This is a genomic window from Paenibacillus sp. FJAT-27812, assembly GCF_001273905.1.
GTDB lineage: Bacteria > Bacillota > Bacilli > Paenibacillales > Paenibacillaceae > Pristimantibacillus.
In genome coordinates this window covers 2,138,047-2,368,732 of record NZ_LIGH01000001.1, presented here as the reverse complement: position 1 = coordinate 2,368,732, position 230,686 = coordinate 2,138,047, and the positions used below count along the sequence as shown (strand labels likewise).

Annotated in this window: 204 protein-coding genes and 4 pseudogenes (1 of these 208 cut by a window edge); 89 read left to right on the top strand and 119 right to left on the bottom strand. The window is 48.9% G+C overall.

The window, feature by feature from the left end:
- Positions 1-492: the 5' portion of an ABC transporter permease gene (locus tag ADU23_RS10225; RefSeq protein WP_442950649.1), read on the bottom strand. It extends 423 nt beyond the left edge of the window; the window shows 492 of its 915 coding nt (coding positions 1-492); it begins with the start codon at positions 490-492; its stop codon lies off the left edge, out of view.
- 390 nt (positions 493-882) lie between these two features.
- Between ADU23_RS10225 and ADU23_RS10220 the strand changes: the two genes are divergently transcribed.
- Together ADU23_RS10220 and ADU23_RS10215 are read left to right on the top strand one after the other, a co-directional pair.
- Positions 883-3,630 (top strand): alpha-mannosidase, encoded by a 2,748-nt coding sequence (locus ADU23_RS10220; protein ID WP_197286056.1) that lies wholly within the window; start codon positions 883-885, stop codon positions 3,628-3,630.
- Between the two features lie 16 nt (positions 3,631-3,646).
- Complete coding sequence (locus tag ADU23_RS10215; RefSeq protein WP_053373650.1) at positions 3,647-4,927, top strand: glycoside hydrolase family 125 protein; 1,281 nt, start codon at positions 3,647-3,649, stop codon at positions 4,925-4,927.
- 84 nt (positions 4,928-5,011) lie between these two features.
- On the opposite strand, the gene ADU23_RS10210 is transcribed toward ADU23_RS10215, so the two are convergent.
- The 3 genes from ADU23_RS10210 to ADU23_RS10200 form a co-directional block, all read right to left on the bottom strand.
- On the bottom strand, positions 5,012-6,328 hold the full coding sequence (locus ADU23_RS10210; RefSeq protein WP_053373649.1) for an ABC transporter substrate-binding protein: 1,317 nt from the start codon (positions 6,326-6,328) through the stop codon (positions 5,012-5,014).
- A 150-nt stretch (positions 6,329-6,478) separates the two neighbouring features.
- A complete protein-coding gene (locus tag ADU23_RS10205; RefSeq protein WP_053373648.1) occupies positions 6,479-7,312 on the bottom strand; it encodes a carbohydrate ABC transporter permease in 834 nt (277 codons plus the stop codon).
- Complete coding sequence (locus ADU23_RS10200) at positions 7,313-8,200, bottom strand: carbohydrate ABC transporter permease (RefSeq protein WP_053373647.1); 888 nt, start codon at positions 8,198-8,200, stop codon at positions 7,313-7,315. It abuts the gene before it with no gap.
- 187 nt (positions 8,201-8,387) lie between these two features.
- Here ADU23_RS10200 and ADU23_RS10195 point away from each other — a divergent pair, with 187 nt between their 5' ends.
- Positions 8,388-10,244: a sensor histidine kinase gene (locus ADU23_RS10195; RefSeq protein WP_053373646.1), complete on the top strand. Its 1,857-nt coding sequence runs from the start codon at positions 8,388-8,390 to the stop codon at positions 10,242-10,244.
- Positions 10,241-11,869, top strand: coding sequence for a response regulator (locus ADU23_RS10190; protein WP_053373645.1), 1,629 nt, complete (start codon positions 10,241-10,243; stop codon positions 11,867-11,869). The genes ADU23_RS10195 and ADU23_RS10190 overlap by 4 nt, the downstream gene beginning before the upstream one ends.
- 86 nt (positions 11,870-11,955) lie before the next feature.
- On the opposite strand, the gene ADU23_RS10185 is transcribed toward ADU23_RS10190, so the two are convergent.
- Positions 11,956-12,186: a cold-shock protein gene (locus ADU23_RS10185; RefSeq protein ID WP_053373644.1), complete on the bottom strand. Its 231-nt coding sequence runs from the start codon at positions 12,184-12,186 to the stop codon at positions 11,956-11,958.
- A gap of 152 nt (positions 12,187-12,338) precedes the next feature.
- Entirely contained in the window at positions 12,339-13,013 is a 675-nt protein-coding gene (locus ADU23_RS10180) for a hypothetical protein (protein ID WP_053373643.1), read from the bottom strand.
- 254 nt (positions 13,014-13,267) lie between these two features.
- Here ADU23_RS10180 and ADU23_RS32060 point away from each other — a divergent pair, with 254 nt between their 5' ends.
- Positions 13,268-13,408, top strand: coding sequence for a DUF4023 domain-containing protein (locus tag ADU23_RS32060; RefSeq protein ID WP_141680421.1), 141 nt, complete (start codon positions 13,268-13,270; stop codon positions 13,406-13,408).
- A 345-nt stretch (positions 13,409-13,753) separates the two neighbouring features.
- On the opposite strand, the gene ADU23_RS10175 is transcribed toward ADU23_RS32060, so the two are convergent.
- The 5 genes from ADU23_RS10175 to ggt all read right to left on the bottom strand — a co-directional run bounded on the left by ADU23_RS10175 (position 13,754) and on the right by ggt (position 18,732).
- A complete protein-coding gene (locus ADU23_RS10175; RefSeq protein WP_053373642.1) occupies positions 13,754-14,080 on the bottom strand; it encodes a hypothetical protein in 327 nt (108 codons plus the stop codon).
- Positions 14,081-14,169: 89 nt separating this feature from the next.
- Positions 14,170-14,868 (bottom strand): pirin family protein, encoded by a 699-nt coding sequence (locus ADU23_RS10170; protein ID WP_053373641.1) that lies wholly within the window; start codon positions 14,866-14,868, stop codon positions 14,170-14,172.
- A 158-nt stretch (positions 14,869-15,026) separates the two neighbouring features.
- The gene (locus ADU23_RS10165) at positions 15,027-15,887 is read right to left on the bottom strand and encodes a fumarylacetoacetate hydrolase family protein (protein ID WP_053373640.1); all 861 of its coding nucleotides are present in this window, start codon (positions 15,885-15,887) and stop codon (positions 15,027-15,029) included.
- 16 nt (positions 15,888-15,903) lie between these two features.
- Entirely contained in the window at positions 15,904-17,097 is a 1,194-nt protein-coding gene (locus tag ADU23_RS10160; protein ID WP_053373639.1) for an amidase, read from the bottom strand.
- 27 nt (positions 17,098-17,124) lie between these two features.
- Positions 17,125-18,732, bottom strand: coding sequence for a gamma-glutamyltransferase (gene ggt / locus ADU23_RS10155; RefSeq protein ID WP_197286055.1), 1,608 nt, complete (start codon positions 18,730-18,732; stop codon positions 17,125-17,127).
- Positions 18,733-18,960: 228 nt separating this feature from the next.
- Between ggt and ADU23_RS10150 the strand changes: the two genes are divergently transcribed.
- Genes ADU23_RS10150 through ADU23_RS10140 form a run of 3 tightly spaced genes read left to right on the top strand, consistent with a single transcriptional unit; the run spans position 18,961 to position 20,614 of the window.
- Positions 18,961-19,443 carry an Lrp/AsnC family transcriptional regulator gene (locus tag ADU23_RS10150; RefSeq protein ID WP_053373638.1) on the top strand — a complete coding sequence of 161 codons (483 nt, stop codon included), beginning with the start codon at positions 18,961-18,963 and terminating at the stop codon, positions 19,441-19,443.
- Between the two features lie 3 nt (positions 19,444-19,446).
- Complete coding sequence (locus ADU23_RS10145; RefSeq protein ID WP_269433069.1) at positions 19,447-20,082, top strand: chromate transporter; 636 nt, start codon at positions 19,447-19,449, stop codon at positions 20,080-20,082.
- Positions 20,069-20,614: a chromate transporter gene (locus tag ADU23_RS10140; protein WP_053373637.1), complete on the top strand. Its 546-nt coding sequence runs from the start codon at positions 20,069-20,071 to the stop codon at positions 20,612-20,614. The genes ADU23_RS10145 and ADU23_RS10140 overlap by 14 nt, the downstream gene beginning before the upstream one ends.
- A 71-nt stretch (positions 20,615-20,685) precedes the next feature.
- On the opposite strand, the gene ADU23_RS10135 is transcribed toward ADU23_RS10140, so the two are convergent.
- The 4 genes from ADU23_RS10135 to ADU23_RS32725 all read right to left on the bottom strand — a co-directional run bounded on the left by ADU23_RS10135 (position 20,686) and on the right by ADU23_RS32725 (position 25,323).
- Complete coding sequence (locus ADU23_RS10135; protein ID WP_053373636.1) at positions 20,686-21,714, bottom strand: M50 family metallopeptidase; 1,029 nt, start codon at positions 21,712-21,714, stop codon at positions 20,686-20,688.
- 14 nt (positions 21,715-21,728) lie between these two features.
- Entirely contained in the window at positions 21,729-24,842 is a 3,114-nt protein-coding gene (locus tag ADU23_RS10130) for a type 2 lanthipeptide synthetase LanM family protein (protein WP_053373635.1), read from the bottom strand.
- 80 nt (positions 24,843-24,922) lie between these two features.
- Positions 24,923-25,105, bottom strand: coding sequence for a hypothetical protein (locus tag ADU23_RS10125; RefSeq protein ID WP_053373634.1), 183 nt, complete (start codon positions 25,103-25,105; stop codon positions 24,923-24,925).
- Positions 25,106-25,146: 41 nt separating this feature from the next.
- Positions 25,147-25,323, bottom strand: coding sequence for a hypothetical protein (locus ADU23_RS32725; RefSeq protein ID WP_157265709.1), 177 nt, complete (start codon positions 25,321-25,323; stop codon positions 25,147-25,149).
- Positions 25,324-25,487: 164 nt separating this feature from the next.
- Here ADU23_RS32725 and ADU23_RS10120 point away from each other — a divergent pair, with 164 nt between their 5' ends.
- Positions 25,488-27,701, top strand: coding sequence for a peptidase domain-containing ABC transporter (locus tag ADU23_RS10120; protein ID WP_197286143.1), 2,214 nt, complete (start codon positions 25,488-25,490; stop codon positions 27,699-27,701).
- A complete protein-coding gene (locus ADU23_RS10115) occupies positions 27,702-29,057 on the top strand; it encodes an HlyD family efflux transporter periplasmic adaptor subunit (RefSeq protein ID WP_053373632.1) in 1,356 nt (451 codons plus the stop codon).
- 109 nt (positions 29,058-29,166) lie between these two features.
- On the opposite strand, the gene ADU23_RS10110 is transcribed toward ADU23_RS10115, so the two are convergent.
- Positions 29,167-29,988, bottom strand: a complete 822-nt coding sequence (locus tag ADU23_RS10110) for a helix-turn-helix transcriptional regulator (protein WP_053373631.1) — start codon at positions 29,986-29,988, stop codon at positions 29,167-29,169.
- Positions 29,989-30,306: 318 nt separating this feature from the next.
- Between ADU23_RS10110 and ADU23_RS10105 the strand changes: the two genes are divergently transcribed.
- A complete protein-coding gene (locus ADU23_RS10105; protein WP_053373630.1) occupies positions 30,307-30,954 on the top strand; it encodes a response regulator transcription factor in 648 nt (215 codons plus the stop codon).
- Between the two features lie 34 nt (positions 30,955-30,988).
- Positions 30,989-31,507 carry a DUF5673 domain-containing protein gene (locus tag ADU23_RS10100; RefSeq protein ID WP_053373629.1) on the top strand — a complete coding sequence of 173 codons (519 nt, stop codon included), beginning with the start codon at positions 30,989-30,991 and terminating at the stop codon, positions 31,505-31,507.
- Positions 31,508-31,595: 88 nt separating this feature from the next.
- On the opposite strand, the gene ADU23_RS10095 is transcribed toward ADU23_RS10100, so the two are convergent.
- Both ADU23_RS10095 and yidC read right to left on the bottom strand, forming a co-directional pair.
- A complete protein-coding gene (locus ADU23_RS10095; RefSeq protein ID WP_053373628.1) occupies positions 31,596-32,420 on the bottom strand; it encodes a sugar phosphate isomerase/epimerase family protein in 825 nt (274 codons plus the stop codon).
- A gap of 14 nt (positions 32,421-32,434) precedes the next feature.
- A complete protein-coding gene (gene yidC / locus ADU23_RS10090) occupies positions 32,435-33,259 on the bottom strand; it encodes a membrane protein insertase YidC (RefSeq protein WP_053373627.1) in 825 nt (274 codons plus the stop codon).
- A 554-nt stretch (positions 33,260-33,813) separates the two neighbouring features.
- On the opposite strand from yidC, the gene ADU23_RS10080 reads away from it, so the two are divergent.
- The 5 genes and pseudogenes from ADU23_RS10080 to ADU23_RS10060 all read left to right on the top strand — a co-directional run bounded on the left by ADU23_RS10080 (position 33,814) and on the right by ADU23_RS10060 (position 37,689).
- The gene (locus ADU23_RS10080; RefSeq protein ID WP_053373625.1) at positions 33,814-35,313 is read left to right on the top strand and encodes an ABC transporter substrate-binding protein/permease; all 1,500 of its coding nucleotides are present in this window, start codon (positions 33,814-33,816) and stop codon (positions 35,311-35,313) included.
- Positions 35,306-36,028, top strand: a complete 723-nt coding sequence (locus ADU23_RS10075; protein ID WP_053373624.1) for an amino acid ABC transporter ATP-binding protein — start codon at positions 35,306-35,308, stop codon at positions 36,026-36,028. Before ADU23_RS10080 ends, ADU23_RS10075 begins: the two co-directional genes overlap by 8 nt.
- Positions 36,029-36,329: 301 nt before the next feature.
- Positions 36,330-36,575, top strand: a pseudogene (locus ADU23_RS10070) (helix-turn-helix domain-containing protein); the annotation flags it as partial.
- A 71-nt stretch (positions 36,576-36,646) separates the two neighbouring features.
- On the top strand, positions 36,647-37,165 hold the full coding sequence (locus tag ADU23_RS10065) for a DinB family protein (protein WP_053373622.1): 519 nt from the start codon (positions 36,647-36,649) through the stop codon (positions 37,163-37,165).
- Between the two features lie 104 nt (positions 37,166-37,269).
- Complete coding sequence (locus ADU23_RS10060; protein ID WP_053373621.1) at positions 37,270-37,689, top strand: DUF1284 domain-containing protein; 420 nt, start codon at positions 37,270-37,272, stop codon at positions 37,687-37,689.
- Positions 37,690-37,744: 55 nt separating this feature from the next.
- On the opposite strand, the gene serS is transcribed toward ADU23_RS10060, so the two are convergent.
- The gene (serS, locus tag ADU23_RS10055) at positions 37,745-39,025 is read right to left on the bottom strand and encodes a serine--tRNA ligase (RefSeq protein WP_053373620.1); all 1,281 of its coding nucleotides are present in this window, start codon (positions 39,023-39,025) and stop codon (positions 37,745-37,747) included.
- A gap of 405 nt (positions 39,026-39,430) precedes the next feature.
- On the opposite strand from serS, the gene ADU23_RS10050 reads away from it, so the two are divergent.
- From ADU23_RS10050 to ADU23_RS10035, 4 genes are all read left to right on the top strand, one after another.
- Positions 39,431-41,131: a GAF domain-containing sensor histidine kinase gene (locus ADU23_RS10050; RefSeq protein ID WP_053373619.1), complete on the top strand. Its 1,701-nt coding sequence runs from the start codon at positions 39,431-39,433 to the stop codon at positions 41,129-41,131.
- Positions 41,128-41,775 (top strand): response regulator, encoded by a 648-nt coding sequence (locus ADU23_RS10045; RefSeq protein WP_053373618.1) that lies wholly within the window; start codon positions 41,128-41,130, stop codon positions 41,773-41,775. Before ADU23_RS10050 ends, ADU23_RS10045 begins: the two co-directional genes overlap by 4 nt.
- Before the next feature lie 151 nt (positions 41,776-41,926).
- Complete coding sequence (locus ADU23_RS10040; protein ID WP_053373617.1) at positions 41,927-42,478, top strand: NADPH-dependent FMN reductase; 552 nt, start codon at positions 41,927-41,929, stop codon at positions 42,476-42,478.
- Between the two features lie 134 nt (positions 42,479-42,612).
- Positions 42,613-43,185, top strand: coding sequence for a hypothetical protein (locus ADU23_RS10035; RefSeq protein ID WP_053373616.1), 573 nt, complete (start codon positions 42,613-42,615; stop codon positions 43,183-43,185).
- Between the two features lie 89 nt (positions 43,186-43,274).
- Here the strand turns inward: ADU23_RS10035 and ADU23_RS10030 are convergent, their stop codons facing one another.
- The 5 genes from ADU23_RS10030 to ADU23_RS10010 all read right to left on the bottom strand — a co-directional run bounded on the left by ADU23_RS10030 (position 43,275) and on the right by ADU23_RS10010 (position 50,400).
- Positions 43,275-45,329, bottom strand: coding sequence for a GxGYxYP domain-containing protein (locus ADU23_RS10030; RefSeq protein WP_053373615.1), 2,055 nt, complete (start codon positions 45,327-45,329; stop codon positions 43,275-43,277).
- Between the two features lie 351 nt (positions 45,330-45,680).
- Positions 45,681-47,678 carry a GTP-binding protein gene (locus ADU23_RS10025; RefSeq protein WP_053373614.1) on the bottom strand — a complete coding sequence of 666 codons (1,998 nt, stop codon included), beginning with the start codon at positions 47,676-47,678 and terminating at the stop codon, positions 45,681-45,683.
- A 130-nt stretch (positions 47,679-47,808) separates the two neighbouring features.
- On the bottom strand, positions 47,809-48,342 hold the full coding sequence (locus ADU23_RS10020; protein WP_053373613.1) for a YceI family protein: 534 nt from the start codon (positions 48,340-48,342) through the stop codon (positions 47,809-47,811).
- Between the two features lie 233 nt (positions 48,343-48,575).
- Positions 48,576-50,030, bottom strand: a complete 1,455-nt coding sequence (locus tag ADU23_RS10015) for an MATE family efflux transporter (protein ID WP_082311052.1) — start codon at positions 50,028-50,030, stop codon at positions 48,576-48,578.
- A gap of 154 nt (positions 50,031-50,184) precedes the next feature.
- The gene (locus tag ADU23_RS10010) at positions 50,185-50,400 is read right to left on the bottom strand and encodes a hypothetical protein (RefSeq protein ID WP_053373611.1); all 216 of its coding nucleotides are present in this window, start codon (positions 50,398-50,400) and stop codon (positions 50,185-50,187) included.
- A 283-nt stretch (positions 50,401-50,683) separates the two neighbouring features.
- Between ADU23_RS10010 and ADU23_RS10005 the strand changes: the two genes are divergently transcribed.
- From ADU23_RS10005 to ADU23_RS09970, 8 genes are all read left to right on the top strand, one after another.
- Positions 50,684-52,798 carry a multicopper oxidase family protein gene (locus ADU23_RS10005; RefSeq protein ID WP_053373610.1) on the top strand — a complete coding sequence of 705 codons (2,115 nt, stop codon included), beginning with the start codon at positions 50,684-50,686 and terminating at the stop codon, positions 52,796-52,798.
- Positions 52,799-52,914: 116 nt separating this feature from the next.
- The gene (locus tag ADU23_RS10000) at positions 52,915-53,418 is read left to right on the top strand and encodes a hypothetical protein (RefSeq protein ID WP_053373609.1); all 504 of its coding nucleotides are present in this window, start codon (positions 52,915-52,917) and stop codon (positions 53,416-53,418) included.
- Between the two features lie 116 nt (positions 53,419-53,534).
- Entirely contained in the window at positions 53,535-54,020 is a 486-nt protein-coding gene (locus tag ADU23_RS09995; protein ID WP_053373608.1) for a hypothetical protein, read from the top strand.
- 163 nt (positions 54,021-54,183) lie between these two features.
- The gene (locus ADU23_RS09990; RefSeq protein ID WP_053373607.1) at positions 54,184-56,451 is read left to right on the top strand and encodes a PAS domain S-box protein; all 2,268 of its coding nucleotides are present in this window, start codon (positions 54,184-54,186) and stop codon (positions 56,449-56,451) included.
- A 137-nt stretch (positions 56,452-56,588) separates the two neighbouring features.
- On the top strand, positions 56,589-58,184 hold the full coding sequence (locus ADU23_RS09985) for a histidine kinase N-terminal 7TM domain-containing diguanylate cyclase (RefSeq protein ID WP_063846174.1): 1,596 nt from the start codon (positions 56,589-56,591) through the stop codon (positions 58,182-58,184).
- Between the two features lie 37 nt (positions 58,185-58,221).
- Complete coding sequence (locus tag ADU23_RS09980; protein ID WP_053373605.1) at positions 58,222-59,589, top strand: TrkH family potassium uptake protein; 1,368 nt, start codon at positions 58,222-58,224, stop codon at positions 59,587-59,589.
- A gap of 80 nt (positions 59,590-59,669) precedes the next feature.
- A complete protein-coding gene (locus tag ADU23_RS09975; protein WP_442950648.1) occupies positions 59,670-60,368 on the top strand; it encodes a futalosine hydrolase in 699 nt (232 codons plus the stop codon).
- On the top strand, positions 60,365-61,204 hold the full coding sequence (locus tag ADU23_RS09970) for a 1,4-dihydroxy-6-naphthoate synthase (protein ID WP_053373604.1): 840 nt from the start codon (positions 60,365-60,367) through the stop codon (positions 61,202-61,204). Before ADU23_RS09975 ends, ADU23_RS09970 begins: the two co-directional genes overlap by 4 nt.
- Before the next feature lie 258 nt (positions 61,205-61,462).
- Here the strand turns inward: ADU23_RS09970 and ADU23_RS09965 are convergent, their stop codons facing one another.
- From ADU23_RS09965 to ADU23_RS09915, 11 genes are all read right to left on the bottom strand, one after another.
- On the bottom strand, positions 61,463-61,720 hold the full coding sequence (locus ADU23_RS09965; protein ID WP_053373603.1) for a hypothetical protein: 258 nt from the start codon (positions 61,718-61,720) through the stop codon (positions 61,463-61,465).
- 229 nt (positions 61,721-61,949) lie between these two features.
- The gene (locus ADU23_RS09960) at positions 61,950-62,339 is read right to left on the bottom strand and encodes an ArsR/SmtB family transcription factor (protein WP_053373602.1); all 390 of its coding nucleotides are present in this window, start codon (positions 62,337-62,339) and stop codon (positions 61,950-61,952) included.
- A 1-nt stretch (position 62,340) separates the two neighbouring features.
- The gene (locus ADU23_RS09955) at positions 62,341-62,769 is read right to left on the bottom strand and encodes an SRPBCC family protein (protein ID WP_053373601.1); all 429 of its coding nucleotides are present in this window, start codon (positions 62,767-62,769) and stop codon (positions 62,341-62,343) included.
- Between the two features lie 161 nt (positions 62,770-62,930).
- Positions 62,931-63,311 (bottom strand): DoxX family protein, encoded by a 381-nt coding sequence (locus ADU23_RS09950; protein WP_053373600.1) that lies wholly within the window; start codon positions 63,309-63,311, stop codon positions 62,931-62,933.
- A gap of 216 nt (positions 63,312-63,527) precedes the next feature.
- Entirely contained in the window at positions 63,528-63,851 is a 324-nt protein-coding gene (locus ADU23_RS09945) for a FlxA-like family protein (protein ID WP_063845978.1), read from the bottom strand.
- An 89-nt stretch (positions 63,852-63,940) separates the two neighbouring features.
- Positions 63,941-65,140, bottom strand: coding sequence for an amidohydrolase family protein (locus tag ADU23_RS09940; protein ID WP_082311051.1), 1,200 nt, complete (start codon positions 65,138-65,140; stop codon positions 63,941-63,943).
- A gap of 28 nt (positions 65,141-65,168) precedes the next feature.
- On the bottom strand, positions 65,169-65,885 hold the full coding sequence (locus ADU23_RS09935; RefSeq protein ID WP_197286054.1) for an ABC transporter ATP-binding protein: 717 nt from the start codon (positions 65,883-65,885) through the stop codon (positions 65,169-65,171).
- A complete protein-coding gene (locus tag ADU23_RS09930; RefSeq protein WP_053373597.1) occupies positions 65,872-67,701 on the bottom strand; it encodes a branched-chain amino acid ABC transporter ATP-binding protein/permease in 1,830 nt (609 codons plus the stop codon). Before ADU23_RS09930 ends, ADU23_RS09935 begins: the two co-directional genes overlap by 14 nt.
- 25 nt (positions 67,702-67,726) lie before the next feature.
- Positions 67,727-68,608 (bottom strand): branched-chain amino acid ABC transporter permease, encoded by an 882-nt coding sequence (locus ADU23_RS09925; protein WP_053373596.1) that lies wholly within the window; start codon positions 68,606-68,608, stop codon positions 67,727-67,729.
- Positions 68,609-68,635: 27 nt separating this feature from the next.
- Positions 68,636-69,880 carry an ABC transporter substrate-binding protein gene (locus tag ADU23_RS09920; protein ID WP_053373595.1) on the bottom strand — a complete coding sequence of 415 codons (1,245 nt, stop codon included), beginning with the start codon at positions 69,878-69,880 and terminating at the stop codon, positions 68,636-68,638.
- A gap of 28 nt (positions 69,881-69,908) precedes the next feature.
- Complete coding sequence (locus tag ADU23_RS09915) at positions 69,909-71,150, bottom strand: amidohydrolase family protein (protein ID WP_053373594.1); 1,242 nt, start codon at positions 71,148-71,150, stop codon at positions 69,909-69,911.
- A 257-nt stretch (positions 71,151-71,407) separates the two neighbouring features.
- On the opposite strand from ADU23_RS09915, the gene ADU23_RS09910 reads away from it, so the two are divergent.
- Positions 71,408-73,108, top strand: coding sequence for a PucR family transcriptional regulator (locus ADU23_RS09910; protein ID WP_053373593.1), 1,701 nt, complete (start codon positions 71,408-71,410; stop codon positions 73,106-73,108).
- A gap of 142 nt (positions 73,109-73,250) precedes the next feature.
- Here the strand turns inward: ADU23_RS09910 and ADU23_RS09905 are convergent, their stop codons facing one another.
- From ADU23_RS09905 to ADU23_RS09890, 5 genes are all read right to left on the bottom strand, one after another.
- Positions 73,251-74,009, bottom strand: a complete 759-nt coding sequence (locus ADU23_RS09905; RefSeq protein WP_231637348.1) for an HAD family hydrolase — start codon at positions 74,007-74,009, stop codon at positions 73,251-73,253.
- A gap of 218 nt (positions 74,010-74,227) precedes the next feature.
- Positions 74,228-74,380, bottom strand: coding sequence for a hypothetical protein (locus tag ADU23_RS32720; protein ID WP_157265706.1), 153 nt, complete (start codon positions 74,378-74,380; stop codon positions 74,228-74,230).
- Between the two features lie 24 nt (positions 74,381-74,404).
- A complete protein-coding gene (gene hxlB / locus ADU23_RS09900) occupies positions 74,405-74,962 on the bottom strand; it encodes a 6-phospho-3-hexuloisomerase (protein ID WP_053377556.1) in 558 nt (185 codons plus the stop codon).
- Between the two features lie 5 nt (positions 74,963-74,967).
- On the bottom strand, positions 74,968-75,600 hold the full coding sequence (gene hxlA / locus ADU23_RS09895) for a 3-hexulose-6-phosphate synthase (RefSeq protein ID WP_053373592.1): 633 nt from the start codon (positions 75,598-75,600) through the stop codon (positions 74,968-74,970).
- 128 nt (positions 75,601-75,728) lie between these two features.
- On the bottom strand, positions 75,729-76,064 hold the full coding sequence (locus tag ADU23_RS09890; protein ID WP_053373591.1) for a winged helix-turn-helix transcriptional regulator: 336 nt from the start codon (positions 76,062-76,064) through the stop codon (positions 75,729-75,731).
- A gap of 179 nt (positions 76,065-76,243) precedes the next feature.
- Between ADU23_RS09890 and ADU23_RS09885 the strand changes: the two genes are divergently transcribed.
- The 5 genes from ADU23_RS09885 (at position 76,244) to ADU23_RS09865 (ending at position 82,053) form a co-directional block, all read left to right on the top strand.
- Positions 76,244-76,963 (top strand): 3-ketoacyl-ACP reductase, encoded by a 720-nt coding sequence (locus ADU23_RS09885; protein ID WP_053373590.1) that lies wholly within the window; start codon positions 76,244-76,246, stop codon positions 76,961-76,963.
- 152 nt (positions 76,964-77,115) lie between these two features.
- A complete protein-coding gene (locus tag ADU23_RS09880) occupies positions 77,116-78,132 on the top strand; it encodes an LLM class flavin-dependent oxidoreductase (protein ID WP_053373589.1) in 1,017 nt (338 codons plus the stop codon).
- 183 nt (positions 78,133-78,315) lie between these two features.
- Complete coding sequence (locus tag ADU23_RS09875) at positions 78,316-80,466, top strand: YhgE/Pip domain-containing protein (protein WP_053373588.1); 2,151 nt, start codon at positions 78,316-78,318, stop codon at positions 80,464-80,466.
- A 77-nt stretch (positions 80,467-80,543) separates the two neighbouring features.
- On the top strand, positions 80,544-81,110 hold the full coding sequence (locus ADU23_RS09870) for a beta-class carbonic anhydrase (RefSeq protein ID WP_053373587.1): 567 nt from the start codon (positions 80,544-80,546) through the stop codon (positions 81,108-81,110).
- A gap of 175 nt (positions 81,111-81,285) precedes the next feature.
- A complete protein-coding gene (locus tag ADU23_RS09865) occupies positions 81,286-82,053 on the top strand; it encodes a DeoR/GlpR family DNA-binding transcription regulator (RefSeq protein WP_053373586.1) in 768 nt (255 codons plus the stop codon).
- Positions 82,054-82,154: 101 nt separating this feature from the next.
- Here ADU23_RS09865 and ADU23_RS09860 read toward each other — a convergent pair whose 3' ends face one another.
- The 4 genes from ADU23_RS09860 to ADU23_RS09845 form a co-directional block, all read right to left on the bottom strand.
- Entirely contained in the window at positions 82,155-82,637 is a 483-nt protein-coding gene (locus ADU23_RS09860; protein ID WP_053373585.1) for a GyrI-like domain-containing protein, read from the bottom strand.
- A gap of 65 nt (positions 82,638-82,702) precedes the next feature.
- A complete protein-coding gene (locus ADU23_RS09855; RefSeq protein WP_331459230.1) occupies positions 82,703-83,620 on the bottom strand; it encodes a helix-turn-helix transcriptional regulator in 918 nt (305 codons plus the stop codon).
- Positions 83,621-83,670: 50 nt separating this feature from the next.
- The gene (locus ADU23_RS09850) at positions 83,671-84,480 is read right to left on the bottom strand and encodes a GNAT family N-acetyltransferase (RefSeq protein WP_053373583.1); all 810 of its coding nucleotides are present in this window, start codon (positions 84,478-84,480) and stop codon (positions 83,671-83,673) included.
- Between the two features lie 198 nt (positions 84,481-84,678).
- The gene (locus ADU23_RS09845) at positions 84,679-85,584 is read right to left on the bottom strand and encodes an NAD(P)/FAD-dependent oxidoreductase (RefSeq protein ID WP_053373582.1); all 906 of its coding nucleotides are present in this window, start codon (positions 85,582-85,584) and stop codon (positions 84,679-84,681) included.
- A gap of 311 nt (positions 85,585-85,895) precedes the next feature.
- On the opposite strand from ADU23_RS09845, the gene ADU23_RS09840 reads away from it, so the two are divergent.
- The 3 genes from ADU23_RS09840 (at position 85,896) to ADU23_RS09830 (ending at position 88,996) form a co-directional block, all read left to right on the top strand.
- Positions 85,896-87,368 (top strand): hypothetical protein, encoded by a 1,473-nt coding sequence (locus tag ADU23_RS09840; RefSeq protein WP_053373581.1) that lies wholly within the window; start codon positions 85,896-85,898, stop codon positions 87,366-87,368.
- 20 nt (positions 87,369-87,388) lie between these two features.
- Complete coding sequence (locus tag ADU23_RS09835) at positions 87,389-87,919, top strand: hypothetical protein (protein ID WP_053373580.1); 531 nt, start codon at positions 87,389-87,391, stop codon at positions 87,917-87,919.
- A gap of 108 nt (positions 87,920-88,027) precedes the next feature.
- Entirely contained in the window at positions 88,028-88,996 is a 969-nt protein-coding gene (locus ADU23_RS09830; protein WP_082198484.1) for an MraY family glycosyltransferase, read from the top strand.
- Positions 88,997-89,073: 77 nt separating this feature from the next.
- Here ADU23_RS09830 and ADU23_RS09825 read toward each other — a convergent pair whose 3' ends face one another.
- Positions 89,074-90,318, bottom strand: a complete 1,245-nt coding sequence (locus ADU23_RS09825) for a PD40 domain-containing protein (RefSeq protein WP_053373579.1) — start codon at positions 90,316-90,318, stop codon at positions 89,074-89,076.
- Positions 90,319-90,685: 367 nt separating this feature from the next.
- On the opposite strand from ADU23_RS09825, the gene ADU23_RS09815 reads away from it, so the two are divergent.
- Positions 90,686-92,650, top strand: a complete 1,965-nt coding sequence (locus ADU23_RS09815) for an acyltransferase family protein (protein WP_053373577.1) — start codon at positions 90,686-90,688, stop codon at positions 92,648-92,650.
- A 228-nt stretch (positions 92,651-92,878) separates the two neighbouring features.
- Here ADU23_RS09815 and ADU23_RS09810 read toward each other — a convergent pair whose 3' ends face one another.
- Positions 92,879-94,471, bottom strand: coding sequence for a bifunctional metallophosphatase/5'-nucleotidase (locus ADU23_RS09810; protein ID WP_053373576.1), 1,593 nt, complete (start codon positions 94,469-94,471; stop codon positions 92,879-92,881).
- A 183-nt stretch (positions 94,472-94,654) separates the two neighbouring features.
- On the opposite strand from ADU23_RS09810, the gene ADU23_RS09805 reads away from it, so the two are divergent.
- From ADU23_RS09805 to phnE (ADU23_RS09790), 4 genes are all read left to right on the top strand, one after another.
- Complete coding sequence (locus tag ADU23_RS09805) at positions 94,655-95,626, top strand: phosphate/phosphite/phosphonate ABC transporter substrate-binding protein (RefSeq protein ID WP_053373575.1); 972 nt, start codon at positions 94,655-94,657, stop codon at positions 95,624-95,626.
- Positions 95,627-95,754: 128 nt separating this feature from the next.
- Complete coding sequence (gene phnC / locus ADU23_RS09800; protein ID WP_053373574.1) at positions 95,755-96,528, top strand: phosphonate ABC transporter ATP-binding protein; 774 nt, start codon at positions 95,755-95,757, stop codon at positions 96,526-96,528.
- Positions 96,525-97,316, top strand: coding sequence for a phosphonate ABC transporter, permease protein PhnE (phnE, locus tag ADU23_RS09795; RefSeq protein WP_053373573.1), 792 nt, complete (start codon positions 96,525-96,527; stop codon positions 97,314-97,316). The genes phnC and phnE (ADU23_RS09795) overlap by 4 nt, the downstream gene beginning before the upstream one ends.
- Positions 97,313-98,116 (top strand): phosphonate ABC transporter, permease protein PhnE, encoded by an 804-nt coding sequence (gene phnE / locus ADU23_RS09790; protein ID WP_053373572.1) that lies wholly within the window; start codon positions 97,313-97,315, stop codon positions 98,114-98,116. Before phnE (ADU23_RS09795) ends, phnE (ADU23_RS09790) begins: the two co-directional genes overlap by 4 nt.
- Positions 98,117-98,196: 80 nt before the next feature.
- On the opposite strand, the gene ADU23_RS09785 is transcribed toward phnE (ADU23_RS09790), so the two are convergent.
- The 8 genes from ADU23_RS09785 to ADU23_RS09750 all read right to left on the bottom strand — a co-directional run bounded on the left by ADU23_RS09785 (position 98,197) and on the right by ADU23_RS09750 (position 108,856).
- The gene (locus tag ADU23_RS09785; protein ID WP_053373571.1) at positions 98,197-98,811 is read right to left on the bottom strand and encodes a flavin reductase family protein; all 615 of its coding nucleotides are present in this window, start codon (positions 98,809-98,811) and stop codon (positions 98,197-98,199) included.
- 52 nt (positions 98,812-98,863) lie between these two features.
- Positions 98,864-99,475, bottom strand: coding sequence for an alpha/beta hydrolase (locus tag ADU23_RS09780; RefSeq protein ID WP_053373570.1), 612 nt, complete (start codon positions 99,473-99,475; stop codon positions 98,864-98,866).
- The gene (locus ADU23_RS09775; protein ID WP_053373569.1) at positions 99,475-100,422 is read right to left on the bottom strand and encodes a ring-cleaving dioxygenase; all 948 of its coding nucleotides are present in this window, start codon (positions 100,420-100,422) and stop codon (positions 99,475-99,477) included. The genes ADU23_RS09780 and ADU23_RS09775 overlap by 1 nt, the downstream gene beginning before the upstream one ends.
- A 61-nt stretch (positions 100,423-100,483) precedes the next feature.
- Positions 100,484-100,885, bottom strand: a complete 402-nt coding sequence (locus tag ADU23_RS09770; protein ID WP_053373568.1) for a DoxX family protein — start codon at positions 100,883-100,885, stop codon at positions 100,484-100,486.
- A gap of 157 nt (positions 100,886-101,042) precedes the next feature.
- The gene (locus tag ADU23_RS09765) at positions 101,043-101,501 is read right to left on the bottom strand and encodes a MarR family winged helix-turn-helix transcriptional regulator (RefSeq protein WP_053373567.1); all 459 of its coding nucleotides are present in this window, start codon (positions 101,499-101,501) and stop codon (positions 101,043-101,045) included.
- Between the two features lie 727 nt (positions 101,502-102,228).
- Complete coding sequence (locus ADU23_RS09760; RefSeq protein ID WP_053373566.1) at positions 102,229-103,212, bottom strand: LacI family DNA-binding transcriptional regulator; 984 nt, start codon at positions 103,210-103,212, stop codon at positions 102,229-102,231.
- A gap of 78 nt (positions 103,213-103,290) precedes the next feature.
- Complete coding sequence (locus ADU23_RS09755; RefSeq protein ID WP_053373565.1) at positions 103,291-106,683, bottom strand: GH36-type glycosyl hydrolase domain-containing protein; 3,393 nt, start codon at positions 106,681-106,683, stop codon at positions 103,291-103,293.
- Positions 106,684-106,699: 16 nt separating this feature from the next.
- The gene (locus ADU23_RS09750; RefSeq protein WP_053373564.1) at positions 106,700-108,856 is read right to left on the bottom strand and encodes a glycoside hydrolase family 3 N-terminal domain-containing protein; all 2,157 of its coding nucleotides are present in this window, start codon (positions 108,854-108,856) and stop codon (positions 106,700-106,702) included.
- A gap of 535 nt (positions 108,857-109,391) precedes the next feature.
- On the opposite strand from ADU23_RS09750, the gene ADU23_RS09745 reads away from it, so the two are divergent.
- The 4 genes from ADU23_RS09745 to ADU23_RS09730 all read left to right on the top strand — a co-directional run bounded on the left by ADU23_RS09745 (position 109,392) and on the right by ADU23_RS09730 (position 113,605).
- The gene (locus ADU23_RS09745) at positions 109,392-110,630 is read left to right on the top strand and encodes a sugar ABC transporter substrate-binding protein (RefSeq protein ID WP_053373563.1); all 1,239 of its coding nucleotides are present in this window, start codon (positions 109,392-109,394) and stop codon (positions 110,628-110,630) included.
- A gap of 97 nt (positions 110,631-110,727) precedes the next feature.
- Positions 110,728-111,615, top strand: a complete 888-nt coding sequence (locus ADU23_RS09740; RefSeq protein WP_053373562.1) for a carbohydrate ABC transporter permease — start codon at positions 110,728-110,730, stop codon at positions 111,613-111,615.
- A 19-nt stretch (positions 111,616-111,634) separates the two neighbouring features.
- Positions 111,635-112,483 carry a carbohydrate ABC transporter permease gene (locus tag ADU23_RS09735; protein WP_053373561.1) on the top strand — a complete coding sequence of 283 codons (849 nt, stop codon included), beginning with the start codon at positions 111,635-111,637 and terminating at the stop codon, positions 112,481-112,483.
- Positions 112,484-112,609: 126 nt separating this feature from the next.
- Positions 112,610-113,605, top strand: a complete 996-nt coding sequence (locus ADU23_RS09730) for a DUF1835 domain-containing protein (RefSeq protein ID WP_053373560.1) — start codon at positions 112,610-112,612, stop codon at positions 113,603-113,605.
- A gap of 62 nt (positions 113,606-113,667) precedes the next feature.
- On the opposite strand, the gene ADU23_RS09725 is transcribed toward ADU23_RS09730, so the two are convergent.
- The 5 genes from ADU23_RS09725 to ADU23_RS09705 form a co-directional block, all read right to left on the bottom strand.
- Positions 113,668-114,597, bottom strand: coding sequence for an MBL fold metallo-hydrolase (locus ADU23_RS09725; RefSeq protein WP_053377554.1), 930 nt, complete (start codon positions 114,595-114,597; stop codon positions 113,668-113,670).
- A gap of 276 nt (positions 114,598-114,873) precedes the next feature.
- Positions 114,874-115,125, bottom strand: coding sequence for a GlsB/YeaQ/YmgE family stress response membrane protein (locus ADU23_RS09720; RefSeq protein ID WP_053373559.1), 252 nt, complete (start codon positions 115,123-115,125; stop codon positions 114,874-114,876).
- Positions 115,126-115,248: 123 nt separating this feature from the next.
- On the bottom strand, positions 115,249-116,322 hold the full coding sequence (locus ADU23_RS09715) for a sensor histidine kinase (RefSeq protein ID WP_053373558.1): 1,074 nt from the start codon (positions 116,320-116,322) through the stop codon (positions 115,249-115,251).
- Complete coding sequence (locus tag ADU23_RS09710; RefSeq protein WP_053373557.1) at positions 116,319-116,993, bottom strand: response regulator transcription factor; 675 nt, start codon at positions 116,991-116,993, stop codon at positions 116,319-116,321. Before ADU23_RS09710 ends, ADU23_RS09715 begins: the two co-directional genes overlap by 4 nt.
- Positions 116,994-117,014: 21 nt before the next feature.
- On the bottom strand, positions 117,015-118,763 hold the full coding sequence (locus tag ADU23_RS09705; RefSeq protein WP_053373556.1) for an ABC transporter ATP-binding protein: 1,749 nt from the start codon (positions 118,761-118,763) through the stop codon (positions 117,015-117,017).
- A 227-nt stretch (positions 118,764-118,990) separates the two neighbouring features.
- On the opposite strand from ADU23_RS09705, the gene ADU23_RS09700 reads away from it, so the two are divergent.
- The 3 genes from ADU23_RS09700 to ADU23_RS09690 all read left to right on the top strand — a co-directional run bounded on the left by ADU23_RS09700 (position 118,991) and on the right by ADU23_RS09690 (position 122,252).
- Positions 118,991-119,977, top strand: a complete 987-nt coding sequence (locus ADU23_RS09700) for an N-acetylglucosamine kinase (RefSeq protein WP_053373555.1) — start codon at positions 118,991-118,993, stop codon at positions 119,975-119,977.
- 213 nt (positions 119,978-120,190) lie between these two features.
- Complete coding sequence (locus ADU23_RS09695; protein WP_053373554.1) at positions 120,191-120,709, top strand: PadR family transcriptional regulator; 519 nt, start codon at positions 120,191-120,193, stop codon at positions 120,707-120,709.
- Between the two features lie 19 nt (positions 120,710-120,728).
- Entirely contained in the window at positions 120,729-122,252 is a 1,524-nt protein-coding gene (locus tag ADU23_RS09690; protein ID WP_053373553.1) for a DHA2 family efflux MFS transporter permease subunit, read from the top strand.
- Positions 122,253-122,309: 57 nt separating this feature from the next.
- Here ADU23_RS09690 and ADU23_RS09685 read toward each other — a convergent pair whose 3' ends face one another.
- A complete protein-coding gene (locus ADU23_RS09685) occupies positions 122,310-122,684 on the bottom strand; it encodes a winged helix-turn-helix transcriptional regulator (protein ID WP_053373552.1) in 375 nt (124 codons plus the stop codon).
- A 127-nt stretch (positions 122,685-122,811) separates the two neighbouring features.
- Here ADU23_RS09685 and ADU23_RS09680 point away from each other — a divergent pair, with 127 nt between their 5' ends.
- Positions 122,812-123,840: a zinc-binding alcohol dehydrogenase family protein gene (locus tag ADU23_RS09680; RefSeq protein WP_053373551.1), complete on the top strand. Its 1,029-nt coding sequence runs from the start codon at positions 122,812-122,814 to the stop codon at positions 123,838-123,840.
- Positions 123,841-123,844: 4 nt separating this feature from the next.
- Here the strand turns inward: ADU23_RS09680 and ADU23_RS09675 are convergent, their stop codons facing one another.
- Genes ADU23_RS09675 through ADU23_RS09665 form a run of 3 tightly spaced genes read right to left on the bottom strand, consistent with a single transcriptional unit; the run spans position 123,845 to position 126,509 of the window.
- Positions 123,845-124,459, bottom strand: coding sequence for a class I SAM-dependent methyltransferase (locus ADU23_RS09675; RefSeq protein ID WP_053373550.1), 615 nt, complete (start codon positions 124,457-124,459; stop codon positions 123,845-123,847).
- A gap of 27 nt (positions 124,460-124,486) precedes the next feature.
- Complete coding sequence (locus tag ADU23_RS09670; RefSeq protein ID WP_063845976.1) at positions 124,487-125,035, bottom strand: class I SAM-dependent methyltransferase; 549 nt, start codon at positions 125,033-125,035, stop codon at positions 124,487-124,489.
- Positions 125,036-125,060: 25 nt separating this feature from the next.
- Positions 125,061-126,509: a DEAD/DEAH box helicase gene (locus ADU23_RS09665; RefSeq protein WP_053373549.1), complete on the bottom strand. Its 1,449-nt coding sequence runs from the start codon at positions 126,507-126,509 to the stop codon at positions 125,061-125,063.
- A 229-nt stretch (positions 126,510-126,738) separates the two neighbouring features.
- On the opposite strand from ADU23_RS09665, the gene ADU23_RS09660 reads away from it, so the two are divergent.
- Positions 126,739-128,973, top strand: coding sequence for a GDYXXLXY domain-containing protein (locus tag ADU23_RS09660; protein ID WP_197286140.1), 2,235 nt, complete (start codon positions 126,739-126,741; stop codon positions 128,971-128,973).
- A gap of 80 nt (positions 128,974-129,053) precedes the next feature.
- Here the strand turns inward: ADU23_RS09660 and ADU23_RS09655 are convergent, their stop codons facing one another.
- Complete coding sequence (locus ADU23_RS09655; RefSeq protein WP_053373547.1) at positions 129,054-129,512, bottom strand: hypothetical protein; 459 nt, start codon at positions 129,510-129,512, stop codon at positions 129,054-129,056.
- Between the two features lie 196 nt (positions 129,513-129,708).
- On the opposite strand from ADU23_RS09655, the gene ADU23_RS09650 reads away from it, so the two are divergent.
- Entirely contained in the window at positions 129,709-130,386 is a 678-nt protein-coding gene (locus ADU23_RS09650) for an ABC transporter ATP-binding protein (RefSeq protein WP_053373546.1), read from the top strand.
- Positions 130,387-130,401: 15 nt separating this feature from the next.
- Positions 130,402-131,703, top strand: a complete 1,302-nt coding sequence (locus ADU23_RS09645; RefSeq protein ID WP_053373545.1) for an ABC transporter permease — start codon at positions 130,402-130,404, stop codon at positions 131,701-131,703.
- Positions 131,704-131,773: 70 nt separating this feature from the next.
- Here ADU23_RS09645 and ADU23_RS09640 read toward each other — a convergent pair whose 3' ends face one another.
- Together ADU23_RS09640 and ADU23_RS09635 are read right to left on the bottom strand one after the other, a co-directional pair.
- Positions 131,774-133,009: a hypothetical protein gene (locus ADU23_RS09640; RefSeq protein WP_053373544.1), complete on the bottom strand. Its 1,236-nt coding sequence runs from the start codon at positions 133,007-133,009 to the stop codon at positions 131,774-131,776.
- A gap of 152 nt (positions 133,010-133,161) precedes the next feature.
- A complete protein-coding gene (locus ADU23_RS09635; protein WP_053373543.1) occupies positions 133,162-133,500 on the bottom strand; it encodes an MGMT family protein in 339 nt (112 codons plus the stop codon).
- 352 nt (positions 133,501-133,852) lie between these two features.
- Between ADU23_RS09635 and ADU23_RS09630 the strand changes: the two genes are divergently transcribed.
- The gene (locus ADU23_RS09630) at positions 133,853-134,293 is read left to right on the top strand and encodes a DUF1641 domain-containing protein (RefSeq protein WP_053373542.1); all 441 of its coding nucleotides are present in this window, start codon (positions 133,853-133,855) and stop codon (positions 134,291-134,293) included.
- A gap of 35 nt (positions 134,294-134,328) precedes the next feature.
- Entirely contained in the window at positions 134,329-135,510 is a 1,182-nt protein-coding gene (locus tag ADU23_RS09625; RefSeq protein ID WP_053373541.1) for an NAD(P)/FAD-dependent oxidoreductase, read from the top strand.
- A gap of 69 nt (positions 135,511-135,579) precedes the next feature.
- Here the strand turns inward: ADU23_RS09625 and ADU23_RS09620 are convergent, their stop codons facing one another.
- The 19 genes from ADU23_RS09620 to rlmN all read right to left on the bottom strand — a co-directional run bounded on the left by ADU23_RS09620 (position 135,580) and on the right by rlmN (position 157,056).
- Positions 135,580-136,788 carry a GGDEF domain-containing protein gene (locus tag ADU23_RS09620; protein WP_197286052.1) on the bottom strand — a complete coding sequence of 403 codons (1,209 nt, stop codon included), beginning with the start codon at positions 136,786-136,788 and terminating at the stop codon, positions 135,580-135,582.
- A gap of 165 nt (positions 136,789-136,953) precedes the next feature.
- Positions 136,954-137,325: a hypothetical protein gene (locus tag ADU23_RS09615; RefSeq protein WP_053373539.1), complete on the bottom strand. Its 372-nt coding sequence runs from the start codon at positions 137,323-137,325 to the stop codon at positions 136,954-136,956.
- A gap of 53 nt (positions 137,326-137,378) precedes the next feature.
- Positions 137,379-138,575, bottom strand: coding sequence for a ParM/StbA family protein (locus ADU23_RS09610; protein ID WP_053373538.1), 1,197 nt, complete (start codon positions 138,573-138,575; stop codon positions 137,379-137,381).
- Positions 138,576-138,851: 276 nt separating this feature from the next.
- Positions 138,852-139,508, bottom strand: coding sequence for a hypothetical protein (locus ADU23_RS09605; protein ID WP_053373537.1), 657 nt, complete (start codon positions 139,506-139,508; stop codon positions 138,852-138,854).
- Positions 139,509-139,577: 69 nt separating this feature from the next.
- The gene (locus ADU23_RS09600) at positions 139,578-140,132 is read right to left on the bottom strand and encodes a pyridoxamine 5'-phosphate oxidase family protein (RefSeq protein ID WP_053373536.1); all 555 of its coding nucleotides are present in this window, start codon (positions 140,130-140,132) and stop codon (positions 139,578-139,580) included.
- Positions 140,133-140,492: 360 nt separating this feature from the next.
- Positions 140,493-141,170, bottom strand: coding sequence for a DDE-type integrase/transposase/recombinase (locus tag ADU23_RS34210; RefSeq protein WP_197286051.1), 678 nt, complete (start codon positions 141,168-141,170; stop codon positions 140,493-140,495).
- Between the two features lie 64 nt (positions 141,171-141,234).
- Positions 141,235-141,387 (bottom strand): transposase (locus ADU23_RS34205; protein ID WP_442950647.1); only part of this gene is annotated, 153 nt, incomplete at its 3' end.
- A gap of 502 nt (positions 141,388-141,889) precedes the next feature.
- Positions 141,890-142,279 carry an adenosylmethionine decarboxylase gene (gene speD / locus ADU23_RS09585; RefSeq protein WP_053373533.1) on the bottom strand — a complete coding sequence of 130 codons (390 nt, stop codon included), beginning with the start codon at positions 142,277-142,279 and terminating at the stop codon, positions 141,890-141,892.
- A gap of 3 nt (positions 142,280-142,282) precedes the next feature.
- Positions 142,283-143,170, bottom strand: coding sequence for a carbon-nitrogen hydrolase family protein (locus ADU23_RS09580; protein WP_053373532.1), 888 nt, complete (start codon positions 143,168-143,170; stop codon positions 142,283-142,285).
- Positions 143,171-143,190: 20 nt separating this feature from the next.
- Positions 143,191-144,729 carry a bifunctional GNAT family N-acetyltransferase/carbon-nitrogen hydrolase family protein gene (locus ADU23_RS09575; RefSeq protein ID WP_053373531.1) on the bottom strand — a complete coding sequence of 513 codons (1,539 nt, stop codon included), beginning with the start codon at positions 144,727-144,729 and terminating at the stop codon, positions 143,191-143,193.
- Positions 144,730-144,914: 185 nt separating this feature from the next.
- The gene (greA, locus tag ADU23_RS09570) at positions 144,915-145,394 is read right to left on the bottom strand and encodes a transcription elongation factor GreA (RefSeq protein WP_053373530.1); all 480 of its coding nucleotides are present in this window, start codon (positions 145,392-145,394) and stop codon (positions 144,915-144,917) included.
- Positions 145,395-145,473: 79 nt separating this feature from the next.
- Positions 145,474-147,120, bottom strand: coding sequence for an extracellular solute-binding protein (locus tag ADU23_RS09565; RefSeq protein ID WP_053373529.1), 1,647 nt, complete (start codon positions 147,118-147,120; stop codon positions 145,474-145,476).
- A gap of 29 nt (positions 147,121-147,149) precedes the next feature.
- Positions 147,150-149,507, bottom strand: a complete 2,358-nt coding sequence (locus tag ADU23_RS09560; RefSeq protein WP_053373528.1) for a helix-turn-helix domain-containing protein — start codon at positions 149,505-149,507, stop codon at positions 147,150-147,152.
- Between the two features lie 203 nt (positions 149,508-149,710).
- Positions 149,711-150,838, bottom strand: a complete 1,128-nt coding sequence (locus ADU23_RS09555) for a glycoside hydrolase family 88 protein (protein WP_053373527.1) — start codon at positions 150,836-150,838, stop codon at positions 149,711-149,713.
- A 22-nt stretch (positions 150,839-150,860) separates the two neighbouring features.
- Positions 150,861-151,742, bottom strand: a complete 882-nt coding sequence (locus tag ADU23_RS09550; protein ID WP_053373526.1) for a carbohydrate ABC transporter permease — start codon at positions 151,740-151,742, stop codon at positions 150,861-150,863.
- A 10-nt stretch (positions 151,743-151,752) separates the two neighbouring features.
- Positions 151,753-152,676 carry an ABC transporter permease gene (locus ADU23_RS09545; RefSeq protein ID WP_053373525.1) on the bottom strand — a complete coding sequence of 308 codons (924 nt, stop codon included), beginning with the start codon at positions 152,674-152,676 and terminating at the stop codon, positions 151,753-151,755.
- A 72-nt stretch (positions 152,677-152,748) separates the two neighbouring features.
- Positions 152,749-154,383, bottom strand: coding sequence for an extracellular solute-binding protein (locus ADU23_RS09540; RefSeq protein WP_053373524.1), 1,635 nt, complete (start codon positions 154,381-154,383; stop codon positions 152,749-152,751).
- Between the two features lie 232 nt (positions 154,384-154,615).
- A complete protein-coding gene (locus tag ADU23_RS09535) occupies positions 154,616-155,452 on the bottom strand; it encodes a YitT family protein (RefSeq protein WP_053373523.1) in 837 nt (278 codons plus the stop codon).
- A 527-nt stretch (positions 155,453-155,979) separates the two neighbouring features.
- The gene (gene rlmN / locus ADU23_RS09530; RefSeq protein ID WP_053373522.1) at positions 155,980-157,056 is read right to left on the bottom strand and encodes a 23S rRNA (adenine(2503)-C(2))-methyltransferase RlmN; all 1,077 of its coding nucleotides are present in this window, start codon (positions 157,054-157,056) and stop codon (positions 155,980-155,982) included.
- 729 nt (positions 157,057-157,785) lie between these two features.
- On the opposite strand from rlmN, the gene ADU23_RS09525 reads away from it, so the two are divergent.
- Positions 157,786-159,849: an IPT/TIG domain-containing protein gene (locus tag ADU23_RS09525; protein ID WP_053373521.1), complete on the top strand. Its 2,064-nt coding sequence runs from the start codon at positions 157,786-157,788 to the stop codon at positions 159,847-159,849.
- 81 nt (positions 159,850-159,930) lie between these two features.
- Here ADU23_RS09525 and ADU23_RS09520 read toward each other — a convergent pair whose 3' ends face one another.
- Both ADU23_RS09520 and ADU23_RS09515 read right to left on the bottom strand, forming a co-directional pair.
- The gene (locus ADU23_RS09520) at positions 159,931-160,626 is read right to left on the bottom strand and encodes a response regulator (protein ID WP_053373520.1); all 696 of its coding nucleotides are present in this window, start codon (positions 160,624-160,626) and stop codon (positions 159,931-159,933) included.
- Positions 160,604-162,214: an ATP-binding protein gene (locus ADU23_RS09515; RefSeq protein ID WP_053373519.1), complete on the bottom strand. Its 1,611-nt coding sequence runs from the start codon at positions 162,212-162,214 to the stop codon at positions 160,604-160,606. The genes ADU23_RS09520 and ADU23_RS09515 overlap by 23 nt, the downstream gene beginning before the upstream one ends.
- Before the next feature lie 260 nt (positions 162,215-162,474).
- Between ADU23_RS09515 and ADU23_RS09510 the strand changes: the two genes are divergently transcribed.
- The 5 genes from ADU23_RS09510 to ADU23_RS09490 all read left to right on the top strand — a co-directional run bounded on the left by ADU23_RS09510 (position 162,475) and on the right by ADU23_RS09490 (position 167,302).
- Positions 162,475-163,491 carry a Bug family tripartite tricarboxylate transporter substrate binding protein gene (locus ADU23_RS09510; protein WP_053373518.1) on the top strand — a complete coding sequence of 339 codons (1,017 nt, stop codon included), beginning with the start codon at positions 162,475-162,477 and terminating at the stop codon, positions 163,489-163,491.
- Between the two features lie 69 nt (positions 163,492-163,560).
- On the top strand, positions 163,561-164,016 hold the full coding sequence (locus tag ADU23_RS09505; protein WP_053373517.1) for a tripartite tricarboxylate transporter TctB family protein: 456 nt from the start codon (positions 163,561-163,563) through the stop codon (positions 164,014-164,016).
- A gap of 16 nt (positions 164,017-164,032) precedes the next feature.
- Positions 164,033-165,559, top strand: coding sequence for a tripartite tricarboxylate transporter permease (locus tag ADU23_RS09500; protein WP_053373516.1), 1,527 nt, complete (start codon positions 164,033-164,035; stop codon positions 165,557-165,559).
- A 40-nt stretch (positions 165,560-165,599) separates the two neighbouring features.
- Complete coding sequence (locus ADU23_RS09495; RefSeq protein WP_053373515.1) at positions 165,600-167,021, top strand: NAD-dependent malic enzyme; 1,422 nt, start codon at positions 165,600-165,602, stop codon at positions 167,019-167,021.
- A gap of 35 nt (positions 167,022-167,056) precedes the next feature.
- Positions 167,057-167,302: an HPr family phosphocarrier protein gene (locus tag ADU23_RS09490; RefSeq protein WP_053373514.1), complete on the top strand. Its 246-nt coding sequence runs from the start codon at positions 167,057-167,059 to the stop codon at positions 167,300-167,302.
- Between the two features lie 75 nt (positions 167,303-167,377).
- Here the strand turns inward: ADU23_RS09490 and ADU23_RS09485 are convergent, their stop codons facing one another.
- From ADU23_RS09485 to ADU23_RS09470, 4 genes are all read right to left on the bottom strand, one after another.
- Positions 167,378-168,913 (bottom strand): solute symporter family protein, encoded by a 1,536-nt coding sequence (locus ADU23_RS09485; RefSeq protein ID WP_053373513.1) that lies wholly within the window; start codon positions 168,911-168,913, stop codon positions 167,378-167,380.
- Complete coding sequence (locus ADU23_RS09480) at positions 168,910-169,236, bottom strand: DUF485 domain-containing protein (protein WP_053373512.1); 327 nt, start codon at positions 169,234-169,236, stop codon at positions 168,910-168,912. The genes ADU23_RS09485 and ADU23_RS09480 overlap by 4 nt, the downstream gene beginning before the upstream one ends.
- Positions 169,237-169,391: 155 nt before the next feature.
- Entirely contained in the window at positions 169,392-170,168 is a 777-nt protein-coding gene (locus ADU23_RS09475) for a LytR/AlgR family response regulator transcription factor (protein ID WP_053373511.1), read from the bottom strand.
- 66 nt (positions 170,169-170,234) lie between these two features.
- Entirely contained in the window at positions 170,235-170,951 is a 717-nt protein-coding gene (locus tag ADU23_RS09470; protein ID WP_053373510.1) for a GntR family transcriptional regulator, read from the bottom strand.
- Positions 170,952-171,493: 542 nt separating this feature from the next.
- Between ADU23_RS09470 and ADU23_RS09465 the strand changes: the two genes are divergently transcribed.
- From ADU23_RS09465 to ADU23_RS09445, 5 genes are all read left to right on the top strand, one after another.
- Positions 171,494-172,852, top strand: coding sequence for an ABC transporter substrate-binding protein (locus tag ADU23_RS09465; protein WP_053373509.1), 1,359 nt, complete (start codon positions 171,494-171,496; stop codon positions 172,850-172,852).
- A gap of 67 nt (positions 172,853-172,919) precedes the next feature.
- Positions 172,920-173,825 (top strand): carbohydrate ABC transporter permease, encoded by a 906-nt coding sequence (locus tag ADU23_RS09460; RefSeq protein WP_053373508.1) that lies wholly within the window; start codon positions 172,920-172,922, stop codon positions 173,823-173,825.
- Positions 173,826-173,846: 21 nt separating this feature from the next.
- Positions 173,847-174,770, top strand: a complete 924-nt coding sequence (locus tag ADU23_RS09455; RefSeq protein WP_053373507.1) for a carbohydrate ABC transporter permease — start codon at positions 173,847-173,849, stop codon at positions 174,768-174,770.
- Entirely contained in the window at positions 174,767-175,756 is a 990-nt protein-coding gene (locus tag ADU23_RS09450; RefSeq protein WP_053373506.1) for an N-acetylglucosamine kinase, read from the top strand. Before ADU23_RS09455 ends, ADU23_RS09450 begins: the two co-directional genes overlap by 4 nt.
- Positions 175,756-177,075, top strand: coding sequence for a 6-phospho-beta-glucosidase (locus ADU23_RS09445; RefSeq protein ID WP_053373505.1), 1,320 nt, complete (start codon positions 175,756-175,758; stop codon positions 177,073-177,075). Before ADU23_RS09450 ends, ADU23_RS09445 begins: the two co-directional genes overlap by 1 nt.
- Positions 177,076-177,126: 51 nt before the next feature.
- Here the strand turns inward: ADU23_RS09445 and rpoN are convergent, their stop codons facing one another.
- The 3 genes from rpoN to adh form a co-directional block, all read right to left on the bottom strand.
- Positions 177,127-178,425: an RNA polymerase factor sigma-54 gene (rpoN, locus tag ADU23_RS09440; RefSeq protein WP_053373504.1), complete on the bottom strand. Its 1,299-nt coding sequence runs from the start codon at positions 178,423-178,425 to the stop codon at positions 177,127-177,129.
- A gap of 133 nt (positions 178,426-178,558) precedes the next feature.
- Complete coding sequence (locus ADU23_RS09435; protein WP_053373503.1) at positions 178,559-178,924, bottom strand: DUF779 domain-containing protein; 366 nt, start codon at positions 178,922-178,924, stop codon at positions 178,559-178,561.
- Between the two features lie 12 nt (positions 178,925-178,936).
- On the bottom strand, positions 178,937-180,457 hold the full coding sequence (gene adh, locus ADU23_RS09430; RefSeq protein WP_053373502.1) for an aldehyde dehydrogenase: 1,521 nt from the start codon (positions 180,455-180,457) through the stop codon (positions 178,937-178,939).
- 239 nt (positions 180,458-180,696) lie between these two features.
- On the opposite strand from adh, the gene ADU23_RS09425 reads away from it, so the two are divergent.
- Positions 180,697-182,448 carry a sigma-54-dependent Fis family transcriptional regulator gene (locus ADU23_RS09425; RefSeq protein WP_053377552.1) on the top strand — a complete coding sequence of 584 codons (1,752 nt, stop codon included), beginning with the start codon at positions 180,697-180,699 and terminating at the stop codon, positions 182,446-182,448.
- Between the two features lie 66 nt (positions 182,449-182,514).
- Here the strand turns inward: ADU23_RS09425 and ADU23_RS09420 are convergent, their stop codons facing one another.
- Together ADU23_RS09420 and ADU23_RS09410 are read right to left on the bottom strand one after the other, a co-directional pair.
- On the bottom strand, positions 182,515-183,228 hold the full coding sequence (locus ADU23_RS09420) for a DUF421 domain-containing protein (RefSeq protein WP_053377551.1): 714 nt from the start codon (positions 183,226-183,228) through the stop codon (positions 182,515-182,517).
- A gap of 313 nt (positions 183,229-183,541) precedes the next feature.
- Positions 183,542-183,802 carry a helix-turn-helix domain-containing protein gene (locus ADU23_RS09410; RefSeq protein WP_231637347.1) on the bottom strand — a complete coding sequence of 87 codons (261 nt, stop codon included), beginning with the start codon at positions 183,800-183,802 and terminating at the stop codon, positions 183,542-183,544.
- Positions 183,803-184,133: 331 nt separating this feature from the next.
- Between ADU23_RS09410 and ADU23_RS09405 the strand changes: the two genes are divergently transcribed.
- Together ADU23_RS09405 and ADU23_RS09400 are read left to right on the top strand one after the other, a co-directional pair.
- Positions 184,134-185,297: a sensor histidine kinase gene (locus ADU23_RS09405; RefSeq protein ID WP_197286050.1), complete on the top strand. Its 1,164-nt coding sequence runs from the start codon at positions 184,134-184,136 to the stop codon at positions 185,295-185,297.
- Position 185,298: 1 nt separating this feature from the next.
- A complete protein-coding gene (locus ADU23_RS09400; protein ID WP_053373498.1) occupies positions 185,299-185,991 on the top strand; it encodes a response regulator transcription factor in 693 nt (230 codons plus the stop codon).
- A 69-nt stretch (positions 185,992-186,060) separates the two neighbouring features.
- Here ADU23_RS09400 and ADU23_RS09395 read toward each other — a convergent pair whose 3' ends face one another.
- On the bottom strand, positions 186,061-187,239 hold the full coding sequence (locus tag ADU23_RS09395) for an MFS transporter (protein WP_053373497.1): 1,179 nt from the start codon (positions 187,237-187,239) through the stop codon (positions 186,061-186,063).
- A gap of 215 nt (positions 187,240-187,454) precedes the next feature.
- Complete coding sequence (locus ADU23_RS09390; RefSeq protein ID WP_053373496.1) at positions 187,455-188,402, bottom strand: alpha/beta hydrolase; 948 nt, start codon at positions 188,400-188,402, stop codon at positions 187,455-187,457.
- Positions 188,403-188,520: 118 nt separating this feature from the next.
- On the opposite strand from ADU23_RS09390, the gene pepT reads away from it, so the two are divergent.
- From pepT to ADU23_RS09375, 3 genes are all read left to right on the top strand, one after another.
- A complete protein-coding gene (gene pepT / locus ADU23_RS09385) occupies positions 188,521-189,753 on the top strand; it encodes a peptidase T (RefSeq protein ID WP_053373495.1) in 1,233 nt (410 codons plus the stop codon).
- 160 nt (positions 189,754-189,913) lie between these two features.
- Positions 189,914-191,098, top strand: coding sequence for an NAD(P)/FAD-dependent oxidoreductase (locus ADU23_RS09380; RefSeq protein WP_053373494.1), 1,185 nt, complete (start codon positions 189,914-189,916; stop codon positions 191,096-191,098).
- Between the two features lie 36 nt (positions 191,099-191,134).
- On the top strand, positions 191,135-192,025 hold the full coding sequence (locus tag ADU23_RS09375; RefSeq protein ID WP_053377550.1) for an RNA polymerase sigma-70 factor: 891 nt from the start codon (positions 191,135-191,137) through the stop codon (positions 192,023-192,025).
- A 43-nt stretch (positions 192,026-192,068) separates the two neighbouring features.
- On the opposite strand, the gene ADU23_RS09370 is transcribed toward ADU23_RS09375, so the two are convergent.
- A complete protein-coding gene (locus tag ADU23_RS09370; RefSeq protein ID WP_053373493.1) occupies positions 192,069-192,503 on the bottom strand; it encodes an Lrp/AsnC family transcriptional regulator in 435 nt (144 codons plus the stop codon).
- Positions 192,504-192,663: 160 nt separating this feature from the next.
- On the opposite strand from ADU23_RS09370, the gene ADU23_RS09365 reads away from it, so the two are divergent.
- Both ADU23_RS09365 and ADU23_RS09360 read left to right on the top strand, forming a co-directional pair.
- Positions 192,664-193,113 carry a VOC family protein gene (locus ADU23_RS09365; protein ID WP_053373492.1) on the top strand — a complete coding sequence of 150 codons (450 nt, stop codon included), beginning with the start codon at positions 192,664-192,666 and terminating at the stop codon, positions 193,111-193,113.
- Positions 193,114-193,365: 252 nt separating this feature from the next.
- A complete protein-coding gene (locus ADU23_RS09360) occupies positions 193,366-194,565 on the top strand; it encodes an MFS transporter (protein ID WP_053373491.1) in 1,200 nt (399 codons plus the stop codon).
- Between the two features lie 342 nt (positions 194,566-194,907).
- On the opposite strand, the pseudogene ADU23_RS34035 reads toward ADU23_RS09360, so the two are convergent.
- Together ADU23_RS34035 and ADU23_RS09350 are read right to left on the bottom strand one after the other, a co-directional pair.
- Positions 194,908-195,486 (bottom strand): annotated as a pseudogene (locus tag ADU23_RS34035) (cupin domain-containing protein); the annotation flags it as partial.
- 102 nt (positions 195,487-195,588) lie between these two features.
- Positions 195,589-196,182, bottom strand: a complete 594-nt coding sequence (locus ADU23_RS09350) for a TetR/AcrR family transcriptional regulator (protein WP_053373490.1) — start codon at positions 196,180-196,182, stop codon at positions 195,589-195,591.
- Positions 196,183-196,341: 159 nt separating this feature from the next.
- Here ADU23_RS09350 and ADU23_RS09345 point away from each other — a divergent pair, with 159 nt between their 5' ends.
- Both ADU23_RS09345 and ADU23_RS09340 read left to right on the top strand, forming a co-directional pair.
- Entirely contained in the window at positions 196,342-197,229 is an 888-nt protein-coding gene (locus tag ADU23_RS09345) for an ABC transporter ATP-binding protein (protein ID WP_053373489.1), read from the top strand.
- Positions 197,226-198,035, top strand: a complete 810-nt coding sequence (locus ADU23_RS09340) for an ABC transporter permease subunit (protein ID WP_053373488.1) — start codon at positions 197,226-197,228, stop codon at positions 198,033-198,035. The genes ADU23_RS09345 and ADU23_RS09340 overlap by 4 nt, the downstream gene beginning before the upstream one ends.
- Positions 198,036-198,091: 56 nt before the next feature.
- Here the strand turns inward: ADU23_RS09340 and ADU23_RS09335 are convergent, their stop codons facing one another.
- From ADU23_RS09335 to ADU23_RS09315, 5 genes and pseudogenes are all read right to left on the bottom strand, one after another.
- Positions 198,092-198,832: a glucosamine-6-phosphate deaminase gene (locus ADU23_RS09335; protein WP_053373487.1), complete on the bottom strand. Its 741-nt coding sequence runs from the start codon at positions 198,830-198,832 to the stop codon at positions 198,092-198,094.
- A 44-nt stretch (positions 198,833-198,876) separates the two neighbouring features.
- The gene (locus tag ADU23_RS09330) at positions 198,877-200,001 is read right to left on the bottom strand and encodes an ROK family transcriptional regulator (RefSeq protein ID WP_053373486.1); all 1,125 of its coding nucleotides are present in this window, start codon (positions 199,999-200,001) and stop codon (positions 198,877-198,879) included.
- Between the two features lie 203 nt (positions 200,002-200,204).
- Positions 200,205-200,546 carry a zinc ribbon domain-containing protein YjdM gene (locus ADU23_RS09325; RefSeq protein ID WP_053373485.1) on the bottom strand — a complete coding sequence of 114 codons (342 nt, stop codon included), beginning with the start codon at positions 200,544-200,546 and terminating at the stop codon, positions 200,205-200,207.
- Positions 200,547-200,689: 143 nt separating this feature from the next.
- A pseudogene (locus tag ADU23_RS09320) lies at positions 200,690-200,935 on the bottom strand (GNAT family N-acetyltransferase); the annotation flags it as partial.
- A gap of 125 nt (positions 200,936-201,060) precedes the next feature.
- Positions 201,061-201,990 carry an AraC family transcriptional regulator gene (locus tag ADU23_RS09315; protein ID WP_231637345.1) on the bottom strand — a complete coding sequence of 310 codons (930 nt, stop codon included), beginning with the start codon at positions 201,988-201,990 and terminating at the stop codon, positions 201,061-201,063.
- 167 nt (positions 201,991-202,157) lie between these two features.
- Here ADU23_RS09315 and ADU23_RS09310 point away from each other — a divergent pair, with 167 nt between their 5' ends.
- Both ADU23_RS09310 and ADU23_RS09305 read left to right on the top strand, forming a co-directional pair.
- Entirely contained in the window at positions 202,158-202,415 is a 258-nt protein-coding gene (locus tag ADU23_RS09310; RefSeq protein WP_053373484.1) for an Atu4866 domain-containing protein, read from the top strand.
- Positions 202,416-202,632: 217 nt separating this feature from the next.
- A complete protein-coding gene (locus ADU23_RS09305; protein WP_053373483.1) occupies positions 202,633-203,550 on the top strand; it encodes an aldo/keto reductase in 918 nt (305 codons plus the stop codon).
- 85 nt (positions 203,551-203,635) lie between these two features.
- Here the strand turns inward: ADU23_RS09305 and ADU23_RS09300 are convergent, their stop codons facing one another.
- The 3 genes from ADU23_RS09300 to ADU23_RS09290 all read right to left on the bottom strand — a co-directional run bounded on the left by ADU23_RS09300 (position 203,636) and on the right by ADU23_RS09290 (position 206,115).
- Complete coding sequence (locus ADU23_RS09300) at positions 203,636-204,187, bottom strand: DinB family protein (protein ID WP_053373482.1); 552 nt, start codon at positions 204,185-204,187, stop codon at positions 203,636-203,638.
- A 67-nt stretch (positions 204,188-204,254) separates the two neighbouring features.
- Positions 204,255-205,202: a helix-turn-helix transcriptional regulator gene (locus ADU23_RS09295; protein ID WP_053373481.1), complete on the bottom strand. Its 948-nt coding sequence runs from the start codon at positions 205,200-205,202 to the stop codon at positions 204,255-204,257.
- Positions 205,203-205,230: 28 nt separating this feature from the next.
- Positions 205,231-206,115, bottom strand: a complete 885-nt coding sequence (locus tag ADU23_RS09290; protein WP_053373480.1) for a LysR family transcriptional regulator — start codon at positions 206,113-206,115, stop codon at positions 205,231-205,233.
- A 117-nt stretch (positions 206,116-206,232) separates the two neighbouring features.
- On the opposite strand from ADU23_RS09290, the gene ADU23_RS09285 reads away from it, so the two are divergent.
- Positions 206,233-206,982: an SDR family NAD(P)-dependent oxidoreductase gene (locus tag ADU23_RS09285; RefSeq protein WP_053373479.1), complete on the top strand. Its 750-nt coding sequence runs from the start codon at positions 206,233-206,235 to the stop codon at positions 206,980-206,982.
- A gap of 129 nt (positions 206,983-207,111) precedes the next feature.
- Here the strand turns inward: ADU23_RS09285 and ADU23_RS09280 are convergent, their stop codons facing one another.
- Positions 207,112-207,969 (bottom strand): class II fructose-bisphosphate aldolase, encoded by an 858-nt coding sequence (locus ADU23_RS09280; protein WP_053373478.1) that lies wholly within the window; start codon positions 207,967-207,969, stop codon positions 207,112-207,114.
- Positions 207,970-208,442: 473 nt separating this feature from the next.
- Between ADU23_RS09280 and ADU23_RS09275 the strand changes: the two genes are divergently transcribed.
- The 5 genes from ADU23_RS09275 (at position 208,443) to ADU23_RS09255 (ending at position 213,213) form a co-directional block, all read left to right on the top strand.
- Positions 208,443-208,601: a carbon storage regulator gene (locus ADU23_RS09275; protein WP_053373477.1), complete on the top strand. Its 159-nt coding sequence runs from the start codon at positions 208,443-208,445 to the stop codon at positions 208,599-208,601.
- Between the two features lie 372 nt (positions 208,602-208,973).
- Positions 208,974-209,147 (top strand): carbon storage regulator, encoded by a 174-nt coding sequence (locus tag ADU23_RS09270; RefSeq protein ID WP_053373476.1) that lies wholly within the window; start codon positions 208,974-208,976, stop codon positions 209,145-209,147.
- 183 nt (positions 209,148-209,330) lie between these two features.
- Positions 209,331-211,835, top strand: coding sequence for a flagellin N-terminal helical domain-containing protein (locus ADU23_RS34030; RefSeq protein ID WP_053373475.1), 2,505 nt, complete (start codon positions 209,331-209,333; stop codon positions 211,833-211,835).
- Positions 211,836-211,910: 75 nt separating this feature from the next.
- Positions 211,911-212,279, top strand: coding sequence for a hypothetical protein (locus ADU23_RS09260; RefSeq protein ID WP_053373474.1), 369 nt, complete (start codon positions 211,911-211,913; stop codon positions 212,277-212,279).
- Between the two features lie 292 nt (positions 212,280-212,571).
- Positions 212,572-213,213, top strand: a complete 642-nt coding sequence (locus ADU23_RS09255) for an FMN-dependent NADH-azoreductase (RefSeq protein WP_053373473.1) — start codon at positions 212,572-212,574, stop codon at positions 213,211-213,213.
- A 157-nt stretch (positions 213,214-213,370) separates the two neighbouring features.
- Here ADU23_RS09255 and ADU23_RS33495 read toward each other — a convergent pair.
- The 5 genes and pseudogenes from ADU23_RS33495 to ADU23_RS09235 form a co-directional block, all read right to left on the bottom strand.
- Positions 213,371-213,564 (bottom strand): annotated as a pseudogene (locus ADU23_RS33495) (IS5/IS1182 family transposase); the annotation flags it as partial.
- A 237-nt stretch (positions 213,565-213,801) separates the two neighbouring features.
- Positions 213,802-216,591, bottom strand: a complete 2,790-nt coding sequence (locus ADU23_RS09250; protein WP_053373472.1) for an Ig-like domain-containing protein — start codon at positions 216,589-216,591, stop codon at positions 213,802-213,804.
- Positions 216,592-216,720: 129 nt separating this feature from the next.
- Positions 216,721-217,860, bottom strand: coding sequence for a response regulator (locus ADU23_RS09245; protein ID WP_053373471.1), 1,140 nt, complete (start codon positions 217,858-217,860; stop codon positions 216,721-216,723).
- Complete coding sequence (locus tag ADU23_RS09240; RefSeq protein ID WP_053373470.1) at positions 217,857-219,656, bottom strand: sensor histidine kinase; 1,800 nt, start codon at positions 219,654-219,656, stop codon at positions 217,857-217,859. The genes ADU23_RS09245 and ADU23_RS09240 overlap by 4 nt, the downstream gene beginning before the upstream one ends.
- A gap of 198 nt (positions 219,657-219,854) precedes the next feature.
- Positions 219,855-220,394 (bottom strand): NADPH-dependent FMN reductase, encoded by a 540-nt coding sequence (locus ADU23_RS09235; protein ID WP_053373469.1) that lies wholly within the window; start codon positions 220,392-220,394, stop codon positions 219,855-219,857.
- 362 nt (positions 220,395-220,756) lie between these two features.
- On the opposite strand from ADU23_RS09235, the gene ADU23_RS09230 reads away from it, so the two are divergent.
- Positions 220,757-221,158, top strand: a complete 402-nt coding sequence (locus ADU23_RS09230) for a RidA family protein (protein ID WP_053373468.1) — start codon at positions 220,757-220,759, stop codon at positions 221,156-221,158.
- A gap of 66 nt (positions 221,159-221,224) precedes the next feature.
- Here ADU23_RS09230 and ADU23_RS09225 read toward each other — a convergent pair whose 3' ends face one another.
- A complete protein-coding gene (locus ADU23_RS09225; RefSeq protein ID WP_053373467.1) occupies positions 221,225-225,628 on the bottom strand; it encodes an AAA family ATPase in 4,404 nt (1,467 codons plus the stop codon).
- A 350-nt stretch (positions 225,629-225,978) separates the two neighbouring features.
- Here ADU23_RS09225 and ADU23_RS09220 point away from each other — a divergent pair, with 350 nt between their 5' ends.
- Both ADU23_RS09220 and ADU23_RS09215 read left to right on the top strand, forming a co-directional pair.
- Entirely contained in the window at positions 225,979-226,803 is an 825-nt protein-coding gene (locus ADU23_RS09220; RefSeq protein WP_053373466.1) for a MerR family transcriptional regulator, read from the top strand.
- A gap of 66 nt (positions 226,804-226,869) precedes the next feature.
- Positions 226,870-227,892 (top strand): serine hydrolase domain-containing protein, encoded by a 1,023-nt coding sequence (locus ADU23_RS09215; protein ID WP_053373465.1) that lies wholly within the window; start codon positions 226,870-226,872, stop codon positions 227,890-227,892.
- Between the two features lie 138 nt (positions 227,893-228,030).
- Here ADU23_RS09215 and ADU23_RS09210 read toward each other — a convergent pair whose 3' ends face one another.
- A complete protein-coding gene (locus tag ADU23_RS09210; RefSeq protein WP_053373464.1) occupies positions 228,031-228,309 on the bottom strand; it encodes an alpha/beta-type small acid-soluble spore protein in 279 nt (92 codons plus the stop codon).
- A gap of 164 nt (positions 228,310-228,473) precedes the next feature.
- Here ADU23_RS09210 and ADU23_RS09205 point away from each other — a divergent pair, with 164 nt between their 5' ends.
- On the top strand, positions 228,474-228,854 hold the full coding sequence (locus tag ADU23_RS09205; protein WP_053373463.1) for a DnaJ family domain-containing protein: 381 nt from the start codon (positions 228,474-228,476) through the stop codon (positions 228,852-228,854).
- Positions 228,855-228,969: 115 nt separating this feature from the next.
- Here ADU23_RS09205 and ADU23_RS09200 read toward each other — a convergent pair whose 3' ends face one another.
- Both ADU23_RS09200 and ADU23_RS09195 read right to left on the bottom strand, forming a co-directional pair.
- Positions 228,970-229,671 (bottom strand): DUF5666 domain-containing protein, encoded by a 702-nt coding sequence (locus ADU23_RS09200; protein ID WP_157265702.1) that lies wholly within the window; start codon positions 229,669-229,671, stop codon positions 228,970-228,972.
- Positions 229,672-229,792: 121 nt separating this feature from the next.
- Entirely contained in the window at positions 229,793-230,290 is a 498-nt protein-coding gene (locus tag ADU23_RS09195; protein ID WP_053373461.1) for an RNA polymerase sigma factor, read from the bottom strand.
- Positions 230,291-230,686 lie beyond the last annotated feature (396 nt).

Below are 230,686 nucleotides of genomic sequence, written 5' to 3'. Positions count from 1 at the left end.
AAACCATTTAGGATCCGTAAGATATGCTGCCGGCTCCATGCCGAGCAGCTCGATTAGCTTTACAAGCATCCCTGACGATGGCGACAGGAAAGTAATGATCATCCCGGCCATAACCACGACTGAAATAAAATGCGGAGCATAAGTAACCGTTTGCACCGTTTTCTTAAAATAGCCGTTTTTAATTTCGTTAAAAGCAAGTGCCAATATAATCGGCAGCGGAAATCCGATGGCTAGCTCATATAGGCTGATGCTGAACGTATTCCATAATAGATCCCAGAAATAATAGGAATTAAAGAATCTCTCGAAATGCTCGAAGCCTACCCATGGGCTTCCCATAATGCCTTTTGTCGGTATGAAGTTTTTAAAAGCAATCTGGATGCCGTACATCGGTCCGTAGTGAAAAATAAGAAAGTACAGCATGACAGGAGTCATGAATAAGTAGAGCTCCCAGTTTTGCAGCATCTTTTTGCCGAGCGATTTGTTCCCGCGCATTTTTGTGTTTAAAGGGAGCGCTTGCTGTTCGTTTCCTTTCATCTCTCTCGAATCCTCCTCTCTCTATTTTGTTAGTTTCAGCTATCACATCGCCGATTGTCGGCATTGCAATTGACTAACGCTTACATTCCAAATTGTAGACATTATTGCCTAGCCCGGTAAATATGTATGATCTGCATTGTCATTCCAAAAGGCTGTAACCGTAAGGTTTTACAGCGTTTTCATGATGATTGCTGTCATTCTTCCGCTGCCCATCATGCTGCTAATGTGTTGGATATGCTCTATGTAAATATGGTGCAAGTGATACATATTGTGCTTTGCGGATAAATGTGTGAACCTTTCTTACGAATGCGCATACAAACCTAATTCAATTCAGGAGGCTTTTTGACCGTGACAAACAAAACCGCCCATCTTATCTCCCATACCCATTGGGACAGAGAATGGTATATGCCTTACGAATACCACCATACGCTGCTCACTGAGCTAATGAACGATTTGCTTCGCACTTTGGAAGAGGACGACGAATTCCGCAGCTTTCATCTGGACGGGCAGACGATCATTATGGAAGACTATCTTCAAATCCATCCCGAGAAAAGAGAAGCGCTGGAGAAATATATTCGCGAGGGCCGCATTATCATAGGTCCTTGGTATGTGCTGCAGGATGAATTTCTGACGAGCTCCGAGGCGAATGTCCGCAACCTATTGATCGGACATCAAGACGCGTCTCATTACGGCGTCATTTCCAAGCTCGGTTATTTTCCCGACTCCTTTGGCAATATGGGGCAAGCGCCGCAAATGCTGAAGCAAGCCGATATCGATACCGCCGTATTCGGACGCGGCGTAAAACCAACCGGCTTCGATAATATGGTGGGGGAATCGGAGGGCTCAAGCTACGAATCGCCTTTCTCGGAGATGCACTGGTCCTCTCCTGACGGCTCGACCGTACTGGGGCTGCTCTTCGCCAATTGGTACAACAACGGTATGGAGGTTCCGACCGATCCGGACGAAGCGAAAGCTTACTGGGCCAAAAGGCTTGCCGATGCCGGTAAATATGCGTCAACGCCGGAGCTTCTATTTATGAACGGCTGCGACCATCAGCCTGTCCAAACGAATTTATCAGAGGGAATCCGCACGGCACGCGAGCTGTTTCCTGACATAAACTTTGTCCATTCCAGCTTCGAGCAATACTTGGAGGCGCTAAAAGGCCAGCTTCCCGCGAATTTGACCACGGTCAAAGGTGAGCTGCGCAGTCAGCATACCGATGGATGGAGCACGCTCGTCAATACGGCTTCGGCTCGGGTTTATTTGAAGCAGCTTAATCAGCGCGGGCAGACGCTGCTGGAGAAAGGCGCTGAGCCTCTCGCAGCGCTTGCTCATTTGGTCGCTGGCCAAGCTTACCCGCATCAGCTGTTAACCTATGCATGGAAGACACTCATGCAAAATCATCCTCATGACAGCATTTGCGGCTGCAGCGTGGACGAGGTGCATCAGGAAATGGTTACCCGTTTCGATAAGAGCCGGCATACGGCGGAATCGATCATTACGGAGAGCCTAAGCGCGATCGCCGGGCAGATCGATACGAGCGGAGCTTCAGCATGGGCGAAGGAAGACGTGCCGGTCACGATTTTCAACATGACAGGCTGGGAACGCAGCGGTACGGTGAGCGTGGAGCTGATCGTGGCCAAAGCTTATTTCAAGGAAGGGCCTAACCCGGCAGCGATTGCCGAGCGCCTGGAGAAGCTTCCGCTGGATATCGAGCGCGGAGTGCTGCTTGATGATGAGGGCCGCGCGATTGCTGCCAAGGCTGAGGATTTGGGCGTTCATTTTGGTTATGAGCTCCCGAAGGATAAATTCCGCCAGCCCTACATGGCGCGTAAAATTCGGCTGACCTTTGAAGCAAGCCGGGTTCCGGCGCTTGGCTTCAAAACCTATGCTTGGACTCCGTCGTCCGCTGCCATCACGCTAACGCCCGCTAATTCGCTGAGCGCTAGCCCAAATGGCATGGAAAACCAATTTATCGCCGTTCGCTTCCAGGCGGACGGATCCATAAACCTAACCGATAAAGTAACCGGGAAAACGTTCGAAGGGCTTGGCGTCTATGAGAATTGCGGCGACCTTGGCAATGAATATGTATTTAGGCAGCCTGAGGGTGAACAGCCTCTAACAACAAAAGGCATTCCGGCAACGATAATGCTCGTCGAGAATGAAGCCTACCGGATCACATACGAAATCGTTCATGAATGGACTGTCCCTGCGCGTGCAGACGATACCTTCACCGAAGAAAAGCGTAAAATGGTCCGTTTCCGTGACCGCAAAGCACAACGGGTGGAGGATCGGGTGCCGCTGCGCATTGTAACGCGCGTCAGCCTTGAGCAATCCGGCAAAGGGCTGCAAGCGCAAGCATCCTTTAATAACCAAGCCAAGGATCATCGCCTTCGCGCGCTGTTCCCGACAGGGCTGAAAGCTGACCGCCATTTGGCTGACTCTATCTTCGAGGTTGCCTCGCGGGATACGACGCCTGCCAAGGAGTGGACAAATCCAAGCAATGCGCAGCATCAGCAGGCATTTGCCAGTGTGTCAGATGGGGAGTACGGCTTAACTATCGCCAATAAAGGGTTGAACGAATACGAGGTGCTGCGCGGCGAATCCCATACGATTGCCGTAACGCTTCTTCGCGCAGTCTCCGAGCTTGGCGACTGGGGCGTATTTCCGACGCCGGAAGCGCAGTGCCTAGGCGAGCAAACGGTAGAATTCGCTATCTACCCGCATGCCGGAGATGCCATAACGTCTGAAACTTTCGCACAAGCTTACCAATTCCAAGCGCCTTGGTTCCATTTGCAAACCGATAATCAACAAGGCTCGCTGCCAACGACCTATGCGCCTCTGAAATGGGAAGGCAAAGGGTTCGCATTGTCCGCCTTCAAAGTGTCGCAGCCTAGCGGAGACGTAATCGTTCGTTGGTATAACGTTGCCGGGGAGCCGCAGGAGCTTGCTTTTCAGGCTAACTTTGATACAGACCGCATTTATCAAAGCGATATTTTGGAACGACGCCAAGCGGCCGCGAGCATTCAGGACGGACAGGTACGTGAAACGGTTGGAACAGCAAAAATTATGACCTATGCCCTTAAATTAAACTAAGCAGGAGGTTTACAGCATGAAACTACCAGATTCCATTACAAACGTATTAGCTGAAGCGGATCAACGCCTCGCGCATCATCCCAAGCTGCAAAAGCTATTCAAAAACACTTTTCCGAATACGCTGGAGACGACCATCAAGCTGATGGACGACGGCACTACCTTTGTCATTACAGGCGACATTCCGGCGATGTGGCTGCGTGATTCCACGGAGCAGGTCCGCCATTATATCCCCTACGTCAAGGAGGACGCTGAGCTGCAGCGCATCATCAGCGGCGTCATTCGGCGCCAGATGTTCTACATTAACATCGATCCGTATACGAACGCGTTTAACGAAACGGCAAGCGGCAAGCACTATAACGCCGGCGATCAATCCGACATGACGGCATGGATGTGGGAGCGCAAGTACGAGCTCGATTCCTTGTGCTTCCCGACGCAGCTCGCCTACATGTACTGGCAGGAAACGGGCAAAAGCGATATTTTCGACGACGCCTGCTATCAAGCACTAAATTCGATTGTAAATGTGATCAAAACCGAGCAGCGCCATGAGGAAAAGTCGCCTTACCGCTTCGTGCGCCCTGGCTTCAAAGAAACCGAAACGCTGCAAAATGACGGGTTAGGCTTGCCTGTCAACTACACGGGCATGTCGTGGTCGGGCTTCCGTCCAAGCGATGATGCCTGCCTATTCGGCTACAACATTCCTTCCAATATGTTCGCCGTCGTTATTCTTGGCTATATTCGGGACATTGCAGAGCAAGTGTACGGGGACAAGGAACTAGCAGGAAGAGCGGAGAAGCTGCGCCGGGAGATCGACTTCGGCATTCGCGCATACGGCATCGTTAATCATCCGGTTTTCGGCAAAATCTATGCCTATGAAACCGACGGCTACGGCAATTACTGCCTGATGGATGATGCGGGTACGCCAGGGCTATTGTCTATCCCTTATTTCGGATATGCGCCTGTGGATGATCCTATTTATCAAAATACACGGCGGTTTGCACTTAGCAGTGAAAATCCTTTCTACTTTGAAGGCAAGTTTGCGAGGGGCATAGGCAGCCCACATACGCCTGCCGGACATGTGTGGCATATGGCGCTATCTATGCAGGCTTTAACGGCTGACAATGATGAGGAAATCAAAGAGCTTATCGATATGCTTATCGCAACAGATGCCGATACCGGCTTTATGCACGAGGGCTTCCATGCCGATGATCCAACGGTTTTCTCCCGTGAATGGTTTGCATGGTCCAACAGCCTGTTCGCCATGTTGATTTGCAAAGCGATGGATAAAGGCATCGTGTAATCGTAAACGGGTTCATTCTCTCATTAAATAGGGGATGCCCACGAGGTCATTGACCTTGTGGGCATCCCCTTCTTGCATAAAGCCTTATTTCTTCACGATATCCTGCACCGCTTTGTCGAATTTCTCAAGCAGCTGGTCGCTCGTAATTTGCTTGCCAAGATACTCCTGCATCGCCGCGCCCCATTGCTGCGTGATGCCATCCGGGAAGCGATCCCAGTTCCAGCTTTTCACTTGTTCAGGGTTCGCGTTCGCGAAGGTAGCGAAATCGCCGCCGATTTTGCCTACCGCTTCCGGATTCGGCTCGATCGAGGACAATGCCGGCACGAATTTAAAGTCGGTGGAGATGAATTTTTTGCCTGTTTCCGATGTAACCATCCAGTTCAGGAACGCTTTCGCTTCTTCCACTTGATCGGATTTGCTGTTGACGATCCAGTTGTTCGGCACGCCTGTGAATACATTAGGTTTGCCTTGAAGCGGCACCGCCATCATTCCTAGGTTAAGCGCCGGGTCGATCTCGTCGATCATGCCTTGAATCCAGTTGCCGTGCTGAATCATGGCGTATTTGCCGGCTGCGAATTCCGCAACCTGCGTATTGTAATCCGTCGTCAAAGCGTTATCTTGGCCATTAGCGAACATAATGTCCACTAGGCGGATCCACTGCTTCATGATCGGATCATCCTTCAATTTCACTTTCCCTGCTTTTACATCCTCGATAAACGCAGCCGGATCAGCTTGGTTCGCGAATGCAATGTTGAGCGTATGAATACCCATCGACCACCACTCGGAGGTAAGCGCGAATGGAATGATGCCCGCATCCTTCAGCTTTTTGGCTGCTGCTTCAAGCTCCTCAAGCGTCTGCGGAAGCTCCGTAATGCCAGCCTTCGCGAAAAGATCCTTATTGTACGTGAAGCCATATGCCTCAAGGTTCATCGGCATGCCCAGCAGCTTGCCGTCACGCGTAATTTGCGCTTTCGATGCTTCTACCAAATCCTTTGCCCAAGCCTCGCCCGTCAGATCCGCCGCACGATCCACATAAGGCTCGAAGCCCGCCCAGCCGCTGGAGTTAAAGATTTCCGGCTCTTCGCCAGCCGCAAGCTCTGCTTTGAGCAATGCGCTGTAATCCTCGCCGCCGCCATGCGTCTCGATTTCAACCTTAACGCCCGTTTCCTTCTCATACTCCGCCGCCATTTTTGCAAGCGCATCGGCGATCTCTACCTTGAATTGAAATACTTTAATCGTAACGTCCTTCTTCGGCGCTTCCGTAGGGTCTGTCTTGCCGCCGTCGGCCGTTTCCTTTGGAGCATTGGTAGCCGCTGCGCCATTGTTGTTGCTGCTTCCGCAGCCGCTTGCCAGAACGATGAGCATAATAGCAGCTAGCATAAGTAAAGAAATCTTTTTCATCTTATGACCTCCCGCAAATTTTATATATAATCCTATTTTGTAACGCTTACATCGTCATTATAATTGTGCAACAACATGGCACAACACCGAATATATTGTACTTGTAGGTGTAATATGTTGATAACTTCCATATATTCAAGTTATATAAGTTTAACCTTTTACCGAACCGGCTGTAATGCCTTCAATGATATGCTTTTGCAAAAATAAGAAAAACAAGATGATCGGAATCGTGCTCAGCGTGAGCGCCGCCATGGCGAGATCCCATTTGCGCAAATACTGTCCAAAAAACTTCTGTACCGCGAGCGGAATCGTCGTCAAATTATCGTTAATGACCAGCACCGGCAGCAAGTAGTCGTTCCAAATCCACAGCACGTTCAAAATAATGACCGTCACCGTAATCGGCTTGAGCAGCGGGAATACGATTCGCCAGAACACCCCGTAAGGAGAGCATCCGTCCACTACCGCCGCCTCTTCCACCTCAAGCGGAACCGACTTGATAAAGCCGTGATACAGAAACATGGATAACGAAATGCCAAAGCCCATGTAGCAAATAACGATACCATACAAATGGCCGCGAAGCTCGAACAATGAAGTAATGCGCATAAGCGGCAGCATAACCGATTGGAACGGAATGATCATGGCGGCGATAAGCACCGTCAGCAGCAGCTTATTAAAGGCCGTCGGACGGCGCACCAAGCGGTAAGCCATCATCGAGCTGATCACAACGAGCATCACTACGCTGATCGAGGTCACCATGAACGAGTTGAGAAATACCGTTGGAAAATCAATAGCCACCCAGGCCCGCTTAAAATTATCCAGCCCCAGCTTCTCAGGCAGTGAGGCGGCATTGAGCAAAATATATTTGAGCTCCTTGAACGAGTTGACGAGCAGAAAGTAGAATGGCGCCAGAAAAACGAGTGCCACCGCGATGCCGACAAGCTCCAGCAGCAAAATAAGAGGCGTATAACGCTGTCTGTTTTCCATTTAGGCCTCCACCTCCTTCTTCTTCGTGATCCATACCTGCGTCACCGTAATGAGCGCAACGCCGAAGAAGAAGATCATCGCCTTCGCCGTTCCAAGCCCGTAGCGGTTGTTAACCAAGCCTTCGCGGTATACGTTAAGCGCGATCGACTCCGTCGCGTTGCCGGGACCGCCTGCGGTAAGCGACAGGTTAAGATCGAACATTTTGAACGAGTTGGATGTCGTCAGGAACAAGCAGATCGTAATCGCCGGCATGATCAGCGGTACCGTTACCGATCGCAGCAGCTGCCACGCCCCTGCCCCGTCGATTTTGGCAGCCTCGATCAAATCCTTCGGCACGCTGATCATCGCCGCGATATAGATAATCATCATGTAGCCAGCCGTTTGCCATACAAACACGATCACGATTCCCCAAAAGGCCGTATTCGGCGTACCCAGCCACTGCAGGTTAAAAAAGCCAATGTCCGTCGCTTCTCCAATTGCCCGAAAACCCCGAACAAAAATGAAATACCAGATGTAGCCGAGCAGCAACCCCCCGATTACGTTGGGCAGAAAAAACACCGTCCGCAAAAAATTACGGCTCTTCAAGTTGCGCGTCAGCAATAGCGACAGCAAAAATGCCGTAACGTTCGTGACAACGACTGCGGCTGCCGTAAATTTGGTCGTGAACCAAAAAGCATTCCAAAACCGTTCATCGTCGCTGAAAATTTTTATAATATTTTTCATGCCTACCCATTTGGCGTTGCCAAGGTCCATCCCATTCCATTCCGTGAACGTGTAGTAAAAGCCCATCATGAACGGTGCGAGTACAATCAGTATAAATGCTATCAGTCCCGGGCCAACAAACACGGTTTGCTGTACCCATTCGTTCCACTTGATTCGTTTGGACATTGCTCTCGTCCCCCTTCTCTTCCCTGTGCCGGATTCATTCTGCTTGCTAATCACAGTATAAAACCGAGCCCCCTGCCAAACCACAGAGGATCATGATAAGGTAGGTGGACTATATTGACCATCCGTTGCATGATCGGTTACTGTGTATGCAAGAGCAACATGACCAGAAAGCGGGCGGATGGTGGCCATGAATACAGTGAAGCCGTTTAATACGATTCGGAAAAAGCTCATGCTTCTGCTGCTTGCAGCAACGATTTTGCCGATTGCGACCTCGATGATCATTTCCTATAATGCGACAACAAAATCGATCAAAGAGGATGCCATCGCCAAAAACTATCGGCTGCTATCGCTTGGCAAAACCAACATTATGAACTATATGAACAACATTAACCAGAAGTCGCTTGCCGTGTATAACGCGATGAACGTGCCTCGCTCCTTGTACTACATTTTGGAGCACAGCATGGAGGACGAGGTGTTCCCAAACGACATTACCGATGTCATTCGCAACCGTAATTTGCTGAAGGACCATCTGTACAACATTTATCAAAGCGTAAGCGAATTTCATAAAGTACGGCTTTACGTCGTGAACCAAAATGCGACCTATCTGCTCTGGAATGACGACATTAAGGTGGGCCAAAATGAAGCCGCCATCCCGCAAACCGCGAAGAAAGCGTACATTGAGCCCACGCATCAGAGCCATAACTACGGGCTCGTTGATCTCAAATCGGCGGCGACCGAGGAGATGGTGTTCACGCTGCACCGGCCCATCTTTCTAGCGCCCAGCGAGGAGCTGCTCGCTGAGCTGTCCATCGATGTGCGGCTGCAGGTGCTTGCGGACTTGAACCGCCAGCTCTATGACGGCGGGGAGGAAAGCTTTTATATCGCTGACGCCAAAGGCAACATCGTGTTATCCACGAATGCAAACGAGATCGGTGCAAAATCGCAGCAAAGCTGGTTCGCGACCGTTGCAGACTCGGGGCTGGACAGCGGACATTTCGAATGGAAGGCGGAAGCGTTCGACGGCATGATTTTTTATGATCGGATTAAGACGCCTTATATGGACTGGTATTTAATTAAACAGACTCCCTACAAGCATCTCTACAGCGCCGCCGATCGAATCGCCCGCATTAACACCGCAGTCGGAATCGCTTTTCTCGCGATCGTGGTGCTGGCTACGCTGTTCATTTCCATCCGGTTTACGAAGCCGCTGCTTCGTTTGATCGGGTATGTAAACAAAATTGAAACGGGCAATTTGAACGTGTCGATCGACATTCACAGCAATGATGAAATCGGCTTGCTCGCCAGACGTTTCCGGTCGATGATGCAGACGATCAACAACTTGATTTTGACCGAATACCGGCTTGAAATCGCCAATAAGACCAATGAGCTGAAAGCGCTTCAAGCTCAGGTAAATCCGCACTTTTTGTATAATGCGCTGCAGTCTATCGGAACCGTTTCGCTGCAGCACGGCGACACCAAAGCCTACTCGCTCATTACGTCCCTTGGCAAAATGATGCGCTACAACATGAACACGATGGACGCCGTCGTGGAGCTCAGGCGCGAGCTGGATTACGTACAGGCATATCTGGATTTGCAGAAGCAGCGTTTCGATACAGCCTTGCATATCCAGCTTCACATTGACGAGCAGACAAAGGGTATTCTCGTTCCGAAAATGATTTTGCAGCCGCTGCTCGAAAACTTCTTCAAGCATGGCTTTGTCCAATCGTCAGAGGAGCCCTCCGAGCTGATCATTAGCAGCTTTTTGGATGAGGGTGGGCAACGGCTTACTATCGAGGTGCAGGATAACGGCAGCGGACTATCGGAGGAGCGTCTGCAAGAGGTGCTTGCACAAATGCAAATGGCGCCACCGCTCGGCGGCGCGAAGGAAAGTGAACAGGACGAGGGCGGCATCGGCCTGCATAACGTCCTCTCGAGGCTGAGGCTGCACTTTGATGCAACTGCCGCAATGGAGCTGCGCCATGTGCAGCCGCACGGCTTTTCCGTTACGATTCATATTCCGCTGGCGAAGGAGAATGAAGGATGAAGGCTTTAATCATTGACGACGAGAAGCATGTAAGGGAAGCGATTCGCCTTCTTGTGCCATGGAAGGACTTTGGCATTGATACGCTGCTCGAAGCGCAGGATGGACTAGCGGCTACCAGTCTCATTCGCTCGGAGAAGCCGGAAATTATTTTTACCGATATGATGATGCCGAACATGGATGGCACCGAGCTGCTGCAATGGGCAGCCGAGCATGCCCCCGCAAGCAAAATCATCGTTATCAGCGGGCATGACGACTTTAGCTTCGTTCGCCATGCGGTAAAGTTCGGCGGTGTCGATTATATTTTGAAGCCGATTGATGCGGAGCAGCTCGTCGGCGCACTAACGAAGGCAGTGAGCTGCTGGACGACGGAGGAGCAGGAGCGCAACCGCAAGCGCAGCATGAATATCGAGCTCAACCAGCTTAAGCCGATGTACTTGGAGCAATATTTCTCGGCGCTGATCAGCAAGCCGGGCTCCTATCCCGGCTTTGCCGATACGATGAGGCAGGAGCTTGGCATTACGGCACCCATTACCCGGGCGCGCATGGCTGTAGTCAGGCTGGAGCTTACCTCACCTGCTGTCAGAGAGAAGTTCGCTTCCGGAATGGATTTGCTGCTGTTCTCGATGACGAATATTTGCAATGAATTTCTGAGGGAGAAGGAGATCGGCTTTGCCCTACGCCACTGGGGTCAGGAGCATGAGCTGCTGCTTCTTTTCTGGGGAGACGCCGAGCGGGCGCCGGAGCTGATTGCGGACATGAACGATGCGTTTTTCTTAGCGCTGAAGACGCGTTTCCATGTCGGACTAGGGCAAGCTGCCCCCTTCCCGGAAGCGGCGGCTGCCGCCTACAACCAAGCGAAACAAGCGCTGCTGCGGCGAAATTTGCTTGTCCGCGATTCGTACTGCCATCCGTTCGCGGCAGCAGGTTCCAGCCCCAAAAACACGCTGCTGCTGTTCAGCGAGCATGAGGAAAGGGTGCGCTTTGCAGTGCAAAGCGGCAATAAAGAGCAAATTCGCCGTGCCTTGCAGCCTTGGTTTGACCGGCTTGACCTTGGCGGTTATATTTCGCTGGAGCAGCTTATTCTTTGGCGGCAGCAATTCGAGGTCGCCAAGTCCATTTGGGAATACAACAACGAACACGGAGGCGCTGGCGCCGATCAAGAAAGCCGAGCTGCGGAGCATACCGCAATCCCTGTTGATTCCAGCGGCTTTTTTGATTATGAGCAGTGGAAGCAATCGTTACTTACCGAAGCTTACGAAGCAGCGAAACGAATGTCGGAGCATGACAAGGAACGCAGCGTCATCGCGGACATAGCCAAATATATTGAGCAGCATCCGCATGAGGATATTACGCTGCAGGATATATCGGAACGTTTTTTTCTAAGCAGGGAATATATTTCGCGCAAATTCAAGCAGGAGACAAACGAAAACCTGTCCGACTTTATTGCGGAGGTCCGCGTGAAGCGCGCCAAGGAGCTGCTTGCGAACGGGCAATTAAAAATTTCGCAGGTCGCTGAGCTGGTCGGCTTTCAGGACGAGAAATATTTTAGCCGCGTATTTAAGAAACGGACGAACTGCTCGCCCAACGATTACCGCAAGCACCATTACAGCGGCGATCAAGAGTAAGCTGCGAACAGAAAAAAAGCCAAGCTCGGCATGAACGGCTGTTGCCATTCATGCGAAGCTTGGCTTCTTTCTGCGGGAAGAGCCACCTACATGATCGGTGTGCCCTTCTTGAGCGTCTTCATATCACTATTGGAGTTATTGAGCGCGGGCAGCATTTTTTCGCCGCTGACCATTGGTTCATGGCAGATCAAACAAGTAGGAACGTGATCAAACGCAAAGTTATCGCGCATCCAACTGTTGCACCCTTCCGTCTCGCATGTCCATACCTTCGTGTTTTCTTCCGGAATCTCTTCAAGCGGTTTTTTACGATTGTACATGGTCAGCCCCCTTCGCGCTAAAAAAGGAAAAACTGCCTCGAACTTATGAGTAAGGGGCAGTTATCATTTATAAACAGCAGTGTATTGTGAATATTTGCTTCAAACTTGCAATTGATTTCATTGTACCATATTTCGTCCAATAAAGGCAAATCTCAGCCTATCGTTTTGTGCCTTTTTTTTGGAAAATCGCTGTAATAAGCAAATAACTGCTCTGCGGGCTTGAAATACAGATGTCCGTCCTCCCAAGGCTGGAAATGCAAGTCCATTCTGGAGTCCGGCCAATGGGCGGGCGTACCGGCTGTATTTAATTTGCCGGGCAGCACAGGCTCCTCCACTACTGCCGGAAATTCCTGATAACCGAACAGCAAATTTTCGTGCATGGCGATGATTTCGTATTTTGGCCCAAGGAATGCCCGTTCCTCCTGAAGCTGGTAATGATAATAAATATAGCTTGCCGCCATTTCCGGTTTTAAATGCGCCACTCTGCCAACTCGCCTCTCCACATGCTCTTTGCGCAGCCAATGCTCATAGCTCGCCGGTTCATTAAAATGAAAAACGTCGATCATCGGAACCCACTTGCGCGCTGTCGCCTGTCCCGGCCAATCCGCAAGAAAAGAGTCCATTTCCGGCAGCAGCTCTTCCGGCTCGATCAAAAGGTCCACGCATTCGCAGTAGACAAACACATTGCGCTCCCACTTGAAGCAGCCCACCGTCATAATCTCGCCTTGCTCGATGAGCTGATGCACCGCAGACCCTTGCTTCGCCGCTTCAATCGCTTCCTCTTCAAAGCCTTCTTGTATATACGCCCGCGCTATTACTCTAAACATAAGTACCTCGCTTCGCTTGATCGGATGATGAGCATTACTTGGTAATACTTTGTGTGCGGAGTGGAAATGACTGAAACATATGCTCGTTTTGCGGCTTTGCTGCGCTCGCTAGAGCGGGCACATATCGCTATCATAAGGGAGGACAAGCCCAGCTTTCAATCTCTATTTTACAAAAATACGGCCTAAGCGCCTGATTTCCTGAATGTTGGATATTCTAATGAATGGAGTTGTAAAACCATGAAAAGACGAGGAGGATGTTCAATTTGGAAAGCACAAGCGAATTCGTCGCAAAATTTAAAGCTACGCAGCACAAGGCGGAGCTGAATAAAAGACGGAACGGAAACGGCAACCCTGCCGAGAGACTTGCCAACAAGCAGCACAGCACGAATAAGTAAGAGCAGATCATTAACGTCTAATGACGCTGCTTGGCGGCGAAACAAAAACAGACCCTAGCAGCCTCACTGCTAAGGGTCTGTTTCATATGGAATGGAACGCAGTGAGCTACGTTGCAGCTTTGCAGCAGAAATAGCAGCCAAGGCGGGAATTAGCGTGTAAACAGGTGATTCTGCTGCACTAACTACATCCTAGCCAGAAAGTTAGCAAGGAGCGAGGGGTCCTGTTGTATTAACTGCAACGTAGCCAATGCTTTGAAGGTGCAGAAGGATTCTGTTGGGCCTAGATCCTCTAAAACTACAACTGAATCCTAGCCGCCTTCTCCAACATTGGTTCCCCTAGACTATTTAAACGGAATATTCATGCGGGTAATATTCAATGCGCGAATCCGCTACAATCGTCAGGCTGCTCTTTGCTGCGTCGTATTCGACCGGACCGTCTTTGACGTAATACCAGGTTTTTAGCGTAGGCTGATCATCATATTCCTTAAAAACAAACACGTTCAGCTCTTCCTTATGCGCCAACAGCTCCTCGATCTCCGCACTCCATGGCAAATTGACCGTGAACCTCCAGCCATTCCCCTCCGGAACGAGCGTATACGGAACATCCTGCTTATTCGAATCAATAAACATCCGCCCGCCCACCGCATGCTTAACAAGAAACGTTTGTTTCATCTCAATCCTCCTTAAAAGTTTGCGAATGCAAACTTACTTCGAAAGCGTGTGCTTAAAGTTTGCGAATGCAAACTTACTTCGAAAGCTCATTACGGCAAATCGATAAGCATAAAAAAGGCATGCTCCTCAGCAAAAAGCTTGAGCCCGTCCGCAGCTTCAATCTGCGCCGTATCTCCTGCCGCCAACGTTTCGCCTTCCGTCTGAAGCTGCCCCTCAATGATATATAAAAATTGCTTGCGACCCTCTTCTACTGCGTAATCAAGCTGCTTCCCCTGCTCTAATTTACTCAAATAGATCGTCATATTTTGCCCAATCGAAGCTACCTGCTCTAGAGGCTTATCGGAAACGACAGGGAGCAGCGCGTTATGCAGCTTACCCGTATCGAACCGGCTCGCTTCATAGGATGGCGCGAGGCCTCGCTCTTTTGGCATAAACCATAGCTGAAGCAGCCGCAGCTCTTCAACCTCTGAAGCATTAAACTCGGTATGGATGACGCCGGTACCTGCCGACATGCGCTGAACCTCGCCAAACGAGGATACGACAGCGTTGCCCAAATTATCCTCATGCCTAATTTGACCGTTTAATACGATGGACACAATCTCCATATCGCTGTGCGGGTGAGCGCCAAAGCCTCTTCCCGGTGTCAAATAATCATCATTGCATACACGCATGACACTAAAGCCCGTTCGATCCGGATCGTAATACGCCCCAAATGAGAAGCTTGGCTGGCTGCGCAGCCAGCCGAGATCGGCCATATGCCGCGTAGCAGCGGGAAATACGTTGATCATCGTCTCTCCTCCAAACAACTATTTATTTACTTACTTATTTATAGCAGTTTTCCGCCATGCAAGCAAGCCTCAAGAGCAGGCAAATACCTAACACAAAGAAGCAGCCGTTTCTCAAAAGAGAAACCGACTGCTTCCCGCTGCGCGTCTAGCCTTTAGCCTCAATCCCTGACAGGATTAAGCAAAGTTTCGAAACCGTCAATGCGGCACTCTACAATGTCGCCATCACGAATAACGACTGCACCCGGCGTGCCGGTCATAATAATATCGCCTGGCAGCAAAGTCATGACCTTAGAATGAAATGCTACGGCAAAATAAGGCCGGAACCTCATATTAAACACTTTGTTCCGATGCGCAACCTCGCCGTTAATGGCTGTCTCGACTTGAATGGCAAGCGGATCAGGAAATTCATCCTTCGTAATCAGCTGCGGCCCGAAGCTGAAGAAGGTATCAAAACTCTTGGCTCTTGTTAAGTAACGTTGATGTCTGGCGTGAATATCGGACGCCGTTACATCAATCGTCGTCGTATAACCCGCAATTACATCGTACACCTCAGCCTCCGTTATATTTTTGCAGGTCTTGCCGATGATAATCCCAAGCTCAGCTTCCGCCGTTATTTTCCCGACATCCGCAGGGATACGTATCGCATCCAGCGGACCGATAATCGTCGTATCCGGCTTCATAAAGCTAACCGGCTCGTCATTCGGATCAATGGCTGCAAGCTCCTCCGCATGCTGCACATAGTTCATGCCAATGCCCCATATTTTGCGCGGCTGGCGGTACAAAGGCATATATTCCGCCCGCCCATAAGGAATAGCTGCCAATTGCTCTAGCTTATCCTTGCCGCCGCCCTCATACCAACCGGTTAAAGGCTCCAGCTCGCCGAGGCGAATAAGCTCAAACAGCTCCGTGCTCCAACTCGCCGCTTCTGCTTCATTAATCGTCTCCATTAATACAAGCCCATTCGCGCTAGGCAGCGCGGCAAGCTCCCTTCCATTCACTTTTACGGATGATACTTTCATCGTTTTAGACTCCTTCTCATTCGCTCAATGGTTTGATTCGTGCTGCGACATGCCCGGCTACCCATTCGAGCAGCCTTATATCTTGATTGCGTCCTGCGATAAAAGAAAGGCCAATGGGATAACCCTGCTCGCCCGCAATCGGAACCGTTACCTGAGGCAGTCCTGCAAGTCCGGCAACACAGCTCATTTCGAGCGTTTGCACCCTTCTCCGCTCGACCTCAGGGCCCGCCATATGAAGCGGCGGCGCAATTGCAGGCACGGTCGGCGCAACGATCACCGTATTCTCGCCAAGAAGCTCATCCATTCTTATCCGAATCTCTTCTCGAAGGATATAAGCCGCACCGCTTTCTTCAAGCTTAAGCGTGCTTGCCCATGCAAATCGCTCGGCAATGCCCGGCCCGAAGGAAGGCTTCTCGCGTGTAATCCAATCCTGATGCTCCCGCCAAATTTCCAGCCCTTGAATCGTGCGAAAGGCGTTCATCCATTCCCGCAACCCGTTTGGAGCAACAACGGTATCCTCATGCTGATCCGCAAGTTCACGCAAAGCCTGAAAATAACGCGAAGCAGCAGCAAATGAAAACTCATCGGTTAAGGACCATAAATCTTGGGCAAATACTATTCGCGGGAAACCTGCTTCCCCGCTCCCTTGCGAATCCAGCAGCACACGGCCCACATCAAGCAGCGTCTTCGCATCCCCGGCCATCCAGCCTACCGTGTCAAAGCTTGGCGCAAGCGGAATGAGCCCTTTCACAGCAACAGCCCCATGACTCGGCCTTATTCCGTAAATGCCGCAATAAGCGGAGGGCACGCGAACCGAACCGCCTGTATCCGTACCAATTGCAAAATCAGCTAACCCCGCCGATACCGCAACCGCCGAGCCGCTTGAGGAGCCGCCCGGAATTCGTCCTAATGCTTTCGGATTCACGGGAGTGCCGTAATGTGCGTTCTCTCCATTAATGCTATACATGAGCTCATCGGTCATCGTCGTTCCTATCAGCTTCGCGCCGCTGCCAAGCAGCTTATCTACAACCGCTGCATGCCTCTCCGACGGTTCATGCGTTCGAAGCCAATCCGGATTGCCGGCGCTCGGCGTGTGGCCTGCAATGTCGAATACATCTTTAACTGCAAATGTTTTGCCGCTCAAGCTGCCTTCTGCATACGGCATTGCGACTACTTTTTCATTCGCATACGCGTTCCAGTTATGCTTCATCTACATCCCTGCCTCCACTTCACTCATCTACCAGCCTATTGCTGCGCCATCGCAGCGCGGGTCCGACCCGCCTTGCAGGAAACCCTGCTCGTCACGCAATATCGCATGGGCATGCCCCATAATGCCGTCAAAATCTTTGACCTTCCGCACGGTATGACCAGCCTCTGCCAGCGAGTCCAATACTTCGGCGGAGACACGCCCTTCTATTTTCAACTCCTGCGTAGGCTCTCCCCATGTTCGGCCCCACACCCACCTCGGCTCGTTAATCGCCTGCTGCGGGTCCATGCCGTAATCGATCATCCGCGTAAAAATCGCCGTCTGCGTTTGCGGCTGCCCTTCCCCGCCCTGCGTCCCGTAAAGCACGGCAGGCTTGCCGTCCCTGCACGCCATAGCCGGCATGAGCGTGTGAAACGTTCTTTTGGCCGGCTTCAAGCTGTTTACATGACCGGGATCCAGCGAGAAGAACGAGCCGCGATTTTGCAATAAAACACCCGTATTGCCGGCGACGACCCCGGAACCGAATTCAAAATACAAGCTTTGGATAAAAGAGACCGAGTTGCCGTCCGCGTCCACGACCGCCGCATAAGCGGTATCGCTGCCGAGCACCTCGGATTTTTCCGATGAGGCGCGGTTTATTTCAATAGAAGCCGCTAGGCTTGCCGCATAGCTTTTGTCCAGAAGCCGCTCAAGCGGCACGTTCGTAAATGCCGGATCGGATAAATATTTATTCCGGTCACGGAAGCTCAGCTTAAGCGCCTCAATGCAAAGCTGGTAATAATCATGCGAGCCATGTGCGATCTCGCCCAGCTTAAACTGCTCTAATATATGAAGCGCCATAATGCCGGAGAAGCCCTGTGAGTTCGGCGGCATCTGATGTAGCGTATAACCTCGGTACGAGCCCTCGACCGGTGTCACCCAATCGCCATGGTGATCGGCAAAATCATCCGCTGTCAGAAGCCCGTCATTTTTCCCGAGGAAATTCGTTATCTCCTTCGCAGTCTCTCCCTTATAAAATTCATCGCGCCCAAATTCAGCTAAACGGCGCAGCGTCTTCGCTAGCGCAGGCTGCTTGAAACGCTCCCCGGTCTTAACCGCTTGGCCGCCAGGCAAATAAATATCAGCCGTTTCAAGCGTCCGTGCGAGCACCGCCTCATTATGAACCGTATTGTGATATTGATCCTTCGACATCGGAAAACCATTCTCGGCATATTCAATAGCGGGAGCAAGCACCTTCGCCCATTCCAATCGACCGTACTCGCGGTGAACCGCATCCCAGCCGTCTACCATTCCCGGCACCGTGACGATGCTGCCAATGCCCCGATTGGGTATCGCCGCCAGTCCTGCATACGCGCCGACGCTCGCATTATAGCCTGATCTGCCGCTTGCGTTATAGCCGCGCACTTTGCCTTCCGTATGTTCATAAGTAAGCCAAAAAGAATCTCCTCCGAGACTCGTCATATGCGGATAAACGACTGCAAGGCAGGCGCTGACAGCGACAGCCGCGTCAAAGGCGCTGCCGCCTTGCTCCAAAATACGCGCACCAGCCGCAGTAGCTAAATAATGAGGACTTACGACCATTGCTTTTGTTCCGATTACGGACTGATTCACGGCTATCACTCCCAAAAATATTTTCATTTTGAACGAATCTCGCAAATTAACGAATTAGATGATAGATAACATAACATCTTATATGAATTTAAAATACCACCTAAACAGATGATAGGCAACTAAAATGTAATTATTTTTTATTTATTGTATTGAAAACGAATGGAATTGTGTATATATTTATACATATGGTAATTAAATGATGATATTACAAGACATCTTGAATTTACACCAAATGAAATTGGAGCTGATATACACATGCAGATGAAACCAGCCGATGAGACCTCTACGGTTGAAATTGACGATATCGATCGTAAAATTATAGCTGAACTCAATATTAATGGAAGAATATCTTACACAGACTTGGCAAAAGAGATCGGTTTATCGCGAGTAGCCGTTCAATCCCGAATTAATGCGCTGATGGATGGCGGCGTAATTGAACGCTTTACAGCCGTTATTAACCCCGAGCGAATCGGCATTCATGTCTCGGCATTTTTTAATGTGGAGGTGGAGCCTAAGCATTTGCACGCCGTTGCTGACCAGCTTTCAACAGAGCCGTTCGTCACAAGCCTCTATCACATGACTGGACCGAGCAAATTGCATATGCATGGTCTTTTTCGCAACAACCAGGAGATGGAGCATTTTCTGAAGGATAAGCTGTACACCTTGCCAGGCATTATGAGCGTAGACTGCCAGGTCCTTATTAATCGTTATAAGAGCCGTATGGGAATGAGGTTGTAGCGTATGGCGAGCAAAATCATGAGCAACCGCTACATGCAGCTGTCGTGGGCGATGATGAAGACAGGCATTATCGGCTACGGCGGAGGCCCGTCCGTTATTCCGCTTATACGTTACGAGGCGGTTACCAATTACAAATGGATAGAAGATGAGGAATTCGGCGAAATACTTGCGCTAGCCAATGCTCTGCCAGGGCCTATCGCAACAAAGATCGCGGCATATCTAGGTTATAGGGAGAAAGGTACGCTGGGTGCCATCGTGTCCGTTCTAGCCCATATTGTCCCGTCGGGAATTGCAATGATCTTGCTGCTTACGACCGTCCAGTTTCTTAGCAGCGCCGCCTTCATTCAGGGAATGATCGGCGCGGTCACACCCGTTATCGCCGTTATGCTTGGCATGATGGCGTACGAATTTGGCGAGCGGGCCGTCAAAGGACTCGGCAAATACGTTGGTTTCGGCTTCTTTGCCATCGCATTCGGTTTGCTGCAAGGCATTCATATTCATCCCGCTATCGTCATCCTTTTATTTCTAGGTTATGGCGCCTTTCATCTTAGAACGGTCGCAGCCCTTCAGCGCAGAAAACAACAGAAGCAGCAGCGCGGCGCAGAGCAGAAGGAGGGTGTAACGCGTGGAATGGATTAATCTTGTCATCGGTTTCTTTATCGCTAACGTGCTCGGCTACGGCGGCGGTCCCGCATCCATCCCGCTCATGTACCGGGAAATCGTGACCAACCATGAGTGGACGACGCCGGTCGAATTCTCGAATATACTCGCCCTCGGCAACGCGCTCCCTGGTCCAATCGCAACAAAAATCGCCGCTTTTGTCGGCTACGATGTTGGGGGCTGGATCGGCTCCGTCGTCGCTTTGGCGGCAACCATCGTCCCGTCAGCAGTAGCGCTGATCCTACTGCTAAAGGTGCTGCAGAAGCATCGTCAATCCCCCGTCGTAAAAGGGATGACCCTGCTCGTTCAGCCGGTCATTGCCATTATGATGCTGCTGCTAACTTGGCAAATGGCAGAGAGCTCCGTCCAATCTATCGGAATCATCCAATCGCTTATTATTGCCGCCGTCGCCTTCTGGGCGATGCAATTCCGCAAGATCCACCCAGCCATTGTCATTGTGATCGCATTCGCTTATGGCGGGCTTGTCATTCCGCATTTGAATGTGCTGTAATTCATGAGCAAACAGGACCGTCCTCCCCTTTAAGTTTCTTTGCGGGGTGGACGGTCCTGTTTTTTGGATGGTTATATAGATACACTAGACCGATTATTGATTCTACGATTCAGATTCTCGTAACCTGTCTCGCAATAGAAAAACGGGGGAATGTAAGTCCTGTTGTTAAGCTCCGATAATTCATCAACTATACCGATGAAATGCCTCGCCCGCTTATGCTGATAGACGGCATCCTCACTAGTCGCTTGATACCGTTTTTCCAGACTATAAAACCATTGTTCCGCTTTTTGTTTATCGGCTCCAGACACAATCCGATAAGTAATGAAGAGATAGGATAACGCTAGCTGTTCCTGTTTTACTTTTTTTTCGGCCGGCTTGTCGTTTAGCTCTCTAATAAACTTAGCCAGAGATTTCTCTAGTGAAGCAGGCAGCGCTTGAATATAATCAGCCAAGTAAAGCTCCAACATAATGTGACAATACGACAAATAGCCCTTTGTCTTTTTCGTTTCCCGAAGTTGCTCCAACTGCTCCGCTTGCTGAAGCAGCTTAGTTACAATGAAACGATTGGACTCCTTGTCAGAATCATTGCTGTAAATGGACCATATATAGATATGTCCTGCAAGCAACAATTCATGTCCCATGAACATTTGGACAGCAGCAGCAATCTCTGAACTGCCCAGCAATGTGAGAATGGAAAAGCTTATTACAATCGTTAGCAACGTGACGGCAATGGTCTGATTCGGTATATAGCGGCTAAGCAGAATAAAGGCGATAATGCTTGCCCATTCCAACAAAGGCCCCGCAATAGCTACTAAAGCTACCTTTCCCCTTAACGAATGATATTGTTTGTCGTTATGAATACCGTGGATCAGCGGATGAACTCTGCCAAAATAAGATTTACGGGTATGCTTCACATATCGGAAATGGTACTTTCCGTCTTGTAAAACAAGGAAAAAAGGGCCCACCGAAAAGGAGGAGACCCTAAAGCCGACCAACCATGCGCCAAGGGCATGACCCAATTCATGAATAAGGACCCATATGAACAATACAGGAATTGTTCCAAGGATATAGGTAATTAAAAATAATACAACATCGTTCAAGACAAGCACCTCCTCTAAACCGATAACTCCAGGTTGAGCACGTCTGGAACCTTTTTACTATTATACAATCTCAGCATAGTATAGCCAATACCTGTAATTCCTGTGAATAATCCCACTGTCGTATAGCCAGGCACCGTCCGAAATTGATAGCCAGGCCGCCGCTCTGCTTCCGCCCAAATAGCTGATATTTTTTCATTAATCAGTTGCTTCACTTCAGCATCCGGGCTTGTCTCGTAAACGTTGAGCAAAAACTCCAAATCCCCCATGTTTCCATGGCACAAACTATCCTCTTGCTTTAAACCTGACGATATTTGTTTAACCATCCGAGATATCAGTTGTTCCCTAAGAGGAATATCTGCTATTTGCAACTGTGCCGAAAGCGCGTTGCCTATTCCTACTATGCCATTGCACCAGGAAGTAGATGTGCCGTTTTCTTCTCTTAGACGAGATTGAACTACGTTTAGAAGTTCGTTGGTGTAATCTTTACCCTTCTGGGTCGGTGCAACCTCAACATAAGCGAGAAGCGCACTAGCCATGCCGACTATACCATGCGCCATGCCGCTTTTTTCCTCAGCGATTTGGTCTATTGATAATTTGTCCATGATACAACCAACAGAAACCTCCGCTATATCCAAAAACAGCTGTTCTCCCAGTAGCTTGTGCAAAACAATCATTAGCTTCACAATTCCTGCGTGGCCGCTGATCCAATCGTTATACTGGATGAGCTGCTGGTTGTCTCGCAAGTAAGTTGAAAAGCGCAAAATATGTTCATGAATTTCCGGGCTGCGATTATCAGCATACATTACCGCAAGAGGGAACAAAGCGGATACACTGTCATAATACGCAGATAATCCCTTGTCCGAGAGTGGCGAGCTGACAATTGAATGTATAAGAAGCTGAATGGCATCTGAATACTTGTTCTGCCCATTAATCTTATCTAAGGCGTATAAAAATAATAAAATACCCGGTAAACCTTGATACAAACCTCCGTCGAGCGGCCTCATTTTCCAGCAATGATGTATATCGTCATAAAGCACATTGTTCCAGTTTAGCGTTTTGCCGTCCGGCCCAAAAATGGCTTCTTTCATAATAACTTCGGCGATTTTATCAGCTTCTTTTAAGAGCAGTTCTGCGTCTGCCCCAAAAACATCAAGCCCGTGCTCGTACACGGCAGGCTTGTCATTTAGACACTGCCCAGTATCCGTTGTGCCATCATGCATGCCGAAGGTTACTTTCATATGCGTAACCTGCTTTACCACTTCATCATCAGTTAAATTTTCTATAAGTCGGCTTACCATATCGTAAGTACTCTCTTTAAAATAATTTGCAATCCTTACCCCTGTACTGCTTATCAAATCTTTGCTGTCAGCCTCGCCATAAAAAATCGGAATATCATCATTTAAAAGATCGATGATTTCATATGGCACGCCGCGCTTATCTCTGTAATTAAAGCCCCATGAGTTAAAGAATAGCCGCTCCATGCGCAGCATGTCAGAGGTATAGTTAGGGTGTGAGGAAAACTCATTTAGCTTTGCATAGTTCTGGGTTGCTTTAAGCAAATGCCGAATAGCCGTTCCCTTAAACAGAGGCAGCACCTCATCTATCAATTCCCTCTTGTTGCGTTGAATGAATGCCATCGTTCGTTCGAAACCTTCAAGAATGTGCATTTTATAATCCGCGTAGTTTATCTTCTTACCATTTAGCTGAACGATATTGCTTCCGCCTTTAAGCACAACCTCTTGGTAATCGTATCGCATCGTGTCCTTGCTAGAGTCAACTAAACCAAGCAGCTTATAAGGTAAAACCTGTGTATCGCCGTTCAGCCCGCTAATGTCAATTCCTTTGCTATCGCTCTTGGCGAAGGCGACGATAGGCAACAGCCCCGTGCCGGCCACGGACTCAATGCATTCAATGAAAGCAGCGCTTAGCGCATCATCCCCGAAATTCAGAGCGTGTGATTGCTGCTGGAATAACGTCTCCAAATCAATGATTATCGGATATTGAGAGCAAGCAATTATATTTTCAAAGTGAATATCGTTTCCTCTTAAAATATAAATAAGCGCGCAGAGCTGGCCAAAACGCTTGTAGAATCGCTGCACCTCTTCTTCCGTTGCACATTCCTTATATGAAATGAATTGTTCAAAGGTAAACTTGTCGCCATAGAAAGCCTGATTCACTCGCATATCAAGCAAATCGCTGCTGTCATTGAACCACTCGGCGAACTGCGCAAACCTCTGTTGAATTCTTAAATTTCTTGGTTTATAAATAATGGTCGTAGCTTCACCCAGAAGAATCTTTACTACAAATCTTGCCTGTTGATGCGTGTCACCCTGATCACAGCTAAGACTCGTAATGACATTATGTTGAGGATCAAATTGCAGCGCTTCCGAAACCTCGTAAAAATGGTTGTCCAGATTACCCAACACTTCTTTAAAATACGTGATCAGAAATGAGCATTTCATTGTAATTCTTCTTGCCAGCACCGGATATTTTGCATAGAACTGAATGAGATTATCTTGATCCACAAACCGTTTGCGAATAAAGTCAACAAATCGCTGCGCTGAATCCTCACCCTCAATCACATGGGTCGTTTTATATTGATGTAGATCCCACACCATAGTCTTGCTGCTGATTTGAACGAGGGAATTCGCAATTTTTTCTAAAATGGTTTGCAACGCCGCGGGCTCGATTTTAATCGTACGCAGTTGTTTTATCGCAGCAGAAAGTTCATTTCCAGACCAAATAAGAAACGGAGAAATGCTCAAGCTAAAATCAAAAACCTGTATCTTCTGCTCATAAGCATCCTTCTGTTCGTAATAGTCATTCATTGCGGCTGTAAATTGCTTGAACCATTCATGCTTCGAGAGTTCATCCGAAGGATCGATTTCAACGGCATCATCCAAACTAGCGAAGCCCTGATTGAATTGTGTTTTGGTTTGCCCCGAGTCAGCCAGCATTTCAAGAAACTCTTTTTCCTTACCTAATCCGCGTGTGCTGACCCATTCGTCTAATCGTGCATATTCATTGTTAGTTATACCGCAGCCTTTGAATAGTTCCTTTCGCTCGCTTATCGTCAACGCATTCAAAAAAGGTCGAGTATCGATAATGCTTCTTAGCTTCGTCGTCATTAAGTACGCCTCCAAATTGATTGAACTAGGTGGTAATGGAAAGCAAGCAGGGACGGCATTGAAGCCGTCCCTGTCGAATCCTATTTGCAAATGGTCACGGTAAGCGTGAGCGAAACGGCTCCGCCGATCACGATGCTCGCGCCAATACACGCAAGTGTAGTGGAAGTCAGCACGGAAGTCCAAGCGGCTCCACCATCAACTTCCATCATTTCACTTTCAGTTAAATCTTCAAATGCTGCGCCAACCATAGTAATTTGCTCCATGTATTCCAGCTCCTAAAATGTATTTTGAGTGCTGCGAACGACTACTTTGTAATTGTCCACCAAATCGTTACGCCAATTACCCCAATACCCGCCCCAACGGAGCAAGGAAGAGTTGTAATCGTTGCGACAGTAGCCCATGCTCCGCCGTCCGCTTCCATCATTTCATCTTCAGAAAGCTCCTCGTATGCGAAACCAATAACCATCTCATCTATCTTCATTATGTACGTCCACCTCCTTTCATAAATCTAGTATTGCATCAGTTAGTTGCTGGTAACAATATCTATAATTGTATGTAAATTAGGTGATTCCGGTATCCTATTTGGGATATTAATACGACAATCTTTTTAGCATATAATAGGCTTGATAGAGAGGGGGGAGTCCTATTTTTACATTCAAAAAATACTCCTGTGTTAAACAAACGGATATGAAAGAATGTGGCGCCGCCTGTTTGGCGACCGTTCTAAAGCAGCATGGAATGAAAACGTCGTTAACAAAAATTCGCGAGGTTGCCGGAACCGACAAAAAGGGGACGAACGTATTCGGGATGGTGAAGGCAGCTGAACGGCTTGGCTTCTCTGCCAAAGCCATTAGGGGCACTAAAGAAAATTTCTTTCAGCAGTTCCCTCTTCCAGCTATTGCACACATCGTATTGGATCAGAGCCTGCTGCATTACGTCGTCATACATAGCGTCTCCAAAAATACAATTATCGTAGCCGATCCCGCTCAAGGGATTATGAAATATACGCCCGAGCAGTTTTTTAACGTGTGGACTGGCATTTTAATTTTAATGGTTCCATCCCAGTCGTTAGACAAGAGCGGCAATACAAAAGGATCATTCGGTCGATTTTTCTCTCTATTGCTGCCCCATCGCAAAACGCTGGTTTTAATCTTTTTCGTCTCCATGCTTTACACCTTAGTAGGGATACTAGGAGCTTTCTATTTTAAGATGCTGCTTGATGAGATTCTCCCTTATGCTATGGAGAAGACGCTGCACGTTATATCCATTGGCGTTATAGCGCTAGCCGTATTTAAAATTATTTTGACCCTCTTTCGCAGCTATCTTCTATTAAAGCTCAGCCAAAAGCTTGATATCGCGCTCATTCTCGGATATTACCGCCACGTGCTTAAGCTGCCTATGCATTTCTTCTCCTCGAGGCAGACCGGAGAAATTATAGCCAGGCTTATGGATGCCTCCAAAGTGCGTGAAGCGATTTCGGGAGCGGCGCTAACCATCATGATCGATGTGCTAATGGTTATAACGGGCGGAATCATTTTGTATATGCAAAGCTCGTTTTTATTCGGAGTCACCTTTACACTAATACCTCTTTATGTCATTACCGTATGGCTTTTTCACAAACCGTTCGAGCGCATGAACCGCAACCAAATGGAAAGCAGCGCGACTTTAACCTCCTATCTGGTAGAGACTATAAATGGCGTCGAGACTTTAAAGGCATACACCGCCGAGAAAAAAGCAGATTTTCAAACCGAAAAGAAATTTATTGTCCTGCTAAAAAATATATTTAAGCTTGGTTTCTGGAATAATATCCAAGGAACGATGAAAGGGCTTCTTCAAACGGTTGGAGGCATCGTTATTTTATGGATTGGCGCCGTGCAGGTATTGAAGGGAGAACTGACCATGGGGCAGCTTATCACCTTTAACGCACTGCTAGTCTATTTTCTAGATCCGATACAAAATCTAATAAATATGCAATCCTCCGTGCAAACCGCGATAGTAGCTGCGGAGCGGCTAGGAGAAGTATTGGATTTACAGCCCGAGAAAAATGAAAATGAAGAAAAGAAGATCATGGCCGAGTCGCTGCATGGCGATATTGAGTACAAAAATATCGATTTTCGTTATGGAACACGGGAATTAATCTTGAAAGATATATCTTTAAAGGTCCGTAAAGGCGAAAAAATTGCTTTCGTTGGTGAAAGCGGCTCCGGCAAAACGACTCTAGTAAAATTGCTGCTGCGTTTGTACGAGATGGATAAAGGCGAAATCTCCATTGATGACAACAATATTCTCGATATCAATATGGATGTGCTGCGCAATAGAATTTCGTACATTTCTCAAGAAACATTCTTCTTTAGCGGTACAGTGCTGGAAAATCTAATGCTCGGGGTAGATGAGACCAACACGCCAATGGAACGGGTGATAGAAGCATCTAAGTTAGCACAAACACATGAGTTTATTAACAAGCTTCCGCTGCGTTACGATACAATGCTTGAGGAAAACGCATTTAATTTATCTGGCGGGCAAAGGCAGCGCTTAGCAATTACGCGCGCATTGCTGAAAAATCCGGATATTCTTATTTTAGACGAAGCAACAAGCAATCTTGACACGACGACCGAGCGTGCCGTTTCTGACGTTATCAACCGCATGGAAAATACAACAACCCTTATTATTGCCCATAGACTCAGCACCATTATGCGTTGTGACAGAATTTACGTTATGGGAGAAGGCAAAATATTAGAGTTCGGCAATCATAAAGAGCTGCTCGAGCAAAAAGGAAAGTACTATTCTTTATGGCGTGATCAACTAGATGAAAGTGGATCATCCTTCTTGGAGAAGGCTGTTACATACGGGGTGAGCTGATTGAGAACACAAATATATGAATGGAACAACATTTCAGACAGTCGCGAAATCATTGAATCAAAAAGCCCGGCTTTCATTGGATGGTTTGTATTCATCATAATGGGATTACTGATTAGCGCTTTATTATGGGCATGTTACGGAGAGGTTGATATTGTAGTCAAAGCACAATCGGTCGTGAAACAAAACAGAACGATAAGCACGGTTTCGAGTATGCTTATGGGCGAGGTAGCGGAAATTAAATACAAACGCGGACAATATGTCGAAAAAGGAGAAACACTGCTCATCCTAGATATGGGCAACATGCTTGTTGAACAGGACAGATTAACAGAAAAATATAACAAGAAACATGCTGAACTAGAAGAATTGCTCGCTTTCGAGAAAGAAATTTCTAAGCTAGAGAAAGCCGGAGAAACCACAACAGCCTCATTATCTTCCGAGGACAAGCTCTTGAAATGGAAAGTGTCACAAAACACAATTTTTAACAGCAAGCAAAAGGCGCAGAAAGAATTAGATCATCTCGTTCTGTTGGAGAAATCCGTTGATCTGGGTAAAAATCTGCTTCCAGAGAAATCCGTGTATTATTTTAGGTACGAAGAATTCAATACTAAAAAAGAGCAGCAGCATTTGCAATTAGAAGATGCAATGGATGCCCATAAGCAAAACGCGAGAACAAACCCGGATGAAAGCAGTACCGACCCTGTTATCAAAGTCCAGCTGGAGCAACAAAATTATACAAATGCTTTTAAGCTTGCGCTCCGAAAAGAAATAGAAACACAACAATTGAAGCTTGATGAGTATGATCTTGCGAGTCAGCAATTATATTTAGAAATCAATGATCAGATCATTGCGTTGAAGCAGCAAACCGAAGCGCTGCTCAGTGAAAAAGAGCAAGTCGATATCAGCATTAGCCAAAGAACGATTTCGGCCCCTATGTCTGGTGTTGTGAACGAAGCACAAGCAATAGCGGAAGGGGATATCATTCAGCCCGGAAATACATTGCTTACTATCGTTCCTGATCTTCAATCAGGTTTTCAAATGGATATTTACATTCAAAACCAAAATATAGGACAGATCATCAAGGGACAAGCGGTTAAATACAATATCCTCGCCTATCCTTCTAAAGACAATGGGCATCTAAAAGGAAAAATCACATGGATCAGTCCTAGCCTAAATGTAGATCTGGATACAGGGAATAACTATTATTTAGTAGAATCCACTCTGCTTTCCGAACCATTTGTCGATAAGCTTGGCAATGAGCTTAAGCTTAAAGAGGGAATGATTGCGGAGGCTCAGATAATTACGCATAGGGAAAAAATTATCCGTCTTGTTCTGCGAAAACTAAATTTGCACGATTAGAGCAAAAAAACAGCAAGCAGCGATCTATCCCATTTATTTTAGGGAATAGATCGCTGCTCATAAATCCAGCTATATTTAGAAGTCGGCTCTTGGAGAAGTATCCGCTTTTTTATTTATGGCTTACAAGCGAGTTGAATTTCCAGATGAATTGCCCTTTGTCATTCACTTGTGTTTTAGTATATACCTTTTTAATAATGTTACGGACACTACCTTCCGTAATGCCCATGTCGCCTGCTATTCTAAGCGTGCTGTGGTTCAAAAACCAACCATAAGCCGCTTCCTTCTCTCGCATAGACAGTCCATACTTGTTGAAGCATAAATAGGTGATCTCCTTCATCTTGCTCGGGCAATTCGACAGCAACTCCCGCTCTATATTTTTCTTCACCTGCATCATTACTGATACCGCGAAATCAATATCATATTTTAAATTAAAAGCCAGCTTTATGTAGGCCCTATTTTTATTATTAAGGACGATAGGCACGCATACGCAATTCCATTCTCTGAGCAGTTGAATATGATGCTCTTTACCGCGAACGACAGTCGGTTTTTCCAGCTCTATTGATAACGATATAGCATTGATCCCTTTTTTAGCCATTGAAAAAGAAAGACCCGGCATAATACCTTTGCCTTGCAAGAAATGAAGCATGCCGGACGAGCATAACATCTCAATCGCATCCCCATCCTGATCCGCAATGATAATAAAATAAGGAATGGATAGCGTTGATCGCAATACGTTTAATTCGTCCTTGGCAACATGCAGTAATTGGCTGTTGCTTTGTCTCTTCGCCCTTAAATCGGCGAGGGACAAATCCGGGACAAGCTCTTCTTTGACTGTACCTGAGAATGAAGAAAGCTGATGGTAAATATTCATTTGCTCTTGGTCAACATCTGCTAGTGTCAAAAAAATATTTTGCAGCTGTGCTTCAGGCATCATTTCCCCCCAAATGTTAATTGATTTTTGAAACAGTTATGCTTAAAGTTTAACCAGCACCTAAAAGTAATTTATACCAACTAACCCAAAGTATACAAGTCCTATAATTCTTAGTACTGTGTATATGATCAAATAAATAGAACGAATTTCTAAATAATTTATCTTTTCATTTCATTCACGCAAATCCATCTTCGGAAAATACTAATCTTCTTTTCGTTGCTTGCGACCTATCAATTTCCATATAATTTATCTATATGCAGGAAATAAGTCCCTGAATCCACAGTATGGGTAGTCCTAGAATAAACAAGGAGTGACTTCATGCAGCTAATACGTATTCTAATTGTAGAAGATGATCCAGTATGGCAGGAGTGTATTCACAATCACTTATCTCTTGTAGAAAATTTTCGAATTATCGGTTACGTTGACGATAAGGAAAGTGCCTTAAAGCTATTCCCGTTTGCTGACATTGTACTTATGAACGACTATAGTTCAAAAAATAAGTTTGATGGAATCGAACTATCTATCGAAATGAACGTCATTCAGCCTACAAAAATAATCCTTATGACAGAGGATTTAAATAAAGAAAACATTTTAAAAGCATTTGGCGCTGGCGCTGTGCATTGTATGCCCCGAGCTAATTATTACGAATTATCCCACATCATTCGAACTGTCGTACTTAATGGCAATTCAATCGAAGTACTGCTGGATGATTACGCAAAGTTGAAAAAAGATGCTATTCTTCATCAGTTATCACCATCCGAGAGGGAAATTTTCGAACTGCTTGAGCAAGGCTTCACTCAAATAAGCATTACCCGGACTTTGCACAAAGCTGAAAGCACTGTCAAAAATCAAGTAAGCAGCATTTTGAAGAAGATGAAAGTCCAAACATCCAAGCAAGCGCTTGAAAAAATTCAATTTAATGGCTATAGCAGGACAAAGACATTTAACAAGAAAAAACCTAATTAATCATTTTAGGAGTAATAGACGAGGTGCGTTCTGATTGAATATCGCTTTCACATTCACATTATGCCTAAATATTTTCAGCGGTTTAGTGCTTCTTTCCTGCTTGTACTATGAATTTAAACAATATCAGATGAACAAAAATTCCAATTATATCGTACATATTCATCATCACACTTTGTTTATAACCAACATGAAGCTAGTTATACTAGTGCTCGCTTACACAGCTGCTATTACAGCATTATGGCTGCTATTTTTCTTTGGCGTAAGCGAGATTATTCATAAACACTGGTTTGCATTTGGTTATCTTTTATTTCTTACGCTAATCATCTCTCGCGATAAAATAACGTTTTCGATTGGGCATGACGGAATATATTTGAATACCAAGCTGACGCCTTGGCACGATATTGTACAGTATCATTTAGAGGAATCTAACCGTTTCGAAAATAAGCTTTCATTAGAGATCAAAACAAAAAATGATGTTTTAAGAGGAACTATCCCCGCCGATTCAAAAACAAAACTGATTGATCTGCTTCAACATATTCCAAGCAACGCTTAATCATTAAACAAGCAATCTTGCCATTACATCCTCAAAAACAAAAAAAACAGCAGCCCCAGGTCCCCCCTCGGTCTACTGTTTTTGCTTTTTACACCCGTCCGCGAATCCCATCTATATAGGCTTTCGACTGTGCCATTTGATGCTCCTTCGCTTCCTCCATAATGATGTGTACATGCGGCTTATATTGATTAAGAAGCTTCATATACAGCTCATAATTCATCTGCCCAAGCCCAGCCGTAACGGTTGCAAGCTCGCCGCTGTCTTGAAGAATACGATCCTTCGCGTGAGCCGCAATGATGCGGCTGCCCAGCAGCTCGAATGCTTCCTCAATGACATGGTCCTGCTCTGCAAAATTAGCGGCCGTCAGCAGATTGCCGGGATCAATCACGACACCGATATTGGAGGATGGAACCTCCTCCAGCATGCGGGCAAGCTCGGGGGCAGATCCAATCAAATGGCCGTGCGCCGCTTCTAAGCCAACAAAGACGCCCCATTTCTCGGCTTCCCAGGCAAGCTCCTCAAGCGTGGCTTTCATGACTGACCAGTCACGTTCGGTGTAATCGTCTCCTTCATTCCGCCCCGTTTCCGCTGCAACCATAGGCGCTCCAAAAAACTTGGCATAGCGCAGAAGCTCCTTGAATCGGTTCACGTTAGCGCGGCGAACCTCCTCGTTGCGATCGAACAAATGCACGTAGCAGCCAAGCACCGATATCGCTACGCCGTTCTTATCGAATTGCTCGCCGATTGCATTTGCAAGGCCCGGACTTAAGTTGCCGGGCTTGCTGAAATTAACGTCGCTAATTGCCTTCCATAAAGCAAGCTGCACATGGCTGAAGCCGCTTGCCGCTACTTTTGGAGCAAGCTCCTTATAGGGCAAGCTTCCGAATAAATGGGCCAATACACCGACTGACATCTGATCGTCTCCTTTTAAACGCTGCCTTTAAGCGCAACCTCCACCTTCGGCGAGTACACTCTTTTGGCTAGGTAGGATTGCGCAATCATGAACAAACCGCCTGTTACCCAGTAAAGCGAGATAGCTGCAGGCGCTGACAATGCAAACACACCCATTAGAATCGGGGATAAGTAGCCCATGAAAGCAAGCTGCTTCTGCTGTGCGGCATTAGCGTTCGGCTGTGCCGTTTGCGACACCTTGAATTGGACAAAGTAAACGAGCGCCGCAACAATAGGAAGCACAATATCAGGCGAGCCAAGCTTAAACCAAAGGAAGGAATGATCCGCCAGCTCCGGAGTCAGCTTGATCGCAGAATAGAGACCCATTAATATCGGCATTTGGATGAGCATCGGCAAACAGCCAATCGCAAGCGGATTTACCTGATGCTTCTGGTACAGCTGCATCGTTTCCTGCTGCAGCTTCTGTTTGGAAGCGGCATCCGTTTTGCTTTTGTATTTATCTTGGAGCTGCTTCAATTCCGGCTGAAGAGCAGCCATCTTCGTTTTCATTTGATTTTGCGAGCGATACTGGCGCATCATAAGCGGCAGCAAAATAAGTCTGATAATAAGCGTAATGCCAATAATCGCGAAGCCGTAATTACCGCCGAACATATCGGCGAGATATTGAAGCACCGTTGATAGCGGGTAAATCACATAGTGGTTAAATATCCCTGGCGTGCTGCCGTCAATCGTACCGCTAGCCGTACTACATCCGCTTACCAATAGTAAAACTGCCAGCATCATGCCGGCCAATAACACACGTCCATATTTTAATGAAGGGAATACATTGCTCTTTTGCATAAAAATCCTCCTCGTTTGTTTGAAAGTTTCTGAGCAAACGAGGCGGAGCAATCTGCTATGTCGTCATCGGGTGATTCCTTTCGCTTCACCTTCCTGGCGAGCCAGTGATGCAGCGGAACGGCATGAATCAGAACTTGCGGCAGCGAAATATATAAAACACTGATGACTTGGTTTCGCTCCCAATACTCATAAGCACCTGTATGCAAGTGAGAAGCATAAGCATAGGCCAAGGAACAAAGGAGACTAATCGAAATCAAATACGGTATGACGTCATGCAGCTCGAGTTCGAACAATGTATTCACCTCCCTTCCTTATTAGCTATCATCCAATACGGCTTGCGAAGAGCACCGTTTCGCCCCGAAGCTATATTCATCTAAAATAGATTTCGTTCTATCTGGATATTATAACAGTTATTCTCACTAAGTTACGAATAACCAAATTACGAAAATGTTACAAACCCTCAATAGTTGGTTATTTACAAAGGATAGCGAACACCCTATACTTTCTAATGTTGCAGTCACCAAAGACAATTACAGAAGAAGAAAGAGGACGACATGAATCGAAAAAAGCTAAAAATCATTTATTTATCACTCATAACCGCAACGATTCTGTTTCTTGCCCTTGGACAAGTCTTTCCCATGGGAGCAGACGGCTCTAATTCCGTAAGCGCAGAAAGCGCATCTAATACGGCGAGTGCCGGGCAGAAAAAGAAGCTCATCATGGGCACCTCAGCCGATTATCCCCCTTACGAGAGCGTTGACGCTAAAAATAGCGGCAAAATCGTCGGCTTGGATATCGATATAGCCAAGTATATCACCAGCCAGCTCGGTTATGAACTGGAAATCGCAAACATGGATTTCAATGGTCTTATTGCCGCGCTGCAAACCGGCCGCGTCGACTTTGTGATGTCCGCAATGTCCGCTACGGATGAGCGAAAGAAGAGCATCGATTTCTCAGACAGCTATTACGCAGCCCGTAATACGATCGTATCTAAAAAATCTGCGCCGCTCGAAACGGAAGAGTCGCTCTCCGGCAAAAAAATCGGCACCCAGCTAGGCTCCACGCAGGATCTATATGCGGAAACCATTGAAGGCGCCGTTCTCAAAAAACTCAATAAAATTCCCGATCTCATCCAAGAGCTTAACTCCGGCCGCATCGATGCAGCGATCGTTGAGGACGCCGTAGCGATTGAGATGACTAGCCTTAACCCGGATCTAGTGATGAATTTCCTGCCAGCAGAATCTGCGGAAAACGGCTATGCCATCGCATTTCCAAAGCAATCGGCCATCGTAAGCGAGTTTAACGGCGTGCTTGCCGAAATGAAGCAAAAAGGCGAGCTCGATAAAATCGTGGAGAAATGGTTTCCTGACGGCAAGGATAAGTCCGCTTCCCTGCTCAACATCGACTTCAGCATCCTTAAGGGCTACATTCCCTATATTCTGAAAGGCGTATATGTAACTTTGCTCTTTACACTTGTTTCGGCGCTTTTTGGACTGGTGTGGGGAACGGTTTTGTCATTGTTCAAAATATCCGGCGTTAAGCCGCTCGAATGGTTCGCGACTGCCTATACGTCTGTATTCCGCGGCACGCCGCTGCTTATACAGCTGATGATTATTTATTACGCGACACCGCAGATTTTCAATTATGACATTCCTGCGTTATTGGCCGCCGGCCTTGCTTTCGGCCTTAACTCATCTGCTTATTTATCCGAAACGATTCGCGGCGGCATTATGGCCGTGGACAAAGGGCAGCGCGAGGCTGCCATCGCGCTCGGCATTCCTTATCGGACCATGATGCTGCGCATTATTTTCCCGCAGGCGCTTCGTACGATTTTGCCGGCGCTCGTGAATGAATGTATCGCTTTGCTCAAAGAATCGTCGCTCGTATCCGTCATTGGCGTAGCCGATTTGATGCGGCGTGCAGACGTTGTACGCTCCGATACATTTAGATCGCTAGAGGTTCTCTTGTTTATTGCAGCTATTTATTATGTGCTAGTCCTTATCTTAACTTCGTTTGCCCGTAAGCTTGAAAGGAGGCTGCGTCGCAGTGATTAATGTTACCGACTTAACGAAATCCTTCGGCAAAAACCAAGTGCTAAAAGGCATTACCACTACAGTAGAACGAGGAGAGGTCGTTGCGCTGATCGGACCATCCGGCTCAGGCAAATCCACCTTCCTTCGTTGCTTGAATATGCTGGAGACACCAACCTCCGGCACGATTACGATCGACGGCACGTCCATTACGGACCCAAAAACGGACATTGCAAAGGTCCGCCAGCGGATCGGCATGGTGTTCCAGCATTTTCACCTGTTCCCGCATATGACGGTCATCGATAACATTACGTTTGCGCCAACCCAGGTAAAAGGATTGACTACCGAGGAAGCCCGCTCCAAAGCGAAGGAGCTGCTTGCTCGCGTTGGGCTCTCAGACAAAGCAGACAGCTATCCTTCACGCTTATCCGGCGGGCAAAAGCAGCGGGTGGCGATCGCCCGCAGCCTTGCCATGGAGCCGGACATTATGCTGTTCGATGAGCCGACCTCGGCGCTCGATCCCGAGATGGTAAAGGAAGTGCTGAACGTTATTCGCAGCCTTGCCGACAGCGGCATGACGATGCTGATCGTGACGCATGAGATGAAATTCGCCCGCGAAGCGGCGGATACGATCTATTTCCTCGATGACGGCAAGCTGGTTGAACGGACAAAGCCCGAGCAGTTTTTCACGCAGCCGCAAAGCGAGCGCGCAGCGCGGTTTTTGGAGCAGGTGCTTTGATCATAATCAGTCACATCCAGCATGTAAATCGGCAGCGGATGATCCCTATATCCAAATAAAGCTCTGCGGCTGCAACAGCCGCAGAGCTTTTTCTTTACATCAGCGACTCCATCTCTGCAGTCCATAATATATCGAGGAGCTTATCCCTTTTGAACAGCGGCTTGCGCCCGTTATCATGGATCAAACGATCGTCACGATCATCGGCAGCACGGAATCTGATCTGGATGCTTTTCACAATGCCAAATACGCGCTAACCGAACATCTCCAGCAGCAGATTGCAAGCTACCTTCATGTGCAGGCCAGCCTTCACTATAACGCGAACTATTTGAGCAGCGTTTTCCGCAAGGAAACGAACTACTCCTTTAGCGAATATTTTTCGATGTACCGGTTCAAAATGGCTAAAAAATGGCTGACGGAAAGCGAGCTGCCAATCAAGGATATCGCGGCTAAGCTGCGCTACAACAACCCGCAAAACTTTATTCGCTCCTTCCGCAAGCAGGAGGGGATTACGCCGGGTCAATACCGGGAGAAGAAGCGCTCTATGTAGCTGGAAATAATAGCAATTTATTTTGGAAGAACCTGTGCTATAATCTTCAAAATGAGAGGGAGGCTATGCGCATGCAGCAACGACCATCAAAGGAAGAATATATGCCTTACCATGAGCAATATATTGGACTGGTAGGCGAAGGCTCGGTAACGGAAATTCTTGAACAGCAACTGGCAAGTACAACCGAATTGCTCTCGGATATTCCTGAAGCGCAAGCTGACTACCGCTATGCGGAAGGAAAATGGTCGCTGAAAGAGGTCATCGGCCATATAACGGACAACGAACGCGTGATGAGCTACCGCTTGCTTCGAGCAGCGCGCGGCGACAAAACGCCGCTTGCCGGCTATGATCAGGATGAATTTATGAGCGGCTCTACCTTCCAAGACTGGACGTTCTCCCAAATTATCGAGGATTACATTTCCGTGCGCCGAGCAACGCTTACGCTGCTGCGCGGCTTATCGGAAGCGGCATGGCATCGCTTCGGAGTATCTAACGGATCGGAAATTACGGTTAATGCGCTGGCTTATATCATTGCAGGCCATGAGACTCATCATTTGAACATTATTAAAGATAGATATTTAGTGAAGTAGCGTATTGCCGTTTATCTTTACCCCATAAAATCATGTATGTAAACCTATTGATGTGATAATATGGTTAACATACATGATTTTTTAGTTTAAGGAGCTGTAAAGGGATGACCATTCGATTGCGCGGGCACCATCTGCTTTGTTTACTCGGCTACCGAGGCATGGGGTATTCGGATGATTTTTGCGTCAATATGACTGCCATATATGAAAAGCTGCGCGTGAAGCCGGAAACCGAAGTTGAGATTATAGCAGGTCCCGACGACGTATGCAAAGCATACCCGCCAGATAAAGCTTATCACTGCGAAGGAACGGTATACGGCCTCGATGCGGACGTACTTGCAAAGCTTGGACTAAGAGCAGGCGAGCGCGGCAGCTGGCAGTCCATCTGCGACCGTGTAGCCAAGGTTATGGTGCCGGAAGATATCAGCCATCTCTGCACCACCTGTCCATGGGAGAAATATGGCGTCTGCGCGGAGGGAGTCGGACTGCTTGCAGAGGGCAAGCCGCTTCCGAAAGTAGGCGCGTAAAAAGATGAATGCGGTAAGGAGATGCCTTAGCATTGCTCCTTGCCGCATTTTGCATTTAATGGATAGCTAGCCGCTTCATCCCGTTCATATAAGGCTGAAGCGCCGCTGGAATACGAATCGAGCCGTCCTCCTCTTGATGGTTTTCCAGAAGCGGAATGAGGATGCGCGGGCTCGCCACGGCCGTGTTGTTAAGCGTGTGGCAGAACCGTAACGCGCCGTCCTCGGCACGATACCGGATATTCGAGCGGCGCGCCTGAAAATCAAGCAGGTTCGACGACGAATGCGTCTCCCCGTAGCTCTGGCGGCTTGGCATCCATGTCTCGATATCGTATTGCTTATACGTTTTTTGCGACATGTCGCCCGTACACACCGCCATTACCCGATAGGGCAGCTCAAGGCATTGAAGCAGCTCCTCGGCGTTCGCGGTTATTTCCTGCAGCAAAGCCTCCGAAACCTCGTGATCCGCCTTGCACATGATGACCTGCTCGACCTTGGCAAACTGGTGAACCCGGTACAGCCCATGGACATCTCTGCCTGCCGAGCCAACCTCGCTGCGGAAGCAGACCGATGCGGCAGCAAGCTTGATTGGCGTCTGAGCGTCTAAGATTTCATTCGCATAGTAGGTGATCATCGGCACCTCCGAGGTGCCGACCAGCCATTTATCGTCACCCGCAATCCGGTAGCTCTGATCCTCGCCGAGCGGAAAAAAACCCGTATTGCTCATCGCATCGGTACGAACCATTAGCGGAACATCGAGCGGCGTAAAGCCCTTTTGCAGCAGCAGATCAAGCGCTAGCTGCTGTACGGCGCGGTGGAGCAACACGCCCGCTCCCTTCAAGAAGTAGTTGCGGCTGCCCGCAGCCTTCACGCCGCGCTGCACATCCACCATATCGTGCAGCTCGCCGAGCGCCATATGATCCTTCAGCTCGAACGCAAAGCTTGGCGCTTCGCCAACGCGTCTCAGCTCCACATTGTCAGCATCCGAACGGCCGAACGGCGTATCCGGCGATACGATATTCGGAACCATTGCAAGCAGCTCACCGACATGCCGCTCCGCCTCTTCAAGCTCTGCCTCCACCTCATTCAGCTTCTCATTCGTTTCCTTTACGCTTTGCTTCGTTTGTTCCGCTTGTTCCTTAGCCCCTTGGCTCAGCAGCGTGCCGATATAATGCGAGAGCTTATTGCGGTTCTCTCGCAGCCCTTCCGTCTCCTGCAGCAGCAGGCGCTTCTTCTCGTCCCACGACAGCAGCTCTGCAATGGAAACCTTGATCCCCTTCTGATTTGCCACCGTCTGAACCTGCTCGTGATTTTGCCTCAACCATCTCATGTCCAACATGTCACCGCGCTCCTTTTCGTTTAGAAAAACACAAAAAACGCCCTCATCCCATATGGGACGAGGAGCGTTTTTGTACTCGCGGTGCCACCCAAATTGACCAAACAGACAAGCTGTCTGATCCTCTTTGCTCCGCGATAACGGGCGGGCCCGGTAAACTTAGGGGGAAGGCGCTTCCCTCCCCTTGACGAGAACGCCTCCGAGTTGGATTCTCTTCACTGGCGTGATCCGATAATTAATTTTGTAGTAATATAACATATTCAACATGAGAAACACAAGTGTGCTTTTTGGAGGAAAACCGTTTATTGCCGCAGCGGAATGCTTTCCTAGGCGGTCTAAAAAGGTTTTGCCTTGCCCATTCACGAATATTAAAAATACCATAAAGCATAGATCGGAGGAACGAAAGCCGTGACGAATGATCTCCATGTGCAAGAGCTGACCACGCTCAAAACGATAGCGGAAACGTTAAACCAATCCAATGATTTGGATTACATGCTGGACACCGTATTAGGCAGGCTGCTTGAGGTGACGGGGCTCTCCTTCGGTTGGATCTTTTTTGTAAATGAGAACCACGACTATACATGTGTAGCCGACCGCAATTTGCCGCCTGCGCTGCTATTCGAAGAGAAAAGGTTCATGAAATGCGGCTCCTGCTGGTGCTTGGACCGCTATCAAGCCGGAAAGCTTAAAAACGCGGTCAACATTTTGAACTGCAAAAGGCTCGAAAATGCCCGAAGGGAAAAAACGGGAGATACATGCGGCTTTACCCATCACGCCACCGTTCCCCTTCGCATCGGCGGTCGGCTATTTGGCGTCTTAAACGTCGGCTCGCCGGGCAAGGAGCATTTTACGGACGAGGAGCTGGCACTGCTGCAAGCTGTCGCGTTCCAGATCGGCGTAGCCGTCGAGCGAATGAGGCTGCATGAGGCCGAGCAGCGGCGGGCGGAGCTCTTTTCCCGGCTTGGCGAATTCAGCCGTTCGCTCACCATTACGCTCAGCGGAGAAGATGCCGGCGGACAGCTGAACTTGCACGCCATGAAGCTGATCGGGGATCATTTTGATTGGCCGTTCGTTGCCTTATTGGAGCGCTCCGGGGACTATTTTGTTGTCCGCAGCCTGCGCTATGACGATTTGCTGCTTACTCCTAATTTGCGTATTCGGACTGCTGACGCACCATGGCTTGACCAAGCGGGCCGCGCGCAGGGCTATCAAGAGATGGATGCCGCCCATATTTCCGCGCTGATCGAAAGCGGGATGCAGCAGCAAATAACGAAGGCGCTTCAATCCGTCATCGCGGCTCCCGTTACGTTCGGCGGAACCGAGGCTTGCGGCGTCTTGGTCATTGCGCATCCCGCAAGCTGCGGACTCAACCAAGTAGACGGCGCCGTGCTTGAAGCAGTGGCGGAGCATCTGGCTATAGCACTCGAAAATGCCCGGCTAGAGGAGGTTCGCCTGGATCTTGCCCGGCTTGAGGAACGAAACCGGCTGGCGCGTGATTTGCACGACTCCGTATCCCAACTGTTATTTTCCATCAGCATGACAGCTAAGGGCGTCGAATCTTTGCTTGGCGGCGAACAGGTGGCTACGGCCATAAGCGCCGTTAAGGATATGCAGGCATTGTCCCGGGATGCCTTAAAGGAAATGCGCGCGCTCATCGTCCAGCTTCGGCCCGCGGGCGTGGAGAAAGGAATCGTAACCGCGCTCGCGGAATACGGCACTAGGCTCGGCTTGCAAGTAAACGGGCAGACGACCGGGAATGCGGCGCTGCCGCAAGGCGCGGAGGAAGCGTTATGGCGGATCGGCCAAGAAGCGCTAAATAACGTCTCCAAGCATGCGGGCACATCCAAGGTCAGTGTGGCGCTTGCGGTGCAAGCAGAGGAAATTTTGCTTACGGTCACGGACTATGGCCGCGGCATGAATACGGGCGGGACGCCCGACGCGTCAAACACGTCTACTGGGCAGCAATCATTTGGGTTATCCAATATGCGGGAACGCGCCGAAATGCTTGGCGGCCGTTTTCGGCTTACGAGCAGAACGGGAAAGGGAACTTCGATTGAGGTGATGCTTCCTCTTTCCGCTGATGCAATAAGGAAGGTGCCGGAAAAATGACGATCAAATTGTTATTGGCCGACGACCACGCGATGGTACGGAGAGGCTTGCAGGTTTTTTTATCGACGCAAACGGATATTAAGCTGATCGGCGAGGCGGCTACCGGACAAGAAACGCTGGAACAAGTCACGGCGCTGCAGCCTGATGTCGTATTGATGGATATCAACATGCCCGGAATGAGCGGGATCGAAGCTACGAAACAAATCAAGCTTACCCATCCCGACGTCAAAGTGATCATTCTGACTTCCTTCTCCGATCAGGAGCATGCGCTCCCGGCGATCCGCGCCGGCGCCAAGGGTTACTTGCTCAAGGATATTGAACCGGAGGATCTCGTGCGCGCTATTATAAATGTGCATAACGGCAAGGTTGAGCTTCATCCTGACGTGGCTGGCCAGCTCATGAGCCAATATGCCGAAGCCGATTCTCCCCGGAGTGCCGATCAGGGCATTTCCGAGCTTACAGCCAGAGAGCAGGACGTGCTGCGGCTTATCGCATCGGGCAAAAGCAACCGAGACATCGCGAAGGAGCTGTTTATTTCGGAAAAAACAGTCAAAAGCCATGTTAGCCACGTTTTGAGCAAGCTCGGGATGGCCGACCGCACGCAGGCTGCCATCTACGCCGTGAAGCATGGGCTGGATCAATAGAAGCCCCTTTTTCTCAGACTAAAGTCGTAGAGCATTCAGCCAATGGTTGAATGCTTATTTCATTTTAAAATCAGTCCTATTGTGGACGTCATGCCGTTGCGGAAGTGATACGATTATACCAATCAAATCGCAAGGCGAAAGGAAGATTATTATGAAAGTTACGATTTTAACCGGAAGCAATCGAGATTCTGCAACAAGCACACGTCTAGCCGTCCATGTAGGGCAATTGATTTCAAAGAAAGGGCATAGCGTTCTGCTGCATGATTTATTTCAAACGCCGCTTCCCTTCTACTCACCCGATGGGATCGGCCATGATCATGCAGCCGTCCAGCAATTGCAGCAAGCGATGCGCGAAGCGGACGCCATCGTGCTGGCATCCCCCGAATATCACGGCAGCATTTCGGGCGTGCTCAAAAACGCGCTGGACTTCCTCGGCCAGGACCATTTTCGCGGAAAAGCGGTGCTATCCTTAAGCTCCTCGGGCGGCGCTGTCGGAACAAGCTCCTTGCAGCAGCTCCAAGCCATCGTGCGCAATCTTCACGGAATCAACTCGCCGGAGTGGATCTCCATCGGAGGCGCCCAGCGCAACTTGCTTGCGGACGGATTAGCCGCCTACGAAGGCGGCGGCCACGAGATCCACGATCGCATCCATCGCTCAACTTTGGCGTTTCTGGAGCTTGCTTCGTTGGTTAAGGGAGGTTAAGCAGGCACTGAGCTTACCTCGGCCTTCCCCTCTAAATAGCGTGACCTTTCAAGTTAGTGATTGAAACTACTCCAGTAGGTTTAAACTAATAAAGGGAAATGAAAGGTTACCGCAAATTTTAGAGGAGGATCATCATGCTGAACAACATGGCGACGTTTTCGCTAGTGAAACGGAAAAGGAAGAGCTTCGCCGCTTTTGCGGCTTTTGGCATAGCAATGACCTTATTGGCTGGATGCGGACAAACGGGGTCGAGTAACAGGAACGCTGATTCAAACAAAGACGCTTCTGCAATCGCCCCTTCGAATCAAGCTGAAGCAGCGAATGCAATGGCTGAGGAGGATAACCCTTACGCAGCAGCAGGCATTAATGATCCTAAAGCTTTTGAGAAAATGTTCGAGTTAGCGAAAGCAGCAGTTGCCGCCGATGAGAGGAGCGCTGTCGCCGAGCTTATTCTGCTCCCGCTTCAAGTGAATGGAGAAACACCCGTACAGATCAAATCCAAAGCGGAATTCATAGAGAAGTATGACCAGATTATAACCAAATCCGTCAAAGACGCGCTGGCAGCGCAAAAAGTCGACAATCTATTTGTGAGAGACCAAGGCGTTATGGTCGGAAGCGGCCAGCTTTGGTTTGGCGCGTCTGCCGAGGAGCCTCAGGTTTACGGCATCATTGCCGTTAATCCCGACATCGCTCCCGCAACGAAATAACCGCCGAAACGCGGCATTCCATTCCTAACTCGCATCGCTGACAAATAAAAAGGACGCCAGCTCACCGAGCTGGCGTCCTTTTTCCATTATTATTTAGCCGGCAGCCCATTCGCGCTGCGAATCAGCGAGAAATACTGATCGGCGCGAACCGCTGCGTACTCCGGTCCAAGCGAAGCTTGCAGCTCGGCAATATCAGACGGCGTAAGGCTCCAAGCAAGCAGGCCCAAGGAAACGAACAACGGCGATTTCCCGTCCCACTTAGCCTTGGCGTCAGCGAGAATCTTCTGGCCGTCCTGCACCGTACTGATGCCATGAATCGTCGATACCGGAAGCTTGCCGCCAACAATCTCTACGCCATGGCGGTCTTCCCAGCTTAGGAACAGCCCCTGAGGCTTATATTCCTTGATATAAGCTGCTGCATGGGCGTCACTGAGCGGCACATTCTCACTATTGACGCGGTTCAACACGTAAGGAATCGTCATGCCCGTCTTCTCCATGTACGAATACGATTGTTTCAAGAAGGCGGTAAACGATTCTGCCGGCCATGCGTTCGGGTAGAAGTAACCTGCGCCGGACGGTCCTGCGATCAGCAGGTCATTATCCGTAGCGGTTTCCCTGAAATAATTCAGCATCGCAGGAGCGCCATCATAGAGCAGTGGGCTGGATGTCCAGTTGAGCGGCACCTTGCCGCGGCTTGGGTCATCCCACAGAATGCGCATTTTATGCTGATTGTATTGGAAATTGTCACCTTCGCTGAACGTATACGTGACATAAATCTTGTTTTCCAGCTTCGGCGCCTGCGCCGCTTTTTCTTTGAAAGCATTCGCCTTCGTGCCGGAGAATACAGTCAGGTTGCTGAACCAATCGGCAGCGAGCACGTACACGCCGTGATTGGACGTAATCTCTACGCCGCTGAATTCACCGTCAACGTCATTGCTGAACCACCCTAGGTAAGGCGTGCCCGGCTTCACGTCCGATAAAATTTTCTCAAACAGCGCCTTTTGTTCGGGTACGTTGGAATCAAGCCAGAACACCATCGCTTTGTTCGCAACGGCATAATCACGCAAGTAGCCATAAGGCTCCTTCTGCTCGGAGGATACCGGCTGTTCGTTGCCTGCAGAAACCTTATATTGATTCCACATATCCACGGATGCCGTCAACTGCTTCGCACCAGCTGGAGGCGTGAATTTATAAATAAAGTAACGGTTGTTGTCTGCAAAGCGGTGTCCGCCGTTGCCTTCGGATACCTGCGAGCTTTGCGCGTCATACAAGAAAGGCTTTTCTTCCGGCGTGCCCGGAATGAATTTTGCGATGGTATTGCCGTCCGCCTTGATCGTAACCTCATGCACCGCCGTTCCCCAGCCATCCTGCGCGAACGCATCGTCGAAGCGCAGATATACATCTGATTTGCCAAGGCTTGCGCTCAAATCGAGATCATAGACCTTTCTATTCTTTCCGTCCCGCTCCTGCGTCGTATCTTGCGCGATGACCTTGAACAGATCCCCTTGATTGTCCGGAAGCCTGATCGAGGTGTCCGGGCTAAGGCCAACGAGCATCCGATGCGTCGTCTGGCTCCATAAATTTTCATACTGCCACGTATAAGCGTCCAGCCGGTCCTTGAATTTCCCTTGGAGATCATCCAGCACCTTCAAGCTGTAAGGCTCGGCTTGCAGCTTCTTCGCCAGTTCAGGGCTTGCGACCACGGCGCCCTTTAAGCCGGCAAGCGTCGTAGCCACATTGACGGAGTCAGGCACGTTCGGATCGTATATAATCATGCCGTTTATTTCTTTCTTGTAAGTACGGACGATCTGCCAGTAGTCGTCCCTCACCTTGTAAGTCACGTTCAAGTCGTTCAGCCAAGTGAACTTCCCTTCCTCCTTGTTCTCCAGCAAATAGATCCGGGGCTCGGCTCGATTGACAACGCCTTGCAGAGTCGCCATAAGAATCTTTATGTCGCCGGGCGCATCATATATATCCGCCACATCCAGCTGTTTAATCTTCGAGAAGCTTGGAAGCGCTTGCTTTTCTGGCCAAGTAATCGTGCTTGCCTGCGGCTTCTCCTTGGAGTCAGCCGCTGATGCACCAATGGACATGGACAATGTACAGACGATCGCGAGTCCGATAACGGTAAGCTTTCGTATCATGATTACACCTCGGTTTGTATTGGTATGGAGGACAACCTTCTGGCGCTCGCCTTTCCCTGTACCCTCCTTTACTTGGCAGCGCGTCTTCGCTTCCTCACAAATATATATTTATTATATTGATAATACTATTACAACCACTTCGACAAAAGCTCTCATTTTATTCCTTTAAATTGAGTCTCTTTATTCAGATATGAGCGTTTTTTTTAGTCATAATATACTACCTCTTATAACACTCATCACCGCATACAAACTCCATCATTGTATATATTATACATAACAAATAACCATGAATTTCCTTTTCCCTTCCCAAACGCTCCGCGAACGATCTAGATACAAAAAAAACGCCTGCGGCTATGAGCCGGCAAGCGCCTTTCGAACAGCTAAAATATATTTGGATTGGTCCAGCGGATTAACGCCTCGGCGCACCCGCTCCGCCTTCACATCGGGCGGACATTCGCGATAACCCGCGAAGAAGGTTGCCAAAGCACCCCTCCCCTTCGTAAGCGAGCCGAAACGCGCAGGAAAATCGAGCGAAGTAGCTACCGGCAGTATGCCCTCGATCTCCATCCTCTCCTGCCTGACAACCGGCGTTTCAAACTCTCCGCGCATAAGTATAAGCTCATTCATCAGCTTGCCGCCTGTCTCCTCTGGTACGGAAATACGGAAGGACAGCATGGGCTCCAGCAGCTTTACCCCTATCCGAGACAAGCCGTCCATAATGCCCATCGGCGTGGCTACCGCAAAATCAAGCGGATGCGTATGCCACACATGATGCTCCCCTTCAACAAGCGTAACCTTCACGTCCGTTACTTCCCAGCCAAAAAGACCCTGCTGAAGCGCCTCGGGAACGCTTCTGGCAACCTCGTTCTGATAGCGGTCGAGCAGCCGCTCCGAGCGTACAACGGAGCTGAAGGCGATGCCGCTTCCGCGCTCCCCAGGCTCAATATGGAACCGCAGAATTGCCCAGCACGGCTTCGGCATCGTATACGCAATGAAGCCCTCGCCCGTCTGAGCCGGCGTCTCTTTATAAATAACCGATGGCTCGCCAAAATCAGCCTTCAACCCATAGCGATTGTGCAGCAGATGCGTCAGCACCTCGATCTGGATCGGCCCCATAACTTTAAGATGCAGCTCGCGCTGCTCCTGCAGCCATTGCAGATCAAGCAGCGGGTCCTCATCCGCCAGTTCTTGCAGCGCCGCGACGACTGCCGGATACTCCGCCTCGTTGCCCCAGCGCACCTGCACCGTCAGGAGCGGCACCGCCAGCCGCGTCTCGCCGGGAACATAATCGCCGCAGCCGATAATATCGCCAATGCGCGCCTGGTTCCAGCCGCAAACGGCTGCAATATCGCCCGCTGCAAGAAGGCCCACATCCTCCGCCTTTTGCCCGTCGATTTTGCGTATTTGCGTAACCTTCTCTTCGATTTGCTGCGTCTCATTCCGAACCGAATCGCGGTTGCGAATAATGCCGCTATACAAACGAACATAAGCGATGCGCCCCATCGCCGCATCACGCTCAATGCGGAATATGACCCCCGATACCGGCCCGTCCGGGACAGCCTCTGGCGGCGGCAGCAGCGCGACCATCGCTTGCATTAACGGCTCGATGCCGATTCCTCTATTCGATGCGCCAAATAGAATCGGGAACAGCTCCCCGCTTCGCGTAAGCGAGGGCAGCATTTGGTTCAGCTCCGCCTTCGGCAGCGTGCCGCTGTCCAAATAATGAAGCAGCAGCGATTCATCCTGCTCAGCCACCGTCTCCTCCAGCAGCTGCAAATAAGCTTTTGCCTCGCCCAAATCACCGGCAGTATCGTCCAGCACGCTCACCGCGCCGCTAAAGCTATCCTCCACGCCAAGCGGCGCCTGCACCGGCGCCGCTTGCGGCGAAAGCAAACGACGAATTTGCTTGATCGTTCCAAGCGGATCGGCTCCGACCCTATCCAGCTTGTTCACGTAAATAAGCGTTGGAATGTTCCGTTCCCGCAAAGCATGCCAGATAACCTCCGTCTGTGCCTGTACGCCTTCAACGGCCGAAAGGATAAGCACCGCGCCATCCATCACGCGCAGCGACCGCTCGACCTCGGAGAGAAAATCGACATGCCCTGGCGTATCAACCAAATTGACTGTCGCGCCCTGCCAAGTAAAACGAGTCGCCGCCGCCCGTACCGAAATTCCCCGTGAGCGTTCCACCTCAAGAAAATCCGTTTGCGCCGTTCCCGCATCCACGCTTCCCAGCGACCGAATGCGTCCGCTGCGAAATAATATCTGCTCTGTCGTTGTTGTCTTCCCTGCATCGACATGCGCGAAAATGCCAATATTCCGTATATGTTTTGAATCATTAGGCTCCATCTCGTTTGTCTCCCTCGCTCGCTGTTCCTTTCCTTATCGTACCTCTGAAAGCGCATAACAGCAACAAAAAAGCGGCTCGCCCTGGCAATTGCAAGGTAAGCCGCTTTTATAGGAAGGCTGCCATTAAAAATTAGCCTTGTTGAATAGCTTCGATATCGATGGTGAACTTCACTTCATCGCCGATTAGAACGCCGCCTGTTTCCAGCGCTGCATTATAAGTTAAGCCATAGTCGCTGCGCTTCAGGCTGCCTGATGCGCTAAAGCCCACTTTTTCATTGCCCCAAGGGTCTTTGCCAGCGCCTTCAAAGCTAACGGCGAATTTCTCGGAACGCGTTACGCCATGCAGACTTACGTCGCCAATAACGGAATACTCGCCATCATCGGTTTTTGTAATCGCAGTCGAAGTGAATACGAGCGAAGGATATTTCTCTGTGTCGAAGAAATCAGGATTGCGAAGATGTGCGTCACGGTCTTTGTTGCGCGTATCCACGCTGTTGAGATCAATCGTAAGCTGGATCTCAGCCGAAGTCAGGTCATGCGCGTCAGCGACCACATTTGCTTCGAAAGCGTGGAAAGAGCCTTTTACCTTAGCGATCATCATATGCTTTACTGAGAAATCGATGCTGCTGTGCGTTGGATCAACCGTCCATTGTGATTTTGCCATTTTCATATCCTCCTATAATCGCTCAATTCATAATTTACTTACTTTTTATAATGTACTAACTTATATTATGTATGTTTATATTCTATTGCGCCGCCCTGTTTTTGTCAATTGCCTTTTTCAACGATTCGGAGAAAATAGCCAAGCTTTTATGCCCGCAAAAAAAAGACGCCCCAGAGGCAAAAATAACCTCTTGGACATCCTTATCAACTACCGCAATCTCGCCCGCTGTCCTGCTACGAATGCAGCACAGCCGCTTTTTCCTTGCTCTCTCGCTTAACCAGCGCATGCTTCTCCCACGCCCTGCTTCTCCAGCGGAAAAACATAATGAATGCGCGCACCCATTCATCTGCCGCAATCGCAAGCCAAATGCCAGCCAAGCCCATATCCAGCGTGAAAATAAAGAAATAACCGAGCGGCAAGCTCATCGCCACCATCGACCCCATGCCGATCCAGAGCGGATATTTCGCATCTCCCGTCGCCCGCAGCGAGTTGACGAGCACGATGTTAATCGTTCGCCCGGTCTCCAGCACGATGCTTAGCAGCAGGACGCTAACTCCCAGCCGTATAATCTCCTCGTCGTCCGTGAACATGCGCATAAGCGGCTCGCGGAACGCAATGACGAGCAACACCGCGAACAAGGTTACGCCGCTTGCCCAGCGAACGCTCTTCCAAACGCGATGATAAGCTGACGTTTGCTCGCCGGCACCCACAAGCCTGCCGACGATAATCGACGTGCCCATCCCAATGGCGAAAGCGAATAAATACGTAAACATCGAAATGTTATTCGCATAGTTTTTTGCTGCCAAGGACGCCGCGCCAAGATAGGTCGCATAATAGAGGAAAACGATTTGGCATGCCTGGTACATCACCTGCTCAAGCGCAGAAGGAATGCCGATTTTTAAAATTTTAGAGATGTATTCCTTGGTCAATGAGAAATAGTACCGCAGCTCCACTCTCACCGACATAATTCGGTACAGCAGCCAGAAGAAGACAACTAGCGCCAGCGCCCGGCTAATGACGGAAGAAATCGCCGCACCTTGCACGCCCATCTCCGGAAAACCGAATTTCCCAAAAATAAACAAGTAGTTTCCGATAATATGAACGATGTTCATACCAAGCGATACATACATCGCTTCCTTCGTAAATCCATGTACGCGAATAATGGCGGAAATCGAGTTAATAATCGCTTGCAGGAAGATCATCCCGCCTACGATCGATAGATAGCTTTTGGCATGGACAAGTATCTCGCCTTGCAAGTTCAACACTTGCAGCAAATGACCGCCAAACAGCACGAACGTCAAGCTGATCATCAGCCCGACAACTAGATTGAGCGTTACAGCCAGCGCTGATATTTTGGCAGCTTCAATAAACTTCCTTGAACCTATATATTGCGCGACGACGATGGATGCCCCGTTGCCGATCACTTCTAATAGTAGAATCGCAATATGCAAAAATTGATTCGATGCCCCGACGCCGGATACCGCGTTATCCGAAATCGCGCTCAGCATCAGCGTATCCGCAATACCCATGAGCATAAACAAAAAGATTTCCAAAAATATGGGCCACGTCAGAAAAAATAGATTCAAGCCTTTCTGCTCGCGCTGCCCCTGGTCATTACCGGCCTCTGCCGCTGTCATGATGTCACCTTCTTCTAAATAGGAAAAGTAAAGCACAAGGTATCGTAGCATATTAAGGTATCTATTGCACGCGTGTTTTGCACATTTACATGAACAAAATGATGGGAAAATCTATGAAAACGCATAAAAAAAAGACCGTGCCAAGGTTCGCCAAAACGACCTTTAGAACAGTCTTCCTCTTTATAATTTAAAATGATAGATATCATTATTGCTCTTCAGACGCTTCCTCGGCAGCTTCTTCAGCCGCCTCTTCTTCCGCTTCCTCTGCAGCTTCTTCCTCAACCGCAGCAGCCGCTTCTTCTACTTCCTCTTCCAATTCAGCCTCAACAGCTTCTACTGCTTCTTCCGCTGGAGCCTCTTCGGAAATCATTTCTGCGGACTCTTCCGCGCCTTCTTGAACTACTTCTTGTTCTTGGCTCATTTTGTTCACCTCCTACTTCTTAATACCTTAATTGTAGCGCTTTCATAGAACTAAACAAGAGGTGTAAAATGTCGTTTCATAAGAACTATTTCCGCATTTTGTAGCGTTCGAGCCCATTCGCGCTTCTTCGACCAAGGTTCCCCGCCAGAGGTCTAGGACTGCGTTCCGACTTACGGCGGTTTTGCGCAGTTAGTGAACTAGATAAGATGAATAACGACTAGTAACCGGCTTCTCGGACCGCATGCTGAGACATAGACATTCCAACGCACAGGAGGCTTATACGATGTATTCACTGCTTATTAATTTGGAGCTCGGCGCCATCATCCTATTTGTTATTTTCTCGTTTATAGCCGCAGGCAAAGCTTCTAAGCTTGTCTATTTTGACACGGAGAAAATGCTTTACCGCAAAACCCGCAAGCTGCTCTTTTGGTCCGTCAGCCTCAGCCTGCTCGCCGCTGTGATCACCGCAGCCGATACGATGCTCGCCGCAACCGCTCATCCATTATTTTGGATGGATCGACTGCTCGTTCGGACTCCGCTTGCGGCAATCCCTGCCCTTCTCATTTGGCTTGGCTCCTTCCCTAGAATACGCAAGCTCATGCACCGTACCTATGGACGCACGGAGTCGGCTCCTGATGTTGCCCGCCGCCGCCAAGCTTCCGACCCCGCTTTTATCGTTCCGTTCCAGCTTGCTGCACTTTGCTCGTTGGCCTTGTTCTACTTTGCTTTTGTTCCGCCAATCCCGTTTCACTGGACGGCTATCACGATGCCTACAACCATTCTTCTATTTATAGCTTGCCTGTTATGGATGCTTCAGACTCACCGCAACCAGCTTGCCGCGCAAGCTCCGCTCGTTTATCGCCCATGGCGGCGCAGACTGCAGCATACCGGCGGGCTTCTCGTTATTGCAGCTATCCTCAGCATCCCTCTGCTCACAGCTATGGAGAACAGCAAGCTGCCTGAACATTTGAGCATGATGGCAGGCAATGCCGATTATGGCTTACCCGCATTCGCATCTCAGCACGAAAAACGGATCGGCCACAAACATAACCAAACCGCGATACCGGCAAGCACAGCCCAGAATGCCGCTGAGACTCCCGTTACAGCGCTAACGGGCCCGCGCGCGGGCGAGCCGGATCGCAAGTTCACCTTAACCGCGCAGCATAAGAGCATCGCCTTAAGCTCTGGCAAGCACATTGATGCATGGACATACAATGGGGAAATACCCGGTCCCGAGCTTCGCATGAAGGAAGGAGAGCTCGTTGAGGTCACGCTCATCAACAAAGACATTGAAAGCGGCGCAACGCTCCACTGGCATGGATTAGATGTGCCAAACGCGGAGGACGGCGTTGCCGGCGCAACACAAGATGCAGTTATGCCGGGAGAGACCTTTACGTACCGTTTTGTAGCGGAGCAGGTCGGCACCTTCTGGTACCATTCTCACCAAGAGTCGAAAACAGCCGTACAAAAAGGGTTATTTGGCGCACTAATCGTCGAGCCTAACGAAGCTGAAGAACAAGCAGGCGAGGATATTACCGTCATCACGCATAACTGGCGCGGAGCCGGCATGTCCATCGGAGCCGATCCATCCGTGCAGCGCAGAGCGACAGCGCCCGGAACGCTCGTTAAGCTGCGCCTGATCAATACGGATGATTGGGTTAGGCAATCTTATATTTTGACCGGAGCACCGTTCAAAGTAACAGCCATTGACGGCACCGATCTTACCGGACCAACTGAAATGAGCGATAAAAGCTTGGATCTGCTGACCGGAGGGCGATACGACGTGGAATTCATAATGCCCGAGCATCCGGTCTTCCTTCGCGTTGGAAAGGGCGATTCATTGGGCATATTGATAAGCAAAGACGGCAGCGGGGATATTCCGAAGCTGCCTGCGACGACCACCTTTGATCCGACCCATTACGGGACAGCGGCCGGAGCTGCTCCTTTTGACATAAACAGTCATTTTGACCGGGAATTCACGATGATACTGGATAATCGCTTCGCTTTCTATAACGGGGCATTTGCTGCTTACGATACGATTAACGGCGAAGTCTTTCCGAATACGCCAATGTTTGTCGTGAAGGAGGGCGAGCTTGTGAAAACAACGATCGTCAACCGCAGCGCAACCGAGCATCCGATGCATCTGCACGGTCATCATATGCTCGTATTATCGCGCAACAACGAGCCGGTGACCGGCAGCCTATGGTGGTCCGATACGCTTGATGTCGCTCCAGGCGAAGTGTATGAGGTTGCCTTCCGCGCCGATAATCCGGGCGTCTGGATGGATCACTGCCACAACCTGGTTCACGCGTCTGCAGGCATGTCCATGCATCTTATGTATGAGGGCGTCACTTCGCCCTTCGAGGTCGGCACGGCCACGATGAACCATCCGGAGTAGATGAAACTGGACTTTAGTCCAGTTCCCCATTTTACCTACAGCAGGAGGACAGTTATTTTCATTGTATGCTATGCTGAATGCAGCTAATAAAACGATGATTGGGGTGCTTTAAAACGATGAATTTAAGAACAATTGGCGGGCTCGTCCTCCTGCTGCTCGGTGCATGTTTATTTCTGAATCAAGGCGAAGCTTTTGGCCCAGGCAAAATATTTGCTTACTTCTGGCCTTCGATTTTCGTCATCCCGCTCGGACTATTTTTCCACTGGCTGTACTTCGTTATGATTGGCAGAAAAGGAATTGGCGTCTTGATTCCGGGAGGCATCTTGCTCATGGCAGGCGTCGTGTGCCAAATCGCTATGCTTTTCAATAACTGGGTTTACATGTGGCCAGGCTTTATCCTTGCAGTGGCTGTCGGCTTGTTCGAATTTTATTGGTTCGGCAACCGCAACAAATGGCTGCTTATTCCGATCAACATTTTAACCGTGCTCTCGCTTCTCTTCTTCGCAGTGTTCTCAATCGGCTCCATCTATAACAACTTCATCCTTAGCCAGCCAATCATCGCCATCGTGTTCATTCTCGCCGGCGCCATCATGCTGCTAATGAAGAAGAAGGATATTTAACAGCTCCCTCCTGCTGTGTGGTATAATCACAAGCATTGCTGCAACTGCTGAGCAAGCCTAGGCTTATGCTTACGAAGTAGTTTGCTACGCAAACTTTTAGGAGGAAAAATCAACCGATGTTATCTTTTGAACAAAAGCTTGCTATAATCGAGTCCTTTCCACAATTGCAGCGTAAGGACGTGTCTCTTGGCCGCACGAACTTCCATTACGAAGAGAGCGCCCATGAGAAGAAATCAGTTGTGCACCATCTGCACCCGAACGGCAACGGTTATGTATTCGCCGGCTTGGTGCGGGGCGTCGCAACCGATGACAAAGGTCTAGTCAATATCCGGGATTACAACGAGGATGAGCTGCGTTCCCTTATCGAGAAGTCGATCAGCTCGCTTGCGATTGCGCCGCCGGAGAAGCCTGAGTCCAAGAAAAAGAAGAAAAACAAAGCTCCGCAGGAGGAGCGCTGGATCGGGCCAAACAATGCCGTGCTAACGCTTCTGTTCGAGGAGGATCTTTGGTATTTGTATGCTGATCTCAATCTGGAATCCGCGTTCGAAACTTACGAGGAAGCGGAGCAGTACTTGGAAGAAGAGCATTTCTCGCGCGAATAATGGAATAAAGCGGGAAGCCTTCACGAAGAGGCGATATAACAGTAAATACCGATGGGGAAACATATTTATGTTTCTCCCTTTTTTATTGCAAACTCATACAGGATTTTTGTCGACCCGTGTCAAATTGTAGTATGTGCACCTTAGATTTTGGGGGGAGATCCTGATGTCCATTAAAGCTAAACTATCTTTTTCAATCTCGGTTATTGTCGCTGTTATACTGGCGCTTTACATATCAATCTATTATGTTTCGTCTAAAGCAGAGGTGCAGTCTACCCTCGAGCAGCAAGTGAACAATATAGCGAAGCAAATCAGCCTCACGCTTGAAGCATCGGAGAGCGCAAGGCAGTCTATGGAGGATACGATTGGCGAGAAGCTGCGGATGGCTGCCATCGCAGCAAAAGAGCAGCTTGATCCCGATATAGACAATGTCACAAACGAGCAGCTGATCGAAATTGCACGCAAAATCGGCGTCGACCATATCACGTTATGGAAGAAGCTAGACGATGATGTTGTCGTGCTGAAATCATCAGATCCGAACGAAATCAACATGAGCTCCAAGACCTGGGATTACTGGTACCGTGCGTTCCTACAGCTTTTTAAAAATCATAACGTAACCATTCCCGAAGGGCAAAAGCTTGAAAACTATTGGTCGGGACCGTTTAACTTCTCCACCTCCGATCCCAAAAAAATTAGAAAATGGGGCAGCTATTTCGACGGTACGACTAACTACATCATCAATCCTTACGTGAATGCGCAGGTGCTCCTTGATTTTGACTATACGATCGGAACAGATGCCATCGTGAACAAAATCATTGCAGACCAGCAGGATATTCTTGAAATTACCGGCTTTGATCCACAGTTTTTTGGAAAAAGCCCGATTATAAAAATCAAAAAAGGCATTCCCGTGTACAACTTGGACGTTCGCGACATTCCCTTTGGCCAATACACGTACAAAGATCAAGAAAATGATTCCATTAATATCCAATACGCTTTGAAAAGCGGCAAGGCCGTTAACGTCAAAAGCAATCTAAAGGGCAAGCGCGTCATGAAGACGTTCATCCCGATTACAATCGACAAAACATATGTCATCTGTATCAGCTTCGATCAAAATTCGATTTTGAAGCCGCTTAACCGGCAGCTTATTATGCAATCTGTCATCTCGCTCGGGCTTGTGCTTGTCACTATGATCGCCAGCTATTTCATTGCGGGTTTTATGATACGCGGCTTAAATCAAATTCTGAACAAAGTCAATGCGATCGCAGCCGGGAATTTCGGTGAAGTCATTACGATTCGCAGCAACGATGAATTCGGACTGCTCGCGTCACGGATTGATACGATGGGCAGCAATTTGCACAGCTATACAACGCAGCTTAAGGATGCAGCGGAAGAGCTGCGCAGCACGAAGCAGTATTTGGAGTCGTTCGTGAATCACACGTCCGATGCGATTCACGTAGCGGATTTGAAGGGCGATGTCATTCAGGTTAATCGTGCCTTTGAGACGATGTATGGCTGGTCGGAGAAAGAAGCTTTAGGCAAGCCGCTTGACAATGTGCCAGACGACTATCTCAGCTCTCACCATGAGCTGCAGGCTACCGTACTCCAAGGCGGCTCCGTTACCGACTTCGAGACCGTGAGATATAGCAAGTGCGGCAAGCTCGTTGATCTAAGCATTACGGTCTCTCCCATCCGGGACGAGCTCGGCGAGATCATTGCGATAGCCACTATTTCAAGGAATATTACATCGCGCAAGCAGACGGAAGAGATTATTAGGCGCTCCGAGAAGCTGTCGGTCGTCGGCCAGATCGCAGCAGGCGTCGCTCATGAGGTGCGCAACCCGCTTACGACGCTTCGCGGCTTCGTGCAGTTGCAGCAGCAGACCGGGTCGCTATCTCCAGCCCATCTCAAGGTCATGCTTGGAGAGCTTGATCAAATCAATATGATTGTGAGCGAGTTTCTCGTATTCGCCAAGCCGCAAGCGAACCTGCATCAGCCGATAAATGTGCTCGGCATCGTTAGCGACATTATGATGCTGCTGGATTCCGAAGCAAAAATGAGCAATGTTCAGCTTGCCCTGCTCGCTGACGCCAATCTTCCCGAGGTTATCGGCGAAGCCAACCAATTAAAGCAGGTTTTCGTAAATGTGATGAAAAACGGGATCGAAGCGATGCCGGGCGGCGGCGTATTAACCGTGAAGCTTGAGTACAGAGTAGACCATATGCTAACCTTGCAGTTTATTGACCAGGGCTGCGGCATCGCGGAAGAAGATGTGCTCCGCCTAGGGGAGCCCTTCTTTACGAAAAAAACGAACGGCAACGGCCTTGGCCTCATGGTCAGTCAACAAATTATAGCCGCACATAAGGGATCCATCGTCTTCCGCAGCGAAGTTGGCAAGGGCACCTGCGTCGAAGTTTCGCTACCTACGGGCAGCTAGGGAAATTTCCCAAGCTGCCTTTTTCATAATATTTTGAAGAAGAACAAGCTACTATGGTAAAATGTGTCCGTAGCCTTTGTTCTTTTACTTCAAGAAGAACCAACTAATTCCGCTACACCCGGGAGCCGCTTATGCCGATGACCTTTAATTCCCCTATTTCCCAGTATATTATTATTGTCGTTATTTCCGGCGTTCTTAGCGTGCTGCTTGCCATATATGCTTACTACAACAAGACGAATTTCACAGGCATGAAAGTATTTATGTGGTCGACTATTTTATCCGCCGTTTATACCTTTGCTTTTGCTTTCGAGCTGGCAAGCGATTCGCTTAGCGAAATCCGTTTCTGGTTAAATATCGAGTATATCGGCATGCCATTTATCGCCCCCTGCAGTTTGCTGCTGATTATGCACTACGTTGGGCTTGATAAGTTCATCGCTCCCAAAAAAACTTGGGGGTTGTTCGTCATTCCAGCCATCACGCTGCTGATGGTCACGACCAATGATTATCATCATCTGTTCTATAAGGCGCTTATTTTGAGGCCGCATGTGCCAACGCCGATGGTTGACGTGGTGCCGGGCCTCTGGTATTACGTCCATGGCAGCTATACATCCGGATCGATGTTCGCCAGCTTATTTATTTTGGCACGCCATTGGAAGAAGACGAAAGCAGTCTATCGCAAACAATTGATTACGCTTGCCATCGGTATCGCACTCCCTATGCTGGGTGCGCTCTCTTATGTGCTAGGGCTTACGCCGCTTGGGATGGATCCCGTTCCGATTCTGATGTGCATAACGTCAGCGCTGTACCTTGTGTCCATCTTCTCGACGTCGCTCTTAACCGTAGCACCCATCGCGCGCGAGCATATCTTCGAGAGTATGCGCGACGGCGTGCTGGTGCTCAATTTAGAAAATCAGATTATGGACTTCAACGGAGCCGCCACGCAAATCATTCCGTCGCTGACGCCCGCGGCAATCGGCCAGAGGCTTGAGGACATATGGAAGCGCGGAGCCGAATCCGGCGCGTTCTCGTTTGGCGTAGACCCTTCCATTTTGCATGAGCAGGAGCTTAAGTGGATACGGGGCGGGGAAACGTACTATTACCGAATTAGAGCATCGAACCTATTAAAGCCTAACGGGCAGCTAGCAGGCAAAACGATCGTTATGATCGACGTGACGGAGCATACGCTGCTTCAGAACAAGCTGCGCCATCTCGCCGAAATCGACGGGCTGACGTCCATTTATAATCGTACTTTTTTTATGGAAAAAAGCAGGAAGCTGCTTAGCTCCGCCCATCAAACGGGTGAGCCGATCTCCTTTATCTTGTTTGATATCGATTATTTCAAACAGATCAATGACCGCTATGGCCATAGCGTCGGTGATTTTGCCCTTCAGCATGTCGTCTCGATTTGCCAACAAACGCTGCCGGGCAGCGCACTGCTTGGACGCTACGGCGGAGAGGAATTCGCCATCTGCCTGCCGGGAGCAACTCTTGCCGACGGCGGACAAGCCGCGGAGAAGCTTCGCATGGAAATAGCCGGCAATCCGTTGTACAGCTCTGCCAAAGCGATTACGATTACGGCCAGCTTCGGGGTTGCGCAGGCCAAATCGGCGGATGTGCCGCTGGAAGTGCTGCTAAGCGAGGCGGATATCGCCCTCTATCGTTCCAAGCATAGCGGACGGAACGCCGTCCATCTTGCAACGGACGACCAAGTACATGCAAACGAAGAAAAATAACCATACTAGCACGAAAGAGATAGGTGGAGTTGATGCTATGCTAAAGATAGCTTCCCTGCGCAACAAATTGCGTTTCCGACCAAGTCCGCCGCAGGTGATGACCTTCGGCTTTATTTTAATCATCTTTATTGGCGCTCAACTGCTATCACGGCCAATCGCGTTTACCGATGAAAGATCCATTTCCTATATAGACGCGTTGTTTATGTCTGCCAGCGCCACTTGCGTCACAGGCCTTACCGTCCTTAGCACGGGCGAGCATTTCTCCACCTTTGGTCAAGTCGTTATTATCGTACTCGCCCAAGTCGGCGGTCTGGGATTTATGACGATGGCGACCTTATTTGCGCTTCTGTTCCGTAAACGGATTTCGTTTCGCGAGCGGCTTGTGCTTCAAGAATCGATGAACTATGGCTCAACCGAAGGCATTGTGCGCCTAATCCGCAAGGTGTTGATCTATGCCCTAGTCATCGAGCTCTCGGGAGCCATATTGCTAAGCAGCTATTTCATGCTGGAAATGCCGATCGGGAAGTCGATATATTTTGGCATATTCCATAGCATTTCGTTCTTTAATAATGCGGGCTTTGATTTGTTCTCCCAATTTCCGGACAGGGCAAGCAGTCTCATTCATTACGTAGAGGACCCGTTCGTCAATATCGTATCGATGCTGCTGATCTTCTTCGGGGGGATTGGCTTCATCGTCATATCCGAGATCGTAACCTTTCCAAAAAACAGAAAGTTCAGCTTACATAGTAAAGTCGTATTATCCGTAACGGGTTTCCTTACTGCTTTTGGCGCGATCGTTATTTTTGCGCTGGAGTTTTCCAATCCGAACACGCTCCAGTCGTTATCCGGCATCGGCAAAATTTTGAGCTCGTTATTTCAGTCGGTTACTGCCCGTTCTGCCGGTCTAAGCACTGTCGATCCGAGCATGCTGAGAGAGGTTACGCAGTTCTTCCTTATCCTGCTAATGTTTATCGGTGCAGGTCCGGGCTCTACAGGCGGCGGCATACGTGTGACGACCTTCGCGATCCTCATCGGGGCGATTATTGCGATGATTCGCGGAAAAGACGACGTCGTCCTGTTCCGTTACCGCATTGCCAAGCAGCAAATTCATCAGGCGATTATGTTTACGATGATTGCCTTCTCGATTATTTGCGGGGCGACCATGCTGCTCTCCATAACCGAGACAGGCTCGTTTTTGGCTATCCTATTTGAAGCAACGTCTGCTTATTGTACGGTGGGCATGTCGGCAGGCTTAACGAATCATCTGAGCGAGGCAGGCAAAATCATCATTATATTGCTTATGTTCGTCGGACGTTTAGGACCGGTTACGCTCGCTTTCGCGCTCAATACGCGATCGAAGAAAGAGCTGTATCGTTACCCTGAAGGCAAAATCACGATCGGCTAACGTCATTTGCATCCGCAATCTAGCGAGTGATACGATAGATAAATGCAAGCTGATAGGTTACAAAAGGAGATTACGGAATGATGCCATCACATTCACATAATGATTCTGTCCACATGTCTCATGAACGCGAACGGCGTGTTTTGATCGTTACCGCTGTTGACGCTGAGCGGGATGCCGTCCTTCGCGGACTGCAAGGGCTAGCAGGCGTTGACGTCATTGCGGCTGGCGTAGGCGTGGCAGCTGCGGCAGCAGGCACTGCCTTTGCGCTTGCCAAATCAGCTGCCGATTACCGCCTCGCCATAAGCGCCGGAATCGGCGGCGGCTTTGTCCAAAGAGCTGCGATCGGCTCGCTTGTCGTTGCCGATCTTATCGTTGCCGCCGACTTAGGGGCGGAAACGCCGGACGGGTTTCTCAGCGTAGACGAGCTCGGATTCGGGTCGGCTTACGTTACCGCAAGCGCCGATTGGAATAAGCGTCTGCTTGAAGCCATTGAATCGGCTGGTTTACCGGTTAGCAGCGGCGCTATTCTGACCGTCACGACGGCAACCGGCTCCGCTGAGACTACCGCTGCGCTCGAAGAGAGGATTAGCGGCGCTGCAGCCGAAGGAATGGAGGGGCACGGCGTTGCAGTCGCCGCCTCCAGCCTCGGCATCCCTGTCGCCGAAATCCGGGCGATCTCGAACGCGGTTGGCCCGCGTGATCGCGCCGCGTGGCGAATAGGCGAAGCATTAGCTGCATTAGAAGCAGCAAGTAAAGCTATACGGGAGGTATTACAATGAATATTGCTTACTCACCATGCCCGAATGATACATTTGTCTTCCACGCTTGGGCGCACGGACTTATCCCCGGCGCACCCGAACTGGATGTAACCTATGCGGACATCGACATTACGAATAATTGGGCCGCCAAATCCAAAGGCCCCGAAGTGATGAAAATTTCATATGCAGCCCTTCCTTGGGTTTTAGACGATTACAAGCTGCTGCCTTGCGGCGGCGCGCTCGGCAGAGGCTGCGGCCCGCTCGTACTAACGAACAGCAGCGAGGAAGGAGCAAGCAATCCCGCTGCTCTTTCCGGCAAACGGGTAGCGGTTCCTAGCGAACGCTCAACCGCCTATCTTTTGTTCCGCTTGTGGGCTGCCCGCCATGTACCAGGCGGCGTTGGCGAAATTGTCGTCATGCCTTTCCACGAGATCATGCCTGCCGTGCGAGATGGCCAGATCGATGCCGGGCTCGTTATTCATGAGGCCCGGTTTACTTATCCATCCTATGGACTCAGCATGCTCACGGATCTGGGAAGCTGGTGGGAGTCCGATACGGGCCTGCCTATCCCGCTAGGGGCAATCATAGCCCGCCGCTCGCTGGATACGGATGCGATTACCGATTGGATCCGCGCATCCGTCGACTATGCGTGGACGCACCCTGAGGAATCCCAAGCTTATATTATGATGCACGCCCAAGAGCTCTCGCCAGAGGTGGCTCAGGCGCATATCGATCTCTACGTCAATGAATTTACAGCGAACCTAGGCGACGATGGTTACGCCGCGATTACCGCTCTACTTGGCCGCGCGGCAGACGAAGGCCTAGTGCCAAGCTTCGACCTATCGCTGCTGCGATGAATGACAAACAAGAACGAGCCTTCAGAAGCGTCGCTTCTAAGGCTCGTTTTCGTTTAATCGGAGTCGTGAATTTCGTAGAACAGCGTCCTCACATATGAAATAACAGGAAAATATCCAGCTAACTACTGATTCCCGCTCGAAATTTGTTATATTAACGGGAGTTTTTCCCGTTAAGTTTGCTAAGCTAGCTTCAATCGCTCCTTCGGCAAATTTGGATGGCATCTGCGTTTGGTCGGATGTATGCACTAGAAAGCTTCCTCACGGACCAAATAATAACGTTCCGAAGAGCATAAAAACGAAATATAAGAAAAAAGCGAAAATATTGAGCATGACAAGCCATAAATCCGTATTCGAATCTGTCTTTCTTAGTGCTAGGATAGCGAAAACGATACCGATTGGCGGAATGATAAACGTAGCTAAAATGCCAAAATTATCGAACCAATGACCATAATGAACAAAGAAACCGTCCAGCACAAACAAAATAATCGTTATAACAACTGTTCCTATTGCAATCATGCGACTCTTTTGAAAACTCAGCTTATCTACACCTCCAACTAGTTTTCAATCCCAAAACCAAGTTTACCATTTATCGCCAAGAGATTTCTATCTCAATAGCATGCTCCACAACAGCCTCCGTTGCGTCTATTTTCTACGCCTTTAACCGACAAAAAAAAGCAGGAGCCGCCCTTCAAGGCTAACAGCCTTGCAAGACTACTCCTGCTTGATTTGCAAAAGGATATCTCACCTAATCGCTTGAATCCCGATCACGATCTGCCAACGAGAGCAGGCCAAATGATTCAACGCCTTCGGCATCCTCATCCGCTTCGACAAAACGTTTAAGTGCAAATAATTTATTTTCCCAATAACGCTCGTAATAGGCGAGCCATCGCTTGAGTTCAAGCAGCGGCTCCGGGTCCAGCCGGTAGCGCGTTTCCCGTCCAACCTTGCGATCCTTGACTAGCCCGGCATCCGCCAATACGCGCAAATGCTTCGATACCGCCGTGCGGCTCATCGTAAAATGCCCGCTTATAACGGTGACCGGCAGCTCCTCGTCGCCAAGAAGATGCAGCAGCTTCCGCCTGGTCGGATCGGCAATGGCCTGAAACACATCATGCTTTGGTGCGGCATCTGCCATCTTAGGCCTCTACATGCTTGCCGAGTCTTCCCACAAGACCGGTCCAGCCTTCCGACATATGCTTGCGAATCTCACCATGCGGCTGCCCGAATTCAGTAACCTTGGCTGCATCCCAACCTGCATGGATAAGCGTAAATTCTGTTTTGCCTTCCAAAGCGATAAGCTCGAATGTTAATGACCAATCCTTGCCCCATGCAAAAGTGAGACGGTTGGGAGGATCAAGCTCCGTTACCTTGCATGGTGATTTCCCGAATGGCCCTGCCTCTAGATGAAACTCGTAGCCAAGCTCAGGCTGAAAATCATTTGGCATAAACCATGCTGCGATGCCGTCAGATGTCGCCACCGCATCCCATACCTTTTGAATCGGCGCGTTAAGTACAATCGTTTGTCGGATATCCGGCAAAGTCTCTTGCGTATTATTGGTTCCCATTTGATGACCTCCATTTTATGTTTCCGTGCCGTCTAATTGCGATAATACGAAACCTTTTGGTTTCACATCGCTATTATATGACACCTTTAGGTTTCGTGTCAAATGGCATGGCAACCGCATCCGCTAGTCATCCCTTTTTCCGGTACCCTATGCCATTACGCTTATCCCTTATTGAAACCCGGGAACTGCGCCAGTTCTCCGTATTGAATGATGAATATAACGGCAGCAAGGATAAATAACACGACGGATGGCATCGTTTCCTTCGCTTTGTCCTTCAGGCGAATATGAACAAGAATAGCGCCAATCATCGTTACGCCGAGCAGCAAGCTGCCTGCAGCAGCCCAGCTAGGCTCCCAAATGCCAAGAATTAACGCCGCGGCTCCGATTAACTCAACTAAGCCAGTGACGACGCGAAACCATTGCGGCAAGCCCCATAGCTTAAAGTGATCGACATGCATTTTCAAGCCGCCAACCTTTCCGATTCCCGCCATTAAAAATGCTAAGCCAAGCAAGCCTTGCAGTACAATCGTTACGATATCCATTATGATTCCTCCCTCATTCATTAACTGAGCTTGTTCCAAGCACAGTATGTCTCAAAAAAATCGCATCCCCGCTAGATAAATGCAATCTTTATAAGCACATATTAGCCCGCCGCCTTTTAAAAGTCAATCGTTTCCAACGTACCCACGGTATAATTTCATTCCAGCTCCTGAGCCATGCAAAAAAGGGCTGGCAAGCGCCAGCCCCTACTTAACGTCTTATACACGAACGTCGAATGTCCGGTCTGAATTAGCGACTGCACCGGTTACCGCTTTAGGCGTGCCAACACGCGAAGCAGCTTCTGGCCGACTAGCTTCATCGGCGCCAGCTTTCGCTTTCTGCTTTGCAATCTCCTGCTGCAACTGCTGTATTTGCTGCTGAATGGCCTGAGCCTTCTTCTCTGTTGTTGCTTGGTCGTCTTTGCTGTCATTCACCTTTTTGAGCTCAGCCTGCAGGCTGGTCAATTGCTTCTCCAGGCTAGACGTATCCGCTGGTCTAGATGAGTAAGATGAATTGCTGCTTGATACAGATGATAGGTTCACGGTTTTTCGCCCTCTCTATGATCGCTTTATGCTTGAAAGCCAATCATAGAAAAGAAATGAACCCAGCATGAACAAGCATGCCGGCCGGCTTAAATCATTAAGCCGGCATGGTCAGCCTTTGGCAGCGCCTCTGCCCATTTGCCGCCTACAAGCTTGCCGCTGGAGAAAGCAGCTTCGCGGACAGGTGCGGATGCCATGGCGTGTTTCGTGTTCACCGCCGATACGAGCATAAAGCTGGCCGTGTCGCCCGCCTCCGGCGTAAGCTTGCCTGCTGAAATAAGCGAATACGTTTGCAGCAGCGCTTCATCTAGTATCCAGCCGAACTTCTCGGCAAGCTTCGCTCCTCTAGCAAGCAAGTCCCCGTTGCCAAACGGGCTCCACGCATCAAGAATATTATCCGAACCGACATGCACGCGCACTCCCTCGGCTACTAGCTGGTCGACGCGCGGCATCGGTCTATCGAGCGGAACGCTCGTTATAATCGCTACATTGCTATCTTTCAGCTGCTTGGCCAACTCTCCTGACTCTGCCTCCGTTACTTGCCCCAAGCAATAAGCATGGCTGACCGCCGTTCTGCCGCCCTTGCCCGCTTGGACCGTTAAGTCCGCGAACCGGCTAATCGTGTACAAGCCCAAATGTCCGGGGTCATGCAGATGGAGATCAACGCCCGCATTAAACTCCGCGCTTAGCTCAAACATTGTCTCCAGACTGCGATCGACCTGGCGATCAAGTCCAGCCGGATCAACGCCGCCAACATACTCGGCTCCCGCGCGCAGCGCTTCCTTCATAACGCCCAGCGAATCCGATCGCAGCAATCCCTGCTGCGGGAATGCGACGATCTCGATTTCCATGATGCCGCGATACTCCTCACGAACCTGCAACACATGCTCCAAATGCGAAATGCCGATTTGCGGATCAACGTCCACATGTGTCCGAATTTTGGTCGTGCCGTGGCTGAGCAGCAGATCAATAAGCCGGCGTGCTCGCTCGGATACCGTTGTCGGCAGCGATGCTAGCATTGCTTTTTCAAACGCTAATTGCCCGGGCAATGTTATAAACGGCTGCAGCGGCTTCCAAGGCTCGCCCAAAAAATGTTTGTCCAGATGGATATGCATATCGGTCGTTGCCGGCAAATAAAGCAAGCCTTCGGCATCCTTGACTCCAGCCGATTCACCGGCTGAGCTTTTGTCGCTAGGCGCTATATGTGAAATAATACCCTTCTCTGCATCCAACGTGAGATCAAATAAGCTGTCATTTATACGAATTCGGTTAATTTTTGTGATGGTCACGTTCTTCACCCTCTGCTTCAACTTTTTGTTAATGTGCTCCTAGATAAGCCTTAATCATACGGTCGTCATTCAAAAGCGCAGTGGACGATCCATGCAAAGCGATGCTTCCATTATCTACAACGTATCCGCGCTTCGCAATCGACAGCGCTTTATGCGCCATCTGCTCAACTAGCAATATCGAAGTTCCGTCATAGGCCAGCTCTTTTATAGTAGCAAATATTTCGTTCACGATAATGGGCGCAAGACCGAGGGACGGCTCATCAAGCAGCAGCAGCTTTGGTTTGCTGATCATCGCCCGCGATAAAACCAGCATCTGCTGCTCGCCGCCGCTTAGCGTGAAGGCAAGCTGGTTTCGCCGCTCATGCAAACGGGGAAATCGTTCGAACACCAGCTCCAGCTCCTTCTCGAACTGCTGCCTCGAAACCGAGCCAATCTTTCTTTTTAGCCCCATACGCAAATTTTCGACAACCGACAGCGTGCCGAAAACCTCACGCCCTTCCGGTACGAGCGATACGCCAAGATTCGACGTTTTGTTTGCAGACAGATGGGTGATTGGCTTGCCATCCAGCTCAATGACGCCTGCGTTTGGCCGAACAAGGCCAAGCACCGATTGGAGAAGCGTCGTCTTGCCAGCGCCGTTCGAGCCGATGACCGCTACAATCTCGCCCTCTTGAAGCTCCACGTCTACTCCTTTTAACGCGTGGATCGCCCCGTATCGAACGTCTAGCCCTTTAATGCTCAGCACTGGCAGCCACCTCCTCTCCGCCCAGGTAAGCCTGAATGACTCGTGGATCGCTTAGCATCTGCTCCGGACTTCCGGTACCGATAATTTTGCCAAAATCGAGCACCGTAACCGTATCGGAGACACGCTGCACGAAGTCCATATGATGTTCAATTAGAATGACCGTCATGTCATGCTTAACCAGCTTGCGAAGCAGCTCCTCCAGCTGCTCAATCTCAGCCGCCGTCATGCCTGCCGCCGGCTCATCAAGCAGGAGCAGGCTTGGCGCGGTCGCCAGCGCCCGGGCAATCTCCACCATCCGCTGATGGCCGTAAGGCAATTGGCTTGCCGGCATGTGCCGGTCACCTTCATAGCCGATCAGATCCAGCAGCGCATGGGAGCGTTCCTCCATGACCCGCTCCGCACGAAGCTGCTTAGGCGTTCGAAGCAGTGACGATCCAAACCCGCTGCGCTCGCGTTTCGTCATGCCGGTCATCACATTCTCAAGCACGGACAGCTCCTTGAATAACCGGGAGTGCTGGAACGTGCGTGCAATGCCAAGCTCTGCAACAGCAGAGAGCGAACGCGGCACCAGCGTCTTCCCATGAAGCGCAAACGAGCCTTGATCAGCGCTGTACAGCCCGGAGATGACGTTAAGCAGCGTTGTTTTACCGGCGCCATTTGGCCCTACCAGCGAATGGATCGTGCCGGATGCCACGGTAAGACTAACGTCCTTCAGCGCATGCAGCCCGCCAAAATGCTTATTGATGCCATCGAGCACCAGCATATGCTTCTCCCCCGCTCGCAGGGATGCGGAGAATAACCCTTTTTCAAGACCAGAAATGGCTAGTGTCCTTCTATCGTCCTTGCCGGCGAACTTGCTCAGCCGCGGCGAGAGCAAGCCGGCAAGCGTACCGACGATCCCTTTCGGCAGAAAGAACAGCACCGTGAACATAATACCGCCGTACAAAGCCATCCGAAGCTTCTCCATATCGAGTACCTCAGGCAAAAATACGATAATGGCCGCTCCGATGACCGGGCCAAGCACTCGCCCCGCACCGCCTAAAATAACGATAAGCACCAGCTGCACGGACGTTTGGAAGTTATACGTATCCGGACTGATAAAGCTATTCGTATGCGCGTAAATCGCGCCCGATAAACCCGCCAGCACAGAGCTTATCGCAAACCCTGCGTACTGTACGGTAAACTTTCGAATGCCAAGCGAAGCTGCGGCAATTTCGTTCTCCTTCGTCGCGATCATCGCCCTGCCCCATGAGGAGCGGCGCAGGTTGCGTGCAAGCAGCAGCGCGATGACGGCAAGGGCAAGCACGAACAAATACATGCCCTTTAGATCGAATGTATAAGCGCCGACTTGCGGCTTCGCGATGCCAGAGATGCCTAGCGGGCCGCCCGAGAAGGCGTCCCACCGAATAAGCACCTCATGAATCACGACGCCAAAGGCGATTGTAATCATCGATAGGTAAACGCCGCCCGCCCTAATGGTCGGGATCGCAATCAAGCTCCCAATCAGCAGCGAAACAAGCATGCCCACCAGAGCAACGATCCAGAAGGATAAACCATACTTGGTGCTGAGAAAGGAGGACATATACGCGCCAATCGCCATCACCCCTGCATGCCCGATGGAGACAATGCCGCAATAGCCGATCAAAATATTCATGCCCGTGCAGGTGATTACAAAAATCCCGATCATAAACAATAGATTCAAATAATACGTATCGACCATCCAAGGCCCTGCGGCAAGCAGCCCTATCGCTGCAAGGCCGGCAATCCATCCCGCAGCCGCGCGATAGCCAAAGCTTAGTCTTATAAGTTGATTCATCTGCGCACCCCCTGACGATCCGAAATTACACTTTAACGATAGTTTTGCGTGCATTAAAGAGACCCATCGGCTTCCAATACAGCACAAGAATAACTAAGCCGTATACGAACATCTCCCGGAATGCCGTCGAAATGTACTGTCCGATGAACGCTTCCGATATGCCCAAAATAAGTCCCGCGGCAACGATGCCCTTCGGATTGTTCACTCCCGCGAGAATTGCCACCGATATTGCCTTAAGCCCGAGCGGCAGCCCGATATCGACGGAAACCGCGTAATTAGTAGACATTAAAGCGCCGCCGATTCCGGCCAGCAGACCGCTAAGCACGTAAGCGACCGCCACAATTTTGTTGCTGCTGACGCCCATAATCTCTACAGCCGTCCGGTTGTCCGCCGTCGCCCGGAGCCATAAGCCCCAATGCGATTTTTTGTAAAATAAAATAAGCAGCAGAAGCAATACACCGACTACCGGAAGAAAAACAAACTCCTTCCAATAGATGCCCGCTCCAAAGATCCGCAGCATCTGGTCGCCCGCCGGGGAAGGCGTTACGCCCTCGTCCGGGCCGTTAATGTAGAGGGCAACGTCTTGAATAATAATGCCGACCGCAATCGTGCTGAGCACCCACTCGATCGAATTGGCGCCCTTGTCGAACTTGCGGATCGCAAGCCGCTCAATTCCTAAATTCAACAGCCCAACGATGAGCGCGGCCAGCGCGAAAGAAGCGAAGAAGGGGAGGTGCAGCAGCTCGGAAAAACCGAACATCAGCACCCCGCCAAGCATGACCAGCTGTCCCTGCGACATATTCAGCGTCCCATTCACTACAAACGTCAAGCTGTAGCCAAGCGCGATCAGGGCGTATAGGCATCCAACCGAAAGCCCGCTTATGACGAGCTGAAGTATAATCGACATGTCCATCCTTCTTTCCTTTATTGTGACTTATTGCTTGTCGGAAATAACGAGCTTGCCATCCTTCCAAACGCACATGAGGTACGAGTTCACATCAACCGCATCGTGATTTTCTGGCGTGAACGCTTGCTCCCAATCCTTAATCACGCCGCTATACGTGCCCAGATTCGTCTCCAGCGTATTTTTGATTGCCTCGCGATCCTTCGCAAGATCACCGCTGAGCCCTGCCTTCTCAATTGCTTGGAACAGCATCATCGCGCCGTCATAGCCTTGTGCCGCAGATGCAAAGGTCGTAGGGATATGCCCGAATTTTGCCGTAAAGTCTGCCAAAAACACCTTTGCCGTCTCGCGCGTTTGGTCCACGTTGAAGTTAGCCGTTTGAATCGCATACGTGCCTTCCGCCAGCTCCTTGCCTACCTCTTGTGCGCCTTTGTTCGCCATGCCGTTCTCGCCGACAATCGGCACCTTCCAGCCGAGCTTATCCATCGCTTGCAGCACGTAGCCATTCGCTGCGCCTTGGCCGAACAAGTAAATGACCTCTGCTCCCGCTTCCTTCGCGCGGTTTACCTGTGCCGTCATATCCTTATCCTTCGCGTTATCAAAAGACTCCACCGCTACCGGCTTCAGCTCTTCCGCTTCCAGTACCTTGGTCATCGCTGCCGCAGCGCCCTTGCCATATCCGCCATTCTCGTGCAGTACCGCAATATTTGTCGTTTTAAAATGTTCTTTGATGAACTTGAGCGCATACTGCGCCGTAATGTTCGCATTCATCCGTACGCCGAACGTCCAAGGCATGCCGGATTCAACCGAAGCTGGAACGTTCGAGGTCGCAACCATAAACGGGAACTTTTCCTCCATAATGATTGGGGATTGCGCCAGCATAACCGTGCTGTGAAAGCCGCCGATAGCGGCAAGCACTTTCTCCTTCTGGCTAAAATCACGAATGATGCTGATGCCGCGCGTCGGATTTTGCTCCGTATCGCGCACGACAAGCTCGACTAGACGGCCGTCGATGCCGCCTTTCGCATTCACCTGATCAACCGCCACTTGCACGCCTTGGTAGAGATTGACCGAGTTCATCGCGTTATCGCCTGTCGCTTCCGTAGACATCCCGATCAGAATCGGTTTCTTGCTTTCGGCGCCTTCACTGGCAGCAGGCGCATTCGCTGCCGTTGACTTCGCATCGTTATTGCCGCCGCCACAAGCCGCCAGCACCCACGTCATGACAATAACCAGCAATCCTAACGTCCATTTTTTCCCCGAATGCTCTCTCATCTCAAAACCCACTCCTCTATTTGGTCTTTTATAAAAGCCCTTGCAAGCTGCTCGCAACATGCGTCTCCGCTACTTTAACGCCACGCTTCCATACCGTTCTCTGCTCTGGCTTATCCAGCAAAATGTCGCGCTCGGACGCTACCGCGAACAGCACCATATCCGCTTGCGCCCCTATTTGCAGCCCGTAATGCTGAATGCCTAGCGCCCTTGCCGCTCCATCCGTCAGCATCTCTATCAATTGGCGAGCGTCGGCTTCGCCTCCCATATAAGCGGTAACCGCAAGCAGCCAAGCCGTCTCAAGCGGGTCCGCTTTGCCAAACGGCGTAAACGGGTTGCGCACGTTGTTGACGCCGATGACAACGTTCACGCCTTTCTCCCGCAGCAAGCTGATCGGCGCAAGCCCTCGCCGCTGCTTCTCCTGATCGCCCCTGCCGTTAATGAACAAATCGGTAGCCGGCAGGCTCATAATATGAAGATCGGCTTCCTTGATCAGCTCGGCTGCCTTAGCCGCTTGCCCACGCTCGAGCGAACCTAACGAGGTTACATGCCCCGCCGACACTTGCCCTTGCATGCCTGCCGCGATCGTTCTTCGTGCAATCTCAGCGATCGCCAGCTGCTCGGGGTTGTCTGAGAAGTCAGCGTGGAAGTCGATCGGCTTGCCGTATTTGTCCGCCAGATCGAACACGAACTGCAAATGAGCGGATAAGTCCAAATCCTGATACGTAATGCCGCCCACGACATCGCCGCCAAGCCGCATCGCCTCCTCCATAAGCTCGGCCGTACCAGCGCTTTTGCTGATGCCCTCCTGCGGAAATACGACGATTTGCAAATCGAGCGCGTGCTTCACCTTCTCTTTCAGCTCAAGGGCAGCCTCGAATGCGGATAAGCCCAAAATCGGATCAACCTCCGCATGGCAGCGCATATGGGTGACCCCGCTGCGGACCGCTTCGCGTATGACCGCCATGGAACGCGCCGACATATCCTCTTTGGTGAAGCCTTGCTTCATATCGGCGGTCATCCGGATCGCATCCTGCAAGGATGCCGCCTCCTGCTCCATCCGCGATAGCAGGTACGCCTTATCCAAATGAATATGCGGCTCTACAAATCCCGGGAGCAGCATCCCCCCATTGCCTTGCTGGATCCTATGCGCTTCTGGCAAATGCTCGCCGCCGCTCGGCGCAAGGTATACGATCGTCCCCTGCCGTATGCCGACGTCCATGAGCCTTGTTTCCTTTTGCAGCCGTACCTGTGTAAGGAGTAAATCCAGCATAGCTCTCACCTCTGATTAAGCATTTTGATATTCGGCTTAGGACGGAAACTATCATCCAGTGCGCCCTCACGTTTATGTGATGTTATCTAACATTGATTCCCTTGAAAAAATCATAACTGCTCGCAGACTCGCTGTCATTGTTCGATAAGTCCAAAGGTTCCTATTACGTTTGGATCATTCGTCCAGCATACTCTTTACAGCAGCTTTAATCGGTGTTAATTTTTATATCATCATAATGATTGAAAGGATGGACAACCATGCTGCTTGAGCAATTGCTTTCCAACGCCATATTTGCCAAATCGCAAATTATTGCCGGCCACAGCGGCTTATCGCGCACCGTTCAAACCGTTAACATTATGGATGCTCCCGACATCATTCATTTCTTGCGGCCAGGCGAGCTGCTGCTCACGAACGGCTATTTTATGAAGGAGAATCCCGGCGCGCTTCTTGAGCTTATGACCAAGATGGATCAGCTCAAATGCTCGGGCCTGGCAGTCAAAACAAGACGGTTTGCGCTCGACATTCCGCAGGAGGTCATGGATGAGGCGAATCGGATTCATTTTCCGATTATCGAGATTTCTTCGGTGGAGCATTCGCTCGGGGAAATTTTGCAGCGCTCGACTAGCGTTATTTTGGATAACAGAAACGATGAATTACAGTACTCGCTAACGATCCATAAGCAGTTCTCGGCGATGATTATGAAAGGTAACGGTATCCCGGAGATTATTACCGCGCTTACGCAGCTTCTGTCCTCTCCCATACTGCTGTTAAGCAGCAAGCTGCAGGTTACCGCCCACTCCCATCATTTCATGCAGCCAAGCATGCAATCGCTTATCTCTGCCGCGGAGTCGGTGTTACGTGGTATTCCCGCCATTCAAGCCCCGGCACAGCTCTGTTTGCTTGATGAAGCGCTTCGAAAATATCGCCATATCGAGCTGTATCCCATATTCACCTATCGGCACGAGGGGTATCTCATCGCCTTCCAGCCCAAGCAGGCGGCATCCAACCAGTATGGCTTAACGCTCGAGCAGGCCTCCAATGTTATTGGCATGGAGATGACCAAGCGACAGGCGGTTAAGGAGCGGTCACGCCGCTATAAAAACGAGTTTTTCTCCGATTTGATCGATGGCTTTATTGGCTCCGAACACGAAGCGCTTCATCGCGGCAAAAAGTACGGCCTCAAGCCGCAGGGCACATGGCTGCTATTAGCCGCGCGCAAGGACGAGCAAACAGGCTTAAGGGGAGGCATGACAAAAAACGCTGCATCTGCCGATGAGCGGTTAATTTCCGAGCGAGACGTGCAATATGAGCTGATTAAGCGCCATTTCCTGCAGCTCGGTGCAGACTTTGTCATGTTTACGAAAAATGATTTGTTCGGCATGCTGTTGTTCATTCAAGAGCCCAAGTGGGAAGAGAGCGCGTTTTTGAAGCAGCTCGCCGCCATGTCGGATCAGCTTCACGAGCAATCCCAGCTCAGCATTTCGCTTGGCATCGGCAATCCCGTTACGAATGTGCTCGACATCGGGCTCTCCTACAACGAGGCGGTCAAAGCGCTGCAAATCGGCTATCAAATGAAAAAAACGAGGTTTATTCAATCGTATCAATCCAAGGATATCAGCTATCTGTTCCGGATGATTCCTTATGACGAGCTGAAGCAGTTTTACGAGGAAACGTTCCAATGCTTCTCTGGGGCGGATGAAAACGAGCAAAAAGAGCTGATGCGCACGCTGAATATTTATTACGATACCCAGTGCCAGCTCGTCGAGACGTCCAGGCAGCTTTTTGTACATCGCAATACCGTTATCTACCGTTTAGACAAATGCGAGAAGCTGATGTGCATAAAGCTCAAGGATCCCGTTGCCAGCCTCCGCTTCCGCATCGCCTTTGCGATCGAGCCTCTCTTGCGAGTGGGCAAAAGCGATTCCAGCCATCGCGAGCCGGGCTTTTTGGGGAGATAGCATACCGCTTCGCTGAACGATTAGGCGCCCTTATCGCGGTATTTTTAAGGCCAAATAAGTTCGTTTGCGGTTGGATGCTTTAATTTCAGCTTTTTACTTTGCAGTTTGCTTATCCGTGCTTGCTGCAACGCCGCGTGCCCTATTATCGCCAGCCTGGAATCTTACGCAGGTCGCCGTCGCATATTCGCCATTTGCTTTCCACAGCCATATTGGCTGGCGAAGTTTCCGTATGCAGGTAACAGCCGTCGATGCCAACAAGGCGCGCGCCTTCCATATCCGTACGGGGATCGTTCCCAATCATAAGCGCCGTCGACAAATCAATATGGTGCCGCTCGCATAAATACGAATAGAAAAGAGGATCGGGCTTGCTTACGCGGGCAACCGATGATATGGCAATCCCGTCAAAATAGTCATAAATACCGAGCGAGTTCAGCTCCATCTCAATAAACGTTTTCTGTCCATTGGATAGAAGGTAGATGCTTTTGCCTTTGTTTTTTAGACCCGTGAGAACATCGATGGTTCCGTCATACAGCGCCAGCTTGCGCATCGACAATATGCGGAACCAACGTACCGCCTCTTGCAGCCATGCCTCAGTGGCATTTCCCTTTAGCTTCCGGACTACATCAGCCAGCACATCCTCCATCACGAAGTCGGGAAACTCGCAAAACTTGCGGCCTTCTGCCATATGCTGCTCGACTTCGCTAAGTATAAGCGCTTGCAGCGCTTTTTTCGACACCGTCATCCCGTTATAGCGAAAATATAAGGCCATGCTCTTCCAAAGCTGCGGACTTTCCTCATCCGTTTTGATATCAACTAGCGTTCCGTATAAGTCAAAAATATAAGATTGATACAGATTGCTTCCTCCTCCAGCATTTATGCAAACGATTGCATTAATATGCATATCGATTTTCTTCGGTTCTCTCGAAAAAAACTTTCCTCTGATATTACCACAAATATTGTCATTTTGGTCAACAACAATTCGCGGCAAAAAACTCAGCCATTTTACGTTGCCGTTTGTGCAGCAGCCAATCCAACTCTGCGAACGATTCTATTGCACAAACTGCAACGCAGCGCGCCAAACTCCACATGATCGCTCTATTCCCTCTATGTCGCCTCCATTTAAACCTTCTCCATAACAGAAAAAAACTGCACGACAAGGCTAATCACCTTATCGCGCAGCCGCAGCACCTTATTGCCGCTTGCAAACTCGCCAGCCAGCACGCTCAGAAAAAAAGAGACGTGCCCGCGGTCATTCTGACCAACCTCAGGCATCGTCTCTTCAGCGTCTATGACCGATTATTCCAAATTCGCATGATTGCCATACATCGCATTGCCGCTTAGCTCCTGCTTCTCCATTAGCCGCAAAATAACAGCATCGCATACAAGCAGCAGCATTTGCTCAAACAGCGAGCCCATCGGCTGGATCGTTGTGGCCGCTTCGCCCGCCCGATCCTTTGGCGCTCCCGGCAGCTTCACCACGATATCCGCTAACCCGCCGATTGTCGAGGCTTGCGAGAGCGTCAATGCGCCTACCTTCGCTTCAAGGCTTCGAGCCTTCTCCGCCATCGGCACAAGCGACTTTGTCTCGCCTGAACCGGAGCCGATCAGGAGCAAATCACCCTCGCGCAAGCTTCGGGTAACCGTCTCGCCTACGACATAGACGTCGAGCCCCAGATGCATGAGCCGCATGGCGAACGCCCGCATCATCAGCCCGGAGCGTCCTGCCCCGGCCACGAATACGCGTCCAGCCGAGCTGATCGATTCAGCCAACTGCACAAGCTGGTCTTCCGAAAGCTGATCCGCTGCCTGATTTAGCTCATTCAATACTGCAGACAAAGTATGATTGCTTGGCATCATCCTTAACCCTGCTTGATCAATTGCTGCATTTCAGATGCCGCTGCTTTGATGTCCGCTTGTCCGGTAATGCCTCCGCCAACGATAATTAGATCAGGCGCCACAGCAATAACCTCGGGCAACGTGCTTAGCTTGATCCCGCCAGCTACGGCTACCTTCGCATTTTTGACAACGGCTTTGATCGTACGAAGATCCTCGAAGGAGTTTTGTCCTTCCGCTTGAAGATCGTAGCCTGTATGCACGCAGATGTAATCAACGCCAAACGAATCAACCTGTGCAGCGCGCTCAGCTAGATTTTTTACGGCAATCATATCGACCAAAATTTGTTTCCCTTGTTTTTTGGCTTCTTCAACAGCGCCCTTGATGCTCGCGTCCTCTGCTACGCCTAGGATCGTCACGATATCCGCGCCGGCTTCAGCAGCCTTCATAACTTCATAGCCGCCTGCATCCATGATTTTCAAATCCGCAAGGACAGTCAGGTTAGGAAAAGCCTCCTTAAGCGCCTTAACCGCATGCAAACCTTCGTTAATCACGATCGGCGTGCCAATTTCCACTACATCAACAAAAGGCTCCACTTGCTTCACGACTTCAATGGCTCCCGGAATATCAACAAGGTCTAACGCTAATTGCAATTTCATTTATCGTTCACTCCTCATAGGCTTGGTTTGACTAACAACCCCTATTCTAGACACTCATAGTCAAAAAGAATAGTACGCACTTTGATGTAACGTAGTACCCATTTGGGAACTATGAGGAGCTTTTTTTATCATTCCGGATGCTGCTTCGCATACCTTTCCTGATGCTGCTCGCCCCATTTTGACATGACGTTAAGCAGATCCTTTACCGTTGCTCCGTACTCCGTTAACGAGTATTCCACTTTAGGAGGCACCTGCACATAAACCTTCCGATCAATGATGGCGTCATCCTCTAATTCGCGCAGCTGCTGCGTGAGCATTTTTTGAGTAATGGCCGGCATTTCCCGTTTCAGCTCGCCAAAGCGATGCGTTCCCTCGGTTAAATGACAAAGGATGACCGGCTTCCATTTGCCGCCTATTACCTTTAAGGTAAGCTCTACCGTCTCTTTGAAATGCTGATCTCCCAACACAAACGACTCCTTTAGTATAAAAATGATACTATCTTACTAAAAAGTTGGTACTTGCTATAAGTATGGTGTAGCATAATAATAAGACTTAATGGGTTTGATACCTTAATAAAAGGATATCATACCTGTGTCGCATCACACGAATCAAGAAAACAGCTTCAAGCAGAGGAGAGATTAGTTTGGAATTAAAAAATAGATCAGCGATCATTACCGGTGCTGGAAAAGGGATCGGCAAAGCGATTGCCGTCGCGCTTGCTTCAGAAGGCGTTAACCTTGGATTAGTCGCTCGTACAAGCTCCGATTTAGAAGCTTTGCAAGCTGAGCTTGCGAACAAATACAGCATTAGCGTTTATATTGCAAAAGCTGACGTATCCGTAAAAGCGGATGTTGATCAGGCCATTGCGGCGCTGAAAGAAAGCTTAGGCTCTATTGATATTCTTATTAACAATGCAGGAATCGGCACATTCGGCACCTTGCTCGATATGGACCCGGATGTGTGGGAGCAAATCATTCAAACAAATGTCATGGGAACTTATTATGTGACCCGCGCCGCGCTTCCAACCATGCTTGAGCAAAGCAGCGGAAGCATCATCAACATCGCTTCGAGCGCAGGCGAGCGCGGTTTTGCAACCGGCTCCGCGTACTGTGCGTCCAAGTTCGCCGTTATTGGCATGACCGAGGCGCTGATGCAGGAGGTTCGCAAATCGAACATTCGTGTCACCGCTTTGACTCCAAGCACAGTGAACACCGAGCTTGCTTCCAATGCCGGTCTCAAAATCGGCGACGAAGACCGGATGATGCAGGCGGAGGATTTGGCTGAGCTGGTGTTAGCAGCACTCAAGCTGCCTGATCGCGTATTCATCAAAACAGCCGGCATCTGGACAACAAACCCGCAATAAACGCTATTATCCGCAGCCCCTCGCCCTTAGCTGGCGCTGGGGTTTTACGTTTAGGCACGGTCTTTTTAGGTTTGCCGGCGCTACCCTGTGAAACCATTAACGCGAAACGAGCACCTTCTCGTTTACGCTTTCCTTAGGAGGTATGATCCGTTATGTCTATTCCTAACATTCCCTTTTCGATATTAGATCTTGCGCCAATCGTTACCGGCAGTACGCCTGCGAGCTCGTTCCGCAACACGCTAGATCTTGCCCAGCACGCCGAGAAATGGGGCTACAATCGGTTCTGGCTTGCGGAGCACCACAATATGCCCGGCATCGCCAGCTCCGCAACCTCGGTTGTCATCGGTTATGTAGCCGCAGGCACGGAGAAGATCCGCGTCGGCTCAGGCGGCATTATGCTGCCAAACCACGCTCCGCTCGTCATTGCCGAGCAATTCGGCACTTTGGAGTCCATGTATCCGGGGCGGATCGATCTTGGCCTTGGAAGAGCGCCTGGCTCTGACCAGGTTGCGGCACGCGCGCTGCGGCGCGGACTCGGCAGCAACGGCGAGGATTTTCCTGAGCAGCTAAACGAGCTTCGCCATTACTTTAATCCAAGCGCAGAATCCCGCGGCGTCCTGCCAAGAGCCGTTCCGGGCGAAGGCTTGGACGTGCCGATCTGGCTGCTTGGATCAAGCGGCTTTAGCGCTCAGCTAGCCGGGCATCATGGCCTGCCGTTTGCGTTTGCGAGCCATTTTGCGCCGGACTTCTTGCTCCCGGCTTTGAAGCTGTACCGCGATAACTTCAAGCCCTCTGACGTGCTCGGCAAGCCTTACGCCATGGTTGGGCTAAACGTCATTGTCGCGGACACGGATGAAGCCGCAGCCTTTCTTGCCACCTCGCAGGAGCAAGCGTTCCTGAACCTTATCCGCGGACGGATGGGACAGCTGAACCCGCCTGTCGACAGCATGGACGGCCTGTGGAACGAGCAGGAGAAAATGATGGTGCAAAGGCAGCTCAGCTTCACGATTGCGGGCACGAAAGCAACCGTCAAGGAGAAGCTAAGCTCCATCATTGAGCAAACGGAAGCCGACGAGCTCATCGTCGTCAGCCAAATCTACGATCACGCAGCACGTCTTCGCTCCTTCGAGCTGCTTGCTGAGATTGTGAACGAGAATCGTTCGGTGTAAATAAACAATAAGCAGCAGCTCACGGAAAAACTGTGCACTGCTGCTGCTTTCTTTTTTCTATATTCCCATTCCAGCTTCCCACCCCCTCCAGCCGAATTTCTACGTTTGCTTTAACAATTCCGTGGTGTAGATTTCCGCTTATTCAGCTATACTAAGAAAAACATTTTTTGGGAGTGGGAGAACATGGGACATATCTGGGCCATTTACAGCAAGGATCTTCGCAATATTTCTCGAAACAGCGCAGCTGCCATCATCATTCTAGGGCTCGCCTTCCTACCTTCCCTATACGCGTGGTTTAACATTAAAGCGTCTTGGGACCCGTACGGGCAGACCGGCTCACTCGCCATTGCCGTCGTGAACAATGATGAAGGCGCCGAGCTTCGCGGGACGCCTATTCATGTCGGGGATGAAATTATAGCCTCATTGAAGGAAAACAAAAAGATCGGCTGGGTTTTCGTTGAGGAGAAGAAGGCGATAGAGGGCGTCAAACATGGCGACTATTATGCCAGCATCACGATTCCCGCCGATTTCTCGGCAAAAATGGCAACCGTGCTGACGGACAAGCTGCAGCAAGCGGAGCTCGACTATGCCGTAAACGAGAAGATCAATGCGGTATCGCCAAAAATTGCCCAAAAAGGGGCGAGCGGCATTATTGAAGAGGTTCGTGCCAGCTTCGTCAAAACCGCCAACGAAACGATTTTTCGCATTTTCAATCAAATTGGCGTAGAGCTGGAGGCTAATAAACCTGCTATTGAGCAGGTTCGCAATACGGTGTTCAAGCTAGAAGCGTTGATTCCGCAAATTAACGAGGCCGTAGCCCTTGCGTCCACCGATATCGACAAATCGAAAAAAATCGTCGCGACCGTACAGACAGAGCTGCCAAAAGCAGCCGAGCTTGCCAAGGACGGCGAGGCATTTACGAAGCAGCTTGGTCATTTTTTTGACCAAAGCGGAGCGACGCTCGATACCGCAGGTCCGCTCATCAAGCAGGATTTGCAGCTGCTGCTTGAAACCTCCAATTCGATTGGGGCGCTCACTGGCATCTTGCAGGACAGCTCGATTGATCCAGAGGCCGTGAAATCAGCCGTCGTCCTTGCCGAGAAACGGTTAACGAGCGCGGTTTCGGTTACGGGAGGCATGATCAATCTGCTTGAGCGTTTAAACGAAACGGTTGATGGCAAGCTGTTGACGTCTACAATAGACCGGCTGAAGCAGGTGAACAGCCGATTTAAACAGCAGCTTGCGCTCGTTCAGCAGATCCAGTCGGCAATCGATAAAGGCGAGAAGCCTGCCCAGACTCTTATTGACCGTCTGGGCACCTTATCCAAGGAAACCTCACAGATTCTAACCGATGTGCTAAGCCGGTACGATAGTGAAATACTGCCGCGCATTAAGCAAGCAGCCGGTAAAGCGAAGCAGGCGGCAGCAAAGGCGCAGTCGGTCTTAGCGGAGGCTAACAAGCTGGTTCCGAGCGCCTTGCAGGTAGTAAATGATGCGGCGAAGGGGCTTGAGCTAGGCAGCAAGGAGCTGGCGAAAATCCAGAAAAACCTGCCTGCCGCGGAGCAAAAGATTAAAGATTTTGCAAAGCGTATCCGAGACCTTGAGAAGGAAGGCAACTTGAATGAGCTTGTTGATTTGCTCAAAAACGATGCCGAGCGCGAGGGCGCATTTTTTGCAGAGCCTGTTGTATTGAAGGAAAACCGGCTGTTCCCGATACCTAATTACGGGTCGGCGATGTCCCCCTTCTTCACAACGCTGTCCTTATGGGTTGGAGCGCTGCTGCTCGTTTCGCTGCTGACCGTGGACGTTCATCGCCCAGAGAATACGTACCGGAGCTATCACATTTACTTTGGCCGCTATCTCACCTTCCTTACGATTGCCATCGTGCAGTCGCTGCTCGTGACATTAGGCGACATTTATTTGCTTAAGGCGTTCGTTGCCGACAAAATGTGGTTTGTGCTGTTTGGCGTCGTTCTTAGCGCTGTATTTATGCTTATTGTGTATACGCTCGTATCCATATTTGGCAATGTCGGCAAGGCGATGGCAATCGTCCTGCTCGTGCTCCAGCTGGCTGGATCGGGCGGTACCTTCCCTATTCAAGTGACGCCGCCGTTTTTCCAAGCGATTCATCCCTTCCTGCCGTTCACGTATGCGATCAGTATGATGCGGGAAGCTGTTGGCGGTATTTTATGGGACATCGTTGCCAGAGATCTGGTCGCTCTTGCGATCTTCGCCGGCGTGGCGATGCTTCTGGGGCTCGCGCTGAAAAAATGGATTAACCGTTATTCTGTCAAAATGGTCGAGAAAGCGAAGGAAAGCGGATTAATTCACTAGAAGAATATTTGACTAGTCAGCTGTTTCTATGAATAATAAAATAAATAGATATAGCAAACTCGATAGGAGGAAATTATATGTCCATCGTTCCCCGCATGTTGGAATTTAATAAGCAATTTGTAGAAGAGAAACAATATGAAGCCTATCTAACCGACAAATTTCCCGATAAAAAGGTAGCCATTCTTACCTGCATGGATACGCGGCTCGTCGAGCTGCTGCCCAAAGCGCTTAATTTAAAGAATGGCGATGCCAAATTCATTAAAAATGCCGGCGCCATCCTGACTCAACCGTTCGGAAGCGCGATGCGCAGCATTCTCGTTGCCGTCTATGAGCTTGGCGCGCGCGAGGTGCTTGTCATCGGGCATCACGGCTGCGGCATGACCAATCTTGATACAGCTGGCATGGTCAGCAAATTCGCTGATCATGGCATCGACCCGCTCGTACTTGAGACACTCGAAAACTCAGGCATAGGGATGGAGAAGTTTTTGCGTGGATTCTCAAGCGCCGAAGAAGGCGTCATGCACAGCGTGAAGCTCATTCGGAAGCATCCGCTATTTCCAAAGGATATTCCGGTTCACGGCTTAATCATCGACCCGGTGACGGGCGAGCTGGAGATTCTCGTTCAGGATTACCGCGAGGAATAGTTATAGGAAGTACTTCAACTTTGGTTGGAGTGCTTTTTTTATTTGAATCGCTTGAAAAAACGCTATAAAATGAATATAAAAGAACAAACATGAAGTTTTCGGTTTGACAAAACGGAATAAAACGGAATAAACTAGAATTATCATCGATGATAAGATGAATGTGGAGGCGATCAATATGTTCTCTGACGAAAGACGCGACAAAATTTTGGAGCTGCTTGAAAAGGACGGACGCGTGCTTGCCAAGGAGCTGGCTGATCAATTTGATTTATCCATTGACTCCATTAGACGGGACTTATCCATCATGGAGGAGAAAGGGCTGCTCAAGCGTACGCACGGCGGAGCTATTCCGGCTGTAAATGTTAGGCAAGCCCCGCTTCCGCCAAGCTTGCGTTATCAAGGCGGAGCGCCGCACCAGAACGCTATATCGAAAGTGGCCGCATCCTTTATTAAGGAAGCGAATACCGTCTTCATCGGCAGCGCCGGCATACACTTCGGCATGCTTTCCTATTTGCCCAGCTTCCCTTTCACGGTGGTGACTAACTCCATTACGATTGCGGATGCTCTAAAGGAAAGTGATACGATTGACGTCTATCTTCTCGGCGGTAAGATCAAGCCATCAGGTAATGTAACGGACACGCTTGCTAACGAGTTTTTAAAACAATTCACACTTGACCTCTGTTTTGCTACAGGAGGCGGCATTTCGCAAAACGGCATAAGCACCACGACTCCTGAGGTGGCTTCCATTATCCGCACGGCAATGGCGATTTCCAGAAAAACGATATGCCTAGCCCCTCATGAGAAGCTTGGCGTCGATTTTTTTGCCAGATCGGGCGCTGTAACCGATATCGACCTGCTCATTACCGATAACGAAGCCAATATCGAAGCGATTGAAGCGATAGAAAGCAAAGGGGTTAAGGTGCTTATAGCTAATACTGATGGGTAAATGACGCCATTGCCGTCAGTTAAAAGATTTCCCCCATCATAAAAAAACGGCAGTCACGCAAAGCTCGACTAAGCCTTGCGTGGCAGCCGCCACCGTACGTATTATTTTACCGCGATATAGATGTCGACCTCTGCGTCGGCTGGATTAAAATCCCGGCCATCATACAGCTCAAAATCGCCTGTGTAGGCTCGTTTGATCGGCGAAGTCTCGAAGTATGCCCAAATCTCTCTCCATGCTTGCAGCACAACCTCGAATACGGGGCCCCTCTTCGTTTTAAAAACCATATATTGAGCTTCAGGAATCGCCGCCTGCTCTAAGCCGCTCGGTACCGCCGCCTGGGCATCTACTCGCTCATGACCAATAACTACGGTGTAAGCACCGCTAGCATCGCTCTCGTAATCGGTATATAGCGCGTATATCAAATGGCTGTTGCTCACCTGTGTCTGCTCGGCGATTCCGCTAGCGAAATAGGTGTTCCACAGCGCGCCCAAACGTCCGTTAGGTCCCGCTTCCTCGGCATTTGTCGTACGTACAGCAACCCCAATGAGAGAAATTGCCGGCTTTGTAACTAGATCCGTGTTCATCTGTCGTTCCCCATTTCCTTGGTTATGCTCTTATTGTACTTGGGGAAACTGGACAGCTGTCTGTCCTAGTTCTCATAACGGCCGATTATATTTTTGGCGCGCCTAACCAACTGCTCGGCAATATAGGACGGCTGCTCGATCTTCACTTGGTCGCCATAGCTCAGAAGCATGCCAAAAAACCATTCATCCACCGTTAACTTCCCTTTTACGCGCAAGGACCCATCGTCCAAAACCGTCACTTGATCCGAATGGAACGAATCACCGACGCGATGACGAACCTGCGGGTGGAAAACTAGCGTTACCTCGGTATCGGCGGTGTTTTTCGACCAGTCCAAATCCCAAGCATAACCATCTAATGACGGCACTTGGCGGCGCTCGAACGAATCCGCTAACGATTGAAGCTGCTGCACGCGTGACAGCCGAAATACGCGAAACTGCTCGCGAAGCAAGCAATAAGCCTGCAAATACCACACGTTTCCCTTTAAAAGCAGCGCATAAGGCTCAACCTCTCTCTCGGTCTCGGATCCGTTCATATTGACATAGCTAAACCGAGCCTTCCGGGTTTCATCGATGGCTTCCTTAAACAAATTAACCTTTTGGCGCGCCTCCGGCCCCTGGCCCCACGGGTTGAGATCGAAGACCAAACTGTCCCCACGGACGCCTTCCTGGTGCTTCTCCGATTGATGAAGCAGCGTTTTGACCTTCTCATGGAGGTTCGCGTACGCGGCATCATCAACGGCCGTCCCTATCCCCTTCACAGCCGCTATGATCGACGAGATTTCTTCTAATGATAAATATTGACGCGATATCGTGTACTGCTCCATAATCTCGAACCCGCCGGATGTACCTTGGTGAGCTAGAATAGGCACGCCCGCTTGGCTTAACGTATCCATGTCGCGATAGATGGTTTTGGTCGACACCTCAAAGCGGCCAGCCAGCTCCTTCGCACTAATACGTCCTCGATTAAGCAGCAGTACGGTCATCGCTAATAAACGATCGATTTTCAGATGGTTTCCTACTTTCCGCGAGCTTTCTACCGAAAACGAATTTCGGCAATGGGTCCACTCTCTACGAAGCCTACATTTTTGTATACCTTGTTAGAGGCTGGATTTTTGGTGTCTGCGTACAGCATCGCCTCCCGGTTCTCTTCCTCCAAAATCGAGCAAAGACCAGCTACAATCGCGCTGGCATATCCGTTTTTCCGCAGCACCTGCGGCGTGTAAACGGCATTAATCCTTCCGTGCCGGGGAGAGCGGTGGGCGATGTTCGCCATCGATACCGGAAGCTCGTCAACGGTCCAAAAATATAAATTGCCTCTCATGATCATACCCTCTGCTGCCGGTAGCTGGCTTGCAGGTATAACCGCTGCGCCGTAAGCATCCTCGGAGAAACCCGCCAAAAATTCGGCGACAAGCTCCAAATGCTGCCGGGTAGCTTGTATCATTTTCCCCTTAACCTTGAGGGGTTTAATCACCTTTGGGCACGAGTAAGCCTCCATCAGCATATACGCATGATACTCCAGCTGATTCGCTTCCGCATAAAGCTTCGCGAACAGCTCGGCCGTAGGCGGTGCTCCGCAAATGCCGGGCATATCGGTTCCTTCGTAATAAGCGATAAGCTCCTTCATCAGCTTTGTCTGATGTTCATCGGCAATGTCATCCGACAGCCACAGCCAAGCATTGTGTCCTGGCGAACCTGCAAACAGCATGCGGCCGTCAGGTGTTTTTAAGCTGGTTGCTCCTTCAATCGCGGAAATCAAATGAATCAAATTATATTGCAGCTCATCTCGCATAAACGGATACTGGTTTAAAACATAATCATCAGCATGCAGCTTCTCCAACATATGATCTCTCCTCCTACCAATGGGTAGAGCACTCTACGGATTGTAGAACAGTCTGAATATTTTCGTCCATCACCAATACCCACAAAGCGAACCGCTGTAACAACCAAGCTCAAACCACTCATTCTCCCTGTAGCAAAAAACCACCTCGACTAGGTGGCCATTTGTACAAATATGCCATGCACGCAGAGCATTGTGCAACTAAAATCCAAAATCCAGCTGTGTCATGTCCGTATTGGCGCCGATTGCCGCTTTGCTGCCCTCTCCGGCGGCAACAACAACCTGCGCAGGAGCAATTATGGAGGTATCGCCGGCAGCATATACGCCTCTGACGCTTGTTCGGCCATAGTCATCTGTGACAAACCCGCCATCCGGTGTCACCGCGCAGCCCAGCCTTTCACCAAAGGAAGCCGCCTGATCCCAAGACGGAGAAACGAAGCCGCCCATACGCCTTGCTTCGGTGTTATTTTCAAAAACAACACGGCTAAGCAGTCCGTTCTCGCCATGAAGCTCTTTAATCCGGTGCGCGCTTACTTGAATGCCCTTTTGCCGCAGCTTGCCGAGTTGCTCCGCGTTTAGGTTATTCGCTCCATTCGAGCATAGAAGCAAGTCCTTGCTCCAGTTGTAGACGATTTTAGCCAAATGAAAGAGATTGGAGCCCTCTGAAATGACGATCAACGGCTTATCCCCCAGCTCCCATCCGTCGCAATAAGGGCAGCTGAACAGGCTTTTTCCATAATAATGATGGATGCCCGGCACCGTCGGCAAAACTTCCTTCAGCCCAGTCGCCAAAATAATGGTGCGCGCTTGGTACATAACGCCGTTGCTCGTCGTCAGTTGAAAACCCGCAGGATTAGCCGATACCTCTGTCACCTTGTCTGGCTTAATGGTCACCGACGGGTACTTCGCAATATCCGCATGGGCAAGCCTGCGAAATTCGCGCGGCTCTACGCCGTCACGCGTAATGAACCCGTGCGACTCATGCGTCACTGCGTTTCTAGGCCTGTTATGATCGAACAAAATAACGGTCCTCCGTGACCTGCCAAGCACGAGCGCGGCATTCAAGCCCGCCGGCCCGCCGCCAATTATGGCTGTATCCATCCACATCTCTGTGTCACTCCTCTATATTTCGGATATGTAATTTCGCTTGCCGATCTCTCTTCTGGTTAATAAAATGATTGCTTATCCTTATTCATACATTGGATATTGAATGCCACTAGATTAGCCATTAGCTCCACTTTCCTCGGAACTTGCTCATTCATGTAAAAATATTGTCGAAAAAAAGGTATTTTGAACCATTTTTATAGTACATAATGGCAAGTCATGCTAAGATAAAAGGACTACGGATAGGCTCGGACAACTTGAAAGCAGTGACTTTTTTTTGCAAAGACAGGCTTGTTATCATAGGAGGAATTCCCTTGGCGAATAGTCCATTACAGAAGAAGCAGTCGTCTTCCCGCGAATCCATTAAATCAACACCTGGTCAGCCTTCAATTACGGCAGAAAAGTCGCCAAACGCAGCCGCACCCTCGAATGTGCTGCAGCTGCAGCGAACGGCAGGAAACCGCGCTGCACAAGCGAGCGTCAAGCAGCTGGCAGGCGGCGAGGCACCTGCGGCAGGCGGCTCACAGGCGATTGTCAGCTGGCTGAAGGCGGAAGCATCAAAGGACAAGAAATCGGATTTGTTCAGCTTTTTTGAAGGACTCAGTGTCATGGAACAGAAGATTGCGACCAACTTATTCGCCGGCGGCAACGGGCCTCCATCCTTAAGCAAAGCCAAAAAGCATATTACCGGCTTTACGGGACGAAGCGTGGACTGGGACAAGTTCTCTACCATCGTACGTACGGTCAAAGGGCAAAAACCGAAGGATTACAACGCAGATACGGATCGTGATTATGCGACCTATGCTACGACTGGCGCGGCTGCTTCGATAGGAGCCTCCAGCGCTGCAGCAACAAGTGTCGGGGAAGTCCAAGGCTTAGCTAGCGCATCGAATACGGGCGCCCTCGGAGCCGTCACTGATCTCGGACCAGCATCGGCGATGCTGAGCGGCGTAACGGCCGGCATGCAAATCTATAACGCGACCCAGAATCATGAAGAAGCGCTAAGCACGCATGACAAAGCCCAGAACATCGCAGTCGAGGGCGGCGGCGGTCTTGCCGACTTGGCACGCTTCGGGGCAACCAGCGTCGTCAATACGCAAAAGTTTATGGGCGCTGCGGTGAGTACGGCAGCAACTGCGGCAGCCGGCGCAGCCGGCGTTGTCGGCGGTGCAGCCTACTTAGCCGGCGGCGTTGCCGGAACATATAAACATACGAAACAAAGAAATAATCTCCAAGAGCTTGAGAAGCAGACGGCCGGCAAAGACGAAAAACTCAATCTCGCAGCCAATATAGGTGCAAGCACCCAAGATATAAATCGCAAAAAGAGCGCGGCTACTGCGCTTAAAGGCGCGGCTATGATCGTCGGCGGCGGGCTTCTGCTTGCAAGCGCGGCAACTCCTGTCGGCTGGCTTCTGCTTGGTGTTGCCGGTGCGATCGGCGGTATTGCTGCCATTTATAAATTTTACAAGAAACGCGCTCGCAAAGAGGAAATCGTTGATCGCTTCCTAGGAGTCGATAAGAAGGTTGCCGAGCTGCAAGCGGCCGATCCGCAAGCTAAGCCGGATAAGTCCGTCATCCGAAGTTCTCTGCTTCAGCAAAACGGCTTCAATTCCGTCGGTCAATGCTACAGCCAAATCATTACCGATCTGGCGCATACGATTTACAAAAAAGGCGTGCTAGAATCAGATCCGCAATACGTTACGTTAATTACGAACATCGGATTAAAGCCAGATCCGAAGAAGAAGACGCCAAAGGTCGAGCTCATCGCGAAGAAGCTTCATACTTAGCAGCATAAGGAGAGGTAACTATGACGAATTTTTCAGCTGGTCCGAATCGATTGCTTAATCTACTAGAGACCGACTACAAGGCCGAAGGGTTTCAAACCGGGTGGGCTGAGCCTACTGATGAAGATCCGTTCCGCTCGCTTATTGTTCTGTTTGACGGTATCGGCGAGGAAGATAGAGACATTCAGCTTGAGCTCTGCTTTTTGCCGAATATGGAGGATGCTGAAGCCGCTGGCATATGTATCTTACAAGCCTTCGCCACGATTGCCGAGGACGTTTCCCCTCTTTACCACGGCGAGCTGCTTCGCTTGACGGCTAAGCTGAACACGACGCTGCCGCTTGGCGCTTTTGGACTATTCGAGGACACAGGTGTCGTCTATTACAAGCACAACTCGCTTCTGCTGCTGGCAAACGAGGATGCGGCAAACGTTAAAACGATCGATACGCAAAATGGGCTTATTCTCCATTTTCTTCATCTCTATTTGGAGGCATTTATGAAAGTGGCTTCCGGTAAAGCATCTGCCGGTGAGATGCTGGAGACGCTGCCGCTATAAAGGTACATTCAAGGCAAAAAATTAATATCTTCTCACATGAGTTTCTCCTAATCGACATTTTTCTTCTCGAACTGTATAATTTTGTTGTTCGTCCATTACGTATCGGTGGTGACAACTATTTTATACGCGTTTTCTTTACTATTGTCCTTTGCTATCGTTTATTTCTTAATCCCGCCGTTCGGCAGGCTGGCTTTCCGTCTTGACTTTGTGGACAAGCCTCGCAAGGACGTCGAGCGCAAGCTCCATCGAGAGCCGATTCCGCTAACGGCAAGCTATGTTATTTTCATCGGATTTTTCCTGACCTATTTGCTTGTGACACAAGACTTTTCTCTACAGACCGGCGCTATATTCGCAGGCGGTGTTTTGCTGCTCATCATTGGCACGATCGATGATTGGTATAAGACGAAGGGCAAAGACTTCCCGTCGCTTCCTAAGTTTATCGTGCAAATATCCGCAGCGGTTCTCGTGTACGCCTCTGGCATAGCATTTACCGGATTTTACAACCCGTTCTCGGGCGAGTATGTCGTGCTTCCGGTCATTTTGCAATTTTCACTTACGATTTTGTGGATTTTTGGCGTTACGACGGTCATTAACTTTACCGATGGCATGGACGGGCTCGCTGGCGCTCTTTCCGCTATCTCTGCGGTTACGCTGTTCGTTGTTGCCATAGCGAAAGGACAATCCAACTCCGCCATTATGGCTATTATTTTGGTCGGCGTAACGATTGCTTACTTGCGATACAACAAGCCTCCCGCCAAAATTTTCATGGGCGACGCCGGAGCGACTTTCCTTGGGTTCATTCTGGCCGTTATTGCGCTGGATGGCGCATTCAAGCAAGCTACGGTCATGTCATTGTTCATTCCGATCCTCGCGCTGGGCGTACCGATCTTCGATAACTTGTTTGTTGTCGTAAGAAGAATGCTGCAGGGCAAAGCGATCTATCAGGCCGATGCCAGCCAGGCGCATTATCGACTCCTGCGTGCCGGGCTCAGCCATAAGCAAGTCGTCATGTTCCTTTGCTTGATCAGCACATGCTTATGTTTATCGTCGATCATATTGCTGCTTGTACAGATTTAAATGTTGAACCGAGACTTGTGTCTCGGTTCTTTTTTATTTTGGGATGGCTGTAAGCGCCTATACGTGTTTACAGCACATTAATCCCTCCCATAAAACGCCAGCACCTCGCCCCAACGCCACTGCCCATAGTAGGAGTCTGCGATGTCGATGCCTTTAATCCATTCCGCCGCATGATGTCCGTTCGCATCTGCTACGATAACGCTGGCTGTTGATGGGTCACTTTCCACCCATGCCAGCTTCAACTTTAGCGCAACAGGATTGTATTCGCCGTGCTTGCCGGAGGGTCTTGTTATGGCCGTTTGTTTCCCGTTCTCCAGCTCCACCCTCATCAAATAAGGGTTGGCTGGCGCTGATTGGCCCGCGTCCTGCTTAGACTCTTCTGCTCTCGACACAATGAGATGCTGCAAGCCTTGCCATGCAAATGCTTGATCTACATAACCTTTTGGAGTGTACTCGGCCGATTTTTCCGATGTTACTGCAATCACTTTAAGCTGCTTGTTGCTCGTCGCCTCGCGCCCGACACCGGCAATATACGCCAGCCGGTCGCCGCTCGACGCCCATTCAAACCACTGCTCGTTGCTGACCATTTCGTCTAACGTTCGAAAAACAACACCATCCGTTGTAATGACGCAAAGCGTGTTGCTATCGGCCGATAAGGAAGCGGTTGGCTTCGCCAGAAAGGCGATCCATCGTCCATCCGCCGACCATTTGAATACGCTGGTATCCACCGCAAAAAAATCATCCGATGGACTCGGCAGCACGTGTACGGTCACATACTTGCTCGGATCGGACAATCCGGCAAGCGGTATTTGCAAAAGGCTGATTGGCGTCCAGCCGTCTGGCATCAGCTCCGATTGCGAAGAAGCAAAAAATCCCTTGCCATCCGGCAGCCATGAGTAATTTCCGATTCCTTTGGCGGCACCCAGCGGCTTGTCCGGCCTTTTCGCATCGACATATTGCAGCAGCTCCTCCGTTTGATAGGCAAGTCTCTCCGCATTCGGCGCCCATTGAAAATTTCTCCCGCCCTCCGCCGATACAAGGCTGCTTCGGCCAGAACGCAGCTCCAGCACCCAAAGCTCTTGCCCTGCTTCCCCTTTTGCAAAAGCAAGCCACTTTCCGTTAAATGACCATTTTGGATGAAGAACAAGAGGTCCGTTAACCAGCTTCTTCTCTTGATTGCCTTCCTTAAGCCATAGTTCGCCTTTGCGAACAAAAGCCGCCTTTAGCGAGCTATCCCGCTTCGCCGCCAGAGCAGCTCCTGAAGCTCCCATCATCCCGATAAGGATAACGGTCAGCATGACACTAAGAAGCTTTATTTTCATCAAAGATCTCCTCCAAAGTTTGCGAATGGATTTGCCGCGTGAACACAAATTTAGGCTCAAGCAGCTGCGTCTGACGCCTCTTTTCTCTCTATGGTTACAGTTCCCTTTAGCCGTTTATACATACTCCATCCGAGCTTGTAACTTTTCGTTTCTGTTGTTTCCGGTTTGATACCGGATTGTAACTGTTCTGTTACGAATTTTTAAAGGCTGCGCCCTATAATTGCTTATACAACGATTTAACATCCAGAGGGGCTGAACATCATTTTTACCATCCGTATCGTCGCTAACCATCGCTTGTCTCACCATCTTCGTCAAACCAACCTTGCCGCAAAATCCCTTAGCCCAATACATGAAGGAGGACATCGCCGTGCCTAAGCCAATTGGCAGCAGCAGCAGCCGTTATATGCCAGGACTTGATGGCTTGCGTGCGATTGCCGTCCTTGCCGTCATCGCCTATCATTTGAATTTAGACTGGGTGCCCGGCGGTTTGCTTGGCGTGAGCATGTTCTTCGTCCTCTCTGGATATCTCATCACGGATATTTTACTAAAGCAGCTTGGCCAGAAAAAAACACTCGACTTAAAAACGTTTTTTATCCGCCGCGCCAGGCGGCTGCTGCCTGCTATGTTCATCATGATTGCAGTCGTTTCCTTATGGCTTTGGATGAGCGATTCCGCCCGCCTCTTTGCTCTCAAAGGGGATATCGGATCGGCGTTTCTCTATATAAGCAATTGGTGGCTTATTTTTCATGAGGTCTCCTATTTTGAGAGCTTTGGCCCTGCCTCGCCATTCGGCCATTTGTGGTCGCTCGCGGTCGAGGAGCAATTTTATCTGCTCTGGCCTTTGCTGCTCTTAGCCGTCATTCGTTTTGTTCCAAAGCGCGGACAGCTCGCATTATGGACTCTGGCGGCGGCTGCCGTGTCAGCAGGCTTAATGGCGCTCCTATATGAACCGGGAACAGACCCAAGCCGCGTGTATTATGGTACGGACACCCGAGCATTCGCCCTTCTCATCGGGGCCGCGCTTGCGATCGTCTGGCCGAGCTGGAAGCTAAGCGAATCATTATCCTCTCGAAGCCGCCTTACTTTGGATACGGTTGGCACAATAGGGTTCATCCTTATTTTGCTCATGATCGGCAGAGTAGGCGAATATGATTCCTTCCTCTATCGCGGCGGAATGGTGCTGCTCGCTATCGCAACCGCTGCGGTCGTCGCTGTACTTGCCCACCCCGCAAGCAGGCTGTCCCGAATCATCGGCAGCAAGGCTCTTACATGGATTGGCGTTCGCTCCTATGGCATTTACTTGTATCATTATCCAATCATCGTATTGACTACGCCAACTGCCGAGAGCGGAGATTTTAATCCGGTACGCGCACTGATTCAAGTTATTTTGACGCTTGTTCTTGCCGAGCTGTCCTGGCGCTTTGTTGAAGAGCCGATTCGGCACGGAGCAATTGGGAAACTACTCGCATGGCTTAAACTGCAAATGCCCAGCAGAATCTACACGCCTAGTTTCAAAAAATCATCCGCCTATTTCGCGATGATCGTCCTTATCGTATCCAGCGTATCCTGCGCAAGCAGCGCCGATTTACAATCGGCAAGCGGAAATAGCAGCAGCAACACATCAAGCTCTGCCACTGAGAAGCCGGACACTTCCGTTGAAGCAACATCCCCGCCTGTAATTAGTAAGCCGGAAGCGACGGTTAAGCCGAAGCCGCCGGAAGCGACGCCGCAGCCGGATAAAGCCGTAACGGGCAGCACGAACGGAAATCATACGAATGCCGACAAGCCAGCAAACAATGGCTCTAAAGACAACGGGACGCCCAAACCCGAGCCCACGCCTAAACCCGAAGAAACGCCCGCTGTTTCCATCGACCAAGATAGCGTAACGGCTATCGGCGACTCCGTTATTTTGGATGCTGGCCCCTACTTAGAAAAGCTGCTGCCCGGCATCGTTATCGACGGTAAAATAGGAAGGCAGTTCTCCCATGCCGCAGATGTCATTGAAGAATTGAAAAAAAACAACAAGCTTGGCGCCACGGTCATTATTGAGCTTGGAACGAACGGCTCGTTTACAACCAAACAGCTGAGCAAGCTTCTTGACGCTATCGGTCCAGATCGCGAGATTCTGATGGTGAATACACGCGTTCCTCGCAAATGGCAGGATTCCGTTAACAAAATGCTGGCTGAAACTGCCGATAATGCAGACAATGTAACGCTAGTCGATTGGTATACGGCAAGCAAAGGAAAAAAAGATTTCTTCTATGCGGACGGCGTCCATCTCAAGCGCCACGGCGCGGAGTTTTATGCGAATATGTTGGCGGAAGCCATTTAATCCAACCAATCGAATAGACATAAAAAAGAGTGCTTCCGAGACCCCGGCGTCTCCAAAGCACTCTTTTTTGCAACACGATTTGCCAAGCAGCCTGACTGCATCGCTCATCTGTCCGCGCATCGAAATGGGGTCCTCTCTAACCCAATCCGCCGATACCCGGAATTGAATTCAGCCTAATAACCTAGATAATTCAGCCGCCTATACCAGGTAATATCGACTTCCGTTTTTTTATTGAGCGTCAATAACAACCCGCCAATTGTCGTTGCAAGTTGCCTCAACCACGCCATGCTTCTGCAAATACTGGGCGGCCAGCTCCGCCATGTCGATCTGAACCTCGCGTACGGCCTGCTTGCCTTGATACATCTCGTAATCTCCTCCGCCGGCTGCACGGTAATTGTTCATGACGACATCCAGCAGCTCGTCATCCAGCACAGGCTGCCCATTCCGCAGCAGCTTCGTAACCCGCTCCCCAATAGGCTTCGCCGCGTTCAACTCGTATTCGATGCCTTCCCACATATCGTAGTTATAATGCTGCGGCTTCGGTTCCATGTAAGCAGGATTGACGTCTAATTTGCCATCCTCGTTCACTTGGAAATAAGCCGCCGTCAGCTCAAGCGCTGCCCTAATATCCGCTCCGCTAAGCCTTAGCACGGCCAGCGTGTTCGGATACATAAAGTTGGTCAAAATATCCCGCATCGTCACATCCCCGCTGAAGCCTTCCGACTCGTTGTTCAGCAGAGCCGCATTTGAGACATCTACGCCAGCCGCATCCATCTGCACCTTATTCATGAATTCGATAAACGGATGGTCGGCGCTGCGGCAGAGCAGCGGATTCGATATGGTCATATCGCCGGACACTTGCCCGATTGGCTGATCAAGCCAGTTCTGTGTCCTCTCCTCCACTTCCTGCGTCAGTGCCAGAATGCCGGAGTCTGCGGCTATGGTTTCATCTAGTCGCAGCAGCGCCGCCTTCTTCTCGGCAATGACCCAGCCGCTCTGCCCTCTCTCGAACGCAATGCTGATTTTGCCTACAGCTTGTCCGTTGCTGCCCGGTTGAATGACCGTTACGCCGCCAAGCTCGCTTGCGATAAAACGATGCTGATGCCCGGTAATAAGCACGTCTATTCCTTCTAATTCCGTACATATGGCGTAACCCTGATTCTCCCCGGTAAGCTTCTCCGCTGGCTCGCCGGTTGCCAGATCGCGTTCGAAGCCGCCGTGATAAGCGACGACGAGCAGATCCGGTTTTTCTTCCTTGCGAATATGCGCGGCCCATTCCTTCACCGTACCCAGCGCATCATGGAAGGTTAAACCGCTAATATGAGCAGGGTTTTCCCAATTGGGGATGTAGTGGGTCGTAACGCCGAGCAGCGCTACTTTAATGCCCGGATTCAATGTCCTTATCACGTATGGCTTGCCGAATGCAGGCTTATTCGTCCCGCTGTCAACAATGCCTGCCGACAGCCATGGGAAGCTTGAATCGCTCACCGCTTTGCGAAGCAGCTCCAAGCCATAATTGAACTCATGATTGCCGAGCACCGCCGCATCGTAATTCAGCTCGTTCAGCACCGCAATGGCAGGATTCAGCTGCTCCTTGCCCGCCGTTGCTGAGAAATAGGAAAATGGCGTCCCCTGCAGCAAATCCCCATTATCGACGAGCAGCAGCTCCGGCGCTTGCTGCCTTGCCGCTTTCACTAGTGTTGCTATTTTGGCAAGCCCCGTATGCCGCTCCTCGCGCGTGCGGTAATCGACGGGCTGAATATGTCCGTGTATATCGCTTGTCACCATAATTTCACATAGGAATTTTTCATTTATTTTCATTCAATAAATACCTCCAACTTCCGTTATATTCCGTTAATCCCTCTATTTTAACAGCTCATCCAATAAAAATAGACCAATTACTCCCACTTTTACAAAAGCTTATTCCCTATTTTACGGTCTGATAATAAACCGTCCGTATAGTTAACCAAGTACCTTAAATTAGAATATTTGGAGGGTTATTGTTTGAAAAAAATCGCTAAATTTGTTTTTCCATTACTATTGTCCGTATCCTTGCTGAGTGCCTGTGGCGCTAACAAAACAAACAATGAAGCTGCGGCGACAAACAACGCTGCTACCAACGCTCCGGCTGCAACGGAGCAGGCAGAGGGTTATGTGCCAGAGAAGCTGACCGTGCAATTCGTCCCTTCACAAAATGCAGATACGCTTGAAGCAAAGGCAAAGCCGCTTGAGCAGCTGCTCTCCGATAAGCTTGGCATCCCTGTAGAAGTAAGCATCTCCACCGACTACAACACGATTATCGAAGCGATGGCTTCCAAAAAAGTAGACGTGGGATTCCTTCCTCCAACTGCTTATGTACTCGCTAAGGACAAGGGCGCAGCTGAAGTTATTCTTCAAGCGCAGCGCTTTGGCGTTCAAGACGATACGGGCGCTCCGACAGACCAGCTCGTTGATTTCTACAAATCGATGATTATCGTGAAAAAAGATTCCCCTATTAAATCGATTGAGGATTTGAAAGGCAAAAAAATCGCTTACCAAAACGTGACTTCATCCGCAGGTTTCGTATGGCCGGCAGGCAAATTGATCGAGGCCGGTATCGATCCGCTTAAAGATGTAACGGCTGTTACTGTAAAAGGCCATGACCAAGGCGTTATAGCCGTATTGAACGGCGACGTCGATGCAGCTGCTATTTTCCAAGACGCTCGTACGCTCGTGTCGAAGGATTTCCCGACTGTGTTTGACGATACACGCGTATTGACGTATACCGAGAATATTCCAAACGACACGATTACTGTTCGTTCCGACATGAACGCAGAATGGGTTGCAAAAATTCAGGATGCCTTCATTGCGCTTGGCAACGACGAAGCTAGCCGCAAAATCATTTTTGACATCTACTCGCACCAAGGTTACGTGAAATCCGAAGACAGCATCTTCAACATCGTTCGTGAATATGGCGAGAAAGTTAAGACGGAATAGTCGTTCCCTTTCTATCCCTGCTAAATAAGAGTACCCATATTAACGTATCGAAAGCCAGTTCGCGTGCATTTGCGCCCGGACTGGCTATCCTTTATTACTACGATATTAAGCAAAGGAATGATTTTCCTGTGATAGAGCTTCAGAATGTGTCAAAAAGGTACCCAAACGGGACAAAAGGCTTGGACAACATTAACCTAACGTTTGCAAAAGGCGAATTTATCGTCATCGTCGGATTGTCCGGCGCCGGAAAATCGACGCTGCTGCGGTCGATTAACCGCCTTCACGATATTTCAGAGGGTGATATTCTTATCGATGGTCAGTCTATTACAAAAGCCAAGGGGAAGCAGCTGCGCTTAATACGCCGCAATATCGGCATGATTTTTCAAAGCTTCAACCTCGTCAAGCGTTCATCCGTGCTGCGCAACGTGCTCGCGGGCCGCGTCGGCTACCATTCCACATTAAGAACGTTAGCGGGAAGATTTCCCGAGAAGGATATGAACATTGCATTCGAAGCGCTGGATCGCGTTAATATCGTCGAGAAGGCTTATTCACGCGCCGACGAGCTGTCCGGCGGCCAGCAGCAGCGGGTAGCGATCGCGCGCGTGCTCGCGCAGGAAGCAAAAATGATTTTGGCGGACGAGCCCGTTGCCTCTTTAGATCCGCTTACGACGAAGCAGGTTATGGATGATCTCAAAAAGATCAATGTCGAACTAGGCATTACAACGATTGTTAACCTTCATTATGTAGATTTGGCGAGGCAATACGCTACGCGTATCATCGGCTTGCGCGCAGGACAAGTCGTATTTGACGGCCCTGTTGCTGAGGCGACAGACGAGCGTTTTGCAGAAATTTATGGACGGCCGATTGAGGAAGACGAGCTGCTGGGAGAACGACGCGCATGAGCACACAGACGGAGCTGAAGCGTCCGAAGGCGCCGAGCAAACTCAAGCATTATCTAACGGCATTCATCATTATATTGCTTCTATGGGGAAGCTCCGTTCAGACCGAAGCTACGTTTGGGGAGCTTATCGAAGGTTTTCCGAATATGTTCGACCTGCTTAAGGAGATGTTTCCGCCAAAATGGACCTATTTCGACAATATTGTCGGCGCGATGCTGGAGACGATACGAATGGCGCTCATCGGCACGACAATCGGCGCTATATTGGCAATTCCGGTCGCTTTGCTTAGCGCCAGCAACTTAACGAAGAGCAGCTGGCTTCGATATCCTGTACGCTTCTTGCTCAATTTGATTCGTACCATACCTGATCTGCTGCTCGCAGCGATCTTTGTGTCCATCGTTGGCATCGGTCCGCTTCCGGGCATGATGGCGCTGTCGGTCTTCTCATTAGGATTAATTGCGAAGCTAACCTATGAGGCTTTGGAGGCGATTGACCGCGGGCCGCTTGAAGCGATGACCGCTGTCGGAGCAACCGGGCCGCAGCGCATTCTGTATGCGGTCATCCCGCAAATTCAGGCTCATTTCATGTCCTTTACGCTTTATACCTTTGAGATCAACGTTCGCGCAGCGGCGGTTCTTGGACTCGTAGGCGCCGGGGGCATCGGTCATTATTATGAAATTACGTTAGGGTTTTTAGAATACGACAAAACGAGCGTCATCATTATATTTACACTAGCCATCGTCTTGCTCATTGATTATTCAAGCACGAAGCTGCGGGAGAAGCTGCTATGACAAAACCATGGAATACAATCGTTCGCAAACCAAAAAACAACCGTTACCGCTGGCTGATCTACGCTGCTCTGGCATCCGTCTATATTTGGGCGTTTGCAGGCATCCCGTTCACGGGCATTAAAGAAACGGCCGTTCAAATTACGAAGGCAATCGTGACCGGCATCTTCTCGCCGGACTGGGATTTCGTTTATTTGCCTGAAGGCGAGGATCTGCTTAGAGGTTTGCTGGAGACGCTCGCGATTTCGATTTTGGGCACCTTTATTTCTGCGCTGCTCTGCCTGCCGCTTGCCTTCTGGGCCGCGGTTAATATGAGCAATTCCAGCATGGTGTCAGGCTCAGGCAAAATCGTGCTCAGCGTCATTCGCGCCGTCCCCGAAGTCGTGCTCGCGCTTATGTTCATTAAAGCCGTGGGCCCTGGCTCCTTCGCTGGCGTGCTGGCGCTGGGCTTGCATTCGGTCGGCATGCTGGGCAAGCTGTTCGCCGATGAAGTGGAAAATATGGATAAAGGCCCTGTGGAGGCATTGCTCTCCTCCGGAGCAAATCGGCTGCAAATTCTGTGGTATGCCGTCATTCCGCAGGTGCTTCCCGGTTTCCTATCGTATATGCTGTACCGCTTTGAGATCAATATGCGCTCTGCGACCATTCTCGGCGTCATCGGAGCAGGCGGCATCGGCACGCCTCTCATCTTCGCCCTTAGCACCCGCAACTGGGATCGCGTCGGCATTATTTTGCTTGGCATCGTCATTCTGATTACGATTATTGATCTCCTTTCCGGCGCAATCCGCAAGCGTCTTATCTAACCTAATAGATAAATAGCCCGTACCGGTAAATGTTCACGCGGTACGGGCTGTTTTGTATGAATTTGCATCCTGCTTGACTCTTAAACGGGACGCTCAATCGAAAACTGATCTCCCAGCTTCGCATAATCGCTGCCGGCTAGCCGGCTGACTGGTTTCAAGGCCTCGGCATTGATCCGGCCGTTCTCGTACAGCGCTTCATCGACATGAAATCGGACAACGCGCCCAATGAGAAGGTCGCAGGCTGGCGCCCCTTCGGTGCCGCCAAGCGGGAGCGATTGCTCCAATACGCATTCCATCCGTATTCTCGCTTCGGCTACGCCGGGTACGCGGATGTGTTCACTCGCAATCGCCGTTAGTCCAGCTAAAGCTACTTCGCTCTCCTCAGGCGGTACATTCGCGGCCGTCGCATTTATCGCTTCAATGTAGCTCTCGTCGGAAATATGTACGACGAACTCGCCGTAAGCAGCCGCATTACGGGCGGTGTCCTTCTGAACACCGCCCGGCTTGCGCTGCACGGACACCGCAACCATCGGCGGGTTAGCCGTTACGATATTGAAGAAGCTGAAGGGCGCTGCATTCAGCACGCCCTCGCTCGTTAGCGACGTGACGAAAGCGATAGGCCTTGGCACGATGCTGCCGATCAGCAGCTTGTAATTGTCCTGCACGCTTTGGCTCGATGGATCAATGGATAACACAGCCCGCTCCCCCTTTCACAGCTTTATCATTGCTTATATCCGCTTGCTTCTATTAGACCTTGAACGTTTCCTTATACCAAGCGGCAGCGGCTGCTACCTCTGAGCTAGTCAACTGATGCCCATGCTGCTCCCAGTGAACGGTCACGGACGCCCCTGCCGCTTGCAGCATGCGATCCAGCTCTTCTGTCTCCTGCGGCGTGCAAAGCGGATCATTGGAGCCTGCGCCGATGAAAATAGGCGCAAGAGCCAGGCTTGGCAATTCCAAGCCGCGGATCGGCACCATCGGATGATGCAAAATCGCACCGCGCAGCGTTCCTTCATAATGGAACAGCAAGCTTCCTGCAATATTGGCGCCATTGGAATAGCCGATCGCTACGATGTTGCTGCGGTCGAAGCTGTACTCGGCTGCCGCGTTGTCTAGAAAATCATTCAGCTCCTTCGTCCGGAACACCAAATCCTCAAGATCAAAGACGCCTTCGGCTAGTCTTCGGAAATAACGCGGCATGCCATTCTCCAGCACATTCCCTCTTACGCTAAGCACAGATGAATCCGGCGATATGAGGTCCGCGAGCGGGAGCAAATCCCGCTCGGTTCCTCCCGTGCCATGCAGAAGCAGCAATACGGGCGCGGATGGATCGGTTCCTTGTTTAAAGATATGTTTCATTATTTATCCTCCTCCAATACCCTTATATCAAATGGCGTCAATAATTGTTCAATTTGCGTACGGTGCTCTTCATACCATGCTGGAAGCATCAGCTTCTCGCCGAGATGAGCAGGCTCTTCATCGCGGGCAAAGCCCGGAGGATCCGTTGCAATCTCGAATAAAATGCCGCCTGCTTCACGGAAGTAGATCGCGTTAAAATATTGGCGATCGACGATCGGCGTAGGCTCAAAGCCGTTGCTCTCGACATGGCTTCTCCAAAGCGCATGTTCCGCGTCGTCTTTCGCCCGCCACGCAATATGGTGGACGGTGCCGGCGCCGCCATGGCCCTGCTCCATGCTCTCCACATTAACGTCGATCAGGTTGCCCAGATCTCCCGTTGCTTTAAAGCGGGCGTAACCGCCCTCTTCTCCAACTTTCACAAGCCCCATCACGTTTACGAGAAGCTCAGCGGTTTGGGCTGGAGCGGTGCTGTACAGAATCGCGCCGCCGAACCCTTTAATTGCTTTATCCGCCGGAACGCCGCCGAACGTCCATTTGCTTAGCGCTCCTTCCTCACGGGCAACGATTTCGAGCTTTAAGCCATCTGGATCAACGAATTGCAAATACTGCTCGCCGAATCTCGACGTTTGTACGGCATCTACGTTCAGCTTTGCCAGCCGCTCCTTCCAGAAATCAAACGCATCAGCAGGTACGACATAGGTCGTGTAGCCGACTTGGCCGCCGCCAATTTTGCCTTTGCGAGAGTTTGCCCATGGGAAAAACGTAATGATCGTGCCCGGGCTTCCGATTTCATTGCCAAAGTACAGATGATAAACCTCAGGGGCATCAAAGTTAATCGTCTTCTTAATCAAGCGCAGGCCAAGCACCCCTGCATAAAAATCTGCCGTAACCTGAGGGTTTCTAACAAAAGCAGTTATATGGTGAATTCCAGCTGTTTGCGTTGTCATATCGTCCACTCTCCCTATTTTATATTAATTTAAAAAGTATTGTAACTAACCCAATCACAGATTAACGGATAAGCGCATCAATCGAATAGTCGCCGGCGCCTGTTAAAGCAATACCTATAGCAATGGCTACTAAGACCAGATTATATTCATAACCGTTAGCAGTCGCCCAAAGCCCGTTCTGACCATGAACCTTCACGATAGCGCCCAGCATCGCAAGCACGATAAGCGCTGCGGCAAGCGGCGTAAGCAGCCCTGCTGCAAATAACAGTCCGCCAACCAGCTCCATAAGGCCGGCGGCGACGGCCATCGCTACTCCCGGCTTAATACCGATCGACTCCATCCAGCCGCCCGTTCCTTTTGGACCGTAACCGCCAAACCATCCGAACAGCTTCTGCGCGCCATGCCCTACAAACAACAAACCTACGACCACACGAACAACCAACAATCCTAATGCCAAACTCATTTTAATTCCTCCAATTATTTTTTGTTTTTATCGTGATTTAAAGAATCTCTAATTTAAGATATGGGGCAAGCGCGAACGGCTGCTGCCGCCATAGCTGTTAAACTCCGTTTCGCTTTGATCAGCAAACTTCCGCCGCTCATTTCAGGAAACAACCCAGCTACTTGTAATTCTCCTGCGCAAACTTGCCAAGCTTCTTAAGCAGCTTGCTTGCCACCTGCTTCTCTTCTGGCGTAAGCCCGTTCACTGCTTGCTCAATCGTTGCTTGATGGCCGGGGAACACTTCCTCCACGAACTGCTTGCCCTGGTCGGTCAGCTCGGCGTAGATAAGGCGTCTGTCCTCGGTTGAGGCTCTTCGGCGCACCGCCTGCTTCTTCTCCAGCTTATCGACCACATAGGTAATGTTGCCGCTGCTCATCAGCACCTTCTCGCCAATCTGCTGCAAGGGCTGCGGCCCTCTATGATACAGCAGCTCAAGAACGCCAAATTCCGTCCGGTTCAAGCCGTTTTTGCGTATATCGCGATCCGCATGCGCATTCACCCATTGGGTCGCTCTAGACAGCGCGATGAAGAGATCTAATGAATCATTTTGTTTTTGGTTTTGGTTTTCGTTTGTCATGATTATCACTCCCTTCTGCGCTGCATTTATCTTTAAGTTAATTATCTTGAATTAAAGATAACTCAATTTAAAACAGTTGTCAACTGCTTTTCTGAAGTTTTTTAGCAAGCATGGATTACAACGGGTTGAATAATGAAGCTCGGACATCAAAAATGGCTGCGTGCGAAAACCAATGATCTGAATCAGAGAAAAGCTGTACATGAAACTAATCAGGCACGAGGGCGGTGGTGTATATGAGAGCATAAGCGGACAGAGAATCCGTTATTTTGCTATTTCAACGATTATTGTGGCGTTTGCGGACTCAGGTTCCGCTATTCACTTAAAAAAACTAATATTAACCTCGTTTAAATGGAGATAACGGATCTCCTGTCCACCTAATACGCCTAAATAGTCAAAATGCAAAAATAACGGAACTACAGTCCTCTCATTACACATTCATGTGCTGAGATTCATTAGAAAGAAGAAGATCTTCCACGTTCGGACTGATCAACCATGGGTATCCATTCATTTCAACAAACATTAAAAAAGTGTCTGGCACAAAACCGAGATACGGAATAAGACGGTCTCAACATCAATTGAAAAAGCCTCCAACCACACCTTGAAAGTGTAGTTGGAGGCTTAGCATTCTTATGATTCGCACTTGAACGGCGGACGAAAGAAACGATGATAAGGCTGTGGGACAGCCTCCCCTCTCCGTTCCGTTCCTTTCCTTCCTGCCGTCATGTTTTTACTTAACCGCTCTGACTGAATTTCCTTTGATTAGCGTCACATATATCCGTTCATGCTCCACGGCATCTCCGCTTATAAGCTTAATGAGCTGCTCGGCAGCAAGAGCGCCCCATTTGCGCTTCGAATAATCAATCGTGGATAGGCGCGGCTGCGTATAAGAAGCCAGCTCCATGTTATCAAACCCTACGATATGAATATGCTCGCCAATCCGGATGTCCGGATGATTCGCCGCCAAATAATTAAACATGCCAATCGCCATTTCATCATTGAAGCAAAATACAGCCGCAGAGACGGAGCCGCCGCTGCTATCTGCCATAATTCGCGCCGCTGCCCGTTCGCCTGCCGACTTATTGAAGTCGCCCTCAATGACGGTAAGCTTAACGCCCGCTGTCCGCTCCGCTGCTTGCGTAACCGCCTGCAGCCGCTGCTTCGAATCATACGAGCCGCTAGGTCCTGTTACCGCATAGAGCGTCCGATGGCCTTGCTCGATTAGATATTCCGCCGCAAGCCTTGCTCCCGCCTTATTGTCGAGCAGCACCTGATTGATGTTCGGATGCAAAAGCTCTCGGTCCAGCACAACGAGCTTATGCCCGCGATCCGCGTAGCTCATCAGCTCTTCGCTGCCGAATGTCTCGTCCAGTATAATGGCACCGTCGATCATTCGCTCAGGCAGCATCCGATGGGATTGCTTGCCGCTGCATACAATGAGGTCGTAGCCCTTTTGCGTCAGAATCTCCTTCGTTCCTTGCAGGAGATCGCCATAGAACGCTCCGCTGAAGTCGGTAAGAAAGACACCGATAATTTTCGTTTCTCTCGTCTTGAGCGATCTTGCAGCAGCGTTCGGGACATAATCCAATTCCTTGGCGATTGCAAGTATTCTTGCAGTCGTCTCGTCCGTCACCTTGGGGCTGCCGTTAAGCGCGTAAGATACCGTCGAGATCGAGACCCCCGCTTGTTTAGCGATATCCTTAATACTAACCACAGCACTCGCTCCTATCTATCATTGTTCCTTCACTATATCACAAAGACTGGCGGTACTTGGATACCGCCAGTCAGCTTCTTACATAAAAATTTCTATCCGGTTGGATTCCGTATTCAGGCTTGCTTTCAATAGCTCCTCGGAGATTTGAACGCCCCCTGTACGATAGCGGTTAGCCGAGTGCTTAAGCGGCGTATCCTTGCCGTTAATTGTCACTTTTGTTACCTGCTTCGCATCGCTTAGCCGGTAGACGAAGGTGATCGGCAAGCCATTCCACATAAAGTCGAATAACATGCCGTCAAGCTTGGACGGCAGAATCGGATCGATGACCAGCTCGCCCTCTAACTGGCGAATGCCGAGTGCGTTGGAAATCAACTGATTCATATAAATGCCGGGGCCGCTTGAATAAATCCGCCAGCCGCCTTTAACCGGCACCGTGCCGTCACGTAATTCCCCGAAGCGATCCTGCGCTTCATAACGGTTATTGAACTTGCCGTCAGAGCTGCTGAAATACGAGTTGCTCTGGCGCAGCTCTGCATTTGGAACGACTTCGCTAAGGCCAACTGGATTAATCATGAGCAGTCCTTGCCATACTTCATCCGTCTTGCCAAGCTTCGCCATCGCCTCTACGTAGCGGATATGGGCATGTACGTATTGCAATCCAACCTCACGACCGAAGTTTGCCGCCTGCTCCGCCCGCTTGAAGTTCGTGCTTACGCCGCCTGCATACTGCGCAGGACGATCCATCAGCCGCACGCCGTCCGGGCAATACAGCTGTTCTTTAATAATGCGGTAATGCTCAGCCGCTTGCTCTTCTGTAAGCAGCTCGCTGATCATGCTGCGCGTCATTGGGAGCAGACGGTAATGAATGCCTGTAGTCGTATCCGTAGGGTGAAGCATCAGCTTCGCATCCCCCGGCTCTTCCATGTAAACGAAGCCCGGAATAACGTCCTGCTGAAGCATGTATCGGTTGAAATCCTCTTTGATCGCAGATGCCAGCTGTGTAAGCTCGGCTGCCTGCACCGCATCAACGGCTTCCATTACGCGTCCAAACTGCGCAATCACCTGATACGTCAGCGCTACCGTCCAGCTGCTGATCATATATTGCTTCAGCTGCGCATTCGCCGGTTGAAGCGTATCGTCCCAATCGCCGTCGCCATACGAAGACAAATGCGTATCGTGCAGGAAGTGATCCTTCATATAAGCGATTTCCTTCAGCGCATGCTCGAGCAGCGTCGCCGATTCCGTCGTGAAATCACCCTTATGGCGAACCGTGTATGGTACGCGCTCCTGCAAAATGCTGTAATCCTTCGTTGCGGCAAGGTAATCGCCCAGCACCTTCAGAGGCCAAACAATAATATCGCCATGGCTCTCTTCCTGCTGAATGCGGAAGTAACGGTCGAACATGAACCATTGCGGCCAGTTGCCGTCATCTTCATATTGATGCGAATAGACCGTTTTGAGAATTTCCGCAACCTGCTCATATTTGCGCATCGCCATGAAGTATTCCGTTGGGCCCTGGCAAACATCGCGCGTTCCCCATGCCGCGCCGCCGTATTGCTCCAATCCGTGAGGGACGGAATAATGGACGAGCATATTGTGCGTGTACCACCATGCCAGCGCGTTTACTTTGTCCAGCTCGGCTGAAGACTCTTCGGCACCCTCTTTGGAAAGCTGGAAGCCATTCATGACATGACGGAAAAATTCACGGTAACGCTCGATTTCCAGCTCCGATTTCCGTTCTACGATCGGCAGATCCTCACCATGCAACAATCCCTGCATCGTAATCGTCCACTCTGCGCTGTCGCCAAGCTGAAGCACAACTAGCGATGCTGCACCAGGCTTAACGCCGCTGATAAGCAAGCTTTCATCGCCTGCTGTCATATCCGCCCCGTCTACCGTCATCCGGTATTGCAGATCAGGGAAGACGGATGTGCTCATCGATTGACGGTCTGCCTTAAACGTAAGCACGCCATCCGCTTGCTCCATATGGAATGGGAGCTCATATTCATTGTTGTTCATCGACACTTGGTTCGTCACGAGGAAGCGATAAGCTTTCCCGTTAACCGAACGCAGGTGGAGCCGCACTTCCGGCGTATCGACTGTCGTGTAATTCGTAATAATAATCGTGTCATCTGCCATTTTGTAATACCAACGGGCATAGTTGAAGCCGATCTCGAACATCGATGGCATCGTAAGCAGGCGATACTTGCCGTCCAATTCCACGTAAATGCGCTGGCCCGACGTCTTGAGCGTATTCAAAGCGCTGCGTGCATTCGTGAACAGCTTGTGGAAGTTCGTATTGCCTGCTAGCAGCTGCGAGTTGAAAATCCCATACATATATGAAGTGGTTGTCATGACGTTCTCAGTCATCTTGTCATTGCCGCCGGACATGAGAATATGGCCATGCGGACGTTCAACAAGCATTTCTTTTTCCTTCAGCACGACATGCTCATGGCTATCGGTGAAGAAGGAGAGCAGCTTGCCGCCTTGCCATTCTTCCTGATGCCGGAAAGGGAAGTAAGCGATAATCTCCGCCTCAGTCATAGCTGTAGCAGATAATGGCGAACCGATTGCAGCTGCAACTTCAACTTTCGCTGCCGGCTCAGTTGCCGATGCTAGATCAGCCTCCCTCGAGCGCTCACTTTCTTCCCAAGCCTGCTGAACCTCCGCACCAAACTCTAATGCATCGACTTCGGAAGGATGATTGGGCTTGAACAAGCCGTAAAATACGAAACGCGCTTCACCCTCTAGCAGGGTAAGCTGCGATTGCAGCGCCGCATATCCGAATTCGTATTGGTATACTTCATTCGCAAGAGCAGGCTTGCCAAGCGCTTCCGGCACATCCGTTTCCTTATAGCTGAGGCCGAAGAACTGGAAGCCGTCCGTCGAATAGCCAGCCGAACCCGTAAGGGAGCCATGCTGCATATATGGGAACGCGCCGCCCTGCATCGGCTGATTCTGACGGAAGCAAAGCACATAACCTTGCTTCTCGTCTTTGAACGCCTTATGGTCGACATACTGCGACATATATGCCTCGTTAGTCCGTACCGCGCCGATATCGGCAAGTCCGATGTCTTGCCCGTAGATGATGTCGATCTTCGCTTCGCTTCCATTCGAATCTACGGTTACATCCCAAAACCAGATGCCCTGTTTTGTCGCGGTGAAAAGAACACGGTAGGAGATACCGCCAAACGCAGTTCCCTCCCATAATAAACGTCCGCCCGCTGCCGACATGCGGCTGGATGAACGAATACCGAGGAGCGGCTCGTAAGAAATCCCTTCCGCATCATGTTTACGCATATAAAGGTTATTAAGCGATCCATCAACCGAGCTTGCCACCACTTGATTCAGCATCGTTCCTTGATGAACGGCTTTTGCAAGATCTCCGCTGCTTAGAAAGTCAAACGTCAGCTCTCCCGCCTTGATTTGCACGGCATCCATCGCTTTGGACGCATCGATTACAGCTTTCATTCTTATCACTGCCTTTCTACTTGCTTAATTTGAATTTGAGCGCCGTTACATCCCGGCTATTAGGCCCGATATAAAGTTCAAAGTCGCCAGGGTCGCTGGCAAAGGTAAGATCAGCATGATAATAACGCAGCTGTTGTTCCTCCAGCGCGAAGGAGATTTCCTTGCTCTCACCCGGCTGCAGCATCACCTTGCGGAATGCCTTCAGCTCCTGCAGCGGACGAACGACATCGCCCGCCATATCTCGCACATACAGCTGCACGATATCCTCGCCTGCGCGAGCGCCATTGTTCGTTACGGTTATTTTTACATGGAGCGGCTCCGAAGCACTCAGCTTATCCGCTGACAACTCCGCACCCGTGTAGGCAAAGGTCGTGTATCCAAGCCCGTAGCCAAACGGCAGCAGCGGTTCATTCGGAATGTCCAAATATTGCGATACGTATCTTACCTGGGCATCCGGTGCGCCTTGCGGGCGTCCGGTATTGAAGCGATTATAATAAACAGGCACTTGGCCTACCGAATAAGGAAATGACATCGTCAGTCTTCCCGTAGGCTCAGCATCGCCGAACAGCAAATCCGCAATGGCTGCGCCGCCTTCTGTTCCCGGGAACCAAGCTTCCAGCACCGCGTCGGCTTGATCAATAACGCCGTGCAAATCAAGCGGCCGCCCGTTAAACAAGACAGCGACCATCGGCTTGCCAAGCTGCTTCAGCTTGGCAACCAGCTCCAGCTGCACCTGCGGCAGCTGGATATTGGATCTGCTGCCCGCTTCGCCGCTCATGTCGGAATGCTCGCCCAGCGCCAGCACAAGGATATCCGCTTCGCTCGCCGCCGCAAGCGCCGCCTGCATCTGCTCGTCCGTCGCGGCTTCAATGCCGCAGCCTTCGACCACAGAAAGCAGGGACGCATCTACCTTGCCGCCGATGCCCGCAGCCAGCTGAATTGCCTCGTCCTTGGAGCCAAGCCAAGACCAAGGACCAAGAATATCGCCGTTAGCCGCAAATGGGCCGATTAACGCTATTTTCTGTTCACGTCCAAGCGGCAGAACACCGTCGTTTTTTAAGAGAACGCATGATTTAAGCGCCAGCTCCCGCGAAGCTTCACGATGGGCTGCCGAGCCTACGATTTCCTGCTCAAGCTCCGCATTCGCCCCGCGGTATGGCCGTTCGAACAAGCCAAGCTTTTGTTTAAGCTCTAGAATACGCAGCACCGCTTCATCAATCAGCGCAATGTCAATCTCATTCGCCTCGATAAGGTGCTGCAAATGGTCGGCGTAACAGGTCGTCATCATCTCGATGTCCACGCCCGCTTTGATCGCTTTCATCGCCGCTTCTGCCTCATCTGCCGCAACGCCGTGCGGGATAAGCTCTTTTACCGCGCCCCAGTCGGAGATCATGACGCCGTCAAAGCCCCATTCGCCGCGAAGCAGATCACGCATTAACCATTTGTTCCCCGTAGCGGGAATGCCGTCTACCGTATTGAATGCCGTCATGACCATCTCGCAGCCTTCATCAAGCGCTGCTTTATAGGAAGGCAAATAAAACTCGCGAAGCTGACGTTCCGATAAATCGACCGTATTATAGTCGCGTCCGCCCTCCGCAGCTCCATATGCGGCAAAGTGTTTCACGCAAGCAGCGACGCGGCTGATGTCATTCGCGAGGTCCTTCCCTTGGAAGCCTCTTACGAACGCTCTCGCGAACTCGCTGTTCAAATAAGGATCTTCGCCTGTCGATTCCATCACTCTGCCCCATCTAGGGTCACGCACAAGATCGACCATAGGCGCGAACGTAACGTGTACGCCGGCCGCCGCTGCTTCCTTGGCAGCAATCTCAGCGCTTTGCTCTGCCAGCTCCAAGTCCCATGAGCAGCCTATCGCCAGCGGCACGGGAAAAATCGTTTTGTAGCCGTGGACGATATCGGCCATTACTAATAGAGGTATCCCTAGGCGATTGGTCTCCAAATGCTGCTTCTGGACGTTAATGACATCACTCGCGCCTGTTAAGCCGAGCACCGAGCCCGTATTGCGCACCGTTTCCTCCGTTATGCCCATCTCCGCCATCGGTCCGGTTATTTGACCATCCGCACCTTGAAAGAAAGGCGCTGCCAGCTGAAGCAGTTGGCCGATCTTCTCTTCAAGCGTCATGAGCTTTAGAAGCTCAGCGGGTTGCTTTTTCATATCCGTGTTCCTCCCTCGTTGTAGCCGATCAGATCCATCATGCTTATCGTTAATGTTTGCAGGTCTGTCTATCTTTACAACACAACTCTATTTATTACCCTATGTTTTATGCAATCGAAACGTTTCTATTGACTCCTAGTTTGGATTATAAACAATTCAAAAAGAGTCGTCAATGACTGTTTCAAATAGGATAGAAACGTTTATATTACCAATAACCGCCTATTTTCGTTCAATAAAAAAGGCTTGAATACGATTTCAGTTTGATCTATAATGATGTCGAAACGTTTCGAATAAGTGTGGCAATCGGCTTTAAGAGTTTTACATGGGGATTTATTTTGTCAATAGAAACGTTTCACCACATTCAAAAAGAAATCATATATACATGTGGCGAACGTTTTTGCTTCAGAAGATGTGTGCAGCATCTTGCTTGTCAGATTCAGCATTGTCGCTGAAATCGGCAACCACCCTTGTGCATAACTTGCACTTATTCACTGCATAGTACTAACTAGAATCATTTACACGGGAGGAATATTTTATGTTTAAGAAGTCGGTAACCGTACTAACCAGCTCCGTGCTGCTTGTTGGAGCGCTCACTGCTTGCGGCGGCAATAACACGGATAAAGCAGAAGGCAAAGTTACGATCAATGTATGGGGCATGGGTGAAGAAGCCAAGGCCTTGCCAAAAATTGCTGAGCAATTCGAAAGTGAGAACCCTAACATTAAAGTCAATGTACAGGCGCTTCCTTGGGATACGGCGCATGATAAGCTGCTAACGGCTGTCGCTTCCAAAAAAGGCCCGGATGTCCTGCAAATGGGTACGACATGGATTCCTGAATTCGGCTCTGCTAAAGCGCTTATGGACCTGACTCCTTACATTGAGCAATACCCTGAGCTGGCTGAAGAGAACTTCTATCCCGGATCAATTACAACGACTAAATATGACAATGCGACTGTCGGCGTGCCTTGGTATATCGATACCCGCGTTCTTTACTACCGTACAGACCTGTTGAAGGATGCTGGCTATGATCAGGCTCCACAAACATGGGACGAGCTGAAGGATGCAGCAACGAAGCTTAAAGCTCGCGGCAAAAACAAATACGGCATCAGCCTTGATGTGAAAGAGCAATCGCTTCTATTCATGTTCGCGCGTCAAAACGGCTCGAAGCTTATCGAGAACAACAAGCCGTTGTTCAACCAACCAGAGTTTGTTGAAACCGTCGACTATTTGAACAGCTTCTTTAAAGACGGTTCTGCTCCAATCGATCTTGGCATGGACATCATCCCTGCGTTTAAGGGCGATGGCATTCTGCCAATGTTCATTAGCGGTCCTTGGATGATTAAATTGATCAACGACCAAGCGCCTGAGCTTAAAGGCAAATGGGCTACAGCCGTGCTTCCTAAGAAAGAAAACAACCTTTCTTCGCTTGGCGGCTCTAACCTATCCGTATTCCAATATACCGAGCACAAAGAAGAATCTTTGAAATTCCTAGCTTACATGAGCAAGCCTGAAACGCAGCTGAAATGGCTGGAATTGTCGAACTCCCTTCCTTCCACGAAAAAAGCTTGGGAAAACGAAGCTTTGACTTCTGACCCTAACTTGAAAGTGATTGGCGAGCAAATGAATAACTCGGAGCCAATGCCGATGATTAAACCTTGGGAAGAAATTGCTCAAAACGTTCTATCTACGTTCGAGAAGATTTACCGCGGTAATTCAGACGTGAAGAAAGAACTGGATAACTTCAATACAAAGGCTGAGCAAATACTGAATAAATAATGATCGCCCCTGCCGGCAGCGCTTCTGAAACGGATTCGCTGCCGGCTCCATTAGGAATGGATGAAGCCAGGCGCTCATAGCAAAGGAAGGGTCGTATATGAAAGGGATCTCTCAGAGCAAGGCACCGTATTTCTTTATCGCTCCAACGCTTATTTTACTTACCTTATTCTCATTGTTGCCGATCCTAGTAGCCTTGATAATAAGCTTTACGAATATGGACTTGGCGGGCCTCGCAGACTGGTCCAATATTTCATTCGTCGGATTCAAAAACTATGTAGAAGTGCTGGCCGATCCTATTTTTGTAAAAGCCATATTGAATACGTTGTTTTACGTGATTATCGGGGTTCCCCTCGTTATCCTATGTTCGCTAGCTATTGCGATCATGATTAATTTTGGCGCGAACCGTGCATTTAAATTGTTCCGTGTTGTCTATTACATGCCGTCGGTTACGAACGTGGTTGCCGTTGCGGTCGTATGGGGCTTTCTCTACAACCCTGCTTTTGGTCTACTCAACTATGTACTCGATTCGATCAATCTGCCTACCGTTCCTTGGCTGCAAGATCCGATTATGGCCAAGATATCACTTATTCTGATGGCGGTATGGAGAGGGATCGGTCTAAATATGATCATCTTTATCGCTGCTCTCCAAGGCATTCCGAAGTCTTACTACGAGGCAGCGCAACTGGATGGAGCTAGCACTTGGAAGCAGCTTATCCACATTACGATTCCGATGCTTCGCTTCGCGATCTTCTTCGTATCCATTACGACGATGATCGGCTGGCTGCAATTTTTCGAGGAGCCATTCATCATGACAAACGGCGGCCCGCTCGACAGCACGACTTCCGTGGCGCTGTTCATTTACCAAAACGGCTTCCAGCTTAGCAACTTCGGATATGCGGCAGCAGGATCGTTTATTCTGTTCATCGCAATCATTATTATCACGCTTGTTCAATTCAGATTCCAAAGCAAAGAAACGGATCTATAATCTAACGGAGGTGTAATGGATGAGTTCGCAAACAAAAGCGTCAAGCGCCTCAAGCGGCGAAAAAGCGCTCAAGTGGATACTGGGCATTTGCCTCGCGGTCGGCGGGGTATTGGTCATCCTTCCTTTCGTATGGATGATCCTTTCTGCCTTCAAGCCGGAGGGCGAGATTCAAAATATCCCGCCTACCCTGCTGCCTGAGCGTTTTACAACGGAAAACTTTGAAAATTTGTTCGAGAATATGAACTTTGGCGTCTATTTGAAAAACACGCTAATTATCGTCTTCTTCTCCTTTATCGGCTTGTTCCTGAATGCGATGGCCGGATTCGGCTTTGCGAAATATAAATTCAAGGGCAGCAACAAATTGTTCTACATCGTGCTCGCTACGATGATGATCCCGGGACAGGTTACGATGATTCCGGTCTACCTGATTCTAAACGAGATGCATCTCACGAATACGATGATCGGCGTTGTGCTTCCTGGTCTGGTCGGGGCGTTCGGCATATTCCTGTTCCGTCAGTTTATGTCCACCATACCGGACGAGCTGCTCGAAGCAACCCGTCTTGACGGTGCAAGCGAGTTCCGTACCTTTCTGCAGATCGTGCTTCCGATCTCGAAGCCTATTCTCGCGGTACAAGGCATTCTTGCTTTCATCGGCGGATGGAACAGCTTCCTGTGGCCGCTCATTATCGCCAACGACGAGAAGCTGTACACCCTCTCGGTGGGCTTGTCCTTGCTGAAAGGACAGTACGGCGGCAACTATGCGCTGCAAATGGCTGGCTCTACCTTTATGGTCGTGCCGATTATTATCATCTTCATCTTCTTCCAGAAGCATATTATCGAGAACTACGCGATATCAGGCATTAAATAATAACAGCAGGGGCTGTCCTAATGGGTCTGTATAGACCTTTGAGGACAGCCCTGCTTCGTTTCATGGCAAACCGGTTGCAATCGGGCTTGTTCTCCTCCAAAATCAACCTATAAAGGAGGCGGGTTGATGCTTCATATTGTTAACGGTGATTCTGTGGGCACCACGCTCAAGGAGAGCGGCGCTTTAGGGGATATTCTCGTTTGGCGAGAAATCTATACGGCAGGTCCTGTATTCGCGCAGCCTGAGCTGCCGGCTAATCGTGCTGCAAGAGGACAATATTTGGAGGAAGCGCTCGGCATTCCGCAGCAGCTTTGGCGCGAGGGCTCGGAAGAACAAGAGAAACGATTGGCAAACCTCCAGCTATACGACGATGTGGTACTGTGGTTCGAGCATGATCTGTTCGATCAAACGATGCTCTGCTGCTTGCTCCATAGTCTTGCAGGGCAAGACCTTGGCGATACGAAGCTTCATCTGTTAAGCATCAATCAATACCCGGGCATTCCGATCTTTCATGGCCTCGGCCAGCTACCCGCTGGGCAGTTGTCAGGCCTGATCGGCACTTGGCAAGAAATAAGCAGGGAGCAGCTTCATCTTGGCAAAAAAGCATGGGAGGCCTATACGTCCTCGTCTCCCGAGGCGATCGCTGAGCTGCTTCAAGAGGATACGTCGGCCCTTCCCTATCTGCATGATGCCCTGCAGCTCCATTTGGCACGCTTCCCTTCAACCCAGAACGGCCTTGGCATCGTGGAGCAAACTACGCTAGAGCTGCTCTTAAGCGGCAGCGAGACGCCCCTGCAGCTCTTCTCAGAGACGACTGACAAGCTTCATGCGCTGGGCATGGGCGATATCGAATATTGGCTATGCTTGCGGCGCCTCTCGCAAGGCTCTCACCCGCTCATTACAATGGAGGGCAACGCAAAGATCCCAACGCTAAATGACTCGCCGCAAGCATTCTTGCATGTAAAGGTTGGCTTAACCCGTCTAGGTGCTGACGTTGCTGGTTGTCATGCCGATTGGATAAAGATAAGCGGCATTCATGGATGGTACGGCGGCGTGCTGCTTGAGGGCAATAGCCCGCTGTGGCGCTGGGACAACCGGCGATCCACAATCGTACGCTGCTAAGCGGCAAGAAGAACAGCCTGCCGGTTTCATCCGGCAGGCTGTTCTTCTCTTATAGATACGCTCTAGCGCCACCAAGCCGAGGATGGATATGCCGCTGCCTGAATGAACACAGTCTCGCCTATTTTTGGAGTGGAAATGCGCGCATTACGTTCCTTGGCTGCCTTCATGGCACGTTCCACCGGATCGGTCCAATCATGCATCGCCAGTGTAAAAGCGCCCCAGTGGATCGGAATCATAACCTTCCCCCGTACGTCCAAGTGAGCTTGCACCGTCTCTTCGGGCATCATATGGATCGCAGCCCAGCGCTCATCGTATTGACCGCATTCCATCAAGGTCAGATCAAACGGGCCGTATTTATCGCCGATATCCTTAAAGTGAGGACCATAACCGCTGTCGCCGCTAAAAAAGATTTTAGTTGCGCGCCCTTGAATAACCCAAGAGCACCAAAGCGTAGCATCGCGATCCGTAAGGCTTCTTCCAGAGAAATGTCTGGCTGGCGTGCATGCCAGCTGCAGTCCTCCATACGAGAACTCGTCCCACCAATCATGCTCATCTATTATTGCGGGGTCGACTCCCCATTTGACCAAATGCGGGGCAACGCCAAGCGGAACGATAAACCGTTTCACCTTGTCCTTCAGCTTCACGATAGAGCCATAATCCAGATGATCGTAATGATCATGCGATATGAGCACGGCATCGATCATGGGCAGCTGCTCGATTTCAAATGGCAGCTTGTCGCTGTACCTTTTTCCGCCAAACAGAGGAAACGGAGAGGGGACGCTGCCAAACATGGGATCAAGCAGCAGCGTATGGCCCTCCAGCTGAAGCAGCGCTGCGGAATGGCCGAACCACGTCAGCTTGGGCTGCGGCTCCTTGCCGAAATACACCTCGCTAAGCGGCTCAATCACAACCGGCTTGCCCGGTCTAGCCTTTGGATTTCCCTTTACGAACTGGACAAGCATCTTCAGCTTCTCGCTTGTCGTTGTCTCCATCTTCGTAGGAACCGGATTTATAAACTTTTTGCTGGCATATTGCCTCGAGAGGCTAAGCTTCTGCCTGCGCTCCTTCGACTGGCTTGCGCCAAGAGCAGGATAATAGCGCAGCATCAGGTAAACAAAAATGACAAGAGCAGCGATGAGACTAATGATTATAAGCATTTCTTTCGACCTCTTTCATCTCAGCTTTTGAACGCAGAAAAACCGCTATCGAAGTATACGTTACACCTTCGACAACGGTTTTATCAAGTTTACATTGCGTAAAGCTGTTGTCTAAGCTCTTCTTACCCCGCGCATAATGGCGCTTAATAGAAGAACGACTACAATTGCTCCAATAATTGCCGGGATTAAAGCAAAACCGCCCATCGTCGGACCCCACGAGCCCAAAAGAAGCGTACCCAGCCAAGCACCGATGAAGCCGGCGATAATGTTGCCGATGATACCTCCCGGAATGTCACGGCCTGCAATCAAGCCGCCTAACCAGCCAATTATACCGCCAACGATTAATGTCCATAAAAGTCCCATATTTATTGCCCCTCTCTGTACTGTTATATAGCTATGATTAACCTCTTATGACCGTTTTGAAACAAAGCGGCGAGGTGTAATTTGTGGTAAAAGAGGGGAAGGTTTTTCTTTAGGCGTTATCGCTTACTTTGACATATAAACGGCTGGCAGCGTCACCTCGAACATAGAGCCGCTGTGCAGGCTGCTCTGTACCTGAATCTCGCCATGATGCAGCTCGACGATTTTTTTGACGATAGACAGCCCAAGCCCGCTGCCATCTGCCGTCCGCGTGCGCTGCTTATCGCCCTTGTAGAAGCGCTCGAACATCCGCAGCTGATCCTCCGGTGCAATGCCAATGCCGGTATCTGCAACTTGTACCTTCATTTGATCTTCCGTACGCTTAAGCACAACCTTCACATTGCCACGGGCAGGCGTAAACTTGATCGCATTATGAATGAGATTGACCCAAACTTGGCTAAGCATCTCTTCATTCGCTACGATCTCCGCCTCCTCCAGCTCGAGCTCCATCTCCAGCTCCTTCTCCAGCCACTGCGGCTCGCACGCCAGCACGATGTTCTCCAGCTGCGTATCAAGGCGATAGCGCTTCGGATCAACCTGCTGCTGCTCGGATTCAAGCGTAGTCAGCTTGAGCAGATTATCGCTGATTTTGGATAGCCTTGTCGTTTCCTTCTCGATAATCGACAAATAATGCTTTTGCTCATCAGGGCTGAGGCCCTCGCGCTGCAAAGTGCTCGCGAAACCGCGAATCGAAGTCAGCGGCGACTGAATCTCATGCGATACGTTAGAGATAAACTCCTGACGAAGCATCTCCACCTGCTTCAGCTCATGCGCCATATCGTTAATCGATTGGATAAAGTCTCCGATTTGGCCGTGATACTTCTTATCGCGGTCGAGCATAATATTGAAATCGCCTTTGGCCATCCGCTTCAGCGCATCCATCATTTCGATCCAAACCGCCCGCTGCTTCGGGCGAGTCAGCAAATTAATGATTGCGATCAGCACGAACAGAAAGAAAACGCCCAATCCCCAGTTGATGAGCTGCAGGATGTACTCCGGCAAGATCACGTCATGCCTTGCATAAAACCATTTTGTGAGCCAGAAGGCCAGCGAGAACGCGAGCCCGCTAACTACAAATATCATCGCCAGCGCGCCTACGAATCGCAGCCCAATCTCAAATTTCGTTAAATGCCGCTTCATTGGAGCGCCTCCAGCCGGTAGCCGAGCCCGCGAATCGTACTGATCTTAATCGAAACCTGCCAAGTCTCGAAGCGCTCCCTTAAACGGTTAATATGCACGTCGAGCGTCCTCTCGTTGCCGTCAAAATCATACCCCCAAATCGCTTCGATCAGCTGATTCCGCGTATGCGTGCGGCCCAGATGGCTGACGAGCATGAACAGCAGCTCAAATTCCTTCGGAGGAAGCGTCATATAATCCGCATGAACCTTCACTTCGAACGTCTGCCGATCCAGCATCAGCTCCGCCACGGACACCTGCTGGGAAACGGCGATCCGGTAACGTTTGAGCAGCGCCTTCACCCGAACGGTCAGCTCGGCTGGATCAAACGGCTTCACCAAATAATCGTCCGTTCCCAGATTGAAGCCCTTCACCTTATCGCCCATCTCGCCCTTTGCTGTCAGCATGAGCAGCGGAATGTCATAATGTTTGCGAAGCTCCTGGCATAGCTGCCAGCCGTCCATGTTCGGCATCATAATATCCAAAATGACCATGTCCGCAGGCAAGGCTTCCATCTGGGCAAGCGCCGATTTTCCATCCGGCGCCTCCTGTACGATTAATCCTTCCTTCTGCAAAATAACGCACACAAGCTCCCGAATATGCGGATCATCGTCCACAACAAGCACATAGCCCATCCCTGCACCCTCTTCCGCTGCTTAAGAAGCTGTTTTGTTCATGCGAAGCTGGCCGTTGGCGAATTCCCGGTACATCGTATGGCTCGCATACAGCTGCTCATGCGTTCCGGCGCCAGTAATGACGCCCTTCTCTAGGAATACGATGGAATCGGCATCCACGACCGTCGACAAGCGATGTGCGATTACGACCGTAGTCCGCCCGACCATCAAGTTTTTCAGCGCATCCTGCACGACTTCCTCCGACTTGCTGTCCAGATTCGATGTCGCTTCGTCCAGCATAAGAATATGCGGGTCTCGCAGCAGCGCCCTTGCAATCGCAATCCGCTGCCGCTGGCCGCCTGAGAGCTTAATGCCGCGCTCCCCTACCTCTGTTTCATAGCTATTAGGCAAATCCTCGATAAAGCCGTCTGCATAAGCCATTCGAGCAGCTTGCTCGATTTCCTGCTGGGAAACTTCATGGTCCAGCCCGTAACACAGATTCGCTTTAATGGTTCCCGCGATGATCGGGCTCTCTTGCGAAACGTACCCGATCTGGCTTCGCCATGAACGAAGCGAAGCATCCTTAATATCCTTTCCCCCAAGCCGTATCGCACCGGAGGTTGGATCGTAGAATCGCTCCAGCAGCGAGAACAGCGTCGTTTTGCCGCTGCCGCTCGGGCCGACGAGCGCCGTTACTTTTCCCGCTTCAATCGTGAGGCTCACATCCCGAAGAATCGGCTCCTCCGGCTTGTAAGCGAAGGATACGTTATCGACCTGCAGCGTTTGGTTCATTTCGGTAACGACGTTGCCGCTTTCTTGATCTTCCTCATCCGCTTCCAAAATGCCAATGATGCTCTCGGTAGCTCCCATCGCCTTCTGGAATTGCGTAAAGAACTGGGCAATTTGCGTAATCGGCAGCATGATTTGGAACAGATACATGATGAAGGCGACCAGCTCGCCGGCCGTCATTGCGCCAGACGACACCTGAACGCCCCCAAAGCCGATTAGACAGACGAGCAGCAAGATAATGATAAACGATACGAGCGGAGATATAAGCGCCTGCATGCGGGCTTCCTTTAGGCCAAAGCCGAACAGATTTTGGATGCCCGTACGTCCTTGTTCATATTCGACAGGCTCGGAGCCGGATGCCTTCACAAGGCGAATTTCGGATACGACGCGGTTGACGACGGAGGTAAAGCGCGCGTTCTCCGCCTGCGTGTCTTTGGAGATGCGGTACATTTTACGGCCGATCGGCACCATAATTAAAGCGGCGACCGGGAACACGGTCAGCATGATAAGCGTCATCTGCCAGTTCATATAGAACAAGATCGACAATGCGCCAAGAATGGACAAAATCCCTGTAAAAAATCCAGTTACATGCTCGGTAATGAGACCCTTCAGCAGCGCTGTGTCATTCGTTAACCGGCTAATCGTATCGCCTGACGCTTTGTTGTCATAATACGGAACTGGCAAGCGCAGCATTTTGTTCCACAGCCGCTCGCGAATGGACGATACGATCTTATTGCCGCTGTAGTGCAGCAAATAAACGGATACGCCGCCGGACACCACCTGGGCAATAAAGGCGACTGCCATTCCGACGACCTGCGCTGTGCTTAATGAACCTAACGAAAAGCCGTTCACCATATTTTTTGTGAACAAGGGGATCGTGAGTCCGACAAGCGTCGTAATGACGCTAAGGACAATGGCTATCGTTAACATGACCTTGGGAGGATTTGTCTCCATAATTAGGGCAATGAACCGCTTTACATTGCCGTTCTTTTTATCCTTCATCGGTATTCACTCCTATTTCTATTCTCTATTCTCTCCACCACGCTTCCTACTTTACCTTGCCTGTTTAAACGCAGTTTAAACGATGGCGAAAAGGAGTGCACGGCAAGCCATCTACACGCATTTGGGAAATTGAGGTAAAATAAAACAATTACGGTTCGGCGGTTCGGCGGTTCGCCGTTTCGCTGCAATGCCGTTCCATCATACCACCATTAGCGGGAGGGCTTCACATGAATGCGGAGCATGTTGTAATCGGAATAGACGGCGGCGGGACGCATACCCGCGTCATGGTCTGCGACCTTTGGGGCCATGTTCTTGCATGCGCGGAGCGAGGCTCAGCTTCGATATATAAAGATAAGCAGGCAGCCCAAAATGTACAAGGAGCTATAACAGACGCACTGCATCTGGCAGGCAGAACGACCGAGCAAGTGCTTGCGCTTGTTGCCGGAATTGCCGGCTATGACGCGCCGTCCGATCTCGATTGGATCGCTCCTCTAACAAAGCTGCCGGGGCTCACATGTCCAATACGGCATGTGAATGACGCGGTATCCGCACATTCCGGGGCATTATTGGGAAGAAGCGGCATCATCGTCATTGCAGGAACCGGCTCGATCATCGTCGGGATTACAGAGGACGGTCAATTCATACGCAATTATGATTTTCATCATTATGCAGCCAGCGCAGCTAGATTTATCGCCTATGATGCGGTTTACGAGATGCTCGCCGGCAGCTTCGATGATACGGATCATCATCTTCTTCAGGCAATGCTTGCGCATTGGAGCGTGCCCACCGTTAGTGAACTAGCAGCGATAGCCAAAAAAGGGTTTACCGAGGATCGCCGTGAACGCGACAAGCAATTTGGCGAGTTCGCCCCTGCCATTACGGAGGCTGCAGCGCAAGGCAGCACCGCTGCGATCCGCGTTTGCAATCGCGCCGTAGACCAGATCAAGGTCGGCATCGAGCTGATTGCCGCCTCCTTCGCTGGCGTTGAGGTGGAGGTCGCCTTCATCGGCAGCGTAGCGAACAGCCCTTACTTCTTGCAAGAGCTTGGCGCACAGCTCCGGCAGGGAAATAATAAGCGATATTCCGTCGTGGAGCCAAAGTTCTCTCCCGTAATCGGCTCCGTGCTGTTAGCGCTAAAGCATATCCATATTCCTATAGACGATGCTCTTATCGACAATCTTCATGCTTACAATAAACCGTGGCAGAATCAATAACGCTATACCCAAAGGCCTGTCGAACTCTGCCGGATTGGTGGTTTTCACAGGCTTTTTGCATGCGCCAGAACCACAAATTATTTTCTAAAATAAACCATCTCACCGTATTGACATGATATATATCGGAATGATATATTCTGTATCGAGATAAGTACTTGAAAGAAAAAAACCGAAGAGCATTCTTCTTCGGAAACAAACTCGGAGGTCGCTTCAATGAACAGTCAGGATGTTATTTTAGGCATGCTTATGAAACGCCCGTTATCAGGCTACGAGATCAAACAGTTGTTCGAGGATATATTCTCTTATTTCTACAGCTCCAGCTACGGGACGATTTATCCGATGCTGCATCGGATGGAAAAGGAGGAGCTGATAACGAAGGAAAATGTGCTCCAAGAAGGCAAGCCGAATAAAAATGTATTTACGATTACGGAGAAAGGAAAAGGCCAGTTCAACGCCTATCTTCATAGTCCTGTGGAAACCGATGCGATCAAGTCTGATTTTCTGATGCGGCTTTATTTTGGCCAATTTGTAGATAATGATGTGGTTATTCAGTGGTTAAACAAGGCGCAGGAGCAGACACAGAAGCAGTTGGATGAGCTGAGCAAGAAGTATGCCATTTATAAAGACGACATGCATCCGGCACATATGATTTGCATAGAAATTGGGATCAAGGAGTATCGCGCCAAGCTGGAAACGATTCAAGAAGGATTGGTGCGTCTGGAGCAACTATAAACAGGAGAGAAGGTTTTAAATGGCTGGAACGCGTTCAAACAATAAGCTCGTCATTCTTGCGATGGCGCTCGGTCTATTGATGTCATCGCTGGACAATACGATTGTCGCGTCGTGCATTAATAAGCTAAGCGAGGATTTTAACGTTTTTGACAAAGTAAGCTGGGTGTTTACCGCCTATATGCTCGCAGCTACCAGCACCATGCTCGTCTTCGGCAAGCTATCTGATTTATTCGGAAGAAAAATGTTCTATTTGATCGGAATCGGCATGTTTCTGCTTGGTTCTGCCTTGTGCGGACTTGCGCAAAGCGCCGACCAGCTCATTTGGTTTCGCGTCATCCAAGGCATTGGCTCAGGCGCCTTGATGCCGATCAGCTTCACCATTATTTACACGATCTTTAATGATCCGAAGGATGCGGCAAAAATGTCCGGCGTGTTCGGTGCGATCTTTGGCCTCTCCTCTGTTGCGGGCCCGCAGCTTGGCAGCTTCATTGCCGAGCATCTCGGCTGGAGATGGAATTTCTATATCAACGTGCCCATCGGACTCGCATCCATGATCGTATTAATGATTGCCTTAAAGGAGACCCGTTCGGACCGCAAGCCCAAAATCGACTATTTGGGAACGTTATTTCTGATCATCACCACGGTTTCTTTAATGCTTGCGCTTGAATGGGGCGGCAAGACGTACGCTTGGGGCTCATGGCAGGAAATCAGCTTATTCGCAGCATCCGCGGTGATCGGCACCTTGTTCATTTTGGTTGAGCTGCGTGCCGCTGAGCCTGTACTTCCCCTTAGCATTTTTAAAAATCGGATGGTCCTCGGCACCAGCATCATTTGCTTCTGCCAAGGCGTCATCATGTTCTCGGCCATTACGTATCTGCCCAGCTTCACTGTCGGCGTATTGGGCCACGCCAACTCCAATGGCGTGTTGACGCCTATGATGGCTTCGCTCATTGCCGGAGCGATTCTATTCGGCTACTTACAGTCCAAGTTCGCCTTCCGCACGCTGATGCTGTTCACGATGCTAATGACGATCGTAGCCGCTTCGCTGCTGTCGGTCGTCAGCGTTCACGCTTCCAACGGGTATATGATTGCCCTAATGATCTTGCTTGGCTTTGGCGCTGTCGGGCCTTTAATGAGCGTGGCGCAAAGCGCGATTGCCGCAAACGTTGATCCCAAATATATGGGCGTCAGCTCCTCCATCGTCGGCTTCTGGCGCAACATTGGCGGCATATTGGGCGCTACCATCATGGCGACGATCGTAAACAACAATTTGCATCGATTAATTACGGAGGGTGCGGATAAGGCCGGCATTCCATCCGATAAAATCAATACGCTGGCGAATCCCGAGCTGCTCATGCGGGCTGGCGGGCAATTAGATCCCCAGATCCGCAGCTTCCTTCAACAGGCGCTGGGCACCGCTATTAATCACGGTTTTATTCTCAGCATTTGTATCGGCGGCATTGGCCTCGTTACGGCGATGTTTGTAGGGGCGAGCAGGCTTAGCTCCACGAAGAAGCAGCAAGCAGGCGCTGCGCATATCTAGATCAAAATAGGGAGGCAGCGCTCATCATGGCGCTGCCTCCCTATTTTTAGGTGCCGATTATCGGCTCCTGCGTTGATCAGAAAGAATAAGCAATCTATCCTTATAGGTTTCGCCCCATTGCTTCATTTGGAGGATAAGCGGCTTCAACGTTTCCCCAAATTCGGTCAGCGAATACTCCACCTTCGGCGGTACCTGCCGATACACCTCGCGATGAACGATACCGTCATTCTCAAGCTCTCTAAGCTGAAGGGTCAGCATCCGCTGCGTGATGTTCGGGCATATTTTGCGGAACTCATTGAACCGCTTTGTTCCATCGATCAAATGATAAAGAATGACGCCCTTCCACTTCCCGCCGATTACATCTAATGTGAATTCCACAGGACAGCCTTCGCTTGGCGAACACTCGGTATATTCTTTTATACGATCACTCATAAAGCCGTGTCGCCTCCCCAATAGTATACAAACTGATACTACAATACAGAAATGTGCGTACTTACATAACCGTATGTTAACACTTATACTGGGGCTGCGGCTAGCAAATTAGAGAGGATTGATAAACATGACACAAATGAAAGCGATTGGCTTCCACCGTTATTTACCGATTGAACACGCGGAAAGCCTTTTGGATTTGCATATAAATAAACCTGCTCCTACAGGGCGAGATCTGCTGGTGAGAGTCAAAGCCATTTCCGTTAATCCGGTAGACGTGAAAGTACGTTCGCCCAAAGAGAAGGTCGAGCCGGATGCGCGCGTCATTGGCTGGGATGTCGCTGGAATCGTCGAATCGGTTGGCGACGCAAGCTCGCTCTTCCAGCCTGGAGATGAAGTCTATTATGCGGGCAGCATTACGCGTGCTGGCGGCAACAGTGAATTCCACCTCGTGGATGAACGCATCGCCGGCAAGAAGCCGCGATCGCTCGACTTCGCGCAGGCAGCAGCACTGCCGCTTACCGCGATTACCGCATGGGAAGGCTTATTCGACCGTCTGGGCGTAGCACACAGCCGCGAGCAAAACGAGGGCAAGTCAATACTGATCATCGGCGCCGCAGGCGGAGTCGGGTCCATCGCAACGCAGCTCGCAAGCGCAGCAGGCCTCACCGTTATCGGCACCGCTTCGAGAAAAGAATCAGCGGATTGGGCTAAGGAATACGGAGCTGCTTATACGATCAATCATCATGAGCCGTTTGTGCCCCAGCTTCAAGCGCTTGGCTTTTCTTCCGTCGATTATATTTTTTGCTTGAACCAAACCGATCAGCACTGGGCGAATATGGAGAAGGCCATCATGCCCCAAGGCAAAATTTGCTCCATCGTGGAGATGAGCACGCCAATCGATTTAACGCTGCTGAAGAACAAAAGCGTAACCTTCGTCTGGGAGCTTATGTTCACCAGATCGATGTATGAAACGCCAGATATGGATGAGCAGCATAAGCTGCTGAATGAGGTGGCTAAGCGGATCGATCAAGGAGAGCTGCGCACGACAATCGCCAAACGCCTATCGCCGATTAACGCCGCCAATCTGCGCGAAGCCCATAAGCTGGTCGAGTCCGGCAGTATGGTCGGCAAGGTTGTTCTCGAGGATTTTGAATAAGCAGCTATTCCGCCTTCTGAATACACCAAGTTGTCATACAGCGCTTGCCTGATACGATGACGGTTTTGAGCGGCTCGAATAATTGGCCCTTCAGCCTCTCGGTCAGAGCCAGAAGCCGGTCATCATTGACGAGAAAACGTCTGCTTCCGTCAGGAAGCAGATAACGCTCGTTCCCAAGCGGCTGCATGCTGGATGCCATGCCAGTCGAAGAAGCAAGGCGCGCGAACAAACGTCCGCCGGGCTTCAGAACTCGCCAAAGCTCTTGAACCATTTGGTCAAAATGCTCTTCATTCTCCGCAAAATGCAGCACCGCGCTGCTAATAATAAAGTCAAAGCTTTCATCCGCATAGCTCATTTGCTCAACCGCTTCTATGCGTGCCCGCTCCGCAGGCCAAGCCGGCGCAATTGCCGCTGCAAGAGCCTGTACCTGTTCAATGGCAGCCTCCGAGCGATCCGTCGCATACACCTCATAACCGCTGCGCAGCAAATAGGTTAAGTTTCGGCCCGAGCCGCAGCCCGCATCAAGGATACGCATCTCCTTCGTAATTCGTCCCTTAAGCAGTTGATCGAACAAATAAATATCGATATCGCCAAACTGCTCCTTCAAATCCTCAAGCATCAAGTCAACCCCCTTCACGCGAAGCATCTAAGCAGCGTAAATATAAACCTTAGTACGGTAGAAATCGCGGCAAGTAATGACCTGCTGTGGCTCCCAATCCGGAAGCGCAAAGCATACGCTTATGACATGGGAGCCGCGCGTTAGCTGGCTCCGCCAAATTACGCTTAAACGCCGCATCGCCCCCGGATACAGGTAACACACAACCATATCCACATCCCGGTAACAATATGTGTATAAATCGCCCCGAATGAACGAAACATTCGCCTGATTATTGAGTTTTGCCGCGAGAGAAGATATCCACATGGGGATAACTGAATTTTCGATGCCGATCATTCGCCAGCCCTTTAAGACTCTTCCTGCTTGAAGCGCGAGCGTCCCCCAGCCGGAGCCGGCTTCCACCATGACGCCGCGGCTTGGCAGCTGTCTCATGGCTGAAACGACCGCCCGCCGCACCGGTGCGGATGAAGGCATCGGCGAGATGCCGTTTCGCCAGCTTGCATAAACGATCAAAAGGACGGCGACCAGCACGAATGCGGCCACCGCCATCAAGACGACCTGGTAGATGAGGCTTTCCATGATGCTCCCCTCACTTGTTCACGGTTTAAGCTTTGTTCCCTCTGCGAACCTTCAGCTGCTTGCCCTTAACGGTCGTGTTCTTCATCACTTCAAGCACGAGCGACCCTTTGCCGTTCAAAATCTCCACATCCGTCATGTTATCGAGGATCGTGATAATACCGATATCATCTGCGGATACGCCTTCGATCTTAGCGATTGTGCCGACAAAATCGACCGCCCTCAGCTTCTTCTTCTTGCCGCCGTTGAAATTAAGCTTCATGATCTGCTTATTCAGCTGCTCGCGCTTGTCTTTTTTGAGGACAGGCCCAACATTGATCTTCTGCTCAAAATCTTCCCTGCGAAGGTCAACCGCCTCCTCCGAGGGAGCTTTCGCCTTCTGAATGCTAAATCCGATGTAGCCCTCAATTTCAGCGAGCCTTCTTGCATCCTTTGGCGCAACGAAGGTGATCGCTTTGCCCGTCTTGCCTGCTCGTCCCGTTCTGCCCGTCCTGTGGACGTAGCTTTCCTTCTCAAGCGGGATATCGAAGTTGATGACATGGGTAATGTTCGTAATATCGATGCCTCTGGCTGCAACGTCGGTAGCGACCAAATAGCGGAATTGCCCTCTGCGGAACGCATTCATGACTTCAAAGCGCTCGTCCTGCTCCATCCCGCCGTGAATACGGTCGCACGGATACTCCTGCTCGGCCATTTGCCTGAACACCTGATCCACGTTCTCCTGCGTCCGGCAAAAAATGATGCAGCTGTCGGGATTTTCGACGACCATGACATCCTGCAGCAAAGCGAACTTGTCCGATTCCTTCACTTCGATAACCGAGTGCTCGATCGTTGCCGTCGTCAGCCCAGCAGCCTTGATCTCCACCTGTACCGGCTCATTCATGTACTTGCGCGATAGCTTAGCCACATCCTCCGGGAATGTAGCGGAGAACAGCATCGTCACTCTATCCGCCGGAAGCTGCTGAATAATCGCCTGCACTTGCTCGATAAAGCCCATGTTCAGCATCTCATCCGCTTCATCAATGACCAGATATTTGATGCGCTCCAGCGCAAGCGTTCCCCGCTCGATATGGTCATGCACCCGTCCCGGCGTGCCTACAACCATATGCGTTCTCTGCTTAAGCTCTGCCTTCTGGATATGAAAAGGCGCCTTTCCGTAGACGGCCATCGATTTGATCCGCTTGAACCGGCCGATATTCGTAATATCTTCATTCACTTGCAGGGCAAGCTCCCTAGTTGGCGTTAGGACGAGCACCTGCGGCTTGTTTTCATTCCAATCGACCATCTCGCATAGCGGAATGCCGTAAGCCGCCGTCTTGCCGCTCCCGGTTTGTGATTTTACGACCAAATCCTTCTGCTCAAGCGCAACAGGAATAACCTCGCGCTGAACCTCGGTCGGCGTTTCATAGGACAAGCTTTCGAGTGCCCGTACGATTTCACTGCTTAAAGCGTAATCCGAAAATGTTGTTTCACTCATCTATAGACCTCATTTGCATTTTTATGGTTCATTCATTCGTACCCTTAAGAATAGCACACTACCTTGCCTTTTGATCTATAAACCTTATTGCTGCGCTCCCTCCCGCTTAAAAACATGGGAACCAGGGTACAAGTTATAGATCACGGTACTATAAAAAGTGAGTACTAGTTGGCAATCGAATAGGTCATTATAATACAAGACATACCAACAAGAAAGGCATGTGAGTGCAATGCTTCGGTTAAACGTTACGCGTGTCGGCTTCCTCATGGGCGTGTCCCTGCTGCTTGCTGCCATCATCTACTTCTTCGCAGCCAATTGGGGCGGCCTTGCCCGCGCCGATAAAATTTTAGCTTCCGCTGGAATCATGGTTCTGTTCTACGGCGTAAGCTACATCTTCTCAAAAATGAAAATCATGCTTGGACACCATTCCTTTCTGTCCGCTATCTTTCTCGTCGGCGGCTGCATATCGTTTGGCGCTGCTGTGGCGCTTCTCAATCAAATTTATAATTCGCATGCCGACAACTACGAGCTGTTTCTCGTATGGTCGATCCCGGCGCTGCTGTTTTCTTTGATTACCCGCTTCAATCCGTTTTATTTGCTAGCCTATGCGCTTGTTCATTTAACCTTGTGGCAGTATTTTTTCCCGACCTCCCTTAATGTCGTTCATACCGATAGCGAGCTTCTGATGATAGGCTGCCTGTTTGCCCTAATCAATCTCATCCTGTTCGTGCTTCTTGAAGCAAAGGTCATCCTATCTGCCCCGCTCAAGTACGTAAGCTTCATTGTTTTCCATATCTCCTTGCTCGTTTTAACGAATTCCACGCTGTACGAGCAATATGGACCGTGGATGAATATCGTCTGCGTAGCTGCCATCGCGTTTGGATTTTTCTTCTTCACCCGCATGCGTTTGAACAAAGTCATGCTGACGCTTAATGCGCTTGCCGCATCCGCGTACGCGGTATTCAAGTTTTTCGAGCTGATGTCGGAGCATACTTCCACCACATTTTTTGTTTTGGGATTGGTCTTTGTCACGATACTGCTGACAGGCAACGTCTTTTTCTTCCGCTATTTGAACAAGCTTGGATCTCAAGCACCTTCGACGGAGAAGCAGGCAGACGGAGCGGAAGCAGAAGAGCATACAAGCGTGCTCGTTGGCAAAATCGTCTCCACGATCGTCACCATCGTAGGCGTAGTAATCGGCAGCATCTCGTTAATCGGCCTCGTGCTTATGGCAGCAGGCTCGGTTCCGCCAGAGAACGTATTGCTGGTCATCTCCTTCTTATTCGTTCTTCCCGTTCTAGTGTTGCGCCGCCTAAATGCCGTTATTCGCTATACAGTGCTAACGATCGGATACGCTGCGGGATTGATTGCTATCGCATGGATTGATACAGCAGGCTTATCCTTGGTCTTCTTAGCCGTGACGATTGCCGGCTGGTTCAGCCTGCACGGACGTGCACAGCATCTATTCATCTATTCGCTGATTAATCTCAATGCCGCGATCCTGCTGTTCCAGCTGTTCGGACCGGTGCATCACGCCGCTTCCTTCATCGTGTTCATTATGGCAAGCCTGAATGCGCTCATCTATGCAAGCCACCTTCTCATGAGGGAAAGCCCCCTAAAGCAGCATTTGCGGGAATGCGGCCTGTTCTTCACGCTGCTCCTGCTGTTCTGGCTTACATTTATGGATGATATCTTCCCTAATTCGTATGAATGGTTCAATATTTTGAACTTCATTGTCGTAACAGCCTTAGCTTTCCTCTATGTTCGAAGAAACCGCGTGATGGAAGCAACGGTAAGCTTAGTATTCTGGTTTGTATTTCTCGCATTCAAATATTACGACTTGTTCTGGACGCTGCTGCATAAGTCGATTACGCTTGCTCTGCTCGGCCTCATTGTTATTGCGGTTACTTATGTTTTTGCTTACCGCACGCGGTCTGCCGTACCTGAGGGTGCGGACGAGTACAGCCGATTGCTGCGCAGAAGCCCTATTCTGATAGGCATCGTCATCGTGCTTCAGCTAGGCTATGTCGGCTACCACGCCGCAACGAGCGAAGCGCTGCTCGCGAGCGGTACATCCATTAAGCTGGCGATCGAGCCAATTGATCCTAGATCTATTTTGCAGGGCGATTATGTAAGGCTCGGCTACAGCATTTCAACACCGCCAGAACATATCGCCAAGGAAGTCGAGTCGCGCCGCAGCCTGAGCCGTATCAAGGTTGTGCTTCGCGAAGGCGACAACGGCGTTTACGTATTTGACCGTTTGTATGCAAGCGGAGAAAAGCTAGCCAGCAAGGAGATCGTCATTAACGGCTCGTCCAGCGGCTGGCGAACTATTAACTACGGCATTGAAACGTATTTTGTACCCGAGGGCACCGGAACCGAAACGGAGCAAAACGCCCGCTTCGCGTATGTAAAAATAGGCAAGAAGGGCGATGCGATGCTGGAGCGTTTAAGCAAGGAGTAGCTCGAAGCCTTAAGCCGCAATAGCAAAAAAATAGCAGGACATATGCCGCAAACCATGCTGCATGCGTCCTGCTATTTTTATTAATTCGCCAGCTTGCTTAGCTCAGGAAACTCCTCTAGATAGCCGTTGCGCTCAAGCTCCATCAATGCCTTCCGAATGCTTTGCTCGTCCTCGCCCGATTGGTCAGAGAGCGCCAGCAGCTCGGGCAAAGTAATGTCCTTATGCTCTTTGCAATAAGTTAACAGCCCCTTCGCCGCCCATGATAGACGGTCATCCTGGAACTCTCCGATCATTTTGCGGAACAATTTATGTGGGATTAGCTGCTCATCAACTAAGGCTTGCATCGCTTTTATTGCATTTTTGGTTGTCATACGGCCTTTCTTGGCAACCTCATCAATGGTAAGTGATGCAGAATCTGCTGTGCTCGAGCTAAGCACGATGTAAATCATTTGCGAATAGATGTCTAGGCTCGGGTTGTAAAAAATTTCAGTAGAAACGGTAAAATTGCGTACATTGCTTGGTGAAAGTTCTGTTGTCATGATGATGCTCCCTTCCGATTGGTCTATACCATAATAAAGGTTCGGATACGGGGTTTCAAATCAGGCTTTATTAAAAAAAGTTAATTTCCTCAAAAAGCCAAATTACCAGCCGCGTTACATTTCCAACTTAACATCCGTCTTCCATAAAAGTAGTCGGCTACACCCGTTCTACAAGCGAAGAAAGGATGCTGCTCCATTGATAACGATAAAGAATTTATCCCATCAGTTTCATATCGGAAAAACAGGCACCGAAAAAACAGTTCCCGTACTTAGCCAAGTCAATCTCGAAGTCGCTAAAGGGGAAATCGTGTCCGTGCTCGGGCGAAGCGGCTCGGGCAAATCGACGCTGCTTAATCTCGCAGCCGGCTACATTAAGCCGTCAAGCGGCAGCATTAGCATCAACGGAACCGATGTCACCTCTTATTCTGAGGCGCAATGGGCAAAATTCCGCCTAGCTCATATGGGCTTTATTTTTCAAAGCTTTCAGCTGATGCCGAGCATGACCTCCTTCCAGAACATTGAGCTGCCGCTCACCCTTAAAGGGATAGACGAGAAGGAGCGCGGGAAGCTGGTGAAGGAAACGATGGAGCTCGTCGGCATGGGTGAATACGAGCAGTACTACCCAAGCGAGCTGTCAGGCGGCCAGCAGCAGCGCATAGGTATTGCCCGGGCAATGGTGCTGCTGCCTTCCCTTATTCTCGCGGATGAGCCTACGGGAAGCCTCGACAGCGAGACGGAGCAGACGGTGCTTGATTTTATCCGTCATTTGAATCAGCAGTGGGGCACAACGTTTCTAATGATTACGCATGATGCCGAGGTTGCCTCGATTGCACACCGCTCGGTGACCATTCATAACGGACAATTGGCGATATAGGAGCGATGGACAAAGATGAAATGGAAAGATAAATATCGTTTTGTGAAGCAAAATATGAAAAAAAATAAATCGCGGCTGTTTATGACGATTTTGGCAACGGCTATGGGCTGCTGCTTTCTTGTGGTGCTGGCATCCATCGGCTTCGGCTTTCAACAGAGCTTAACCGAGCAAATTACGTCTTACGGCAAGATAACAGAAATATCGATTTACGGCAAAACCAATCAGGCGGAGTCAGCTAATTACGCAAGCTCGCTATACTCGAAGGAGCAGGTTGCTTTTTTCGAAAGCCTTCCTCATGTGGAGGCAGTCGTCCGGCAAAATGACGTTAATCTCACCTCCAAATATGCGGTTGGTGATTATGCCTTCGAGATCGACCGCTCGCCTGTCTTCACTTTTATGGAGACGGAGAAGAACGGGAAGCTTGAGCTGTCTGAAGGCCGATTTCCGGAAAACGAGCATGAGGTCATAGTCGGTTATAACTTTGCGGAGTTCCTCCTTATGCCGTCAAAGCCGGAGCAGCCCTATCAAGGAAGTCTGCTGAATCAAAAGATCGACATTACGCTGCTGCAGCCTGTGAACGCCAATCAGAAAGCAGCTCAGCAGTCCGTACAGCTTCATGCCACGGTCGTAGGCGTGCTAAAGCAGCCGCCAAAGGAATGGTTGAAGGACAAAACCGTTGTCATGGACGAAAAAGCGCTCCAATCATTCGTACCTATATTGTCCGAGGAAGACAAGCTATTATCTGACCGCTACCAGAACGTTCTGGTGTACGCCGATGATATGCAAAATGTGAGCGGAATCGCTGATAAAATTAGGGAAGCCGGCTACAATGTCTATTCGGTGGTCAACGAGCTGAACAAAGTCGACGCCATCTTCATGTTCGTTAAGCTAGGGCTATTATTCGTAGGCGCGATAGCCGTCTTGATCGCCGCAATCGGCATTTATAACACGATGACGATGGCGGTAACGGAGCGGACGCAGGACATCGGCATTATGAAAGCAATTGGTGCTTCACCCTCCTCGATTCGCAGTATTTTTCTGCTGGAGAGCAGCTTTATCGGCGTGGTTGGTACGCTAATCGGCACTTTAGTCGCTTTCTTAGTGAGCTATGCGGCGAATAAAATAATCCCTGTCATTCTAAGCAGCCAAAATGAGTATAAGGAAGAAGCGTTCAACTTCGTATTCAGCTACATACCGTTCACCCTGATCTGGGTATCGGCGGCGATCAGTATCGGCATCGCTATTTTGTCCGGCATGCGCCCTGCCCGCCGCGCGACGGAGATCGACGTCCTTCAAGCGCTGCGCCGAGACATTTAACGGTATTGTTTTGACGCTAGCAAAAAAAGCCGATCTCAAAGTTAGAGATCGGCTTTCTTCTTTTTGACGATTATTGTTTAGGCTTAGCTGCATTGTCATCGGAAGTGACGATTACAATTTCAGCATTTGTAATGCCTGGAAGCGATTTTGTCATTATTTTGGAATGGTAAGCGACAATTTTAGTTCCTGCTCTAAGTACGGTTTCTCCGCCAAGCGCCGGAATCACTTTTGTGTCCTCGGAGATGTTTAGAATGACATCATTGTCTGTCGATTGGTCAGAGCCTACATTAACGTAAACTTGGCCTTCCGTAGTGCGGTCCGAAGCGACGACCGTGCCTTCGATTTTGTTTGTTTCCGTTTCTTTCACAACGATTTTGTCAGCTGTCGTTTGTGCTGGGTAGATCATCGTCATGACTTCGCCGTAGTTCACTTCGACGCGTACATCATTTTTTAATGCGTCTAGCGTCAAAGGCTTGCCGTCAAGCCCGACAATTTGAGTTTCCTCGTCTACGGTTAGAATCACATGATCCACTCCGCCTTTAGCCATCGGCTTGCCAATTACCGTAATTTTATTGTCAGCCACGCTTGTAATGATCCCGTCTGTACCTACAGCGTTTTGCTCGGTTTCGTCAGCCGTCGTATTCACCACCACGTATTTTGTAGTTGATTGCGGCGGAAGGCTCATCGTAACGGCCGGACCGTAAAATGCTTTTACGCTCATGCCAGCCTTGATCGCGCTGGCTTCAATAGCCTTGCCATTTTGATCCAGAAGCTGTGCTTTGTCGGCAAAATGCAAAACGATGGTTTCCTCGATTGAAGTGTAAATATCTTTGCCTTTTACGACGATCCCGTTTTCCTGCACTTCAGATACGGTACCGTCAATTGCCGTAAAGCTTTGGTCTTGAACAACAAGCGTCAAAGCTGTTCCTTGCGCTGGTATGCTTTTCGTTATCGCACCGCCGTAGAATGCTTTAACTACCTTTTTTTCATCAATAATGGTTTTTAATGGAACCGTTTTCCCTTTAGCGTCCACAATCTTCGTATCTTTGGTGATCGAAAGAATAATTTGGCTTTGGTCGCCCACAGCAAGGCTGCGGCCTGTAACGGTAATGAATTTGCCTGTTTTATCATTAACGAAATCTGTTATTTGACCCATCGTTCCCGGTACAATTTTAAATTGATTTTGGATAGGTCCTTGTCCGTTATGGATCGTCGGCTGCGGAACGTCCTGTGCACTCGCTGCCAACGGCATAGCTGCCATCGCAAAAATAGATGCTGTTGCTAGTACTTTGTACATTTTGTTCATCTGTCATTCCTCCAATTCTGAATCATGCTTCGTGTATGTTTATCGAAATGGCCTACAGTTTTTAGACGAGGAGGATTTTGGAATGTTGCACAAGCTTTATTTGTATATGGTAAAAATTAACTTAGTTGTGTGTATTGTGTGAACATAATTTCTTATTCATGCGGATAAAAATCTTCTTCCCCCGCATGGGTGTGATGTCGGTATTTGTCCAAATCGACACGTCCATCCGTGCTCGTTTCTACACCTTCTTCGTTCAAATAAAACGACTGCATATAACGGGCTTCCTCATCCCGTATCGCGATTTCGCCCTTGGCATTCACCACCCGGTGCCAAGGGAGCTGATGGATGCTGCTTAGCGAATGAAGAATCCGAACGACCTGGCGGGCGCCTCTGCGGCTTCCCGCCTGCTCCGCGATTTGCCCGTATGTCATGACGGTGCCTTTTGGAATAGCTTTAATGATTTCAATGACTCTTTTTGTAAAAGGCTGCATATGGATCTCTCGCTTTCTATAGGGATAATTCGCGTAAAATCGACAAAAAATAAACTGCTATCCGTTTATGATAACGCATCGAAATATTTTTTTGAAAAAAGTTATAAATTTCTTTTTAACTTTTGGTGAAAACGATGTAGAATAGAAGCAAAGGGTTCAAATCCGATTTCGTCTACTCGCTATCTTATCCCTTCTTCAAGTGGGGATTAAACCGTTACGTGCACACAGACATTTTTTCGGAAAACTATGTGAAAAGTGTAACAATCTTTTTGGGTGCATCCTAACCTCTAGCGGCTGACACGATTGCGACTAAAACTTACTTTCAAATTTACGCAAAGGAGGACATTCTATTATGTCACAATCATCTGCAGGACAAGAGGTTGCAGCTAGCCTCGCCGAAGAAAAACAAACGTTAGATGTACTTGATCAGTTATTGAAGCCGGAGGTTCAACAGTCGTTGACTGTGCTTGTCGACAACCTTCCAAAGCTGGCTGAAATGGTTACTCTGATGACCAAAGCTTATGATTTCGCACAAAACATCGCTACAGACAAAGTGTTGATCAACGATTTCGCTCAAGGTATCGGTGAGTTCGTCAAACCGGTTCAAGAGAAAGCAAAAGGTATCGCAACAGCTGCAATCGAAGCTGGCGAGCGCTCACAGGAAGCTGCTGGCTCCTCTGTTGGCCTATTCGCTATGTTGAAAATGCTGAAAGATCCGGAAGTTCAAAAAACACTACGCTTTGCGCAAGCTTTCCTTAGTGTGCTGTCTGAACGCAAAAACGATAAAGTATAAACACTGAATACGTATAGAACGAACGGAGGATGAACATGTCGAAGCAAATTTTAATTCTTGGTGGCGGTTATGGCGGTCTACTTACTGCTCTAACAGCTCGCAAACACTTGTCAGCAGCAGAAGCTAGCATCACAATCGTTAACCGTTTCCCAACTCACCAAATCATTACCGAGCTGCACAGACTTGCAGGGGATACCATTGCAGAACAAGCGGTTGCTCTTCCGCTTAGCAAGCTTCTTGGCGACAAGCAAGTTAACATCATCGTTGACTCGGTGAAAGAGATTAAACCAAACGAGAAGCAAGTTCTTCTTGCAAGCGGCCAAGTACAAAAGTACGATACGCTGGTTGTTGCACTAGGCAGCGAAACGAACTACTTCGGTATCCCAGGTCTGGAAGAGAACAGCCTTGTTCTTAAATCCGTTGCAGATGCTAACCGCATCCGCAAGCATGTTGAAGATCGTCTTGACGCTTACAAAAAATCAGGCAACAAAGCTGACGCAACAATCGTTGTTGGCGGCGGCGGCTTGACTGGCGTTGAGCTTGTTGGCGAATTTGCAGACAGACTTCCTGAAGTCTGCCGCAGCAAAGGGATCGACTTCAATGATATTTCGCTTTATTGCGTAGAAGCTGGTCCAGCTGTTCTGCCAATCTTCCCTAAAGTATTGATCGACCGCGCTGTAACAAGCCTTGAGAAACGCGGCGTTAACTTCATTACTAGCGTTGCGATTACAGAAGCTACAAAAAGCTCCGTATCGCTTAAAGACGGCCGTACAATCGAGTCCAGCACCATCATCTGGACTGGCGGCGTAAAAGGCAACCCTGTTGTCGGAAGCAGCGGTCTTGCAGAAGATCGCGGCCGTTCACTCGTGACGCCAACGCTGCAATCGACGTCGCATGCTGATGTTTTCCTTGCTGGCGACTGCGCGGTTGTATTCCCTGAAGGCAGCGAACGTCCTTACCCTCCAACAGCTCAGCTTGCTTGGCAAATGGGCGAAACGGTAGGCTACAACCTAGCGGTTCAAATCAAAGGCGGCGTTATGGATAAATTCGTGCCCGTATTCTCCGGAACGCTTGGCAGCCTTGGCCGCAAAGACGGCGTAGGTACAATCGGCGGCAACGCGACACAATTGAAGGGCTTGCCTGCATCCCTGATGAAGGAAGCAAGTAACGTTCGTTACCTGTCGCATATCCACGGACTATTCGCACTTGCGTACTAATATATGAAAAAAAGAAGAAGGAGGGCAATTGCCCTCCTTCTTTCTTTTGTTTAAATGCGGATACTCAACTCATTCAATTGGCGCTGCTCGCGTGATCCTGTTTTTTCCCGCGTTTTTTGAGACATACAAAGCTTTATCTGCTTGCTGAAACAGCTCCTCAAAGGTTATGCCGTCTCTATTCGCGCTCACTAGCCCTCCGCTGGTTGTTACCGAAATCGTTTTCTCCTCGTTAATCCAGGTTTCACTGCCTTCTATCATCCTGCGTAAGCGCTCCGATCGCTCATCGCTATCGCCGGCGAAGCGCTCCTTCAGAAATATAGCAAATTCTTCGCCGCCTACCCTGCCTACAATGCCGTAATCCGCATATACCTTGGCTAACAGGCTTGAGAAGGTAATCAGCACCTTGTCGCCCGCCAAATGCCCGTGTACATCGTTAATCCTCTTAAAATCATCGATATCCAGCAGCAGCAGGGAACAGCCCACGCTTGTCTCATTCAACTGCTCTCCCACTCTTTCGACAAAATGTCTGCGATTGAATACGCCAGTCAAATCATCGATTGTCGCTTGCGCGTACAGCTTCTGTCCGGTTGCTCTCGCGTGCTGCGCCTCCAGGATTTTATAATCCATCGCTTGTCTTAGCCGGTGGAAGACATACACGATTGCAATCAAACTAGACATAAATAGCAATAAAACAAAGGTGTGAATGAGCATCGTCGTCGTAAATTGATTATAGGCTTCTTCGCCGATTTCAAGCTTGTTAACATGAATAAATTTGTTCGCAATATATATGCCATTTAGCAGTAATACTAAGGAGCAAACGATGATCATGAACCATCGATCGACGTACAGGCAAAATAAAGTAACGAGCGGGAACACAAAGGTGAACGTAACGGGCGTCGTTGCCGACAATAAAGTGAACACGTACATGAAGAAGAAGCCGCTAAAGGTGGCGTATCTCACATATCTTGTGAGCGGATTTATTTTGTAAAAAATCGTGCCGGCTATAACGGACAGAAATCCCACCGTCAACATAGGAAGCACAAAAACAAGCGATCGTGTTCCTTTCTCGAATTCGATCAGAAAACCCGCCGATAAGATAAACACCATAATCCAGCATATGATGATCACTATAAAATTTACAGCGCTTTCATAATAAAAAGCTTTCTGCTCTTTTATATCGAATACTCCTCTCTGCGGACCTCCATTTATACTCATATCGTACAAGGAAATGGTTGCCTTGTCACTGAAATGATCGTACGGGCAATCCCGATTATTCATCGTTCCACGCTCATCATAACACAAAACAATGCCAAGCATCATTTGATAATGCTTGGCATTGTTTTGTGTTATTAAATATAACTTTGTAATACTAAGTATTACTCGGCATTGCTAAAATAGGCTGAAAACGGCTTTAAAATGGCCAGAAATGCCTAAAATATGTCATTAACTCCATGCTTCAATGTCATCATCATCTATTTCTTCCTCAGCTACCGGCTCTGGAGCAGTCGCAGAAGGTGCTTTTTCTACTTCCTCAACTGCTTCTGATGCTGCTGCCATTTGCTCTATGCCGGCTGCATAGGGACGATATTCGCTTGCTGCTTGCTGCAAAGCGGGTGTGCCCTGCAGCATATTTCTTTCCGTCGGAACGAAGGCCTGCAAGTTGCGAACACCGTTCAATGCAATTTCATTCTCCACCAAATAACGCAGAGAATCCATTAGGTTGGATTGCGAGTTGAGCCATTGCATCACTAATGGATCTTCTGTTTTTTTGGTTTTCAAGCTGATGTTGTCACCGGGAAGCTTAGTCTTTTTCATATCAATCACCTACCAGAATCCGTTAGATTATGCCCAAGCTTGCGTTATGCAGCTTATGCAGGCTGTACCGCTTTGTTTTTGAGCGCTTCGTAAATTTTGCCGCGCACAAAAGCATCGAGCCCCATTGCATTAAGCAGAACGGCATATTCGGCCGGAATATATAGCAGCTGCATTTCTCTTTCCGAGCACAACTCTTTCAGCTGCGGATATAGAACTGAACGCATCAAAATGCTTCCGCCGCCATATACGCAAATAAGATCAATCTCATTGCGAGCTTTCGTGAGCTGTTTTTTGACATGCTGAACGATTTGCCTAACTTGGCTTTCAAGCGGTCTCTTTAATGTTTTCAGAGCTCTCGCATGGTATTTATGCTTCGGATTTTTGATTACATCGCTGAAAAACTGCCTTGGGCTATCCGGTAAATGGATGAGTCGGTTGAACTCCTGCAAAGCTTCTTCAATCGCATAACCAGCGCCGTGGTGGCTGCCGTGAACGAATTGACGCAAAAACTTATTGCCCTCGGTAATCGGATACTCCGTGGAGCCATCTCCGATATCGATATGAAGAATACGCTTGTCTTTGAAGAAGCTGCCGTTAAATTTCTTCTCGATTCCATAGGATTGCAGGAAATCTTCAAAGATTTCGCCTTCTCTCCAGCCGCCAGCGGAATCCTTCTGAAGCGTGAAAATAACCGGCGTCGCTTCCGGTACAACCTTAGCGAACGGGAATACGATTTTTACAGCTACGCGTTGAATGCCCAAATGAACGGTCACATGATGCGTGCCGGAAGTGAACCGTTTCTCGAATTTCGCAGATGTCTCGTCCGTATGCTGAGTAACCGGCAGCGCCGTAGCCATATCCACCTCCACGTCGATTTGCGCGGGGATTTTTTTCTCTTCGTCATACGCCTTTTGGACAGCCATCGCCGCGATTTGAGCGAGCGTATTGATGACCGGAAGGTCCATGTCGCTTTTTAGATCGATGCCGATTTGAAGGTTGTCCAATATTTCTCCGCTCTCTAGAGCGAACTTCCCTACATAGTACATGCCCGGTCTAGCTGCAGGCGAATCAATCGTAACAACAAGCTGGTCCTGCAAGTTTTTCACAAAACTTTCCGGCGTTTGCTCTTCGCTCCATGGAAGCTCGTCCACCGTACAATTCACATTTGGCTGCTGAATCAGTTTACCGTCGATAATAAGATCATGCTCACTGTTTCCGTTATCGTTGCCTACAAAGAAATGATAATTCATAATTGCTCTCCTCCTAGAAAAGGTTTTAGGAAACAAAATTGGCTATTGTTGTATGGTCGCTAACGCAACGCATCCCTTGGTATTACTTTGCCATACAAAGTGTTAGTATACATCAAGCTAGAGTCCCAGTCCCCATTAATCTTTTCTAATCAACTTTTGTCGGAAAATGAGTGTATGGAGCGGTTAGACAGTGATGCTGTCGGTTCTGACCATTTGAACAGCAAAAAAAAGCTAACCCGTCATTGACGGATTAGCTTTTTTGGAGTGCTTATTTCATTAGTTGAACTGCTTTGGAAATTGCTTGATTACGCCATCCGAGAGGATATCCGCGAACATGATCATATGGTCCTCGCCTTTATCGAGCGCTACAATATCAGCTTTCCAGTCCTTCGTAAGCCTGGCCATCATCGTGTCGGTTACAAGTTGAAGATGGACGTAAAACATCTCTTGCAGCTGCTTGTTCGTCCAATTCGGATTGGCGCTGCTTAAGAATGCCGCAATATCGTCACCGTTTTTGTGCCAGGCTTTATTGAACTTATCGGCATCCGCTTGATTGCCGCTCTTCATTGCCGTCAATAATTGGCCAGCAATCGAAATATGCTCCTTCAGGAGCTCAGCGATCTTATTGCCTGCTGCTTCGCCATAATACGGCTTGAACGCATTTCCGATGTCCTGCTGGTTTTTGAGCAGCCGATCCAGCACAACCTGCTGATCTTCAAGCCCGGCTACCGCACTCACTATGTAATTTCTCGTCAAAACAACATGGTCAATCCATAGCCTTCTCAAGTCTTCCTTAAGCTTTACAGCTGCAGGGCTTAAATAGCCCTCATGCCCATTTCGGTGATGGATGCTGCTTGCATCAGCACTTATTGGCGCAGCACTAATAGCCAAAATCATGCATACTAGCGTGACGATGAGTAATCTTCTTTTCATAGATACCTTCTCCTTTAGTGACACGAATGGAATAGCCTATCATAGTGTCTGCTATTCCGCTCGTTTCATTCATAGAGATTTGCCCAGAGGCGTAGGCATCCCATCGATGCTTTTCGTATTTTTCTCTTTCCAGTATTCCTTCAAGCCTTCCTCGCCCTTTTGGACCGACCAACGCTGAAGCGTTTCTCTTTCTCCTTCATAGGACATGAACGGAATGGAGTAGCCGCAGGAGGTTTGTACCTTGTGAACTTCGATGTCAATGATCTGTCTTGCGCCCGGAAGCGGCGAGAACAGCGGATACAAGGCGTCCCACTCCGCTGTTGCTGGCAGCACAACCTTTCCGGTGCCATACAATCTCAAAATATTAGGAGCCCCTTCAAATGCGCAAAACATGACCGTTATTCTTTTGTTCTCATCAAGATGCGCGCTTGTTTCATTCCCGCTGCCTGTCAGATCCAAATAGGCTACGCGATTAGGGGACAAAATGGTTAGGCAATTATGTCCCTTCGGAGAGATATTGACATGCCCTTCCTCCGATAACGGTGCCGATCCTACGAAAAAAATATGCTGCTGACGGATAAACGCCTCATGCTGCGGAAGCATCGCATCAAATTGCTTTCCCATACTGCCCACACTCTTTTCTTATTGAGATTATTGAGATGTCCGTTCCATGATCCGATGGCTTACTGTTGTTGCTATTAATGTAAAAGCAACCGTCCCCTCTTGTCAATTCGCTCCCAGATGCAATAGCGTCGGCGATGAAGTAGAGGGGCTATATGTGCGCTTATATGTGGGTGGAGTGGCTGGGCTGGTGCATCGTGCTGCGTTTGAGGATGAGGATGAGGATGAGAGTAACTAGATAGATGCAAGATTAACGGGAATACCGGTTTGACCCCTTAATTTTGGAGTTTTAATTGGAATTCAATAGTCGGTTCTTACGCTTGCACTTTATTTCGAGTAAATGCTCCAGAATTCAAAACCCGGTTACAGTTTAATCACCATCGGCTGTATTTGGTTTTGTCGCCAAGCTTGAAAGAAGCATGTCGGTGATAGCATAAAAATACTACGATGCAAACGTMGGTTGTTATAAAAGTCTAAGTATCGGTCTATCGCTTCGTAGGCATCTGCAAACGTTTCAAACTCATTTTTTTGCAAAAGATCTCGCTCTAACTGGCTATGATAGGATTCAATGTAAGCATTCATATTCGGCGATTTTGGCGGGATCCTCTCGTGATGAATATGGAACTCCTCGCAGGCATCACCAAACACGTTAYTGATATACTGTGGGCCGTTATCCGTTCGGATGATAGGTCCTTTTCCATCTTTCTTAGGATCAAGCTTGCGTGTCTTCAGTGCCTCCTTAAGAGCTTGYACGACATGCTTCCCTTCACAGGTTGGACCACKGTATTGTGCCACAATGGATCGGTCAAATACATCAATGTAGCTTAAGATAAAAAAGAATCGATCTAGTCCAGCAATATGACCATATTTAATATCGCATTGCCATAACTGGTTCGGTGCATGAATCTCATGATTAGCTGCGAGCTTTCGTGGATACTTGGGACGGCTGACMCTCTGCGGCTGCAGGATATCTAGWTCTTTACAGAGCCGATATACTTTCTTGTCGTTGATGACCAGGTCGTGTTGATTCCAAAGGCTCACAGCTAGTTTTTCGTAGCCGTAAATATGTTCCTCGCCTGCAATGAGCTCCAGCAGCCATTCTTCNAACTGCTAATGAGTCACGGTATTCTCTCACCCAGACCCTTACCGATTCGGGATTCAGATCATGCTTTCTCGCTGTATGACTAAAGTTGCCCCCTTGCAGGKCCTCCTCAACTACCTTCATTTTGTACGCTTCACTTTGTCTTTTTCTCCTCATTATCCCTCACCTCATCCATATACATAGTGTACAATGGATTCCAATTCGGACTCCAATGGAATTAGGGGGCTAAAGAGATACCTCCCGCTAATTCTGGCGATATTGTCCAGAAACCACGAGTAGATGGATTTTCTCCCGTTAATTTTATGGTTTTGAGCAAATTGAGGGGAAAGTGGCAATATTAACGGGAGATTTTCCCGCTAAGCGCTCTAAATCGGCTTCATATCGAAAATTTAGCAGGAGATTTTCCTGTTAATTGGTTTTGGAGCGCTTCGCGAAACCGTTTGCGGTTAGCAAAAGGCAAAAGGGATCTGTTCTTGATTAGTCCGTTATTAGGTTGGAGTCCGTGAGTTTAGGTTGTAGGATCGTTTGCGGCTGGCTAGAGGCGGATCTAGTCGTATGAGCAAGGTTTTAAGCACGCTAGCGTTGACCTTAAAACTCCCGCACGTCAAACGAGCCTTAGAGGGAACTCTAAAGGCTCGTTGTTTTTCGCAGAATATGTTTAGCCTACCGCAAGCTGAGCATGCTCGACTTGGAGCTCGCCGGTTCCGCGGATTATTTTCACATTGGACGTTTCGGTTGGCTCCAGGAACGCCAGCATCGCCTTGATCGCGACGTCTGGATCGACCGCTGTTCCGCATGTATAACAGTCGAGCGCGGCGAAGCCTTTCTCTGGATACGTATGAATCGACATATGGCTCTCGGATAACAACAGCAGCACGGTAGCCCCTTGCGGCTCAAACTGCTTAACCTGCACGGACAAAATGCTCGCCCCGCTTGATTCCGCAGCTTGTACCATTTGGACGCTAAGCTTGTCTGCCTGATTCAAATGATCAAACGCAATTCCCCATGCGTCAACTGCAACATGGCGGCCATATGTGGAATATTCCATCGTTCAGCACTCTCCTAGAAGTAGTTTTACGGGCTCGTATTGATATAAAGACGGTCTGCGGTCATAAAAAGGGGCCACCACCCCATGCTCGCGGTTCTCCTGCAGCATCGCAAAATCAAGCTCCGCCAACGCCATGCCGCTCTCATTCACAACGCCAACTTGAAGAATGCCCTGCTCGGAAAACGGATAATCGCAAGGAGAAAACACGCCAGCCTGGCAATAGCCCTGATCGACCTGAAGCAGACCTTCAGGCAGCGAGCCAACCATGCCGCTCAGCACAACAAACAGCTGATTCTCGATCGCTCTAGCCTGCGCGCAGTGGCGAACGCGGTAATAGCCGAAAGCTGAATCCGTATAAGAAGGGCATAACAGCAGCTGCGCACCCTGCTCCGCCGCCATGCGGGCAAGCTCTGGAAACTCAATATCATAACATGTCGTGATCGCGAGTTTGCCCCATTTCGACTCGATCATGTTCAGCCTATCTCCTGCCACCAAGGACCAGCTATTGCGCTCCTCTGGCGTGAGATGCAGCTTAGTCTGCACCTCTACCCTTCCGTCAGGGAAAAATAAGTAAGCATTGTTAACAAACCCGTCTTCCTCATGGCAAATATGGGTGCCGCCAAGAATGGCGATGCCAAATGCCCGGCTGCTTTGCAAAAAAAAGTTCATATACTTCGCTGTATAATTGCTTAAATAATGGCATGCCTCCTTATGAGACATCGCCGGCTTCAAGCTGAGCAGATGGGCCGTCATATATTCCGGAAAAACAACAAGCTCCGCACCCTGCTCCGCCGCCTTGCTAATCGTTGACGTTAATCCCTTCCAAAACTGCTCTTCGGATTCGATGAACGTCAATTCATACTGAATGGTTGCGACGCTTAAAACGTTCATATATGCAGCCAGCCCCTTCTCTAGGAACGAATTTGCAAGGAGTAAATATCCGTTCGACGGTCACGGAACGTTAACACCTCTTTGGATTTGCGGTGCCGCTGCAAAATTTCCATATCTACCTCGGCCATAATGACCGCCTCCGTATTTTCACTGCATTCCCCTGCTATTCCGTCACGCGGGAAGGAGAAATCCGTCGGCGTATAGACGCCTGACTGCGCATATTGAATATCTACATTATCCACATGCGTCAGGTTGCCGACCGTTCCGGATGTGACGGTAAACACTTGGTTTTCGATCGCGCGCGCTTGCGCGCAATACTTCACCCGAAGGAACGTCTGACGGTCCTCCGCGCAGAACGGCACAAATACGATCTGCGCCCCCTCCTCTGCAACGATTCGGGAGATTTCGGGATATTCGATATCGCTGCTGAGCTGAATCGATATTTTGCCGCAATCGGTATCGAATACCTCCAGCTTCGAGCCGCCGTTAATGCCCCACCACATGCGCTCGTTCGGCGAAATATGCAGCTTATATTGCTGCTCGATCGTGCCGTCGCGGCGGAATAAATGGCCGACGTTATAAATCCGATTATTTTGCTCAATAAAGTGAGAGCCGCCAATGATGTTCACGTTGTATTTAACCGCTAGCTCCGTAAACAGCTCCACGTATTGCTTCGTAAAGGTGCTTAGCTTCCGTACCGCAGAGCTGGGTGAGCGCTCCTCGAGATAGGACAGCAGCTGCATCGTCAAATTTTCAGGAAAAACAACAAAATCCGATTTATAATCAGCCGCTACATCGACATAATGCTCGCACTGCATGGCGAATTCCTCAAAGGAATCAATCTTCTTCATCATATATTGAACGACGCAGATGCGAACGGGAAAAGAAAGCTTATAATGCGTCTTGCTGTTGCTTAGCTTGTACTCGATGTTGTTCCACTCCAGCAGAGCCGCATAGTTCATCGAGTCATCGTCATCCGACAAATAATTCGTAATGATCCGCTTCAAGGTAAACCCGTTCATCATCTGGAACGTGAGCACGGGGTCATAGATGTTTTGCTGCAATACTTCCTCCGCGTACTCTCTCGGAGACATTTCATTGCTATGCTTGTGGTAGCCGGGAATTCGCCCGCCAACGATGATGCTTTTCAGATTCATCTTCTCCGCAAGGCGCTTGCGCGCTTCGTAAAGCCGCCTTCCGATCTTCATTCGGCGGTAATCGGGATGCACCATGACTTCCATCCCATATAGGCTCTCGCCACGCGGATTATGATTGCGGATAAAACCTTTATCCGTAATTTCGGAATAGGTATGCTGCTCCAAATAGTCGTCAAAGTTAACGATAAGACTCGAACAGGAGCCGATAATATCGCCATCAAGCTCTACGCATATTTGCCCTTCCGGGAAAATGCGAATATGGCTTTCCATTTGGCTGATCTTCCAAGGATGCATATTGGGGAAACAGACAAGCTGCAAGGCAATGATCTTCTCGATATCTGCGTTTTCAATATTTCGAATGATCATCTTTTTCTCGAATTGGGAAATTTGGTCCGATGTCATAGAGGCTCCTCGTTTACTTGTTTTGCCCCATTATACAGCCGGACTTTTTCTCCAGTATTAGTGTGCCGTAAAAGATTTGTAAACTTTTTTAAATTTTAACTGATATATGCAGGAGGAAAAAAAAGGCCGCAGCGGCTTAGTCCGATTCGACTTTACCGCTGCAGCCCCTATTTGAGGAAGAATGATTACGTAGCTTTAATTTCTAGCAGCTCATATTTAATGACGCCCATTGGCGCGTTAACGCTGACGATGGTGCCGACTTGTTTACCTAGAAGCTCTTTGCCCAGCGGGCTCTCGTAGGAAATTTTATTTTCGGCTACGTCCGCTTCTTCCGTACCTACGATTTTATATTCAATTTTCTCCGAAAATTCAATATCGTTTAGGATAACCGTCAAGCCGATGCTGACCTTCGATAGATCCAGCGCTTCCGATTCGATGACGCGAGCCTTCTTCAGCATTTTATCCAAAATAAGAATGCGCGTCTCCATAAACGACTGATCGTTTTTGGCCGAATGATATTCGCTGTTTTCCTTTAAATCGCCGTAGCTAATCGCGAGCTTAATCCGTGCGGCAAGCTCCTTGCGCTTAACATATTTAAGATCATCCAGCTCGGCTTGCAGCTGCGCCAAGCCTTCTTTGGTCAAAATCACTTCGTCTTTCGACATTTAAACAACTCCTATTTGCTTTCTTGCTTTAATCTTACCCTAAATTCGGAAAATAAGCGAAGAACGATCACTTCCAGCATCACCGTTTATTATAGCGGTCCAGCGCCGTTTTCTGAATTTCGATGGCACGCTGAATTTTCAGCGCCTTGATCTGAGCGACATAATCGTCAAAGCTCTCCACCGGCTCGATGCCTAAAATGATTTTCAATGACATTTCGTCTACAAGCGTCGTGACATCCAGCATAATCGCCGAAAGCTCCGTGCTCTCCATCTCTGTCTTCGGTATTTGCGGCAGCATGTTTTTGTCCGCATCGGTATTTGACCAAATTTGGATCGCGTCCTTCTGCTCCTGCAGCAAATAATATTGCTCAAGGTAACGGGTGTCTTGGACGAAGGAACCAAAGTAGCTCGCACGGCTGTACATCGCAAGCGCTTGTGATGGCGCAAGCTTATCGGGATTGCGCATAATCAAGTCGGTATAGGTCGGATAGCCGTCTTTCATGACATAGCTGACGCCTTCAATGCCGAAGTTAAAAAACAAATGCCCCTCGGGGCTATAGCCAAAATCAAGCATGCGCACCGCTTCCTCTACGTTCGTGCTTTTGCTCGAAATCGCGACGCCGCCGCTGCCCATATACATATAGCTTCTTTGCCCGAATTTCGGTTTCTCGCCCTTGTGCAGGACCGGATAAGGAGCCGGCACGAACTGTGCTTGCGGCGTCTTCTCCTTAACGATCGGCTGCCATGTGCCGATGCCCGCGCCCGCATTCCATATGCTCGCTCCGCTTCTGCCTGAGATCATATTGGAATCAAGCGTTTTCGTATCGACTGTCGCAATATTTTTATCGATCAGCCCTTCGGCGTACCATTTGCGGAACAAAGCTAGAAACGTTTTGTAGCCCGCTTCGAGCGGTCCGTATTTCACCTCGCCTTGATCGAGATAAAACCCTTTTTTAATGCCATAAGCACCGACGAACCCCCCGCTCTCAATGCCAAATAGCGGGTTAGGCACGCCCAAGAAGGTTAAAGGCGCTTCAATGCCCTTTTTTTCCTTGAATGCCTTCAAAACGGCATACCAATCATCGATCGTCACCGGCACTTCAAGGCCCAGCTCATCCAGCCAATCCTTGCGGATAATCGGCCCTTGATAGGTGCGCAGCAGATCATCCCCTTGAATGAACGGGAAGACATAATAGCTGCCGGCATCCGTTTTAATTTGCTTATCGATCTCGGGATGCTCGCTCAAATATTTTTTCAAATTCGGCGCATATCGGTCAATGGCATCGTTCAGCCGCAAAATATAGCCGTCGCTAATCGCCTTCTCAGGCCCGCCCGGAAAGCTGGCCCATTCGTATTCGAGCATGTCCGGCAGCTCGCCTGACGCCAGCAGGACATTGATCGCCTCCCTTGCCTGATTCGCCGGCGGCTGAATGAAATCAAGCTTCACGCCTGTGCGGCGCTGCCACTCTTGGAAGAAGGGCACCTCCTGAAAGCCCGGCTTAATGCTGCCGGCATTGCCGTTCAGCTCCGCCCAGTACGTCAGCGTCTTATCCGTCTGAATCGGATATCCATTTGCAGCGTGGTTACCCCCGGTTTGCCGCGGCTGTTCCGCATCCGGCGCTTCCTCTTCCGAGCGATTCGTTTCCGATTTGGCACATGCGGAGCAGAGAAGCGCTAATATCAACAACAGCCATAAACCGGATGCGAGCGCGCTCTTCTTTCTCATCGCCATGACCTCCTTCACTCTTTGATCCATTAATTCATTTCTTTGAATTTGCCCGGGGTAATCCCCTCGTATTTTTTAAACACACGGATGAAGGTGGCGACCTCATTGTAGCCTACCTGCCTAGCGATGTCGGAGACGGAGTCCTGCTTCGATTTCATCATTTGCTTGGCCTGCTCAATGCGGTACTTATTGATGCAATCCAGCAGCCCTTCTCCCGTCTGGTTCTTGAACAGCTTCGATAAATAACTGCCCTTCAGATCAAAATGCTCCCCGATCGTATTCACGTTCAGATTCGAATCCCGGTACTGCTCCTCGATATGTCTAGTGACCTTCAATACGAGGTCGCGAAGCGACTCGGCGCGCTCTTGCGAGACGTTGTTCTCCAGCTTCGCCGCGGCGAAGGCGCAAACCTCCTTCAGCAGCATTTGCAGCTCCTGCTTCATCTCCAGTATCGTATCGCATGCGATGATTTTGTCCATCCATAGAGGGTTGTCCCCCAAAATGCTGCTTTCGCCGTCGCCAAGCTCATTAATCGCCTTGACCATCGTTCCAACCAAATTAAAGATCAGGCATCTAGCAAGCGTCAGCGACATAATCGGCTTATTAAAGTTGCGGTCGGTTACATCGTCCATAAACTTGGACGCCTGCTCATAGTCGCCAACCTTGATGAAATTGATAATCTGCTGCTCGACCTGCAGCGGATAATAGTAGCCAAACGCAAGATTGTCCGCCGAATCTCTGCGAATCTCGTCATACGTAATAATTTCCTGCTTGCCGAGCACCATCTTGTACGCCATCGCGTCAACCGCCTCGCGATAAGCCTCCGCAATGCCCGGCAGCGAAGCGTGAATGCCTCCGATGGAAACGGTTAGGTCCATCTGGTAGCGGAGCAAAAACCGCTGCGCCTCCGTCGCTATCGCATGCAGCTCCTCCTTCAAATGAAGGGAGTCTGTCCCGCCAAAATTGACCAAACATACCATCATATCATCGACCTCGGCGACATAGCCCGCATGGTGATAATGGCTCACCAGCTCCTCAACCACATTCGTAATAATAAATTGCAGAAGCTTGCGCCTCTCGTTATTGTCGATGCCCGGCAGCTTGGAGGAAAGGCTCTCATCGTTTTCCACCACAAATAAAATAACGGCAAAATCATCCGACAGCAGCTGCATATTGAATGATTTAAACGCCTCTTCATAAGGGATGACGGTTTCCAGCTTCCCTTTTAACAATCGATTGAGCATATTTGAGCGCAGCACATTCTGATGAATCTGGAATTGCAGCGCGATTTTTTCCTTTTCGCTTCTCGTATTTAGTATCGCTCTTTGGATAAAGCTCAGCTCATTCCAATCGGTCTGCTCCTCGTAGCTGTTCTTGTCGGTGAGCGACTGCACTAGCTGCTGAATGGGCGAATAGTTGCGGCGCATGAAAAACCAAGTCAGCACGCCCGCTCCCACCAGGCTGATTAAGATGCTGATATAGGTGAATCTCCGCACATACTCCGCCTTCTCCCAATAAATGCTGCTTGGAATAACGAGCACGTACTTTAACTCGGATACGGAGGATTGGACGTAGAACAGCTCCGAATCGCCATCCCGCGTCGGCGTGTACATGACCTGATTGCCCTCTCTCAGCCGTTTCAATAAGAGATCCTGATTGATCGACACCGGCAAATTGGACAGCAGCACCTGATTGTCCTCATTGAGGATAAGCACCTGCCCGCCGCTAAATCCGGATATGCTCTCAATCGCCTTTTGGAACCTAACCATGTCAGCCATGACCACGACCGTGCCTGTTTCCTTGCCGTTTAAATCCTTGGGCAAATGCGTCAGATAAGCGATACCCGTCTGCGGCTTGGCCGAATCCACATGCGGAAGCAGCAAAAACCGGTTATGCGGCGTATGGTGAATCGTGTCCGTCCACTGCTCATAATTCATCATTCCCGTATCATGCATCGTCTTGAAAGCGGTTTCCACATCTCGCACGTTGCCTGAACGAAGCACCGCCGCCTCTTGATCCCATGTTACGTAAAACTCATCAATGGAAGCATAGGAGGTCTGATACATGCGGAATTCCTTTACTAATTGATAAGCGGTGAACTGGGCATCGCCTGGCGTTTTGCTTGAATACATCAAATCCTGCAGCTTCGCATTCCACGTAATTTCCATCGTTAGACGCTTCATTAAATCGATTTGCGTATCAATCGTATATCGAACCTGCCGGAGCATGGAGTCGTTGGCACGATGAATTTCGCTCTTTAGCGCTTCCCCGGATTGCGAGTAGACAATCAAGCTGATGATCATAGGAACAAATAAGACGGCGCTGTAGGAGAGAAGCCATGTGAAAATAATGCTTTTTCGTTTTTGCCACAAAGAGTTGAACTTCAAACGGATCCCCTCATATCTGATTATGTTTTGAACGAATAGGGAATTGTCTTCACCGTATCCTTATTATAACCATCATGGCAAGGGGAGGAATGTTCAAAAAGTTCAAAACGATTGACAAAAAAGCGATTTTGCACCGTATTTGCGTGTTGGGGCAACGAAAATAGCCCGAATGGACGGTGCACATTCGGGTGGGGAGAGTATGGTTAGAAGATGCGATGCTTCCAGCCTGCCAGCTTCGCAATCGCTTCAACGAAGAAATAATCCCCATAAATCAGAGACACATCTACATTTTGCCCAGCGGGCTTATGGCCTGTGCCATGAAGAAGAATCGCCTCATGCTCCTCGTTCTCCCACGTTCCGTAATTCTCGTATAGGGATAACAGAATGCGTTCAGCCGCTTCCCGGTAAATTCGACCCTCGGCATCCGGCAGGCTGTCGGCAAGCTCAAGAAGACCCGATGCCGCGCATGCGCCTGCGGAAGTATCCCTCGGCTCGTCAACGAGGCTCGCTCCGGCCCGGAAATCCCAATGAGGCACATGGTCCTCCGGCAAATGAGCGATGAAGAAATGCGCGACGCGCCGAGCGGCATGCAGGTATGCAAGGTCGCCCGTGTGCCGGTACGTATTCGCCATGCCGTACAAAGCCCAAGCAGCCCCTCTGCTCCAGCCGGAATTCGGCGCGTAGCCTTGACCGCCCAACACCTCGATATTCTCGCCCGTGCTTGGATCGAAGCTCACGATATGATTGACGGACCCATCCTCGCGGATAAAATGCTTGAGCACCGTATCCGCGTACGCCCTCGCTACCTGTTCAAACCGCGGATCGCCTGACTGCTCGGTCGCCCAGAACAATAACGATAAATTCATCGACGTATCGATGATCGACCACCCGTGTTTATCGCTGTTCCACGCCCGGATGAACCTGCCTGCCAAGTTAAATCGCCCCGCTAGAAAGTTAGCCGCGAACAACCCACGGCGAGCCGCTTCCTCATCCTGCGTCAGCATATGCTTCATAACGGCAGTCGGCAGAAACTGAAAGCCTACGTCATGGTCGAAATAGTTCGGCTCCAGCATTCGCTGCTCCATCCGCTCATCCCAGCTCCATGCGGCGTCCTTGTAATGCGCCTTGCCCGTCATATCATTCAGCAGCCATAGCATGCCCGGCCAAAAGCCGGAGGTCCACCAGTCGATGCGCTGATCGTCGTAAATGCCGTCTTCTTTAGCCACATGCGGCGATTTGTCGCCTATGAGAACAATCATCCGGTCTACCTTGCGCTGGATTTGCTCCCAGATCAAAGGAACATCCAGCTTTTTTTGCAATACGTTCATCATCGTACTCCTCTCCGTTATCGAATTACCCTTTCAAAGAACCTACCATTACGCCCTTCACGAAGAAGCGCTGTACGAATGGATAGACGCATAGGATCGGCACGGTCGCGACCATAATCGTCGCATACTTGATCGTCTCGCCGATTTGATGGCGATCTCCGGCGCTCGCTCCCGCAGACATGCTTTCGGTCGAATTGGCGATTAGAATCTCTCTGAGCACCAACTGCAGCGGGTAAAGATCCCTGCTCTTAATAAACACCGAGGCATAGAACCAGCCATTCCATTTATCAACCGCATAATAAAGGATCATAACGGCGATGACCGGCATGGAGAGCGGAATGATAATGCGGAACAAGATCGTAAAATGATTCGCGCCGTCGATCTTCGCCGACTCCTCCAAGCTCTCCGGTATGCCCATAAAGGCGGTACGCATAATGATCAGGTTGAATGTGCTGATCGAGAAAGGAATGATCGTCGACCATAACGAATCGAGCAGCCCGACTCCTTTTACAACGAGGTACAAAGGAATAAGTCCCCCGTGGAAAAACATCGTGAAAATGATAAACACCATAAAACCGTTGTTAAGCAGCACGTTTCTGCGGGACAGCACATAGGCGCCAAGCGCAGTCATGACCAAGTTGACGGACAAGCCGGCAATCACGATAAACAGCGTGTTGCGGTAGCCGATCATAATGCCCGGGTTCGCGATAACGCTCTTGTACGCCTCGAGGCTAAAGCCCAGCGGCTTCCATAGAACTCCTTTATGGACAATGAGCTGGCCCGCGTCGCTAAAGGATGCGAAGAGCACGTAGAGCAACGGATACAACGTGACGACAACGAGAAAGATGAGAACCGCATAAATGCCGCCGTCAAAGATTTTATCGAATACACTCGATTTCTGTTTCATATGCTTCACCTCACCATAAGCTGCTTTTGTTAACCTTGCGGCTGATATAATTCGCGGTAATCAGCAGTACCAGATTGATCACGGAATTAAACAAGCCTACTGCCGAGCTGTAGCTCCAGCCAAATTCGAGGAGCCCCTTGCGGTATACGAAGGACGAAATGACGTCAGCCGTCTCGTATGTGATCGGATTGTACAGCAATATGATTTTCTCAAAGCCGACATTGAGCAGATTGCCCATACGAAGAATAAGCATGATGGCAATCGTGGGCATAATGCCCGGCAGCGTAATATAGAACATCTGCTTGATTCGACTGGCCCCATCCATTCGCGCAGCCTCATACTGCTCCACATCGATGCTCATTAACGCCGCGATATAGATGATGGATTCCCAGCCGATACGCTGCCAAATCTCAGATAAAATGTAGATCGGACGGAATAGCTCCGGCTTCTGCAGCATCGCTTGGCCATCGTAGCCAAAGAGCATAAGCAATCTATTGATAACGCCGTCAGCATTCGTAAAGTCGGTAATAATTCCGCAAATGACAACGAGCGAAATAAAATACGGCATATACGTAATCGTCTGCGCTACGCGCTTGAACGATTTGCTGCGAACCTCATTTATTAGCAGAGCCAATATAATCGGTGCGGGAAATTCAAAAATCAAGGAATAGAGGCTGATAACGATCGTGTTTTTTAGAATCCGCCAAAAATAATAGCTTTGAAAAAAATCGGAGAAATGTTTGAGCCCTACCCAATCGCTCCCTAAAATGCCTTTCATCGGGGAGTATTCCTTAAAGGCAATCAATGCCCCGTACATAGGCGCATAGTGGAAAATAAGATAATACGCGATAACGGGAAGCATCATAAGATAGAGATACTTATTCAACATGAAATCGCGGACGTATCGGTTTGCTGTTTTTTGCGTATTTGCCATATGGTTCTCACCTCAATCCAAATTGAGAGAGAGGGCTTGATAGGCAGGCCCTCTCTCCAGAGCTCTTATCCCTTACCGTTTGTTGTAGCGATCCAAAGCGGCTTGTTGGATTTCAATCGCGCGGTCCAGCTTGAGCGATTTCATTTTTTCAACGTAGCTTGCGTACTGATCAACCGGCTCCGAGCCTAAAATGATTTTCAACGTCATTTCATCAACGAGCGTGTTGATATCATTCATGATCGTTGCGTATTCCGAGCTCTCTTCCGGCGTTGGCGTAATCGGCGGCAAGCTGTATTTGTCCGCATCCGTCTTCTGCCAAATGCCCACCGCGTCACGCTGCGTTTGCAGGGCAAAGAATTGCTCGGCGTACCGCTTGTCCTGAATGAACGGCCCGTTGTAGCTGCCGCGGGCGTATAGCGAAATCGCTTGTGCCGGTGCCAGCTTGTCCGGGTTTTTCATAAGCAGGTCCGTATACTTCGGATATCCGTCCTCTAGGTTGTAGCTGACGCCCTCCGTACCGAAGTTGAAGAACATTCTGCCTTCCTCGCTGTAGCCGTAATCCAGCATTTTCACGGCGAGAACAGGATCCTTTGCCGTTGCAGAAATAGCAACCGTACCCTCTGATGCATAAGCCTTATGCTTTTGCCCGAACTTTGGCGTTTCCCCTTTGTTCAAGACCGGGTATGGCGCTGCGACCAATACGGCTTTCGGATCGCTGCCCTCTACGAGCGGCTGCCACTTGCCGATACCGCCGCCGGCATTGCCGACCGACGCGCCTGTTGCTCCTGAAGCCATATTGCCATCCAATGATTTGGTGTCCGCCGTAGCGATGTTTTTGTCCAGCAAGCCGTCGCCGTACCACTGGCTGAACAAGCTCAAATAATCTTTAAAGCCGCTCTCGGCAGGGCCGAATTTGACCGTCCCGTCCTCCAAATAGAAGCCGCGCGTTACGCCAAATGCCCCAATAAACGCGCCGTTGCCGGATTCATTAAAGAAGCGCGGCTTGCTCACGACTGCGAAAGGCGCCGCTGCCCCCTTCTTCTCCTTAAACGCCGTCAGCGTTTTTGTCCAGTCCTCAATCGTTTCCGGCACTGGCAGGCCTAGCTCATCAAGCCAATCCTTGCGAATGATCGGACCCTGGAATACGCGCAAATACTCGTCGCCTCTAATGAACGGGAACGCGTAGTAGCTGCCGCTGTCGGTTTTGACCATCTTATCGATGTCGGGATTGTCCTGTAAAAACTTCTTGAGGTTAGGCGCATGCTTGTCTATCAGATCATTCAGCTTCAAAATATAGCCGTCTTTGATGGCTTTCTCAGGCCCCCCTGGAAAGTCGCCCAAATAGTTGTACTCAATCATGTCCGGCAAATCGCCGGAGGCCAGCATAACGTTAAGCGCTTCTTTCGTTTGACCGGTAGGCGGCGCCGTAAACTCGAGCGATACGCCGGTTTTCTTTTGCCAATCCTGGAAAAAAGGGATTTCATCATGCGTCGGCTTTACCCCAATCAGGTTGCCGTTAATTTCTCCCCAGTAGGAAAGCTTCTTATCGGTCTTAATCGGATATACGGTTGCTTCCGTGCTTGTCTCTGTATTATTAGTAGTGCCCTCATTCGTGCTGCCGTCTGCCTTATCCCCTTGCGAAGAACAAGCGATGAGCGACGTGCCAATCATCGTAAAGATTAAAGCAGAAGTTAACAGTCTCTTCATTTCGTAACCTCCGTAAATAATATGGTGAGATGCATCTCTTCCACAGATTAACGAAAACGGCATGCCGCCGATATGAGCAAAACAAGAGATTTCGTTGCGATTTCATGCCTGAGACGTAACGATTTATCCAAAGCAATAGACAAAATCGGAAATTCCAGTCATTTTCACGTCAAAAAAAGGCCCCCAGATCACGGAATGATCAAGGAGCCTTAGCTGCAATATACCAATTATGCTATTTTGAAATATCGATAAAGCCTTCGCCAAATACGTCCCGCACGTCGTGAATCGTAATAAAAGCATTTTTATCGACGGCTTTGACGATTTTTTTCAGCTGGCTCAGCTCTTGCTTGCCAATGACAATGTAGAGAATTTCCTTCGGCTTCTGCGTATAATGCCCGCGCCCATAAATGACCGTAACCCCTCGATCCATCACCACCGTTACTTGCTCGGCAATTTTGGCCTGCTCCTCGGAAATGATCGTGACCGCTTTTTTCGGATTAACGCCTTCAATGATGAAATCCATCGTTTTCGTTCCGATATAAAGCATGACGATCGTGAGCATAAGCGCCTCCGCCCCTATAATGAAATAGGAAGAGAATGCGACGATCAAATCAAAAAACAGCAGCGCATAGCTAATGTTCCAGTCCAAAAACTTGTTCGCGATTCTTGCCAAAATCGTTGTGCCTGCAGTCGTCCCGCCAACTCTTATAATAAGGCCGATCCCAATTCCGCCAAATAATCCGCCAAAAATAGCGTTAACCATTCTTTCATCCGATGCGACGTTCCAATCCGCCGTTAAATGAAGAAACAGGGAATGGAACGCGACTGCCGCAATCGTATAGATGACGGCTCTCTTATCCAAGAACCGATAGCCCACGATGAGCAGGAATGAGTTGAAGATCAAGCTCATTAGCCACGGCGCCCACCCGAACACATAATATAAAATAATCGTTATCCCGGTTACGCCGCCTTCGCCAAGCTCGTTCGGAATAACAAATAAATTGATTGATAATGCAAAAACAAATGCCCCTAACATAATCATAAGCATATCCAGCGAAATCTTCTTCATCTTCAAACACCCTTCTTAACAATAAATGTAACTTTCAGCAAATCCATCTTATCAGATAATGTATGGAAGCAGAAGGCTATCACGTTAACGCAAAAAAGGGGCTGTTCAAAAGGACTAAACTCGCTAGGCCATGAGGTCGGTGGAGTAAAGGAGATTTTCAGCGGACAGAGAATCCTTTATTTTTCTAATTCAGCGATATTTGTGGCGTTCGCGGACTCAGGTTCCGCTAATCACTCAGAAAACCCAATATTGACCTCGTTTAAATGGAGATAACGGATCTACTGTCCGCCTATTACGACAAAATGGTCAAAACGCAAATATAACGGAACTACAGTCCTCTCATTATCTGACACAAAACAGTAATTCTGAATAAGAAGGTCTCAAATATCAATTAAAAAAGCCTCCAACCACACCTTGAAAGTGGAGTTGGAGGCTTAGCTTTCTTATGATCCGCACTTCAAAGGCGGACAAAAGAAACCATGATAAGGCTTTGGAACAGACTCTTTGTAGACTAAAGCTTACCGAGTTTAGCCGATTTGAAGCTCCTTGGATTTTTTGATCTGCTTGCTTCTCAGCTGTCCGCAAGCCGCATCAATATCCGTACCGTGCTCTAGACGCACGCTGCAGCTGACGCCTTGCTTCTTCAGCGTATCATAGAAAGCCCGTACCGTTTCGCGGTCGGTTCTTTGATATTGGCTATGCTCATCCACCGGATTGTACGGAATAAGGTTCACGTTAGCCAGACTGCGCCGATCGCCAATCAGCTCTGCAAGCTCCAAAGCATGCTCCCGCTGATCGTTAACATCCTTGAGCAAAATATATTCGAGCGTAATTCTCCGATTGGTCTTCTCCAAATAATAATCGATCGATTCCATTAATTTCTCGATGGGGATCGCCCGGTTGATTTTCATAATTCGCGTTCTCAGCTCATTGTTCGGCGCATGAAGGGAAACCGCAAGGTTAACCTGCAAGTCGGAGTCCGCGAACTCTTCGATTTTTTTGGCAAGGCCGCTGGTCGATACCGTAATGTGTCTAGCCGCGATAGCAAGACCCTTCTGACTCTTGATAATGCTGATAAAGTCGGACAGGTTCTCGAAATTATCAAACGGCTCGCCGATGCCCATGACGACAACGTGGCTGACCTGCTCGCCCTGCTGCGCTTGGTCCAGATGAATCTGCACCTTCATAATCTGCTCGACAATTTCGCCGCCGCTTAAGTCGCGGCTCTTGGCAAGCAAGCCGCTCGCGCAGAAGCTGCAGCCAATGTTGCAGCCAACCTGGGTGGTGACGCAAACCGACAAACCAAATTTATGTCTCATCAATACCGTCTCAATTAAATTGCCATCACTCAGCTTGAACAAAAACTTATTGGTTCCGTCCGCTGATTGCTGCCTAGTATGCTCGCTAAGCGTCTGAATGACAAAATGCTCGGACAGCAATTGAATGCACTCTTCCTTCACATCGATCATATCCGCAAAGGCCGTTACCCGCTTCCGGTACAGCCAATCCCATACCTGAGATGCCCTGAATTTCGTATATCCATGCATGATCAACCATTCCGTCAGTTGATCAAACGTTAATCCATAAATGGATGCTTTATTCATGTCTTACCCTCTTTTCAAAACTTCAATATGCAATGCTGCTCTGCCTAACCAGCCGAAACAAACAATCTGCTTATTATTGTCCCAAAATTGCATCATTAAAACAAGGGGAGATAGGCAGTTATTTAGCCAATACGCCAAAAAGACGGCTAATAACGGTAGATCAGTCGCCTTCTATCGGATATCGTTTATTGCTTCGTCAAATTCAGCTCTAGCCGCACCGTCAGATCGTTCTCGGTTTCCAGTACGACGGTATGCGGATTTTCCATGCCAAAACCAGAAAAATGCATGGCGGATGTCCCAGATCGGCTAAGACTGAACGACAGAGAAAGAAAGCGTAAACGAAGCGGTGCTGCTGCCCTTTAGCCCTCCCGCTTAAATAGAAGCGTCAAGGACCGGATGCGCGTACTTGGCGCTATTTGTATTTGCCGATGTGTATATTTTCAACATGATAAAGTTGATTTTCTGACGTTTACGAAAGCGCTTTCGATTGCTATACTTTGGATGAAATTAACAAATATAAGGCGGACCGCGAAGAGGCGAAACGATTTAACGTATACTTGAATGCGCTTACAAAAGAGGGACAAACCCTTCTGTTGTAATACATACTTCAAGCGAAGAGGAGGGGATTTATATTTAAAGCGGCATGATCGAGCGAGGATAATGATAGGCTCCGTATCCGGCTATCTTCTTCACGATTCACAACCATTCATTTAAGGAGTGACTATAAACATGTTAACTTCATTCAAAAAAAGCTATGCGCTCGTTTTATTAGCTTTCATTATGGTTGTACAGATTACTTTGCTTCCGGCCGGCCGTGCGGAGGCTGCAGCGGATTACGCGCTTGCTTCCGACCGGGCATACGCTTGGCTGAAGGCGCAGCAGGATTTAACCGCAGGTTTTAGCGTTGACGGAATGGTAGACAGCTTCGATGATTGGTGGAATGCGAACGACCGCGTTCAAATCGTTTATACTTACGACCAAGCCGTTGCGGCCATTGCATTCATGCTGAAAAATGACCGCGTGCGCGCAGAGAAAGTTTTGAACAAGATGGCTCAGTTCCAAGATCCGGACGGCTCCTGGATTAATTCGTATTGGTGGAACGGCGCAGGCGAGGAAATCCGGAAGCATGTAGGGCCGGTCGCTTGGATGGCAATGGCCTATATGGCGTATGAGAAAAAGTACGGCTCCACCACCTACCAGCCTAATGTAAAAAAGTCGCTCGATTGGATCGTCTCTTTCCAGAAGGCAAACGGCGGCATCTCCGGAGGCACGACGACATGGGATGTGCCAGGTGCGGTGACAAACGAAGTATGGACTTCAACGGAGCATAACCAGGACGTATACAATTTGCTGAAGTATTACGCGAACATTTTCCCGGACCGTACGACTACTTACAATAATGCAGCGACAGGCGTGAAAACGTTCCTAGATAACGTGGTATGGAATGATACGCTCAAGCGCTGGAACGGCGGCTGGAAAAACGATACGAACCTGCTCGATCCGTCTGTTCCAATGGACGTCAACCCTTGGGGCGTGCTCGCACTGGGCTTGTCGGGCACTCGGGATTATAAGCAATCCCTTGCCTACGTAGACAACGCAAACGGAACAGGCACGACTTCAAGTCCAAAATACGTGCAGACGCTGACTTATGACGATGCAGGCAACCTGATGACGGCTTACGATTTCGACTGGCAATATGACTGCGCGGCGGCAACAACCCAGACGGGAGCGCCAAACGGACAGAAATGCGCAGATATTTGGCTCGAAGGGTCCGCCTTCATGTCAACGGCACATTTTATGAACGGCAATACGGCCAAAGCGGATTCCATTCTAGACGAGATGATCAAGAAGCAAGGAACAAGCGGCACGCTGCTTGGCGGCTTGCCATACTCGCTTAAAGGCTCCAACAACAGCTACTGGAAAATGAGCCAGCAAAACTGCGTTTCCAGCACCGGCTGGCTTATCATTGCGATTGCCCGCTTCAATCCGTTTACGGGCAATGCATTAACAGGCGGCGGTGGCGGAGTCGTATCGCCAAGCATTGGCAGCCTTAGCCCAGCGGCAGGAGCGGCTGGCTCGAGCGTGACGATCACAGGCACTAACTTTGGCGCAACAAAAGGAGCTTCTACTGTAAAATTCGGCTCAGCAACAGCGGCGACAACGGCTTGGTCCGCGACTTCCATTACCGCGACTGTTCCTGCTGGACTTGCCGCAGGCGCAGCTAACGTCACGGTTACCGTTAACGGCACGGCCAGCAATGCTGCTGCTTTCACCGTCACGACCGGCTCTGGAGGCATTTCATCCAACGTGCTATATGTCCGCTCGGGCGCTGCTCTAAGCTTTACCGCTGGCACAGGTACGGCAAGTGACGCCATTACGGGCGCAGGCGGCACGAATCATGATGGAACGCCGGCTAATGAGCGGACTTACACGATCAGCGGCATCAACGGAACCTACGACTCTTCCAAGTCGACCGCATTCGATTTGTTTGTAGATGCTGGCACTGCAGTAGGCAGCGGCGTGCAAGTGCAGGTCATTTATGACTTCAACGGCAACGGAACCTCGCTGCGCACCGAGACTTATAACTATTTTGCGACCAATCCCGTAACCGACTGGGAGACTTATACGCAAACGAATGGAATCAAGACGGCATCCGGCTCATTCGCCAACATGGCGAACGGCAAAATTACGATTAAAGTATGGAACGCCATTGGCAATGGCGGCTCGACCCTTCGAGTAGATGCATCAACAGCGAATGGACAGCAGTCCAAGATCAGCATTCCGTTTCATTAATCCAAATCAAAAGCAGCCTTCGTCCCTGCGGATGTTGGCTGCTTTTGATTTGCCTGCTCTTCGGCTCTCCGCCTCGGGCTATCAAGGCTGCTGCGTTCTCTGATACACCCGCTCCGGCCTTCCTACCGTTCCATAGGAGATATCGGCGACCATTTCCCCCTTGCCGACAAAATATTCCAAGTAACGCCTCGCGGTCGTACGGCTAAAACCGGCTCTCTTGCCAAGCTCCTCCGCCGTCAGCACCTCCGGGCAATTTTGAATAATAGCAAGAATCTTCTCGCTCGTTATTTTATCAATCCCTTTAGGAAGATACGTCTCCTTGTCGCCTCTGTCATTCGAGCTCCACAGCAGCTGATCAATCCCTTCTTGATCCACCTGTTTGTTTGCCCCTCCGAGCAGCTGCATCTGCTGATGGTATCTCTGGTAGGTCTTCAGCTTCTCTTGGAACCTCTCAAAGACGACCGGCTTAATCATGAAATCGTACACGCCCCCGCGAATGGCTTCACGCACCGTATCAAATTCCTTCGCTGCCGTAATGATAATGACGTCGGTTAACGGATTTTTCCGTTGGATATGCTGCAGCAGCTCAAGCCCGTTCATATCAGGAAAATAGAGATCCAGCAGCACGAGATCCGGCTCCAAAATGTCTAGATGGTCATTCGCCTGCTGTTTGTCCGTAGCAATGCCAACCACCTCGAAACCCTCGATCTTTTCTACGAAACGGCAGTTAATTTGCGCAATGCGAAGATCATCCTCAATGATGAGCACTCGTATCATAGCTATCTCCCCTTATCTTTGGAATCACAACAGCAAACGTGACGCCTCCCTCTGGGCGGTTGCGGAAGCTGATCGAGCCTCCTAGCTGCTGCACCGCCTGCTGCACGTTCGATAAACCAAACCCACGATTCTCCTGCTTCTTTGTGGAGAATCCCATCTCGAAGAGGCGGCCCGCGTTCTCTTCCGATATGCCGAGTCCGCTGTCCGAAATCTCGATGGCTAGATCAAGGCCGGTATCACTTAGTAACACCGTAATTTGTTTAACTGGAGCGCTGGACTCAAGCACGGAATCAAACGCGTTATCAATGAGATTGCCGATAACTGTAACCAGCTGATTGCGGCTAATGGCACTAGGAATCGCTTTAAACGTACTTCTCCGATCAATTTCAAGATTGACCTTCAGCTCGTTCGCGCGATTGAATTTGCCGATAAGAATTCCGCCTATGATCGGATCTGGAATTTCGTGAAGCAGGAAGTGAATCAAGTTCTGATGCACATCCGTTTCATGCGTAATAAGGTCCATAGCCTCCTGATACGATTCCAGCTGGATGAGCCCGTAGATCGTATAGAGCTTATTGGAGTACTCATGCGACTGTGCACGAAGCGCCTCGGTATATCGCTTCACTTGCGTCAGCTCCTCCGTTAAGCGAAGCAGCTCGGATTTATTGCGGAAGCTGGACACCGCCCCAACGACCTGCTGCTGATGATTGTAAATCGGCAGACGATTCACCACGACAAGGCTTTCGTTAATGACCATTTCCTGGTCTCGCTCCGCCTGGCCGGATTTGATGACCTCCAGCAGCCTAGATCCCGGAATGACTTCCTGGACATGGCGCCCGGTAATTTCCATCGTTTCATTTGGATCAATGAGCATTAGTGCCGTGTGATTGACAAGCGTAACGGTGCCTTCCGTATTTACGGCAATAATGCCCTCGTGAATGGTCTCCAGAATAGCACGCTTCTCCTGATACAGCATGCCGATCTCCTTTGGCTCCAGCCCATGAATGGACCGTTTCACGCTATTGGCTATCGCAATCGCCCCGCCGCAGCCTACCATTAGCGCTATGGCGGCAAATAAGATCATCTCATTCCGGTACGCTTGTGCCGAAGCTTCTATATCCTTGACTAGAATTCCCACCGATACGATTCCTATGATCTGGTTGTGATCGTCATAGATCGGCGTCTTCCCCCGCAATGAGGGTCCCATTGATCCGACCGCCTTGGAAATAATCGATTCGCCTTGCAGCACTGGGCCGTTGTCCCCTCCGACCATTTCCTTTCCGATTCGATCCGGTATAGGATGCGCATAACGGATGCCTTCCCGGTTCCCAATGACGATGTATTCAGCATCCGTCTCCATCCGTATTTTCTCCACGATCGGTTGAATGGTCGCTGACGGGTTCGCATCATCAAACGCATCCCCTATGACATCCATTAACGCTACCGTCTTTGCTATTTTCAAGGCCGAGGAGCCTACGCTCTTCTCCAAGTTATTGACGAGCATCCTCTCGAAGCTGAAGGTCAATGCGATAATAATGATGAATAATAAGCTGCCAATCAGCAAAATCAGCCTCGTTTGTAATCGCATACATTTTCCTCCTTGCAAAGACATTTCTCTAAGCGATGCGGCACTGTCTTTATTGTAAGCTACAAGCCTGATGGAATATAGACCTTAGTGTCCCATCTGCCCGTAATTTATATGAACAAAATTAACAAAATAATTGTTTTAGAGCTTATATCGTTATTCTGTTCAAGCGAAATACGCGATGCTAATATGAATGCATAGCTCAGGTAAGCGCTTTCATAATCCATCAGGCGTACCTGTTTGACTCCAAAGGAGGAATAGGAATGAACTTGAAATCTACGCATTTGAAAACGATACTCGCTGCCGCGCTCGTTGCGGTCAGCCTTACAGCCTGCTCATCAACTGGCGGGGGCGCAAGCTCCGCTGATTACCCGAAAAAACCTTTTATAATCACCGCCCCTTCCGGAGCCGGCGGCGGTTGGGACAAGACAGCAAGGTCTTTAGCCAAGGTGCTTGGCGAGACCAAGCTGATCGAACAGACGATGACCGTAGAGAACAAGCCCGGCGGCGGCGGCACCGTATTTCTCGGAGAATACGTAGCTAAGGACAGCGATGACCCTTACAAGCTTTTCGTTAGCTCGCCTCCCCTTCTCATCAACAATCTCAAAAAAGAAGGAAACAGCCCTTATGGATACAAGGATGTTACCCCTTTAGCGCAAATCACCAAAGATTTTGGCGCCATCGCGGTTAACGCCAGCTCCAAATACAAGGATCTCGGGGCGCTAATTGCCGATATCAAGGCAGATCCAACAAAGGTTACGCTTGCGGGCGGCTCTGCCCCGGGCTCCATGGACCATTTGATCAGCGTGCTGCCAGCCTTTAAATCAGGCGTTGATCCTAAAACGGTAAAATACCTGTCCTATGACGGCGGCGGCGAGGCCATTGCCGCATTGCTCGGCAACAACGCCGATGCGATCGGCACCGATATTTCCTCGCTCGGCAGCTATTTGAAAGCCGGTAAAATCAAAATCCTTGCTGTTACTTCCAGTGAGCGGTTGGGCGGCGACTTTAAAGATATTCCTACACTAAAGGAGCTGGGGCTCGACGCGGAATTCACGATCTGGCGCGGCGTATTTGGGCCAAAAGATATGACGAAGGAGCAGGCTGCATTTTGGGATGAAAAGCTAAAAGCGCTTTCCGAGAATGAAACCTGGCAGAAGGAACTGACAGCGAATGATTGGGCGAGCGAATACAAAAATGCCGCCGATTTCAAAACGTTCCTGGATGAGCAAGAAGGGGATGTTCAAGAGCTGCTGACCGCTCTCGGCATGCAAAAGTAATCGACTAAATAAGGGAGGAAGGAAATTCTTCCTCTCTTTCCTTTACTTCATCCTAGGAGGTGCACGACATTGAACAAAGTTTTCGATCGTTATGTAAGCATAATCTTTCTGCTCCTTGGAATCGGTTTTATGTGGAAAAGCACAGAAATTAGCGCAGCCGCCTACGGAAGCACGGTAGGCCCCAATATATTTCCCTTTGCGCTTGGGGGGCTGCTGGTCATTCTAAGCCTGCGGTTATTCTACGAAGTATTGAAGGCCAAAGGCCCTGGCAAAAGAGAAGCGAAGCTCGACTACAAACGATTTTTAATTATTTTTGCTGCTGCATTCCTATATGCCTTTTTCTTAGAATCCATCGGCTATATTATTGGGACGTTCCTCTTCCTGTTAATTAGCTTTCAAGTGCTTGAACGAGGGAAATGGCTCAAATCGATCTTGATCTCCGGATTATTTTCCGTAGGCATCTATGTCATCTTTGTCGTCGTCTTGGAGGGCTCCATGCCGGGCTTTCCATCATGGCTATCGTGAATTCGGAGGTGGATGAATGGAAACATTACAATTACTAGGGAATGGCTTTGCTACCGCCTTTCAGTGGCATAACCTGTTGTTCGCGCTCGTAGGCGTCTTAATTGGAACGGCCGTCGGCGTCCTTCCCGGAATTGGTCCGATGAGCGGCGTTGCCCTGCTTATTCCGGTTACCGCGTCACTCACCGGCGGACTGGCGCCCGAAGCGGCGGCGACCAGCTCGATTATCCTTCTCGCAGGCGTTTACTACGGTGCGATGTATGGCGGGTCTACGACCTCAATCCTGCTCAATACGCCAGGCGAATCATCGTCCGTCGTCACCACTTTGGACGGCTATCAGATGGCGAAGCAGGGCAGAGCCGGCTCTGCCTTATCGATTGCCGCTATCGGTTCCTTTGTGGCGGGCGTATTTGCCGTCATCGCACTGATCGTGCTGGCTGAGCCGCTATCTAACGTTGCAATTAAGTTCGGCCCTGCCGACTATTTCTCCTTAATGCTGCTTGGCCTATGCGCGGTCAGCGGCCTCGCCGGCAAATCGATTACGAAAGCGTTGATTATGACAGTGCTTGGCTTGCTGCTCGCAACGATTGGCATGGACACCGTATCTGGAGTCGCACGGTTTACGTTTGGCATGCCGCTGCTTTATTCGGGGCTTGAATTTCTCACGATTGCGGTAGGCTTGTTTGCTCTCGGCGAGGTGTTCAAGACCATTCTGGAAAATGATTACGCCTCAGGCACGATCGCTAAGATTGGGCGGGTGCTTCCAACCAAACAAGATTTAAAGGAAAGCGCCGGACCAATCGCCCGCGGCTCAGCATTAGGCTTCTTCATTGGCATTCTGCCTGGTGCAGGCGCCACCTTGGCTTCATTCTTCAGCTACATTATGGAGAAGAAGCTAAGCAAAAACCCAGAGTCCTTCGGCAAAGGCAATATCGCTGGCGTCGCTGCTCCAGAATCGGCGAACAACGCAGCTTCGGGCGGAGCCATGATCCCTTTGCTTACGCTAGGTATCCCGGGCTCAGGCACAACTGCGATCCTTATGGGTGCTTTAATTATGTACAACATTCAGCCGGGCCCTTTGTTATTCGAAGAGCATCCTCAAGTCGTATGGGGACTGATTGCCAGCATGCTGGTCGGAAACCTGCTTCTGCTGATTCTGAACATGCCGCTTGTGAAGGTGTTTGCCAAAATCATTCAAACGCCCGCAAAATATTTGATTCCGATCATTATCGCGATTTCAATCTTTGGCGTATATGCCGTTCAGGCTCAGATCTTCGATCTGATGCTGCTCCTTGGCTGCGGCGTCGCAGGCTTCCTACTTGCTCGGAATGATTACCCGCTTGCTCCGCTTGTCCTTGGCCTCGTGCTAGGACCGATGATTGAGAACAATATGCGCAGAGCGCTGACGACTTCAAATGGCGATTTTATGATTTTTGTGCAGAAGCCGCTTTCGCTCGTCTTTCTAATCATTGCGGCGCTTTGGATTCTGATTCCTATCTTCCTCAAGAAAAAAGGGAAAGAAGTTGTGCTCAACGAAGAGGGCTAGCAGCCCTCTTCAATAAATAATCGCTCAGATGGAGGCTGCCATGGATCACAACAGGCACGGAGGGAAAAGCATTATCGTAAGACTCGAAATGAACACGAGTGAGGTGCATTTCGGTCAAGTCGCATCGTCCATATTCGAAGCCGGCGGAGATATCGTGGCCATCGACGTCATTCAGACCAGCCAAACGGTCTCCGTCCGTGATATTACGATAGCCGTAACCGACACGGTCGACATCGATATTATTACAGACCGTATTAAAGATATGAGCGGAGTGCGGCTGGTCAATCTCTCCGATCGAACATTTCTGCTCCATCTTGGCGGCAAGATCGAAACCAAGCTGAAGACGCCGATTCAGAACCGTGACGATTTATCTCGGGTATACACGCCAGATGTAGCGCGCGTGTGCATGGCCATTCATGACGAGCCTAGAAAAGCGTTTACGCTGACGATCAAAAGAAACACCGTTGCCGTCATATCGGATGGCAGCGCCGTCTTGGGGCTTGGCAATATAGGTCCCTATGCCGCCATGCCGGTAATGGAGGGCAAATCGATGCTGTTCAAGCAGCTGGCAGACGTCGATTCCTTCCCTATCTGCTTGGATACACAGAATACCGAGCAAATTATCGCGATTATTAAAGCTATCGCTCCAGGCTTCGGCGGCATTAACCTCGAAGACATCTCATCGCCTAGATGCTTTGAGATCGAGCATAGGCTGCGCGAAGAATTGGACATCCCTGTCTTCCACGATGATCAGCATGGCACGGCAGTCGTGCTCTACGCCGCTCTTATCAACGCCTTAAAAATCGTGAATAAATCCATCCATGAGATTAAGGTCGTCGTATGCGGAATCGGCGCAGCAGGAATTGCCTGCAGCAAAATTTTATTATCGGCAGGTGTCAAAGACATTATTGGGGTTGATCGTCAGGGTGCTATCGTGTCGGGAACCGACTACGACAACAAAATGTGGCAGTGGTACGCCGAGCATACAAACCCTAATCGGGTGCAAGGCTCTTTGCAAGATGTGATTTACGGAGCTGACGTCTTCATAGGCCTTTCCTCGGGCGGACTGCTTAGCCGGGAGGAAGTAATGTCGATGGCGGACAATCCTATCGTATTTGCAATGGCAAATCCAACGCCGGAGATTAGGCCTGACCAGGTCGAGGATATCGTCGCAGTCATTGCCACCGGCCGCTCCGATTACCCGAACCAGATTAATAATGTGCTTTGTTTCCCCGGCATCTTCCGCGGCGCTTTGGATTGCAGAGCGACTACGATCAACGAGGAGATGAAGCTTGCTGCCGCTGAGGCGATTGCCTCCGCGATAACGGATGAAGAAAGAAGCCGCCACTATATTATACCGAGCGTCTTTAACCAAAATGTCGTAAAGGCGATCCGCGACCTCGTCATTCAAGCTGCCATTAAGACCGGCGTTGCGCGAAGAATACCGCGTGAGTATAGATGATCCGCAGATTATAAAGTATGAACGGAGGTTATCCTATGAGCTCTGGCATTCGTGCAATCGTCTATATTAATCAAATTGCGGCCGGCTATAAATCCAGCATCGTGCTCTGCGTCAGCGAAAAGAAATTCATTGATGTCAAAAGCATTCTAGGCCTAAGCTTCACCTTGTATCTCAATCAAAAATACAAGCTGGAAATTCATGGCCCAGACGAGGAAGAGGCCAAGCTTGCCATGGTTGAAGCCTTCAAGAAACATCATCTTGATGTCGAGGTTAACGAATAAGAGGTTGGTCAAACAAAACAGCGGCGCTTCTACCCATCAGGAGAGAAGCGCCGCTATTTTGTTTGACCCGTTCGGTTAAGACAGCTCTCGAATGCCCGTATTCGCTTTCACTAAAATCTCATCATACTTAGCATCCTCCCGCTTGGCGGACACTAACGTTCCAATGATCGCGCCCAGAAAACCGAGCGGAATCGAGATAATGCCTGGATTCGTCAGATCGATTAGCGGATCGCCGACTAAAATCGCTTTACCAGCTACAGGATTCCATACATTCGGGCTGATCGCCACCAAAATAATGGCGCTAAACAATCCGGTCAACATGCCCGTAATCGCACCAGCCGTATTAAATCTTCTCCAGAAGACGGTGAATATCAGTACCGGCAGGTTCGCGCTCGCAGCTACTGCAAACGCCAATGCCACAAGGAACGCCACATTCATCTTCTGTGCAGTCAAAGCTAAAAGGATAGAAAGGATCGCAACGCCGATGGAAGCTAATCTTGCCATGCGGACTTGATCCTTCTCCTTCACATTTCCTTTTTTAATAATATGGCTGTAGAAGTCATGTGCAAACGCGGATGCCGCCGAGAGAACGAGGCCGGCAACGACAGCCAGAATGGTGGCGAAAGCAACCGCTGAAATAAACGCAAACAGGAACTCGCCGCCTAATGCTTTGGCTAGCAGCGGAGCAGCCATGTTGCCCGCGGCATTCACCTCCACAATAGCAGCCTCGCCTACGAATGCCGCCGCGCCAAACCCGAGAAACAGCGTCATCACGTAGAACAAGCCGATAATCCAAGTCGCAACGACAACGGATTTCCTTGCCGTTGGCGCGTCTTTTACCGTGAAAAAACGAATTAAAATATGGGGCAATCCCGCAGTTCCCAGAACAAGCGCGATATTGAGCGAAATCGTATCCAAGCTATTTTTGAATTTATTGCCCGGGTTCAAGAAAGCTTCCTTGAGCGGCGTCGAGGTGCGCATCTCATTGAACATATGGCCGATATTAAAATCGAATTTGGCAAAAACGATCATGGAAATAATAAACGTACCGCCTACGAGAAGCACGCATTTAATAATCTGCACCCAGCTGGTTGCCGTCATGCCGCCAAAGACGACATAGATCGTCATGAGCACGCCAACGATAAGCACGGCCGCGGTATAGCTAAGCCCCGGAATCAAAAGCTTAATAAGCGCGCCTGCGCCAACCAACTGAGCAATCATATAGAAGATGGAAATGACAATCGAATTTAATGCCGCCACCCCGCGAATCTTCTTGTTATTGAACCGCTCCGCAATCATGTCTGCCATCGTATATTTGCCCAAATTCCGCAGCGGCTCGGCTACGAGATACAGAACGACCAAATAAGCAACGAGAAACCCGATGCTATAGAAAAAACCGTCAAATCCGAACAGCGCGACCATCCCGGCAATGCCTAGAAAGGATGCTGCGGACATGTAGTCTCCGGCAATCGCCAGTCCATTTTGCCAGCCGGTCAAACCGCCTCCAGCCGTATAAAACTCGCTTGCTGTTTTCGTTTTTTTGGATGCGAAATAGGTGATAACGAGCGTACCAAGCACGATGACTAGAAACAACAGGAATGCCGTATTCATAGGTCAGCCGCCTTTCCGTCTTGGTGGACTTCACTCTTGATTTGGTCGCATATTTTGTCAAACTCAACAGACTTCCTGCTATAGAGAGAGCATAAGACCCAAGTCATAATAAACTGGGCAAACGCAAACACCCATGCCCAAGAAATCGAGCCAACTGCAGGCTTATTCAGCACTTCAAAATAAGACGTTAAGATGGGAAGGGTAAAATAAAATGCGAGAAAAAAAACGGTGATTGGCAAAATAAATCTTTTTTTCTTAGCCATCAGCTTGACGAATAGCTCAGATCGGGCGATGTCGCTGTAATTTTGTTTGCCCTTGTCCAATGTATTCCCTCCCTATTTTAGGTAAATCTGTTTTTGTAAGCACTTAAATTATAGCGCGACTCTTTTATTTGCATGAAAAATTGGCGTGAAATGTCGAAATCCACGCCCTAAATACAAAAAAACAGTCCTGAACGGACTGTTTCTCCTTGATGATGTCAATGACCTTGCAATAACTGAAGCATATCTTTAATTTCATTTCGGGATACAGGAATTTTGATCTGCTCATGAAACTTGAGCACCGCGTTGTAGGCACCATTAAACCAAGGCTCGATCTCCATAATGAAATTCAGGTTCACCAAATAGCTGCGATGCGGCCTGAAAAAAGCGGGACCAAGACGATAGGCCAGTTCATGCAGCGTTTGCTTGGAGGTATAGGACTTGCCGCCCGTCGTATAGATGCGGGTAAATTTTTCCTCTTTCACCGCATAGACGATGGTCTCGACATCAAGCACGGTGATTCGGTCATGGGCATCAACGAGGAGCCGGCTATGGATAAAACGCTCTCTCCCTTTCGCTTGAACGGATGCATCTATCACACAATCGTTCTCCGCTTGTACGTTCGTACCCGGCTTTCTCTCGCGGATTCTGGATATTGTCTGCCGCAATCGATCTTCCCCGTAAGGCTTAAGCAGATAATCAACCGCTCCGACCTCGAAAGCCTCTAGCGCATGTTGATCACATGCTGACGTAAACACGAGGAACGGATAGAAATCCAAATCATGAAGCAGGCGTGCCGTTTGAAAGCCGTTTATCCCGGACATTTCGACGTCGAGAAACAGGGCATCCGGCTTAAAATCCCGCACGAGCTTAACCGTCTCCATACCGGTTGATGCAGGTGGAAGCAGCTCGATATCCAGCTCCTTGGACAGCAGGTCTATGAGCTTTTCCCTAGCCAAATGCTCATCTGCCGCTATCAGGACCCGAAGTTTCATGCCGCACCTCCCCTGTTCTCCTTGTGATCTAATGATACATTCGAAAAAACGTGCAGCAGATAACTATTATAGTTTGCGCTCGAACGTAAATTTAGCCCGATCTCCTCTAAAAATTTCATGGGAATATTCGACTGGTATATTGCCCGTTGAATAAGTAACCGTATTTAGCAGAAGGCTTGGCGCTCCAATGGGAGCGCTTAAATGTTTACCGATCGCTTCGTCGATTAAGATGGGCTCAATCGACTCCACGCAATGGGATAATTGAATAGAAAATTTTTCTCTCATCAGGGCGTATAGCGAGCCTGAACACTCTTCTTTAGTGAGCCCCGGTGTGACCTTCCAAGGAATATAGGTAATGGAAAATAATAAGGGCAGCCCGTCTGCATAACGGATTCTCTCTAGCCTGAACACCGGATCATTCTCCGCGATATCCAACTTTTTTATTAACCGCTTGTCCGCAGAAACTACGGTGAGGTCAACTACTTTGGTATCTATCTGTTGGCCGCGTCCCTTTAAATGCTCATTAAAGCTGCGGTAAGGGGCGACGGATTGTTCTATTTTAGGCAAAGAAACAAAGGTTCCCTTCCCTTGAATTTGATAAATATGGCCTTCCAGCTTAAGCTGGCTTAGCGCTTGTCTGATCGTCGTGCGGCTTACGCCAAACTTCTCGCATAAATCCGATTCTGTCGGAAACTGCTCCCCCGGCGTGTACTTTCCCTCATCGATCATATCAAGCAGCTTTTCTTTAACTGTATAATAAAGTGCAATGCCATCCTTTTTCATGTTTTACATTAACCTCCGAATATGAAATTACATCTATCATCATAACACGTAATTTGTTATAACAACAATATAAGCCTTATAGAATGCGCCTTTTCCATGGAAATGAGCACCGTTTTTTTGTGCAACTTTAAAAAATTCAGTTATTCATGTTAAGTAATATGACAATTCATAATAAATTAAAAAAGACACCGTTTTCATTATCTACTAAAATTTATAAATGTTATGATAGTTGACACATTTTTTGAATCATACTATACTCGGTTTATGAAAGCGGCAAACATTCGTGAAGTTGTATCTGAATTTGTTACTATAACAATATGAATTACAGAAATTCATATTGGAATAACCGATCAGAGAGAAACAAATTCCATGGAGAATAAAGGAAATGTAATGGATGCACTTCAAATTTGTTATAACAACAAAATGAATTAATGAAATTCGTATTACATTGAGAGGGGGGATACGCGCAGTTGTAGCCTAATTTTGATCTTTTCTTCATTTTTTATCTATCTAGGGGAATCCTAACTTTCGGAGGTGTACGTATGAAGAAGAAATGGAAAGCGTTGATGGTTGCTACACTATGTTTGGTACTGCTTGCTGGTTGCAGCGGCGCACCCGGAGCGCCCGCTCAAAACAATAACAAAAATAATGGCGGTGAAGCGCAAGCTTCGGACAAGTTGGATTGGAGCAAAACTAGCGACCCTTCTTTGAAGGGCCAAGAAATTAACGTGCTATGGGCTGTATCTAAAGGCGCAGAAAGCCCGCGCGTCGATATGGTGAAGAAATTTACAGAGAAGACGGGCATCAAAGTAAACATTATGGGTGTTGATTACAACTCCTTATATTCCAAAATTACCGTATCCGCATTGTCGAACTCCGCCGATCTCGATGTCGTGGAGATGGACACCATCTGGGCAGGCCAATTTCTTGAAGGCAACTTGGCAGAGGACTTAACAGATATCATTCCTCAAGATGTCAAAAGCCAATTTACGCCATCATCCTTAAGCTCAGTAACCTATAACGGCCGTCTTGCTGCGATTCCTTGGTATTCCGGAACGAAGCATTTCTACTGGAACAAAGAGCTTTTGGCTAAAGCCGGCATTACGCAAGCTCCAAAAACTTGGGATGAATTCCGTGAAGCTTCGAAAAAACTTACCGGTAACGGCATTTATGCATCCGGCTGGTCTTGGAAGCAATCCGAAGCGCTAATTACGGATTACGTCAGCTTGACCTATGCTTTTGGCGGCAAATTTTTCGACGAAAACGGCAAGCCTTCCTTTAACAAGGGCGGTGCTCTAGATGCCCTTAAATACATGGTCGAAATTCTTAATACCGACAAAACCGTTGACCCTGCTAGCTTGCAATGGTCAGAGGAAGATGTAACGCGCGCATTCTCTGCCGGCAAACTGGCTATGATCAGCTCGTGGGAAGGCCGCTACCCGGATTTGAACGATCCAGCCAAATCCAATGTAGTCGACAAAACGGATGTTGGTCTAATGCCTGGCCAAGGGGATGTCGTTTCCTCCGCGGTTACGGGTTCGGAAGGTCTAGCTTTGATGAAGAGCAGCAAGCACAAACAAGCGGCTCTTGCTTTCTTGAAGTGGATTGGAGAAAGAGAATATCAACTGGACGAGTATGTCATCGAAGGCCAATATCCGGTTCTTCAAAGCCTGTACACCGATCCAGAGCTTCTAGCAGCGGATAAAACAAACACCATCAAGAAGATTTCCGAGCAGTACAACTACGGACATGACCGTCCGAATGCGCCAGGATATGTTCACTGGTCCGATATTTTATCTGCCGATCTGCATCAAGCGCTGCTCGGTCAAAAAACACCGGAAGAAGCTTTAAACGACGCTTCGGAGAAAATTGAGAAAGCCATTGCAGAATCTACAAAATGATAAACGGAATTCGACGGTTAGCTCTCGGAGCGAGAGCTAACCGCAGTGTTCTTTAGAGGGAGGACCTATGAATAAATCCATCGGCAGCAAAAGACGACTATTAAACCATGACCGCAAAAATATGCTATTGGCGCTTTTATTCATTTTGCCCACTGCTTATTTACTAATAAAAACATTCGTTGTACCGGTGTACGACACGATCATTTGGAGCTTCTATCATTACAATCTGATGGATGGCTCTACTTCGTATTATGTTGGATTTAAAAACTATTTGGACGTTCTCAAAAGCGCAGACTTCCAAATTTCGATGAACCGCACGCTAGTTTTCACCGTATTATCCGTTTCATTAGAGCTGTTTTTCGGCTTCGTCAGCGCGCTGCTGCTGAACCAAACTTTTAAGGGAAGATCGTTTTTTAGAGCAATCATCATTATTCCTTGGGCACTGCTTACGCTCGTTAACGGTCTAACTTGGCAGTGGATCTTGAACCCTGGGTATGGCGCTTTAACGGTCCTATTGCACAAATTGCATTTGCTTGCCCCTGATGTAAATCCGGTATGGCTCGCAGATCCAAGTCATTTGGTTTATTTCGTTGTCCTTGCGGATGCTTGGAAGATGACACCTTTCATAACCATTATCCTGCTTGCAGGTTTACAGGCGATCTCTTCCGATCTCTATGAAGCTTCCATGCTCGATGGCGCTAACTTTTGGAAAAAAATATTTCATATCACCCTCCCGCAGCTCGCTCCTTCTATTATGATGGCACTTGTCCTGCGGACGATGGGCGCTTTCAAAGTGTACGATGTGCTGACCGTCTTCACCGGAGACGCGACAACATCCGTCTCTTATTTAACCTTTAACAATGCGTTTCGCTATTTCTTTCTCGGGAAGGCATCTGCCATGGCGTGGATGACAGCAATCGTCATACTGTTACTGGCTATCCTCTATATGCGTCTGCTTAACAAAAAAGAATAACAACTTCGCGGAGGTGAAAACATGCACTCGAAAAAAAATAAATGGAATCAGATGTTCAAAGCGGCCAGCACCGATTTATTTCCGCCCTTTTATTTGTGGGTAGGCGTCATTTTGCTCGCTATATTTACCTTAGTTCCTTTTCTTTACCTGTTCTTATCATCGTTATCTCTGGAAGTCGAACTGATTAACGGTCATCTTATTCCACACTCGCCAACACTCAAAAACTATATCGGCCTGCTTACAGGCAGCAATGCTGTCATGTTCCTCAGCGCGTTAAAGAACAGCATCGTCGTGTCGGTACTGGTCACTTTAATCTCGATATTTGTAGGTGTCTTTGCGGCGTACGCATTTTCCCGTATTAAATTCCCTTTTCGCAAAACGGGATTGTTTGTTGTACTCGCCGTGCAAATCATGCCTTCGATTAGCATTATTACACCTTTATACATCCTGATTAGAGACGGGATCACGCTCGATATTCCGTTTACAGGAATCGTCTTGTTCCAGACGCCGCCACTGCTCGATTCGGTATGGGCTTTGATTTTCTCGTATACATCATTCAGCTTGCCATATGTCGTATGGCTTCTTGCCGGGTATTTCCAAACGATACCGAAGGAGCTGGAAGAAGCTTCGTACGTGGACGGATGCAACCGTTTTAGAACGATGTTCCGCATTATTTTGCCATTATCCATGCCCGGCATAGCAGCTACCGCTATTTTTGCCTTCTTGAATGCATGGGATGAATTTCTGTTTGCGAATGCGTTCACCCAAACGTACGCTTCCAAAACGCTGCCTATCATGGTAGCCGAGTTTGTAGGCAAGCACAGCATCGACTGGGGCTCCATGACTGCCGGCGGTTTCCTTGCTTCGCTGCCACCGGTTATTATCTCACTCTTCCTGTATAAATACATTATTGGCGGAGTCATGGCTGGCGGGGTAAAAGAATGACGATCAACAGCTACATTATTGGCATCGATGGCGGAGGCTCTAAAACCTATGCCGTTATCGTTGATGCAAATGGCGATAAAATCAGCAGCGGAGTAGCCGGACCAAGCAACCATCAAACCATAGGCATAGACAAAGCTTTAGCAAATATTAACGATTCGATCGATCAGGCGCTGCAAGCAGCCGGGTTATCGCATGCCGATATTGCTTTTGCGCAGTACGGACTGGCTGGACTCGACCGAGAGCAAGATTACCAGATTGTCCGGCCTGCTTTATCCCATATTCCATTCGCACGCTGGAACATCGTATCCGACACGTTTGAAGGACTTCGGACGGGGAGCCCCAGCAATATCGGCGTTGTGCTCATTTGCGGCACCGGCTCTAATGCCGCCGGAAGAAATGAAGCCGGCGAAACGGTGCAAGTAGGCGGGATCGGTTATTTGTATGGGGATAATCTCGGAGCAAATTATATGGCAACGACGATGTTCCGCGCGGCAGTCAGGTCCTGGGAGGGCCGTGAAATCCCTTCGGTTCTGCCAGAGAAGCTGCTGCAATATTTCGGCTTCCCTACAATGGGAGCGCTCATTAATGACTTTCTCGATCGGGAAATCCAATATATTCGCGAAGGCAAATTGACCATCTCATTGCATGAAGCCGCCCGCGAAGGAGATGCGCTCGCTATCCGCCTGCTGAAGGAAGCAGGAAATGAGCTAGGTATAACGGCAAATACGGTTATTCGCAGGCTCGGCGGGTTTAAAGGAATAACGGTTCCTATCGTGCTCGTCGGAAGCGTCCTACAGAAGGGACGCAGCCCTTATCTTCTAAATGAATTACGTAGAGTGCTAGAGCTTGAGAATCCAAACGTAGAATTAATCATTCCTGAGCTCGCACCGGTATATGGCGCGATATTACTGGCAATGGATCATTTAGAGATTCCAGCCACAGAAGAAACGATACAGAAATTCAACGCAAACGGAGGATATGAATGATGAGAGAACCACATTTGAAAATAGCGGTAATTGGCGGAGGATCTTCGTATACGCCGGAGCTGATCGAGGGCTTTATCAAACGTTATCATGAATTGCCGGTTAAGGATTTGTATTTGGTCGATATTGAAGCAGGACGGGAGAAGCTCGAAATCGTAGGCAGTCTAGCAAAACGCATGCTGGAGAAAGCGAACGTCCCTATTAACCTTCATCTCACGTTTGATAGACGCGAGGCCATCCGTGATGCCGACTTCGTAACGACTCAAATGCGGGTAGGGCTGCTGGAGGCACGCGGCCGTGATGAGCGGATTCCGCTTAAATACAATTGCATCGGCCAGGAAACGACCGGCGCTGGCGGCTTCGCCAAAGGGCTGCGGACCATTCCTGTTATTCTGGACATCTGCAAAGACATCGAGGAGCTTGCGCCTAACGCGCTACTGGTCAACTTCACCAATCCAGCCGGCATGGTAACAGAGGCGGTGTTGAAGTACTCCAAGGTCCGTACAATGGGACTTTGCAATCTTCCAATTGAAACGAAAATGCAAATCGCTAATCTAATGGGTGTAGATGTATCCAGCATCGATATTGAAATGGTCGGCATTAACCATCTGAACTGGACGACCAAAATTTTAGTAGACGGCGTGGACAGAACGGCTGAAATTTTGTTCCAAGCTTCCGGCGATTCCAAGTTTACGATGCAAAATATTCCCGGCTTCTCGTGGAGCCCTGAGTTTATCCAATCGCTGGGTGCGCTGCCTTGCGGCTATCACCGCTACTTCTATATGAAAGAACAAATGCTGAAGAAGCAGCTTGAGGAAGTCCAAACCAAAGGAACTCGCGCGGAGATTGTGAAGCAGGTAGAAACCGAGCTGTTCGAGCTGTACAAAGATCCGAACCTTGCCGTTAAGCCCAAACAATTGGAGCTGCGCGGCGGCGCATATTATTCGGAAGCCGCTCTTAATTTGATATCTTCTATCTACAACAATAAGAAAGATTGCCAGATTGTAAATGTAAGAAACAACGGTACGATTCCAAGCCTCCCAGATGATGCATCCATTGAGGTAAACTGCGTCATTGGCTCCGAAGGCGCAAAACCGATTCAGCTTACCACACCAATGAACCCAAAAATACGCGGCCTTCTGCAAATTGTAAAAGCGTATGAGGAGCTTGCCATCGAGGCAGCTGTTAAAGGCGACTATAATGCTGCTCTGCAAGCACTGACTATCCATCCGCTCGTTGGGTCAGTCGATCTTGCAAAGCCTATGCTTGATGATATCCTAGAACAAAACCGTGCGTTTTTGCCCCAATTCAACAGATCATAATAAGAAAGGGCGCAGGCTCCTGTCGAATCACATGACAAGAGCGTGCGCCCTTTACTTAAGTGATCTTTTCCTCCAAGCAGAGGTCATGATGTTCATTTGCTCTCTATATTTGGTTACCGTTCGACGCGAGATCAGCAGCCCCTCGCCTGCAAGAAGCGCAACGATCCGTTGATCCGATAAGGGCGACTCCCGCTTCTCCGCAGCGATAAGCGCACGGATTCGCTCCTTCATATAAATAGCTGAGACCATCGATCCATCCGCATGATGAATAGAAGAGGCAAAAAAATATTTAAGCTCGTACAATCCCCACGGCGTTCGAATATACTTATGGCTTATGGCACGGCTGACCGTCGATTCATGGATGCGCAGCGCTTCGGCAACTTGCTTCATCGTCATAGGCCGAATATGAAGGATGCCATTCCTGCAGAACTCCGCCTGCATTTCAAACATAACGCCGGCGGCTCTTAGCAGCGTCGCCTTTCTTCGTTCGATGCTGTCGGTAAGCCCTTTCGCTGCCTGCCAGTGCCCGGTCAAATAGCGGTGAACGTCCTTTGAAGGATTTTGCTCCAGCATGCTAAGGTAAGAATGATTTAAAGTGATGGTCGGAAGAGAGGATCGTTCAAGAATCACCTCGTATTTCCCTTCCAGCTGCCTAAGCGCAAGATCAGGCATGATATACTGGGGCTTTTCTCTGCTGTACAAGGCTCCCGGCTTCGGATTAAGCGTGCTTATGACCGTTATTGCTGCTTTAATGTCCGCTAGTTCTGTTTCGTATTTATCCGCTAGCTGCTTCAGCTTTCCTTGCCCGATGCTGACGAGGTCATGCTGGACAAGGCTGTATACCAAAAGGCTGCTCTCCTGCTGCTGCCGCAATTGGAGGACCAGGCACTCTGCTAATGTTGATGCCCCCACGCCATATGGCTCTAGGCTCTGAATTAGGCTCACAGCGTCACATACCTGTGCTAAAGGAATGCCTTTCATTGCCGAAAGCTCTTCTTTGCTGTGCAGAAGATAACCCTTGTCATCCAAATTTCCGATGATCCAGCTGCATAAAGAAAGAGCCGTCCGGTCAAGCTTCATGCAAGCTAGCTGTTCAAGCAATACCGATTCTAAGGTCGCATCGCCAGAAAGGTCGACATTTTGCCACCAGTCTGGTTGAGCGCCTCCTGCATAATGACTTAAGGGTGTTTCCTTCGCCGGCTGCAGCTCGATAAAAGGATTATCAACCGCTTGCTGCTTGATGTACTCGTTTAATTCCAAGGCGGACATATGCAGAATTTCCATAGACTGCCGCATTTGCGGAGTAAGCTGCAACTTCTGCTGCTGTTGAGCAGCCAATGAGATTTCCATATACGTCCCCCCTCATTTTTGCAAACGCTTACTAAATAGTATATTCGCTAATTCACTTCCGTAGCCACAGCAAAATAAACCCTGCTCTCTTCGATGAGGAAGAAAGCAGGGCTTGCATGAGCGGAATAAGCGCTTATAGACCCAGCGCAGCCCGCTCCTCCTCGGTGAACAGCCTTGAGCGGGTCAGAAAACGCCGCCCTTCCGGACCCTCCAGCGAGAACATCCCGCCTCTTCCGGGCACCACGTCGATGATGAGCTGCGTGTTTTTCCAATAATCGTATTGCGCTTTGCTCATATAGAAAGGGGCATCGCCTATTTCCCCCAGCCGGACATCGCTGTCACCGATCAGAAACTCCCCCTGCGCGTAACACATTGGAGAGCTGCCATCGCAGCAGCCGCCTGATTGATGGAACATGACGGGGCCATGCATGCCCTTCAACCGTTCAATGAGCTCAAGCGCGACATCGGTAGCGATAACCTTGCTTACTTCCGCCGTCATCGAATGAGCCGCTTAGAAGAAGCCAAGTGCGTCGGGGCTGTAGCTGACAAGCAGGTTTTTGGTTTGCTGATAATGCGAAAGCATCATTTTGTGATTCTCGCGCCCAATACCCGATGTTTTGTAGCCCCCGAACGCCGCATGCGCAGGATAAGCATGGTAGCAGTTCGTCCATACACGGCCGGCTTGAATGCCGCGGCCCATTCGGTAAGCCGTATTCATGTCGCGCGTCCATACGCCGGAGCCAAGCCCATAAAGCGTATCGTTGGCGATCGCCAGCGCTTCCTCCTGATCCTTAAAGGTCGTAACGGAGAGAACAGGGCCAAAGATCTCCTCTTGGAAAATCCTCATGTTATTATGGCCTTTCAGCACGGTTGGCTGAATATAGTAGCCATCTGCAATGTCGCCCTCCATCGCCGCGCGATTGCCGCCAATGAGGCACTCGGCGCCTTCCTGCGCGCCGATGTCGATATAGCTCATTATTTTCTCCACCTGCTCGGTGGAGGCCTGCGCTCCAATCATCGTATCCGTGTCCAGCGGATTCCCCTGCTTAATTGATGCGACCCGCTTCAAAGCTCTTTCCATAAACGAATCATAAATCGATTCCTGAATAAGTGCGCGCGACGGGCTAGTACATACTTCCCCTTGATTGAGCGCAAACATCGCAAACCCTTCGAGCGCTTTATTAAAGAAGGCGTCATCGCGCGCGGTTACGTCCTCAAAGAAAATATTCGGCGACTTGCCGCCCAGCTCCAAGGTAACAGGGATGAGATTTTGCGAAGCATACTGCATAATTAAGCGGCCCGTCGTCGTCTCCCCGGTAAAGGCGATTTTGGCAATCCGGCTGCTTGAAGCAAGCGGCTTGCCCGCTTCAAGCCCGAAGCCGTTAACGATATTCAGAACGCCCGGCGGCAGCAGGTCTTGGATAAGCTCCATTAGCACCATGATGGATGCCGGCGTCTGCTCCGCGGGCTTCAGAACGATTGCGTTGCCGGCAGCAAGCGCCGGAGCAAGCTTCCATGTCGCCATAAGCAGCGGAAAGTTCCAAGGTATAATCTGACCGACGACGCCCAGCGGCTCATTAAAATGATAAGCGACCATATTGTCATCCAATTGGCTGAGCGAGCCCTCTTGCGCGCGGATGCTTCCTGCAAAATAGCGGAAGTGATCGATCGCGAGCGGCAGATCGGCTGCAAGCGTCTCCCGTACCGGCTTGCCGTTATCCCATGTCTCGGCAACCGCCAGCATCTCTAAATTCGCTTCCATGCGATCGGCAATTTTATTTAAAATAACGGCGCGCTCCGCAACCGACGTGCGGCCCCATGCCTCCTTCGCAGCATGCGCTGCGTCCAATGCCAGCTCGATATCCTCTGAGGTCGAACGCGGCACCTCGCAAAAAACGCGGTTATTTACAGGCGACGGATTGTCGAAGTATTGGCCCTGAACGGGCGCAGTCCACTGTCCGCCGATAAAGTTTTCATACCGTTTTTTAAATGTAACCTTTGATCCGTTTTGTCCAGGTTGTGCATAAATCATCTAGCTCAGCCTCCTTAAAATGGATTACATGAAATAGATAAGCAAGAATCGTGCCAACTTACAAAACAGCGCCATCACAGCTTTTTCTGTAAGCGCTTAATATTCATTGTTTCGAATTGGCACAACGGAAGTGTTCCATTTCGGAACATTCTGTCCGCATGCTCTCCATTAATAAAAGCAACTATGGTATGATCGGGTTAGGATACCGATTGCGCCTGGAGGTGTTTAGTTTGCTATCAGTGGAAAACAACTTTTTATCCGAAGCGGCGGCGTTGTCTTGGAAGCGCTGTCACGAATTTGGTTTAAAGCCAACCGACCCCATTGACGATGACATCTTAACCGGAAGCCACATTCAGCCTATACTCCGGCAAAACGAGCAAACGATTCATTACGCGGAGCAAATTTTCGAGCAGATGCACGCCGGCATCAAGCAATCCGGCCAAATGGCGCTGCTCATCGATCCGCAGGGAACGATTATTCACACGGTCGGAGATGCCGACTTCTCCCGTCGCGCGGTAGCGGTTCAGCTCCAGGTAGGTGCGAATTGGACGGAGAGCAGAAAGGGCACAAATGCAATCGGAGTCGCCCTCGCGGAGAAAAAGCCGGTGCGCGTACACGCCCATGAGCATTATTTTAGCTCCAATCACTTCTTGACCTGTGCCTCCGCCCCCATCTTCAATGCAATCGGTGAGCTGATCGGTGTCATCAATATTAGCGGCAAGCAGGAGCATTACCACGCCTATACGTTTTCGCTTGCCTGCATGGCGGCCTTTTCCCTGCAAAACAAGATTTTGCTGGAGGAGTCGAAGAAAGAACATCTCGTCACGTTAAGAGAACTCGACTATACCGCGCAAAATCATCCTCTGCCGCTGCTCTCGCTTAGCCGGGATAACCAAATCCTTCGGGCTAACCAAGCAGCGCTCCGCCTTGTCGGCAGCGATGCAATCGGCCAGACGTTTACGAAGCTGGACGGCTTCTCGGTTGAAACGATCCATAATGAGCATCAGAAGCTGTGGCAATCCGTCTCCATTCGGAAGCAGGAGGCAAACGGTCCGCGTTTGTATACATTTAAAGATATCGTTGGCGCATGTCCGGCGATCATACAGAAGAAAGAGCTTGCCCAGAAAGCGGCAGCGACCGACTTCCCTGTTCTATTGCTCGGCGAGAGCGGCGTTGGGAAGGAATTGTTCGCGCAATCCATCCATACCGCAAGCTATCGGTCGGCGCAGCCATTCATTGCCCTTAATTGCAGCGCCATTCCTGATAGCCTTATTGAAAGCGAATTATTCGGCTATGCCCGCGGCGCCTTCACGGGCGCGAACAAGGATGGCAATGCCGGAAAATTCGAGGCCGCGCATAAGGGCACCATTTTTCTGGATGAGATCGGAGATATGCCTCTTCGCGCACAGGCTGCTTTATTGAGGGTGCTCCAAGAGGGCATGATTACGCCTGTAGGCAGCGTGAAAAGCAAGCGGATTGACATTAGAGTCATAGCGGCAACAAATAAAAACTTGGCTGCGGAGGTAAAAGACGGCCGTTTTCGAGCTGACCTCTATTACCGGTTGAAGGGGATCCACCTTACACTGCCGGCTTTGCGGGAAAGAAGCGATATTTTGGCATTAGCCGCTCATTTGCTCCAGAAGCACGCTTCGCCTTGCCCAAGCTTAACGGAGGCAGCACAGCATAAGCTGTTAGGCTACAGCTGGCCCGGCAACATTAGGGAACTCAGCGGCATCCTTATGCAAGCGGTCTTCCTGGCGGGCGGACAGGCGATTGACGCGGAGCATCTCTCTTTTGAAGAAGAGACTCCGGCTGAGCTTCCTGCATCCGGCATGGCGGAGCCGCTTACGCTGCGGGATGCGGAAGTAACGGCGATCAAGCAGGCGCTGAAAGCTTCAGAATGGAATCTCAGCAAGGCGGCCGTTCGTCTGAAGATCGGAAGAACGACGTTATACCGTAAAATAGAGGAGTACGGCATAACGATGTTTTAGCATGCCGCGCAATAAAATAGGGTTGAGCCGCAGCCTATCGCTGTTTCTCAACCCTTTGTCTCCCTTCTATTCTTTATCAATAGGCTTATCGATCTCATCCTCGTAAAAATCAAAGATCAGCTGCCGCTGCGTTCCTCTTACCGCGTAGAACACGTCGGATATTTGTTTCCCCTTGCGCTTTAGCTCCGCCTCCAGCCACTCCTTGGTCAGCCCATTTTCCTCCAATTGTTTTTCCATAAGGGTGCCATCCATGATCAATTCAACGGGAAATGCTTGCGCTCGAGCGTTCAGATTAAGCTTCAAATCTTTTTTGGTTACATATTGATACTCGTCTTTTTTCAAAACGGCTACGATCCCATTGTCTTCAAGTACGGCGTATTCCACTTCATCCAAATTAAATATGCCTCTTTCCCTCAGCGCCTGATTCAAGGAATCCAGCGTGAATTTTTCTTTTTTCATATTTTCCTCAAGTATTTTGCCGCCCTCAATAAGTACGGTTGGCGAACCCGAGATCCATTTCCTCATCTTGTGGTTCTTCAAGGCAATAATAGATAACAAAGTTGAAATAACCGTAATGACAAGGAGCGACAGCAACACATGCGTCCATTTCAGCGAATCGTTAAACGCCAGGTTCGCGGTTAGCGCCCCAATGGTAATGCCCGTTACAAAGTCGTGAAACGTCATGTTGGAAATCGTCTGTTTGCCCAGCAGCTTAGATACCAGCAGGAGCAGGATTATAGCAGAGCTTGAGCGCAAAAGAATATCGAAATAGGCATGCATGTTATGTTCCACCTCTGCCTCCATTATCTCCATAACCGTATAACTAAAAACACCTCCCTCAATCGTATTTAACGATTAAAGGAGATGCTTGAGATTAATCCCATTTCGGTTTTGTCTTAATCCTTGTACGGAATAGCCGGGATACCTTCCCGGACTTTTTTTTATTTCCTAAAATCCGTTTGACGCCATAGATCAACAGCTTATATCTCATCTCATCATTATGGCTTAGTTTTCTAAGCTCTCTAAAAAAAATCCCATCTAGTATGATAACCGTCTCCCTGAGCGAATACGAACGATCCTTCATTTGAAACCTTCATTCGCAAGTATTTAATACATGATTGAAGAGCAGTGAAAGCAACTTCCGAATCGACCGAATGCCCATCTTGCCCATAATATTGGAAATATGATTTTTGACCGTTTTTTCGCTTATGTTGCAATAATCGGATATTTCTTGATTGGAAAATCCATGAATCGCAATTAATAGCATTATTTCCGATTCCCGCTGCGTCAACTGATAGCCCTTTGAAAACCCCTGTATGGCATCTCCCGTTCTCCGAACTACAATGTCATTCAAGCCTTCAATATCCGGACGATAGGGAAATATAAACTCAAAATGAGAAGAATACAGCCTAATACATTCCATAAAATCAGAAACATGTACACGTCTCCTTTTATATTTCATGATCAACAATGGTTCTTTTTACCCAAAAAACTACCTGCCATTTCGATTAACACTTAAACTATCCTTATTATAAATGATTCTAAAGTCCTGCACTAGATGAACTTATTCACTAGAAACAAAGATTTATGGTCATTTTGTGACATTATTTTCAAGTTTATATGACTTAAGTCATGTTTATGATAAAATAGAGAGCAAATATATGTTCCAAAATGAGGGCTTACTATTGGATGCTCAATTTTACAAGAAAATAAATTTGATCTTGAATATGATCGTAGTTGTAGCAACAATCACCTTATTGCTTCATACCACCGCATTCTCACTTGGACTTTGCTTGCTCGCATGCGCCTATATCGCCGTCGTTCTGATTCGTGACTACGTTTTCAGGATCGATCTGCGCTATTGGGCAGGCACGCTGTTTTTGTTTTTCCAGCTAGCGCTGGCTTTTGTCATATCCATTCTATCGGCAGACTTTTTTGCGCAGGTCTATCTATTAATTCTCATTGGAGAATTTACCTTCCATCACTCCAGAAACCATTCTATCTTCTTCACAATGCTGTGCTATGCTTGCTTCGTACTAAGCCTTTGGGTTTCCCGCCAGATTCCGCCTTATGACAATATTTACGATTTCATGCCTCGCGTAATCGAATATTTCGCTATTTTCGGGATCAGCCTTCTTGCCAAGATTGCTTTTCAGCAAAAAGACCAACTCGCTAGAGACAATGAACAGCTGCGAATCGCCTCGCTTGAATTGGAACGGAAGGCGAAGCTGCAAGAGCGAACTAGAATCGCTCGCGAGATTCATGACTCGGTTGGACATACGCTGACCTCCGCATTAGCAGGACTGCAAACAGCAGCGCATGCTATCAGAAGAAACCATTATCCCCTTGCGCAGGAGATGATCGACCGGACCAAGGCTAGCATTCTCAGCGGTTTGGATGATGTGCGAAGCTCCGTCCACTTGCTGCGCGAAAACATCCCAGGCCATCTGTTCATTCCTGATCTTACAGCGTTGATCGACGAGACACAGAAGAAAACGGGCGTCAAAATTACGTACGAGATCGATGCCTCCATGCCGGAGCTGCCGCCTATGATCGAGTTAACCATATATCGCGCCTTGCAAGAGGGGCTAACCAACGGGCTTCGGCATGGCGCTAGCAGCAAATTCCACTTCAAACTGTCCCTTCGGGGCTCGCGCATCCAATTCAGCTTGTCCGATAACGGCAAGGCGCCTCTTCAAATCGTTTATGGCTTCGGTCTGAACGCCATGGAGGAGAGAGTGACGGATGTAAACGGAGAGCTTTCGATTTCAAAAAATCGTCCGGCAAGCGGCGTAACGCTCGAGATCACTATTCCCCTGCAAACGATAACGACCGGAAGGCGTGAGTGAATTGTCGAAAATCACCATTCTTATCGCAGATGATCAACCTTTAATTCGGGATGGCTTAGCCGCCATTTTGAGCATGGAGGACAAATATACGGTAGCAGCGAAAACAAGCGATGGCCTCGAAACGATCGCACAGGTACGGTTGCATCAACCCCAGCTTGTATTAATGGACATTCATATGCCGAAGCAGGATGGCCTTGAAACAACCAAACAAATTCGGGAGGAATTTCCGGATACGAAGGTGCTTATATTGACAACCTTCGAGCAGGAAGAGTACATATGGGAAGCGATACGCCATGGGGCCAGCGGTTTTTTGGTGAAGGGGATTGAGACCGAGAAGCTGCTTTCCACGATTCAGGATTGCCTAGACGGGAGAATTAATTATCCGCTCAGCATTCAGATGCGGCTTGCCCAGGCGATCCAAACGTCGGAGCAGCATGAAAAATCATCAAAGGAAGACATCGAACCGGCCTCAGCCCCACCCGATCAATCGGAGGATGGAAAGCTGAGCAGCCTGACTATACAAGAACGAAACATTGTAAGGATGCTGAAGCAGGGAAAGTCTAACCAAACGATTGCCACTGAGTTATTTCTGACCAAAGGGACCGTAAAAAACTATCTTAGTGCCATTTACAAAAAACTGAACGTCTCCAGCAGGGCCAAAACCATCGCTTACCTCCATGAGAATGACCGTTAATATTCAAGCAAACAAAGGGGCTGTTCCGTGAATCCAAAGGTGGATTCGGGAACAGCCCCTACGTTTATCCTATTCAACCATCTTTTTGGATGCGAATGTAAAATAAATAAAAAACAAACCGCAAACGACTCCAATAAAACCGTATCCGCCAAAAATATCGAATTGCGATGAGAAATAACCGAAGCCCATTCCGGTAAGGATGAGTACTGCATTTTCACCCAAGGACTGAAAGGAGCCCATCGTTGCCCTCATGGAGGAATCGATGCGATGGTGCAAATAACCGGCTGCGAGCGGCTCGATCATCCCAGCGAACAGACAGATGATGAACATGGCTGCCAAACCGCTAAAGCCTTTCACCGCTGAAAGATAGATAAAGCCCAGAGCCAAAACCGCTGTCACTCCTGCTATCAAAAAACGGTAGTTGAACCGGCTTTTCAGCTTATAAGCCAGCATATTGCCCGGAAGTCTGACCAGGAATAGCGCAGCCGAGAACAAACCGAAATAGATGACCGGGATGCCTATTCTGTCCAAATACGTCTGCCAAAACTCATCAATGAAGTTGACGGCCGCGCCTGTAACCATGCCAGATAACACAACGAGCAGAACCCCTTTATTATCTCTAAAAAGGCGCAGCGAGGCTGTCAAATACAATTTAAGCGGGATCTGCTCATCCCCGTCCTGCTGCTTGCTTCCGGCTGGTTCAACCAGCATGAGGGCGAAGCCCAGTGCAGCAACAGAGCTTACGAAGGAGAGCCAATAATTAAGCGAGAACCCGAAGCGGCCTGCCAATAAACTACCGCATAAAGCTGCAATCATGATGGAGACAATGTCGATCGCGTTCATGCGGCCTACATATTTCTCGAAGGACTGCTCCTTCCCCGCGGACGCTAAAGAATCGTAGAGCAACGCATGGTCCGAGCCGCTGCCTGCCGATCTGCCGATAGCCGCCAGAAAAACAACGAGCGCAAAATGCCAAAACTCCGTCGCAAACAACAAAATTAAAAATTCAAAGCAGCCTAATATGGCGGACAATACAATCATATGCTTCCGGCCCCACTTATCCGATATAATGCCAGTGGGCACCTCCAGCAAAACAACGGTTACCGCAAAAATAATTTCCGCGTAGACGACCATTTGGATGGTCATCCCTCTCTCCTCCCAAAACAATCTCTCGATCACATAAGCAGGGATTAGGCTGGAAAAGAAACGGAACACGTACAGCTTCCAAATATTTGGCATATAACTCATGGCATTGCTGCCCCTCTCATTTAGGATTGAAGGTTGCTCAACCCATAAACGGAGGTGCACGCGTCCGTGCTCGATTTGATGTTAAGGCTTAGCTGGGAGCTCTTGCATGGGCTTGCGTCATGTCGTATTCTCCTTCCACGATCCCGTTTTCTTTCTCGCCTTCTATTCTAATAAGCTGATTATATATCACAAATTTAAAATGGCCTATCGAATGATCAACAGGTACGCTCCAGCTTTCTCAAGAAAGCTAACACGGCTGTTTTCAACTGCTCCAAACCAGGCTGCTCAATCGGAAAATGGCCCGCTCCTTCTAGGATCACGCATTGTTTGTCGCCGGTTAATTTCTCATAAAAGGGTTCGCTGAACTGAATCGGCGTCATCGGATCGATCTCGGGATGAACAAGCAGCACCGGACAACGGTCAAATTGTTCCGGCTTTATCAGCGGTTCCGTATTCAGGAACGTACGCAGCAGCCGAAGAGGGATTTTTGCGCCACCCGCCCGCGTGTCATTCATAATGAGCTTCGTCAGCTCAGGGTGGTTTGATATCAAGTGCATGCGCGATACATGCTTGATAGAAATGCGGAATGGATCAGCTAAGAAAGGGAAAGCATCCATGGAAAGCTTGCCCACCCGGCTAATGAATCGATTAGGAGCCAGTTGATCACGAACCTCTGCGCGGCTTGTATCAATAAAGGTCGTCGCAATCAGACCCTTTACATGCTTGCTCATAGCTGCCGTGTTGTAAGCCAGCATCCCTCCAATACTGCTGCCGAGCAAAACGATAGGCTTGCCATCACGAGCTGTCTCGTGTTCAACCAGCGCTGTAAGGATATCGATCCATAAACGGTAATCGATATGTTTAACCGTTGCCGCTTCGCTTAACCCATACGGAGGCAGATCGGGCGACACGACCTCGTATCCGTGATTTTGCAGCAATCTTGCATAAGGCGCAAGCAATCTGCCATTGCCGCCGGCACCGTGAATCGAAATGATCTTCAGCTTCGCATCCGCAGCAGGCATCCGGTCCAAATGGATAGAGATGTCTCTCCATCCCCACCATTCCTCGGTTGGCAGATGATCTTCGTCCACCTGTATCTCCGCCGGAAAAAACCTCTGATACTGTTTCCAGTAGCTTTCCGATTTGTTATACGTTAAAGACATCTATTAAAACGCCTCACTATCTTTTATGAAAAATGGCCTGTTGGCATCCATTTGGGATGAAGTCTCTTTTGTATTATACTTTGTAATATGACTAATTGTACTGGAGCTGAAGATAATTATGAAAACGGAGATTATATCCCGATTTATCACTTATGCGCAAGTTGAAACACAGTCTGACGAGAGCGTCGATACCTGCCCCTCCACACCGGGACAGCTGACGCTGGGCCGCATGCTCGTGGAAGAATTGAAAGCCATCGGCATGCAGGATGCTGCGATGGATTCGAACGGCTACGTTATGGCTACTCTTCCTGCGAATACCGATAAGGAAATCCCGACAATCGGTTTCCTTGCCCATATCGATACGGCTACCGATTTTACCGGAGCAGGCGTCAAGCCTCAAGTGGTTGAGCAATATGACGGGCAGGACATTATTTTGAACGAAGCACAGCATATCGTGCTGTCGCCGAGCGATTTTCCCGAGCTGACCGGCTATAAAGGCCATACGTTGATCACAACGGACGGCACTACCTTGCTTGGCGCGGACGATAAAGCCGGCATTGCCGAGATTATGACAGCGATGGCTTATCTCATTAGCCATCCAGAGCTGAAGCACGGCAGAATAAGAGTGGCTTTCACCCCGGATGAGGAAATCGGCCGTGGTCCGCATAAGTTTGACGTGGCTGCCTTTGACGCTGTTTACGCCTATACAATGGATGGCGGGCCGCTAGGCGAGCTGCAATATGAGAGCTTTAACGCGGCGGGCGCCGTCATTACATGCAAGGGCAAAAACGTTCACCCCGGCACAGCCAAAGGCAAAATGGTCAACTCCGCCAAAATCGCTATGGAGCTTCACGCGAAGCTGCCTGCGAATGAGACGCCAGAGCTGACCGAAGGTTACGAAGGCTTCTTCCACCTGAACTCCATTCAAGGCGACGTCGAGCAAACACAGCTGCGTTATTTGATTCGTGACCATGACCGCAAGAAGTTTGAAGAGAGAAAGCAAGAGCTGACTCGAATCGTCGAGGAGCTGAAGGCGAAATACGGAGAAGAGCGTATTGTGCTCGAGATCAAAGACCAATACTTCAATATGGGGGAGAAAATCGAGCCCGTAAAAGAAGTCGTAGACATCGCCGAGCAAGCGATGAAAAATCTCGGCATCAGCCCGATCATCCAGCCGATTCGCGGCGGCACTGACGGCTCCCAGCTCTCCTACATGGGACTTCCGACGCCGAATATTTTTACTGGCGGAGAAAATTACCACGGCCGCTTCGAATACGTCTCCGCAGACAATATGGAGCTTGCCGTTAAGACGATTATCGAGATCGTTAAGCTTTATGAGCAAAAGGCTTAGAGGCTTGTAACGAATAAGTACAGGCTGTCGCAATGACTGACTTGCGGCAGCCTGTTTGCCGTTGCGCAAGAAGCACCATCCGATCTTGTAAAAATGCCTATGTCACAAAATAACCGCCATCCTCGTTATATGGGCAAATCGCAACGAGGAGCTGGTTATGATGAAACCATTGACATGTATGATTGTTGGAGGCGGCTATGCGGGCATCAACGCCGTCAAAGCCATTCGAGAATCACTGGGTGAAGGCGTGCATGCGCAAAATCTCCGAATCGTCCTTATCGATAAGCAGCCTTACCATCTTCGCAAGGTACTGCTATTTAAGCCTGCCTCAGGGGAAGCCGACATCACCCTGCCGCTAAAGAGCCTTTTTCCAGAAGGCGTTCAATTTGTCCAAGGTACAGTAACGGAGATTAAAGGGAAAGACCAACTGCTGTTGTACCGGGATGAATCAAATGGCGAGGTAGCGGTTCATTATGACATACTCGTCATGGCGGCGGGCAGCGTCGTTAGGCAGACTGCTCCCGAGCAAGGCGGCATCGCGCTGACCGGCCTCGAAGCAGCAGCACGGATTCGAGAGGCTTGGCTCAACAACCTGCATCAGGGAGCAAACGAGACAAATGCAGAAGAGCGGCAGCGCTTGCTCACCCTTGCAGTGGCAGGGGCAGGCATTAGCGGCATCGAAACCTCCGCAGAGCTGGCTCATGCCGTACGCGGGGAAGCGGCAAGGCTCGGCATCCATGCGAATGACGTGAAGATTTATCTGCTGAATGCACAGGATCGGCTCTTTCAAGAGGGCTCGCCCAAGATGGGACGCAAGCTGGAGCGTGCTTTGGCGGAGCGAGGTGTTACCGTTGTTCATGGTCAGAAGGCTCTGCATGAGCATGAAGGGCAACTGGCTCTGTCAGGCGGCGGCGTAATTCCAGTCGGGCTTTGTGTATGGTCACTTGGGCTAATGCCCAATCCGATGCTGCGCAGCATGGGTCTGCCGCTCACCCCGAACGGCCAGCTCATCGTGGATGCTTCCTACCGCGTAACGGGAGCACCAGGCGTCTACAGCATTGGGGACTGCGCTTGCATCGTAGATCCAACCAGCGGGCAAGCCGATCGCCTGACCTGCAAGGAAGCGACCGGCCAAGCGGCACGGCTTGGCAAAATTATATCAGCGGATCTGCAAGGAGCCCCCGCTCCTACCCATAAAAGCTACATGGATTTTTATTGCATTGGCCTCGGGCCTGAGCAAGGAATGGCATGGACCCAGAAATGGGGACTGGAAATGACGATGACCGGAAAGCTTGGCTGGAAAATCCGAAAATGGACGTGGGACTTGGCGAGTCTGATAAAATAGTAGGATCAGCGAGCTTAGGGGGGAATGGATTCCATGATGGAAGACCTGTATACGAAGTATAAGGGGTTATTATTCAAGCTTGCCTACCAATTGACCGGAACAGCCTCCGACGCGGAGGATATCGTGCAGGACGTGTTTATGAAAGCTCACGGCATCGCTCTTGATCAAATGGCAAATCCGAAAGCGTACTTGTGCAAAATGACGACCAACCGCTGCTTAGATGTGCTCAAATCCGCTCGCAAACGGCGAGAGCTATATATCGGACCTTGGCTTCCGGAGCCAATTCCGACCCCAGACGCGGATGCGCTCGGCGCGGTCATCCAAAAGGATCTGCTGTCTTACGCGATGCTCGTCCTGCTGGAGCGATTGACTCCGGCTGAACGTGCCGTATTTGTCCTGCGCGAGGCGCTCTGCTTTGAATATGCCGATATTGCTGAGCTTATTGGCAAGGGCGAGTCGAATTGCCGCAAGCTTATGAGCAGAGCCCGAGCAAAAATGGGAATGGCTGAGGATGCTTCGGTATCGATTGAAGAAGCTGGCGAGGAATGGATCGGCCGCTTCCTCATCGCGCTTGAGCAAGGCAACGTCAGCACCGTGCTGTCATTGCTCTCCGAGGATGTTGTCCTTCTATCCGACGGAGGCGGCAAAGCACTCGCCGCCATTCAGCCCGTCGCAACGCGCGAGCGCGTAGCTCAGTTCCTATTCGGCTTGATTCGCAAGGCCGCCCAAGATGGAATGAGCCTTCAAGTGGAGATTACAGGCTTGAATGGCCAGACCGGACTTGTGATCCGTACGGGAGGACAACTGGAAACGGTCGCGCTCTTGCATGTTGAGCAGGAAACCATTCGCCATATTTATTTCATTAGAAATCCGGATAAGCTGCAGTTTGTTGTGTCTAGTATAGACGGTTCAACTTCATCGGGCTAGGTGAGCGGACCCCGAAACGGAGTAGAGGAATAGAAACTGAGCGTCAGAGCAGCACTCTGTTTTCCAATATATTTTTCATACAAATATGCGACTTTGACGCACCGATCTGGGCAAGGGAATCTTGAAATACGGCGATCTCCTCCACCGTTGACGTTTGTATTTTGATGAGATAATTAAATTCACCGCTTATGCGAAATAGGTCGGTTACTTCTCGGGCTGCCTCGCAAAAATCAACTAACGCTTGGCAATGCTCGGTTTTGATTAAAATAAACGTGGTTGTGCCGCGATTTAAATTTCGCAAATTAAATTGTGCCGCGTACCCGGAGATAATATTTTTGTCCTCCAGCTTTAACATTCTTTCTTTCACAGAGGGCTGGGACATCGAAATTTCTTTGCTGATTTGAGCAATCGATATGCGCGCATGATGCTGAAGCAATAACATGATCTTTTTATCAATATCATCGATTTGATGATCCATAGCGGAAGCCTCCTGAACGAGTAACATAAAGTAAGTTTTTTAGCTCGGATTAACTTATATTCAGCAACTACTCTACCACTAATTCCTCATTTATACTATGTAATCAGCCCATAATTATCTCTATAATAAAGGCAGCTTATATAGGAGGAGTGAATCGAAGATGAGCGTAAAAGGACTTGCGCATGTGGCGATCCAAGCGAAGGATTATGAAGCAACCGTGGCGTTTTATACGGAAGCGTTAGGTTTTAAAAAAGGCCATCATTGGAGCCTTCCAGCCTTTCAAATCAAAGAAGCCTCGATGCTTATTTCGCCTGACCAAAAAACCTGTATCGAAATATTTGACCATGATGCCGTCATTCCTGCCCAAGGGAAAAGAGCTGCGTCAGAACAAGATATCGCTCACGGAGCGCTTCTGCATTTCGCCTTTTACGTCGATCATGTAGATGAGATGTATCAGAAAGCCATTGCCTATGGGGCTAAGCCCTTTATAGAGCCGGGCGAGCTCTCGCTTGGCGAGCCTCCGCTGCTGGTAAAAAACGCTGTCATTTATAGTCCGAACGGTGAGGTCATCGAATTTTTGCAAGAGGTTGATTTTGATAGATCCTTATAAGGAGAAGCAAGAAGAAGACGAAATCACCTGTCCGTGATTGGGTCTTCTTCTTTTTTGTTCGGTGAAGAAAATCTAACATAGCCCAAGCTCAGCGTAATTGACCGACAGCTTTTCACCTAATCTTTAAAATAAATAGCTTGATTATACGCCCGGAAAACTAAATAATATGAAACAGGTCTTATTGACCGGTGTAGCATCATAACATACGATTGGTGCTTGTTCCTATACAGCAGAAAGGTTGACACTTACATCATGGAGTTATCTCAAAGCGTTACCAGAAAGCAAGCCGTTAAAGAACCGTTCCCCATTTCCATCCTATCTCTAACCGTTGGCGCCTTCGCGATTGGAATGACTGAATTTGTCATTATGGGCCTTCTGCCCAATGTCGCCGAGGATTTGCACGTCAGCATTTCATCCGCAGGACAGCTTATAACGATGTATGCCCTCGGAGTCGCTATTGGCGCTCCAATCCTAACGGTCCTCACCCACCGAATTCCGCAGAAAAAGCTGTTATTGCTGCTTATGGTATTGTTTATTATCGGCAACGGAATCTCCGTTATCGCTCCAAACTACGCCGTTCTAATGGGCGCTCGCATTATTACCGCATTAACTCACGGAACCTTCTTCGGCGTTGGGGCCGTTATCGCCTCTAGCCTCGTGCGGCCGGATAAGAGGGCCGGCGCCGTATCCATCATGATGGCGGGGTTAACCATCGCGAATATTATCGGTGTTCCTCTCGGAACCTTCATCGGCCAAAATATGGGATGGCGCTCCTCGTTTGGCGCGATCGCCATTATGGGCGTTATCGCACTCGTCGGCATCGTAATCTTCATTCCTAAGCTCCGGCAAGAAAAACCTGCGAGCATCGTCCAGCAGATTTCCGCGCTCATCAAGCCAAAGCTTCTGCTATACCTGCTAATCGGAGCATTAGGCAATGCCGGCCTTTTCGCCGTATTCACTTACATCACACCGCTGCTTGTACAAGTTGCAGGCTTTGCCGAGCATAACGTAACTTGGATTCTCGTTCTCTTCGGCATTGGCGTGACCATCGGTAATATTGTCGGAGGAAAGCTTGCGGACTGGAAGCTAATGCCTTCCGTGCTGGGACTTTATTTCACGATTTGTGTTCTCCTGACACTCTTCACCTTCACCATCCATAACCCAATCACGGCTGTCATTACCGTTTTCCTATGGGGAGCTGCTGCTTTTGCTGTATTCCCGGGACTTCAGGTACGAGTGATGAGCCTCGCACAAGCAGCGCCAGCGCTCGCCTCTACCTCCAGCCATTCAGCCGGTAATCTCGGAAATGCCGCAGGTGCTTTTATAGGAGGCTGGGTTATTACGCATTTGTCGATAAACGCTCTTCCATGGGTTGGAGCCTTGCTCGTCGGAGCCGCTCTTCTGCTAGGCCTAGCTTGTTATATGACTGAACGCAGGCAACCGGCAGCGTAATCCTTTTCCCATACAAATAAAAACGGCCCCAGCTTCGTCGAGAAGCTAGGGCTGTTTTTGCATGATGCCTTTACCATGTATACATGCAGCGTATCCCCATTAACGATCTTGGTCCCCATAATAATAATTCATTTGATGATGCTGCGGGAAACGGGGCATAGCATTGGGGTGATAGCCCATACTGGATTGCGGTGCCATATTGGATTGCGGTGCCATATTGGACTGCGGCGCTATGTTGGACTGTGGTGCCATATTCGACTGAGGCGACATATTCGACTGAGGTGCCATGTTGGACTGTAATCCCATCTTCGACTGAGGTGCCATGTTGGACTGTGGTGCCATATTCGATTTTTGCTGCTTTTGACCGCCGCCAACAGCTCCCGCCACGCATTCATCCGTAGGGCCAATGATAATCGTTTGGTTGTTTAAAGGCTTCAACGTCTCTCTCAACAGCTCCGGATTCAAGCAATACGTATGGGCAAGCACTTCTATAGGCGTTTTTGTAAGGATATCCGATCCGAAAATGTACTCTGGATAAGGAGCGTCGAAGATAGCGAGCAAATGAGTGTTATCTATTAACGCAATTTCCCAGTGCCACCAGCCCTGCGGAATATTTGCTACCTGTCCGGGGGTAATCGTAATGTTTGAAAGTTGATTATTAAAAGGATTGATTAAGGAAACCGTAGCTTTGCCCGCAATACAATAAACAAGCTCTGAAGCATTTTGATGATAATGCGGCTCAACGACACGCCCTCTGCTCAAATAAATATCAAGCAAAGAAACGTTGCCCAGCGTGTTTAAGTTATCTCGTCCAAGGCGATTAATAAAATTTTCAGCGTTTCTTGTGTTTAAACGGTTTTTATTAACGTCAAAAAAATATTGAACGCCCGGTTTTGTATACTCCACATAAGGATCTGTCATTGTAACAACTCCAATTCAATTGTAATCAATATCCCTATATGGTATGCCGAGGTCATCCATGCGTGACAATCGCCTATTTTTAGCACTCACTAGTCACAGGCTTCAGCTTTTCCCACACACGCCGTAAAAGAACATATGAACCATTCCTTCAAGAAATTTATCCATATCGCCGCTTTTTTGGGCCATATCCAGCAACGTTTCATACTGGTTCATGTACAGCTGAATGAAGACTAGGACATTTTCAATGGAAATATGATCCGAGATTTCGCCGCTTTCCTTTCCTTCCTGTATCATCTGAATCGTCAAAGGGATCGCTTTCTGATTGTATTGCTCTTCGATATAAGCGGTTAGCTCCTGATCCTCGCTTATTAGCTCTTTGAGAACACCAAGCGGCAGCTCCTTATAGATTTCTTTCTCCAGAAAGATAATATATTCAATCTTCTCCCTCAAGGAAAGGCCCTTTTTCATAACTTCCTCAAAATCAGCGGTGCCCTTGTCCAAATAATCTTTAATCACTTCGCGAAGCAAAGCTTCCTTGCTGCCAAAATAATTATAGATCGTGACCTGCGAAACGTTAGCCTGCTTGGAAATATCGGCAACCCGAATCCGCTTCGGGTCTGAGGTCCGCAGCAGGCCTAACGTCGTTTTTTTTATCTTCTCTTTGATTAGGTTAGCCCTTTTCTCAAATCCATTCATCACCGTTCACCCGAGTCCCATCGATTATTATGTATTTTATGAAATAATACCACAAACATATTTCATAAAACAATTGACGGAGCCAAAGGCCGGGTATATTATAAATATGAAATATATCGATATTAATATTTCATTTCTTTATTTCCTGGAGGTGCCGGCATGTTAACCGTTCAACATTTGACGAAGACATTTTCAAACGGGAGAGGAATTTTCGATGTTTCATTTTCGGTGAAAAAAGGTGAGGTTTTCGGCTTTCTGGGGCCAAACGGTGCGGGCAAATCAACGACAATCAGGCATATTATGGGCTTCATGAAGCCCGATAAAGGAAATGTGCAGGTGAACGGGCTCGACACTTGGAGGGAACAGGGGAAATTTCAATCCTGCGTCGGATATCTGCCGGGAGAAATCACTTTTTTTGAAGGGATGACCGGCAAGACGTTTCTGGACTTTATGGCTAACATGCAGGGAATAAAAGATCACGCCAAACGCTCACGCTTAATCGACCGGCTTCAGTTCGACGTCCAAACGCCCATTCGGAAAATGTCCAAGGGGATGAAGCAAAAGGTCGGGATCGTTGCAGCTTTCATGCATGATCCTGAAGTGATCATTTTGGATGAGCCGACCTCTGGCCTTGACCCTCTGATGCAAAAGGTTTTTATTGAGCTTGTGCTGGAGGAGAAGTCTCAGGGGAAAACCTTCCTGATGTCGTCGCACAGCTTTCCCGAAATAGAGAGAACCTGCGACCGGGCAGCCATTATTAAGGACGGCGTCATCGTTGCCGTTAATGATATCCATGAGCTGCAGTCCTTGCAGCGGAAGCTGTTCGAGGTCACCTTCGAGAGCGATGAAGAGGCAAAGTCCTTCATCCATTCAGGCTTGCTTATCGAATCACATGAGGGTAATCGGGTGAAGGTTGCCATCCAAGGCAATTACGATAGATTTGTGGAAGAGACCGCAAAGTACAAGGTTCGCAATATCGATATGTTCACTCAAAACCTAGAGGATATATTCATGAATTACTATGATCGCAAGGAGACGATGAAATGAATGTCACCTTATATAAACAGATGATGAAAGTAAATAGGAAGAGCTTTTTGAACTACTCATTTGGCTCTGCCTTTTATATCCTTCTTATGTTTTGGTTATATCCCGGCCTTGCCAAAAACACGAAAGCGATCGACGAATTGGTCAATTCCATGCCGGAGGGAGTCGGGCGCGCGTTCGGGCTTAACGGCTTTGGCAGCGCGGAAGCCTTCATCTCGGGAGAATACTACGGATTAATTCTGGTGCTTATTCTCGCTATCGTATGCGTTCAATTATCGACGCAGCTGATGGCGAAATTGGTGGATCAAGGCTCCATGGCTTATATTTTGTCTACCCCGACAACAAGAGGAAAGGTCGCTTTTACGCAGGCAGCTGTGCTGACGAGCGGACTGTTTGTCATTATGGCCATTACGACCCTTGCCGGGTTTATCGGAAGCTTATGGTTTCTCGGGGATGCTTATGCATTTGATACGCTCACCTTTATCCAGATGAATATCGCGGCATTTCTGCTGTTCTTTGCCGTCGGCGGCATCTCCTTCCTCGTATCCACTCTCTCCAATGACGAGAAGAAGGCGCTATCCATTTCCGGATTCATTACGTTTGGTTTTTTTAGCTTGGATCTGATCGGCAAATTTAGCGAAAAAATCGAATGGCTGCGAAATATCTCGATCTTCTCCCTCTACCAGCCCGGCGAAATTATTAACGGAAATGCAAACTTAGCTGTATCCTTTATCCTTCTCTCCTTCATCGGGTTGGTATCGTTTGGTCTAGCCATCGTGCTGTTCCGCAGACGCAACCTGCTATTGTAGAACTGCTCTACAACTAAACAAACGCCAAGTCCGCGAGGGGCTTGGCGTTTGTTTTTCTAGTTCGCTTCAGACTTCTCAACTTTGGCATACGCCTCAAGATCAACAATCAGATGCGAGTTCGGATGCAGCTGAAGCACGCTTGCCGGCATCGTATTGACCACGGGACCTTTGACCGCTTCAAAGACGGCATCCGCCTTTTTGGGCCCATTCGCAATCAATATCGCGCTTTTGGCATTTAGAATATGCTTAATGCCAAGCGTAATGCCTTGTGATAACACCCGCTGTTCCTTAAAATATTTTTGTCCGACCGTGCTCGTCACCGCATCCAAATCAGATACATGGGAGTACGACTCGAAGGAGGCGCCCGGCTCATTAAAGCCGAGATGCCCGTTGACTCCTATGCCCAGCAATATTAAGTCGAGGCTGCCATGCCGCTTAATGACCGCATCGATTTTCTCGCACTCGGCTTGTAGATCTTTTTCTTTGGCGTTAAACGCATGCACTTGCGAGTCTTGAATGCCTGCCGGATTATAAAATTGTTCGTAGAGGAAATGGATACAGCTGCCTTCATCCTCACGGCCAAGCCCTGCCCACTCATCGAGCCCAACGAAGGTCGATTTGCTAAAATCTACTCGGTTATCCTTCACAGCCTGTACGAGCAACCGAAAAATTTCTCTTGGCGTGTCGCCGCCGGGAAAACAAAGAAGAGCGTCCGGCTTCGCTTGCACCGTTTGAATGATCTGCTCGGCTGCCTTTTGGGACATTTCCTCGTAATGATTCAAAACAACAATATTCATAATTAATCCGCTCCTTATTCATGATGAACTGAGTAAAAATGTGATTAATTCACTTCTTGCAGCTTTTGAAAGGCATATGCGACAGCGCCAAGCCCGCCGGCATCCGGTCCAAGAACGGCCAACTCGATAGAAGCATGGTTAGGCGTAAAGTTTTGTACGTTCTTTTTGATTTCATCCAGCACGACAGGCATCGATTCCGAGACACCCCCGCCGATAATGATCTTCTCAGGATTGATTAGGCTGCATACGTTGGCGAGGGCAACCGATACCTCCCGTATAAACCTTTCAATAATAGCTGCCGCCTTAGCGTCTTTGCCCGCATACTGCTTAAAGAGCTCCTCCGGGGCGATGCCATGCCTAGAGAGACCCGTACCCGAGTTTTTGTTCTCAAACGTCCCGAACTGTCCAGGCTGATTGGTCAGTCCGTTCTCCACATCATCCGTGTCGATAAAATATCCGATCTCCCCAGAGGAGAAGTTATGCCCTTCGATCAGCTGTCCATTATAAATAATGGCCGAGCCAACCCCGGTTCCAAATGCGATGAAGAACATATTTTGCGACATGACCCCTGAGCCTAGCCACCGCTCCCCTAACGCCGCACACCTGACGTCATTATTGATAAAAACGGGGAAGTTGAAATGCTTCTGCATCCTATCCTTCAGCGGCACGTTCTGCCATCCTAAAGCAGGGGCGTCAATTACTTCTCCCGTTGCCGTGTTCGTCATCCCGGGAACGCCGACACCCATGGCAATAATTAATTGCTGATTCACTCCAGATTTCAAAATCGCTTGATTAATGGCAGCCATAATCTCATCGATATCAGCCATGGTCTTGATCTTTTCTTTAAATACGACTTCTCCGTCCAAATCCGTAATGACGATAAAAATTTTGGTTCCCCCAATGTCCACCCCGACACCGTAAGCCGATTTTGGGTTAAAGCCCAATTGAATGCCTCGCCGTCCCCCCTCTTTCGTGGAGCTGCCGAAGCCTTGTTCTATCACTACTTCTTTATTTAATAAATCATCGATGATCGCAGATACGGTAGATCGGGCGATCCCTAGTTTTTTTGCGATATCCGCTCTGCTTATGGGCTGCTCGGAACGGATTAACTGCACGACCTGCAAAACGTTTGAACTCGCAGTTGGCTGAGGAATAACATTTTTCTCCATGTGACATTCCTTTCTACATCTGGTTTGTTTGTTCGGTGATAAAACAAACTATATGACCATAATAATGCAAACGATTACATTTTTCAACCTTATTTATATGGAACAGATGGCGGCGGAACGTAAAAAAGCCCGTAATGGCCTATGTGCTAAGCGCCATTCGAGCTTTAGTAACGAGGTTACATCTTCCCTTACACCGACAGTATTTATATTTTCTTCACGAACTCGGATTTTAATTTCATCGCTCCGAATGTATCGATTTTGCAATCAATATCGTGATCGCCGTCGATCAAACGAATATTTTTTACTTTTGTGCCTATCTTGATAACCAAGGAGCTTCCTTTTACTTTAAGATCTTTAATGACAGATACCGTGTCTCCATCGTTCAAAATATTTCCATTAGCATCCTTGACGATCTTTTTGTCTTCCGTATTGTCGCCTTCCCCTTGTAAACTCCATTCATGGCTGCATTCCGGGCATATAAAAAGACTTCCGTCCTCATACGTATATTCCGAGTTGCATTCCGGGCAATTTGGCAAGCTAGACATGATTTCATGTCCTCCATTCATCAATGTTCTTTATATGGGATAAAGCAAGTATATCACTTCAAGGGCAGCCTCGTCCTACTCCTACCCACGCTTCTGCCTAGGCTCCGATTTATCCGACCCCTCGGAACATATAGGCGACCTTGCTATCTTAGCTTCTTTACGAACCTAGAGCCGGTTACCTCATAACCAAGCTCCTTATAAAATTTATGCGCTTCATCTACCCTCGTAAGTCCGGATACTAACCAGGTTCCTTTGCATTCATGCTCTTTAGCTAATTTCTCCGCATAATCCATTAACACTTTGCCGATTCCTTTTCTTTTGACCTGCCTGTCTACAACGATGACCGATATTTCCCCAAATCTCGAAACTTCCTCGATATTCTCCCTAATTCCTTGCTCATTAATTGCGTCATTAATCTGCTCAATGCCCCGCAATCCTCAGGACCCGCTTCTCTAATCAAAACATTCATCCCAAGCTCCTCATTTCTTTTTTGATTGATATGGCTTGCCTTGGATCAATTGCTCCGCTCGGCTAAAGTCTCGCGAAGGCGCTTCATATCGCTTAATGGAGGCAGGCCAAACATTCGAACGTATTCACGGCTGAACTGCGAAGGGCTTTCATAGCCTACTTGGAAACCCGCATTCGCCGCTCCCGGTATATCCAGCAGCAATAAACGCCTAGCTTCCTGCAATCTGACGTGCTTTTGATATTGCAAAGGGCTCATGGCGGTTACTTCTTTGAAATGAAAATGCAGCGAGGATGGGCTCATGCTAACTGCCGCAGCCAGCTCATCAATACGCAACGGCTTAGCAAAATCGCGGTTTATGAGACGAATGGCTTTTGCAATCCGCTCGGCATGGCTGCCGGCCACAGCAAACTGCCTAACCGAAGCCCCGGCCTGCTCATCCTGCAAAATCCGGTAAAGAATCTCTCTAATGATGAGAGGGGCAAGGATAGGAATATCCCGCTCCGAATCGAGAAGACGGACAAGCCGGAGAACCGCCTCAAGAAGGGTAGGGCTGGTTCTGCTGACTAACAAACCTCGTCCCGAGCCTTCTGCATGGTTCCAATCCGTATGGGGCTGCTTTATAATGTCCAGAATCTGATCTGTACTGAAATTGAGCTGCAGGCTTAAATAAGGATGCTCAGGAGCAGCGTCAATGATTTGTCCGGTAATGGGCAGGTTAACGGAGGCCACTAAATAAGATGCCGGATTATAGTAATAGCTTTCTTGTCCCAGCATCACCAATTTTGATCCTTGAGCGACAATGCACAGCGCAGGATCGTAGACCGAATAAACGGGCAGCGCTTCCCCGCAGGAGCGTATCAATTTTAAAGAAGAAATAGCCGTAGAGTGAGTGCCTGCATCCGGTGTATGTCGTTCAATAAGAGAAGCCAGTTGCTGCTGTTGTCTAACCAATTCGTCATCCATCAGGTTTGTCATCCTCACAGCCTCCTTTCCCGTTCTGGTAGCTATAACGATCATTTTAACCTTTTTGGAGGATTGTGCAATAACGTTACATGATTCGGCTACCGCGTGAGCTCCTATTCGCTCCATAATGGGGTAATGAAGAGACCATTATCCTTAAACCGGCAAAGGAGAATTGTAAAATGAACAACGCAAACAAAACAGAACAAACCTCTTATATAGGCATGTGGGTTACGAAGGACGGATACATCAGGCATGAGCTGTTGCCTAACGGACGTTACGACGAAGCGCGCGGCAAGAGGCAAAGCGCCTATCAAGGCTTCTATGCGATTCATGGAGATCATATCGACTATGTAGACGACACTGGATTTACAGCCGACGGGGATTTCCAAGGTGGCGTGCTCTACCATGCCGGCATGATTTTGTACCGGGAAGAATAATCGAAGGATAAAGGAAGAAAATAGACAGGTCGAGCAGGGGCTGGCATTGCGTAGTTACCTTTCTTTTACTTACTATATATAATTTCAGCACTTACGCTCGTCCGCTTATTCCGCTATACTTTCACTTGAATACCTCTACATGAAACGTCGAACCACATCCCTATATGCGCCAATGCCATCAAGTCAGGTTAACCAATCACTAAGGAGGACTTTAATCATGAGAACAATAAAACTAGGTACAAGCAATTTAGAGGTGCCTGTAATTGCTGTCGGCTGTATGCGAATTAATTCGCTGGACAAGACCGAAGCTGAGCATTTCGTCCAAACCTCGCTAGACGAAGGGGCAAACTTCTTCGACCATGCGGATATATACGGCGGTGGAAAATGCGAGGAGATTTTTGCGGATGCCATTCATATGAATGCAAGCGTTCGTGAGAAGATCATCCTGCAATCCAAATGCGGCATTCGTCCAGGCATGTTCGATTTCTCCAAAGAGCATATTCTAGATTCCGTAGACAACATCCTGAAGCGCCTCAGAACCGACTATTTGGACATTCTGCTGCTGCACCGTCCAGATACGCTTGTAGAACCGGAAGAGGTTGCGGAAGCTTTTGACCTTCTTGAGAGCTCAGGCAAAGTGCGCCATTTCGGCGTTTCCAATCAAACTCCGATGCAGATCCAGCTGTTGAAGAAAGCAGTGAAGCAGCCGCTTGTTGCGAACCAGCTGCAGCTAAGCATCACCAATGCCAACATGATTTCTAACGGCTTTAACGTAAATATGGAAAACGATGCTGCCATTAACCGTGACGGCAACATTTTGGACTATTGCAGACTGAACGATATTACGATTCAGCCATGGTCGCCGTTCCAATACGGATTTTTTGAGGGCGTATTCCTCGGAAACGAAAAGTTCCCGGAGCTGAATGAAAAAATCGATGAAGTCGCAAGCAAATATGAAGTTAGCAACACAACGATTGCGATCGCATGGCTTTTGCGCCATCCGGCGAACATGCAGCCTGTCATCGGCACGATGAATATCGACCGGTTGAAGGATTGCATTAAAGCAAGCGACATTCACCTGACACGCGAAGAGTGGTATGGCATCTTCCGCGCGGCAGGCAACATTCTTCCTTAAGGCGCAAACCGTTAAAGCAACCTCGGTCATCCATGACCGAGGTTGCTTTATTTTCTGTCCCTGCTGCCTATCTAACGTTTTATGCTTAAGCGATCCCGGGTAACGCCTGCGCCTCTTTCAAACGATTCATCTGCAAACGGTGATGGCGATAGTGCATTTCAATCAGCAAAAACCACTCGTTTGCGTTTAGCATGCCGAACCGCGGATGGGCGACCGCGCTTTGCTTATCTGCTGTTTCAAGCGTTGGCAGCACCTCATTCATACGATGGACCACAGCGCTTAATCCTTGGATCAGCTGCTCTTTGCTTTCCGGCTGCTTAGGCGTATATTGCGGAGATGGCGGAACTTGGATACGTATAGGGGGGAAGCTGCCCAGCTCAAAAATCGCTTTACCCTCCTTTGTTTTTTCTTCTGTTGATGGAATGGCATCCTCCATATCCGTCATGGTTATACAGCGCTCAATGTTTGGAAGCTGCATATACAGAGCCGAGTTAATGAGATGCTGATACATTTGTCCAAGCGACCACTCGTCCTCACTTGGCTGATGCTTCAACTGTTCCATGCTGAAGCCTTCTAATTCATGCAAATACTCGCTCACATTTTCCTCAAATCGCCGTAATGCTTCGGTTGCGTTCATATTCTTCAGCAGCTCCTTTATTTATCATCTGCTATGACTATACAAAAACGCTACTGACAACAGTATGTCAGTAGCGTTTTAACATTTTTTCGGCTTCGTCACGAATGCGGTTTCGGAAGGACTCAGGCTCCAGTACAACGACGCCTGCTCCCCAGCCGAGCACCCAATGGAGCAGCTCCTCGGGATGGCGGACACGGAAGCTGATAAACAAGCCATCTGCACGCTCTTCTTCTGCAACCGTATAAAAGTTGCTCGACTCCTTCACTTTATCTGCAATATCGCGATTCACATGAATGCGCACATGTATATGGCGGTCATCCTCCGGCTGGTAATCCTTTAAATTAAAATCAGGCTTTAGCTTGAATTTATCCTCCAGAACGGTAAGCTCCGCCATTCTCGACAACCGGAAATGACGAATCTCTTGCCGCATCTCGCAAAAGGCAATCAGCATCCACGACCCGTAAGAGAAAACGAGTCCGTAAGGAGCCGCGACACGTACACTTTGGCGATTCCCGCCGGGCTCGGCTATTTTTTTCGAATAACCAAAACGGATCTTCCGCTCATCCAATATCGCTCGGCGAATCATCCATATATGCTCTTTCTCTTGCTTGCGAGTGACATCTTCTCTAGAAGTGATCAGCCTCATAGTTTTGCGTACCCTAGATGCTTCGCTTCTAACCGGCTCCGGCAGGATGGCTTCAATCTTTCCGCGTGAGGATTGAGCCTTGCTGCCATAGTCCGCGTCGAATCTTTGCTCAATAAAATCCGTTCCGATAAGCAAGGCTACGGCTTCTTCCGCCGTGAAGCTGATTGGCGGCAGAAAATATCCTTCCATCAAGGAATAGCCAAGTCCGGGAGCCCCTACCACCGGAACGCCCGCTTCGCTTAGCGCCTGAATATCCCGATAGATCGTCCTCACGCTCGTTTCGAATATTGCTGCCAAATCCTCAGCCCTTATAACCTCAGTGCGCTGCAGCTCCAACACGATAGCTAACAATCGGTCTGTCTTGTTCACCCGGCCGCAGCCTCCTCTTGCGATTGAACTAAAATTCAAATTGCAGTCTTTGAATAAACCTTTTCGATATTTGCGTGGGGTGCTTCCCCTTATGGAGTACCCACCCATAGTGAACAGGGCTTGCATTCGGCATATCAAGCTCTATCGGAACAATCTCAGAGTGATCATCCCGGAACGAATATTCCAGTCCGACAGTAATAGCGAGCCCACGCTTCACTGCGTTTTGAATCGCCTTCGTATTATTCGTAGTAAAAAGAATATTCGCTTTTCCATGCTTTGCGATTAAGGCATTCGTATCGTCCACCAGAACCTTATCATCATATAATACCAGCGTTTGCCCAGCCAATTGCTCGGGCGTAATTTTCTTTTCAAAAGCGAGTGGTGAGTTTTTGTTTACGCCTACGACCATTTTTCCTTCCAGCAGCTTCTCAAAAGAGAAATGCTCGTTTTTTTCTTCAAAATGCTCCGATAATACAATTAATCCAATATCAATTCGGCTATGGGCCAGATCATCTAATATTTCCTTCGGTCCTTTTTCGAAAATTTCTATTTTAACATTGGGGTAGTCTTCCTTGAATTTAGAGACAGCATCAACGAGCAAATGCATCGGACCCGGTATGGAAGCTATTTTTAATTCGCCGTTCAAGGTGCTGCTGTAGCTTTTTGCCTCTTCTTTAAGCTCGTTCACTTTCAGTAATACCTCGTTTGCTTTCTTAATGATTTGTTTTCCTTCCACCGTAGGGAGGGCGCCTAAACCGCGGGATCGAGTAAACAAGGAGAGGCCTAATTCTTTTTCGAGCAAGGAAATGGATTGGCTAATGGCCGATAAAGTGACATGCGCGTTCTCGGCAGCTTTGGTGAATGACCCTGTGCTTGCGACCTCCACAATATATTCCATCTGTTCTAAATTCATCGTTATCCGTCCTTATTAAGTACTGCTTAACTATAAGTTATTATAATTAAATTTTATTTAACTTAAAAGAGAGTTAAACTAACTTTGAAAACAACACTTCACTAGGAGGCATACATCATGAGCATAAAAAAAGTGGCAGTTATCACAGGCGGAGCTAGCGGAATAGGGAGAGCAACAGCTATAAAATTCGCAAGCAAAGGGGAGCAGGTTGTTGTCGCTGACTTTAACGAAGAAGCTGGCAACGAGACGGTCAAGTTCATTAGGGCTAACGGCGGCGAAGCTATTTTTGTTAAAACCGATGTATCCAAGTTCGAAGATGTTGAGGCGCTTATCGAGAAGGCAGTCGCTGCTTATGGCAGAGTCGATGTTATGTTCAACAACGCTGGCATCGGGCGGACTACGCCTGTCCTTGATCAAAATTTAAATGATTACCATAGCGTAATCAACGTAAACCAGCATGGGGTTACGCATGGCATTATCGCGGCAGGCAAAAAAATGAGAGAGCTGGGCATTAAAGGCGTCATTATAAATACCGCTTCTGTATTTGGATTCTTAGCATCCCCAGGAACCTTTGCTTATCATGCATCCAAGGGTGCTGTCATTATGATGACGAAATCCGCTGCTTTAGAGCTTTCGCCTTACGGCATACGGGTAGTCGCCATTGCACCGGGGGCAGTTGATACGCCTATTATTCAAGGCTATAAGGATCAAGGCCTAATCGACTCCATGAAAGCGAAGGTTATCGGAAATAAGCTAACACAGCCTGAGCAAGTTGCCGACTCCGTTTATTTGCTCTCCTTAGATGAAGCGAGCGCGATCAACGGCAGCGTGGTCATGGCTGATGAAGGATATGCTTCTTTTAAATAATGAAAAAGGAGAAACATCATTCGGAACAGGGAATGGTGTTTCTCCTTTTTTTGAGCATTTACAGCCATAAAAAAATGGTTGGATCGATTGCAGGATGCAATCGGCCCAACCATTTTTACATTTTGCTTATTACGCTTTATTGGAAGAACCAAACTCGCGCATTTTGCCAGCAACTGTTGCTTTGATAGCGTCACGGCCTGGTGCCAAAAATTTACGTGGATCGTATACTTCTGAATCAGAAGTCAAGATTTCACGAGCAATTTTTGTGAATGCGATTTGGTTTTCTGTGTTTACGTTGATTTTTGCAGTTCCAAGCGAGATTGATTTCTTAATATCAGCAGTTGGAATGCCTGTACCACCGTGCAATACCAATGGAAGCTTGATTGTTTGGCAAATTTCTTCCATTTCTTTGAAGCCTAGGTTTGGTTCGCCTTTGTAAGGACCGTGTACGGAACCAAGTGCTGGAGCAAGGCAGTCAATGCCTGTAAGCTCAACAAGCTGTTTGCACTCTTGTGGATCTGCATAGATAACGCCATCAGCGATAACATCATCCTCTTGTCCGCCAACTGTTCCAAGCTCAGCTTCAACGGAAACGCCGCGCTCATGCGCGTATGCAACTACTTGTTGCGTCGTTTTTACGTTTTCTTCGAATGGGGAGTGGGAAGCATCTATCATAACAGAAGTGAATCCTGCATCAATGGCTGCTTTACATTTTTCAAAGCTTGAACCATGGTCAAGGTGAATAGCAACCGGAACCGTGATTTTCATTTCTTCAATAAGTGATTTCACGATTGCAGTTACAACTGTGAAACCTCCCATGTAACGAGCAGCACCTTCAGAAACACCAAGAATAACTGGTGATTGCTCTTCTTGAGCAGCGCCAAGAATCGCTTGTGTCCACTCTAGGTTGTTGATGTTGAATTGACCAACAGCGTAACCTTCTTTTAAACCTTTGTTCAACATATCTTTCATCGAAACCAATGCCATTTTAAATCCTCCTTCAAAATAATTGCAATTTAATGACTAGACCTTTCAATCATACCCAATTCATCTACAGTTTAAAATGGCGTCCTTAAGCTGCAGTTATACTGGCACGAACGGAATGGGTTTTGCCTCGTTCACGTTCCTCTTATAAGTCTACATTTTATCACAAATTTCATTATAAGACACCTATAGAGGGCTGATTACTTTTTGTCACTTCTAAGATTATATCATATTCATCGTTATATTATGGCCTCGTCCCAATTTGCTATCCCAATCGAAGCATCTTTATCCATTCTTATTTTTGAGCATAATCATTGCTGCATTTTTCTATTTTATTTGTTATTTCTGCAAAAATTTTGTCGATCTATAACTTTCGTTAGATTTCATTCTGCTGCGTAAAGATTAGGATGGTTAAAGCAAGAGAGAGAGAAAGTGCATAAATGGCCTTTATAGGATTCCATTAAGGAGCGAGGATAATGTTAGTACTCGGAAGAAAACCAGGAGAGTTCATCGTCATTAATGAGAGCATTATTGTTAAGGTAATTAGAAGCGAGGACGGGCATTTGCGTCTTGCCATTGATGCCCCGCGCGACATTCCGATTATACGGGGAGAACTGCATGATGCAAATAAATGAGCAGCACCGCTGATTCCAATCAGGAAGCTGCACTAAAATATTTTTTGCGATTCTAAAAAAAGCACTAACAAATAATGTTAAGCTGCCGATATATTCTATAAAGCACAAATGATTACACTCATGGACGAGTGAATAAGCATGGTATTTATTCAGGATGAAGATCCGTATATACCTGCCTATTTATTCGTCCTTTTTGCTATTTAATAATGGGTTTGCCTGGTTTTCTCTAAGATTGATTCATACGAATTGCGTGAACAAAAATCAAGAGACTTATGGATGAGCAAATATGTCGATTGTCTTTCTTCAGGATGAAGAGGGGCGACGACGTATTTGCTCATCTTTTTTTATACCAACTTTTAAGGAGATGGGTGAATGCTAGTACTCGGAAGAAAACCAGGAGAATTTATAATGATCGACAATAACATTATGGTGAAAGTTGTAAAAAGCGAAGAAGGGCATTTACGCCTGGCCATTGAGGCTCCAAAACATATTTCTATCGTTCGCGGAGAGTTGTTTGAGGAGAAAAAGAGGCTTCAGAATCAATAAAAAAACCCGTTGCCTTCCACTTAAGGATGAGTGGTGAAGGTCAAGGATGATAGGGACTATGGACTTGCAGCTCATTGCTTGGATTAGCGCGCAATTCGGCAACGGCCTGTAAGGACATCGTTAAATCTTCAAAGAATGCAAACGGATATGCATTCTAACCAAACCACATGGAGGTAATGATCAATGAGAATTAATCACAACATTGCAGCACTGAACACATCCCGTCAACTTGGTACAAACGGCGTCAACACATCCAAAAACCTGGAGAAGCTATCATCCGGCCTTCGCATCAACCGCGCAGGAGACGACGCTGCCGGCCTTGCAATCTCCGAGAAAATGCGCGGCCAGATTCGCGGCTTGGAGCAGGCTACACGCAATTCCCAGGATGGCATTTCACTGATTCAAACGGCTGAAGGCGCGCTAAGCGAAACCCACTCCATTCTTCAGCGCATGCGTGAGCTCGCTACTCAATCCTCCAATGATACGAACTCCACGACTGACCGTGAAGCGATCCAAGAGGAAATGAACCAGCTTTCATCCGAAATCAACCGTATCGGCAACACAACTGAGTTCAATACAAGAAAAATTTTGAACGGCGATGTTGCGGTTACTGGCGATGGCAAGGCACTTGTCGGCGGGGCAACGACTACGCTTGGCGCCGGTATTACCGCTGTCAAAGTAGACCCGAAAGCGGCTGCGCCAATTGGCATTTATGATGTCAAAGTCACTTCAAGCACAGTAGCGCAAATCGAAACGACGGTTCTATCCAATGTGACAGATGCTTCTGTAACAGCTGGAGCGACGGTTGATCTGACAGGCGGAGCCTATAAAATTGCGATCACGGCAGAAAACACGAAGCAATTGGACGGTGCAGCTACCGATGCTGGAGCAATCTTAAATTCAGCTAGCGGCAATACGCCTATTACGCTCGAAAGCAATTCCTCGCTAAATAATGTGAACCATACACTCTCCGTCAAAAAAGATCAAATCTATTCCTCCATCGGAAGCGGACTAGATATTAAGACAGGTACTGCCAACGCTACGGATTCCGGCACGTACACGATCAAGACATCAAGAACGATCGATGCAACGAAAGTGACGGACAATGGCGCGAACACGCTGAAAGCGGACAGCGTAATCACTAACTTCACAATGGCACCGAACGCGACTACCGCGCAGGCTGCGCTTATTAATAATGGTACTGGCAATACGTTAACGATTAACGTAGTCGATGGCGGCGACGCAACGGCTGATATTACGTTTACATTCAATGATGGCACAAACACGAGCACCGTTTCCATCTCCGGAGCGGCTGGCGATGGCGCAAAAACGCTGCAAGTGGCTGGCGTCCAATTTGACGTGGATGTTGACAAAATTATTGCCGGCTTGAACCTTGCCGATGCTGTCAATGACAACGGTACGTATAACGGCCAAGTCATTAACCTTGCTTCCGGTGCAGCGCTGGATCAAGTTACCGTTACTAAAGGAGCCGACAGCGCGACAGCGACTATCGCATCGAACACAAACGGCGATTTGACGTTTGATCTCGATGGCGGCGGTACAGACCTTACTCTAACTTCTACTGGCGCTTCCTTCGTATCGGGCAACTCTTTGTCCACTACTGTGCAAAGCCAATATACCGTTGGTCTTAAAGAGACGGTTTCCGGTACTAAAATCGGAACGGATACGGTTGTTAATGAGCTTCAGCTTGCCAGCAGCCCGAATGCGCTGACGAACCTGTCCTTCGGCGGGTCAGGCGCGCTTATCGACCTCAGCACAGCTGCCCTTCAAGGAAAGGCAGCAGGCGCTAACTACGATGTAACCTTCAATGTTAAAACGGCAGCCGGTTATACGGCAGAGCTTCAAAAGGCGGATGGAACGGCGGTAGACGGAGCGAAATACTCCTTGAGCGCGACAGCAGCCGATAACACTACCATTGATCTAGGGCGCGATGTCGTATTAACGTATGATGGCGCTGACCTATCCGGCAGCGGAGATATTTATTTCGGCGTTAACGCGAACGTGACGGAATTTAAGTTCGAGCTGACCAATGATGGCGGCACAACTACCTACGATACGAAAACAGGCAAAGCCGGGGATACGATCGCGTTTAATAACGGCGTCTCGCTTACAACCAATGCGGCTACCCTTGCCAACTCCACTACGACCACCTTTAAGCTTGAGAACGATATTATCGATAACTCCTTGAGTATGCAAATCGGCTCCAACAGCGGTCAAACATTAGCCGTTGAGATCGCCGACATGCGCTCCCAGGCTCTTAAAGTAACGGGAGACACAGCCAGCTCAACCATTACAGCGTCAAACGGCAAAGTGGCTACTTTAACAGCCAAGGCTTCCGTAACAAACAACACTGCCAAAGAATTCTCGCTGGATGTCACTACGGCCGCAAACGCCTCAGCAGCCATTTCCGTCCTTGATGACGCGATCGGCGCCGTATCCACGGCGCGCTCTAAGCTTGGGGCTTACCAAAACAGACTAGAGCACACGATCAATAACCTGGGCACTTCTGCTGAGAACCTGACTGCTGCTGAATCCCGTATTCGCGACGTAGATATGGCAAAGGAAATGATGGAGTTCACGAAGAACAACATCTTATCTCAAGCCGCTCAAGCGATGCTGGCACAGGCCAACCAGCAGCCGCAAGGCGTACTTCAATTACTTCGTTAATCGCAGCAGCAAGCAAGGAAACTCTAGGCTCTCTAGAGTTTCCTTTTTTCTACCATGAATAAGGGAGGGCCTATTATGGACAAACATCTCGATACGCTGAACCGAACGATCGAGTTGGCAGAGACCTGCCTTGAGGGAATTGAACATATGAAGAAAAGGCTAAATGAGGGCTACATCGAGGATACGATTACATTGTTCAAAGGAATCGTTGAAGCTTATTATCATATGGAAATATTACTCCAGGCTCTGTCAGCCGTGCTGCCTGCCAATCAGTTGAAGGAACTGACTCTGGCGCTGCGTCATGCTTTGGAGCAGCTCACTTCAGCATATGAAAATAACGAATGGAACAGCATACAGGAAATCATTCGCTTCACGCTGCTGCCGGCCTATAAAAAGTGGAAGTCCGAAATTGCGCAAGCATTTTCATCCTATACATACTCTTGATTAATGCTTGAGACATGCTCGTCTCCTAACAAGCAAAAAGCCTGCCATATGGCAGGCTCAGACTGTAGAGAAACCCACGCTTTTTCCGAAGCGCAAGGTTTCTCTTTTTTGTTTTAAGACACGGCGTTAAGGGGTTTTCCCTAGATTTCCCGCTTTTTACTACCCTGCTACCAGTTGATCTATCATTTTCAAATAGTCATAAAATAATAACTCGTTTTATGTCACAAATTGAAGTCGCCAATTGTCTTATCAGTGTCCAAAAAAAAATCACAATTAGAGGAGATTAACCAAAATGGCAACCGTATTGTATATTATAGCTCATCCGCATGATCACCAGAACTCTTATAGTTTAAGTGTTGGAAAAGAATTTATTAATGAATATCGAGAAGCTAATCCTAACGATGAAGTACTGCATCTTGATCTTTATCAAGTAGATATCCCGCAAATTGATGCAGATGTATTTAGCGGATGGGGAAAATTAAGCTCTGGCATTGATTTTAATCAGTTGAGCACAGAAGAAAAAGCGAAAGTAAGTCGACTTGGTGAACTGGTAGACCAATTTGTTGCTGCAGATAAATATGTATTTGTTAATCCAATGTGGAATTTTTCTTTCCCACCAGTTATGAAAGCATACATTGATTCTATATGCGTTGCAGGGAAAACCTTCAAATACGTTCAGGATGTAGGTCCAGTTGGGTTACTTGGTGATAAAAAGGCTGTGCATATTCAAGCAGCTGGTAACTTTTATTCGCAAGGGGCACCATTTGCAGACTTTGAAATAGGTCATCGTCACTTAACTATGATTATGAAGTTTTTTGGTGTTCCTTCATTCGAAGGTATCTTTATCGAAGGTGTCGCTGCAACGCCGGATCAAGCTCCGGCAATTAAAGAGAAAGCCATACAGCAAGCTCGTGAATTAGCTCGAAAGTTTTAAATAACAAGGACAAAGTGGAACATAACCCTATTGAAAAAGAGTCTTCTCAGAAATACTTTATGAAAAAGAGAAGGAGACCGGTAGTTGCCGGTCTTCAGACTGTAGAGAAACCCACGCTTTTCCGAAGCGTTGGGTTTCTCTTTTTGTTTTGAGACACGGGGTATAAACCTTGTGTGGAATGGAAACGACGATATGCGATCACACCAAAGATTTTACGCGTTTCAAGACCTTTACAGATAGGTGCTGTCAAATAACCTGAATCTAAAGCAACTGCTTCTACATGAAACCAAATTGTTCACTTTGACGTTCTAAGCGAGAGAGGTATGGCACAGAATCATGTACATTTTCTTGCGAAGCATATGATCGGCGGGCACTAAATCCTCAATAGAAACCAATTCAAAATGTTGTTGTTTATCGCGATTAGAACGCAGCATACCTAACACCTTCCGATCGAATGAGTTAATATAAATACTATATTAACGCGGTGTCGTGTTAAATTAATTCAACATAAAATGAGCTGTCGAGACTTTCTCGACAGCCCAAGCCTGCCATATGGCAGGCTTTTTGTATGAAAGCATTTCGCGTTAATTATTTTATAGCTTCCAATAATGCTTTTAGATCCGCATTGGTTTGCAGCGTGTGTAAAACAATCGTTAACGCTTCAGCGCGAGATGATGGCTTGTTTGGCGCAAATTGTCCATCACCCGCTCCGTTAATAATCCCTGCCGCTGCTGCTTGCTTGATTTGATCTTTGTTCCACGCTCCATCAATATCTGTAAATGCAGGCGCTGAAGCTGTGTTTACAGCTTTAAGGTCAATGATTTTAGAAATAATGGAGATGATTTCGGCACGGCTGATTTCTTTGTTTGGCTTAAATGTGCCATCTTCGTACCCTGAGATAATGCCGCTTTCTATTAAAGCAGCAATTGATGCTGAAGCCCAGTGATCGGAAACGTCGCTTAGCTTATTTTTATCACCCGTCGCAGAGAGGTCAAATACCTTTGCAATAATGGTAGCAAATTCGGCGCGGGTAATACTTGCGTTAGGATGGAAGGAGCCATCCTCATATCCGTTTACTATCCCTAATTTCACGAAAATATGAACGGTTGCCCCAGCCCAGTGGGAGCTTGTGTCTTTGAACTCGACATCCGTTGGGTTAGCTTTCGCTTCCTCTGCTTTCTTGTTTAAGCTGGATATCACTTTTTCCACTTGAATCACATTTTGATCAAATTTCACTTCAGGCGTTGCTGTCGGTTTTGGTTCTGGTGTTGCTTCAGGCTTTGTTGTCGGCGCTGGTGTTGGCGCTGGAGGAGGTGTCGGATTGCCATGATCGCTACCGCTGCCAGAGCTTACTTTAACCTCGACTGTTTTTGTTCCATAAACGGCACTGCCGTCAGCAGCCGTTGCTTTAACGCTAACCGTACCAGCTGAAACACCCGTCAATACACCGCTTTTGCTGATTGTTGCTGTGCCTGTTCCGTTTTCAATAGACCACTCGATTGATTTGTCCGTTGCATTTGCAGGAGCAACAGTCGCGTCAACGGTTAACGTCTGGCCAACCAGCACGCTGGAATCACCCGTTAGCGTAATCGAGGATACAGGGACTTGGACAGCCGTAATCGTAAGAATCACGCTGCCTACAACTCCGCTTTCATCGGCAACTGTTGCTTGGACCGTTACTGTGCCTGGATTGCCGGCAGTAAGCTCGCCCGTTTCTCCATCAATAACAGCCGTACCTGTTCCATCTATTACGGACCAAGCGACCGCTTTGTTTGTTGCGTTGCTAGGAGCAGCCACAGCATACATTTGAAGCTTCTTACCTGATTCGATTGTAGTAACTTCACCATCCGCCGTTACGGAAATCGTTTGAACAGGTATGGCAGGCTCATTAATTTCAATCGTTTTGGTTCCAAAAACGGCGCTGCCGTCAATAGCCGTTGCTATAACGGTAACCGTGCCTGCTGAAGTGCCGGTCAATACACCGCTTGTACTGATTGTCGCTGTGCCTGTTCCGTCTTCAACAGACCACTCAATCGATTTGTCCGTTGCATGAGCAGGAGCAACGGTCGCGTCAATGGTTAACGTCTGGCCAACCAGCACGCTGGAATCCCCTGTTAGCGTAATCGAGGATACAGGGACTTGGGCAGCTGTTACCGTAACAATAGTGCTGCCAACGACTTCGCTTTCATCGGTAGCTGTTGCTTGGACCGTTACTGTACCTGGATTGCCCGCAGTAAGCTCTCCCGTTTCTTCATCAATAACAGCCGTACCCGTCCCATCAATAACAGACCAAGCAACCTCTTGGTTTGTTGCGTCGCTTGGAGCTACAACAGCATACATTTGAAGGGTCTTGCCTGATTCGATTGTAGAAACCTCATCTTCCGCTGTTACGGTTATGGTTTGAACAGGTATGATAGGTCCATGAATTTTAATCGTTTTTGTTCCATAAACGGTGTTGCCGTCAATAGCCGTAGCTTTAACGGTAACCGTACCTGCCGAAATACCCGTCAATACGCCGCTAGTGCTGATTGTCGCTGAGCCTGTTCCGTTCTCAACTGACCATTTCACCTTTTTGTAAGAGGCCTCTACTGGCAATATATCCGCGAGCATAGCCAAAGTATCGCCAATTAGCAAGGAAGAGGCATCCCCTACGCTGCCTACATTGATTGCTGCCACAGGTGTAGATTTTTTGTGAAAAGGATCATTCGTTATGAATTGAGAACCTGAATATAAAGAAAGAGGTGCATTATAAATTTCACTAATGTCGGATTTAATTTGGAAAGTGACCAATCCGTTAACGGTGTACCACGAGTAACCCTCGTCTACCGTATTCGTTCTCTTATAAAAATCGCCATTACTTAGGTCATTTGGATCTATGTTATAGAAGGTTAAAGCTGTATCTGCGGAATGTGCAAAAATTTCCGTTCGATCATCCACAAGCTCGCCATCGGTATCATAAACAGCAAAGGTTACGTTTATATACCCGGGTTGATTCGGAGCATTTTCCGGTGAATTATTTAACTTGACATAGCCTACAGGAAGCGTGGGTTTACTTGCCGAAATGCCACTGACAGTAACATAACCTCCACCGCCATAACTCATGTTTGGAACCCAGCTCACCACACCATCGCTTACGTATCCGCCTACAATGGGTTGCGTGCTATTCGTAGCAACGGTAACGTTGTTTTGATTCTGCAATAGGTTAGGTGCCTGAACGACATCGCCATTCGAATATCTGATGTATGCATGCTCTGTATCACTTAACCTCTCCGAGTTAAAGTTAATGGTGACTTGGTTTGTATTGATCACACATCCGCTTAACAGACTCAGAATCAAAGCCGAAACTAAAAATAAATTGCGTGTTGAAAATCGTTTCATGCTAACTTATCTCTCCTTATATCCATAGTTAAATCCATTATATCCAAGCCCAATGACGGCAAAATGACAAACTTCGACAAAAGAAAAAAAGCCCCCATTATTTTAGGAGACTTTCATATTTACCCATCCTTATTTATCCAGCCCAGACAGCAGGCTGAGATATAAATCAGCAGCCTCGCGGGAGGGTTTTATACCGATCTCTCTATGCATCGTATCTTCATATTGCCTATATTGCCGGATCAACGCTTCCTTGTTCTCTTGCAAAGCATAAGCTTTCATAAGCAGCATGAAGGATTGTTCGTCCAGTTCATTGCGCGACATGAGCTTCATTAACAGCCTAATGGCAGCATTTGTCTCGCTCTTATTTAACAAAGCTATACATAATCGCTGGGTAAAGGAGGTGTACAGCAACGAAAGACGCTCGATCTCGTTCCAAGCCCATGCAAAAGCGTGATCCCCAAATAAGTCCCCCGCGTACAGCTGCTCTAGCGCAATCGCCTCTTCCAGATTTGTCTCATCCACGACTGACATTTTTCTACAGCCTTCTTCAAAGCTTACAAGGTCTACACTCACCTCACTCAGGCTAAGAGCGTAGTGGTTGCTGTCAGAATGCAAATTCTCTCTCAGGCCAAATGGATCTAATACCTTCCGCAGCTGATAGACGGTCGTATTCAAGTAAACCTCAGCATTCTTTTGCGGCATGTCGCCAAACAGCTCTTCGATCAGCCTTGCTCTGGATATCAGCCTTCCTTTATGCATAAGCAAATAGCCAAACAGCTCCGCGCTTTTGCTTGATTTCCATTTCGCCCTTAATCCCTGCGTGCTTTGAATATCTATAACACCTAAGCAGTTGAACCTCATTTCATTTAGAGGCGCCGCCCGCTCCCCTTGCTGCAAGCTCTCTTTACGCTTCTCAGCAAACGCTCTTTGCAGCGTTTTTTGAAGTCTTTCCAGCACAACCGGCTTTACGATGTAGTCGAAGGCATACACATCAAAGGCAGGCAAAGCATATTCTTTGTGGGAGGTCAGGAACACGATCTTTATTTCCCTTCCTACCTCTCTTAACCGTTCGGCAAGCTCTAGCCCGGTCTCCCTCGGCATGCTAATATCCAGAAACACCAAGTCTACGTCATGATTCATCAGATAAAAAAATGCTGTTTCCGTCTCCGTGAAGCTGCCTGCAATTTCTACTTCCGCAGACGTCTTCGCCAGCATCCGTTTCATAATTAAATGCATCGCCTTCTCGTCATCAATAAGGATAACCTTCATCCTGCGCTCGCCTCCAAGCTGCTCAATTGTCTGAATGCATGTGCAGATGGCGTAGGAACGGAGAAGTAGAAGGTACTCCCTTGTTCCGAACTATCGAACCAAATGTCCCCACCATTTAAAAGAACAAATTCCCTGCATAAAGTAAGTCCCAAACCGACGCCCCGTTCTCCTGCTGTTCCTGTTGATGACACCGGATAACCTTCCTGTAACAGTGAGCTGGCTTGTTGCGGCGATATTCCGTCCCCAGAATCGCTTACAGAAATAATGAGTTTATCGGCATGATGTTCTGCTTTTAATCGGATCGTGCCCCCGATGTTGGTAAATTTAACGGCATTGGACAGCAAATTTCGGACGATCAAATCAAGCATTTCTTTGTCGGCTAACACAAACGTATCCTTCGGTATTTCCGATACCAATTGGATTTTCTTACTCTCGCAGCGAACCGCCAACAGCCGTATGCAGGCCTGTACGGTATGGTTTATGTCTCTCTCCACCGGGTTAAACACCATGCCATCGCGTTGGCTTCGGAACCATTCCAGCAAGCTCTCTACCAGTGCAAAAGTATTTTCAATTTGCTGTCCCATTTCATGGACGATTTCCTCATGCTCTCCGCCGTAGCCTTGCAGCTCGTCCTCCATGAGCTCCATCAAATTGATAAGCACCGCCAGCGGATCGCGAATATCATGAGCGACTACGCTAAACATTCGATCCTTGAACATGTTCAGTTCGCTTAGCTGGCGGGCATTATCAAGCAGCCGCTCCTCTGAACGCACCATTTCCGTAACATCGCTTAACAAAAACATTTTGCCGGCAGGCTTCTGGTTCTTATCGCTAATCAAGGTCATATGCACATTATAATAGGGCTCATCCGCTTGACCCGAAATTTGAACCTTGCTGTTCAAAGAAGGCCCTTGCATGATTCTCTCCAGCAGCAATGGATATTGCAAAAAGACTTGAGCTGCCGGCAACCCGATCCACTTATTATTTATCCCTTTAATAACCTGCTTGCTGGATTGGTTAAAGCTAGTCAGCGTATTTTCCAAATCAAATACGATTACCGCATCCTGCATCGATGCAAACACCTTTTGCAGCGCTAAGGGCGCCAGTCTAAGCATATTGAATTGATAAATACCCCACATGTAGAAGATGCCTGAGAAAATAAAACCAAATGGGGAGATATCAATTGGCATATAAATGACATTGCTTAAATAAATAAGCGTAAATCCAAAAGGCCCCCAGGATCCAATGATCATAAAAGCGATTTGTTTCTTCATGCGGGATGTCGCTTTTAGAAACATTTCAACCATTAAACCCATGCCTACCACAAAGAAGGAATAGGAATAGTAGACATGCAGCTTGTACAAAGGTCCTTTCTCCGTCGTTACCAGCGGAAAGCCCTCCGAGTAATTTAAAGTCATGCTTTTATAAAATAAATGATGCCAATCGTTCGTATAATGAGCTACAAAGGTAATGGAAGGAACAATCATCAGCAGCGCTACTACCCATTTTCGAACGAGCGCTTGCCTTCCCGTATATTGCAGCACCATAATAATCCATAGAATAGTGCCGAATGGGATGCCTAGATATTCAATTCGAAGCCAGAAGCGTATATGTTCTAAATCGGTGCTAACAATTTCAAAAGCGTATCCGAAAGTGTACAATGAACCCGTCAACATGCCTAGCCCATAACTAATCGCAATAGGCAGCTCTCTTCTTTTCCAAGATAGATAGCACAGCATTAGCGAGCAGCAGGTAGCCGCCATCAGCAATGCTGATAAATATAAATTGTAGCTCATAGATGCTAGCCCCCGTGCTTTATGTACTCTCTCATTATGCTTCTCCTATGTTAGCAGATGAAGTTGCAAAAACATATATTGCCGAAGCGAAAAATGGCATAAAACACTATTTTTTATTATTAAAAATTCGAACCCCAAAAAAACCCTTTAGGCGACGTTCACCTAAAGGGCTTTTTGCCTTGCTATAGCCGGTTACGATTACCGCAACGATTTTAATGCGCCGCTCCAAGCGAGCACTTGGTCGAGCATGCCATTCACATTGGTAAGATGCAGATCCGCGGGCTTGAACACCGTTCCGTTCTCAAAATCAGTAAATAGCGACAAAGCCGGGTGTATGCGGACATCCGCTACAGACAGCTCTCCTAAGATTCCGCGCAAATGCTCTGCTGCGCGAGCGCCGCCAACGGAACCATAGCTCACGATGCCTGCTGCTTTATTGTTCCATGCATCACGCGCATAATCGAGCGCATTTTTTAATGCTGCAGAGATGCTATGGTTGTATTCCTGAACGATAAATACGAATCCGTCCAAGCTGCCAAGCTTAACGTTCCAAGCTGTCGCTTGCTCTGTGGCATCAGCCTCTCCCAATAGCGGAAGCTTGTAGTCCGCAATATCTACGATTTCATAATGCGCATCGTTACGTTTGTCAGCGACACTTTTCACCCATTCGCCTACTTGAGGACTTACACGGCCTTGACGAGTGCTTCCTAAAATAATCCCGATATTTAATTTTGACATCGTTATCCTCCTCATTCAACTTCAACCTTTAACATAATATCCATTTCATTTGAACAATATGTATAGGCTCGGCGAAGCATAATGCTCGGAAGGGTCCGCTTAGTCCAGCTTTTATTATTGCTGGGTTAGTGTTATGATTTTGCTGTACGTTCGTTTACTTATAAAGAGTGAGGAGGGGTACCTAATGAAGAAAAGATCGATTAAATATTTATCTTGTGGCATTGGGTATTCTACTGCTGTTTTTTTCTAAAATGAATATAGACGGGATAGGTCTGTCCTATAGGCATGGGAATTTAAAAAAACAGTGAAAATATATAACCTATCGTTATGTATTTTCGATTTATAAGGAGACTTTACTGACGATGAACTTAAATAATCATGTAATTAAACGATATAATCCTTCAAACATAGCGAAGCCGGTTGGCAGCTATAGCCATGTAACAAAAATAAGCAGAGATGCTGAGATGTATGTTTTCTCTGGCCAAATTGGCATAGACCAAAACCAAAATATACCCGATGATTTTAACCAACAAGTTACGAATACAATGAACAATATCGTTGAAATCCTTTCATCCCAAAAGCTGACTCCCGATCATGTCATCAAAATCAACATTTGGGCTACGGAAGAAATCGATTGGGATCACTTTTACGCCATTTGGCATAACGTATTCGGTCCCACGCCTCCTTCCATGACCGTTGCATATATCACGGCATTAGGCTTGCCTGAATTAAAAATTGAGCTGGATGTTTGGGCTGCAGGTTAAAGACCGACCTCCCGCTACGCAAAACGAGCCCTAGAAGTCATTCTAGAGGCTCGTTTTGCGTTGCTATTAGTCCAGAAGGCGCAGTTCCCTTACTTTGGATATCGCTTGCACTCTTCGATTTACTTGCAGCTTGCCATAGATGTTAAAGGCGTGAATTTTGACGGTTCCTTCGGTTATTTCTAGCCGTAAGGCAATTTCCTTATTGGTCAAGCCGTCTGCCATTAGACGGATGATTTCCATTTCACGATTCGTAAGCGATTCGACCAAGGGAGGCGCTGCTTTCACGCTCGCGGTCTCAGCAGCTTCGCCGCCGACATGCATTTGTGATTGCCAGAGCTTCAAATAGGCCATTCTCGAAAACAGCATTTCGAGTACTTCCAAACGGTCCTTGCTAAAAGCATCGGATGTTAAATTATTTTCCAAATACAAGACGCCGAAACGATGATCAGGATAGCTAATGGGCAAGCATAAAATCGATTTGGGACGTTTCAGTCGGATATAAGGGTCCGCGGCAAATATACTGTGGCAAGCTTCGCCCAAAACGACCGACTCCCGCGTTCGCATCACGAATTGAACAACCGCTGTTGAATAATGATCGATGTAATCGGCAGGCTCCACTTGATCCCGATTTATATCTTTCTCAGCCTCTACCATCAATGTTCCCTCTCGTCCAAGCAGGATCAATCCTTTTTCGGCGCCGGCATTGCTGATCGCCAGGTCAAGGAATTTCCATAGCAGGTCAGCCTCTGCTTTATCCTTGGATACGATTTTTGAAGCCTGACGGAGTGTATCCATATCCAATTCCTTATCGAGTCCTCTATTTAGCCCGTTGTCGACGGCGACAATTTCCAGATCATCACCATAGATGGCTTCTGCCGCATCTGTTTCTATGAATGACAGCTTCTCAAGAATCGGGTGGATTTCCTGCATTCTTTTTATTTTACCTAACGCGCCCCACTTGAAATAAGCCCTGCAGGCATCCTGAAGGTAAGTTTCCGCAATTTTATGTTTATCCATAGAAAGGTAATAATGGGCCGCCCGTTCACTCGCAATCGCTTCATCCCGGGGCGATCCCGATTTTTGAGCCATTTGGATGGCCAGAACATAAAGCTTCTCTGCTTTCGCATGCTCCTGATCCAAACGCGCTATTTCCGCCTGCATCAGCCTATGCTTGGACAATGTGCTCTCTGGAACGACCTTTGTCCATTTTTTCATCCGGGCGAGCAATTTATTTAATACTTTGCGATAGCTGCGTCTGACTGAATCCGAAGCATGGGGGTAAATGGCTGTGATCGCTAAAGCATGATAGAAACTGTGCCTTTGATTAAACGACAGCACCGTACCCATCTCGAATTCCGCCGATTCCTCAGCAAGGACTGCAACCTCAGAATAATGGCCAAACAGATAATAAATCTCAAGCTTGCATGTGTAATAATAGTATCGATTTCCCTTGTACGTATTGTTCAACACTTCTTCTCGCCGCAGGCTTTCTTCTTGAAAATGTTCACAGTCAAACGTTAATTCAGTCTCCTGGGTGCTCTGCAAAAGATGTACATATTGCCTCGTTTGATAGATGACCCTTAAAGTCATGCGGTCCAGCGCGCGGATTGCTTGTTCTTCATGCTGATTACAGATATGGTTCAAGTGCCTCAAATCTTCGCTGCCTGTAATCAATCGTGAAGATATGGCATAACCCGCGTAAATCATATCCCCGCCTTCCAAGCTTAACTGCTCCGATCTTTGAAAGTGTAGGCCCGCTTCTTGAGGTCGCAGAAATTGCAAAATCAGCCCCATAATAAAATGCATTTTTCCTTTTAATAAGACACTATCTATTTTTTCTGAATGATTAAGGGCAATCTCGGCTAAGCGGAGTGCTGTCTTGTATCTTTTTAATCCGAAGCACACCGCAATGGCATAAGAGCCAAGCGCAATTGAAAAAGCTTCAGAATTGCCTTGCTTCAAAGACACTCTCACATATTTGGTGAACAATACAAGAGAGGATTCCTCGTTAATAATAAATAAAATGGACGATGATGCCATGACGATTTCCGCCAATGCTTTATGCAGCGGGTCGCGGCTTACAGGCAGTGCCTTTATAAGCCCCGGATTGCTCGCAAGCCAGAGCTGCGTGTACGTAATTTCAGCTGCTATGGTTAGGCGCGAAGGCTTGGCCGGAATATACAAACCAAACTCCTCCATCGCTTTTAAAGCTATCTCTCCCGCTTCATGCTCTCTCTTTCGATAAGCGTACATCATCAGCTGGATAATATAGACGCGGGCTCGGTCTGTTTGGCTCGAAGAATGCCGCAGCAGCTGCTCCAGAATGGATTCCGCCTGAGCAAAGTTTCCGCAAAAATACTCGCATTCCGTGCTTTCAAGCAAGAGATTGTAATACAGAGCATCTTGTCTGGACCATCCCTGAGCTTCAATGAGCTGCGCGCCTGTCTTTAAGAGCGCCAATGCTTGAACATACGCGGTAGAAGCCTTCGCCTTTTTGCCTGCTCTTAGGTTAAGGCGCGCCAACTGTTCCATTTCCGCCTGGTCAGCCATGAATGAGCTGCCTAAATTAAGATGATGCACGACCTCGAATAGATGATCGTCTGTTTCCTCCGTGCCAAAAAAACGAAGCATTGACCGGCCGATCCTCAAATGGACATTGTTTTTCTCTTCATCTGGTATGAGATCGTAAGCCGCCTTCTGCACCCGATCATGCAAGAAAATATAGCGCTCCTTCTCAATCAATAACAAGCCTTCGTTAAGCGCGGGCAGCAGGCTCTGCTCCGTATGCGCAGCGTCCCGTTCGTAGAGCATCGATAACGTCCGGATATCAAAGGTATTTCCGATGCAGCCCCCTAAACGAAGCAATTGGCGGGTTTCTTCCGGAAGCGTATTAAACCTGCCTACGATGAGGCTCATGACATCCTTAAAGCCTTCCCGTTCTTTGATTGATTTAATGTGCCAATCCCATCTCGCATGCTTCGAATTGAAATAGAGCAGCTTCTCGTCAAAAATAAATTGCAGCAGCTGTTGTACATAAAAAGGATTGCCTGCTGTTTTCTGATAGATGATTTCCGCCAGCGGCTTGATCCTGCTTGCCTTGTCATGCAGCACATCCGCAACGTATTGAATGACATCCAAGTAACCGAGCGGATCGATTTTTATAAAATGAATGCCGGAGTCTTTCACCCGCAAGTTGTCAAAAAACATTTTCGCCAATAACTGTTCGTCATCGATTTCATTATTTCGATAAGTGCCGATTATTAAGAGATACTTATTGGACGGATCATTGATCAGAACCTGAAGTAAATCAAGCGAGGCAGGATCTGCCCATTGCAAATCATCCAACGATATAACAACAGGATGCTTCTTATCCGCAAAAACCTTAATAAATTTGCTAAATAGGGTTTGAAACCGATGCGTCGATTCTGCTGGGGATGAGTCCTCTACAGGGGGTTGCTCGCCTATAATCAAGGTTAGCTCGGCAATCACCTCCGTTATAACCATTCCGCTTTGTCCAAGCGCTTTCAAAAGCTTTTTTCTCCACTCGGCAATCTGCTCCTCCGTCCCTGCCAGAATTTGTCGAATGAGTTCACGGAAAGCGGCGATAAGCGCTTCAAAGGGAATAGACTGATTCAGCTGATCAAACTTGCCGGTTATAAAATATCCCTTTTTGTGCCTAACGGATGTTTGAATTTCTTTGACTAACGCTGTTTTGCCGCTCCCAGCATGGCCTCCGATTAGGACAAGCTCCATGGAGCCCGAATAGGAGCTCTCGTAAGCGTCAAGCAGCTCCTGCAGCTCTTTCTCTCTGCCATAGAGCCTATTCGGCAGCCGAAAACGGCTTATTTCGTCTGATTCTCCTAAAGGAAAAGCTTCGTGAATGCTATCCGTCTTCAGCCGATCCGAGCACTTAAGCAGATCAGCATGCAGGCCGTAGGCCGTTTGATATCGATTCCCCGCTGTTTTAGACAGCAGCTTTAATACGAGATCGTTTATGATTTGCGGGACATTGGGGTTTAGTGTACGTGGAGGAGTGGGAAGCAAAGCCATGTGGGCGTGAATCCATTCGTTAGCGGTTCGCGCTTTAAAAGGAAGCTCACCCGTCAGCAGCTCATATAAAAGAACACCTAAAGCATACAAATCACTGCGTCCATCGATTTTTCGCTTCATGCGGCCCGTTTGTTCCGGTGAAATGTAGGCTAAAGCTTGAATGAGATCGTCTTGCGATAAAAAGGTTTGCCCATCGACAGGCATCATTTTGGATGGATGGATAAGCTGGAGCGTCAACCGACCGGATGGGAACCGAATGAGTATATTGTCGGGATTTATATTTTGCTGGATCAAACCTCTAAGATGCTGCTTTTGCAGCAGCTCTGCCAGTGCCAATGAGATTGAAATAAAAGCCTGAAAATCGATCCTGTTTTTTTTCATATAAGCGCTTAAATTCGTCGTCCCGTTGTTGTTGTCCAAAGCTGCTAAGCCCCCATCTGACGGTCCCTTTAATAAAAAAACAAGGCACTCGGCGAGTACCTTAGCATGTCCGAATATTCAACCCTAATATAGCACCTGCTAGGAGGATTCACAATGGTATTTCACTGCCAATCCTATTCGCGCATCGCTGCGTTTTTGGTAAGATTGTCCATATTGAATGGAAGCATCAACCGGGTTCTATTGATGCTGCATCGTAAGAGACGAGCGGGTTCGAGCCATTCTTTTGCAGTGGACTTTTCCCTTAGGGCAAGGTGTACAGTAGTAATGAGCAAAGGCTCGATACTTAAAGCATTTTGTCCGTATAAAATAGGAAGGATGGAGGTGAGCGCGTGCTATCGATTGGAGAATTCTCGAGGATATGCGAAGTATCTACCAAAACGCTTCGTTATTATGATGAGATTGGATTAATGACTCCTGATGAAATCAATCCCGAAAACGGCTATCGGTATTATTCCATCCGGCAGCTCAAAAAGATGCTCTTGATCAACCGTTTGAAGTCTTATCATTTTCCATTGGAAGAAATCAAAGCCTTCTTGGAATGGGAAGATGATCAATCCGAAGAGAAGCTTTGCTCTGCCCTTAATCGCAAGAGAAAGGAAATACAAGAAAAACGGAATGCTCTTGATTACACCCTAAAACAAATGAGCCATGATATTTTAGATTTAGAAAAAGGCATTTCCATTATGTCTTACCTAGACAATATCGAGGTGCAGCTTGTTGAAACCCCGCCAATGAATATCCTTTATATGCGTCAGGTGATGAGCAGCAATGACTATGCCGCGGGATATGGGAAGTATTTTAGCAGGTTGTATGAAAAGATTGCTTCTGAAAAACTCACCCTGCTTGGCGCGCCGATGACCATTTACCACAGCTCTGAGTACAACCCTGCAGGCAATGATACCGAGTTTGCCATCCCAATTGCAGAGCCTGTAAAAGGAACGAGGGATTTGCCTGGGCAGCTTTGTGCGAAGTCTGCGCTTAAGGATTCCTATTCTAAATTAACATCCGTATATGCTAAGCTGCGGGAATGGGTAGAAAATGAAGGCTATCAATTGGCGAAATCGCCCTATGAAGTCTATTTAACCGATCCAAATCAAGCCGCCTCTCCTGAGGATATCGTTACCGAGGTGTATTTTCCCATTAAGAAAAAATAGCAGCAGGAACTGACATTTTATTTACCGCTCGCTAATCAAAATAATGTCTTTCAGGAGGTAGCTGTCATGCAAAGAATCGAGTGGCCAACTACAGAGTGGCAAGCCGGAGACCCTGCTGCATTGCGTATGGACGCTGAAAAGCTTTCAGAGCTTGAGCGTATCATAAAAACCGATTACGGCAATATTAACGGGATTGTTGTTGTGAGAAATGGATATATGGCTTACGAAAAATATTATAATGGGTATGGCCCCGATGATACGCACCATGTGGCATCTGTAACGAAAAGCATCATATCTGCTCTCATTGGTATTGCCCTAGATGCGCAATATATAAATCATATAGACCAGAAGGTGCTCGATTTTTTCCCCGAATATGTCCCTGATGCTGCTGACAGACAGAAACAAGAAATCACCATACGCCATCTTCTCACTATGACAGCTCCCTATGCGTTTGAAGACTGGCACGAACCGCTGGACATCATGTGTATGCAGCCTGACTGGGTAAAGTATACGCTGGATTCGCTCTGTCAAAAAGGAGAAACCGGAGCTTTTAAGTACTCCACCGCAGGGGCGCATCTGCTTTCAGCCATTATCACTCGCAGCACAGGAAAAAGTGCCCGTGAATTTGCCAATGAACGCTTATTTAAACCCATCGGCATGAAAGAAATCCCGGATTATGAGATGAAATCCTTTGGGTTTGATGATTTATTCGGGAAAGCTGTGAAAGGATGGGTCAACGACCCGAGCGGCAATTCCACAGGAGGATGGGGACTTACGCTAAATGCCCGTGATATGGCGCGTTTTGGTTTTCTATATCTGAACGGTGGCATTTGGGACCATGCTCCGATTATTTCGAAGACATGGATTGACGAATCTACGGCTATTAACCCAAATAAATACGGGTATCTGTGGTGGCTAGGCGATGAAGATGGGACTTTTGCGTACTTAGCGCTTGGCGATGGCGGTAATGTCATTTGCTGCATTCCGGAAAAAAGCCTGGTCGTAGCCATTGCATCCGCATTCATGCTAAATCCGCGAGATAGGTGGACACTGATTAAGGAGCATATACTTCCGGCTTTAATAGACTAAGCGAAACGATTGCTTAATAATAGCAGCGGCAATCGACGAAAACCCCTTCTTATGGGAAGGGGAAGTTGTCGGTTTAGGTCATCAAGCCTACTGCGATGTCATTTGAAGTGAATGCTTCTCAGAAGGCTTCAGAACGGGCTACTCCCTGTTCGCTATTTGCTCTTGGGCGAGACGGATCATTTCCCTAACCATGGAGCCGCCAATCTTGCCTCCGACTTGGCCGGCTGATTCCGTAGTCAGATGACCATTGTTCCCTGGATGCAGTGGTACGCCAAGCTCTTTTGCCACTTCGTATTTTACGTCGTCCGGTTGATTCGGATTCACGGCATATCCTTCGCGTTTCATAACATCAGCTTTGAATGCTTGCATCCCCTGTTCAACTCCTGGCACCGCATATTTTCTCCTTCTTCTTGCCATCACGCAGCACTCCCTTCGATGTTTTCCCTAACATGCCCGGAAGCGCAACAATTCATCCCGATCCCGCTTCGGTGCGCGTTCATTCATGAGAGGGATGCTGGCTGCACTCCTCAAATAATTTGTTGTAGGGTGTGATAAAATAATATCGAGGAGTTGATAAACCGATGGAATTTATACGCTCGATCGCAGAGGAGAGAATCTTGGAAGCTATCCGCCGCGGGGAACTAGACAATTTGCCGGGCGCCGGCAAGCCGCTTCCACCTAATGATCTGGAGAATGTCCCTGAGGAACTTCGGGTCGGCTTCAAGCTGCTCAAAAATGCCGGGATGATTCCAGAAGAAATGCAGCTCCGCAAAGAAATGGTCACGCTTGGTGATTTGCTCTCCGCCTGCCGAAACGATTCCGACCGCCAAAAGCTTCAAAGTGAGTTGTCAGCCAAGAAGCTACGCTATCAATCACTGATGTCCGATCGCGGATGGATGATGTCGGAAGCGTTCGCCGAATACGAGCATCAAATTCAACAAAAGCTAATCGAGAACGATTAATTAGATAAAGCGTCAGCTTCGCAGGCTTACCGACGAAATTAGGGCACCTTCTCATGAAGGTGCCTAGGCATTTTTTTATTTTAATTCATCTTGCCATGTTGCTCCCGTATATCTCTTACTTTTGCGGAGCCATATTGTTGTAGATGTGCGTTGCATTTACTTTTCCCGTGCCAACATCCTCTGTCGTGAATCCGGACACGATATTTCCGACTTTAAATTCTTTTTGCAGCAGCTCTTCAGATGGTTCTGCGGCTGTTGGGCCTCCGATGCCCAATTCCGTTTCCGGCGTTACTGTTACCCATAAGTCGCCTACCTTGAAGCTTTTTCCATCTATGCTTACTTCCGTAATCACGCCCTCAATATTGACTGCAGCTTTTCCTTTAATAGGCGGGTTCGTGCTAGTGTCCTTCTGCGGGGCCATATTGTTGTAGATAACATCTGCCGTCACCTTGCCGGTGCTGACATCCTGAGACGTGTAGCCCGACACGATATTTCCTACTTTAAATTCTTTTTGCAGCAGCTCTTCGGATGGCTTGGCGGCTGTCGGTTCTTTACTGCCTAGCTCCGTTTTATCTGTTACCGTTACCCACAGGTCACCTACCTTGAAGCTTTTGCCGTCTTCGCTCACTTCGGAAATAACGCCATCAATATTTACTGCCACTTTACCCATAATAGGAGGCTTTGCTACAACAGCCGAGGGTTGTGGCGTAGCAATCGACGTGTTCTGGCTCATATTGAAAATGCTGACCGATAATACCGCACATGCTGCAATACCGACTGTCCAACCTGTTAATGTTCTTTTTTTAGCTTTTTCCATTTTAAATGTCTCCTTTAGATTGCTCTTATTTGTTTGTGCTGTTTTTTCCATTTCCAACATCAACTTCTGATAGGTTGCTTCTTTAAAATCCTCACTCGTTTTCACTCGGGACATCCCGGATTTATATAATGATCTCTTCATCCTCAAGGCCTCCAATCTTCTCTTTTAAGATAAGGCGTCCTCTCGCTAGCCATGTACCTACCGTTGCAGGCTTGGACTGCAAAATATCTGCAATTTCCTGAATGGAATATCCCTCATAATAGTGCAGATGAATCGGAATCCGATATTTCTTATCCAAGGCCAGTACGGCCTGTAAGACCTCACTTTCTTCCTTCGGAAGGTAGCTCAGATCTTCGGGAACAGGGTTCCTGCTTTTAAACCACCCGGTTTTTAGCATGTTTTTACTTTTATTAATGGTCGTTCGAATCAGCCATGCTTTTTCGTGTTCACTGCTATTAAATACAGGGCGCTTTTGCAAATAGGTGAGAAATACTTCCTGTGCCACCTCTTCTGCGTCAGCTATATTTTTCAAGTATGCAAAGGCAATTTTGATCATGCTTTGTGAATATAGATCCAAGGCCTGCCGTACGGATTCATTGAGCTCAAATGAATGGTACACCTCAGCACCCCCTTTCACTATTAATACAACTGAGGACCCTCATATTTTTCATTGCGGTAAACTTATTTTGCACACAGATAATTCCAATGAAATAAACGTTCGGCTCGAAGGGATGGAATTGGGAGACGCAAAAAAGCCCGCCAATTGCTGCGAGTGCAATTGAAGTGCACCCCTTATAGTAGACATTGTAAAAACACCCTGGTGTTTAAACCGATGGATATTATAGGGGGTGCTTTTCGTTATGGCGAAAAAAGGACAGAAATTTGAGACGTATAGTTTTGAATTAAAGAAGAAGGCTATCGAGCTACGACATGGGGGAATGACCAAGCAGAGGGTAGCGGATGAGCTTGGGATCGCAGATATTGGGCGATTAAAGGTGTGGATGAGGAAGTATAA

Coding starts and splice junctions, on each gene's coding strand:
- ADU23_RS10215 (WP_053373650.1), top strand. CDS start 3,647: ATGAAACTACCAGATTCCATTACAAACGTATTAGCTGAAGCGGATCAA.
- ADU23_RS10210 (WP_053373649.1), bottom strand. CDS start 6,328: ATGAAAAAGATTTCTTTACTTATGCTAGCTGCTATTATGCTCATCGTT.
- ADU23_RS10205 (WP_053373648.1), bottom strand. CDS start 7,312: ATGGAAAACAGACAGCGTTATACGCCTCTTATTTTGCTGCTGGAGCTT.
- ADU23_RS10200 (WP_053373647.1), bottom strand. CDS start 8,200: ATGTCCAAACGAATCAAGTGGAACGAATGGGTACAGCAAACCGTGTTT.
- ADU23_RS10195 (WP_053373646.1), top strand. CDS start 8,388: ATGAATACAGTGAAGCCGTTTAATACGATTCGGAAAAAGCTCATGCTT.
- ADU23_RS10190 (WP_053373645.1), top strand. CDS start 10,241: ATGAAGGCTTTAATCATTGACGACGAGAAGCATGTAAGGGAAGCGATT.
- ADU23_RS10185 (WP_053373644.1), bottom strand. CDS start 12,186: ATGTACAATCGTAAAAAACCGCTTGAAGAGATTCCGGAAGAAAACACG.
- ADU23_RS10180 (WP_053373643.1), bottom strand. CDS start 13,013: ATGTTTAGAGTAATAGCGCGGGCGTATATACAAGAAGGCTTTGAAGAG.
- ADU23_RS32060 (WP_141680421.1), top strand. CDS start 13,268: ATGTTCAATTTGGAAAGCACAAGCGAATTCGTCGCAAAATTTAAAGCT.
- ADU23_RS10175 (WP_053373642.1), bottom strand. CDS start 14,080: ATGAAACAAACGTTTCTTGTTAAGCATGCGGTGGGCGGGCGGATGTTT.
- ADU23_RS10170 (WP_053373641.1), bottom strand. CDS start 14,868: ATGATCAACGTATTTCCCGCTGCTACGCGGCATATGGCCGATCTCGGC.
- ADU23_RS10165 (WP_053373640.1), bottom strand. CDS start 15,887: ATGAAAGTATCATCCGTAAAAGTGAATGGAAGGGAGCTTGCCGCGCTG.
- ADU23_RS10160 (WP_053373639.1), bottom strand. CDS start 17,097: ATGAAGCATAACTGGAACGCGTATGCGAATGAAAAAGTAGTCGCAATG.
- ggt (WP_197286055.1), bottom strand. CDS start 18,732: ATGAAAATATTTTTGGGAGTGATAGCCGTGAATCAGTCCGTAATCGGA.
- ADU23_RS10150 (WP_053373638.1), top strand. CDS start 18,961: ATGCAGATGAAACCAGCCGATGAGACCTCTACGGTTGAAATTGACGAT.
- ADU23_RS10145 (WP_269433069.1), top strand. CDS start 19,447: ATGGCGAGCAAAATCATGAGCAACCGCTACATGCAGCTGTCGTGGGCG.
- ADU23_RS10130 (WP_053373635.1), bottom strand. CDS start 24,842: ATGACGACGAAGCTAAGAAGCATTATCGATACTCGACCTTTTTTGAAT.
- ADU23_RS10125 (WP_053373634.1), bottom strand. CDS start 25,105: ATGGAGCAAATTACTATGGTTGGCGCAGCATTTGAAGATTTAACTGAA.
- ADU23_RS32725 (WP_157265709.1), bottom strand. CDS start 25,323: ATGAAGATAGATGAGATGGTTATTGGTTTCGCATACGAGGAGCTTTCT.
- ADU23_RS10110 (WP_053373631.1), bottom strand. CDS start 29,988: ATGCCTGAAGCACAGCTGCAAAATATTTTTTTGACACTAGCAGATGTT.
- ADU23_RS10105 (WP_053373630.1), top strand. CDS start 30,307: ATGCAGCTAATACGTATTCTAATTGTAGAAGATGATCCAGTATGGCAG.
- ADU23_RS10095 (WP_053373628.1), bottom strand. CDS start 32,420: ATGTCAGTCGGTGTATTGGCCCATTTATTCGGAAGCTTGCCCTATAAG.
- yidC (WP_053373627.1), bottom strand. CDS start 33,259: ATGCAAAAGAGCAATGTATTCCCTTCATTAAAATATGGACGTGTGTTA.
- ADU23_RS10080 (WP_053373625.1), top strand. CDS start 33,814: ATGAATCGAAAAAAGCTAAAAATCATTTATTTATCACTCATAACCGCA.
- ADU23_RS10065 (WP_053373622.1), top strand. CDS start 36,647: ATGCAGCAACGACCATCAAAGGAAGAATATATGCCTTACCATGAGCAA.
- ADU23_RS10060 (WP_053373621.1), top strand. CDS start 37,270: ATGACCATTCGATTGCGCGGGCACCATCTGCTTTGTTTACTCGGCTAC.
- serS (WP_053373620.1), bottom strand. CDS start 39,025: ATGTTGGACATGAGATGGTTGAGGCAAAATCACGAGCAGGTTCAGACG.
- ADU23_RS10045 (WP_053373618.1), top strand. CDS start 41,128: ATGACGATCAAATTGTTATTGGCCGACGACCACGCGATGGTACGGAGA.
- ADU23_RS10040 (WP_053373617.1), top strand. CDS start 41,927: ATGAAAGTTACGATTTTAACCGGAAGCAATCGAGATTCTGCAACAAGC.
- ADU23_RS10035 (WP_053373616.1), top strand. CDS start 42,613: ATGCTGAACAACATGGCGACGTTTTCGCTAGTGAAACGGAAAAGGAAG.
- ADU23_RS10030 (WP_053373615.1), bottom strand. CDS start 45,329: ATGATACGAAAGCTTACCGTTATCGGACTCGCGATCGTCTGTACATTG.
- ADU23_RS10025 (WP_053373614.1), bottom strand. CDS start 47,678: ATGGAGCCTAATGATTCAAAACATATACGGAATATTGGCATTTTCGCG.
- ADU23_RS10020 (WP_053373613.1), bottom strand. CDS start 48,342: ATGGCAAAATCACAATGGACGGTTGATCCAACGCACAGCAGCATCGAT.
- ADU23_RS10015 (WP_082311052.1), bottom strand. CDS start 50,030: ATGCTACGATACCTTGTGCTTTACTTTTCCTATTTAGAAGAAGGTGAC.
- ADU23_RS10010 (WP_053373611.1), bottom strand. CDS start 50,400: ATGAGCCAAGAACAAGAAGTAGTTCAAGAAGGCGCGGAAGAGTCCGCA.
- ADU23_RS10005 (WP_053373610.1), top strand. CDS start 50,684: ATGTATTCACTGCTTATTAATTTGGAGCTCGGCGCCATCATCCTATTT.
- ADU23_RS10000 (WP_053373609.1), top strand. CDS start 52,915: ATGAATTTAAGAACAATTGGCGGGCTCGTCCTCCTGCTGCTCGGTGCA.
- ADU23_RS09995 (WP_053373608.1), top strand. CDS start 53,535: ATGTTATCTTTTGAACAAAAGCTTGCTATAATCGAGTCCTTTCCACAA.
- ADU23_RS09990 (WP_053373607.1), top strand. CDS start 54,184: ATGTCCATTAAAGCTAAACTATCTTTTTCAATCTCGGTTATTGTCGCT.
- ADU23_RS09985 (WP_063846174.1), top strand. CDS start 56,589: ATGACCTTTAATTCCCCTATTTCCCAGTATATTATTATTGTCGTTATT.
- ADU23_RS09980 (WP_053373605.1), top strand. CDS start 58,222: ATGCTAAAGATAGCTTCCCTGCGCAACAAATTGCGTTTCCGACCAAGT.
- ADU23_RS09975 (WP_442950648.1), top strand. CDS start 59,670: ATGCCATCACATTCACATAATGATTCTGTCCACATGTCTCATGAACGC.
- ADU23_RS09970 (WP_053373604.1), top strand. CDS start 60,365: ATGAATATTGCTTACTCACCATGCCCGAATGATACATTTGTCTTCCAC.
- ADU23_RS09965 (WP_053373603.1), bottom strand. CDS start 61,720: ATGATTGCAATAGGAACAGTTGTTATAACGATTATTTTGTTTGTGCTG.
- ADU23_RS09960 (WP_053373602.1), bottom strand. CDS start 62,339: ATGGCAGATGCCGCACCAAAGCATGATGTGTTTCAGGCCATTGCCGAT.
- ADU23_RS09955 (WP_053373601.1), bottom strand. CDS start 62,769: ATGGGAACCAATAATACGCAAGAGACTTTGCCGGATATCCGACAAACG.
- ADU23_RS09950 (WP_053373600.1), bottom strand. CDS start 63,311: ATGGATATCGTAACGATTGTACTGCAAGGCTTGCTTGGCTTAGCATTT.
- ADU23_RS09930 (WP_053373597.1), bottom strand. CDS start 67,701: ATGAATCAACTTATAAGACTAAGCTTTGGCTATCGCGCGGCTGCGGGA.
- ADU23_RS09925 (WP_053373596.1), bottom strand. CDS start 68,608: ATGTCGATTATACTTCAGCTCGTCATAAGCGGGCTTTCGGTTGGATGC.
- ADU23_RS09920 (WP_053373595.1), bottom strand. CDS start 69,880: ATGAGAGAGCATTCGGGGAAAAAATGGACGTTAGGATTGCTGGTTATT.
- ADU23_RS09915 (WP_053373594.1), bottom strand. CDS start 71,150: ATGCTGGATTTACTCCTTACACAGGTACGGCTGCAAAAGGAAACAAGG.
- ADU23_RS09910 (WP_053373593.1), top strand. CDS start 71,408: ATGCTGCTTGAGCAATTGCTTTCCAACGCCATATTTGCCAAATCGCAA.
- ADU23_RS09905 (WP_231637348.1), bottom strand. CDS start 74,009: ATGCATATTAATGCAATCGTTTGCATAAATGCTGGAGGAGGAAGCAAT.
- ADU23_RS32720 (WP_157265706.1), bottom strand. CDS start 74,380: ATGCCTGAGGTTGGTCAGAATGACCGCGGGCACGTCTCTTTTTTTCTG.
- hxlB (WP_053377556.1), bottom strand. CDS start 74,962: ATGCCAAGCAATCATACTTTGTCTGCAGTATTGAATGAGCTAAATCAG.
- hxlA (WP_053373592.1), bottom strand. CDS start 75,600: ATGAAATTGCAATTAGCGTTAGACCTTGTTGATATTCCGGGAGCCATT.
- ADU23_RS09880 (WP_053373589.1), top strand. CDS start 77,116: ATGTCTATTCCTAACATTCCCTTTTCGATATTAGATCTTGCGCCAATC.
- ADU23_RS09875 (WP_053373588.1), top strand. CDS start 78,316: ATGGGACATATCTGGGCCATTTACAGCAAGGATCTTCGCAATATTTCT.
- ADU23_RS09870 (WP_053373587.1), top strand. CDS start 80,544: ATGTCCATCGTTCCCCGCATGTTGGAATTTAATAAGCAATTTGTAGAA.
- ADU23_RS09865 (WP_053373586.1), top strand. CDS start 81,286: ATGTTCTCTGACGAAAGACGCGACAAAATTTTGGAGCTGCTTGAAAAG.
- ADU23_RS09860 (WP_053373585.1), bottom strand. CDS start 82,637: ATGAACACGGATCTAGTTACAAAGCCGGCAATTTCTCTCATTGGGGTT.
- ADU23_RS09855 (WP_331459230.1), bottom strand. CDS start 83,620: ATGACCGTACTGCTGCTTAATCGAGGACGTATTAGTGCGAAGGAGCTG.
- ADU23_RS09850 (WP_053373583.1), bottom strand. CDS start 84,480: ATGTTGGAGAAGCTGCATGCTGATGATTATGTTTTAAACCAGTATCCG.
- ADU23_RS09845 (WP_053373582.1), bottom strand. CDS start 85,584: ATGTGGATGGATACAGCCATAATTGGCGGCGGGCCGGCGGGCTTGAAT.
- ADU23_RS09835 (WP_053373580.1), top strand. CDS start 87,389: ATGACGAATTTTTCAGCTGGTCCGAATCGATTGCTTAATCTACTAGAG.
- ADU23_RS09825 (WP_053373579.1), bottom strand. CDS start 90,318: ATGAAAATAAAGCTTCTTAGTGTCATGCTGACCGTTATCCTTATCGGG.
- ADU23_RS09810 (WP_053373576.1), bottom strand. CDS start 94,471: ATGAAAATAAATGAAAAATTCCTATGTGAAATTATGGTGACAAGCGAT.
- phnE (WP_053373573.1), top strand. CDS start 96,525: ATGAGCACACAGACGGAGCTGAAGCGTCCGAAGGCGCCGAGCAAACTC.
- phnE (WP_053373572.1), top strand. CDS start 97,313: ATGACAAAACCATGGAATACAATCGTTCGCAAACCAAAAAACAACCGT.
- ADU23_RS09780 (WP_053373570.1), bottom strand. CDS start 99,475: ATGAAACATATCTTTAAACAAGGAACCGATCCATCCGCGCCCGTATTG.
- ADU23_RS09775 (WP_053373569.1), bottom strand. CDS start 100,422: ATGACAACGCAAACAGCTGGAATTCACCATATAACTGCTTTTGTTAGA.
- ADU23_RS09770 (WP_053373568.1), bottom strand. CDS start 100,885: ATGAGTTTGGCATTAGGATTGTTGGTTGTTCGTGTGGTCGTAGGTTTG.
- ADU23_RS09765 (WP_053373567.1), bottom strand. CDS start 101,501: ATGACAAACGAAAACCAAAACCAAAAACAAAATGATTCATTAGATCTC.
- ADU23_RS09755 (WP_053373565.1), bottom strand. CDS start 106,683: ATGAAAGCTGTAATCGATGCGTCCAAAGCGATGGATGCCGTGCAAATC.
- ADU23_RS09750 (WP_053373564.1), bottom strand. CDS start 108,856: ATGAAAAAGCAACCCGCTGAGCTTCTAAAGCTCATGACGCTTGAAGAG.
- ADU23_RS09745 (WP_053373563.1), top strand. CDS start 109,392: ATGTTTAAGAAGTCGGTAACCGTACTAACCAGCTCCGTGCTGCTTGTT.
- ADU23_RS09740 (WP_053373562.1), top strand. CDS start 110,728: ATGAAAGGGATCTCTCAGAGCAAGGCACCGTATTTCTTTATCGCTCCA.
- ADU23_RS09735 (WP_053373561.1), top strand. CDS start 111,635: ATGAGTTCGCAAACAAAAGCGTCAAGCGCCTCAAGCGGCGAAAAAGCG.
- ADU23_RS09730 (WP_053373560.1), top strand. CDS start 112,610: ATGCTTCATATTGTTAACGGTGATTCTGTGGGCACCACGCTCAAGGAG.
- ADU23_RS09725 (WP_053377554.1), bottom strand. CDS start 114,597: ATGGAGACAACGACAAGCGAGAAGCTGAAGATGCTTGTCCAGTTCGTA.
- ADU23_RS09720 (WP_053373559.1), bottom strand. CDS start 115,125: ATGGGACTTTTATGGACATTAATCGTTGGCGGTATAATTGGCTGGTTA.
- ADU23_RS09715 (WP_053373558.1), bottom strand. CDS start 116,322: ATGAAGCGGCATTTAACGAAATTTGAGATTGGGCTGCGATTCGTAGGC.
- ADU23_RS09710 (WP_053373557.1), bottom strand. CDS start 116,993: ATGGGCTATGTGCTTGTTGTGGACGATGATCCGCATATTCGGGAGCTT.
- ADU23_RS09705 (WP_053373556.1), bottom strand. CDS start 118,763: ATGAAGGATAAAAAGAACGGCAATGTAAAGCGGTTCATTGCCCTAATT.
- ADU23_RS09700 (WP_053373555.1), top strand. CDS start 118,991: ATGAATGCGGAGCATGTTGTAATCGGAATAGACGGCGGCGGGACGCAT.
- ADU23_RS09695 (WP_053373554.1), top strand. CDS start 120,191: ATGAACAGTCAGGATGTTATTTTAGGCATGCTTATGAAACGCCCGTTA.
- ADU23_RS09690 (WP_053373553.1), top strand. CDS start 120,729: ATGGCTGGAACGCGTTCAAACAATAAGCTCGTCATTCTTGCGATGGCG.
- ADU23_RS09685 (WP_053373552.1), bottom strand. CDS start 122,684: ATGAGTGATCGTATAAAAGAATATACCGAGTGTTCGCCAAGCGAAGGC.
- ADU23_RS09680 (WP_053373551.1), top strand. CDS start 122,812: ATGACACAAATGAAAGCGATTGGCTTCCACCGTTATTTACCGATTGAA.
- ADU23_RS09675 (WP_053373550.1), bottom strand. CDS start 124,459: ATGCTTGAGGATTTGAAGGAGCAGTTTGGCGATATCGATATTTATTTG.
- ADU23_RS09670 (WP_063845976.1), bottom strand. CDS start 125,035: ATGGAAAGCCTCATCTACCAGGTCGTCTTGATGGCGGTGGCCGCATTC.
- ADU23_RS09665 (WP_053373549.1), bottom strand. CDS start 126,509: ATGAGTGAAACAACATTTTCGGATTACGCTTTAAGCAGTGAAATCGTA.
- ADU23_RS09660 (WP_197286140.1), top strand. CDS start 126,739: ATGCTTCGGTTAAACGTTACGCGTGTCGGCTTCCTCATGGGCGTGTCC.
- ADU23_RS09655 (WP_053373547.1), bottom strand. CDS start 129,512: ATGACAACAGAACTTTCACCAAGCAATGTACGCAATTTTACCGTTTCT.
- ADU23_RS09645 (WP_053373545.1), top strand. CDS start 130,402: ATGAAATGGAAAGATAAATATCGTTTTGTGAAGCAAAATATGAAAAAA.
- ADU23_RS09640 (WP_053373544.1), bottom strand. CDS start 133,009: ATGAACAAAATGTACAAAGTACTAGCAACAGCATCTATTTTTGCGATG.
- ADU23_RS09635 (WP_053373543.1), bottom strand. CDS start 133,500: ATGCAGCCTTTTACAAAAAGAGTCATTGAAATCATTAAAGCTATTCCA.
- ADU23_RS09630 (WP_053373542.1), top strand. CDS start 133,853: ATGTCACAATCATCTGCAGGACAAGAGGTTGCAGCTAGCCTCGCCGAA.
- ADU23_RS09625 (WP_053373541.1), top strand. CDS start 134,329: ATGTCGAAGCAAATTTTAATTCTTGGTGGCGGTTATGGCGGTCTACTT.
- ADU23_RS09620 (WP_197286052.1), bottom strand. CDS start 136,788: ATGAATAATCGGGATTGCCCGTACGATCATTTCAGTGACAAGGCAACC.
- ADU23_RS09615 (WP_053373539.1), bottom strand. CDS start 137,325: ATGAAAAAGACTAAGCTTCCCGGTGACAACATCAGCTTGAAAACCAAA.
- ADU23_RS09610 (WP_053373538.1), bottom strand. CDS start 138,575: ATGAATTATCATTTCTTTGTAGGCAACGATAACGGAAACAGTGAGCAT.
- ADU23_RS09605 (WP_053373537.1), bottom strand. CDS start 139,508: ATGAAAAGAAGATTACTCATCGTCACGCTAGTATGCATGATTTTGGCT.
- ADU23_RS09600 (WP_053373536.1), bottom strand. CDS start 140,132: ATGGGAAAGCAATTTGATGCGATGCTTCCGCAGCATGAGGCGTTTATC.
- speD (WP_053373533.1), bottom strand. CDS start 142,279: ATGGAATATTCCACATATGGCCGCCATGTTGCAGTTGACGCATGGGGA.
- ADU23_RS09580 (WP_053373532.1), bottom strand. CDS start 143,170: ATGAACGTTTTAAGCGTCGCAACCATTCAGTATGAATTGACGTTCATC.
- ADU23_RS09575 (WP_053373531.1), bottom strand. CDS start 144,729: ATGACATCGGACCAAATTTCCCAATTCGAGAAAAAGATGATCATTCGA.
- greA (WP_053373530.1), bottom strand. CDS start 145,394: ATGTCGAAAGACGAAGTGATTTTGACCAAAGAAGGCTTGGCGCAGCTG.
- ADU23_RS09565 (WP_053373529.1), bottom strand. CDS start 147,120: ATGAGAAAGAAGAGCGCGCTCGCATCCGGTTTATGGCTGTTGTTGATA.
- ADU23_RS09555 (WP_053373527.1), bottom strand. CDS start 150,838: ATGATGAACGTATTGCAAAAAAAGCTGGATGTTCCTTTGATCTGGGAG.
- ADU23_RS09550 (WP_053373526.1), bottom strand. CDS start 151,742: ATGAAACAGAAATCGAGTGTATTCGATAAAATCTTTGACGGCGGCATT.
- ADU23_RS09545 (WP_053373525.1), bottom strand. CDS start 152,676: ATGGCAAATACGCAAAAAACAGCAAACCGATACGTCCGCGATTTCATG.
- ADU23_RS09540 (WP_053373524.1), bottom strand. CDS start 154,383: ATGAAGAGACTGTTAACTTCTGCTTTAATCTTTACGATGATTGGCACG.
- ADU23_RS09535 (WP_053373523.1), bottom strand. CDS start 155,452: ATGAAGAAGATTTCGCTGGATATGCTTATGATTATGTTAGGGGCATTT.
- rlmN (WP_053373522.1), bottom strand. CDS start 157,056: ATGAATAAAGCATCCATTTATGGATTAACGTTTGATCAACTGACGGAA.
- ADU23_RS09525 (WP_053373521.1), top strand. CDS start 157,786: ATGTTAACTTCATTCAAAAAAAGCTATGCGCTCGTTTTATTAGCTTTC.
- ADU23_RS09520 (WP_053373520.1), bottom strand. CDS start 160,626: ATGATACGAGTGCTCATCATTGAGGATGATCTTCGCATTGCGCAAATT.
- ADU23_RS09515 (WP_053373519.1), bottom strand. CDS start 162,214: ATGCGATTACAAACGAGGCTGATTTTGCTGATTGGCAGCTTATTATTC.
- ADU23_RS09510 (WP_053373518.1), top strand. CDS start 162,475: ATGAACTTGAAATCTACGCATTTGAAAACGATACTCGCTGCCGCGCTC.
- ADU23_RS09500 (WP_053373516.1), top strand. CDS start 164,033: ATGGAAACATTACAATTACTAGGGAATGGCTTTGCTACCGCCTTTCAG.
- ADU23_RS09495 (WP_053373515.1), top strand. CDS start 165,600: ATGGATCACAACAGGCACGGAGGGAAAAGCATTATCGTAAGACTCGAA.
- ADU23_RS09490 (WP_053373514.1), top strand. CDS start 167,057: ATGAGCTCTGGCATTCGTGCAATCGTCTATATTAATCAAATTGCGGCC.
- ADU23_RS09485 (WP_053373513.1), bottom strand. CDS start 168,913: ATGAATACGGCATTCCTGTTGTTTCTAGTCATCGTGCTTGGTACGCTC.
- ADU23_RS09475 (WP_053373511.1), bottom strand. CDS start 170,168: ATGAAACTTCGGGTCCTGATAGCGGCAGATGAGCATTTGGCTAGGGAA.
- ADU23_RS09470 (WP_053373510.1), bottom strand. CDS start 170,951: ATGAAAAAGGATGGCATTGCACTTTATTATACAGTTAAAGAAAAGCTG.
- ADU23_RS09465 (WP_053373509.1), top strand. CDS start 171,494: ATGAAGAAGAAATGGAAAGCGTTGATGGTTGCTACACTATGTTTGGTA.
- ADU23_RS09460 (WP_053373508.1), top strand. CDS start 172,920: ATGAATAAATCCATCGGCAGCAAAAGACGACTATTAAACCATGACCGC.
- ADU23_RS09455 (WP_053373507.1), top strand. CDS start 173,847: ATGCACTCGAAAAAAAATAAATGGAATCAGATGTTCAAAGCGGCCAGC.
- ADU23_RS09450 (WP_053373506.1), top strand. CDS start 174,767: ATGACGATCAACAGCTACATTATTGGCATCGATGGCGGAGGCTCTAAA.
- ADU23_RS09445 (WP_053373505.1), top strand. CDS start 175,756: ATGAGAGAACCACATTTGAAAATAGCGGTAATTGGCGGAGGATCTTCG.
- rpoN (WP_053373504.1), bottom strand. CDS start 178,425: ATGGAAATCTCATTGGCTGCTCAACAGCAGCAGAAGTTGCAGCTTACT.
- ADU23_RS09435 (WP_053373503.1), bottom strand. CDS start 178,924: ATGACGGCGGAAGTAAGCAAGGTTATCGCTACCGATGTCGCGCTTGAG.
- adh (WP_053373502.1), bottom strand. CDS start 180,457: ATGATTTATGCACAACCTGGACAAAACGGATCAAAGGTTACATTTAAA.
- ADU23_RS09420 (WP_053377551.1), bottom strand. CDS start 183,228: ATGCATGCCTATTTCGATATTCTTTTGCGCTCAAGCTCTGCTATAATC.
- ADU23_RS09395 (WP_053373497.1), bottom strand. CDS start 187,239: ATGAGTTATATGCCAAATATTTGGAAGCTGTACGTGTTCCGTTTCTTT.
- ADU23_RS09390 (WP_053373496.1), bottom strand. CDS start 188,402: ATGTCTTTAACGTATAACAAATCGGAAAGCTACTGGAAACAGTATCAG.
- pepT (WP_053373495.1), top strand. CDS start 188,521: ATGAAAACGGAGATTATATCCCGATTTATCACTTATGCGCAAGTTGAA.
- ADU23_RS09380 (WP_053373494.1), top strand. CDS start 189,914: ATGAAACCATTGACATGTATGATTGTTGGAGGCGGCTATGCGGGCATC.
- ADU23_RS09375 (WP_053377550.1), top strand. CDS start 191,135: ATGGAAGACCTGTATACGAAGTATAAGGGGTTATTATTCAAGCTTGCC.
- ADU23_RS09370 (WP_053373493.1), bottom strand. CDS start 192,503: ATGGATCATCAAATCGATGATATTGATAAAAAGATCATGTTATTGCTT.
- ADU23_RS09365 (WP_053373492.1), top strand. CDS start 192,664: ATGAGCGTAAAAGGACTTGCGCATGTGGCGATCCAAGCGAAGGATTAT.
- ADU23_RS09360 (WP_053373491.1), top strand. CDS start 193,366: ATGGAGTTATCTCAAAGCGTTACCAGAAAGCAAGCCGTTAAAGAACCG.
- ADU23_RS09350 (WP_053373490.1), bottom strand. CDS start 196,182: ATGAATGGATTTGAGAAAAGGGCTAACCTAATCAAAGAGAAGATAAAA.
- ADU23_RS09345 (WP_053373489.1), top strand. CDS start 196,342: ATGTTAACCGTTCAACATTTGACGAAGACATTTTCAAACGGGAGAGGA.
- ADU23_RS09340 (WP_053373488.1), top strand. CDS start 197,226: ATGAATGTCACCTTATATAAACAGATGATGAAAGTAAATAGGAAGAGC.
- ADU23_RS09335 (WP_053373487.1), bottom strand. CDS start 198,832: ATGAATATTGTTGTTTTGAATCATTACGAGGAAATGTCCCAAAAGGCA.
- ADU23_RS09330 (WP_053373486.1), bottom strand. CDS start 200,001: ATGGAGAAAAATGTTATTCCTCAGCCAACTGCGAGTTCAAACGTTTTG.
- ADU23_RS09325 (WP_053373485.1), bottom strand. CDS start 200,546: ATGTCTAGCTTGCCAAATTGCCCGGAATGCAACTCGGAATATACGTAT.
- ADU23_RS09315 (WP_231637345.1), bottom strand. CDS start 201,990: ATGACAAACCTGATGGATGACGAATTGGTTAGACAACAGCAGCAACTG.
- ADU23_RS09310 (WP_053373484.1), top strand. CDS start 202,158: ATGAACAACGCAAACAAAACAGAACAAACCTCTTATATAGGCATGTGG.
- ADU23_RS09305 (WP_053373483.1), top strand. CDS start 202,633: ATGAGAACAATAAAACTAGGTACAAGCAATTTAGAGGTGCCTGTAATT.
- ADU23_RS09300 (WP_053373482.1), bottom strand. CDS start 204,187: ATGAACGCAACCGAAGCATTACGGCGATTTGAGGAAAATGTGAGCGAG.
- ADU23_RS09290 (WP_053373480.1), bottom strand. CDS start 206,115: ATGAATTTAGAACAGATGGAATATATTGTGGAGGTCGCAAGCACAGGG.
- ADU23_RS09285 (WP_053373479.1), top strand. CDS start 206,233: ATGAGCATAAAAAAAGTGGCAGTTATCACAGGCGGAGCTAGCGGAATA.
- ADU23_RS09280 (WP_053373478.1), bottom strand. CDS start 207,969: ATGGCATTGGTTTCGATGAAAGATATGTTGAACAAAGGTTTAAAAGAA.
- ADU23_RS09275 (WP_053373477.1), top strand. CDS start 208,443: ATGTTAGTACTCGGAAGAAAACCAGGAGAGTTCATCGTCATTAATGAG.
- ADU23_RS09270 (WP_053373476.1), top strand. CDS start 208,974: ATGCTAGTACTCGGAAGAAAACCAGGAGAATTTATAATGATCGACAAT.
- ADU23_RS34030 (WP_053373475.1), top strand. CDS start 209,331: ATGAGAATTAATCACAACATTGCAGCACTGAACACATCCCGTCAACTT.
- ADU23_RS09260 (WP_053373474.1), top strand. CDS start 211,911: ATGGACAAACATCTCGATACGCTGAACCGAACGATCGAGTTGGCAGAG.
- ADU23_RS09255 (WP_053373473.1), top strand. CDS start 212,572: ATGGCAACCGTATTGTATATTATAGCTCATCCGCATGATCACCAGAAC.
- ADU23_RS09250 (WP_053373472.1), bottom strand. CDS start 216,591: ATGAAACGATTTTCAACACGCAATTTATTTTTAGTTTCGGCTTTGATT.
- ADU23_RS09245 (WP_053373471.1), bottom strand. CDS start 217,860: ATGAAGGTTATCCTTATTGATGACGAGAAGGCGATGCATTTAATTATG.
- ADU23_RS09240 (WP_053373470.1), bottom strand. CDS start 219,656: ATGAGCTACAATTTATATTTATCAGCATTGCTGATGGCGGCTACCTGC.
- ADU23_RS09235 (WP_053373469.1), bottom strand. CDS start 220,394: ATGTCAAAATTAAATATCGGGATTATTTTAGGAAGCACTCGTCAAGGC.
- ADU23_RS09230 (WP_053373468.1), top strand. CDS start 220,757: ATGAACTTAAATAATCATGTAATTAAACGATATAATCCTTCAAACATA.
- ADU23_RS09215 (WP_053373465.1), top strand. CDS start 226,870: ATGCAAAGAATCGAGTGGCCAACTACAGAGTGGCAAGCCGGAGACCCT.
- ADU23_RS09210 (WP_053373464.1), bottom strand. CDS start 228,309: ATGGCAAGAAGAAGGAGAAAATATGCGGTGCCAGGAGTTGAACAGGGG.
- ADU23_RS09205 (WP_053373463.1), top strand. CDS start 228,474: ATGGAATTTATACGCTCGATCGCAGAGGAGAGAATCTTGGAAGCTATC.
- ADU23_RS09200 (WP_157265702.1), bottom strand. CDS start 229,671: ATGGAAAAAGCTAAAAAAAGAACATTAACAGGTTGGACAGTCGGTATT.